Origin of the sequence: Neorhizobium petrolearium, from assembly GCF_017873175.1 — a bacterium.
Classification (GTDB): domain Bacteria; phylum Pseudomonadota; class Alphaproteobacteria; order Rhizobiales; family Rhizobiaceae; genus Neorhizobium; species Neorhizobium petrolearium.
This window is the reverse complement of sequence record NZ_JAGGJW010000001.1, coordinates 621,654-796,487: the sequence shown is the minus strand read 5'-3', so window position 1 is coordinate 796,487 and position 174,834 is coordinate 621,654. Positions and strand designations below refer to the sequence as shown.

Genomic DNA, 174,834 nt, shown 5'->3' with positions numbered 1-174,834 from the left:
CTTGCGCAGTTGCGCTTCACTTCGCTCGTCATGACCAGCTTACGGTGGGACTTCCACCCACAAGAGTGCGCCCATGCTGGGCGCACAAACAAAAACACCCGACACCTTGCGGTGCCGGGTGCTGTGAAGATCAGCGATGGCCGCCGTTTACTTCGTCGCGGCTTCGTAGCGTTCGAGCACGTAATCCCAGTTGATCAGGCTGTCGACGAAGGCTTCGAGATATTTCGGACGGGCATTGCGGTAGTCGATGTAGTAGGAATGCTCCCAGACATCGACGCCGAGGATCGGGTCGGCGCCGTGCACCAGCGGGTTTTCACCGTTCGGGGTCTTGGAGATGACGAGCTTGCCGTCTTTCACCGAAACCCAGGCCCAGCCGGAGCCGAACTGGGTCGTGCCGGCGGCGATGAAATCCGCCTTGAACTTGTCGTAGCCGCCGAGATCGCTGTCGATCGCCGCCTGCAACTTGCCCGGCAGCGAGGTGCCGCCGCCGCCCTTCTTCATCCACTTCCAGAAATGGATGTGGTTGTAGTGCTGGGCGGCATTGTTGAAGAGGGTCTGATGGGTGCCGAAGGACTTCTTCACGACTTCCTCGACCGACAGGTCGCCGAGGCCTGCTTCTGCGGCGAGCTTGTTGCCCGTGTCGACATAAGCCTTGTGGTGCTTGTCGTGATGGAATTCCAGCGTTTCCTTCGACATGTAGGGCGAAAGTGCTTCGTAATCGTAGGGGAGTTCAGGAAGTTCGAAGGCCATTGTCTTACTCCTTTTCAGCAAACACCTTGAACAAGGGTCGAGGCGGAACATAGGAGCGGAGCGGCCAAGAGGCAACGGTGATGTTGCCAAAAATCAAGCCCGCAGGGACAAGACCTCGCTGAATTTTCGGCATACAAGAAACGGGCCGATTCACCCCTATGGAGCCTTTTCATGAAGACCCGATCCGCCCTTGCCGCCATCCTGATCTCGGTCGGCGCCACTGCCGTCCATGCCTCGTCTGACGACGCCTGGTCCGAATTCCGGACGGAGGTGGACAAGGCCTGCGTTTCGGCGGCAAAGGGTCTCATCGAGAAGGGCGAGGCGCTGGTCGATCCTTTCGGCAGCGAGAGCTACGGGCTTGCCGTCGTTTCCGGCAAGGCGGTCGGCGCGAAGATGACGATCAGCGCCATCTGCGTCTTCGACAAGAAGACGAAAAAGGCCGAGATCGGCGGCGAGATCCCGGGCGACAGACTGATGGTGAAGACAGGAAAATAGAAGCCCGAACGCCTGAGGCGACTCCCGTTCTGGAACTTTTGGAAGAATGGGGAATTACAATCGGGCTGGAGGCAAGCCAGTTCGAGGAGCCGATGTTCGATTTCCTGCCATCCGACTTCCTCATCTTCGTCGTCATCGGTTTCCTGGCCCAGATCATTGACGGAGCGCTCGGCATGGCCTTCGGCGTGCTGACGACGACCAGTCTGCTGACGATCGGCGTCGTCCCTTCGATGGCCAGCGCCATGACGCATGTCGCCGAATGCTTCACGACCGCGGCCTCGGGACTTTCGCATCTCTACCACCGCAATGTCGACTGGCGGCTCGTCCTCAGGCTGGCGCCCGCCGGCATGATCGGCGGAGCAATCGGCGCCTATGTGCTCGCCAATATCGACGGCAAGGCGATCGAACCCTTCGTCTCGGTCTATCTGATCGCCATCGGTTTCTTCATCCTCTACAAGGCCTTCCGCCCGCAATTCCCGCGCGACGTGCACGACTGGATCGTGCCCTATATCGGCGGCGCAGGCGGGCTCCTGGACGCCATGGGTGGCGGCGGTTGGGGACCGATCGTGACGAGCAGCCTGCTCGGCCGCGGCCACGACCCGAAAAAGGTGATCGGCTCCACCAACCTCACCGAATTCGCCGTGACCATGGCGATTTCGGCGACCTTCATCCTGGCGCTCGGCTGGAGCGAGCTTGCGCCGGCCCTGGGATTGGTCGCCGGCGGCATCCTGGCTGCCCCGATCGGCGCAATGGTCGTCCGCAGATTACCCGTCAGGCCCTTGATGATCGCCGTCTCGATGATCATCATCGGCACCGCCGCGGTGCGGTTTGTTTGAGGATGGACCGGGGGACGGGAGTGACCGTCGCCTTCCGCGTCGAAGAGCACACGGTCACAATTGCCCGCATTCTCTACGGCGGCAAAAGCCTCGGCGGACCGGATGATGCCGAGGAAGACGACGACCTGTTTTGGAACAACCGCAGCCCTCTCAAAATCTCAGGCGTCGTCGCCGGTCTTGGAGCGCGCCCAATCCATGTAGATTTCCAGGGCCTTGCGGGCGACCGGGCCTTCCTGGAGCTGGCGCTCCTCGAAACGGTTGATCGGCACGATCTTCGAATAGTTGCCGGACGTGAATATCTCGTCGGCATCCATGAAATCATCCACGGTCAGCGTCATCTCGCGCACGTCGAAGCCCGACTGGCGCAACAGGCCGATGACCCGCGAACGGGTGATGCCGGCGAGGAACGTGCCGTTGGCAACCGGCGTCATGACCACGCCGTCCTTGACCATGAAGATGTTCGAAGAGGCGGTCTCGGCGACATTGCCGTTCATGTCGCGAGCGAGCGCGTTGTCAAAGCCGCGGTTACGCGCTTCGAGGATCATGCGGCCGCTGTTCGGATAAAGGCTGCCGGTCTTGGCGCCGGTCATCGCCACTTCCGGATTGGGGCGGCGATAGGGCGAAACGGTGAGCGAGGAGGGCTTGGCGGTGTGCATCGGCGCCTCGAACATGCAGAGCGCGAAGCGGGTGGATTCCGGATCGGCGGCCACGACGCTGAAGGGCATGCCGTGTTCGGCCCAATACATCGGCTTGATGTAGATCGCCGTCTTGCCGTCGAATTTCGCAACGCCTTCCCAAGCGAGCGTCTCGATCTCTTCCGCCTTCATCACCGGGGTCAGGCCCATGTTCTTCGCCGACCGGTTGATGCGCTGGCAATGAAGGTCGAGGTCGGGCGCGATGCCGTCGAACCAGCGGGCGCCGTCGAAGACCGTCGAGCCGAGCCACATGGCGTGCGAGGTTGGGCCGACGAGCTTCGGATTTCCCTCCAGCCATTCGCCATCCACGAAAGTCCAAGTGGTGGTGCGGGCGGCTGTGTTGACAGGCATTTCGGTCTCCTTGGATATTCCAGACTGCGGCGCTTCAAAATTGCGCGGTGAGTGAAGGCCCGCCGCCGCGCCAAGGTCAAGCGATAATATGAAATGAGTCATCACAAAAATTGATGTTTTTATCCATGGAGACCGGACCGGAGGAGTGGCATTTTCCACGCGGTGAAATCCAGAAGAGGGTGTTCTAGATGGCATGGTCGGCGGAGCAATATGTGAAATTCGAGGATGAGCGGACCCGCCCGGCCCGCGACCTTATCGCGCAGGTGCCGCTTGCCTTAGCGACGAAAGCTTATGATCTCGGCTGCGGGCCCGGAAACTCCACCGAACTGCTGGTGGAGCGCTTCGGCGCGGCGAACGTCACCGGCCTCGACAGCGACGACAACATGCTCGCTGCAGCGAGAAAGCGCCTGCCCGGCACCGAATTCACAAAAGCCGATCTCAATACCTGGACACCCGACCAGCAGGCCGACCTGCTCTACGCCAATGCCGTCTTCCAGTGGGTGCCGGACCATCTCGCGGTTCTTGCCCGCCTGATGGATCATCTGAAACCCGGCGGAGTGCTGGCGGTGCAGATGCCGGACAATCGTTCCGAACCCAGCCATTTGCTGATGGAGGAAACGGGAGCTGCCGGCTCCTGGGCTCCGGCCTTCGAAGGCGGCAGGGTGCGGCGTCCGCTTCTTCCCTCGCCCGCCGCCTATTTCGACGCGCTGATGCCGAAGGCCGCCCGCGTGGACGTCTGGCACACGGTCTACTACCACGCGCTCGCCAATGCGTCGGCGATCGTCGAATGGGTCAAGGCCACGGGATTGAGGCCGTATCTCGACGCGGCGGGACGGGAAAATGCCGAAGCCTTCATTGCCGATTATACGGCGCGCATCGCCAAGGCCTATCCGCCGATGGCCGACGGACGGGTGCTCCTGCGCTTCCCGCGCTTCTTCGTCATCGCAGTGAAGGCCTGAGGATCGCTCCGATCTCAAAAAAGGGACATGTCGCATGCTCGTTATTCTGGGCGGATTGCCGGGGGTGGGGAAAACGACGCTCGCACGCGCACTTGCACGGCGGATTGGCGCAGTGCATGTGCGGGTCGATACGATCGAGCAGAATGTTCGGGCTTCCGGAGGCCCGAATTCCGAGGTTGGTCCGGCAGGTTACATGGTCGCCTACGGGATCGCCGAGGACAATCTCACCCTCGGTCAGACAGTCATCGCGGATTCCGTCAATGGCCTGCAGATCACCCGGGAAGCCTGGCTTGCAGTTGCGGAGCGATCGAGCGTGCCGGCCGTCGAGATCGAGGTGACCTGCTCGGACAGGATGGAGCATCGCCGCCGCGCAGAAACCCGTGCGACTGACGTTCCGGGGCTGATCAAACCCACATGGCAGCAGATCACCGACAGGACCTACGAAGATTGGGGCGAACGTCCTCTCGGGATCGATACCGCGACAGCGAGCGTCGATGAGCTGGTCACCGAGTTGGTCCTGAAGCTCGAACTCAGGCGGAAATAGCTCAGTCGCACCTTCTACGGGTTGGGCGGCGGCGGGGCGACAAGCGGATCTTGCGGTGAAGGCCCTCCAACGCGACTGTCACCCTGTGGCCAGTTGCTGTCATTCATCCAGATAATGCTCAGGACGCAGCCGATCAGGATTCCCAGTACCGCAATAAAAAGCCAACGCATCCGTTTGCATCCCTCCTCGTTTCAAGCCGCATGGACCCGGCCGAGGAAGCCTCGAATGAACGGGGCCACCTCATTCAGGCTGGTTTCGAGCAGCCAATGGCCGCCATCGAGGTCGAGTTGCTTGTGCTTTACCCGCACAAGGTCCACGCCGGCATCGGTCATCGTTTCCATGATCCTGTCTCCGTCATGATCCCCTCAAACTGTCTTTCAGCCTGAGACATTCCGTGACCATTTTATGGCAAGGCGGACGACAATATTCGGCGGTGCAGCAAAACGGATTGACTTGGACAAGGCTCGCCTGCACTCTCCGGCTTCGATATTTTTCGTCGCACTGCCCGGAAAACCGCTCAGAACCATGCCGAAAAACCACGTCATGTCGCTCACGCAGGAGCTGGTCGATCTCTGTTTCCGCGAGGAGGCCGATCCCGGCCCGCCGCCGACCTGGGAACCATTCAATGACGCGGATTACGCCTCGCTGGCGGATCAGTTTACCGAAGCGCTCGGCGACAGGCCCCTGTGGATCTTCGCCTACGGATCACTGATCTGGAAACCCGGTTTCGATTCGGTCGCGTGCCAGCGCGCGACCCTCCATGGCTGGCATCGTTCTTTCTCGCTGCGGATCGAGCGCGGTCGCGGCACGCCCGACCAGCCCGGCCTGATGATGATGCTGTCGCGCGGCGGACGCTGCGAGGGAGTGATCTATCAGGTCGCCGAGGAGGAGAAGCGCATCCAGATGGAAAAAGCGCTGCGTCGCGAGGTCAGCAACCGTGAAGGCCTCGGCTCGATGCGCTGGATGCCGGTGAGGACGCAAGGCGGCGAAACGATCCGCGCGCTGGTCTTCTGGGCCGGCGGAACAAGCCGGCGGATCATCCGCCCGCTTTTGCCACTCCACGACGTGGCGCCGGTCCTTGCGCGCGCCTGCGGACATCGCGGCTCCTGCGCCGAATATCTCTATAACACCGTCGTGCATCTTGCGGAATTCGGCATCCGCGACCGCAATCTCTGGCGGCTGCAGGAGCTCGTGGCCAGGGAAATACGGGCGATTTATGCGCGGGAGGCGGTTGGCGCAGAGGCTTGAAGGGATCGGAACCGGACCAAGCACGATCCGCATAAACCGGTTGCAAAGCCAGAGCAGTTGCGATATCCATCAACCGATTTCGTTTTGCAATCGGTCTGGGAGGCCGTCATGCGTCCGATCCTCTATTCGCACCCTTTTTCGTCCTATTGCCAGAAGGTGCTGACCGCCCTTTATGAGAACGGCACCGAATTCGACACCCGCATGCTGGGGCCGGAAGACCCGGACGCCTATGAGGAACTGTGCACGCTATGGCCGGTCAAGCGTTTCCCCATGCTGATGGACAAGGGCAAGCCGGTCTTCGAGGCGACGATCATCATCGAATATCTGCAGGTGCATTATCCAGGGCCGATGAAACTCATTCCCGACGACCCGGATCAGGCAATTGAAGTGCGAATGCTCGACCGCTTCTTCGACAACTATATTTCCACGCCGCAGCAGAGGATCGTCTTCAACGTGCTGCGACCGGAAGACAAACGCGATCCCTACGGCGTGGAAGAGGCGCGCAACATGCTGGACGCAGCCTATGGCTGGCTCGACCAGCGTATGGCAAACCGCGAGTGGGCGGCGGGCGACGATTTCAGCCTGGCCGATTGCGCCGCAGCGCCGTCGCTCTTCTACGCCGACTGGTCGCACGAAATCGCCGAGCGCTTTGCCAATGTGCGAGCCTATCGCAGCCGGCTGCTGGCGCGACCCTCGTTCGCCCGCGCGGTGGACGAGGCGCGACCCTACCGCCCACTCTTTCCGCTCGGCGCGCCCGACCGGGATTAAGGGAAACCGAGAAAACGGGGATCAGAAATCGCTGTCGGCCACAACCACGTGGCCGTTCATCGCCGCCCAGATTCTCCAGACTTCACGGCGCAGGACCGCGCTCGGGCGCACGCCGCCGCTGCCGTAGTTCTTGTACTTGTCGCGATAGGCCTCGATGAAGACGGTAACCGCCTCCATGACATCGGCGTGCTGATCCATCTTGCGACGCAACTGCTCCCGTTCGGAATGGAGAATTTCAAAGCTCTGGATCAGCAGACGCAGGTCCTCCATGGGCACACTGAGATGCGGACGTTCCGACGAGCCGGCGCTTACCTCCGCCCGGATGCGGGCCAGAACCTCTTTCAATTGTTCGGACATGGTGAGAATCTCCTGTCCCATCGGATTCCCGAAGAAAATCGGCTAAACCGTGGCACGAATGCGGCAATGACGACACACTTTGTCGTCAAAGTCGTGCGGCCAGAAAATCGATATAGGCGCGGATGCGCACCGCCAGATGCTCATGACCGGCGTAAACGGCGTGGATCTGCTCGATATCCTCTGGATTGAAATCCTCCAGAACCGGCACGAGACGGCCTGCCGCGATATCCGGCTCCACATGGAAGCGCCCGACGCGGCCGATGCCGAGCCCGTCCAGGCAGAACTGGCGGATGATCGAGCCGCTGCTCGCCTTCAGATTTCCCGAGACGGGAAGGATGTCGCGCCGTCCCGTTTGCGGGTCACGAAACGGCCAGCCTTCGACCGCTCTTCTGAAGTTGAAATTGATGCAGTTGTGATGGATGAGCTCGTCCGGCGTCTTCGGGAGCCCATGTCTTTCCAGGTATTCCGGCGAGGCCATGACCACCTGCCGGCTTTCGCCGAGCTTTCGCGCCATCAGGGATGAATCCCTGAGTTGCCCATGGCGGATGGCGATATCGACACGCTCGCGGATGAGATCGACGATGTCGTCCGTGAGCGTGATATCGAGCTGCACATCCGGGAAAAGCCGCTGGAACTCACCCGCCAGCGGCAGGATGTAGCGCTCGCCGAAACCGACCGAGGCGTTGATCGACAGCGGTCCGCGCGGCAGCATGCGCCCTCCCCCGGACACGACTTCCTCCGTATCGGCGATTTCGGCCAGGATGCGCTGTGCGCGGGCGAGATAGGTCTCGCCCTCGGGAGTGAGCTGAAGGAGCCGGGTGGAGCGGACGACGAGGCGCGTGCCGAGCCGGTTTTCCAGCCGCGTGACGAGCTTGCTCACCGCCGACGGCGAGAGTTTCAGCTTCCGCCCCGCCGCGGAAAAGCTCTTGAGCTCAGCCGCGAGCACGAAGACTTCCATTTCACCGGCACGGTTGTCCATCGTTTTCGCCTCCAAAGAACGCTACTTGGTCGCCTTGCCTCATGGAATGCCCCTCATCCGGCTGCCGCCACCTCCCCTTCTGACGGGGAGAAGGACGCAAGCCGCAAGCTCTCAGTCCCCTCTCCCCGCGTGCGGGGAAAGGGTGAGGGTGAGGGGCAAAATCCACAGCCACGCTCGTCAATTTATGACTTCATTTCACAAATGATTATCCGCTTATGCAGCTACACAGGCAAGTGCTGCACGCCGATATTGCGCCGCATCAATTCATCCTTTCTCCCAAGGATCATTCCCAACCAAGGGGACCGCACCATGCCACTTGCTCTTTATGCCCTGACAGCCGGCGCCTTCGGGATCGGCGTCACGGAATTCGTCATCATGGGCCTGCTTCTGGAGGTCAGCGCCGATCTCGGCGTGTCGATCTCGGCAGCCGGCCTGCTCATCTCCGGTTATGCGCTCGGCGTCGTCATCGGTGCGCCGCTGCTTGGCGCGATCGCCGGCAAATGGTCGAAGAAGACGCTGCTCATGAGCCTGATGGGGGTCTTCACCATCGGCAATCTCGCCTGTGCGCTCGCGCCCGACTACTGGACGCTGATGGCCGCCCGCGTTCTCACCGCCTTTGCGCATGCCTCCTTCTTCGGTGTCGGCTCGGTGGTCGCTACCAGCCTTGTCGCACCCAACAAAAAAGCGTCTGCCATCGCCGTGATGTTCACCGGCCTGACGGTTGCCAATATTCTCGGCGTGCCCTTCGGCACCTGGCTCGGCCAAGCCTATGGCTGGCGCTCCACCTTCTTCGCCGTCACGCTGATCGGCATCGTCGCGCTTGCCGTCATCGCGGCCCTCGTGCCGAGAGACAAGGCAGCAACCGGCGATCAAGAGGAGGCTTCGCAGGGCGTCGCCGCCGTGCTCGGCCGCCGCGCGGTGCTGCTCGGCCTGCTGACCACCGTGCTCTCATGGGTCGGCGTTTTCGCGGGCTTCACCTATGTCGCCCCGATCCTGACCGAGATCACCGGCTTTTCCGAAGCTGCCGTCTCGCCCATCCTGCTCGTCTTCGGCGGCGGGCTGGTGGTGGGCAATCTTCTGGGCGGCTGGCTCGCCGACCGCCATCTCCTGCCGACCGTCATCGGCAGCCTGCTGGCGCTTTCGGCCGTGCTTCTCGCCATGACCGCCGCGATCCACCAGCCGGTTCTTGCCGTCATCGCCATCGGCCTGTTCGGCGCGGCGGCGTTTGCCACCGTCGCACCGCTGCAGATGTGGGTGCTGCAGAAGGCGGAAGGCGCCGGACAGGGTCTTGCCTCCTCCTTCAACATTGCAGCATTCAACCTCGGCAACGCGATCGGCGCCTGGCTTGGCGGCGCCGTGATCGACCACGGCCCCGGCCTCGGCGCGGTCACCTTCGTCGCCGGCCTCGTGCCGCTCGCGGCGCTCGCGGTCGCGATTTTCGCGATCCGGCTCGACCGGCGCAATGCGGAAGCCGCCGCCCTCGCCTGCCCGGCTGAATAGCCTCCTCAAACAAGGACCACGACCATGGAATACCGCAATCTCGGCGCATCCGGCCTCAAGGTGCCGGTCCTCAGTTTCGGAGCCGGCACGTTCGGCGGCTCCGGCCCGCTCTTCAGCCACTGGGGAACCACGGATGACGAGGAAGCCCGCCGCCTCGTCGACATCTGCCTCGAAGCCGGCGTCAACCTGTTCGACACTGCGGACGTCTATTCGAACGGCGCTTCGGAGGAAGTGCTTGGCGAGGCCATCAAGGGCCGGCGCGACGCCGTGCTGATCTCCACCAAGGCCAGCCTGCCGACGGGTGACGGGCCGAACGACTGGGGCTCCTCGCGGCTCCGGCTGATCCGCTCCGTCGAGGCCGCGCTGAAGCGGCTCGGCACAGACCATATCGACATTTTCCAGCTCCATGCCTTCGATGCCTCCACGCCGGTGGAGGAAGTAGTTTCGACCCTCGACCGGCTCGTCGCTGACGGCAAGCTGCGCTATATCGGCGTCTCCAACTTCTCCGGCTGGCAGATCATGAAATCGCTCGCCGCCGCAGAAAAACACGGCTGGACCCGCTATGTGGCGAACCAGGTCTATTATTCGCTGGTCGGCCGCGACTACGAATGGGACCTGATGCCGCTCGGCGCCGACCAGGGGCTTGGCGCGCTGGTCTGGAGCCCGCTCGGCTGGGGGCGCCTGACCGGCAAGATCAGCCGCAACAAACCCATCCCGGATGGAAGCCGGCTGCACGAAACCGCAAGCTTCGGCCCGCCGGTCGACGACGAACTGCTCTACCGCGTGGTCGATGCGCTGGAAGAGGTCGCCGCGGAAACGGAAAAGACCGTGCCGCAGGTGGCGATCAACTGGCTCGTCGGACGACCGACCGTCTCCTCCGTCATCGTCGGCGCCCGCAACGAGGAACAGCTTCGCCAGAACCTGGGTGCGGTCGGCTGGTCGCTGACGAAGGAGCAGGTCGAAAAGCTCGATGCCGCAAGTGCCGTCACCGCTCCCTATCCGCACTTCCCCTATCGCCGGCAGGAGGGCTTTGCCCGCCTCGACCCGCCGATGGCCGGGTGACCGGCATCATAAAAATCAGGACAATCCCATAGGCGCCTGCCCTACCAAAACACGGAGGTTGATCCCTCTAAGAATCGGTCCATCTAGTAAGGGCCTCATTTGCCCGGCCGCGCGCCGGGCGTTCCACAGGAGTTCATCATGTTCACAGTCAGCGCCAACGGCGCCAATATCCCTGCCCTCGGTTTCGGCACCTTCCGCATGCCCGACGCGGACGTGGCTCGCGTGCTGCCCGAAGCCCTGAAGCTCGGCTTCCGCCATGTCGATACCGCGCAGATCTACGGCAATGAAGCGGCCGTCGGCGAGGTGCTCGCCAATTCCGGCATTCCGCGCGCCGATATCTTCCTCACCACCAAGGTCTGGGTCGACCGGGTGGGCCACGATGCTTTCATCGCTTCGGTCGACGAGAGCCTGAAGAAGCTGAAGACAGACCATGTCAACCTGCTGCTGCTCCACTGGCCACAGAGCGAGATGCCGCTTGCCGACCGGATCGGCGCATTGAACGAACTCGTGAAGGCCGGCAAGGTGAAGAATATTGGCGTTTCCAACTTCTCGACCGCCCTGATGGCGGAGGCCGTCAAGCTTTCCGACGCGCCGCTCGCCACCAACCAGGTGGAATACCATCCCTATCTCGACCAGACCAAGGTCCTGGCCGAAGCCCGCAAGCACGGCATGTCGGTAACCGCCTATTACCTGATGGCCGACGGCAAGGTGCCGAGCGACCCGCTTTTGAAGGAGATCGGCGCCAGACATGGCAAGACGGCCGCACAAGTCGTGCTCCGGTGGGCGATCCAGCAGAAGGACGTCGTGGCGCTTTCCAAGACCGCGACCGTTTCCCGCCTGCCGGAAAACTTCGACGTCTTCGATTTCGCGCTGTCGCTCGACGAGTTGGAGGCGATCCACGGCCTTGCGAAGCCAAACGGCCGCATCGTCAATCCGGGACACCTCGCGCCGACGTGGGATAACTAGACCTCCCGATTTGACGATCATCAAAAAAAGGATGGGTGAAAAACCACCCATCCGTACACTCCGTTGGGAAGAATACGAAACATTCGCGGGTGCGGAATCACTCTCGACCTGCAATGTTGCTCAATACAGCGATTGCCTCCCTCTCCGCCCGCCGCATAAGTTCCAACCGTGGAGTAGGAGGAAACTTTCCATGTATTTCAAGATGCTAATGGCTTCGGTGGCGTTTGCCGCCGTCATGTCCGTGCCTGTGTCCGCGCAGGAGAAGAAGGAATGCCCGGCTTCGCTTCCGAAAGGAACGGTGTGCTTCGCGGGCGCCGATGAGAACGGCGCCTTCTACTGGATCGCCAGGCCTCAGAACTGGAACGGCATTCTCGTCGTCCATTCGCATGGCGGGCCGCGCACCGCCAAGCCGAAGCCGGACGATCCCGTCGAGGATCTCGAGCGTTTCGCCGTAACCGTTGAGGAAGGTTATGCCTGGGCTGGCTCCAACTATCGCCGGCCGGGCTATGGCGTGCGGATGGCGGCTGAGGACACCGACAACGTGCGCAAGGTTGCCGAGAAGCTGCTCGGCGAGCCGCGGCTGACCCTGTTGCACGGCCAGTCCTGGGGCGGCAATGTCGCCGCCAAGACCGCCGAACTCTATGCGCTCGATGCGAACGGCAAGACGAATTACGACGGCGTAGTGCTGACCAGCGGCGTGCTTGGCGGCGGCACCGGCTCCTATGGCTTCCGTGCTGATCTTCGCGCCGTCTACCAATATTACTGCAGGAACCATCCGCGCCCCGGAGAGGCTCAGTACCCCGTCTGGCAAGGTCTCCCAGAAGACGGAAAAATGGCTCGTGCGGAACTCGAAAAGCGCGTCGACGAATGCACCGGCGTCTCGCTCGCCAAAGACAAGCGCTCGCCGGAGCAGGCAAAAAACCTCGCCAACATCCTCGCCGTCACCAAGGTACCGGAGCGCAGTCTCGTCGGGCATCTCGCCTGGTCTACCAATCTCTTCCAGGACATCGTCTGGCGACGGCTCGACGGGCAGAACCCATTCGACAATTCGAAGACGGTCTATTCCGGCTCCGATGACGATGCGGCTCTCAACAAGGGCGTCGAGCGGTTCAGCGCCGATGCCAAAGCCCGGCGGCTGCTCGCCTACGATGCCGACCTCACCGGCATGATCGTCGCGCCGACGATTTCCATGCACGCCATGGACGACCCGACAGCCTTCGTGGGGCTGGAAGCGCAATATCGCGAGACCGTCGCGAAGGCCGGCAATGCCGATCTGCTGGTCCAGACCTTCACCGACGAAAACCAGCATAGCAAGCTCTCGACGCCGCAATATGCGGCGATCTTCGCCACCAGGGTGGAATGGACCGAGAAAGGCAAGAAGCCCACCCGCACGTCGATCGCAGACGGCTGCAAGGCGGCCAGCAGCCGCTACAACAACGAACCGTGCCGGTTCGTCATGGATTTCGAGCCACAGGTGGCGGGCAAGTAGGAATAGGCGAATTCACGAGCGGTTGCCGACATGCCGAAGACCGCTCGTGAGCCATGCTAGACGATATAGAAGTCGTCAGCGACAAGCAGGGTGCCGTGGTCCACGGTCGCAAAAATCACCGCTGCCGCGTCACCGGAACCGTCCGCATCGAACATCAGACGGCCGGAGCAGTCATCGTAGATGATCCGGTCATCTTCCTCCACGGCGGCCCTGCCCTGCGCAAAGGCGTCCGTATCCAGCGCGCCGGGCGCAAGGCCAGCGAAAGCCCAGCTATCGAGCTGGATGAGATCGTTCGTGGAGGAGAAGTCCGTTATTTTATCGGAATTCGCCCGACCGAGGAGGTCGAACAGGAAGGTGTCGCCGCCGTCCCCGCCTGCAAGGGTGTCGCGGCCGGCTCCGCCGGACAGAACATCGTCGCCGGCGCCTCCGTGGAGGCTGTCCCTTCCCGCGCCGCCGATGATCTCGTCATCGCCCACGCCGCCGCGCAGATGGTCATCACCCATCCCGCCATCGAGCAGATCGCCGAACCGGCTGCCGGTGATCCGGTCGTTGCCGCCCAATGCAGCGACAAGCATTGGATGATCCTCGGCACTGTAGCTGACGACGTCTCTCGCCTCGGTGAGCGTGATCTCTTCCGGCGGCGGTTCGACCGTGATGCTGATGGTCGCCAGATTGCTGTTGCCCTGGCCGTCGGTGGCGTAAACGGTAAACGTGTCGGTTCCGATGAAGCCTGGAACGGGGGTATAGTCGAAAATATTGCCGCTCAGATAATCTTGGTGATGGTGCAGGCTGCCCCCGTAACTGCCCTGCGGAAAGGGGTAATAGCCAGCGTCATATTGCGTCTCCTGTCCCAGCAGGCCGTGATCCGGGCCGTCAACCACAATGAAGCTCAAAAGGTCGTAATCGATATCCGAGGCACTGAACCGGACATCGACCAGGGATTCTCCCGGCAAAAGGGTGAAGTCGAGATCGCTGACGGTCGGCACATGGTTGATGAACGTATCGGGTTCAATCACGCCGTTTTCCAGGATGATCTGGTGCTGGCCGTACTGAGTGTTCTGCCCGCCGTAATATTCGTTGGCGCCGAGCCAGGTCACAGTGATGTCGTCTGGATCGACGGCCATGACTGAAATGATCTCGGTCGAGAGATAGGCGGCCTGGGCGGACAGGGCGCGGATAAAGTTGCCTTCGTTGTCAAAAACGAATGTTTCCAGCGTCGTGAAAAGCTCGGTCCTGCCGTCGTTGGTAAAGGTCGTGACGGTAAAGAAGCCGTCGAAGACATCGACCGAAGCCAGGTCGACCCACCCAAAAGGATAATCCGTGCGCGCGCCTATCGGCCCGAGCACGTCGCCATCGGTTTCCGTTATGTTGAAAAGGATCGCGTCCGGGCTCTGGTTCTCACTGTCTTCCCATATCTCAAGCTCGCTGCCATTGCTCAAGGTAGGCATCGTATTCCTCCATGATCAGGGAAAAGGGTCTGCAGACATCCCAGCCAGGAGGTGAAATAGGCCGGCGCGCAAGCCGATCAAGCCTCGGTTCGAGGGGTGGATGATCTCCGCCTGCCCCAACCGTTACCAGCTTACCTGCCGGCCACTTTCGTCAGAGCCACCCTTTCCGCTTGAAATAGACATAGGGCATGATCATCGAGACGATCATCAGGCCGATCGCCGCCGGATAACCGTAATGCCATTGCAGTTCCGGCTGGTAGGCGAAGTTCATGCCGTAGACCGAAGCGACCAGCGTCGGCGGCAGGAATACCACCGCTGCCACGGAGAATATCTTGATGATCTGGTTCTGCTCCAGGTTGATCAGCCCCAGCGTCGCATCCAGCAGGAAATTGATCTTGCCCGACAGGAAGGCGGAATGGTCACCGAGCGAGGTCGCGTCCCGCTGCAGCAGCTTCAGGCGCTGGCGCAATTCCTTCGAGAGCTTGCGGTCGACGCCGTCGAGTGCTGCGTAATAGGCCACCACTCGGCTGACGCTGACAAGGCTTTCCCGCACGACGGTGATGAACTCGCCCTTCTGGCCGACTTCGCGGATCAGTTCCTGCAGGTCGCGCGTCTTCTTGTCGGCCTTCGCCGCCTTGGCGCTGAAGATGCTCTGCGAGATCTGGTCGATTTCGGTGCCGAGCCGTTCCAGCGTATCGGCCATGCGGTCGATGATCGCTTCGACCAGCCCCGTCATGATGAGTTCGCCGCTCGCAGAATGCAGCCCTGCCCCGTTCGGCTTGCGGGCACGGGCGAGGAAAGCATCGAACGGGCGCGGTTCGGCGTGACGCACGGTGACGAGAACCTGACCCTTGACGATGAAGGTGACCGGCACCTTGCGCGGCGTGCCGGCATCCGGCCTGGTCAGCACCGTCATGGTCATGAACTCGGCGCCGTCCTCCTGGTAAAGACGAGCGGAAAGCTCGATATCCTCCATCTCGTCGATACTCGGCACAGCGAGGCCGAGGGTCTCGCCGACCGTGCGTTCCTCTTCGGGCGTGGGATTGATCAGGTCGTACCAGACAACGGCCGGCGGAACTTCCGCAGGCAGGGCGGAAACGGCCAGCGCACCGTCCGCAACCGGCGCCGGCACTGCAACCGGCAGATCGGACGCAATCGGCACAAGACGATCGAGGTCATAGGCGTGGATACGCAGCATAGCGGCTCCTTTCGGACCATCGGTCCCTCAGGAGCGCGTATCCTTGAAAAGAAGGATCAGAGCCCCGAAGAGACAGATCGGTATGTTGACGTCGAACTTCGACTGTCGGGGTTCATCTCGTTTGTCCTTTGAAAGAGCGACACCCGGACGGGTGCCGCTTCGCCGTTGAAATGTGCCTCAACAGGCCAAAAGTCAATGGCTTTTCTGTCGTGGCCGCGTCTCTGCCTCAGACGAACTGCGACAGGCCCGGAACCGACGCGACGACCGTATCGACCACCTCGTCGCCGGCATGTTCGCGGGCAACCGCGATCGTCTCCTTGGCAAGCGCGGTGATCTCGCCCATGCCGAGCCCCTGGCTCATCAGCTGCTGGCCGAGCGCCATGACACCGCCGCCGAAGCTAGCCATCAGCCCGCCGAGCAGGCCGCCGCTTCCCTCACCTTCGCCGTTGAACTGGGCCACCAGTTCCGGTGCGCCGGGAATCGCCTCGATCATCCGGGCGACGGCGCCGTCATCGGCTTCCCGCTGCAGGAAACCGAGCATCATGCCGATCGCCTTTTCAGCGACATCCGGAGTAATTCCGACATTCTCGGCAACACGGGAGACCAGTTCGTTCATCGCTCTATCCTCTATTTTTTACGTTAACGTCAACGTAAAGCAACCATCCAGCAAACTCAAGCCGGACATGAGCCAGGCACAGGCCCGGACTTTTCAGTTTTCACGGCAGAATCAACGCCGGAGACGTTGTTGCCGTTCAGCTCTATCCTTATAAGGGCATTACAAGAGTATTACGATGGACGGATGCAAGCGGCGCAGCCGGACGGGACGGAATGCCGCACGACATGGCAGGAGATGGAACCGCATGGACGACACGGGAAAGCTCTTCATCGGCGGCAGCCGCAATCCGGACGATTCACTCAACAAGGCTGAATATCTGGAACTGAAGTTCGGCAACCGCCACGGCCTCGTCACCGGGGCCACCGGCACCGGCAAGACGGTGAGCCTGCAGATCCTGGCGGAAGGCTTTTCAAAAGCCGGCGTGCCCGTCTTCGCCGCCGACATCAAGGGCGACCTTTCCGGCATCGCGATGAAGGGAGAGCCGAAGGATTTTCTCTTGAAGCGCGCCGAACAGATCGGCCTTACCGACTATGAATTCGAGCAGTTTCCCGTGATTTTCTGGGACCTCTTCGGCGAAAAGGGCCACCGGGTGCGCACCACGATCGCCGAGATGGGGCCGCTGCTCCTCTCAAGGCTGATGGACGCCTCCGAGCCGCAGGAAGGCGTCATCAACATCGCCTTCAAGATCGCCGACGAGGCCGGGCTGCCGCTGCTCGATCTCAAGGATTTCACTGCGCTGCTCAACTACATGGCCGAGAACGCCAACGAGCTTTCCAGCCAGTTCGGGCTGATTTCGAAGACCTCGGTCGCCTCGATCCAGCGCGCGCTGCTCGTGCTGGAACAGCAGGGTGCCGAGCATTTCTTCGGCGAGCCGGCGCTGAAGATCTCCGACATCATGCGCACCCATCCGAACAGCGGCTACGGGCAGATTTCGGTGCTCGCCGCCGACAAGCTGATGATGAACCCGCGCCTCTACGCCACCTTCCTGCTCTGGCTGCTCTCCGAACTCTTCGAGGAACTGCCGGAAGTGGGCGACCCCGACAAGCCGAAGCTCGTCTTCTTCTTCGACGAGGCGCATCTGCTTTTCGACGACGCGCCGAAAGTGCTGACCGAGCGGGTCGAGCAGGTCGTCCGGCTTATCCGATCCAAGGGGGTCGGCGTCTATTTCGTCACCCAGAACCCACTCGACGTCCCGGAAACGGTACTCGCCCAACTCGGCAACCGCGTGCAGCACGCGCTGCGCGCCTATACGCCGCGCGAGCAGAAGGCGGTGAAGACGGCGGCCGATACGTTCCGCCCCAACCCCGCCTTCGACTGCGCTACCGCGATCACCAATCTCGGTACCGGCGAGGCGCTGGTCTCGACACTCGAAGGCAAGGGCGCACCTTCGATTGTGGAACGCACGCTCGTCCGCCCGCCATCTAGCCGCATCGGCCCCGTCACCGACCAGGAACGGGCGGCCATCATGGACAAGAGCCCCGTGCTCGGCCTTTATGACGAGGATGTGGACCGCGAATCCGCATTTGAGATGCTCGCCGCCCGCGCCAAGGCGGCGGCCGATGCCGCCGCCAAGAAGGCGCAGGAGGCGTCCGAAGCATCCGCAGGCTCGGGCTGGACGCTGCCGGGCTTCGGCACCGACGACGACAATCGGGGCACCACGAAGCCGCGCCGTTCGGGATATCAGCGCGAAACGGTCGTCGAAGCGGCGATGAAGAGCGTCGCGCGCACGGTCGCGACCCAGGTCGGCCGGGCGCTGGTGCGCGGCATTCTCGGAAGCTTGAAGCGGTAGGTGGGCTGAGACTCACGCAAGGTGCAAGGCAACTCACCCCTCTCTGCCCTGCCGGGCAGTGAGGGGTAGAGATGGATTGCGTCTCAGATCAGTCAGGAATTCGAGCGGCTCTCACCGCTTGCGGACGAATTCCGTGCGCAGCACGAGACCCTTGATCGTGTCGTGGCGGCAGTCGATCTCTTCGGGGTTTTCCGTCAGCCGAATCGACCGGATGACCGTACCCTGCTTCAGGGTCTGATTTGCGCCCTTGACCTTCAGGTCCTTGATGAGGGTGACGGAATCGCCGTCCTTCAGGACGTTTCCGGATGCGTCGCGGACCTCGGCGGCCGCCTGGGCGGCGGCAGCCATTTCCGAAGCCGGGCGCCATTCGCCCGTCACCTCGTCATAGACGTATTCGTCGTCATCGCCTGCCATGGGCGTCTCTCCTGAAGCCAAAACCGGTTGAATGGCTGCCCGCTTACAGGAGCCGGGAGAGCCGCACAAGCCCTGCGGCATTTACCGCTTCGGCGCGACGAGCGAGAAATAGGCCCCTTGGGGATCAACACAATTGACGATCCAGCTGCCGCCGGGAACCTCCATCGGGCCGTTGACGATCTTGCCACCACCGGCGGTGACGCGTCCGATCGCCACATCGATCGCCTCGACATTGAAGTAATAGCTCCAGCAGGCCATCGGCATGTCGGCCGGCTTGGTCATCATGCCGCCGACCGGACGGCCGTTGTGGGAGAAGATCTTGTAGACGCCCATCGGCCCCATGTCGAAGTCGTGATCGAGCGTCCAGCCGAACATCTTTGAATAGAAGTCGAAGGCTTCCTGGCCGTTGCCGGCATAGAGTTCGCGCCACCCGACATTGCCGACCGCTTCCGGCGCCAATTCCTGCGGCGGGCTTTCCATTGGCAACGGCGTCATGATGCAGATGACCGCCCCATGCGGATCGGCGACGACAGCGAAACGGCCAATGCCCGGAATATCCTCCGGCTCGCGCTGCACGCGACCGCCATTTTCTGCAAAATCCTTCGCCGTCCGGTCGACGTCGTCGATTGCGACGTAGCCGGTCCAGTTCGGGGGGATCTTGCCTTCTAGCTCCGGCGGGAAATTCATCATGCCGCCGATGCCGGGGCAATTATCGCCCTCCCCCATTTCGAACAGGAAATAGGACATGCCCGGCATGCTTGCGTCTTTCACCTTCCAGCCGACCACCGACGAATAGAACTTGCCGGCGGCATCGGTGTCGGGCGTCATCAACTCACACCAGATGAACTTGCCATGGGTCTCGGAACGAGACCCTGAAGCGGTCTGCAACATGATTGTTTCCTCCGTGAGATAGGTTCGACGCAGGCAAGCTCAGCGCTTGCGCGTATATTGCGCTTCCATGAACTGCTTCCAGGTGCCGTCCGGCTGCTTGGCGCTGGAATTGAAGATGCGGTGATCATCATCCTTGAAGATGATCTGCTCGCGATATTCGCCGGTCTTGCCCGGTTCCGCGAAATCGGGACCGGTCGTGTAGAGGCTGAGCGTCGTGCCGTCGGCGGAAACCTCGCCCTCGTAGACCCACAAATAAGCCATCATAGAGCCGATCCAGCTTCCGACATATTTGCCCTTGGCCGGATCGTAGCCGAGAGTGAGCATGGTGGTGGCGGCTCCTCCGCCTTGCGGCATGTTGCCGTTGCCCTCGGCGACGAACCAGATGCCGTGCAGCGAACGAACCACTTCCACCCACTTCTCGTCGGTGCCCATGTCCGGCGAGCTGACTTCCCAGATGCCAACCATCCTTTCAAGAAAGCCATGTTCGGCCTGCGGCTTGGCCAATTCCATTTCCATTATCGCTCCTCCTTCATGATGGCCGATGATGAGCCAGCTTAATGGCAACAGGATGAACCCGCCTCCGGCTTCTGTTCATACTCATCGTGGCGCTTGACGAAATTCATCGTCGAGCTCTCGTTGCGGCCGAGCGGCGCGCGATCCAGGATCATCAGCGTACCGATCATCTCCTCGCCGCCGCGGGCATAGCTCGAATAGGTGTGGAACACCTCGCCTTTCTCGTTCTTGTAGAAAGCCGAAAGGCCCGGCAGCTCGTCATGCGCCTGTTCCGGGGGGATGGCGGAGAAATTGTAGAAGACCTTGTCCTTTGCCAGATCCTCCCTGGTGAAGGAGACGTGGAAATCGAAATTGAAATCCGAACCGAAGGACGAAACCCAGGGAAATTTCCAACCCATCCGCTTCTTGTAGGCCTCGATCTTGTCGAGCGGCGCGCGGGCGACCGCGACAAAGGTAACATCATGATTGTTCAAGTGCGGCAGCGTTCCGTCGATATGATCCGACAGGAAAGAACACCCGGGGCAGCCGGCATCCCATTCCGGACCGAGCATGAAATGATAGATGACCAACTGGCTGCGACCGTCGAAAAGTTCGGCCAGCGTCTTCTTGCCCGTCGGCGTATCAAAGACGTAGTCCTTGTCCATCTTCACCCAGGGTAGCGCCTGGCGTTCGGCGCGCACCTTGTCGCGCAGATGGGTCTCCTCTTTCTCCATCGCCAGAAGCTTGCGACGCGCCTCCAGCCATTCCTCGCGAGATACAACCGCGTTTTCTGGCGAATTCTTCGGCGAAACGGTGACGTCCATCATGGCCTCCCTTGCTTGACATGGTACGTTGATATCAACATAATAATTCCATGCTGTCAAACCCGACTCATCCGGCCTCGTCCACCATCGAAGCCATCCCTTTTTCGACGACACTGCATGTTCGCGATACGTGCCTTTGCCTTCACGTGCAGCGGGCGGCGCGTGCCCTGGCGCGCCGTTTCGACAATGCAATGAAGCCGATCGGCCTCACCAACGGGCAGTTTTCGATGATGATGGCGCTGAACCGGCCGGAGCCGGCGACCATGAGCCAGGTCGCAAACGTGCTCGCGATGGACCGCACGACCCTGACGGCAGCGTTGAAGGTGCTCGAACGGCGCGGCCTCATAGAGACCGGAACCGATCCGAAGGACCGGCGCGGCAAGCTTTTGCGGCTGACGAATGACGGGATGACCATGCTTTCCGCCGCATTGCCGATCTGGACGCGCGTGCATGCCGAGATCGACGCCGAGCTTAACAAGAGCTTCGGCGACGACGAGCCGAACCGGCTGAGAAAGACGCTGAACGGGATCAGGTAGAAAGGCGATACGGCAGCCATCCGGACACTATCGCAAGGCGCATGGGTCCGTTTGTTTTTCAATGAAATTTCACTGGACTTACATAAAATCTCAGGCAGGCTGGCGAGGTGTATTTGGAGATATAAATTTGAAGCAAGTAGTCATACCTGGGATCAATTTACGTTGCTCGCGTTTTATTCTCGGAACCGCATCCCTATTTAACGCCGGACGTCCGGATACTCGTTATCGGTTGCTGAAGGCTGCGGTTGACGCCGGTTTCACGCATTTCGATACCGCGCCATATTACGGCTTCGGCGCAGCCGAGCGGGACCTGAAGCAGGTGCTGCGCGAGCATCCCGCCCTCACCGTCACGACAAAGGTCGGCATCTATTCGCCGGGCGGAGAAGCACAGCCAGATGCGCTGATCTTCCTACGTAAAGCGGCCGGCCGGGTTATAAAGCCCATATCCGCCCCCACCAAGACCTTCGACCTGGCAAGAGCCAAAGTCGCTCTGGAACGAAGCCTCAGACGGCTGGGAAGGGACCGCATCGACGTCTACACGCTTCACGAACCGGACCCTGGCACGGTTCGTACCGATGAATGGCTCCGATGGCGCGAGGATTGCGTGAAAGCCGGGAAGGTCAAAAATTTCGGCCTTGCAAGCACGGCAGACAGGGTAGCACCGATTGCCGAGCACTGCGTTGCCCTTTGCCAATATGTGCAGGTTCTGGACAGCCTGGAAAACCGCGAAGCCGATGCGTTGTCGCGATACGGCCTGCCCATGCAGGTGACCTACGGCTATGTGAGCGGCGCCCGCAGCAGCGGCAACCATGCAAGTGTGGAAAATATCCTCATGGATGCATTGCGGCGAAACCGGTCGGGAGCCGTGATCGTCAGCACGCTCCGCCCGGAACGCTTGCCGCAATATGCCCGCATAGCCGAGTCCGCTGCATGATCAAGGATTTGAGTGGCGCCGGTCGGCTGGAAGCCAAGGCGGATATCCTGGTTATCGGCGGGGGAACGACAGGACTGCTTGTCAGTGTATGGCTGGCTGAAGCCGGGCATGATGTGATCTGCCTAGAGTCCGGCGGATTCCACCAGAATGCGGAAGAACATCCGCTCAACGAAGTCGTACATCTGAAATCCATTTATGATGGAGCCGCCCACGGCAGGTTCCGATGCATTGGCGGCACTTCCACCAGATGGGGCGGGGCCCTTATCCCCTTTCAGAACGAAGATCTTGAAATGGCCAAATGGCCTGTGACCATGGAAGATCTTCGTCCGTTCATCCCTTTGGTGGAAAATGTCTTCGGTCTGGCGCAAGGTGGTTACGAATTGGCGGACTTGTCGTCGACAACCCACACGGCCCGTCTGGCGAAATGGCCACCCTTCAAGAAGCGGAACGTTTACAACCTTACGAGGGATCGGCTGGAAATCTTGCCAAATCTCGAAGTCTGGCTCAATGCGACCGTCACCGATTTCTCTCTCGATCGCTCCATGCTCAGAAAGATTACGGCAAAGACCCTGTCCGGCGACGAACTGTCGGTTTCAGCCGATCGCTACATCATATCAGCGGGCGCGATCGAAACGACGAGGCTCGCCCTGCTCATGGACGCGCAGCACGAGGGCATCATTTCCGTTCGCTCTCCCGAATTGGGCCGGAATTTCTGCGATCATCTGTCCACGCCCGTCGGCGAGATCGTCGCCTCCGCTTTCTCTGAACTCAATCAGCATGTCGGCTTCCGTTTCGAGAAAAACGGAACGATGCGCAACCTGCGCTTCGAACTGGGAAGCGATACCGACCTGAGAGCAAAGATACGACCGAGCTTTGCGCATATCGCCTTCGAAACTGATGGAAAGGGCGGCTTCGACGTATTGCGTGGCGTCTTCCGTTCACTGCAAAAGAGGCGACTGCCTGCCGCAAGTGACATCGTGGGACTGGTTAGAACCGCACCATGGTTGGTTCGGGCGACCTGGTCGCGCTATTATCGCAAACGCCTCCTTTTTCCGGACGGCGCCAAACTCCCTGTACATATGGTCATCGAACAGGAACCCATCACCGAAAATCGCATCTCGCTTTCATCGGATCGACGTGATGCATTCGGCAATCCGCTTGCAGTCATTTCCTGGGAAGTAACCGAAAGAGACAAGCAGAACCTGACACGTTCGGTAGACGCTTTCGAGGCCATGTGGGGCAAGCTTTCTTTGTCGGCGATCACCCGTTTCAGGCGGATGGGCGCCGGGCAGGCAGAAGCAGCGCTGGCGCGCGGAGGAGGAATATATCACCCGACCGGCTCGACCCGAATGGCGGCCACTGAAAAAGAAGGCGTGGTTGACGCCGATCTCAGGGTTTTCACGGTGCCGAATGTGCAACTCCTTTCCACATCCGTACTCCCGACCGGTGGCGGCGCGAACCCGACAATGATGTTGCTGCTGCTTGCCGCACGTTGCGTCTCGCAGATCGGTCGCAAAGACGTGACTGCGAACGCTGAAGGTTGACATTCGGCCGAACAACACACTGCCCGCAGCATCGCTGCGGGCAGTCTGTTTCCGGGTTGTGCCGGTTTCGGATCGTTGAACATCGGAGCAGCAAATCTCGGAAACTTCGCTGACATGAAGCCGATCAGGCGACCGAGACCGGAACCTCGGTCGAGGTGCGCATGGCGTGGCTGTAGGGGCAGACAATATGCGCCTTGGCAACGAGGTCTTCAGCTATCGAGCGCTCGACGCCTGGAATATCGACCGAGAGCGAAACTTCGATGCCGAAGCCGCCGCCATCTTCGCGCGGGCCGATGCCGACGGTTGCCGTCACCTTTGCGTCTTCGGGGATCTTCACCTTTTCCTTGCCGGCGACGAATTTCAGCGCGCCCAGGAAGCAGGCGGAATAGCCGGCAGCAAAAAGCTGTTCCGGATTGGTGCCGGTAGCACCGTCTCCGCCAAGCTCCTTCGGAACCGTGAGGTTTACATCGAGAACACCGTCTGCGGAACGGGCGTGGCCGGCACGGCCGCCGGTGGCGGAAGCCTTGGTCGTGTAGAGAATGGGCATCTTCAAACTCCCTTCGGGATATATTGCTCGCAAATCAATTGCGCGCAATCTAATTACGCGCATTGCAATCGAACGTCAAGCCTGCGAAAATGCAAACTCGGGAAAAGATAGAGCACAGATGTGTGAAGACAGGACCGGCCATGCAGAAAACCGCACGCGATTCGCAGAATTTCGAAATCAAGCTTGATGCGCAGCTCTGCTTTGCGATCTATGGTGCTGCACATGCCTTCAACCGGACCTATAAGCCGCTGCTCGAGCCGCTGGGGCTTACCTATCCGCAATATCTGGTGATGATCGCGCTCTGGGAAGAAGACGGCCAGCCGGTGAAGGCGATCGGCGACCGGCTGGGGCTTGATTCCGGTACGCTCTCACCCCTTCTCAAGCGGCTGGAGCAGGCCGGGTTCGTCGCCCGCAAACGCGATCGCGACGACGAGCGCCAGGTCCGGATTTCGCTCACGGGAAAAGGCGCCGAGCTTAAGAACGAGGCCGCCGGCGTAACGGAAGCGATCGGCAAAGCCCTCGGCTGCAGCCTCGATGAAGCCGCGGCACTGCGCGACGGACTGGTGGCGCTCAAGGAGAGGTTGCTGTCGGCCTCATGAGAAGTCACGTCTTGTGCGCTTCGGGCTCAACCGTATGGCGCCCGCAATAGCGCTCATCCAGTTCGCGGATGACGCCGTCGCCATCCACCGGGTCCACCCTGCCCAGGATGACGTCGATCTTCGCCTCCAGGCGGTCAGAGCCCTCCCTGGATTGCGGCGAGCCCAGGAACAGGAAGAACGCCAGGCCGCCGACCTGCCACTGGAGCTGAAGGAATTCGGACTGCCAGTTCTCATAGGTATCCCGCAGCATTTCCATCAGGTAACCCGAAAGCTCGACCGCCTGCCCGTGTTCCACCTGTTCCTGAACGAAGGCGAACCAGCCGAACAGCCAGTGCCCGATCAGACTGAAAATGAAAAACGCCATCGTGATCCAGGCGTAGCTGTGAGCCCGCCATAGTGAATTCTGCGGCATGGGCTTCTGCGAGTGGCTTCCGCTTCAACGAGGGAGTTCCGGAGGAGGTTCCCGCAAAGGTCAGGCCATCATGAGATGAGCCGCCACGATCCGTTGATCCAGCGGCGGCGGGTATCGCACCGGTGGATCCTTTTCCCGCAGATCGGCGATCCCGGTGCGGAAATTGCGCGGAGACCAGGCGTTTGACGAGCGTAGCATCGATTTCGAGCATGGGCGGCACCTCCTCCGTCACCAGATGGGTTCCGTCCAGGCTGATCGCAGGTCTGATTTACTGCCAGACCACCACACGCGCCTTCTGGGGCACGCGTTCGTAGAGATCGATGATGTCCTGGTTCATCAGGCGAACGCAGCCGGAAGAAACGGCCTTGCCGATCGAGTTCCATTCCGGCGAGCCGTGCAGGCGATAGAGCGTGTCCTGGCCGTTCTGGAAGATATAAAGCGCGCGGGCGCCGAGGGGATTCGTAAGCCCCGGCGGCATGCCGCCATTGTCCGCCGAATATTTCGCAAGCTCCGGCTGGCGGGCGATCATGTCGTTCGGCGGAGTCCATTTCGGCCATTTCTGACGCCATTGGATGACACCTTCGCCGGACCATGCGAAGCCTTCGCGCCCGATGCCGACACCATAGCGCATCGCCGAGCCGCCGGGCTCGACGAGGTAGAGGAAGCGGGATGGCGTGTCCACGACCACCGTGCCGGGACGCTCGCCGGTCGGATCAAGAACGCGCTGGCGATAGTAGCGGGGATTGATCTGCTGATAAGGAATGGCCGGGATGACGAAACCGCCATCGACCACCGTGCCGTACATCTGATCCAGTTCCGGGCTGCTGCCGGGCAGGATAGCCGGCCGGCGGACGCTGCCTCCCTCCCGATAGGTGATCATCGTGTCGCCTGGCCCAGGCACCGTCGAAGCACATCCGGCCAGGGTCGAGGCCGTGCCGACGCCCAGAAGGGACAGGAAGCCCCGGCGGGAATAGGGAGTTTTATGAATCATGTGTGGAGGACCGCTCGATGGAAACGCCTGAACTCAAAAAAAGCATACTTCAACGGAAGGGCGGCTGAAAGGTTCCGAATCCCTGCCGTGGCGTTCGAGCATAGGTCTGCGATAATTAAGCAACTGTTCACAATATGGACACGATGTCTCAAACAGATGGGATGAAACGTGAAGGGAGCAGCCGAAACCGCTCCCTTGGACAATTCCACATCCCTTCCCGCGGTTCAGATGACGACGATCGGCGTGCCGGACGGAACCCGGTCGAAGAGATCGATGACATCCTGATTGAACATGCGCACGCAGCCGGATGACGTCGCCTTGCCGACCGATTGCCAATCCGGCGTACCGTGGACCCGATAGAGCGTGTCCTTGCCATCCTTGTAGATATAGAGCGCCCGGGCGCCGAGCGGATTGTTGAGGCCCGGATTGTACCCGCCTTCGGAAGCGGCAAACTTGCGCAGTTCCGGCTGGCGGGCCACCATATCGTTGGGCGGCGTCCAGCGCGGCCATTTCGCCTTATGCTGGATGACGCCACGGCCATGCCAGGAAAAGCCCGCCTTGCCGAGGCCCACGCCGTAACGGATCGCCTTGCCGCCCGGCTGGACGAAATAGAGGAAACGCTGCCGCGTATCGACGACGATCGTGCCGGGGGCCTCGCCGGTGCGATAATCGACCTCCTGGCGCAGGTATCGGGCATCGATTCGCGAATAGGGGACGGCCGGAAGCGTATGCCCCTCGTCGCGGACCACGCCATACAGGGTTCGATGCACGGGATTGGACACCGGCAGGCCGTAGGTCTGATGGAAATCAGACGGGTAGAGCTGGCGCCGCTGCGGGATAGCGCCCGGCGTCGGAGGCGGCTGGTTCGTCGGAGGATCGGCATAAGGGGGAACATAAAAAACCGGCGCCGTCTCCTGGACGAAGACGTCCGGGTTCATCCGGCTCGTATCGGTGACGAATGGCACCTGGCAGCCCGCCAATGCGACACCTGCCGCAAGAACGGAGGAAAGGCCAAGGATTCGGCGGAAAGGTCGAAGAGAAATCGGCATGAAACCCGCTTCCGGCAGATGATATCGGAAGATAGATTGGCAAACGCGGCTGGCGCGAAGCTGGTGCAGTTCGTGCAAACTTGACAGGAACCCGTAGCCAGTCAACCTTACGCCGCGATGCGGTTGAAGAAGCGGATGCTTTCGGCGACCGCGCCCGGAACGACGCCGTTATGCGTGCCCGGCAGGGTCCTTGCCTCGATGGATACGCCGGCTGAACGTGCCCTGTCCATCAGGAGTTGGTGGTCCTTGTCGAACGGCCGCTCCTCGGTGCCCCGCAACAGCAAGGTCGGGCATTTGAGGCTCGGGGCGAAACAGACCGAGGAGCGCATGATGAACTCTTTCGGATCGTTTTCGTCAAAACGGATCTCGCCGCTGTAGCGACGGAAGTAGCGCCAGGCATCGACACCGGCGGAGATCGGCACCGCTGCACGAAATTTCCGGCTCATCGCGGCGAGAAGTGCCAGCGTGCCGCCATTCGAATGGCCGGCGAGAAAAAAGCGGTTCCTGTCGATCCCCGGCAAGGACTCCAGATAGGTGGCCGCGGCGAGCACATCGGCTGTCTCGTCGTAGAAGCCCGAGTAATTGCCCGCCTGGCCGTTCTCGCCCCTGAACGAGGGCAGCATGACGACGAAACCGGCATCCGCATAAGGCTTCATCAGCTCCCAATGACCGTCGCCGGTGGCATTGCCGCCATGCAGGAAAAGCACCGCCGGCTTGAGCTTCGAAGACGGCTCGTAAGGGGATATCCAGGCGATCAGTTCGATCGAGCCATGCGGACCACCGCGATAGAGCACACGCTTCGATCCGGCCGGCGTATCGAGCGGCGGAGCCTTTTCCGGCGAAGGACCCTTGCTGATCAGATTGGTCCGAAAACGCCGGCGGGCATCGGCATAATCCTCCCTTTCGAGCGGCGGAATTGCGGGGACCGGAAAATCCGCACGTGCGGAGGCAGGCAGCATCGCCGCAGCGGAAAGGCCGGCAGTGCCGGCGAGAAGCGCGCGGCGGGTCAGACCGCCATTCTCCGAGTTGTCTGAAATGGAGGAAATGCGGTCGTCTGCCATGCCTTTTACACCTGCCGTCTATTGCGGGATATCCGGCATTTCATCACCGGGCTCCGGCGGTTGTCCATTCAAGGATTCGAGAACGACGGCGCGTCGTTAGCTGCCCTTCGCGTCCACCATGGCCGTCAGTGTCGAAAGCCGGTCGGCGTCGCGCGGCAGCTTGTCCTGCCTGAGCCGCGCAATGCGGGGAAAGCGCATCGCGACGCCGGACTTGTGGCGGGTCGAGCGGTTGATGCCTTCGAAGGCGACTTCCAGCACGAAACCGAAATCGGGATCAGCGCGCACCGCCCTCACAGGCCCGAATCGATCGACCGTGTTGTCGCGCACGAACTTGTCGAGGATTTCGAGTTCGGCGTCGGTGAAACCGAAATAAGCCTTGCCCACCGGCACAAGCGCCTCGCCGTCCGCCGTCTCGGCCCAGACGCCGAAGGTGAAGTCTGAATAATAGCTCGACCGCTTGCCATGGCCGCGCTGCGCATAGAGCATCACTGCATCGATATTGTAGGGATCGCGCTTCCACTTGAACCAGGGTCCCTTGAGACGACCGGCCTGATAGGGACTGTCCTTCTTCTTGATCATCACGCCTTCAATCACCGGATCAGGCGGCGCAATGCGCAGTCGGTCGAGTTCGTTCCAGGTCGAGAAAGGCACGAGCTCCGAGAGATCGAAACGATCATGCGGCGCCCGAGCGATGACCTCGCCGAGACGACCGCGGCGTTCGAAGAAGGTTTCCGCGCGGATATCCATCTCGCCCTGGAACAACAGGTCATAGGCACGGACGAAGGCCGGATAGTCGTCCAGCATTCTCGCCGTCACCGTCTTGCGATTGAGCCGCTGCTGCAGATCGGAAAAGGTGCGCGTCGGATTGTTGGAGCGAGCCGTGCCGCCGATCAGCAACTCACCGTCGATGACGCCCTCGAAATTGATCGCGTCGACCACGTCCGGAAAGGCGCCGGTGATATCATCGCCGGAGCGCGAATAAAGCTTCCTGGTGCCGCCATAGCTCGACATCTGGATGCGGATGCCGTCCCATTTCCATTCGGCGGCGTAATCGGCGGGATCGAGCTTTTCGAGATCGCCCTCCTCGACCGGATTGGCCAGCATGACGGAATGGAAGATCGCGGGAGTCGCGAGAACCGGCTTGTCCGCGCGGCCCTCCAGCCAGGCGAAGAGCGGTTCGTAAGGTGGCGTAAGCCCGTGCCAGAGCGTTTCGATCTCAGTCACATCCTTGCCGCTCATATCCGAGAGGGCCTGCTTGGCAAGTCTGGCGGAAACGCCGATCCGGAGCGCGCCCGTCACGAGCTTGAGGAAGGCGAAGCGGCTCGACGTATCGAGCCGGTCGAGCAGATCGCGGACGGCAGAGCGCACCTCTGTGCGACCGAGCGAATTCATCCGCGTGACGACCTCGCCGAGGCGCGGCTGGTGTTCATCGTCGATCGTATCCTTGCGACCGCCGTCCCAGACGAGCGAAATGGTTTCGGCAAGATCCCCCACATAGTCGTAGGAATACTGGAAGAGGACCGGGTCCATCCGCTCCAGCACCAGATCACGCAGCATGGCTGGCTTGACGCTTTTGAGATCCAGCGCGCCGGCAAGCGCCGCGAGGCCGTACCCACGGTCCGGATCGGGCGTATCGCGAAAATAGTCGGCGAGCAAAGTAAGCTTGCCATTGCGGGACGGAGTCAACACGAGCCGATCGAGGAGGGTGGCGAACGGTTTCATCAATCCCCCTCGTCCTCGTAACCGACGAGATGCAGCGGGCGGGCGGGGATATTCTTCAACTCGCACCAGCGCACCAGCGCTTCCTCGCGGCCATGAGTCACCCAGACTTCGGAGGGGCTTATCTCTTCGATAGTCGCCAGAAGCTCGGGCCAATCGCAATGGTCGGAGATGACCAACGGCAGTTCGACACCGCCTTGTTTCGCCCGCTGGCGGATCATCATCCAGCCCGATGCGAAGGCGGTCAGCGGCTCGTTGAAGCGCCGCGCCCAGCGATCCTGGAAGGCCGATGGCGGGCCGACGACGACGGCTCCCTTGAAAGCGGCAGGATCGCTCTTCTCCATTGTTGCGGGGCGGATGTCGCCGAGGTCGATCCCCTGCCCGACATAATAGTCGCAAAGCTTCGCCAGCGCACCGTGGATGAAGATCGGTTCGGAGTAGCCGCAATCGCGGATGAGCCTGATGACGCGCTGCGCCTTTCCGAGCGCATAGGCGCCGACGAGGTGGCTGCGTTCCGGAAACTGGTTCAGCGAGGTGAGCAGCCTGGCAATCTCGTCCCTCGGGTCCGGGTGATGGAAGACCGGCAGGCCGAAGGTCGCCTCGGTGATGAAGACGTCGCAGGTGACCGGCGCGAAGGGCGCGCAGGTGGGATCGGTGCCGCGCTTGTAATCGCCGGAGACGACGATGCGAAGCCCGCCCTTCTCGATGGCGATCTGGGCCGAACCGAGCACGTGACCCGCCGGATGGAAGCTCACGCGAACGCCGTCGATATCGATCTCCTCGCCGAAGGTCGCCGCCTGTTCCGACCCGGCGAAACCATCGCCGTAGCGCAACCGCATGATGTCGAGCGTCTGGCGCGTGGCAAGCACTTTCGCATGGCCGGCGCGCGCATGATCGGAATGGCCGTGCGTGATCAGGGCCCGCTCGACGGGACGCACCGGATCGACATGGAAACGGCCGATGGGGCAGAAGAGCCCGGCCGGGGTGGGATGAAGCAATGCCTCGGGTTTCATGCCCTTGAAGATAGGGCAAAAACCGCATGACGCCAGACCGGCTCCCCCCGACCGGGCGCTGTTACCATTTCAGGATCTTGGTCAGCGCATCCTTGTTCTTGATCAGGTCGTTGACCGCACCCAGGTCGTTCAGGGATTCGATGACCTTGAGCTTCTCGTCCGAGGAAAGGTTTTTGCCCGCCTCGCGGATGATCAATACCTGATCCGCCGCCTTGGTCTCGTCCGATGCGATGGCTGCCGCATCGATGCTCGGCCCGATGGAGCGCTGATCCTGCAGGAGATAGAGAAATTCTCCGGCCTGCAGCCGAACGGTGTCGTCGTCATCCTGCGCCGCCGCCACCAGAACCGGAAAGTCCTCTCCCTTGAGGTTGGCAGATATGGCCTGCCTCGTTTCGGTCGTCGGCGAACGGCGCATCATCTCGGCCAGCGCGTAGGTTATGCCGAGCTTGGTCCGGTAGCCGTCCACATCCTCTTTCAGATGCCGAATCATGGTCGGGACCGCCGCCGGGCCGAGGGCCGCCAGATTGTCGCGCGTGCTGCGGCGGATGGAGGCGTCGTCATCCTGCAGACGATCGAATATCACGGGATCGATATCCAACGGCGGGGACTGGGCTAATGCGACCGGAAGGAGCAGCGACTGGAGAAGCTGGACCGATGCTGCGCCCGGTTGAGGAATGGCGATCGCCAGGTCCTGCAGGGAGCGAACTTCCTTGAAGACGACCTTGCCATTTTCGGTCACCACCCGGCGGGCGAGATCGAACTCCCAATCGATATTCTTGTTGTTGCCGAAAAGCGGTCCCAGGTGTGCTTTGGCGATGCCTTCGGCGCCGGCGACCATCGTGAACTCCGAACGGGGCTGGCCGCTGTCGAGCGTGGTCACCCGGATGCGGATATTCGACTTCCGGAAGCCGTTATTGGTCAGGATGAACTTGATCTCCTTGGCGTTGAGATCGCGATATTGATACAGCGGATCGTCATCGAGAATGACGACATCGCTCAGTTTGTCGATATCGCCGCTGATCGAGCCAGTCTTGTAGAGCATGGGCGGCGTGTCATAGGCCTGCAGAAGCAGGAACATGGCGAATGCTATCGCAACCGATCCGCCCATCGTCCATCCCCGCCAGGCCCCCTGTGCCTGAGCGCCGAATGCCGACAGGACGACCGCCACGCCAGCACAGGCGATCAATGTCGTCAAAAGGGATTTCTGATCGAGAAAGCCGGCGGATACCCCTCCGACGATCATCAGCAGCCCGACCCCGATCGCTATACTGGTCAGATGGGGAGGAATTCCTCCACCCCCAGGACCCGGCCCGTTACCTCCGCCGCCGCCCGGCCCGTTCGGGGCCGGGTTTTGAGGACTGGCATTGTTGCCATTGCCGCCAGCTTCGTCGTTAGCCATTGCAAAGCCCCCCGCTTCAGCAGGAGGGAATTATACTTATAGTTTTAAATATATCAATAAATAACTTTTAGTTGCATCAAGTTGCAGGCTTGGAAGAACTCTCGGTGCGCACCACTGCCGCCGGCAGGCGGATCGGCTTCAGCAGGCATGCGGCGAGAAGGCCGATCAGCGCCATGGCGCTTCCCGTCATGAAGACCGGCACGAAGGCTTCCGTGTAGAGCGTGTGAACCGCGATGCGCGACGCCTCCGGCAATCGAAGCATCATGGCCGGCGTGAGCGAAGCGATATCCTCGACGCCCGGAATGCTGGTGCCGACGCCCCTGATCCCGGCCGCAACGATCGCGCCATAGATGGAGATCGCGATCGAAGCACCGGCCATACGCATCAGTGTCACGGCACCGGTCGCCGCACCGACATCTTCGCGTGGGGCGGAATTCTGCACGCCGATGATCGGCGCCTGCTGGCCGAAACCGATCGCAAGCCCCTGCATCAACATGAAGCCCAGGATGAAGGGAACCGGAGTTCCGGCCGGAAGCTGCGAGAAGATGAACAGCGCTACGACGTTCAGCGACAGACCGATCAGCGTGAAGGGCTTATAACGGCCGCTGATGGAGATCAGCCTCCCGGTCGATATGGAACCGATGACGATGCCGGTGGTGGTAGCAATGAAGCAGAAGCTCGCCACGGATGGCGAAAGGCCCGTCGTCGTCTGCAGGAAAAGCGCGAAATAATTCGCCATGCCGATCGCCACCGCCCCGGTGCAGAAGGACACGACCAGGAATAGCGAGAAGGTCGAATCCCGGAAGAGTTTCAAAGGCACGATCGGTTCGGGAACACGGCCTTCGACGACAACCCAGGAGATGGCGCAAAGCACACCGAAGGCCACGACCAGCATGGATTGCCAAGCGATCAACGAACCGAAGAGCGTGACGCTATCAGCCCAGACCACGATGCTCGCGACCATCGCGGCAAGCAGAATGGCACCAGGATAATCGATCTTCGGTCTGCGGACCGGACGGCGATAGGGCAGCAGGAGCGAGATGCCGGTCAGAGCGACGATGCCGATCGGCAGATTGATGAGAAAGATCGATCGCCAGCCGAACCATTCGCTCATGGTGCCGCCAAGCAGCGGGCCGAGGCTGCCGGACGCCATAATGACAAGGCTCGAATAGCTCTGATATTTCGCCCGCTCACGGGGCTCGAATAGATCGGCATTGATGGAAAAGATCGACACCATGATGCCGCCGCCGCCCATGCCCTGCAGCAGGCGCGAGGCGATGAGCGAATCCATCGACCAGGCGAGGCCGCAAGTAAGAGAGCCGACGGTGAAGATGACGATCGCCGCCAGCATCACGTATTTGCGACCGAAGAGATCGCCGAGCTTTCCGTAGATCGGCATTGTCGCGCTGGTCGCAAGGAGATAGGCCGAACCGACCCAGCCGAAACGCTCCAGTTCACCGAATTCGCCGATAATTGTCGGCAATGCGGTCGAGACGATCTGGTTGTCCAGCGTCGCCATGAACAGCGCCGTCAGCAAAAAGCAGAAGATCACCAACCGCTGCCGGCGATCGGTGACAAGCGGCACATGGGCCGGGCGGGTCATATCCATAGGTTAATCCAAAGTGTCGAAATTTTATGTGCCGCAAGCATATAATTGTCAATGGCACTTTGATGCCTAAAGCAAAGAATGGTTGGAACGGAACGGAGGGTCTGATATTCTTTCCCGATGATGACCAAGAGCCTTTTGAGACAGGAATCCGCCGCAACCACTTCCCCCGAAGACGTAGCGCGCATCAGCGAGACGCTCGGCCGCATGCGATTGCTGATCGGCCGGCGGATCATCGGGCGCACGGCAATCGCCAATATCGCTCCGGGTCTCGACATTTCGCATCTCGACGTGCTGGACGTAATGCGCCGCATCGAGGGCGAGGTCACCGTCGGCGCGATCGCGGAGGCGATGCGAATCGACCCGTCGCGCGGCAGCCGGCTGGTGGCGGATCTCGTCGCCCGGGGCATCTTGCGCCGCGACGCATCCCAGGCCGACGGCCGCCGCTCGCTCGTCGTCCGGACCGAGTTCGGCGACAGGCTGCTGGCCGAAATCCGCGCAGTCAAACGCACGCTGCTCGCCCGCGTGCTGGAAGGCTGGCCGGAGGACGAGCTCAACGCCTTTTCCGCGCTCTTCGAAAAATTCGTATCGAACTTCGAAGCCATCTACGTGGCGGCGGAGAAGACGCCGGAGTCCCACCTTTCCGACGCCCCCTGAGCTATCTAATAAATTGCGCATAAATTGCTATTCCGTTATTCTGAAGAGAGAATATCGGAAGCAAAACCATGAATGTTTCGGTCGGTCCCCGCTGGGAAACATTCATCGAGGAAGCGGTGCAAGAAGGGCGTTACGGCTCGGCCAGCGAAGTGGTGCTAGAAGGCCTGCGGCTCGTGGAAGAGCGCGAGACGAAGCTTTCGGCGCTGAGGAAGACGCTGCAGCGGTCCATTGAAGCCGGCGGTGACGTCAGCGAGGAAGAGCTGGATGTTTTTCTGGATGCCGAATTCGAGAAGCTTGAGAAAGAGGGCTATTGAGCGCCACGCATTCAATATCTCGATAGCGTGGAGGCCGATTTCAGGGAAATAGCCCATTACGTCTCAAGAGAAAGCGGCAGCGCGGCAATCGCACGACAGTTCGTGAGAGCATTGCGTCACAAATGCCGCAACCTTGCGACGCTACCCGGTACAATGGGCGAGACCGCTCGGAACTCGGCCCTCGATTGAGAAGCGTCACGTATCGGGATGCATCATCTACGTCCGTTCTGCAGGTGATCGCTTCCAAGCAGTCAACATCCTCGAAGGCCATCGGGACGCCGAACGGCATTTCGGCGCCGGTGATACGGAGCCGGAGAGCGAGGGTTAAATGCCCTCGCCGCCTGAAACACGCAGCCGGTCGCGTCCCTGGTCCTTGGCCTCATACATGGCGCGGTCGGCACGTGCGAGCAGAGTTTCGGGCGTATCGCCATCCTGCGGAAAGAAGGCGATCCCCATGCTGCAGGTGGCCGTGACGCTCCTGCCTTCGACGACGATCGGGCGGGACACCAAAGTGCGAAGCTCCTGCAGCCGGCGCACGACGCCCAGTTCATCCTGACTGGGATTGCTGAAGACGATCGCGAATTCGTCGCCGCCAAGCCTAACCAGAAGATCGCTGGCGCGGATACAGTTCGCCATGCGGGATGACAGCGTCTTCAAGACTTCGTCTCCCGCGGCGTGACCGAGCGTATCGTTGATTTGCTTGAAGTTATCGAGGTCGATATAGGCGATCGTGACCTTGCGGTTCTCGCGGCGGGCCTCATGCAAGGTACGGCCGAACTGAGCCCAGAACAGCGTCCGGTTCGGCAGGCCGGTCAATGGATCGTGGTGCGCCATATGCTGGATACGCTCTTCATTGCGGGCGCGCTCAATCGCAATGCCGGCGATATCGGTCGCCATGGCCGTCAGCTCGAGCTCCAGATCCGTAGGCTCGCGCGGGCTGTCGGAATAAAGCCCGAACGTGCCGAGCACCCGGCCGTCCGGCGCCAGGATGGGTGTCGACCAGCAGGAACGGAAACCGAATATGATCGCGAGTTCGCGATAGTCGTCCCAGAGCGGGTCGGCCAGAACGTCCTCGACGAAAACCGGGGAACGCCGCCAGGCGGCCGTGCCGCATGAGCCGACCTTCGGTCCGATCTCCAGGCCGTCGATGAGTTTCACATACGCAGGCGGAAGCCGCGTGGCCGCGCCGTGACGCAGCCGGTTCGTATTCTCTTCGAGAAACAGGACGGAAGCCGTGATATCGTCCAGTTCTTCCTCCACCGTGCGGACCAACGCATCGAGAACCGTCTGAAGGGGCTGGCCGCGGGCGATCATCTCCAACAGCCGGGCATGGCCGTGGCGGCGGTCGTCCTGTCGTTTGCGTTCGGTGATGTCCCGCGAAATGCCGACTAGGCCGACGATCTGGCCTTCCGCATCGCGCAACGGCATCTTCGATGTGGTGAGCCACAGCACGCGGCCATCCGGAAGCTTGATGCGTTCCTCCCGGCCCTGAATCGCAATGCCTGTCGACATGACCTCCTGTTCGACGGCAAAGAGTTCACGCGCGGTCTCGTGGGCGAGGATGTCGAAATCGGTCTTGCCGATCATGTCGGAACCGTCGTGGAACCTGCTGTTGCGGCCGGCGGCGGCGTTGGCGAAGACAAAGCGGCTCCGACGATCCTTCACATAGATGAAATCCGGAAGGTGATCGAGAAGACTATAGGCTTCGAGTTGACGTGTGACGGGGGTAATGTCGAAATCGGTATCGGTTTCAGTGGAGACACGAAGCAGGCGAGTGCAGAGTTCATCCAGCGGATCGGAGGTGAAAGCCAGGGGCATGCTATGCGACAAGGGTCCCACCATCCCCACCTCTCCTTCCACTTTCATCCGAAAAATGCGCGAGAACCCGCCGCCCCATTGCATATAGCATGACGCAGAATTCCTTATCGTTGCTTAAAAAGATTGTGAAATCTGTCATGCGTGGAGCATGTATAGAAGCATTTTCTACTCACCCGCTCAAAACTAATCCGCGTAACCATGATGCAAAGGGCTGGCATGGAAAATGCTTCGTTGATGTCAAAGGATAGCGTTGGATGATTTCGAGACGGGCAGTATTGACGATGATCGCCAGCGCGGCCGCTTGCGGAGGGAGCCCGCTCCGTGCGCTCGCGACCCCGGAGGGGTTTTCGACGGCCGATCTGCGAGGGTCGATCGATGCCCGGGAACATGGCGTCACGTCCGAGGGCGGCGAGAAAGGAAGCCGCAAACTCGGCGAGATCATCACCAAGGCTGCGCGCCGGAACATGCCTGTCTTCCTGCCACCCGGCGATTACCAGGTCTCCAACCTCGACCTGCCCGAGGGCACGCGGATCACCGGCGTGCCCGGTGCCTCACGCCTCGTCTATTCCGGTGACGGATACCTCCTGAAAGCCGATGGCGTGCGTCGCATCGAGCTTACCAATATCGTCATCGACGGCGCCAGCCGCCGGCTCGACGACCAGAGCCCCGCGCTCGTCCACTTGCGCGGTGTCGGCGAGGTGATGATCGACAATTGCGAGATCACCGGTGCGGGAAAGACGGCCGTCCAGCTCGAACGGTGTGGCGGAAGGGTCGAACGAAGCCGGATTTCGGAGGCCGGCGAATACGGACTCCTGGCCGTGGAAAGCACGGGACTTTCCGTGACCGGCAACACGATCGTCGACTGCGGCAACGGCGGTATCCTCGTCCATCGCTGGACGAAGGGTATCGACGGCACGATCGTCTCCGGCAACCGCATCCTCGGGACCGGCGCGACGAATGGCGGAACCGGCCAGTACGGCAATGCGATCAATCTCTTCCGCGCCGACAACGTGATGGTGACCAGCAACCACATCTCGCAATCGGCCTTTTCGGCGATCCGCGCCAACAGCGCCTCGAACGCACAGATCGCCAACAATCAATGTTTCGCGTCGGGTGAAACCGCGATCTATGCGGAGTTCGCCTTCGAAGGCGCGATAGTTTCCGGCAATCTCATCGACGGCGCGGCGAACGGCATTTCGGTCGTCAATTTCAACGAAGGCGGGCGGCTTGCGACCGTCGCGAGCAACATCGTCCGCAATCTGAAACCCGTAGGGCCCTACGCGCTGGACGAGGCGATTTTCGGCGTCGGCATCAGCGTCGAAGCGGATACCGCAGTCACCGGCAATGTGATCGAGAACGTGCCGCTCTGGGGCATGGCGCTCGGCTTCGGTCCCTATCTGCGCAATGTGCTGGCGACCGGAAACATCGTGCGGCAGGCGAAAGTGGGCTGCGCCGTGACCGTGGTCGAGGGCGCGGGCGACGCGATGATTTCAGGGAACCTCTTCGAAGCGGTGCAGGACGGCGCGGTGATCGGCTACCGCTGGAAAGCGCCCTCCACTACCGAGCTTGGCCGCGGCGGCAACCAGGGCCGGGGGCTTGCGCATCTGACGATCGAGAACAACCGGATCGTTTAGGGCGAACAGATTCATTGAAAACTTTCATCGTCGTCCAACGCGGATTGATCTTCCGTTTTTCCGCGCATGCCCGTAGCTTGCCGCCGACATCCATTCGCATGCCTTCATCCCGAAACCGGTTATGACTTTCAGGCTGCACGCCCAGGAGAAATGTAGAATGCTGAAAATCTATGGTGTCTATCGCTCGCGGGCGACCCGCCCGCTCTGGCTCGTCGAGGAACTCGGCATTCCGTTCGAGCATGTGCCGATCATCCAGGGCTACCGGGTGTCGGAGCCGATGGCACCCGGCGCGCGGGTCAACACGCTGTCGCCGGAATTCCTGGCGATAAACCCGATGGGCTCGATCCCCTCAATGGATGATGGCGGCTTCGTGCTGCATGAATCTTTGGCGATCACGCTCTACCTCGCCCGCAAATACGGCGGTGAACTCGGCCCCAAGGATATCAACGAAGAGGCTCTGATGGTGCAGTGGTCGCTGTTCGCTGCCACCAGCATCGAGACGCCGGCACTCAAGATTTCCTCAACGATCGCCGGCGGCAAGCAGGATACGGAAGAGGGCAAGACCGACATCGACGTCTCGGCTCGCCTGCTGAAACGCCCTTTCGACGTGCTCGAAAAGCATCTTTCGAGGAACAGCCACATGATCGACGGCCGGTTCACCGCGGCGGACATCAATGTCGCGGAAATCGTGCGCTATGCACAGGGCCATGCGAGCCTTTTCGACAGCCGCCCGGCGCTGAAGGCGTGGCTCGAATCTTGTCAGGCCCGTCCCGGCTTCAAGGCCATGTGGGACAAGCGTCTGGCCGAACCGGCCTAATTTTTCCCTGCCGTCAGGGCTCTTCCAGCTCGGCCAGTTCCGCTTTCAGCCATGTGTGGAAGGCCCTGACCTTGGGTGGCCGGCGGGATCCGGCCCGGGTGACGAAATAGTGTCCGAAGCCGGTTGCCGCACGGACGGAAAAGGGTTCGACGAGCTTGCCGTGCTCCAGCGCGTAGGCCGCCAAAGTCTGCCACGCGAGCATCACCCCCTCGCCCGCGATCGTCGCATCAAGGCAGAGCGAGGCCTCGTTGAAGACGTGGCGGACGTTCAAAGGCCCGGGCGCGACGCCCGCCGCGTTGAGCCAGACGTCCCAGGAGAACATTGCCCGGCCGTCAATGATGGCCGGCAGTTTGAGGATATCGGCAGGCTCCTTCAGCTTTTCCGCAAGAGCCGGCGCGCAGACCGGAAAGATGAGCTGCGGCAGCAGAAGCTCGGCATCGACACCCGGCCATTTGCCCGTGCCGACGCGGATACCGAGATCGACACCATCGGTGACGAAATCCGCCATGGCCGTGGTGGCATCGATCCTCAGCCGGATCTCCGGATGGAGCGCCGAAAACCGATCCAGCCGATGGACGAGAAAACGGGCCGCGAAGACCGGCGCGACGGAAATTGTGAGCAACGTGTCGTCCCGCCGCTGCCCGAGGCCAACGGCCTCCGACAGCGAGTGGAAGCCTTCCTTCAGTCGCGCCAGCATGGGCCGCGCCGCGTCGGCCGGAACCATTCCCTTGGGCAAACGATGAAAGACCGGCCGGCCGAGCTGCGCCTCCGCCTTGATGACCTGCTGGCTGACAGCACCAACCGAGACGCCAAGCTCTTCCGCCGCCGCCTGCAGCGACCCCAGACGGCCGACTGCTTCCAGCGCCCGCAATCCGTTCAAATGCACGAGGTTGAGGTTTTTCATATAGATTTTCTAAAGGCTACCTTTCAAGAACTCAATTGAAAACCAACACGGAAGCGCCGATATTCCTCCTGCAAATGATAACAAATTTGCAAGGTGACACGCATGGCATCGCTCAAGATTTTCTTGAACCCGAAAACCTGGCTGAAATCAGCCGGGGACTCCATGGAGAAACAGTCCGACGATCCGTTCGATGATCCGGACATTCGCTCCATGAACCTCGGGCAACTCGCCGACCTGCCCTTTCCGGGCATTTATGATAAAGCACGCCTGGAAAAGATGACGCTGGCGAAATGCGCCTGACGGATCAGGCTGCCTTTTCCTCAGCAAGCGCCTTCTGGACCGCGGGCCGCGCCTTCATCCGTTCGTAATGGGCCTGGACGCGCGGAAATGCGGCGATATCGACCCTATCCCCTTCCAGCCAGCCGGCGATGGTGAAGAGATAGGGATCGGCGACGGAATACTGCTCGCCGAGGACATAGGGGCCTGCAAGAAAATCGTCCTCGATCAGGCGGAAACATTCGCCCATGGTCTGCGGCACCTTGCGCAGCATGTCCGCATGGGAGGACGGCTCGTCGGCCCATCTTGTGCCGCGGCGACCATGCGCATGCGCCACATGCACGGTCGAGGAGAGATAGGCGTTGAACGCCTGCATCTTGGCAAACAGGAACGGATCGTCGAGCGGGGCCAGCTTCGCCAGCGGCGCGGCCTGCGCGATGAAGGCAAGGATCGCGACCGTCTCGCTCAGCGCGCCCTTGTCCGTCACCAGAGCCGGCACGCGACCCTTCGGGTTGATCTTCAAATAGGCTTCGGAACGCTGCTCGCCTTCTGCGAAATTCAGCCGCTTCACCTCATAGGGCAGGCCGGAATCGGCAAGCGCGATATGGCTGGCGAGCGCACAGGTGCCGGGCGCGAAATAGAGCGTATACATGAACATCCTCCGGTTTGAGGATGCCGTTGTAGCACAGGCTCATTTCTCAGGAAGCCTCAAACGACGCCTGGAACATCTTCCAATCGATACCAGACCGGAATGCCGCGTTCGGTGGCCAAGCGGACATCATTGTCGGCGCCCCTGGATTCGCCCGACAGGCGAAGCACACCATCGCAAAGCTGCAGCAGGCGTCCGGCGGCGGGATGGAAAATCTCCTCGTAGAGATCGTCTCCTATCTCCTTGCCACCCGCCGCGCGCCATACCGGCAGAGCCACCCATTCACCGATCATCGGCACGTGACCTGCGCTGAACAGCGCGTAGGAGGGGGCCTCCAGCCGTCTCAGGTTCTCCGCCATCCTGTTGGGGTCGTCACCCGTACCGGAACGATAGGGACCGGCAATCAAGATCAACATGTTCGTTTCTCCAGAACGTATCCGCATGCATCGCGGAACTGCACGAATTTGCCAGAAATACTTTACATACAGCACGATTTCAGGCATGTTCGCGTTTATTCATGGAATTTCGTGCAGAGTCAAGAACCATGCTGACGAGCCAACGCAAGAACCTCATTCTCGACATGCTGCGTCGGGAGGGTCAGGTCGTCGCCAAACGGGCGGCAGAAGAGTTTTCGCTGTCGGAGGACACGATCCGGCGGGATCTGCGGGAGATGGCGGCGGAAGGCCTGCTCAGGCGCGTACACGGTGGGGCCATGCCCGTGACGCCGGACCTGCCGGATTTTACCGCGCGGCGGGCAATTTCATCAGAGGTGAAGAGGAAGCTCGGCGCAGCGGCTGCCGCCATGATCAAGCCGGGTCAGATGATCTTTCTCGATGGCGGCACGTCGACGGCTGAAATCGCCCGGGCGCTGCCGCGCGATTTCGCCTTCACGGTCGCCACCCACAGCCCGACGATCGCTGCGGAACTGGAGCATCATCCGACCGCCGAGGTGATCCTGATCGGCGGCCGGCTCTACAAACATTCGATGGTGGCAACGGGAGCAGCGGCGATGAGCCAGATCGCGAACATGCGTCCGGACATCTTCTTCTTGGGCGTGACGGCGGCGCATCCCGTCCGCGGGCTCTCCACCGGCGATTTCGAGGAAGCCGCAATCAAGCGGCATATTTCCGTTTGCTCGGCCGAGACGATCACGCTGCTGACGGTGGACAAGTTGGACGCCGTCTCGCCGCATGTGATCATGCCGGTCTCGGCGCTTTCGGGCATCATCATGCAGAGCGGCGCTGACGAGGCACGGCTGGCACCCTACCGGGCGGCGCGATTGGATGTGATGGAGGTGTAGCGGTCAGTGTTCACGCGAGACTGAGAAGACCGCTATATTGTCCTGCGTCATCCTTGGCCAGATCACGGTCGGCTTTCGTCTTCGCCACGCACTGAGCGAACGCAAGGCTTATGCGGCATTCGCCGCGCTGGGCGCTGGCAAATAGTCAACGAGACCTTTTTCGACTATAGTTGGGTACAGCTTGGGCAGAAACCACGAAGTTCGCTAGAGCGGACGATTGTTTGAGCCCGGCTCGACCGCGGCCTCCCTTTCGGCGTCCATGGAACTCGGGACGGAGCGCCTGCTTGCCGATGCAGAATTCGTGAGTGGAGCGCAAAGATGGAACAGAACGCGGAGATCGGCACGGCCGGACCTAACGACTTCCCTGCCATTCGAACCTTGTGCAACGGCTTCATCGACTGGTGCCGATCGCGTTATGGCGAAAACGCCTGGTTCGTCGACCGATACTACACGCCAGAAGAATGGGCCGCACTCCTGGACAGCCTACCGAGAATACACTCGCCTCCAGATGGGGAGATTCTTGTTGCCCGCCTGAACGGAAAGGTGGTCGGCTGTGTGATGATGCAGCGGATCGACGAACACACATGCGAGATGAAGCGCATGTTCATCAGTCCCGAGGGCCGAGGCTTAGGGCTGGGCCGCCGTCTCGCCGAGACCATCGTGGGCGTGGCTGCAGAGCGGGGCTATACCACCATGCGGCTGGATACCGGCCGCAACCATGATGAGGCGCTAAGCCTCTACCGCTCTCTCGGATTCCAGGAGATCGCACCCTACTACAAAGCACCCCCTGAACTGCGCAACCATCTCATCTTCATGGAAGCCCCTCTGGTGGGGTAGTTCCGTCGCCCTCGCGATGGGTCCTGTTGCACGTGCACGGCGGAGCAAGGTTGTAGGATGGTGCCGAAGTCTGCTTCATGGTGGGCAAATGTGTAAGTGGTGGCCTTTGGTACCCTAATGCCGGGCCGATCCAGCCACATCACCCCCCCTCTCGGCACCTCCCCGTGACTCAGATAGGGTGAAATCCCCGTTCAGATTCCGCGATTCATACAGCCAAAAGATGCGCCATATCTTGGGATCCCGGAGCTAACGGGATAAGCCACCTCAAAACATCAAGCCGTTGCAGATCCTCGGCACAAGACCGAGGATGACGGAGGAGAGGTTGGCACGCCGCCGGAAGGAAGGCCTCACGCAAACAGCGCATCGGTGACGCGGACGTCGCCGACATGGATGCCGTTCCAGTTCCTCATGGACTTGTTGGCCATGGCCAGCAGCTTCGCCTGCACCTCGCCGCCCTTTTCGAAATAGCGAGAGATCAGTGCGAAGATCATCGCTTCCGCGGCGCGCGTCGTGCCGTCCTCGCATTTCACCGCAATCGCAAGCCCCTGATCCGGCAGGGCCGCGACAAAGACGCCCTCGGCGCCGGTCTTGGCGAAGATCTTGCCCGGCGCGACTTCCATCAGCTTCGTGCATGCGCGGTTGCTGCCGGCGACATAGAAGGGCTCCGCCATGCACGCCTCCATCAGCCGGCGCGCCGCCCTGGCGCGCTCCGGCGAGAGCGAGCTTCCCGTCACCATTTTTGCAAAGCCGTGGGCCAGCCCCTTGAGCGGCACCGCATAGCTGGGAATCGAGCAGCCGTCCGTGCCGCAATTCTGATGACCGAGGATCGCGCCGGTCAGCGCTTCCATCGTACCCCGGATTTCGGCCTGCAGCGGATGGTCGTATTCGACATAGCCCTTCACCTCCAGCCCCGCATGGACACAGGTACAGACGAAGCCGGAGTGTTTTCCGGAGCAGTTGTTGTGGAGCGCGGTCGGCTTTTCGATCGTGCGGGCCTGGTGGATGAGGGTCGCCTGATCAGAAGACCAGTGCGCACCACATTCGAGCGCGTCGTCATCACGACCGGCTTTCGCCAGCATGGCGGCGGCCGTCGCCACATGCGCGTCCTCACCGGAATGGGAGGAGCAGGCAAGCGCCAGTTCCACATTGCCGAAACCGTAGGCATCAGCCGCACCGCTTTCGACGAGCGGCAGCGCCTGCATGGCCTTGCAGGCCGAGCGCGGGAAGACGGCGGCTTCGGCCTCGCCGAAGGAGAAGACAACCTTGCCGTCTCCGTCGACGACCACCCCCATGCCGCGATGGCGGCTTTCGACCAGCCTGCCTCTGGTAACTTCCACGGTAACGGGGTTTTGCATGGTCGGTCCTGAAATTGCTGTTTTCATTGATGCCTATGCGAAGCGCATACCACAGGCTCGTAAACAAGTCTGGCGCTATCTTCACGAGGGAACCTTGCATGAAATCCGTTAAGCGGCTGTTTCTGGTCATTTTCATCATCTACCTCCTGCCGACATTCGCCTCGGCAGGTCTGTGGGCGATGAAGGACCGACCGTCGCGATGGAGCGAGGCGCGCTGGTCTTCCGCCGGGATTCTGCCGAAGGCGGAACAGAGCGAACAAGCTGCGATCTACGTCTTTTCGGCGATGACCGGCGGGCTGAAGGGCGCCGTCGCGAGCCATGCCTGGATCGTCATCAAGGAAAAAGGCGCAAACGCCTATACGCGCTACGACAAGGTAGGATGGGGCAAACCAATCCGCCGCAACGGCTATCCGGCGGACGCCTACTGGTATTCCAACACGCCCGAGCTGGTGACTTCGGTGACCGGTGCAAAAGCGGAACAGCTCATTGCGAAAGTCGAGGATGCGATCGCCGCCTACCCTTATGCGGAGCCCGGCGGCTACACCATCTGGCCCGGGCCGAATTCCAATACCTTCGTGGCCTACATACTGCGCACGGTGCCGGAGCTCGATGCCGTGCTGCCGCCGCATGCGGTTGGCCGCGATTATCTTCCGGGCGACGAATTCGTGCATCTTGACGAGGACTGGCGCGATCTGCACGTTACGCTGCGCGGGCTGATCGGCTTTTCGGCCGGTGTTCGCAGCGGTCTGGAGGTGCATGTCCTGGGGCTGGTTGCTGGTCTCGACTTGGCGAGGCCGGGCATCAAGGTGCCGGCGGTGGGACGTATCGGAATTTGAAGGGCAGCTATGCAGAAAATGCAAAACGCCCGCAACCTGGCGGGCGTTTGACAATCATATGGTCAATCGACGATCAGAAGCCGACGGCTTCGCGGGCGACGCGGCGGATATCGCTTTGTGCGATGCCGAGGTCGTTGAGTTCGCGCGGTGTCATACGGCCCAGTTCGGCGACCGTCTGACGATATTTACGCCAATTGTTAAGAGTGCGTGCGACGTTCATGATGATCCCCCTTTCCTGGGTTTTCGAAGCTTAGCAGCCAGTCCTTGGCGCTCTCGTTTGCTTCGATGACCCTCATATAGTCCCGCCTCGGTTGTTGTAAAAGTGCCTACTAGACACGCCACCCATGCAGTAAATGCATATCCAGGGGCGATCCAGATCAATGACTGGCGAGAAAGGGAGATTGAATATCGACAACCGCAAAAAGGAAAAGGGCCGCTCACGCGACCCTTCCATGAGTTTGGTCCGGTTGAACGAACCCGGGCGCTACATGAGCTGCCCGAAGGAAGATGAAGTTCAGGCCGAGGGCTGCCCCGTCAAAACCATCACCTTTCCATTGCCCGTTACGCAGACCGAAATCTCACTAGACATTGGATCACCTTCCTTTCATTACGTTGACGATGAAATCAAGGTAGGTGCAAGCGGCCGAGTCTGCAAGGCACGTTATGTAAACAATCGCGCATTTAAGTGAGTTGCGCAGACTCAGTCCCGTCCCTAGAATCCGCCAGCTTTCAACAACGGAAGCCTACCTTTCAGCTCAATTTCAGTACGATCTTGCCGATGTGGCTGCTGGTCTCCATCAGCCGGTGCGCCTCGACGACCCTGTCGAACGGCAGGACGGAATGGATGACCGGAGTAACCCTCCCCTCCCCCAGGAGCGGCCAGACCTGAGCCAGAAGATCGTCGCGGATGGCGCGCTTTTCCTCCGCCGTGCGCGGGCGCATGGTGGAGCCGGTGACCGTCAGGCGCTTGACCATGATCGGCGTGAGGTTCACCTTTTCCGCCGTATTTCCGCCGAGGAAGGCGATGATCGACAGGCAACCGTCCTTGGCGAGTACGGAAAGGTTCTTTTCGAAATAGGCGGCGCCGATCATGTCGAGGACGACATCGACACCCTTGCCACCGGTCTCCTGCCGCATCACCTCGGCGAAATCCTCGGTCCTGTAATCGATGCCGCGTCTGGCGCCGAGCCTCTCGCAGGCCTCGCATTTCTCCTTCGAACCCGCTGTCGCATAGACCGTCGCGCCAAAGGCCCTGGAAAGCTGGATCGCCGTCGTGCCGATACCGCTTGACCCACCATGGATGAGAACGCTTTCGCCTTCCGTCAACCCCGCCATCTGGAAAAGATTGGCCCAGACGGTGAAGAAGGTTTCGGGAAGCGCCGCGGCTTTCACCGCGTCATACCCTTTCGGCCATGGCAAAGCCTGTCCGGCCGGCACGGCGCAATAATCCGCATAACCGCCGCCGTTCGCCAAGGCGCAGACCTTGTCGCCGGGCTTGAACTCGCTCACGCCTTCGCCGAGGGCAACGACCTCGCCGGCAATCTCAAGCCCCAGGATCGGGCTCGCATCCTTCGGCGGCGGATAATTGCCGCTGCGCTGCGCCACGTCCGGCCGGTTGACGCCGGCGGCCTCCACCTTGACGAGAATTTCTCCGGGCCGGATGGCCGGCAGCGGCCCTTTTGCTGTAACCATGACCTCCGGCGCTCCGAAGGAAGGCAGATCGATGAAACGCATTTCGGCGGGAAACGGCATGACGGGCTCTCCTGTGAGTGTCAGGCCACTGACTTAGGACAGTCCTTCGCCCATAGGAAGGCGGCGTTCCGCCGCTCGGTCATTTTGTCTCGCCGAAGGTCGCGAAAACCAGGCCGCCTTCGCTGTCTTTCGCATTGGCCTTGACGGCGGCGATCTCCGCTCCGATGCGGCCTAAATCATCGAGCAGCAAGCCCTGCGGTAATTCCAGAACCCCGATCGAGCAGCGCAGCAGCGGAAAATCCCGCTCGGCGCCATAGCGGTCATGGCCACGGATCTTTCCCGCGATGCGCTCTTCCGGCGAATAGAGCTCCGCGACATCATCATGGAAATCGCTCAGCAGCCGTTCAAGGATTTCGTTCAGCTCCTCTCGAGTCCAATCGCGCACCCCGATGAAGAAGTCATCGCCGCCCACATGCCCCAAGAAAACACCGTCCGAGAAAAAATAACGCTTCATGAGCGCCGCAAACAGCGAAATCGCGTGATCGCCCATGTGGAAGCCGTAGTGGTCATTGAACGGCTTGAAATTGTCGAAGTCGCAATAACAGAAGAAGCGGGTCTCATCGTCGTCGCGGCCGCTCTCCTGCATGAAATCGCGGATGGCGCGGTTGCCCGGCAGACCGGTCAGCGGATTCTGATCCTGGGCGATCTTCAACTGCTTCTCGTTGATGACCTTGATGAGCGAGGCCGCCGATACGACGCCGGCATAACGCATGTTCTCCGTCAGGATGATGCAGGCGCTGTTGTCCATGTTGGCAAACAGGCTCATCAGTTCCTCTGCCTCCGCATCCAGACCGATGACCGGGGCACGATCGACGAAATGCGAGATCGAGCGTTCGTAGACCTTGTTCTTCAAAAGGTCGCGACCGAAGGGCTGGTAGATATATTCCTTCAAGTGGTATTCGTTGATGACGCCGCGCGGCTCACCATTGGCATTCAGCACCGGGAAGAAGGCCTGGCGCGGGTTGCGGCGGAAGAGCTCGAAGACGCTGTCGATGCTTTCGTTCTCGTAGACGGCCGGCAGGTGCTCGATCTGCTTGCGGATCAGTATCTCGTCGAGCGACTGGCTCGAGCGGCGACCGCGGCCGATATCGGCAAGATGGGGAAAGGACGGCTGCAGTTCCGAGACGAACGTCGTCGGCCGGGCGATAAACCAGCCCTGCACGAGATCCACGCCATATTCACGGCAGGCTAAGAATTCCGCTTCCGTCTCGATACCTTCGGCGATCACCCGAATGCCGAGCACATGGGCGATGTTGACGATATTCTTGACGAGATGGCGCTTGCGCGGATTGCGGTCGACGCCGGCGACGAAATGCCGGTCGATCTTGAGATAGTCGACCGGATAATCGCAGAGCAGCTTCATTTCGCCATGGCCGACACCGAAATCGTCGATCGCGAGCTTGAAGCCCTCCTTGCGCATCCATATCACCAGATCGGCGAATTCGGGCACGCTGGTATTGTCGAAACGCTCGGAAAATTCGAAGCAGACCGAGGATGGCGCGATATTCGCCTTGCGCAGATGCTGCACCACCTTCTCGATGAAATGTTGACCCTGATGAATAAGCCGCACATCGAGATTGAGGAAGAGCGTCGCGGAGGAGAAGTCCGGCAGGCTGGCGAACTTCGCCAGCGCACGGTTTGCCATCATCTGTTCGAGCAGCAGAAGCTGGCCGACCTCCTGGGCCTGGTCGAGCAGTTCGAGAGGAGAAGAGAAGCCGATCCGTTCCTGGCCACGCAGAAGGGATTCATAACCGAAGACCGAACCGGTGCCGACTTCGACGATGGGCTGGAAGGCATTTTCAAGCACCAGTTTCGCAAGGGTAACAAGCTGGTCGCTTGCATATCGTCTAAAGACACCCGGTTCCAATATGGCCGCAGACGACATCTACTCACTACTCCACTGCGCAATGGCCTAAGACACAGCGGTGAGGCTCCCATCAATTCGTCAAAAATCCCTTTCACGAAAATGACGTTTCGATGAAGGTTCGATGACGGAAGAATGCATTTTTATACAATATTATAACGACTTAATCGTATCGATACCGATCGCTCGCTCAGCCTTTGGCGGCAAGCGCCACGGCAATCAGCGCCCAGCCCTGCATGATCAGATCGACAGCCAGGAATAGGCCGAGGATGAAGAGGCTGTTGACCGGCCAGCCGAGCGCTATCACCAGGCCCGCCAGCGCGGTCACGATGCCGCCGACGATGATCCAGCCGGAACCGCGCACAGGCCGCATCCTGAAGCCGACCCAGAGGCGGAAAACGCCCGCGACGACGAGCGCCACGGCCATGAGAAGGGTCAGGACGGCCGCCGTCAGAGCCGGATTCCAGAAAGCCAGTACGCCGGCGATCGTATAAAGAATGCCGCTCAGCGCCCAGAACAGCATCTGATCCCAGCCCTTCACCTGGAAGGCGTGGACGAGATAGGCGACGCCGCCGATCAGCATCATCATGCCGATGTATAGGACGGAAACCACGGTCGCCGCGAAGAGATTGGCGAGCGCCAGAAAGCCGAAAACCAGGAGAAGAATGCCAAGGGCGAGAAACCAGCCCCATTTGCCACGAATTGCTGCAACCGCCGGCGTCTCGATACCGAATGCCATGATCAACCCTCTCTCGTAAATCTTACCCGACGTTATGCGATGGGATGTGGAGCGGATTTGACCAAGGTCAACCGCGCTTTTGGAACAGGAAGGTTCGCAATCGCTTCTTGATTGGTTAAGCGATCAAAAATAACTCACTCTTGAGTCCAGATCATTGTCCGGAGAGACGATTCCGCATGACCCGTCCCAATATCCTGATCGTCATGGTCGACCAGTTGAATGGAACGCTGTTTCCGGACGGCCCGGCTGACTGGCTGCACGTGCCGCATCTGAAGGCGCTCGCCGCCCGCGCGGCGCGGTTTCGGAGCAATTACACCTCCTCGCCGCTCTGCGCCCCGGCGCGCGCCTCCTTCATGGCAGGCCAGCTTCCAAGCCGCACACGCGTCTACGACAATGCCGCCGAATACGCCTCCTCGATCCCCACCTATGCGCATCACCTGCGCCGCGCCGGTTACTACACCGCGCTTTCCGGCAAGATGCATTTCGTCGGGCCGGACCAATTGCACGGCTTCGAGGAACGGCTGACGACCGACATCTATCCGGCCGATTTCGGCTGGACGCCCGACTACCGGAAGCCGGGCGAGCGGATCGACTGGTGGTATCACAATCTCGGCTCGGTGACCGGTGCAGGCGTCGCCGAAATCACCAACCAGATGGAATATGACGACGAGGTCGCGTTCCTCGCCAACCAGAAGCTCTACCAGCTTGCCCGCGAGCAGGACGACAAGAACCGCCGGCCGTGGTGCCTCACCGTCTCGTTCACCCATCCGCACGATCCTTACGTGGCGCGGAAGAAATTCTGGGACCTCTACGAGGATTGCGAGCACCTTCTGCCGGAGGTCGGAGAAATCCCGCTCGAGGAACAGGACCCGCATTCAAAGCGGCTCATCCTTTCCTGCGATTATCAGAATTTCGACGTGACGGAAGAGAATATCCGCCGCTCGCGCCGGGCCTATTTCGCCAACATATCGTATATCGACGAGAAGATCGGCGAGCTTGTCGATACACTGACGCGGACGCGGATGCTCTCCGACACGCTGATCGTGTTCTGCTCCGACCATGGCGACATGCTGGGCGAGCGCGGGCTGTGGTTCAAGATGAACTTCTTCGAAGGTTCGGCGCGCGTACCGTTGATGATCGCCGGCCCCGGCATTTCGCCCGCCCTTTACACGGCGCCCGTCTCAAACCTCGACGTGGCGCCAACGCTCTGCGACCTCGCCGGCATTTCCATGGCGGAGATCGAGCCCTGGACCGACGGCGAAAGCCTGAAGCCGATGATGGAAGGTGGCACCCGCGTGAACCCGGTGCTGATGGAATATGCCGCAGAAGGTTCCTATGCGCCCCTCGTCGCGATCCGTGAGGGCAGATGGAAATATGTCCATTGCGAACTCGATCCGGAGCAGCTTTTCGACCTCGACGCCGACCGGCAGGAGCTGAAGAACCTTGCCGCAGATCCGGCCTTTGCGGACGTGATGGAAAGGTTTAGAGCAAAGCGCAAAGAAAAATGGGACATGGCCGCCTTCGACGCGGCGGTGCGCGAAAGCCAGGCGCGGCGCTGGGTGGTCTACGAGGCGCTCCGGAACGGCGCCTATTTCCCCTGGGACCACCAGCCTCTGCAGAAGGCATCGGAGCGCTACATGCGCAATCACATGAACCTCGACAACCTCGAGGAATCCAAACGCTACCCGCGAGGCGAATGAGATGAAAGCCCAACCCGTCGCCAGCCATTTCATCGACGGCGAATATGTCGAGGACGAAGATGGCGCAGTCATCGAAAGCCTCTATCCGGCAACCGGCGAGGTGATCGCGCGGCTGCATGCGGCAACGCCTGCCATCGTCGAAAAGGCGATCGCGGCCGCCAAGCGCGCCCAGCCGGAATGGGCGGCAATGAGCCCGACAGCGCGCGGGCGCATATTGAAGCGCGCCGCCGAGATCATGCGCGAGCGCAACCGCGCGCTATCCGAACTCGAGACGCTCGATACCGGCAAGCCGATCCAGGAGACGACTGTCGCCGACCCGACCTCTGGCGCGGACAGTTTCGAATTCTTCGGCGGGGTGATCGCCGCGGGCATGAACGGCGACTACATCCCGCTCGGGCGCGACTTCGCCTATACGAAGCGCGTGCCGCTCGGCGTCTGCGTCGGCATCGGCGCCTGGAACTATCCGCAGCAGATCGCCTGCTGGAAGGGTGCGCCGGCACTGGCGGCCGGCAATGCCATGGTCTTCAAGCCTTCCGAAAACACGCCGCTCGGAGCCCTGAAGATCGCCGAAATCCTCATTGAAGCCGGCCTACCGAAAGGGCTCTACAACGTTATCCAGGGGGACCGGAATACCGGGCCGCTTCTGGTCAACCATCCGGACGTGGCGAAAGTGTCGCTGACCGGATCGGTGCCGACCGGCCGCAAGGTGGCCGCCGCCGCTGCGGGCAATCTCAAGCATGTGACGATGGAGCTCGGGGGCAAGTCGCCGCTGATCGTATTCGACGACGCGGATCTCGACAGCGCCATCGGCGGCGCCATGCTCGGAAATTTCTACTCCACCGGCCAAGTCTGCTCCAACGGCACCCGCGTCTTCGTGTCAAGCGGCATCAAGAGCGAGTTCCTGTCTCGCCTGAAGGAGCGGACGGAGAGGATCATCATCGGCGACCCCATGGACGAGGCGACGCAGCTCGGGCCGATGGTCTCCTTCGATCAGCGGCAGAAGGTGCTGTCCTATATCGACAAGGGCAAGGCCGAGGGCGCGACGCTTCTGACCGGTGGCGGCATTCCGAACCATGTCACCGGCGAAGGTTATTACATCCAGCCGACCGTGTTTTCCGACGTGACCGACAGGATGACCATCGCGCGGGAGGAGATTTTCGGGCCGGTGATGTGCGTGCTCGATTTCGACGACGAGGACGAGGTGATCGCGCGGGCCAACGCGACGGAATTCGGCCTTTCGGCCGGCGTCTTCACCGCCGACCTGACGCGCGGCCATCGAGTGGTGGACCAGTTGCAGGCAGGCACGCTGTGGATCAACACCTACAATCTCTGCCCGGTGGAAATCCCCTTCGGCGGCTCGAAACAGTCCGGTTTCGGACGGGAGAATTCGCTCGCGGCGCTGGAGCACTATTCCGAGCTGAAGACGGTCTATGTGGGCATGGGCAAGGTCGAGGCGCCGTATTGAGGAATAGAATGCCCCTCACCCTAACACTCTCCCCGCGCGCGGGGAGAGTGAACGCGGCACACGGGGCGTCGAAGAACAAGAAACGGCGCGGCATATCCCTTCTCCCCGCCCGCGGGGAGAAGGTGGCGGCAGCCGGATGAGGGGGCAACTCATGCAGGCAGATTTCGTCATCATCGGTTCCGGTTCGGCGGGCTCCGCCATGGCCTATCGCCTGTCGGAGGGCGGCAAGCATTCGGTGATCGTCATCGAGGCGGGGGGCACGGATTTCGGGCCGTTCATCCAGATGCCGGGCGCGCTCGCCTGGCCGATGAGCATGAAGCGCTACAACTGGGGCTATCTTTCCGAGCCCGAGCCGAACCTCAACAACCGGCGGATCACCGCGCCGCGCGGAAAGGTGATCGGCGGGTCGTCCTCGATCAACGGACTCGTCTATGTTCGCGGCCACGCGGAAGACTACAACCGCTGGGAGGCGCTCGGCGCGACCGGCTGGGCTTATGCCGACGTCCTGCCCTATTTCAAGCGGATGGAGACTTCCGAGGGTGGCGAGGAAGGATGGCGCGGCACGGACGGGCCGCTGCATGTCAAGCGCGGGCCGGTGAAGAACCCGCTGTTCCACGCCTTCATCCAGGCGGGCCGGCAGGCCGGTTTCGAAACGACCGAGGATTACAACGGCTCGAAGCAGGAAGGCTTCGGGCTGATGGAACAGACCATCTACAGGGGCCGGCGCTGGTCCGCGGCGAATGCCTACCTCAAGCCCGCATTGAAGCGCCCGAATGTCCAACTGGTTTACGGCTTCGCCAACAGGATCGTGATCGAGGACGGTCGGGCGGTGGGCGTCGAAATCGAGCGGCGCGGCGTGACCGAAGTGGTCCGGGCGAACCGCGAAGTCATCGTCTCGGCTTCCGCCTTCAATTCGCCGAAACTGCTGATGCTTTCGGGCATCGGCCCGGCGGAGCATCTGAAATCGATGGGCATAGAGGTGAAGGCTGACCGGCCAGGCGTCGGCGCCAACCTGCAGGACCATATGGAATTCTATTTCCAGCAGGTCTCCACCAAGCCGGTGTCGCTCTATTCCTGGCTGCCGTGGTTCTGGCAGGGGGTCGTCGGCGCGCAATGGCTTCTGTCGAAGCGTGGGCTCGGCGCATCCAACCAGTTCGAGGCTTGCGCCTTCCTGCGCTCCGCGCCGGGCCTGAAGCAGCCGGACATCCAATATCACTTCCTGCCGGTCGCCATCTCCTATGACGGACGCGCAGCCGCCAACACCCACGGCTTCCAGGTGCATGTCGGCTACAACCTGTCGAAATCACGCGGGAACGTGACACTCCGGTCTCCCGACCCGAAGGCCGACCCAGTGCTGCGCTTCAACTACATGAGCCATCCGGAGGATTGGGAAAAATTCCGCCATTGCGTGCGGCTGACCCGTGAGATCTTCTCCCAGACGGCGTTCGATCACTATCGCGGGCCGGAAATCCAGCCGGGCGAAAAGGTGCAGACGGATGACGAGATCGATGCGTTCCTGCGCGAACATCTGGAAAGCGCCTATCATCCCTGCGGCACCTGCCGCATGGGCCGCGCCGATGATCCAATGGCGGTCGTCGACCCTGAATGCCGGGTGATTGGCTTGGAAGGGCTCAGGGTCGCGGACTCATCGATCTTCCCGCACGTCACCTACGGCAACCTGAACGGCCCCTCGATCATGACCGGCGAAAAGGCGGCCGACCACATCCTCGGGAAAACGCCGCTGCCGCGCAGCAATCAGGAGCCCTGGGTCAATCCTCGAGCGGCGGTGAGCGACCGGTAAGAATATCCCACTCCTGCCTCAAGGCTTGCTGATATTCTTGTCCGTCTACCTTAGGTTCGGACCAAAGGCCAAAAGCGTCTTCCAGCCGCTTTTGGGTCTCCGCTCTTTCAGCCATCTTTCTTCTGTCCAATAATGTGCGCATTTCCGCTAACACTTCTTGTGAACTGTAGTAGACGCCTGTTCTTCTAGCCTCTTCCAGAGAGGCCACACCTCTCAGAATAAACTCTCGCTGCTCTCCTGCCCGTTCAACAGGGTTTTGGCTCACGATGCAATCCTTGATTGCCTATCCTGAAAGTTGCATCGACTTCAGAGTCGGATCAAGCCAAAACTAGAGAAACCCGATCCATCTTCCGGCGATCACGGCAGCGATCCAGATGAGGATGGAGAGCGTGGCGCCGATACGGAGAGGAATCGTCGCTGCCTCGCCGGCAAGTACGGCTTTCCAGCCTTTGCCGGAGTGAACGAAGGCGACGTTGAGCAACCCTGCGGCAATGAAACCGAGCTTCACGAGGAACGCCGGATTGCGGGCATATTCCAACGGTTTGACGGTGAAGAGACAAAGCCCGGTGACGATGGCAAGCGCCACGCCCAAACCGGCCATGCGCGAGAGGTAGGCGGCAACAGCCGGCAAAGGCACGGCCGGCGCGAGGCCGAGAAGCAGGAGATCCAGCGCCAGGATCGCGCCGAACAGCATGCCGAGCCCAAGAATGTGGACGGCATTGACCAGGAGGTAGAGCGTCGAGGACGTGATCAGTGCCCGGGCGATCGGCGTTTCGGCGAGCGGAGCAAGAAATTCCATTCCCGCCTCAGTTCGTCCGGATGCGTTCCGGATAGATGTCGAAAGTCTTGCCCGCGACGGCGATCCGGACGGCCTTCATACGCTTCTCGTTGCCATCCGCCGAGCGGTTGCCGGTGGCGATGATCTCGTCGCCGACCTTCGCCTGGCCTTCCACGAAGCCGGAGCGGCGGGTCTGGTTCGGATTGCCGAGTTCGACGCGCCAGATGCCGTCTTCGGCCTGGACTTCCAGTGTCGGATGCGGCGGGGCGAAGGAAATCGAGTGGATGGTACCCTTGAGGTCGATCTGGTCGGCCTCCGCCCAGGACCAGCCGTGATGGGCGGAGGCAGTGCCGGCGAAAGCGGCAACGATCGCAGCTCCGGCAAGAGTGCGGGTGATGGAACGATGAGGCATGGCGGCAACTCTCCATTTTCTACATCCGGCTGCACATCAACATGTGACGGCGGGACACCATCGCCAGAGTTTTTCACCGAATCTTGATATCATCTCCCGAAACTCGTCCTGGAAATGAACTTTACGACACATTCTGCGGCCTCGCGGCTTGCAATCCATGCCGGGGAAGCGAATAAGCGGAGTCGATCCCAGCCAAGGTCGCCATGCCTGTTTCCTATCGCAAATCAAAGATGTTCCGCCGTTCGCGTGTCATGCGCGTCTCTTGGAACGTGTGGAAACCACGGATTGTTTTCTGGATCGGCGCGATAGCAATCGGCTTTGTCAGTGTCGGCTTCGCCCTGGCCGCCGACAAGGCGCAGGACTTTTTCGCGCGGTTGACCGAGGTCGGTCCCTATGCGTTCCTGCTGCCGCTCGTCCTGACGCCTGCCGGGTTCGCGCTGTGTGCCTGGCTGGCGTTCGCCGTCTTTCCGAATACACAAGGCAGCGGCATTCCGCAGGCGATCGCCGCGCGGCACCTGCGAAACGATACCGATCGGCTGGGGCTTCTATCCCTCAAACTTGCAGCCGGCAAGATCGTCCTCACCATCGTTGGACTATTCTGCGGCGCCTCGATCGGCCGTGAAGGGCCAACCGTTCAGGTGGGCGCTTCGATCATGCTCGCCGTCGGCCGCTTCGGCGGCATGGCCCAGGCGCGCGGGCTCATTCTCGCAGGGTCCGCGGCCGGCATCGCCGCCGCCTTCAACACGCCGCTCGCCGGGATCGTCTTTGCCATCGAGGAGATGAGCCGAACCTACGAATCCCGCGCCAACGGCCTGGTCCTGACGGCCGTCATCCTCTCCGGCCTTGCAGCGCTCGGGCTTGTCGGCAGCTATACCTATTTCGGGGAAACCTCTGTCATGGCCACCTCTCACCTCGACTGGGCGATGGTGGCGATCTGCGGCATTTGCGGCGGCGCGCTGGGAGCCGCGTTCAGCGCCGGCGCAATCCGCGCCTCCCGCAGGATCAGGCGGTGGGCACATCCAAGCCCATTGAAGCGGATGGTCTGGCTTGCTGCAGGCTGTGGGCTGGCGGTGGCGGTCATCGGCCTCATCTCCGGCGGCCAGACTTTCGGCACTGGCTACAAGGAAGCCAGCGCCATGCTGGAAGGCGCAACGGTATCGCCAACCTTCTTTATCGAGAAGCTCGGCGCAACCTTCCTCTCGATGATCTCCGGCATTCCCGGCGGCATTTTCGCGCCTTCGCTCTCGGTCGGCGTCGGCCTCGGGGCGACGCTCGGCACCCTTTTCGGCGCAAGCATCGCGCTTTCAGCCTTGCTCGGAATGGCCGGCTACTTCGCCGGCGTCGTGCAGGCGCCGATGACGGCTTTCGTCATCATCATCGAGATGACCGGCGACCACGAGGCCGTCATCCCGATCATGGCCGCCTCCATGCTCGGCTACATCACGTCGCGCATGTTGTCCCCCGAACCACTCTATCACGGGCTCTCCCGCGCCTTCATTGCGGCAAGCATCCGCGCCAGGCGGGCGGATCAGCAAGCCGGCAGCACCAGAAGCCAGGGCGATGCCGTCACCGCACCTGACGCATGAAGGTGGAAGTCAGCGCGCCCCCGCGACCTGGTCGAAGGTCCCGCCATTGCCGAAATGCTCGGGCTGCGCTTTCTTCCATCCGCCGAAGAGCGGATCGTTGATGGTCACGAGCCTGGTGTCCGGCAATGCCTGAAGAAGAGACGGATCGACAAGATCCCGGTTGACCGGCCGGTAGAAATTCCTGGCGGCGATGGTCTGCCCCTCCTTCGAGTAGAGATATTGCAGATAGGCTTCGGCGAGTTTCCGTGTCCCGTGCCGGTCGACATTGGCATCGACGATTGCGACCGGCGGCTCGGCCAGGATCGAGATCGGCGGCACGACGATGTCGAATGCATCCTCGCCGAGTTCCTTGCGAGCCAGATAGGCTTCGTTTTCCCATGCGAGCAGGACATCGCCGATCCCTCTCTCCGTGAATGTCGTCGTTGCGCCGCGCGCACCGGTATCCATCACCGGGACATGGCGAAACAGCTCGCTCATATAGGCCTTGATCTTCTGCTGATCGCCCTTGTATTCCTCGTTCGCCCAGGCCCAGGCCGCCAGATAGTTCCAGCGTGCGCCGCCGGAGGTCTTCGGATTTGGGGTCACCACTTCGACGCCGTCCTTGACGAGATCGCTCCAGTTCGCGATCCCCTTCGGGTTGCCCTTGCGCACGAGAAAGACGATCGTGGATGTATAGGGCGCGGAATTGTTCGGGAACTTCGCTTCCCAGCCGGGCTTTATCCTGCTGCTTATCGCCGAGATGGCATCGATATCGCTGCCGAGCGCCAGGGTCACGACATCCGCCTCAAGCCCCTCGATGACCGAACGGGCCTGACGGCCGGACCCGCCATGCGACTGCTCGATGGAAACCGTCTCCCCCGTCTCCGCCTTCCAGTGTTTCGCGAACGCGATGTTGTATTCCTCGTAGAGCTCCCGGGTCGGATCATAGGAGACGTTGAGGAGCCGGCTGTCGGCATTGGCGGGTGTGAAAAGCCCGACCGTCAGGGAAAGGCCGATAGCAACGGCACCCAACCTTCTAAAGAACCCATCGCCAAATTCCTGGGTGAAACGAAACATGGTGTTCCCTCCTGCTGATTTCACCCAAAACTCTATCGACTAAGTCGTCTTAGTCAATCTGGTGCGAAGAAAAGGCAAAATTGTTTCCCCTCCCCGATGCAACCGGCAAAGAAAGCGCTAGCGGTTGGCGCATGGAGAGAATGGGGGACCGGAAAGATCCCGCTTCAGAAAATCGCAATCCTGCCGTAGTCGGGATCTTGGGAGGATTTCTCTTCGCATATTCTGCATCGGGCGATTGCAACTATATACCGTTCCAGCGAATCCAGGATCGCTGCCTCACCAACCAGACCAAGCCATACCTGAATGGAGTTCGAGATTGAGTGTTGCCTTCACCAAGGAAGAGAGTTCCGAAACAGCTTCGGAAACACTGCTGCCCGACCGTCCGATTTCTCCCCATCCAAATCTCGTTACGGATGCGGGATTGAGAACACTGGAATTGCAACTGGCTCAAGCTCGCGAGGCCTACAATACTGCAAACGCAATCGAAGATGTGAATGAGCGGCGGCGGCAGGCAGCGAGCCCCTTGCGTGATCTGCGCTATTTTTCGGAAAGAGTTCGCACGGCCCAGGTGATCCCCCATCCGACTTCAACGGATACCGTGGCATTCGACAGCACGGTCACCTTCAGCCGTGAGGACGGACGGATACAGAAATACCGCATCGTGGGAGAGGACGAAGCTGATCCCAAAGCCGGATCGATTTCGTATGTGTCACCGGTCGCCCGCGCTCTGACGGGCAAAGCCGTGGGTGACGTCGTGAGCGTCGGAACTCAGGAGCTTGAGATTCTCGCCATCTCGTAGGACACGAGCGAAAGCACATGAAAACCGTCAGGATCGCCGCCGCACAGACGCCGGAATTCAGGAACGACATTGGGACCGCCCTTGCGTGTCTTCGCGAATTCGCCGCACGGGCAGAGGCCGAAGGCGCGAGGCTGCTGTGTTTTCCGGAAGGTTTCCTGCAAGGTTATCTACTGGATGAAGCCCCGGCACGGCATGCCGCGCTCGACCTCTCGCTGCCGGAGTTCGAGGTGGTGCTGCAGCAATTTCCGAAAACCGGGCCAACGATCGTCGTCGGCATGATCGAGGCCGCGGACAGTCGGCTCTTCAACACGGCCCTGGTTGTCTCACAAGGCAAGGTCGTCGGCAGCTATCGGAAGGTTCATCTGCTAGGCGGAGAGAGGATCTTCGACGTCGGCCATCAGCAAAGCGTCTTCGAGGTCGACGGGCTGCGTTTCGGGATCAATATCTGCTACGACACGAACTTTCCGGAGGCCGCGCGACGGGTCGCCGAGCTCGGCGCATCACTGATCGTCTGTTCGGCCAACAACATGATGCCGCGACAGACGGCCGAAATCTTCAGGGATGTGCACAATACGTCACGCGGCGAACGATGCCGCGAGACCGGCCTCTGGCTCATTTCCTCGGACGTCACCGGCGAGCGCAACGGACGCGTTGCCTGGGGACCAACCGCTGTCCTCAACCCGGAAGGACAGGTTGTCGCGCAACTGCCTTTGGAAAGACCCGGATTGCTGGTTTTCGACGTTACGGCAGCTGGCTAGGACCAACAAGGTCTCAAGCCGTCAGAAGCTCGCGGGCGGCTGGAGCCTTGGTCTCGCCGGTGCCTTCGATGGCATCCGCGATCGTGGTGGTGAACAGCACATTGCGCGTGGCATCGGCCACGCGGGCGAAGACATGGCGAATCTCGCAAAGTTGCTCGCCGTCGCAATCCTCGCATTTCCGGTAGGCGGTCTGCGACAGGCAAGGCAGTGGCGCGATCGGCCCGTCGACGAGACGCAGCACTTCGCCGAAGGTGATGGCGTCGGCCGGCTTCAAGAGAAGATAACCGCCCTGCTTGCCGCGACGACTGACGACGATTCCGGAGCGCTTCAGGTCGAGCAGGATCTGTTCCAGGAACTTCTTTGGAATACTCTGCTGAACGGCGATCTCGGAGATCAGCATTGGCTCGTCTGGATCGGCCTGCGCAAGGGCGGCCAGCGCCCTCAGCGCATATTTCGCTTTCTGGGATATCATCACGCAACCATCAAACACTCTCGTCGCCGCGAGGCTAAGGCTCTCACGGCGCCGCTTAAATCAGCTTCCTCGGGGCATCCACGGGTTCGCCGGAAAAGGCGCTCAGGGGCTGCATGCCCGCAAACGAATACCCTGCCTTGCGAGCCTGTATCCGGATTAGCTCAAATCATGAGAAATTACAAACCAATACGGGTGTTTCCGGCGATAAAACCGGTCACGTTTGGTTAGAGGCTGTCACGAACCAGTTTTTTGGCAGGCGGGCCACGCTTTGTGCGCCTGAAGACGGGCTCGCGCCACCCTTGAAACCTGATCGATAACAGCCTCCGAGGCAGCAGGTTTTCTGTGTGAGCGCCGCTTTGGAGAGATATTTGCTCTCCATCTCCATGGGAAGAAACGGGTTTTTCTGTCCTTTCGCGCCGCTTGCCGGGATAATCCAGCAATTGCTCACGGAATGAGACCCCATGACCCTTCATGAACATGCCGGCCAGGATCGTCTGGTATTGGCCGATACGCTCAACGCCCAACTCGAAAGCCTAGACCTTGCCGGTCGTCTGGCGCTGGCCGGAGGGCTTGGACATGCCGTCTTCACCACCTCGCTTGGCATAGAGGACCAAGTGATTACCGCTGCGATCGGGACGCACCGATTGCCGATCGAGATCTCGACGCTGGAGACGGGCCGGCTGTTCAAGGAAACCGTCGACCTGATCGGCGAGACCGAGGAGCGCTACGGCATCGCCATCCGCCGTTTCACGCCGGAACGGGGCGATGTGGATGCCTATGTCGCCCAATACGGCATGAACGGCTTCTACGAAAGCGTCGAAGCACGGCACGCCTGCTGTCATGTGCGCAAGCTGAAGCCCCTTGCGAAAGCGCTCAGCGGCGCAGACGTGTGGATCACCGGGCTACGCCGCGGCCAATCGGGCAACCGCGCCGCAACGCCGTTCGCCGAATATGATGCGGAGCGCAACCTCATCAAGATCAACCCTCTTGCCGACTGGGACATGGAGACGATCCGCGCCCATGTGTCGGCCGAGGCCATTCCCGTCAACCCGCTGCATGCCCGCGGCTATCCTTCGATCGGCTGCGAGCCCTGCACCCGCGCTATCAAGCCCGGCGAGCCGGAACGCGCCGGCCGCTGGTGGTGGGAGAACGACGAGAAGCGCGAATGCGGCCTGCATGTGCCGGAAAGCGCCGCCCAGCCCGTCCCGCGGGCGAGCCAGATCGCCCGCTAACCCTTTGTGTTTGTTTTCCAGACTGCCCGGAGACCGAAATGCCCTTGTCTGTACAGGAAACGGATGTGAAGACCCCGCCCGTTTCCAGACCACCGCTCGATCCGCATCTGAAAGCCCTCGAAAACGAAGCGATCCACATCTTCCGCGAAGTGGCGGCAGAATTCGAAAAGCCGGTGATGCTCTATTCGATCGGCAAGGATTCCTCCGTCCTGCTGCATCTCGCCCGCAAGGCCTTCTATCCCGGTCGCGTGCCCTTCCCGCTTCTGCATGTCGACACAACCTGGAAGTTCCGCGAGATGATCGAGTTCCGCGATGAGATTGCTGCAAAATACGATCTCGACCTCGTGGTGCACACCAATCCGCGCGGCGCTGCCGAAGGTATCACGCCCTTCAGCCATGGTTCGGCGATCTATACCGACATCATGAAGACCGAGGCGCTGAAGCAGGCACTCGATGCCGGCGGCTATGACGCGGCTTTCGGAGGCGCGCGGCGCGACGAAGAGGCATCGCGCGCCAAGGAACGAATCTATTCCTTCCGCACGCCGGACCACAAATGGGACCCGCGCAACCAGCGCCCCGAACTCTGGAACGTCTATAACGGCATGATCAAAAAGGGCGAGAGCGTGCGCGCGTTCCCGCTCTCCAACTGGACGGAAGTCGATATCTGGCGCTACATCCAGGCCGAGGATATTCCCCTCGTGCCGCTCTACTACGCCGCCGAGCGCCCCTATGTGGAACGGGACGGGATGATGATCCTCGCCGAGGATCCGCGCCTTCGACTGCTTTCCGGCGAGACCGTCCAACGCGGCATGATCCGCTTCCGCACGCTTGGCTGCTTCCCGCTTACCGGCGCGATCCGCTCGCACGCCACCACGCTTGAGGAGGTGATCGCCGAGCTCGAGATCGCCACCGTCTCCGAACGGCAGGGCCGCGCGATCGACCGCGACCAGTCCGGCTCGATGGAGAAGAAGAAACGCGAAGGATATTTCTGAGATGACCGCTCATGCCCAAACCGCTTCGGCCACCATCCTGCCCCTGGCCGAACCTTTAAAGGCGGTGCGCGACACACGACCACTGCGCCTCATCACCTGCGGTTCGGTCGACGATGGCAAATCGACGCTGATCGGCCGACTGCTGTGGGACACCAAGGCGGTGAAGGAAGACCAGGCGGCAACGCTTGCCCGTGACAGCGGCCAACAGAACGATCTCGGTCTGCCGGATTTCGCCCTCTTGCTCGACGGTCTGCAGGCCGAGCGCGAACAGGGCATCACGATCGACGTTGCCTATCGCTATTTCTCGACCGACCGGCGCTCGTTCATCGTCGCAGACACGCCCGGCCACGAGCAATATACCCGCAACATGGCGACAGGCGCCTCGACCGCCGATCTTGCCGTGCTTCTGGCTGATGCCCGTGCCGGCCTGCTCGAACAGACCCGCCGTCACGCGACGATCGCGGCGCTGATGGGCATCCGGCAGTTCGTGCTGGCGGTCAACAAGATCGACCTCGTGAACTACGACAAGGCCATCTTCGAGAGGATTTCCCACGAGTTTCGTGAATTCGCCCTGTCGCTCGGCGTGCGCCAGATCACCGCGATCCCCATGTCGGCGCTGAAGGGCGAGAACGTCGTCTATTCGGCCGAAGCTGCGATGCCCTGGTACGACGGGCCGACCTTGATCGAGACGCTGGAACTCGCAACGGTGCGATCAGGGCAAGCCGGTGGCTTCCGCCTGCCGGTGCAGCGCGTCTCCCGTCCGGGCGAAGGCTTTCGAGGCTATCAGGGCACGGTTGCCGGCGGCTCCATCAAGCCGGGCGACAGCGTCGCGATCCTGCCCTCAGGCACGGTCGCCAATGTCAAGCAGATCGTCACCTTCGATCTGGTGCGTAACGCCGCGGTCGCAGGCGACGCGATCACGCTGGTGCTCGACCGGCAGGTGGATGTGTCCCGCGGCGACATAATCGTCTCGATCGACAGCCAACCGATGACCGGCCACCATTTCGACGCCCAGCTCGTCTCGCTGCAGCCGGGCGGCATCGAACCGGGAAAGCGCTATTGGCTGAAGAGCGGTTCGCGCCGCCAGCGCGTCACGGTGGAGCCCGTGTCGCAGCTCGAGCTTGCGACAGGCAAGTGGCTGCCGCATGCCTCGACGCTTTCGATGAACGCCATCGGAAAGGTGCGCCTTTCGTTCGAAGAGCTGGCGGTTTTCGATCCTTACGAACAGAACCGCTCGACCGGCGCCTTCATCCTGATCGATCCCGATACGCTGAACACCGTGGCAGGCGGGATGATCACCGCCAAGCGCGGCGATGTCGGCGGCATCCATCGCAGCCAGGGGGGAGAGGGCCAGCGCGTGGTTCTCTCCCTGCCGGCGGACCTCGCCGAGCAGATCATGGCAAGCGAGCTTTTCTCAAACCGCCGCGACGAAGCGGAAATCAGGCGGATGACGGCCAAGCAGGCAGCCGAATTCTTCTCCAACGCCGCCAGCGACATCTGAGCACAACCCGCTCTCGACGTGAAAAAGGGGCCGCGCGGCCCCTTTTTCACATTCGTCAGTTAGCCGTAGCCGTCTCGCCGGCCCTCTCCTCGGTCCTGCTGGAAAAGAAGTTCGCAAGCAGGGCGCCGGAGATATTGTGCCAGACGCTGAAGATCGCGCTCGGCACCGCGGCGGCCGGCGAAAAATAGGTGGTGGCGAGCGCCGCGCCCAACCCGCTGTTCTGCATGCCGACTTCGATCGCGATCGCCTTGCGCTTGGCAAGCGAGAGGCCGCTTGCCCTGGCCGCAAAGAAGCCGAGAAGATAACCGAGCCCGTTATGGAGCACGACGACGGCGAAGATCAGCAGGCCGGACTGGGCGATCGCTCCCTTGCTGGCCGCGACTACTGCCGACACGATCAGCACGATGCCGATGACGCTGACGAGCGGCAGGGCCGGCACGGCGGCCTTGACGACACCGGGCAGAAGCTTCTGCAATGCAAAGCCGAGAGCCAGCGGCACCAGGACGACCTTTACGATGCTGATGAACATCGCCCAGGCATCGACCGGCAGGTACTGACTGGCGAACAGCCAGACGAGGAAGGGCGTGACGATCGGCGCGGCGAGCGTCGTGACACTGGTGCAGGCGACCGAGAGTGCGACGTCTCCCTTGCTCAGATAGGTCATCACGTTGGACGACGTTCCGCCGGGGCAGCAGCCGACCAGGATGACGCCTGCCGCGACCTCGGGCGACATGGGGATGATCCTCGTCAGCAGAACGGCGAGGAGCGGCATGACGAGGAATTGCGAAACGACGCCGATCCCGACATCGAAGGGCCGTTTACCCACTTCGCGAAAATCGTCCACGGAAAGGGTGAGCCCCATTCCGAACATGATGATGCCGAGCAGCGTGACGATATAAGGCACGATCTGCTTGAACAGATCGGGCAGCAGATAGCCGAGCACTGCGAAACCGATGACCCACAGGGCGAAGGTCTTGCCGACAAAGGCAGAGAGCGTTGCGAGCGTTTTCAACATGGCCTCCTTCAAATGAAGGGGCGCAATACGCCGACTGGCGAAGGCGTCAAGGCCAGCCAAGGGCAAAAGTGTCCATTTCCATGGCGGGACCCGCGCTTCTCGACCATGATTTACCGCTTCTGACGGGAAGAAACCCGTCAGAGAGGTTCCAGGGACATTCCGGCGATACGCGACCGTGGCCGATCAAACCGACGCATGCCGGAAGTGCGCATCAGTCTTCTTAATCCGGCACGTTCACTTCCACGTCCAGGAAGGGTGCGTATTGCTGCGCACCGAAGATGTCCGCATCGCCGGGGCTGCCGCTCGGCCTGAGCCGCAGGATGGTGAACTTGATGGCGCAGGCGGGATCGTATTCGACGAAATCGGTCAATCGAGCCGGATCGGCGTTCAGGATGCGGCAGACGGATTGCCGCGTCAGCACCCCGGAACGCTTTACCTTTTCGTAGGTGTCTCGCTCCCGGAAGATGATGTCGAAGGTGATCTTGTCGGTTCCGGCATTCTTGCTGCGGATGGTCTTGGCGAGATCGGAGAGTTTTTTCACGCTCATGATTGGTTCTTTCCCGGCTTTTCAGCCGACGATCGCAGTATGGGTAGGGAAAAGTTCGAGCGGGTCGCTGACGGCCATCGTGTGGTTGATCGTCCAGCGATAGGCCGGGCTTGCCGGCATCACCTCGTCCAGCACGAAGGAAACACCGCCGGCCGTGCCTTTGACATCCGGCAGCCGCGCATAGAAAAGCTGGCGCGTGCCGGTGATCGTAACTTCCTCAGCCATTTCCTTCGTCGGCGCGACGCCCTGAACGACGATCAGGAGTTCATGGCCGGGTTTGTCCTTCAGCGGCTCCAGATCGCCCATGATGCCATTGCGCCCGAAGACGTTGTAATGCAGCTCCCAGCCTTCGTCGCCGAAGCGCTCGCGGACCTGGGTGCGCGCCCATTCGATCACCTCGTCCACATGGGCGATGGTGTAGGGGTCACGGATACCGGCCATGCCGACGAAACGCTCGCCGATCTTGCCCGAGCCTTCCAGCTTGACACGGAACTCCTCGGCCGGAACGAAACGCATTCCGGTGACGCGGGTGGTCTTCTCGGAAACCTGCTCATAGACGCAATCGGTCATGTCGAGCATGCCGCCCGCCACGAATTCATGGAACGGATTGGAGCGCTCGTACATCGCATGGCCAGCCACCGAGGCGATGGTGCATCGCTGGGCAGGCGACATGGCCGTCACTTCCACCCAATCTTTTGTCACCTCCCCGAGCACGGTTTCCTTAGCTCCATAAGGTTCGGCGCAGAAGGAGGCGCATTCCAGCACCTTGCCGAGATAATAGGATTGTGCCTCGGGAAAACCGCGCGCCAGTGCTGCGCCGGCGAAGACGGCACTGTCGGAAGACCGCCCGCCGATGATGACGTCGCAGCCCTGATCCAAAAGCGCGCAGAAGGGATGAACGCCAGCCATGGCAACGATACGGGATGTGGCGTCGAGTTCCTCTTCCGTCAGTGCCGGGCGGGCGTCAAGTCCGTGAACGTTGCCGGAGCGGATCTTCTCGCGCACCAGTTCCTTGTCCACTTCGGAATAGAACCAGCCGAGTTTGAACGGCGGCAGCTTGTGGCGGGCGGCAATCTCGCGGATCATCTCCACATACATGTCGACGCGGCTGTTGGTGCCGGTATCGCCCGACGAGCCGATGATCATCGGAACGCCGATGCGGCGGGACGCGAGCAGCATCTCTTCGAGATCGTGCTCCTGCCAGGCTTTCGGACTGGCGCATGTGTCATTGCCGAGCGGCACGGGACCGATATCGTCGCTGCCGGAATCGGCGGCTATGAAATCCGGCCCGGCCTCGACGCCGATGTGGAAGCTCCCGGGCTTCAGGGGCGCAAACCCCAGATGACCGTTCGGGCAGATGATCTTCAGCGACTGCATGCATGTAACTCCCGCAGCAATGATTGTCATGGCAGCGGTTATGCATGGCTCGTGCCAACCCGGTTTCGGGCTGGCAAACGGTTGTTTTTAAAGGAACTCCAGCATCTTTCGCATCATCGTGCACAGCCTCGCGCGAATTTCACGCCGCATGCAGGAAAATCGCGCATCAAGCGCCGGCCAGCCCCAGCTTGATCATCTGATGACGCAGAGCATGACGGCTGAGCTTCAAAGCGGCGGCGGCATGCTGGACATTGCCGCCGGCAGCCGAAAGCGCCTGCTGGACGAGCTGCTTCTGGAAGGCGGCACTCGCACCATGGAAGCCAAGGCCGGCGAAATCCTGTACGCCCGCAACAGACGGTATAGCCGGGAGCACTGTGGCGGAATGAGCGCGGGCGGTGCGCAGGATACGATCCGGCAGGTGGCGCGGCAGGATCATGTCCTCCTCTTCCAGGATGAATATGCGCTCGATGAGGTTTTCAAGTTCGCGCACGTTGCCGGGCCAAGGATAGGAGAGGAAAATCCGCGCCGCTTCGTCGCTCACGCCGCGGATCGACCGGCTGTACTGCTCGTTGAACTTGTCGATGAAATGCCGGGCGAGGATCAGCACGTCCTCGCCTCGTTCACGCAGGGAGGGAATGTTGAGCGCGATCACCTGCAGCCGGTAATAGAGGTCCTCTCGGAAGCGGCCGGAATTGACCTCCGACAGCAGGATCTTGTTGGTCGCCGCAATGAAACGCACATCGACCGCCGTCGTCTTCACGGCACCGACACGGCGGAAATTCTGTGTGTCGAGCAGGCTTAAGAGCTTTGCCTGCAGCACAAGATCCAACTCGCGGATTTCGTCGAGAAAGATGGTGCCGTGATTGGCGGCCTCCACCAGCCCCGTCTTCTTCTCCGTCGCGCCGGTGAAGGCGCCACGCTCATGGCCGAACAGCTCCGATTCCATCAGGCTCGACGGAATGGCGGCGCAGTTGAGATCGACGAATTCCTTTGCTGCGCGCGCCGATTGCTGGTGCAGCATGCGCGCGATTAGCCCCTTGCCGGTGCCGGTCTCACCGTAGATCAGCACGGTGCGGGTCGGACTTGCGGCGACACGGGTCACGAGCTTGCGCAGCGCGTGAATGCTTTCGTGCGCGCCGATAATCTCGCCCTCGTAACGCGCCATGCGCGGCTCCTGATCCAGCTTGCGGGCCATCCGCGCACCTCAGCCGGTCAGATCGTAGACCCGCCACCGGCCTTCGCAGGGATTGCCCTCCAGAAAGTACAACTGGAGCATATTACAGGCAAAGATCGCGGAGGAAATGGTGCGGCCTGCGTCCTTTTCGCCGTGTTGGCACAGCGGTCCGCAATGCGGCCCGTCCGTGGCATGGGTCGCCATCAGCCGCGCGGCACGAGGTACGGTCCAGTCGCCCACCGGCACCTCTCTCGAAAGGTAGGCGAAACGATCAAAGGAATTGGCGTCAATGCGGTCGCCGTCATCGGTGAAATTGAAGGGGGAGAGTTCCGGCGAGACGAAATGGTTGGTGCGCCAGACGCGGCGCCCCTCCTCGACACCCACAAGGTCCGTGCCGAACTCCACCGAGGCCACGTGTCCGTACCGGTCGGCGAGCGTGACTGATCCACCGCCGGCATGCAGTCTCGCCCGCAGAAACGCGATGGCCTCCGGCACCGAGCGACAGGTGGCGAGAATGCGCGTCATTGCGAAGTAACGGAGCCAGCCGATGCCATGGCGGCGGCAGCCGATATGGGTATCGACCAACGCGAGGCCGGCGGCATTGATGCCGCTCGAATAGGCGCCGGGGCTGCCTGCGCTTCCGACGCAGAGCATCCTGCCGGTCTCGATGTCCGGACCCTCATGCAGGAAGACGCGCTGGACGCCGACATGGATGCCGGAAAAGTCGCGGTTCTTGACAACAAGCGGGCCTTCCGGCCCCTCGCCAATCGCGAAGGTGGAGCAGCCGTCTGCATCGAGCCGCGCCCCCTTGCTCAGATCCCGGAGAAGGCTGAGATGCTGGTGGATGAAAAGCTCGTCCTCCGGCAGGCCGAAACCTTCGGCGATACCCGCAAGTTCCGCCATGGTGTGGGGATCGTTTTCCAGAAGGAAAGCGCGCTGGCGGGGCAGAAATTCCAGCGCCGCTGAATCGAGCACACCTTCGGCTCTCGCCTGCTCCACGCGGCCGATCGTGGCGGCGAAAACGGTCTCGTGCGCGACCCCGGCGGCAGCCTGCGCCAGGCCGCGTTCGAAGGCGGTGCCGGTGAGGCGGACGGGAAAAGCAGGTTCGACAACAAAGGCGGTCATGACGTCATCATCATCCTTGCACAAGCTCTTCGGCGAAATGGCAGGCGGCAGTGTGGCCTTCGCCGACCGTGCGGACGACAGGCACGTCCGTCCGGCAGCGCTCCACCGCCAGCGGACAGCGGGTATGGAACTTGCAGCCGGGCGGCGGCGCCTGCGGCGAAGGCAGATCGCCGGTTAGCTTCACCCGCTTGCGCAAGCCCGGAGAATCCACGTCCGGCACTGCCGACAGCAGGCTTTGCGTATAGGGATGGCGGGGCGATTGCAGCACCCGCTCCACCGGTCCCATCTCGACGATCTCGCCGAGATACATCACCGCCACGCGATCGGAGAGATAGCCGATCACCGAAATATCGTGCGAGACGAAGAGATAGGTGAGGCCGAGTTCGCGTTTCAGCTCTATGAGCAGCTTGATGATCTGCGCCTGGATCGATACGTCGAGCGCCGAGACCGGCTCGTCGCAGACGATGAAGCGCGGGTTGCTGATGAGCGCGCGGGCAATGCCGATGCGCTGGCGCTGTCCGCCGGAGAACTGGTGCGGATAGCGGTCGAGATGCGCAGCCTTCAAGCCGACGCGCTCCATGATCGCCGCCACCTTGTCGCGCGCTTCCCGGCCGCTCTTCGCCAGGTTATGCAGTTTCAGCGGCAGGCCGACGATCTCCGCCACCGTGCGGCGCGGATTGAGCGAGGCATAGGGGTCCTGAAAGATGATCTGCATATCGCGGCGCATGGCCTTGAGCTCTGCCGGGGAAAGCGCCGTCACGTCCGCGCCGTCGAAGGTGACGCGTCCGGCCGTCGGTTCGTGCAGGCGCAGGACGGCTCGCCCGAGCGTGGACTTGCCACAGCCGCTTTCGCCGATCAGCCCCAGCGTTTCGCCGCGGGCGACCGTGAAGCTGACGCCATTGAGCGCCCGGATGCTGATCGCCGGCCGCCCGGCCAGGCGATCCATAAGGCTCCGGCGCCCGCCGTAATGCTTGACGAGGCTTTCGACCCTGATGAGTGGTTCCGACACGGTCATGGCCTTGTCTCCTCTTCGAGCCGGATGCAGCGGGCGCGGCGGGCAGCGCCGATTTCGCGCATGGCTATCGGCTGAAGGCAGGCATCGATGCGCTCGTTGCAGCGCGAATAGAACCGGCATTGCGGCGGCAGGCCGATCAGGTCCGGCACCTGCCCCTCGATCGGTTCGATCGGCTGGCCGCGCAGCGAAAGACGCGGGATCGAACGCAGCAGGCCCTTGGTATAGGGGTGGCGCGGATCGCCAATCACCGCGGCAGTCGGCCCTTCCTCGACCACCTGACCGGCATAGAGCACCATCACCCGGTCGCAATATTCCGACACGACGCCGAGGTCATGGGTGATCAGCACCACGCTCATGCCGAGCCTTGTGCGGATGTCCGCGATGAGTTCCAGCACCTGCGCCTGGATGGTGACGTCGAGCGCCGTCGTCGGCTCGTCGGCGATCAGGAGCTTGGGCCGGCAGGCGAGCGCAATCGCGATCATGATGCGCTGACGCATGCCGCCGGAGAACTCGTGCGGGTAATATCTGAGCCTATCATCGGCGGAGGGAATGCCGACCAGGGTCAGCATTTCCACCGCCTTCTTCCGTGCAGCTTCGGTTCTCGCGCGTCCAACGGAAGGCAAAGTCTCGTCATGCGCATAGAGCACTTCGAGGATCTGCTCGCCGATCGTCAGCGCCGGATTGAGGGCCGTCAGCGCGTCCTGCATGGTCATCGCGATATGGCGACCGCGGATGCGGCGCAGTTCTTTCGGCGACAGCGCGCGAAGATCCCGTCCTTCGAAGCGGATCGTGCCTTCTTCGATGCGGCCGGGACTTCTCACCAGGCCCATGACGGAGGCGAAGGTGACGCTCTTGCCGGAGCCGGATTCGCCGACCACGCCGAGACATTCGCCGGGGCGGACATCGAGATCGACGCCATCGACGGCACGCACCTCTCCGGCGCGCGTATCGAACACGGTGCGCAGGCCGCGCACTTCGAGAAGATTTCCCATCGTGCCGCTCATTCGTGGAACCTCGGATCGAAGGCGTCGCGCAGGCCCTGGCTCGCGACGTTGATGACCAGCACCAGCGTCAGGATGGCGAGCCCCGGAAAGGTGCTGACCCACCAGGCTTCGAGGATGAAGGCGCGCCCGTCGGCTACCATCGAGCCCCAGGAGGCCGTGGGCGGCTGCACGCCGAGACCGAGGAAGGAGAGGCTCGCTTCGAGAATGATGACGTCCGCCATGCGGATGGTGGCGACGACCAGAACGGCGGAGAGCACATTCGGCATGATCTCGCGGATCATGATATGGAAACGCGAAGCGCCGAGCGCACGCGCGGCTTCGACATATTCCAGTTCGCGCACGGCGAGCGTCTCGCCGCGCACCACGCGGGCCGGGATCACCCATTCCTTGTAGACCAGCGCCAAGATGATGTTGACCAGGCCCGGCCCCATCATCGCCATCAGGCCGATGGCGAAGATGAGATAGGGAAAGCCGAGCAGGATATCGATCAGCCGCGAGATCAGCGTATCGACCCAGCCGCGCAGATATCCGGCGGCAAGCCCGGCGAGAATGCCGATGACGGTGGCGACGGCAACGACCACCGTGCCGATGAAGATCGATATGCGGGCGCCGTAGATGATGCGCGAGAAGATATCGCGGCCAAGCGCGTCGCATCCAAGCAGATAAGCCCATTCGCCGCCCGGCATCCAGGCGGGCGGCTGGAGGCGACGGAACAGATCCGTCTCGTTCGGATCCTGCGGCGCGATCCAGGGCGCGAAAACGGCCATGACGACGAAGCCGAGCAGGATGGCGGCGCTTGCCACGGCCAGGCGGTTTTCCGCGAAGGTGGCGAGGTTGCGCCGGAAAAGCGAGGCGGCGGGCGAAGCCGTCGCCGGATCGGATACGGCGCTCATAGTTTCACTCTCGGATTGAGGACCGTGTAGAGAATGTCCGCCACGAAATTCATCAGCACGTAGGTGACGGCGTAGAGAAGCACGGCCGCCTGCACGAGCGGGTAGTTGCGCACGAAAATGCTCTCCACCACCAGCCGCCCGAGGCCTGGCCAGCCGAAGACGGTCTCGACGATCATGTTGCCGCCGAGCAGCGAGCCGGTTTCGATGGCTGCGACCGAAACGGTCGGGATGAGCGCGTTCTTCAGTGCATGTCGGAAGAGGATGCGCCTGCGGCTGATGCCTTTGGCCTCGGCAAAGGCGACGTAGTCCTGCCGCATTACCTCCAGCATGGCGGTGCGCGTGACGCGCGTCAGGATCGCCGTCATCGGCAGGCCGAGCGTGATCGCCGGCAGCAGGATGTGCTTCAGCGCGTCGAGGAAGGCGGAGAAGCGGCCTTGGAGCAAGGTATCGATCAGCAGAAACCCGGTGACGGACGGCACCTCGCTTTCAAAACCGATGCGTCCCGAAACCGGCAGCAGCCTCAGATGCACGGCAAACAGCATCAAAAGCAGGATGCCGAACCAGAACCCCGGCAGCGACACGCCGAATAGCGAGCCGACGGTAGCGATGCGGTCGATGATCGTATTCTTGTGGATGGCGGCCGCCACGCCGAGCGGAATGGCGGTGGCGAGCGCGATCAGCATTGCCACGAGGCTCAGTTCGATGGTCGCCGGCAGGCGCTCGGAAATCACCTCACTGACCGGGCGCCGATGAAAATAGCTGGTGCCGAAATCCCCTTGCACGGCATTGCCGAGAAAGTTCAGGAACCGTTCCGGCAAAGGCCGGTCCAGGCCGAGATCGCTGCGCAACAGCGCTTCCTGTTCGGCCGTCATGTTCTGGTCGCCGATCATGATCTCCACCGGATCGCCCGGTGTGAGCGCCAGCATCAGAAAGACGATGAGGCTCACACCGAGAAGAACGGGGATCAATTGCAGCAGACGTTCGAGAAACCTACCCACGTCCTGCCCTGTACCGCTTATTCAACGCAGGCGTCGTGAAGGTTGATGCGGCTGTCGGCGCTCGGCTTCCAGCCCTTCACGCGCTTCGAAACCCCATAGATATCCTGGGGAACCCAGAGATAGACATAGGGAAGGTCAGCATTGATGATCGCTTCGGCCTTGTTGTAAAGCCCGGCGCGCTTTGCCGTATCGAGTTCGCTGGAGGCCTGGTCGAGCAGTTTGTCCAGTTCGGGATTGGCGTAATGAGCGGAATTGCCGCGATCGCCGCTGCGATGGGTAGGCAGGAAGATATCGTAGGGATCGAGCGAGCCATTGCCCCAGGAGGTGAAATACATGTCTCCCTTGGGGTTTTCGTCCTTCGGGTCCCACTTGGCTTTCAGAATGGCCGACTCGCTGACTTCCACCTTGGCGCGGATGCCGCTCTTCGCGAGCACGGAGGCGATTGCCTGGACCGTATCCTTGTAGGCGCCCTCCGTGTCGATCACCACATCGATGCCGTCGGGATAACCCGCCTCGGCAAGCAGGGCCTTGGCTTTCTGCGGATCATAGTCGTGAGCCGGTAGCTTCGAAGCCCCGAAGGCGGCCGGGCTCAGGATACCGTCGATGGAAACGGCGTTGCCGCCGAGGATGCGGTCAATGATCAGCTTCTTGTCGAGCGCATAGGCTACCGCCTGACGGACCTTGATGTCGCCGAAAACCTTGCCCTTGTTGTTGAGCGCGATGAAGAAGCTGCGCGTGCCGTTGACGGTCATCACCTCGGTATTGGGATTGCTCTTCACCTGCGCGATAGAGAAAGGCGGCAGCTCGTTGATGATGTCGACATCGCCGGAGAGAAGCGCCGCGACGCGAGAGGCGGTTTCGGGAATGACCTTGAAGATCACGCGGTCGACACAGGCCTTGCCCACCGGCGGGATGTCCGTCGCGCCGCCGTAGTAGCCGTCGAAGCGTTCCATGATGATGGAATCGCCCTTGCGCCATTCGGTAAGCTTGAACGGACCGTTGCCGTTTACCTGGGTCGCCAGGCCCGCTGTGCCGACCTTTTCCACGAAGGCCTTGGAGACGACTTCCTGCACCGGCAACATGGCCGGCAGGATCGGCCAGGGCTCGCTCAGGGTGACGATCACCTTGTTGCCCTCGACCGCCGTCGACTTCAGCGGCCCGAGCAGGCTCTTGCGCGGACTTGTCTGTCCGTCGCCCATGGCGCCTTCCACCGTCAGCCGGTCGAGCGTGAACTTGACATCCTCCGCCGTCAGGTCCGAGCCATCGTGAAACTTGATGCCCTTTCGGATGACGAACTCGAAGGTGGTCGGCGAGGTCTGCGTGAAGGATTCGGCGATCTCCGGGACGATCTTCATATCGGCATCGCGGGTGAGGATGCCGTCATAGAGATTGCGGATGATCGTTTCGGTTTCGCGGTTGCGGTGATTGGCCGGATCGAGCGTGAGAGCATCGGCCGTGAAACCGACACGAATTTCCGAGGCGTCGACCGCCTGCAGAGGCAGGATGACGGCGAGCGCCGAGGCAAAGAGAAGGTTCTTGAAATTCCCCATTATCGTTCTCCTGTTCTTGCCAGAGATCATGCATGAATCCTGCACGTCCTGCTGGTCGAATCTCGTTACGCAAACACCGTGCCAGTCCCTGCACGCTGGAAAGTCTCGAATTTTATCGAGATAAATCAGACGCATGCATCGAAAGCATGGCTGCACGAGCTATAACGTCGCACATTGCGCGTCGATTTCACGCGACACGCGTGAAACTGACGCAGGGCGGGCGCGGCCTGTCAGCGGCGCGTGCGTACTGCCCGCCGCAAGGACGGCATCCGTCTTCAGTCGGGCTTTGGGGTTTCGGTCGGGAGGTTGCCGTCAAGCATGCCGTCGATCAGATGAAGGCGGCGGTCCATGCGTGCGGCCATGTCGAGATCATGGGTGACGGCCACGACGGTCTTGCCCCGCTCGCGCACCAGCGCCTCGAGGATTGTGAACACCTGCTCCGAGTTCCTGCTGTCCAGGCTTCCGGTCGGCTCATCGGCGAGAATGAGCGGCGGGTCGTTTGCCAGCGCGCGCGCAACGGCGACACGCTGGCGCTGGCCGCCGGACATCTGGTCGGGGCGTTTGTCGAGATGATCGCCGAGACCGAGCGACCGGAGCAGTTCGCCGGCCCGCTCGCGCATGGCAGGACGGCTCAGTTTCGCAAGCCGACGCATCGGGATCTCGACATTCTCCCGCGCCGTGAATTCCGGCAGGAGGAAATGGAACTGAAAGACGAAGCCGATCGTCGAAAGGCGGATCGCGGCGCGCTCCGCCTCGCTCATTCCCTCCGTCTCCCGGCCGGCGACGAAGAGCGTTCCTTCCGTCGGCCGGTCGAGCAGGCCCAAGAGATAGAGAAGTGAAGACTTGCCGGAGCCGGAAGGGCCGGTGACGGCAACGAATTCCCGCTCGCCGATCGCAAGCGTGATATCCTTCACGAGCGTTACCGGCACGGTCTCGTGCAGGATACGCGTCAGATTTCTCGTCTCGATCAGGTTGCTCATGTAGCCCCCCTGATGATGTCGACGGGATTGACCCGCGCCGCACGCCTTGCGGGAAGATAACCGGCGACGGCCGCCGAGCCGAGCGCGAACGCCGAAGCGATGACATAGTGGAGAACACTCCAGGCGATCGGAAGCCGGGTCATCTCCTGGCCGGTGGCGGCGATCTCGAAACGCACCAGCGACAATCCATAAACGAGCAGAAAGCCGATCAGCCAGCCGCCAACCGAACCGGCGGCGCCGATGGCAAGGCCTTCGAGCAGAAACAGGCGGCGCATGTCGCCGGCGGGAAAGCCGAGCGATTTCATGATCGCGATATCGCGCGCCTTCTCATGCGTGATGGTGGAGATGATATTGAAGATGCCGAAACCGGCGACCAGCAGGATGGCGCCTACGACCGTGTACATGATGACGTTGCGCACGACGAGCGCCTCGAGGATCGATTCATTCGCCTCCTGCCATGCGACGGCCTTATAGCCGAGCTCGGCCTCCGCCCGCTGCGCCACCAGCGGCGCCCCATTGGGATCATCGAGTTTGATACGAATCTCGTTGATGGCGTTCGGCCGCTCCGAGAGAATCTGGGCGTTCTTCAGCAGGACATAGGCCTCGCCCTCGTCGCGCGCCGTCGAGCCCGTGTGAAACAGTCCGGCGATCTTGAAGTTTCGCGTGAGCCCCTGGGCAGAGACGACCGTGATGGTGTCCCCGAGACCGGCCCCCAGCCGGTTGGCCATCGTGTCGCCGATGAGGACATTGTTACCTCCCACAGCCAGCGCCGAGAAGCTGCCTTGCCTGAAGTCCTCCACGATCGGCGACACGCCGACCTCGACCGTGGGTTCGACGCCGATTACCGAAGCCCCCACTTCCCGGCCGGAATAGCGGATGACCCCCTGCAATTTCAGGCTGGGCGCCAGACGGCCTGGAATCCACGCGCGCAGCCACGAAAGCGCCGCCGTCGGGTTGATGATGCCGCGCCGGTCGTCGCGTGGGCGAAGCCCCGCAATGGCGACCACATCGAACGCATCCTCGGCGGGCTGGCGGCGGGCAGTGCGCTGCTCGTCGGTGATCTGGACATGCGGCATGGTATCGACAAGCTGCCGGACGAAATCGTCCTGACCTCCCTGCATCAGGGCCGCCATGGCGATGGAAAAACCGACGCCGATCGCCACGCCGAACGCGGCGACCAGGGTCTGACGACCGCGCCCGGCAATATGGGTCAGGGCAATTTCGAAGATGAGACGCATCATCACCTCACCCTGTCTTCGCGTCCGATACCTTCACGCGCGCACCATCGGTCAGGTTGGCCGGATATGGCGTGATGACAAGGGTCGTCTCGTCGATACCTGACAGAACCTCGATACCCTGCGGTCCGCGAATACCGGTGCGGATGTCGCGGCTATACGCCCTGTCGCCGTCGACGATGAAGACCCTGCTGTTTTCGACCGCAACGGAGGGCAAAAGGAGCGCATTGCGGGAAACCCTGACGATGGCGTTCACATCCGTCGACATACCGATCCTGAGTGGCGTGTCGTCCGGCAGGCGAAAGCGGACGCGATAGGTTTTCGTGACAGGGTCTCCCTTCGGGGTAATGCTGTCCACCTCTGCCTCGAGCTGCCGTCCCGGAAAGGCATCGGATCTCAGCAGCGCATTCTGCCCGACAACAATCCGGGGGATATCCTCTTCGTTGACATCCGCGACCACGATGAGAGGGCTCGGCTCCCCCACCCAGAAGAGTGCCGCGCCGAGTTCGGCAATCTCGCCCACTTCGCCATCCCGTCTCAACACCATGCCGTCGCTCGGCGAACGGAGAATATAGCTGTCCAGCCTCGCCTGCTGCCCGGCGACAAGCGCCTCCAGCTGGACGACCTCGCTACGCGCCCGATCGAGCTCCTGCTGACTGACAACATTCCGTGCCGAAAGCGCGGTGTGGCGGCGGAGCTCCTCTTCCGCGAACGCCAGCCGAGCGCGAAGCTCGCCGAGCGCCGCCTTCGCCTCGGTATCGTCAAGGCGGGCGAGCTCGTCGCCCTTGGCGACACGCTCGCCTTCGCAATTGCAATGCCAGACGATCCGCTCGCGAATAAGCGGCGTAACCTTGGCCCAGACGCGCGGCTCAACGACGCCGCTTGCATAGACGACTTCGGCGGCATCGCCGCGCGACGGCATTGCGACCAAAACGGCTGCCGGCCTCAACATATACCAACCAGCCGCAGCGGCCACTGCCGCGACAGCCGCGGTCGTAATCACAAGTCTCAAGGCTCGCAAGGTGACCTCCAGCGGTGGCGCCCCTTTTCACAACGCCTCTAGCATCAGACCGACCGTCAGTCTATATAAATGGCATACGGGTGCAGCGCTGGATTTTGTCGCATTCGGGACGACAATGTCCGATCTAACTGAGGAAAAGGATCGTGGTCCGGATCAAGAAACCGCCAGAGGTGCGGTCGAACGAGCTGCTGGACTGCGCGCAGCGCCTGTTCTTCACGCGTGGCTACGAAAGCACCACCGTCAACGACATCATTCGCGAGGCCGGCGTCTCCAAAGGCGCCTTCTATCACTATTTTCCGTCGAAAGAGGCACTGCTCGAGACACTTGCCGTCCGGCTGTCCCGTGAGAATCTCAAGCAGATCCAACCGCACTTCGACAATCCGTCGATCAATGCCATCGGCAGGCTGAATGCGCTCTTCGCGGGTTCGCGGCGGCTGAAGGTCGAACTCGCGCCGCAACTGAGAAACACGTTCAATGTCCTGTTCAAGCCGGAAAACGTCGTACTTTTCCACCGCATCAACGAGGCACTGACGGCAGTCGTGCAGCCTTTGCTTGCCAATATCCTGAAGCAGGGACATGCGGAAGGGAGCCTCGACGCATCGGATCCGCAGGCCTTTGCGCTGATGTTGCTCGAGCTTCGATTGAGTGTCGGCAAGGTCATGCACCAGGCCTTGAAACAGGCCGAAGCCGGTGACATCGACGGAGCAGTCACGATGCTGGACGACTGGATGCTGACCTACGGCATCGCCCTCGACCGGATTCTGAAATTGCCCGAGGGGACCCTGCAGGTGGCAGAACCAGGCTTTGCCCGGGCCTTCCTCACCTCGGAGTGACACGATTACCCAAGCGACGAGAGCATCTCAAGCAAGAACCATCCCCGTAACAGGGCTGGAGCCGACTTTTACGAAATATCAGGTGATCAAGCTGGTCGGAGTGGAGTGATTCGAACACTCGACCCCCACGTCCCGAACGTGGTGCGCTACCAGACTGCGCTACACTCCGTGACCAGCGGCGCCTCTATAGACCAGCATTTTTCATTCCACAAGCGGCAGTCATGAAAAATTTGCGACAGGGACGTGATCCGTCCGTTAGGTGCCCGGAAAGGCCTCTCGAACCAGGGCGTTGCAAAAAAGCGGCGCCGGAGAAATTTGATGCCCATGGCTCTCGGCTATCTCGCGAAACCAGCAAGAAATCTGTTAGGTGCGATCTCGAAAGACATGCCTCCCAAGCACCATAGAAGACAACAGGATTTTTCCAGACCATGAGCCGCCGCGCCATCGCATCGACCGCCGTTTTCGCCCTTGCCCTTTCAGCCTGCACCACCGCCGGCATCGCCGGCAACCCGATCGAGAGCCGATGGGTGGGGCATTCGGCCGGAGAGTTTTTTGCGAAATTCAGCCCGCCGATCAGCGACAGCAACGAAGGCTCCGTGACGGTCTACAACTGGCGCGGCGGCTATAAGCGCATCAAGCAACAGAACGGCCGGACCGCGAGCGTGAGTTGCTCGGCAAAAATTACCGTCTCCGATAACTACACCATCCGCGACATCACGATCGTTTCCGACCGCCCCGGCGCCAATGGCCCGAGCTATTGCACGGAACTTCTGACGGCGAATTGAGCGAGCAGCGGCGGCGCCCCCAATCATTGACCTTGCAGGAAGACGACGCGGAAACCGCGTCGTTGGAACCGGTGCAAGGCCCGGGCATTGTCGCCGATTGACCTTGCCTCTGGCATCTTCCGGCGAAACAGCTTATTTTCGACACGATAACCGGCCATGAACTTCGATGTCGTGCCGGGCTAGCCGTACGAGGTCACTTGTATTATCTCACAACGCATATTCGTGTCGTGGCGGCGTTGGTGGTCCGCGAAACGTCCACCCGCTTCGGCAGCAAGCCGGGCGGGTACATCTGGGCTTTTCTCGATCCTGCCTCCCATATCGCGTTTCTGTCGCTGATCTTCATGGCGATCGCCCACACACCGGCCCTCGGAACGAGCTTTCCGCTGTTTTTCGCAACGGGCTATGTCGCCTATCAATTCTACCAGGCGATGGCCGGCTATCTGAACAGCGCCGTCAACGGAAATCGTGCCCTTCTGAGCTATCCGAACGTCGCACCCATCGACACCGTGCTCGCACGCTATGTCCTGCAACTGGGAACCACTGCCGTCGTCGCCTTCTGCGTCTTCACGGCCATTGGCCTAAGCTTGAAGACGCCCCTGACGATCGAATGGCCCTACATCATAGAAGCGGCGTTTGCCGCCAGCCTGCTGGCTCTGGGAAACGCCCTCGCAAACAATGTGCTGTTTCCCAAATATCCGCTATATGAGAAGTTCTACGAGATCATCACGCGCCCGCTCTTTCTTGTCTCCGGGGTATTTTATCTGCCGGACACCCTGCCGCATCCGGCACAAGAGGTGATCCTGCTCAACCCCCTCGCGCATGTCGTCATGCTGTTTCGCAAAGGGTTCTACCCCGAATATCGTGCCGTCGGCTATGATGCGGGCTATCTTTATAGCGTTGCATTTTCTCTGCTGTTTTGCGGATTGTTCATCTTCACCAGTTCCAGGGGGGTGTTGAGAGGACGATGATCAGGCTGGAGCGTGCAACGAAGTTTGTGCGAATGAAGGGAATTTCGAAGCCCATCATCAATGACGTTTCCTTCGTCATTCCGCGCGGCAGAAGCGTCGGGCTCCTGGGTCGCAACGGCGCGGGCAAATCGACATTGCTGCAGATCATCGCCGGCACGCTGGAGCTGGACAAGGGGCGCATCGTCCGCCAGGGCAAGATATCCTGGCCACTCGGTTTCCAGGGCAGCTTCCAGGGCAATCTTTCGGGGGAACAGAATGTCCGCTTCGTCGCCAGGATATACGGTGTCGACACGGAGGAGCTTGTTGCCTATGTTGCCGACTTTGCGGAACTCGGTGCCTTCTACAAGGCGCCCGTTCGCACCTATTCATCCGGCATGAGGGCGCGGCTTGCCTTCGGCGTCAGCATGGGAGTCAGGTTCGACTATTATCTCGTCGACGAAATCACCGCGGTGGGAGATACAAACTTCAAGCGGAAATCCCAGCAGGTCTTCAAGGAGCGGCTCGCGGATTCCGACGTCATCATGGTCTCCCACAGCGCCGCCACGTTGCGGGACTATTGCGAATCCGGCATCGTTCTCGAAGACGGAAAATTAACATATTATGATAATTTGGAAGATGCTATCGCCGTCCACGAGCGCAACATGACGAGGCAGTAGACGTGACAGACCAAGCCCAAGGCAAGAAGACTGGCGAAGTTGTTGCCCACCTTCAGCTGGCGCCCGAAGAGAAATCGCTTCGCAAACCTAAAAATCTGCGTCTGCTCGAGGGGCTTCTGGAAAGCCCCATGCCTGTTGCGGAGCCCTCCCCGCCTGTCATCGAAGTCGAACCGCAGGCAGCCAAAGCGCCCCACGGCTGGATCAGCAAACTGCGCCCCCGGCATCTGGCGATCGTCTCGGGCTTCGTGGCTTTCGTTGCACTGCCGGCAGTATTGACGTCTCTCTACATGGCGTTCATCGCTGCCGACCAATATCACAGTTCGGCTTCCTTTTCTGTCCGCAGCATCGAGGCTTCCCAGCCCTCAGACCTTCTCGGGATGTTTTCTCAGGCCTCAAGCGGGAGCACGTTTTCCGATTCCTACGTCCTCCTCGATTTCATCCGCAGCGAGCGGATGGTTCAGGCGGTGGACGAGGCCTTCGGGCTGGATTCCGTCTTCGCTCCGCGAGGGCTGGATTATTTTTATGGTATCGGCCGGGACCTTCCCATTGAGGACAAGCTCGAATACTGGCGGAGCATGGTCAACGTCAATTTCGACCATACGTCCGGTATCATGGAGCTGGAGGTCAAGGCGTTCACGCCGGAGGACTCGCAGAAGATCTCGGCATTTGTCATTACCCAGAGCGAAAAGCTGGTAAACGAGCTCTCGTTGTCGGCACGCAACGAAGTCCTGAAAGTTGCGCAGAGCGAGGTCCGCATGGCGGAAGAGCGTTTATCAAACGCCAGGCTGGCGCTCAGAATCTACCGGGATTCCTCGCAGGAAGCAGACCCGGTGGAAGGGGCAAAACTCGCAACCCAACTGGTGGCAGGGCTTGAGGAAAAACTCGTTCAGTTGAAGACGGAGCTTTCCACCGCTTTGACGCAGATGAGTGAGGATACGCCGAGAATCCGTGTCATGCGCTCGCAGATCGCAAGCCTGGAAAAGCAGATCGAGCAGGAAAGGCAGAGGTTCGGCAGCGGCACAGCCAGCAAGCAGAGCCGAACGGCTGCGGCGTCCTTCACCGACGTCGCGAGTCGTATCCAGCAGTATGAAACGTTGGAAACAGATCGCGAATTCGCCGAACGCGCCTACACCTCGGCGCTGACGGGACTGGAAAAGGCAAGAATCGAGGCCAATGCCAAGCAGCGCTATCTCGCCGTGTTCATCCAGCCGACGCTGTCGGAACTGGCGCAATATCCGAGCAGGCTCCTGAATTCCATCCTGGTGTTCCTGGGCGCCCTGCTCGCCTGGGGTGTCGTGGTCATGGGATATTACAATATCCGGGACCGGAACTAGCCGCCGGACGATCGAAAAGAACGGCTTGATATGTGACATTCATTCCGCTGCCGGGTAAATAAACCGCCGTGCGGGATGATTTGCCTTGGGAAAGCTGCCGGCGAGATGAACACGAATGAAAAGCCGGACTTAACAGGCCGGGACGTTTTCGCTTTCCATCTGAGACGATGGAAACAAGCGATTCTCCGAGCGTATTGTCCCCAGGCCCGTTTTACCTTCCTGCCGCTCTATCTGACCGACAAGGTTTTCACGCGTAAGTGGGCCACCGCCATCGAGGCTTCCCCCAACCCGGCTCTCCTCGTATGGGGTCTGAACGTACCTCCCGCGGCCCTTGCCTTTGCCAGGAAGAATTCGATCCCGCTCTACTTCATCGAAGACGGCTTCATCCGCTCGCTGGTTCCCAATGCCAGCCATAGCGCGCCCTTTTCGCTGACCATCGATTCCCGCACACCCTATTTCGACAGCCGCGTGGCATCGGATCTCGAATGCCTGCTCAGTTCCTACGATTTCGCGGGCGATACGGCACTGATGGACCGCGCGCGCGATGGCATCAGGTCGCTGCTTGCTTCGAGGCTCAGCAAATACAATGCCGGCAACACCCGGATAGACGGATACGTGCCTGTTCAAAAAGACAGGCGCAGAATTCTCGTCATCGGCCAGGTGGAGGACGACGCGTCCATCCGGTTCGGATGCGAGCGCCCGGTGACGAACAACGACGTCGTCAGGATCGCGGCGGCCGAGAATCCGGGTTGCGAGATCCTTTACCGACCCCATCCGGATGTGCTCAATGGAATCCGCAAGCGCCTTTCCGATCCTGCCGAGGTCGCGCATCTGTGCCGGATCGTGACCGATCCTCTTCCTCTGCCGGAACTTCTGGAGACGGTCGATCATGTCTATACGATCACGTCGCTTGGAGGATTCGAGGCGCTTCTCCGGGATATCCCCGTCACCGTCATGGGGTGCCCCTTCTATGCCGGATGGGGGCTGACGGACGACCGCCAGAAAAACCCGAGGCGCGGCCGCAAGCTGCGCCTCGAAGAACTCTTCGCCGGCGCATATCTTCTTTACCCGCGCTACTTCAACCCCGTGACCGGAGAGGAAATCGGCTTCGAGGATTGTCTTAAACTGGCGACCGGCTGGAGAAAAACCGGCATGCCGGAAAGCCGCATCGTGCCGGTGCCTGTTCCCGAAAAACCGGGCTTCCGGCTTTCAGGGCCATATGGCCTCATGGGATGGCGCCACCTGCTCACCGAACCACTGGCGCGCGCCATCGAAATGGTCGGCGACAAGGCCGATGCCGAGGATTTCAGGAAAAATCCGATCCTTTTCTTCCGGGAGCTTTCGAACCCGCGCTTCAGGAAAGTCGGTCGGTTGCTCTATCCCTTTGATTAGGGTCGGACTCCGGCATCAGCCGGTGTAATCCGTTTCGGCTATCCCGCAGCGGTAAAGCGCCCCGCGTGCAAGCCCGATGTATTTGCTCGTCTTTTTCTCCCATATGGCCGGGGACAACCTCGCCGATCCGTCGAGCAGGTGCGAATAGGCCATCCGCGCCCGCATCGTCGCCCTGAAGGCCGTGTAGAACTCCTTCTGTTCCCGCGATATGTGGTCCTCAAGCCGTTTACGCATGAGTTGAAAAAGCGTCTCGCCGACGGTGGGCGAGCCCAGGAATGCGCATTCCATTCCCAGGAAGGCAATCTCGTCGAACGGGTCGATGATCCTCAGCCGGCGATCGAACTCAAGGCAGTCGAAGATCGCGATGGGATCGCAGAAACAGATATGTTCCGGCCGCAGATCCCCGTGTCCCTCCACATAATGTCCGTCATTGATCCGTTGGATGATCCTCTCCCGAAAGCAATGCAGGGCGCGATCGACATCGTCCAGCAGATGCCGGACCGCCTGATGATCGATATCGAATTCCTCGTGCCGCAGCACCTGCCTGTTGATGTCGTTCTGGCATTCGAGCATGCGGAAATGATCGAGAGGGTCGATCGCCGGCCGTTCCGCCGAACGATAGAACGCAGCGAGGCAATCGGCCAGCCTGTGCAGGTGGTCGTCGCCGACGGCCCCCGCCTTCAGCAAATGGCTGAGCATGAGATGTTCGGGCAGGCGGCGCATTTCCAGCAGCCATTCCTCGACCGTGCCCTGACCTCCGATGGCCATGCTGCCGTCCGGCAGGCTGACCAGAGGCACGACCCGAAGATAGGTATCTAGCGCCAGGCGGCGATTGAGGCGCAGCTCTTCCCGGCAGTTCCATCCCCGGGCGGCAAGCGTCGAAAAATCGAAGAAGGGGCCGACCGTCGGCTTTTTCAGTTTGTAAACGCGGTCGCCACACAAAAAGACCCAGGACATGTGGGTCTCCAGGGCCGTCACCTCTGAGCCGCGTCCCTGATATGCTTCCGGCTTGCGCAGAAAGCTGATCTTTTCATTCAAAGAATGCACGCCGGTTCCTTTTCGATAACGAAACAGCGACAGATGTTAATCTGATGCCCGCTGCGAGCTTTGACATCCCTCAATTCGCCGGAATCGATAACGGCCGGCTGATTTGACCTTGGTCATCGCAGCGGCCTTCGCGCGACCTAGAATAACCGCCATGAGTTGAGGAGCACTCCGATGACGACGATGGCAAAAACCAAGAAAGCCCTGACACGCCTGTTCCAGCGACTGGATAGCGTACCGAGCCCCACGGACGAGCGATTGGCGGCGGTGCTTCAGGAATGGCTGGACAGGCGTCAGCAGTTCATCGCTCCGGCGCCGCAAGCACTCATGACGGCCGGAACATCAGTCGCCGAAAGGGCCTTCATTTTCCGGAAGGCCCCCGACGCGCCGCGGCAATATCTGCTTTCCTCCGGAGCGGATGCCGCAGCCCCCCTGATCGGCAAGATTTCGGCGGGGGAACGGCTGGATGCGGCGGCAGACCGCAGGGGCGCGGTGCGCCTACGCCGGCTGTTCGATATGGTGGGTGAAACCGGTGAGCCCATACTCGGAACATTCAGCTCGAAATCGGCCGAAGCCGGGCCAACCCATACCGAACTGCTTGTCGCGCCGCTTTCCAGCAACGGGAAATCCGTCGATGCCTTCCTCGCTTCAGCCAGCGTGCAGCGGACCGAACCGGCTCCCGCAAGGACATCCGTCCGGTGGCCTCAACCGCATCCCATGCTGTTTGCCTTCGAAAGCAGCAAGGCTTTCGCTGAGCGCGTGGCGGCTCGCCTCGGCCTCTCGCTGAGCCCGATCGAGGAACGTTTCTTCGAGGACGGAGAGGAAAAGACCCGCCCTCTGGCGCATGTCCGCGGGCGGGACATCCATGTGATTTCCAGCCTCGACGGAACAGAACGGGAGAGCGTGCATGACAGGCTCTGCAAACTCTTGTTCTTCATTGCGACCCTGAAGACGAACGGGGCATCCCGCGTGACCGCTGTGACCCCTTACCTCGCCTATATGCGCAAGGACCGGCAGACAAAGGAACAGGACCCGCTGACCGCAGCCTATGTCGCCCGGCTCTTCGAAGCCGTGGGCACCGACCGGCTGATCACCATGGAGAGCCACAATCTGGCGGCCTTCCAGAACGCCTTCCGCTGCCCCACCATCCATCTGACGGCTTACGAAGCCTTTGCCGCCCATTTCGCCGGCCTGCTCCAATCCGCAGACGTGACGGTCGTCTCCCCGGACCTCGGCGGCGGAAAGCGCGCGGACATGTTCCGGGTCGTCCTGGAGAAGGTCCTTCGGCGGCCGGTCGCGAAAGCCTTCGTCGAAAAGCAGCGCAGCCAAGGCGTCGTCAGCGGCGATCTCTTTGCCGGTGACGTCGAGGGGCGGGCCGTCATCATCATGGACGACCTGATCAGTTCGGGAACGACCATGGCCCGTGCCGCAGAAGCCTGCAAGCAGCGCGGCGCAACCGGAATCCATCTCTGCGCCACCCATGGACTGTTTTCAAAGGAGGCTACCGGGAACCTGTCACTTCCCTTTATAGACAGCATCGTGGTGGCCGACACCGTCGAGACAGGCAGACGTTACGGCGGCGACAAGCGGCTTACCGTCCTTCCGGTCACAAGCATCTTCGCCGACGCAATCGCGGAATGCTGCGAGACGGCCGCCAGGTGAACGATCACACGCAGCAGGGTATTGGGGGCGCGGGCCGACCGCACCCGTCGCTGGCGATGTCATAGTGCTTTCAGAATTTCACCGCGACATTGGCCTTGGCGCTATGATCGCTGACCCCGGAGCCGAACTGTCCCTTATAAGAGACACCGAAACTCGCCTGCGGCGCGAATTTCAGGTCGATCCCCGCCTCGATGACGGCGGCATCCTCTGCGATCGGGACGCCGGCGACGGTGAAGGCGCTGCCTCCGTCAAAGGCCATGGCTGCGGTCGGCACCACGTCGCCGAAAGCATGCCGCCAGCCGATCATGCCGGTGAGGCTGACGGTTCTGGCCTCTCCCACCGCCAGCTCAGCTCCGGCTCGTAGCCCCAGCGTGGTGAAAGTGGTATTCGTCGTCTGGCTGCCCGCACTTAAAGCCGCATCGCCGCCATCCTCCGTGAAGCCGCCTGTGTCGAGGTTGACATGGGCGAGATTGGCGAAGGGTTCGATGCTCGCATTGCCAAGGCCGAACCGATGACCCACCTCGCCGAACACCTGTGCCGTGGCGGCGCGATAGTCCGCGGAAAGGCTGTCCGAGAAGCCGGTGAACTCGGCCGAACGGCTCACGTCGAGGTCATGCCAGCTATAGGCACCGCCGAACCTCAGCCCGAACCCGCCCCACCGGCCACCGCCATAGGCGCCGAGATGGTAGCTGTCGGCCGAACCCGACGAGGAACGGTCGTCCACGTCGAAACTCGAATGGCTGTAGCCGGCCAGAAGCCCGAGCCGAAGGTTTTCCGTCGCCAGCGCGTCGCCGCCGAAAAGGAAGCCGCCGATCGACCGGTCCATCGTCGCGGCATTGCCATCGCCATCCCACTGACCCCAGGAGCCGAAACCCTGGCCCCATACCGCAAAACGGTCCGTTGCGGCGGGAGCCGCTTCCGGTCCGCCGGGACCATAGGCAAAGACGGGAACCGCGCCGCCGGTCGTCTCCTCGAAGGCCGCCCGAATGCGGTTCATAGCCGCATCCCGGACGAAGCGGCTGTCCTCGATGAGCGCCGTCTTGGCGGAGGCGTGGATTTCGCCCGAAATGGCATCGAATGCTTCCCGCGCCTCCTCGATGCTGCCGAGAACGGCGATTGCGGAAAAGAGGTCGCCGCCGCCCACCGACTGGATGCCGGCGGCGGCCGCCTTCTGGTTGGGGGTCAGCGCCACGTCGGGGAAATCCGTCGTCTGATCGAGCGTCACATAGGCGTTGTTGGCGTCGTAGCTCAGGGTCGGCGTGATGAAGATAGAGTTGATGGCAAACGTGGCCGCATCGAACGTGCCGTTGACGCCGCCGGCCGCAGTCAGGATGGTATAGGCGGTGCCGACCGCAATGTCCGGATACGGGGTGACGTTGACAGTGCCACCGTTGACGGTGGCGATGCCTGCCGCATTGACGAGATCGCTGTTGCCGAGAGCGTCGACCTCGACTTCATAGAGCGAGCCGGCATCGAAGGTGATATCGTCGACATTAAGGGTGCCGATGGAATTGCCCGGCGCGATCGTGGCACCGGAGGCGAGCGTCACCGTGCCGAGGGTCCCCGTGCCGGCGAGCGCGCCGCCGGAAAGTACCGAAACCGATCCGCCCAATATGGCATTGGCAACCAGTGTCGCGCCGTCGTCGACGGTCGCATTGCCGGTGAACCCGGCAGAATCGCTGGCGAAAATCGTGGTGCCTGCAAGCAAGTCGATCGCGCCAAAGCCGTTTATGGCCGTGGCGAAATAGAGGTTCGGATCGGTGTGGTTGAAGACGAGCGTGCCGTCACCCGCTCCGAACTGGATGCTGGCGGTAAAGAGGTTGCCGGCCCTCGTCGCCGCAGATCCTGTCGCCGCACCTATATTGACCACGCCTGTGGAGCCGGCGACCGTCGCGATGTTGGTGATACCGTTGCCCACCAGCACCCAGACGTTTGCCCGGTCCGAAATCGTCAGCGTGCCCTCACCCTCGCCGCCGACGAAGAGATCGCCGCTGGCATACCAGGTCGATCCGCTGTCGCGAACGGTCACCTCGCCGGTTGCGCCGGCATGTGCGCCGATGACGCTGTCGATCGAACCCAGCGTGGCACCGTTCTGCACCGTCACATCGCCCGCGCCCCGATAACCGACGAAAAGATTGCCGGTATTGTACCAGGCCGCATTGGCGCCCGAGACGCTGATAGAGCCGGTGCCGGTCGTTTCCCGGCCGAGATATGCTTCGGTACTCTCCAGCATGCTGCCGGAGACGATGACGGACCCCTTGCCGAAATCGCCGGCCACGAGGGTGCCGCCGGCGGCGGACGAGCCGTTCGTGATCTGCAATCCGGCCTCGCCGGTCGCCCCTGCGCCCAGAAGGATATCATGCCCGGCCGTTCCCAATGCTGCGCCATCCTCGACCCAAAGGAAGGCATAGCCGTCGACGCCAGCGTGCAGCTCATCGAAAGTCAGCCTCGCCCCTTCGCCGTTGACCACCACCAATCCATAACCGGTCAGGGTATTGGCAACCACGAGGTCTTGCGCGACGTCGAACGTCGCGCCGTCCCGTATGTCCAGCATGCCGTTGCCGGCATTGCCGACGATGGCGTTGCTGGTCGCCTCCCAGTTCGTTCCCTGCCCGGATACATTGACATAGCCACTCTTGTGCGTGCCAAGTCCGAGTGTGAGATCGCCGCCATGCACGACCGAGGCGCCGTCTTCGACATTGACGGTGCCGGTGCCCTGCGAACCGACGGTCACCTGCTGAGCCGTCACCCAGCTCGTGCCCTCGCCGGTCACCGTCAGCGTGCCCTCGCCGCCCTCGAAATGGCCGATGACGAGGCCGGCGTCCGTGTTCAGCGAAGCGCCATTGCCGACGGTCAGGAATCCGGTTCCTTCCAGGCCGATCTGCATGATCGATCCGGTCGAGGTCAGGTTCGAGCCCGTTCCGGAAACCGTCACCGAGCCATTGCTGCCCACGAGGCGGCCGACCTGGACGACGGCGGGAATGACGATGCCACCATTCCCGATGACCAGCGTGCCGGCGCCTGCGTCCCCGACGACAAGGTCTTCGGCTCCGAGATTCCATGGCGAATTCTGGTCCCCGGGGACAGTGACCGTCTGGCCGCCATCGATGACCTCGTCGGCCGCGGCCGGGCCGGCGGCCACTGCCAGGGCAAGCGACGAGGTGCTGGCGAGGACAGCGCTCAAAGCCGCGCGGCGCGAGCGGTTGCCGAAGGGGTTCGTACCCTGGCGCGGCCGATAGCCGATGCCGTCCTTTGCTTCTCCAGCAAGACCGCCCAAAAGATCGCAATTATTGAATGCCATAATCTTCTCCGATGACCCCAGACACGCGAGGGCATTTCCGCACGCGGACACGCAACGTCATTTCAGGAGAAGAAGACCCCGCCCCCTGAACCTCTCGGTCGCTTTTCGGGCGGGCAACGGCATGATTTCAAGAACTATATGCCGGCCGCGTTCAAATGTGGCCGCAGGTGCAAGGAATGTGACCGAAGGCGCAAATGCATGCGGGTTTCCGGGCGGGGAGACGCCGGAGGCTCTTCAGGCGCTTCCGGAACCGGCCGCGTCTGCGGCTTGATTCTCTATGGTTTTTTCGTGCAAACGCGAGCTTGTCCGGACAGTCGGATCGCAGGCACCCTGGGACCAATCGACGGCGACCGCCCCTGTCCCCTCACCGCAGCTTGCGGATCCAATGCCACATGGTCTGCTCCTCGCCATATCCGGCAGGCAGGCTGCGTCCTTCCGCGGCGAGCGCCCGCATCTCCCGCGGGGTCACGTCAAAAGATCGCCGAAAGGCGCGGATGAAACTCTTTCGATGGCTGAAACCGTAACGTTCGGCAATGTCGGCAATGCTTTCCTGCCGGCGGTCGGGGTCAACGAGTTCTGCCCGGCAGCGGCGAAGCCTCTCCTCCTGGATATAGGAGGAGAAACCGCCATAGGGCTCGAAAAGATAATAGAGCTTGCGGGTGGAAATGCCGAAAGACCCGGCGACCGTCTCGGCGGTCAGACCCCGATCGACGATATGAGCATCGACATGGCGACGGATTTCACCGGTCAGCGCCAACCTGATCGAAGCGGCATTCTCTTCCGTGACTGCTGCATTCATCGCCGCGGCAGCCAGTTCCAGGGTCGGTCCGACCACAGCCTCGGCGTCCTGGCGGCTCATGGCGGGTGCACCGTCATAGAGGCCCTGCAGATGATTGCGTAGCAGGGCAACCAGCGGGGTCTTGCCTGAAATGACGCGCATGTTCTGCTCGTCCGGCGCTTTCAATAAAGGAGCAAGCAGGCGGCGCGGCATCGTGAGATTGAGGCTGTCGAAATCGGAGGTCCCCGTCGACTGCGGCTGTGCCAGATCAGCGACGATCAGATCACCCGATCCGGCCGCATCGTCCGACCCGCCATCGCGTCGCCCGTGGCTCCCCTGCAGGCAGATCTGCAGCGTAATATGGTCGAGACCATCGCGGCCGATCCGGGCACGCGACCGGTCGAAGCTTTGTGCCGTGCATCTGTACGAGGTCAGGACGACCTCGCCGAAATGGAAAGCCTCCGCATGAAATTGAAACCGGTCGTCGACCTTGTTGCGCAGGCGGACATCATAAAGGACCCCGATGTTCTCCTGCCAGACGGCGATCGCCTCCCTGGCCGCAAGGCCTTCGATATGCAGCACCGAGCGCGGAACTCCGGCGAGCGCCGCATGCTCCCGTACTCCAGGATTGAGACTGTCTTCCACCCCGCCATCTCCTCGCCCGGCCACGATCCGAATTCGTCGACCTATCACCGAAACAGGTGCTTACACCAATAAGCAGCATTTGTCAGATGTCGACATCCGGTTCAGGATGGTTTGCGCAATTGGCAAGCACATGCGGCGAATGCATTGTCGAAGGAGGAGCCATGAACAGGACGCTGATCATTGTCGGGCTGGTTATCGTCGCAACCGGCCTCCTCTGGCCCTGGCTGTCGCGCCTTGGCCTGGGGCGCCTGCCCGGCGATCTCGTGATCAGGCGCGGAAATTTCGCCTTCTATGCGCCGATCGCCACCGCGCTGCTGGCCAGCGTCGCGCTTTCGGTGATCGTCTGGCTGATCAGGCGCTAGAGCGGTTCCAGTTAAAACTGAGCCGTTGGAACCGCTCTATCTCTTTGTTTTACGCATTATCCTGACCCAAAACCGCTTCGCACTTTTGCTGGAAATGCGTCAGGAAGAACGGTGTTGACGCAGCCAGTCGGCGGTCACCCGACTGGCTTCAGCGAGAGCGGAGACGGGATCACGACCGCCGAGCAGCGCAAAAAGGAAAGCGCCGCTGAAACGGTCGCCCGCGCCGATCGTATTGGCGACCTGCACTGCCGGCGCCGGATCGACATGGATCGTCCGGCTGCCGTCATAGAGGGTCATCAGGCGCGGCCCGTCCGTCAGGACCAGCCCCTTCAGGCGCGGCCCCGCAAGGGCCTGAGCACGCTTCCAGACGGATTCGAGATCCTCGGCGGCATCGGTGCGGGAGGTGACGACATAGTCGGCCGGCCTGGGCGTTGCGGGGCGGAGCGGCAGTTGCGAAACCACCAGCGGAATTTCGCCAAGCCTCGATACGAACGCCTCTTCAAGCCGAAGGGCATTGAGATAGGCGGCGTCGCCCGCAAGTTCTTCCCGCACGGACAAGGTCGCGCGCGGCCCGTCCGCCGGCGCCAGGATCGTTCTTTCACCACCCGGTTCGAGAAGGATTTCCAGCGGTACGGTTTCGCCGGGCATCATCGCCACATGGCGCGTGTCGAACCCCGCCGCATCGAGCGCCTTCAGCGCGGAAAGGCCCTGTTCGTCCTGCATGAGGCGGGTCACCAGCGCGACCGAGGCTCCGAGTTCCAGAAGCTGGCTGCCCGTGTGGAAGCCGCCGCCGCCGAGGTGGATGCTGCGATCGGAAAAGCGCAACCGCCTGCCCGGCGTCAGATGATCGTCGAGCTGCCAGATACGGTCGTGATTTACGGATCCGATGACGATGGTCCGGTACATGATGCGCTCATCTCTCGTCGAGGCCGGGCGCCAGCGCGTCGACGATGAAACGCTGCGCGCTGAGGAATATGACAAGGACCGGCACGATCGACAACAGGCTGGTGGCCATCAGCGGCCCCCAGACGCGTTCCGTGCCTTCCAGATCGGCAAAGGTGGCGATCCCGGTGGTCAGGGTCTTCTTGAACCCGTCTTCGAGAACGAGCTGCCCCCAGAGATAGATGTTCCACGCCCCCATGAAGGAAATGACCGAGAGCGCCGCGATCGCCGGAACGACATTCGGAATGCCGATCTCCATGAACTGCCGCCACAGGCCGGAACCGTCGATCCTGGCCGCCTCGAACATCGACGCCGGCAGGGAGCGGAATGCCTGGCGCATGTAGAAGACATAAAAGCCGATATAGGGGATCGACGGAATGACCATGGCCCCATAGGTGTCGAAAGCCTGCATCTTCACGACAGCGATATAGGTCGGGATGATGGCGAGCACGGTCGGAAAGGACATGCTCGCGATCACGAACCAGAAGAGCGCCCGCCGGCCCGGAAATTCCATGCGGCCGAAAGCAAAGCCGGCCGGGACCGCCAGAAGCAGCTTTCCGAGCGTGATCAGCGTGGCGGTGAGGACCGAGTTCCACAGCCACATCCAGATCGGATGACGGCTCGCGGCGATCGTGAAATTCGAAAGCGTCGGGTCCTCTGGCCAGAGGCGGACGGCCCTGGCGGTGATGATCTCGTTCGGCGTGAAGGCCGAGGAGACCATCCACACGAGCGGGAAGACGGTCGCAAGGCTGGTGGCCAGCAGGACCGCGTGGATCAACAGCCGATGGATCGAGCGGCGGAGCGGAACGGCACTCATCCGTAATGCACCCTTTTTTCCCCGACGCGGAACTCCAGCCAGGTGACGACCAGCACCACGACGATAATGATGACCGCGACCGCGCTTGCCGGTCCGAACTGGAAGAACTGCAGGCCTTGCTGCCAGAGGAAATAAAGCAGGCTGGAGCTTCTTCCCGCCGGACCGCCATGGGTCAGCACGTCGATGACCCCGACGATATCGTCGAGGACATGGAAGAGCGTCGTGACGCTGATGAAGAAGGCCGTCGGCGTCATCAGGGGAAGGCTGATCGTGAAGAAATGCCGCCGGGGACCGGCACCGTCGAGCTGCGAGGCTTCGCGCAGTTCATGGGGAAGATTGGCGAGTGCCGCAAGCCAGAGAAGCATGTTGAGGCCGAAGGTCTTCCAGAACGTCACCAGGCAGACGCAGAGCAAAGCGAGGTCCGGGTCGGTGTGCCAGCGGGACTTCGGAAAGCCGAAAAACCCGAAGATCTCGTTGAACAGGCCGTTGACCGGATTGAGCAGCCAGGACCAGGCGACCCCCGCCACGGAATAGGCGAGGATCGTCGGCAGGAAAAGGCTGCCGCGGTAGAGGCCCTGAACCGGGCTGCGGCGCACCGCATGGATCATTACCGCCAGGAGCAGCGGCAGGATGATCTGGGCCGGGATGAGGATCACGCAATAGAGCACGGTATTCCAGGCGGCCGTCCTGAAATCGACATTGTCCAGGATGGCCGAATAGTTGTCGACGCCGACGAAGCGGACCTCGGCCGACAGCAGGTTCCAGTCGAGCACGGAAAGCAGCGCCGAGGCGAAGAGCGGCCCGTAAAGAAAGATCGCGACGGAAAGAACGGCCGGCCCCACGAAGAGATAGGGGGCCAGCCTTCTGAAGCCTGACGGCATGATGCTTCCGCTCACGCCGAGACCAGAGCGTCCAGTTCCTGGTGGGCGCTCTTCATGCCGTCCGCAACCGATACTTCCTTGAGCAGCATGCGGGAGACCCATTTGCGCCAGATCGCCTGGCCTTCAAGGCCGCGCTTGCCGGGCCAGATGGTCTCCGCGGTCAATCCGTCCGCAAGCTGCCCGGCCGCCGGCTTCATGAAATCGTTGATCAGCGGAATGTCGTGGACCGAGGTATTGAGATAGCCGACGGCCGACCAGATCGACTGCCCTTCCTTCGAGGCACAGAATTCCAGGAAGGCGAGCGAGGCTTCGGCCTGTTCCTTGTTCCGGGCATAGACAGCGAGGAAATTGCCGCCGCTGTTCATCCCGCGCGGATGGCCGGCAAGGCCGGGGAATTTTGCGGTGACCGCCTTTGCCCCGCCGAAGGGGAAGGTCGCCGCGCGCGTCGAACTCGTGGTGCAGATGGCAAGCGCACCGGATTCAAAGGCGGCGTCCTGATCCTTGGCGCTGACCGGCAGCCAGAGGCCCTCATGCGCCGGCGCGCAATATTCCGTCATGCCCGCCACGGCTTGCGGGCTGTTCAGGGCGAGCCTGCCGTCCGGATCGATGATGTAGCCGCCGGCATTCTGGACGAAGGACTGACTCGTCCATTCGTTGTTGGAAAGCGCCAGCGCCGAACGGTAGGTCGAGTGCTTGTCCTTAAGCTTTGCATCAAGCTTGCGGGCATTGTCGTAGAGCCACGTGGTGTCGGGATTTTCCGGCAGGGCGGGATCGAGACCGGCTTCTTCCCACAGCTTGCCATTGATGAAGGTGATCGGCGTCGACATGGCCCAGGGTAGGCCGATCAGCGCGCCGTCGATGGTCACCAGCGGCAGGACGGACGGTCGGAAATTGGCAAGGATCGCCGCCGCCCTGCCGGCATCGATCTCCCTCAGATCACGGGCGCCGAGCGTGCGCTTGGCGAAATAGCCGAATTTCCAGCCGGTGATCATCATCGCGGGTGGACGGCCGGCGGCCGTGCTTGCCACCGCCTTGGCGACCGCCGCTTCGTAATCGCCGTCAAACCGGTTGGTGACCGTCACGCCGAGCTTCTTCGCATTGAAGGCATCGACCACCTTCTGGAAAGGCTTGTCGGAACCCCAGGGGCTCGACACTTCGACGGCTGCGTCGGCGGAACGCGCGGGAGACGCCACCATGCCTGCACCAGCCGATGCCGCAACCGCGGCCATGAATTTCCGGCGACTCATCTCGACCATTTTTCGCTCCATATCATTCGAATGTAATTCGAAACATCCGAATATCTCGGTAGCGTCGATCGGTGACACCTGTATGAAGTTCCGCCGCTTTCATGGCCGATATTTCCAATTCTATCGTCCGCTCCTGACTGGCGGATGACAGAAGAGTGACCGGCGGCCGTGGTTGCAACCCGATCATCCCGAAGGTATCGAACATTCGAATGACACGAGCCGAATCGGACAGGCAGGACATGGAGAAGAAATCCCCGCACGGGCAGTGGCAGCAGGTCGAGGAGGATATCGCCGAGGATATATTGGCCGGCCGGCTTTCGCCCCAGACGCAGCTTCCGAAGGAGGCCGAGCTCATGGAGCGCTTCGGCGTCGGGCGTCACACGATCCGGCGCGCCATGTCCAGCCTCCAGAGCCGCGGGCTGGTGCAGGTCGAACAGGGCCGGGGGACCTTCGTGCGGGACGGGCGCCTGGAATACCGCCTTTCCGAGCGGACCCGCTTTTCCCAGAACCTGCTCGACCAGGGGCGCGAACCCTTCGGCCAGGCCGTGCGCGAGGAGGAGATCGCCGCTTCGGCCGCCGTTGCCGAAGCGCTCCGGCTGCCGCGCGGCGAGCCGGTCTATCACATCGTCCGGCGCGGCTTTGCCGACGAGGAGCCGATCAACCTTTCCGACGCCTATTATCCCGTCCGCCGCTTTCCGGGCTTCGACAAGGCAAGGCGCAGCGGACGGAGCGTCAGCGTGATCCTCGCGGAATACGGCGTTCCCGATTACATCCGCCTGCGGACCGACATCCTGGTGCGGCTGCCGACGCCCGAGGAGGCGCGCCAGCTTTCCCAGGACATATCCCAGCCGATCATCGCGCTGAAAAAAGTGGATGTCGACATGAAGGGAACGCCGATCGCCTATTCGGAAACGGTGTGGCCCGGCGAACGGGTGCAGTTCTCGATCGACAATACCAGCCAGCTCCTCGACGCGCTTGCCCGGAAATGAGTATATCCGAGCACGCCTGATGCAGGACTAGGTCGAGCATAACAGGCCAAACAAAGCGTGGCTGGGGCGCCTGGATTCGAACCAGGGGATGGCGGTACCAAAAACCGCTGCCTTACCGCTTGGCTACGCCCCAACGCCCGGGCGATATATCGGTATAAAACCGCCCGGACAAGCGGGCCTGCTGTAGCAAAGCTTTCTCGCCCCCTCAACGTCTAACTTTGCGATTTTTCCGATTTTCCGATGGCTGTTTTTGAATGCGCCGCAGCAGAAGCGGTGCTAGAGCGTTTCGGAACAGATCGGAAAATCAGGCAAGCGCCGGGGCCGGCATGGCAGAGGACCTCACTTTCGACATGGAATTTTCGCCAGCCTACGGCATGGCCGTGCCCGCGGCCGACGGCGTGCAGCGGCTCACCGTCAACAACCCCTCGCCATTCACCTTCCACGGCACCAATACCTATATCGTCGGTCGTTCCTCGGTTGCAGTCATCGATCCGGGTCCGGAAAACGACGCGCACTTCGACGCGCTGATGGCCGCGCTCAGGGGCCGCGAGGTCACCCATATCTTCGTCAGCCACACCCATCGCGACCATTCGCCCCTCGCCCGGCGGCTCAAGGATGCGACCGGCGCGCTGACCGTCGCGGAAGGGCCGCACCGCGCCGCAAGGCCGCTGCATGCGGGCGAGGTGAACCCGTTCGCGGAAAGCTCGGATACCGGCTTCGTGCCGGATATCGCGGTTGCGGACGGCGAGATCATCGAGGGAGACGGCTGGGCGCTCGCCGCCGTCCATACGCCCGGCCACACGGCCAATCACGCGGCCTTCGCGCTCCAGGGCACGGGCGTGCTTTTCTCCGCCGACCATGTGATGGCCTGGGCGACCACGATCGTCGCGCCGCCTGACGGTTCCATGGCGGATTTCATGGCCTCGATCGAGAAGCTCCTGGAGCGGGAGGACCGCATATTCCTCCCTGGCCACGGCGGACCCGTGAAGGAACCTGCCTCCTTCCTGCGCGGCCTGCGGACCCATCGCCGCATGCGCGAACGCGCCGTCCTGGAACGCATCCGGGCGGGCGACCGGCTGATATCCGACATGGTGAGGGTGATCTATGCCAGCACCGATCCGCGCCTGCATGGTGCCGCGGCACTCTCCGTGCTCGCGCATCTGGAAGACCTCATTGAGAAAGGCCGGGTGGCGACCGAAGGCCCGCCCTCGCTCTCTGGCGCATATCGGCTGGTTTAGTTCCCGGCGATGCCTAGAAGTTCCGTATCGAGCCGGTCGAGGAAATCCTCGGCAATCGCCTCGCCCATGCCAAGATCGTGCGGGCCGTAGCGGGACGCGACGCGGATATCGACCGAGGTGGTTTCGGCATCTTCCCGCAGACGGATGACGAGATCGAAACGAAGCCCCAGAACCAGCGTGCGGGTCTCGCCCTGCAAGAGGACATCGCTGGCATTGCCGAAGATGGGGGAAAGCAGCGGCTCCGGTCGCGGCAGCGGGATCGGCGCCAAATCCGGCACGGGTGCCTGCTCGTCCTCGGGCGCCGGGCGTTCGGCGATATCAGGCTCGACCAGTTCGACGCCTTCCTTCCTGGTGATCGAGATGCGGGCGGAAAGCACCGCCTTCTGCACGCCCTCGTAGACGCGGTCGAGCGCTCCCTCGTAGCGCCGGCCGGTCAGCCCGGGATAGGCGGAGAACTGGGCGCGGCGGTCGGCCGGCGTGATGGCATCGATCCGCGGCAGCCATTGCTGCCTCGCCTGCGGCTCGACAACCCAGGGCGGCGGATCGGCAAGGTCGGTCGAGATGTCATGGAGGGCCGGCAAGGTGTAATAATAGAAAGCGCCGGTTGCCACGACCCCAAGCGGAATGGCTGCGTAGAAGAGTCCCTTGCCGGCCGCGACGCCGCCTTCCGCGCCCACCTGCCAGAGACGGGCGAGGCCGATCAGCGAGAACGGCACCGACACCGCGGCGATCGCCGCCGAAAGAAAGGTCAGCGACAGGAAATCCGGGGTCGTCAGCGGACCGAGGCGATGCGCCAGCACCGCAATGACGAAGAGCATGAGCGCCGAAAGGCCGAGCCTGCGGGCGGCATAGGCCGAATGGGAAACGGGCCGGACGAAACGGACGGTCATCGGATCGGGCAGGCTCCATGGCAAAAGCACAGCGGGTACTCATATACACGTTGTGCGTCTCGGATCTTGTCTCTGCGCATGTCGTTATCCCGGAAACGGTTTCCACTTCCGGGCGTCATGCTTTCATGTGTAAAACAGCTCGGCCCGGAATGGAATCCTCAGATTCGCACTCGGCTACTGAAAGGGAGTTCCTGCCATGCGTCTTTACCGCCTCGTTGTGCTTGCCGTGCTTGCCGGTCCGCTTGCGGCCTGCCAGACCATGACGCCCGAGGAACGCCGCGCGGCAGACGAGAATACCTGCGCCGGCTACGGCTTCCGGCGCGGCACGGAGGCGATGGCCCGCTGCATGCTCGACCTGGAACTCGACCGCCGCGCCGAATCCCGCGCCTTCCAGATCCGCAGCAGTTCGATGATGTGGAGCCCGATGGTGGTCGAGCGCCGGGTGATCGTCGAGCGGAAATAGGTGGTCGACGCGTATCCAGGCCGGGCCGACCTTACGCCGGTATCGCGGTGGAACATAACCGAGACAGACGGGAATGTCAGAAATTCCGCATCTCGTAATGCGGGATACCGACTTCGAAGAACTCGTCGCCATGGATCTTAAAGCCGAATCGCTCGTACATGGCCGTCTTGTCGCTCTGCGCCGTCAGATAGAAGCGGTTGCCGCGCACATCCCTGTGCGCTTCCATTGCGTGGCGGATCATGGCGCTTGCGACACCCTTGCCGCGCCAGGGAAGGCTCACCACCACCCGACCGATCCTGACGGAATCGTCCGCATGGATGACGCGCAGCGTGCCGCAGACCTCGCCCGACACGACGGCGACGAAATGAAACGCCGTCAGGTCGTCCGCATCGAACTCCATGTCGGCGGGGACGTTCTGCTCGACGATGAAGACTTCGCGGCGCAGCCGAAACCCTTCGTTGCAGAGCGTGCTGAAGACGGGCACGGACAGGACCGTTATCGGATTCATCGCTTCCTCCTCTCGATTGCGGCCTGCGCCGCGGCAAGCCGCGCGATCGGCACGCGGAAGGGCGAGCAGGAGACGTAATCGAGACCGGAATCCTCGCAGAAATGGATCGAGGCCGGATCGCCGCCATGCTCGCCGCAGATGCCGAGTTTCAGATCGTTGCGGGCCTTGCGGCCGCGCTCCGCCGCCAGCCGGATCAGTTCGCCGACGCCGTCGAAATCGAGCGAGATGAACGGGTCGTGTTCGATGATGCCCTTCCTCTGATAGGTGGGGATGAAGGCGGCCGCATCGTCACGCGAGATGCCGAATGTGGTCTGGGTCAGGTCGTTCGTCCCGAAGGAGAAGAACTCCGCCGTCTCGGCGATCACATGGGCGCGGATTGCCGCACGTGGCAGCTCGATCATCGTGCCGGCAAGATAGCGGATCGGCGTGCCGCTTTCCTTCGCCACATCCTCGGCGACGCGGTCGATCACATCCTTCACATAGTCCAGTTCGGTGCGGAGGCTGACGAGCGGCACCATGATTTCCAGTTCCACCGGCTCACCGGTCACCTTGGCCGCCTCCACGGCCGCCTCGAAGATGGCACGGGCCTGCATTTCGGCGATCTCGGGATAGGAGATGGCCAGCCGGCAGCCGCGATGGCCGAGCATCGGGTTGAACTCGTGGATCGCATCGATGCGGCGGGCAAGAAAGGCCGGCGACATGCCCATGGCTTTCGCGACGTCGGCAATCTCGGCCTCCGTCTTCGGCAGGAATTCATGCAGCGGTGGATCGAGCAGCCGGATCGTCACCGGCAGGCCGTGCATGATCGAGAAGAGCTCGACGAAATCGGAACGCTGCATCGGCAGAAGTTTCGCAAGCGCCGCGCGCCGGCCGCCCTCGTCCTCGGCAAGGATCATCTCGCGCATCACCTGAATGCGATCGCCTTCGAAGAACATGTGTTCGGTGCGGCAGAGCCCGATGCCTTCCGCACCGAAGGAACGGGCTGCGCGGGCGTCCTGCGGCGTGTCGGCATTGGTGCGCACGGTCATGCGGCGGCACTTGTCGGCCCAGGCCATCAGCTTGCCGAAATCACCGGAAAGCTCCGGCTGTATCATCGGCACGGCACCCTCCAAGACCTGGCCGGAGGAGCCATCGATGGTGATCGTATCGCCCCGCTTCAGCGTCATCCCGCCGACGCTGATCAGCACCTCATTGCGCATGTCGACGCGCATGGAGCCGGCGCCGACCACGCAAGGGATGCCCATCCCGCGGGCGACGACGGCCGCGTGGCTGGTCATGCCGCCGCGGGTGGTCAGGATGCCTTCCGCCGCGTGCATGCCGTGGATATCTTCGGGGCTCGTTTCGATGCGCACCAGGATGACCTTGCGACCTTCGGCCTCCGCCTGCACAGCCTCTTCCGCCGTGAAGACGACCTCACCGGTCGCCGCCCCTGGCGAAGCCGGCAGGCCGGACCCGATGACATGGCGCTCGACGCGCGGATCGATAGTCGGATGAAGAAGCTGGTCCAGCGAAGGCGGCTCGATGCGGCAGACAGCCTCTTCCTCGGTGATCAGTCGTTCAGCGACCATATCCACGGCAATCTTCATTGCGGCACGGGTGGTGCGCTTGCCGGATCGCGTCTGCAGCATCCAGAGCTTGCCGCGCTCGACGGTGAATTCGAGATCCTGCATGTCGCGGTAATGCGCTTCCAGCCGTCCGCAGATCTCCTTGAACTCCGCAAATGCCTCCGGCATCAGCTTCTCCATGGACGGCTTTTCCGAACCGGACGCGAGGCGTCCCTCTTCGGTGATCGATTGCGGCGTGCGGATTCCCGCCACGACATCCTCACCCTGAGCATTCACCAGAAACTCGCCATAAAGCGCCCTCTCGCCGGTGGACGGATTGCGGGTGAAGGCCACGCCGGTCGCCGACGAGGAGCCAAGATTGCCGAAGACCATGGCCTGGACGTTGACGGCCGTGCCCCATTCCTCCGGAATGCGATGCAGGGTGCGATAGGTCTTGGCGCGCGGGTTCATCCAGCTCGAAAAGACGGCGGCAATTGCCCCCCAGAGTTGCACATGCGGGTCCTGCGGGAAGCTCTCGCCGAGTTCCTCCTCGATCATCTGCTTGTAGATGCCGACGACATGCTGCCATTCGACAGCGGAAAGATCCGTATCGTATTCGTGGCCAAAGCGCGCCTTCTCATCCTCGAGGATTTCCTCGAAAACCTCATGGTCGAGGCCCATGACCACGTCGGCATACATCTGGATGAAGCGGCGGTAGCTGTCCCAGGCGAAGCGCGCATCGCCCGCGTCATGGCCGAGAGCCTGCACGGTCTCGTCATTGAGGCCGAGATTGAGAACAGTATCCATCATGCCGGGCATGGAGGCGCGCGCGCCTGAACGTATGGAGAGCAGCAGCGGCTTGGGATGCCCGCCGAATGTGCGGCCGGTCAGCTCTTCCATGGCTGCAATGCCTTCGAGGACCTGCGCTTTCAGTTCCTCTGGAAGTGCCTTGTCATTGTCGAAATAAAAGGCGCAGGCTTCAGCAACGATCGTCAGTCCCGGCGGCACAGGCAGGCCAAGACTCGCCATTTCCGCAAGATTGGCGCCCTTGCCGCCAAGCCGCTCGACATCTGCGGAACGGCCTTCCGCCTCGCCTCCGCCGAAGCGATAGACCCACTTCGTCATACTGCTCTCCACCCCAACGCAGTCTCTTTTTGCAATAACTACAAGTTTTATGATGGTTTGGGAACGGATGAAGGCAGGATTATGTTGCGTCGCAACATAATCGATGACGAGAGCGTTAAAGGAGGGTGCAGGGCCACCCCAAAAAACAAAGCTTTGCGGGGCCGGATCACAGGCGGCCCCGCAAAGCTTTCCGCCCAGGACAGGAAACCCGGACGGGGGGTAGGAAACTCGATCGCCGTTCCTCGCTTAACGCCAAAGGACGACATTTATTCGAAATCCACGATCACAAGACACTAATAACCGAAAAATTGCATCCCCCATATGGGTGATTCTACGTAATCGTGAGCATTTTTATGAAATTCGGTAAATTGCTCAACTCGCCTCACGCATCAGTTCTGCTGTCTGCAGATCGACGGATACGAGCTGGGAGACCCCCTGTTCGGCCATCGTGACGCCGAAGAGCCTGTTCATGCGGGCCATGGTGATCGGGTTGTGGGTGATGATGACAAAGCGGGTTTCCGTGGAGGCCGCCATTTCATCCATAAGGTTGCAGTAGCGCTCCACGTTGTGGTCGTCCAGCGGCGCATCCACTTCGTCCAATACGCAGATCGGCGCCGGGTTGGTGAGGAAGACGGCGAAGATGAGCGCCATGGCGGTCAGAGCCTGCTCCCCGCCGGAAAGCAACGTCATGGTCTGCGGCTTCTTGCCTGGCGGACGGGCAAGGATCTCAAGACCAGCTTCGAGCGGATCATCCGATTCGATCAGCTGCAGTTCGGCGGTGCCGCCGCCGAACAGGTGGGTAAAGAGCCGCTGGAACTCGGCATTGACCACATCGAAAGCGGCCAGCAGGCGCTCGCGGCCTTCGCGGTTGAGGCTCTGGATCGCGCCGCGCAGCTTGCGGATCGCATCGATGACGTCGGCACGCTCGCGCATCAGTATATCGAGCTTGTCGGACAGTTCCTTCTGCTCCTCGTCGGCGCGCAGGTTGACGGCGCCGAGCCGCTCGCGCTCCATCCGCAACCGATCGACCTCGCGCTCGATCTCGCGGATATCGGGCATCGGCGCCTCGGGCCTGATGCCTGCAAGCCGAAGCACCTCATGTGGTGCGACATTCAAAGTCTCGCGGATCCGCTGCTCGCTCTCGTGACGCTTCTCGGCAGCCGACACCAGGCGTTCTTCGGCCCTGCCGCGCTTTTCGCGCGCTTCGGCAAGCTCGGAAAGAGCGATCGCGGCAATCCGATCCGCCTCGCGCTGGCGGGTTTCGGCTTCGGCCAGCCGATCGGCGGCGGTGCGACGGGCCTCCTCCGCCTTCTGCAATTCGTTGAGCAGCGCACGCCGCTTGTCATCGAACTCTTCGGGGGCGGCCTCAAGGTCAACGATCTCCTCGCGGGCCTCCTCTTCGCGCTCACGCAGGCTTGCAATATGATCGGCAGCACTCGTCGCCCGCGCCGTCCAGGAGGCGCGCTCCTGCGCAATCGCGGCAAGCCGGCGCTTGCGAGCCTCGGTCTCGCGGCTCAGACCCTCGTAGCGGGCACGCGCCTCGGCAAGCAGGCCGCGATCGGTCGCCACCACCGCCTGCTGTTCGCGAAGCCGGTTGTCGATGCCGGAAATATCCGGCGCATCTTCAAGCTCGACCCTGGCGTTCTCCTCCTGCAGGCCGATATCCTCGATCTGCGTGTTGAGCTGGTTCACGGCTTCGGTGGCGACATCGCGGCGGCGCATCAGATCACCGGCGGCGCGCTCTGCGGCGGCCAGCGCGTCGCGCGCTTCGGTGAGCCGTCGGGCGGCAAGCCGGTTGCGGTCGCGGGCGTCGTTGAGCTGCCGTTCCCTTGCGCCGATCTCGGCGGCAGCCGAGGCAAGCGCCACTTCGGCCTCCGAGAGCAGGATGCGGGCCTCGTCGATCTCCGCTTCCAGTTCCGACAACCGGTTCTTCTGGGAAAGCCTGAGCGCTGCAGCGCCCGGCGCTTCGGAACCGGTCACATGCCCGTCCCAGCGATAGACACCACCTTCCCTGGTCACCAGCCGCTGGCCGGGCGCGAGCTCACGCATCAGGCGATGCGCGTCCACTTCGGCAACAATGCCGATCTGCGCGAGGCGACGGGAGAGTTCCGGCGGCGCGGTCACACGGGCGATCAGCGGTTCTGCGCCACGCGGCAGAGCCGGATCGCCGGAGCCATCGCCGTTCAGTGACCAGTAGGTCGGCGCAGAACTGTCGATCGGGCTTTCAAGATCGTCGCCGAGTACGGCGCCAAGTGCAGCTTCGTATCCGCGATCGACGCGGATCATTTCCGCAACTGCGACGAAATCGCCGGAAGCGGCGCCGGCGGCCAGCATTTTCGAAATGGTGCGCGCTTCGGTCTCCAGCGCGTTGAGCGCCGAACGGGCGGCATCCACTGGTCCCCGGGCCATCTGTTCATTGGATCTAGCGGAAGCAAGTGCGGCTTCCACCTCCTCAACGATCACCGCAGCCTCCTCGACCGCAATCTCCGCCGCCTCCACCGCTTCACGCTTCTCGGCAGGATCATCGAGACCGGAGAGACGTTCGTTGATGGCGTCAAGCTCAGCGGTCGCATCGGCAAGCTGCCGGTCGAGACGCTGGCGGCGTTCGGCGAGATCGCGGATCAGCCGTTCGAGCTGATTGCGGCCAGCGGCAGCTTCTGCGCGCTCCGCGGTGATGGCGGAAAACAGCTTTTCATTTTCGGCGAGTGCCGCGGCGGCCGTTTCGAAGGCCTCGCGCAATTCGTCCGCTTCCAGGCCGGAATCGGCCAGCATATCGCTAAGTTCGGCTTCCTCCTGGTCCAGCTTTTCAAGGAAGACGGCATTGTCGGCGGCGAGCTGCTCCTCGCGACGGATGTCCTCTCCGAGCTGAGCGAGCCTCCGCGTAAGCTCGTCACGACGCTTCAAGAGCCGGTTTGCCTCCTCCTCCAGTTGCCCGCGGGCGATCTGGATGCGCTGCAGGGCCGCGCCGGCTTTCGCCTCCTCCTCGCGCAGCTCCGGCAGCTTGAGACTTGCGACGGCCTGGCTCTTGGCCGCCTCCATCTGCGCCTGCGCCTTCTCTGCGACAATGGCCGTCACCTGGTTGAGCGCGCTTTCCGCTTCACCTTCCGCCTCCTTTGCCTGCACCCAGCGAATATGCAACAGCATAGCCTCGCGGGCGCGGATATCGGCCGACAGCGTCTTGAAGCGGTTCGCCTGACGAGCCTGACGCTTCAGGCTTTCGATCTGTGTTTCGAGCTGGGTCAGAACGTCGTCCAAGCGTTCGAGATTGCCCTCTGCCGCGCGCAGCCTGAGTTCCGCCTCGTGACGGCGGGAATGCAGGCCGGAAATGCCGGCCGCCTCTTCCAGGAGCTGGCGGCGAGCCTGGGGTTTTGCCTGGATGAGTTCGCCGATCCGGCCCTGCCCGACCATGGAGGGCGACCGCGCGCCGGTCGAGGCATCGGCAAAGAGAAGCTGCACGTCCTTGGCGCGCGCCTCCTTGCCGTTGATGCGATAGATGGAGCCGGATTCGCGCTCGATGCGACGGCTTACCTGGATTTCGTCGGCATCGTTGAAGGCCGCGGGCGCGGTGCGGTCGGAATTGTCGAGATGAAGCCCGACCTCAGCGGTGTTGCGGGCCGGGCGATTGCCGGAGCCGGAAAAGATCACGTCATCCATGCCGGACGCACGCATGTTCTTGTAGGAGTTCTCGCCCATCACCCAGCGCAGCGCTTCGACAAGGTTGGACTTGCCGCAACCGTTCGGGCCGACCACACCGGTCAGCCCGCGCTCGATGATGAATTCCGTCGGCTCGACGAAGGACTTGAATCCGATAAGGCGCAGCTTGGTGAACTTCATGCCGCGCCCCTCACCTTCCCTTCAGGGAAAGAGTGCTCACAACAGGCTGTCGATGAGCTTGGACATGGATTCAACCGACATGTCTCCCGAATACTTCTTGCCGTTGATCAGGAAGGTCGGCGTGGAATTCACACCAAATTTGTCCGCGCCCCGCTTCACGACTTCATTTACTTCATCGAGAAGCTTCTGGTTCGTCAAGCAAGCCTCGAAACTCTGCTGTGAGTAACCTGCAAGTTTGACGCTCTGGAGCAGGGCATTGCGGACATTGCCGTCGGCAGGAGCCGCCCAGGCGCGCTGCTGCTTGAAGAGCATCGAGATCATCGGGAAATACTGCGCGGCCGTGGAAAGCTCCTGCGAGTTCTGCGGGTTGCAGCGGGCCAGCATGAAGGCGGCCGTCGCGACCGGATCGAACGGGAACTCCCGGATGATGAAGCGAACCTTGCCGCTATCGACATATTTGGTCTTGATGGCCTCGAAAGTATTGTTGTGGAAATTGGCGCAATGCGGGCAGGTCATCGACATGTATTCGATGATTTTCACCGGGGCATTCTCTTCACCGAGCGCCATTTCCGGCAGCGGACCGGGCTTCAGCGCTTCGGCCATATCCACGTCGCCTTGCGATTCCGGAATTTCCTGCGCGAAGGCCTGTGAAGCGCCGAGCGGCAGCGTCAGGCAAAGAGCGGCCACGGCCACTCCGCCGAAAAGTGCGCGCCTGGTGATGGTGATATCGTTCATCTGCATAGAACACCCGTGTGCGAGAGGTCTCGAATTGTTTGACATTCCGTATCGCGGCACCCGAACGCGAACAAGCTGTCGATAGGCAAAACTCTTCAAAGAATTGTGACAAATCGAAAGTGTATCAGAGATGAACGCAAGTTCTCCGCGCTCACGCCTTGCGTTTCTTCTGCAGGACGGCGGTGCCGAGCCGGGCCACCGCCTTTTTCAAGGCCTCGCTTTCGATGCCTTCCATCATGGTTTCTAGGCGTTTCGCAGCCTCGCCTTTCAGCGGCGGCGGCTTCTTCGGATGTCTGGAAGTTGGCGAGACGGGCTTCTGGACGATGCGGATCTGCCGAACAGCGGGAAAACCGAAAAAGCCGTTGATGCGAGCGATCAGTTCGCCCTGGGCATGGGTGAGAAACAGCGCGCGAGCGCCTTCGCAGGCAATCGTCAAAACGCCGGGCTGATAACTCGTTTCGCCATACCCATCATTGCGCGGCCAGACGATCTTCTCCGGCCGCGTGCAGTCGGCAAAACCCTCGCCGGCGATCTCGTTCCAGGAGCCGAGCAGCGCCGTCGATATGCCGGCACGGCGGGCCAGCACCGGATCGATGATGCCGTTCGCGACCTCGGAAATCTGGACGACGCCTCGCCGGGTGCCTTTCTTTGGATAACTCATCGCTCTTGTCGGATTCCTGGTCGCATTCGTCCGCGCCATCCTTGATGGCGGCGCATTCCTGTTTCAAGTATAGGGCATCTCCTCCCGTTACGGCAAACGATGCTCCAGACGCTCCCCGCACCCCATGCCCCGAAGCTTCTTTCCTGGTACGACCGGCACCACCGGGACTTGCCCTGGCGGGTGAACCCGGCTGCCGCGAAGGCCGGAAAACGGGCCGATCCCTACCATGTCTGGCTCTCGGAAGTGATGCTGCAGCAGACGACCGTGCAGGCCGTCAAACCCTATTTCGCCAAATTCCTGGCGCTCTGGCCCAAGGTGACCGATCTGGCGGCCGCCCCTATCGAGGAGGTGATGGCGGCCTGGGCCGGGCTTGGATACTACGCTCGCGCCCGCAACCTCAAGAAATGCGCCGAGGCAGTGGCCCTGGAACATGGTGGCGTCTTCCCGGATACGGAGGAGGGACTGAGGGCGCTTCCCGGCATCGGCGACTATACGTCAGCGGCCATTGCGGCGATCGCCTTCAACCGGCAGTCCGCCGTGATGGACGGCAATGTGGAGCGGGTGATCTCGCGGCTCCACGCCATCGATGCGCCGCTGCCGGGCTCCAAGCCTTTGATGAAGGCCAAGGTCGCCGAACTGACGCCTTCGGACCGGCCGGGCGACTTCGCCCAGGCGATGATGGATCTCGGCGCTACGATCTGCACACCGAAACGGCCGACCTGCGCACTCTGTCCCTTCCGTGACGACTGTCTTGCCTTTGCCGAACACGACCCGGAGAGCTTTCCGGTCAAGGCGGCTAAGAAGGAAAAGCCGGTGCGGTTCGGTGCGGCCTTCGTCGCCGTGACGCCCGAGGGCGAAGCGCTTCTAAAGCGCCGCATCGAAAGCGGCTTGCTCGGCGGCATGACGGAAGTGCCAACCACTGCCTGGACTTCGCGGGTCGACGGCGGCACGACGGCAGACCATGCTCCCTTTCCTGCCGGCTGGGAAGCCTGCGGCACGGTCGTCCATGTCTTCACCCATTTCGAACTCAGGCTTTCCGTCTTCCGGGCGCTGACCGAGAAGGTCGCCGTCGATGACGGGTGGTGGGAGCCGGTCACAAATCTTGAGGCCCAGGCATTGCCGACTGTCATGAAAAAAGCAATTGCGCAGGCTATTCCGCGAGCCTTCGAAAAACACCCGAACTGATTCTTTCAAGGAATACTCAATGGCGGCCACGATCGATCACATCGTCTTCGACATCGGCAAGGTGCTGATCCACTACGATCCGAACATTCCCTTCAGCCGCCTCATCCCCGATGAAGAAGAACGCAAATGGTTCTTCCTCAATGTCTGCACCCATGAATGGAACCTGGAACAGGACCGCGGCCGCACCTGGGAGGATGCCGAAGCGCTGCTGATCGCCGAGCATCCCCAGCGGGAGGAACAGATTCGCGCCTTTCGCAAATACTGGCACGAGATGGTTCCGCATGCCTATGACGGCTCGGTGGCGATAATGGAAGGCCTGATCGACAGCGGCCGCGACGTGACGATGCTGACCAACTTCGCCGCCGACACATTCGTCGACGCCAGGAGACTGTTTCCCTTCCTCGACAAGCCGCGGGGCGTCACCGTTTCCGGCGAGATCGGCCTCATCAAGCCGGACGTGGCGATCTACGAAAGGCATGCCCGCGATTTCGGCCTCGTCCCGGAAGCGACGATCTTCATCGACGATTCCTATCCGAATGTGGAAGGTGCCCGCGCCGCCGGCTGGCAGGCGGTGCATTTCAAGGATCCCGAAACGCTTAGAAAGGACCTCGCCGGCTACGGCGTGGAGGTCTGACCGAAAGAAATATGGCGCCCGGGGTCAGCCTCCCCGAGCGCCAATTCTCCTCACCCGGGACTAGAGGTACATGACCGGGCAAGGAATTTGTGCGATCTGGCGGGACCGGTGGATCAGTCCAATTTTGCCAGGTCGTTGCGGATGACGGTCCTGAGTTCATCGATGGGCTTGAGCGATTGCCCGTCGTCGAAGTGCCAGAACGTCCATCCGTTGCATGCATCAAAGCCCTGCACTTTTGCGCCCAGGCGATGAATGGAACCGGCCTCGCCGTTGGCCGAAAGCGTGCCGTCGGCACGGATGATGGCGCTGAAACGACGCCTTGCGTCGGTCAGCACCTGGCCCGGACGGACGAGGCCCGCCTCGATCAGCGCGTTGAAGGCCACGCGAGGCTCGGCCTTCTTGCCGGTCATGACCGTCAGTTCCGCCTTGCCGAGCGGTTCGACGGCCGCGATGCGGGCGGCGGCGGCATCGATGTAATCCTGTTCGCGCTCGATGCCGACGAAATTGCGGCCAAGACGCTTCGCCACCGCACCGGTCGTTCCCGAACCGAAGAAGGGGTCGAGGATGACGTCGCCGGGCCTGGTGGACGCCATGATGACGCGGGCCAGCAGCGCTTCCGGCTTCTGGGTCGGGTGGACCTTCTTGCCATCGTCATCCTTCAGGCGCTCGGAACCGGAGCAGATCGGAAAGAGCCAGTCGGAGCGCATCTGGACGTCTTCATTCGACGCCTTCAGCGCATCATAGTTGAAGGTATAGCTTTTCGCCTTGGCGTCACGGCTCGCCCAGATCATCGTCTCGTGGGCGTTCTGGAACCGGCGGCCCTTGAAATTCGGCATCGGGTTCACCTTTCGCCAGACGATGTCGTTCAGCAGCCAGAAATTCAGGTCCTGCATGATCGCGCCGACGCGGAAGATGTTGTGATAGGAGCCGATGACCCAGATGGTGCCGTTCGGCTTCAGCACACGGCGGCAGGCGAGCAGCCAGGCGCGGGTGAAGGCATCATAGACCTCGAAGGAGGAGAACTGGTCCCAGTCATCGTCGACGGCATCGACCAGCGACTGGTCGGGGCGGTGCAGCGTGCCGCCAAGCTGAAGGTTATACGGAGGATCGGCAAAGATCGCGTCGACGGAGTGATCCGGCAGCGCCTCCAGAGCGGCGACGCAATCGCCCTTGATGATGGAGTTGAGCCAGGAAACCCGACGGACCTGCCCCTGCAGATCGGCCAGCGGAAGAACTGCTGCCATTAGATACTCGCTACGCTGTACTCGAACGAATTTACTGGCTGTTATGGTTACCCAGCTTGGTTACCAAAAGCTGAAAGCATTGAACGATTTCGAGAAAATTTTTGAGGACCGCGATCCAGGACGGGAGGCGCGGTCTCCCTAGCCTGCTACCAGATCGATCTCAGCATCATCGAAGCCGAATGTCTTCATCATCGCACGGTGCTCCCCTGAACCGAGATAAGCCAGAAGCGCGTCGTCGACCGCCTGCCTGAGTATCGCATCCGACTTGCGGAATGCGAACGAACCGAATGCCGGCTCCTTCTCGTCTCGACCGACGATGACCGTCTCCAGGGGCAGCCCCCTGTTTTGCTCCAGATAGCCACCATGCGCCCGCGCGACGCTCGCATAGCCATCCGCCCGCCCGTCCAATATGGCGGCTGCGGCATCGGCATAGGTTTCCAAGATCAGGATGCGCTCCTTTGGCACGCCAAACCCTATGGCGGACCGGTGCTGGAACTGATCGCGGATGACGGCCAGCACGCAGCCTTCCGCCTGCGCGGCCGATCTGTATCCGGTAAGGCGCATGGGATTGCCCTGCCGCACCAGCAACCCGTCCGGCAAGGCCCAGATCGGCCGGCTGAAAGCGGCGAACCGCCTGCGCTCCTGCGTGGAGAAAAGGCCCGTCGTCATCCGCCATCGGCCATCGTCGAGGCCGGGCAGGAGCTGCGCGAACTCGGTTTCAGCCATGGTGACATCGCGGACGCCAGCCATCGCCAGAACCGTTCGCGCAAGCTCGACATCGCAGCCGGTCACGGTTCCGTCCGGCCGCCGGTAGTTGAAGGGCGGCTCGATGAGATATGCGAAATCAGCCATGGCCGTCCTATAGCACGGAAACCCCGCGGATGGTACGCCGCATCGGAAAATCTAAGCCTGCCGACTCGCTTCCACGCAGGGCAACGGCCTTTCGAAACAGAAGCCAGTACAGGCCGGGGATCTTGGAAAAATCACGCCGCATGCACCTTGCGGCTGTCCTCCGGCGCCTCGTCGCGCTCGAACATGCCGTAGTCGCGCAGAACATGGCCGATGCGCAGGCGGTAATCGGCCAAGATGCCATTGCGCCCCGCCCGCTGGGCGGCGCGATGGGCTTCGAGATTGCGCCACTGACGCACCGCCTCCTCGTCCCGCCAGAAGGAGAGCGAGAGAAGTTTTCCGCGCATGGTGAGGCTCTCGAAGCGTTCGATCGAGATGAATCCATCGATCCTTTCGAGCTCGGAGCGAAGCTCGCCCGCAAGATCGAGATATTTGTGGCGTTCGCCCATATAGGGCACGACTTCGAAGATGACGGCGATCATGGCTTTACGAAAGCTCCGTGGGGCGTGGACACATTCTTCAGGAAGATCCGGTCTTCCTTCAGGATAAAACGCTCGCGTTTTGCGAAGGCGTAGTTCTGCTGACCGAGCGGATCGGCCGCCAGCCGGGCGCGGTAGCTTTCGTAGGCCGCCAGGCTCTCGATATTATAGACGCCGTAGGCGGTCGTGGCCGAGCCTTCATGGGGACCGAAATAACCGATGAGATCGGCACCGCAGCGCGGGATCGCCTGGCCCCAGTTGCGGGCATATTCGGCGAACTCAGTTTTCCTGAACGGGTCGATCTCATAGCGAATGAAACACGTGATCATGGCTTTCTCCTGTCTTGCAGGGGTGTTTTGCCATATTGCCGAACGAAGATGCTTCGGCTAGGATCGAAGTATGAAAGAAGGCCCAGACATTGCCCGCATCGGAACATTGATCGGTGATCCCGCCCGCGCCAACATGCTGACGGCGTTGATGGGCGGACAGGCGCTGACGGCGACCGAGCTTGCGCAAGCAGCCGGCGTGACGCTGCAGACGGCGAGTTCGCATCTTTCGAAACTGGAGGATGGCGGCCTCATCGCCCAGCGCAAGCAGGGACGGCATCGCTATTTCACGCTGGCCGATGCGGCGGCCGGCTCGCTGCTCGAAAGTCTCATGGGATTTGCCGCAAGCCGCGGGCACCTGCGCCACCAGCCAGGACCGAAGGATCCGGCGTTGCGCAAGGCGCGGGTCTGCTACGATCACCTGGCCGGAGATTATGGTGTGAGGATGCTCGACAGTTTCGTCAAACGTGGTGCGATTGCGACCGATGGCGAGAACCTGGCGATGACGGAGGAAGGCCGGGCGGAACTCGGCAGGATCGGCATCGATGTGGGAACGCTTTCCTCCAGCCGCCGGCCGATCTGCAAATCCTGCCTCGACTGGAGCGAGCGGCGCTCGCATCTTGCCGGCACGCTCGGCAAGGCGCTGCTGTCGCATTTCCTCGAAAAAGGCTGGGCAAGGCGCAGCGGCGAAAGCCGCGCCGTGCTGTTCACGCCCGAGGGCGAGCGGAAATTCCTGGCGCTGTTTCCGGCGGATTGAGCTTTCGTCCCCGCACCAGCGCCTCTTGATATCCCTCCCCCGCGATGCGGTCGCAAAGCCCGCCCCATTCGCAACCGACGCAGGCGCGGCGCGTCACGCCCGCGGAAAAGGCGTGGCGCAATCTCTCAAGCAGCGCCGGGTCGGAAACGATCACCGATCCTGCCTCAAGCTCACAACCAAGCAGCTTGCCAAGATCGGCAAGCGCCGCCGCATCACGACCGACAACCGAGGCTGCGAGGCAATGTGCATCCTCATCCCGCAGAAGCGGCGCGCAGATATCGTCCGGGCCGGAGACGATTTCGATCGGTTCGCCGGCAGAAAGCCGGGCCGCGATCCGGCGATAGTTGGCGACGAAGGCCGGATTATAGCCTTCGCCGACAAAGGTCAGCATGCAGAGAAGATGATGCGGCCGCAGCCTAACCATTACTCTGCCGCAGTACGATTGCGAGAGGCGAGCACGGCCAGGACAGCAGCCGCCAGGCCCGATTTCAACGCCGCACCGAGGATGAAGGGCGCGACACCGGCCCAGAATGCCTTTTCAGCTCCGATCAACGCCGCGAGCCAGACCCAGCCGAGCGCTAGGCACAAGAGGTTTGCGGCCAGATGCGCCGAGAAGCTGGCGACAAGGCGCTGTCCGGTCCAGCCTTGTTCGGCAAGCCAGCCGGCTGCGGCGGCGACCAGCGGGAAGGAAAAGAGATAACCGGCGGTCGCCCCCATGAAAGGAGCAATTCCGCCCGCGCCGCCCGCCAGAACCGGGGCGCCGAGCATAGCCTCGCCGAGCCATGCGAGAACCGTCACCACGCCGAGCCGCCAGCCGTAGAGCACGCCGATCATGGTCACCGCGAAGGTCTGCATGGTGATCGGCACCGGCACCATCGGCACGGCGATTTGCGAGGCGATCGCCAGTGCCAGCGTGCCGGCCAGCACGAACACGACCTTCGTCAGGACCGACCTGCCGGCCAGCCGCAGCGGATCGAATGCAAGGGCTTCATGGGAATTGGTCAGGTACATCAATCGCTCCTTTTCAAATTATAGATAATTTTGATTCCCATCTATTTCATGAAACACATTCACACGCTTCGCAAGTGGCTTTGCCGCGATCAATCGCCATCTGCGACGCGATAAAGATCGAACAAGCAGAGATATCCGGCGATTTTGACAGATTTTGCAGGGAAATAAATTATCTATAATTTTGGATCATCAACCGACGATGGCGAAAGTCTCGCGCGACATACCTGCCCGAGAGGGCTGCGGGCCGCGGCCGATCCATTGGACATGCTTCTGGAGGATGGCCGCAGCCTCCTCCGCCCTGCCCTGACGTAGCGCGGCAAGAATGGCGCGATGATCGTGGTCGGTCCGCTTCTCCCAGCCGGATTGCCAGGCGGAGAACAGGAAACGGGCGCTTGCCGCATGCAGGTCGTCGATCGAGGCAAGCAGCCGCTTCATGCCGCAGGGTGCGAGGATAAGGCGGTGGAACCGACGGTTCGCCTCTTCCCAGGCCTGAACGTCGGCTGCCGCATCGCCCTCGCGGGTCGCCTCTTCCGCCGCATCGAGGATGGCCGGCGTCAGATGGCGCGCGGCATGGCGAAGCGCCAGCACTTCCAGCGCGGCGCGCATTTCCGCCACTTCGCGAACTTCGGCGAGATCGAAGGATGCCACGCGAACGCCGCGGCGCGGCTCGCTGATCGCCAGCCCCTGCGCCTCCAACCGCCGGAAGGCTTCGCGCACCGGCACGTGGCTCGTCTGGAATTCCTCGGCGATATGATCCTGGCGAAGACGTGCACCCGCGGCGAGCTCGCCGCGCACGATGCGATCGGCAAGTACCCGGCTGATGCGGCTGGCGATGGTGTCTTCCGGCTCCTTGCCCATGTTCGTTCCTTAGATGGCCATCCCTGCCTTGTCGAGAGCCGCCCGCTTCGCTTGCACCTGCCATGCAGGCGGATTGGTTGAGCTTTCGGCCCCGGTCGTATAAAAGGCCCGCCTTCACTTCCGCATAAGGCATTTCATCCACACAAGGCTTCCATCATGAGCGGCTTCGACCTCATCATTTTCGACTGTGACGGCGTGCTCGTCGATTCCGAAATCATCGCGGCGCAGGTCGAATCGCGGCTTCTCACCGAAGCGGGTTATCCGATCAGCATCGAGGAAATGGGCGAGCGTTTCGCCGGCATGACCTGGAAGAACATCCTGCTGGCCGTGGAGAAGGAAGCGAACATACCCCTTTCCGCCTCGCTGCTCGACAAGTCGGAGAAACTGCTCGATGCCCGCCTCGCCCGCGACGTGAAGATCATCGACGGCGTGAAATTTGCGCTTGCCCGCCTCACGACGCAGCGCTGCATCTGCTCCAATTCGAGCAGCCACCGACTCGACATGATGCTGGAGAAGGTCGGCCTCAAGCCCTATTTCGCACCGCATATCTATTCGGCCAAGGATCTCGGGGGCGACCGGGTGAAGCCGAAGCCGGACATCTTCCTGCACGCCGCCGAACAGTTCAAGGTTTCACCGGACAGGGTGCTTGTCATCGAGGATTCCGTCCACGGCATCCATGGCGCGAAAGCCGCCGGCATGCGCGTCGTCGGGTTCACCGGCGCCTCGCACACCTATCCCAGCCATGCGGACCGACTGACGGATGCCGGCGCGGAGACCGTGATCTCGCGCATGATGGACCTGCCGGCCGTGGTCGCGGCACTCGGGGAATGGAGCGGCGCGCTCTGAATCGGCCCGTATCGGTCAGGAGCCGATATCAGCTCCGGCGGGTCGGCTTCTTTGCCGGGCCTGTCTCGAAGCCGAGACGCACGCGGGTGAAGCGCGAGGCGCCGCCCGGCGCATTCGGAATCTGCACGTCCGGCTTGTTGAAGATGAATTGCGTGCCGCCGGCGGGCATGTCGACCGGGAATGCCATCTTCTGTGAGTAGATGACATTGTCGCCGTCGATCACTTCGACGAGCACCGGCAGCGTGACCTTGCCGGGCGTACCTGCGGGACCCTGCACGATGCGACCCTGGGCGACCACATTGATGGTCAAGGTGGTCTCGTTGGCGGTGCATTGGCGCGTCGCGTCGGCGAGCGAGGCCTGGTAGAGCAGCTTTTCCGGATTGTCCTGGCCGCCGCGCGCATAGGCACGGTATACGGCGGTCTGGTCCAGCATGACCACCTGAGGGCAATAGGCCTGCACGACGGGGGTCGCCGGTTGCTGGGCCTGCGCGGCGGACGTCAACCCTTCGGTGGATGATGAGGAATTGCAGCCTGCGAGAGCCGCCACGAACGATGCCGCCAGAAGACCACGTGAAATCTTGCCAAACACTCTACTCAACCCTCTTCCATCCCACGTTCCAGCCCATTTCCGGGCATTGCCTTTTCGGAGAACCGGAGCGCCGTTTTCCGCTCTTTCACCGCACATTTTCATGGTCTATATCAGCGGCGCGAATAAAAATCGATTGGGGATTGAAGGTCGTGGACTACATTTCTACCCGGGGCGAAGCCGCGTCCCTCCGTTTCAGGGATGCCATGCTGGCCGGGCTCGCACGCGACGGCGGCCTTTACGTGCCACGCGAATGGCCGGTGCTGACGAAGAAGGAGATCCGCGCGCTGCGCGGCAAGAGCTACCAGGAAATCGCCTTCGAGGTCCTCAAACATTTCGTCGACGGCGAGATTCCGGCCGACAGGCTCAAGGCGATGATCGACGAGGCCTATGCCACGTTCCGGCATCCGGCCGTCGTGCCGCTCGTCCAGACCGGTCCCAACGATTTCGTGCTTGAACTCTTCCACGGCACCACCCTCGCCTTCAAGGACGTGGCGATGCAATTGCTGGCGCGGCTGATGGACTACGTTCTCGCCGAGCGCGGCGAGCGCGCCACCATCGTCGGCGCCACCTCCGGCGATACGGGGGGAGCCGCAATCGACGCCTTCGCCGGCCGCGAACGCACCGACATCTTCATCCTCTTCCCGCATGGCAAGGTCTCGCCCGTGCAGCAGCGGCAGATGACCACGTCGAAAGCGGCCAACGTGCATGCGCTGGCGATCAAGGGCAATTTCGACGACTGCCAGACCCTCGTCAAAGAGATGTTCAACGACGCGGCCTTCCGTGACCGCCTGAAGCTTTCCGGTGTCAATTCGATCAACTGGGCCCGCATCATGGCGCAGGTGGTCTACTACTTCACCGCCGCTGTTTCGCTCGGCGGACCGGACCGCAAGATCTCCTTCACGGTGCCGACCGGCAATTTCGGCGACATCTTCGCCGGCTATGTCGCAAAGAAGATGGGCCTGCCGATCGACCGGCTGGTGATCGCCACCAATGACAACGACATCCTCGCCCGCACGCTGAAGAGCGGCCGCTACGAGATGAAGGGTGTCAAGGCGACCACCTCGCCCTCGATGGACATCCAGATTTCCTCGAATTTCGAACGGCTGCTGTTTGAATCCTACGGCCGCGACGCTGCCGCGGTGCGGTCGTCCATGGCAGGCCTGAAACAGTCCGGGGCCTTCGAAATCAAGCCTGAAGCGCTCAAGGCCATCAAGCGCGAATTCCGCGCCGGACGGGCGACGGAACGCCAGGTGGCCGCGATAATCCGAGAGACTCTTGCCGAAACAGGCTACCTCATCGACCCCCATACGGCGACCGGTGTTTTCGTTGCGAAGAAGAACGCTCGGAGCTCAAGTCCGATGGTGACGCTTGCCACCGCGCATCCGGCCAAATTCCCGGCTGCGGTAAAATCCGCTTGCGGAATTGATCCGCCGCTTCCATCATGGCTTGCTGATCTTATGGAAAGGGAGGAGCGCTTCGATATCTTGGAGCCTGAGCTTAAGGCCGTCGAAACCTTCATCGGCCAGCATGCCCGCGCTTGAAGTCCTCGGTAGCGCCGGAAAGACGTAAAGATGAATGTAGAAATCACCCGGCTTTCCTCCGGGTTGACAGTCGTCACCGAGACCATGCCTCATCTGGAGAGCGTTGCGCTGGGTGTCTGGATCAAGTCCGGCTCGCGTAACGAGACCGAGGATGAGCACGGGATCGCCCATCTTCTCGAGCACATGGCCTTCAAGGGCACGGCGCGTCGCAGTGCCCGCGACATCGCCGAGGAAATCGAGAATGTCGGCGGCGAGCTCAACGCCGCCACCTCCACAGAAACCACCTCCTATTACGCCCGCGTATTGAAGGATCATGTGCCTCTCGCGGTCGATATCCTCGCCGACATCCTGACGGAATCGGCATTCGACGAGGAAGAGCTGCGCCGCGAAAAACACGTCATCCTGCAGGAGATCGGCGCGGCCAATGATACGCCGGACGACATCATCTTCGACCGCTTCTCGGAAGCCGCCTATCGCGGCCAGACGATCGGCAGGCCGATCCTGGGTACACCGGAAACGGTGAAAGACTTCACGCCCGCGCAGATCCGCAACTATCTTTCGCGCAACTATACGACCGACCGGATGTTCGTGGTGGCCGCCGGCGCCGTCGATCACGGAGCCTTCTGCAAGCAGGTGGAAGAACGCTTCGCGACGCTGCCCCGGACGCCAAGCGCCACTCCCGTCCTGGAAACCGCGCGCTATATCGGCGGCGACGTGCGCGAAGACCGCGACCTGATGGACGCGCAGCTCCTGATCGGCTTCGAGGGCAAGGCCTATCACATGCGCGACTTCTACTGTTCGCAGATCCTCGCGAACATCCTGGGTGGCGGCATGTCGTCACGCCTCTTCCAGGAAGTGCGCGAACATCGCGGCCTCTGCTATTCGGTCTATGCCTTCCACTGGGGCTTTTCCGATACCGGCATCTTCGGCATCCATGCCGCCACCGGCGGCGACGACCTGCCGAACCTCGTACCGGTCGTGATCGACGAGCTGCGCAAGGCAGCCGAAACGATCGACCAGCAGGAAATCGACCGCGCCCGCGCGCAGATCCGCGCCCAGCTCCTGATGGGTCAGGAAAGCCCGGCGGCGCGCGCCGGCCAGATCGCCCGGCAGATGATGCTTTACGGGCGACCGATCCCCAACCCCGAAATGATGGAAAGACTTGCCGGCATCACCACCGAACGGCTCACCGATCTTGCCGGACGGCTGTTTTTCGATACAGTTCCGACATTGTCCGCCGTTGGCCCGATCGAGCAACTCGCGCCGTTGGCCGACATCACCACGGCGCTTTCCTCGCCGGGGTTCCAGACGAAGAAGGCTGCCGGCTGATTCCGGCTGGAGCATGGCATGGCAAAGTCGGTGTTTCGGTTCTTGTCGCGACAGCCGGACACACCAGAGCTTTATGGCGAAAACCACCTGCTCCGGCTTCCGCGCCACTCCGACTACAGGCAGTGGTACAAGCTGCGTTCGGAAAGCCGCGCCTTCCTGCAACCCTGGGAGCCGGTCTGGCGGCCGGACGAACTGACCGAGGCTTCGTTCCGCGCCCGAGTCATCAGAAGCGGGCAGGAATATGCGTCGGGCCTCGCCATACCGCTCCTCCTCTTCCGCCGGGAGGATGACGTGCTGCTCGGCGGCCTCACCATCGGTTATATCCGCAGGGGTGCGGCCCAAAGCTGCATGATCGGATACTGGATGGGTGAAAAACATGCGGGACAGGGCCATATGTTGGCCGCATTGAAGGTGGCTATCCCCTATATCTACGGCGGGCTTCAGTTGCACCGAATTGAGGCAGCCTGTATTCCGGAGAATTGGAAAAGTGTCCGGCTTCTCGAAAAAGCCGGCTTCGAGCGGGAAGGTCTTTTGCGGAAATATCTCAAAATCAACGGCGAATGGCGCGACCACCTGATGTTTTCCCGGTTGCCGGAAGATGGTGAATTCGGGAAGATGCTGAAACCATGAGTGCCCGTCTCTCGCGCGTTCGCCCGTTGATCCGCTGGCTTCCGGGGCTCTTCGCCTTCCTTGCCACCGTCTTGGTGCTCGCCGCAGCGCCCATGGCCCAGGCGGCGGAGCCGGTCAAAATCTCGCGTGACGACACGGCGCTCGACCTCACCAAGACAACCGATATCTACACCAACCAGGGCGAGGCCTTTCAGGTTTCCACTGCCGCTGGCGCCGACGGCATCCGGCGCCGCATCGAGGTGCGGGCAAGCTCTCCCCGCCACCAGGGCGACTGGGCGGTCTTCGCGCTTTCCAACGTATCGGAAGAACAGCTCGAACGGGTGATCGTCGCGCCGCATTTCCGCCTGGTGAACTCCAAGATGTTCTGGCCGGATCTCGGTTCGCAGCGCATCATCTCCATCACACCGTCGGAAGGGTTTGCGCTGGACCGGGTGCCTAGCCCGGATGCGGACGTCTTCCGCATCACGCTCAATCCCGGTTCCACCATCACATTCGTCGCGGAACTTGCCACACCTTCGCTGCCTCAGATCTATCTTTGGCAACCGGATGCGTACAAAGACACCGTCAACTCGTTCACGCTCTATCGCGGCATCGTGCTCGGCATTGCCGGCCTGCTCGCCGTCTTTCTGACCATCCTCTTCGTGGTGAAGGGCACCTCCATGCTGCCGGCGGCGGCCGCGCTTGCCTGGGCGGTCCTCGCCTATATCTGCGTCGACTTCGGCTTTCTCGACAAGCTCATCACCATCACCGCGAGCGACCAGCGAATCTGGCGCGCAGGTGCCGAAGTGGCGCTCGCCTCCTCGCTTGTCATCTTCCTGTTCACCTATCTGAACCTCAACCGCTGGCACGTGCATCTGGGCTATGCGACGCTCGCCTGGATCGTCGGGCTCGTGCTGCTCGGCGGCGTGGCGATCTATGACCCGTCCGTCGCAGCCGGCATCGCCCGCCTTTCCTTCGCACTGACCGGCACGGTCGGCATCCTGCTCATCATCTATCTCGGCTTCAACCGCTACGACCGAGCCATCCTGCTCGTACCCACCTGGGCGCTGATCCTCGTCTGGCTGTTCGGCAGCTGGATGACGGTGACCGGGAGACTCGACAACGATATTGTCCAGCCGGCGCTCGGCGGAGGCCTCGTGCTGATCGTTCTCCTGATCGGCTTCACGGTGATGCAGCACGCCTTTGCCGGCGGCGCTTATCAGCAAGGCCTGTTCTCCGATCTCGAACGGCAGTCGCTGGCGCTGACGGGGAGCGGCGATACCGTCTGGGACTGGGACGTGGCACGCGACCGCGTCGTCACCACGCCGGACATTTCCGCCCGCCTCGGGCTGGATCCCGGCGCCATGCATGGGCCGGTGCGCAACTGGGTGCCGCGGCTGCACCCGGACGACCGCGACCGCTTCCGCGCCACGCTCGACGTGCTTCTCGAACACCGTCGCGGCCGGCTGAACCATGAATTCCGCATCCGCGCCGAGGACGGTCATTTCCACTGGCTGCATATCCGTGCCCGGCCGGTGCTCGGCTTGAACGGTGAGATCATTCGCTGCGTCGGCACGATCGTCGATACCACCGAGCAGAGGAACTCCGTCGAACGCCTGTTGCAGGACGCCCTGCACGACAATCTTACCGGCCTGCCGAACCGTCAGGTTTTCCTCGATCGCCTCCAATCCGTGCTGACGCTTGCGCCCGGCGGCGATACCGTGCGGCCGACAGTCATGGCAATCGATATCGACCGCTACAAGCAGGTCAACGATTCGCTTGGAATCGCAGCAGGCGACAATATCCTGATCGCGTTGACGAGGCGGCTCCGACGCCTCCTCAAACCGCAGGATACGCTGGCGCGGCTTGCCGGCGACCAGTTCGGCCTCATTCTCGTATCCGAGCGGGACCCGGCCAAGGTGGCGGACTTCGCCGATGCCGTCTCCAAGGCGATCATGGTGCCGATCAACTTCGCCAATCGCGAAATCATCCTGACCGCCTCGATTGGGCTTGCCTCCTGGGTCGACCAGCAGGAAAGCGCTGCCGGCATGCTCGCCGATGCCGAGCTTGCCATGTACCGGGCGAAACGGGGCGGCGGCAACCGCGTCGAGCCCTTCCGCCCCGCGTTCCGCACCTCCGGCACCGATAAACTGCAGATCGAGACGGATCTCCGCCGCGCTATCGAACGCAAGGAGTTGTCGCTCGCCTACCAGCCGATCATCCGGTTGACGGACGGTGAAGTCGCCGGTTTCGAAGCGTTGATGCGCTGGGATCATCCGAAGCGCGGCAGCATACCGCCCTCGGAGTTCATCCCGATCGCAGAGATGTCGGATCTCATCGAACCGCTCGGCCTGTTCGCCATGGACCGCGCCGCCTCCGACCTGATGAACTGGCAGCACCAGACGGGCGACCTGCCGATCTTCGTCTCGGTCAACCTGTCGAGCGCACAGCTCCTGAACGCCGAACTCTACAACGACGTGAGGACCCTGCTCCAGAAGACGCAGATCAATCCGGGCCAGATCAAGCTGGAACTCACCGAATCGCTGATGATGGAAAATCCGGAGCAGGCGCGCCTCGTGCTTGCCAAGCTCAAGGAGACGGGCCTCAGCCTGGCGCTCGACGATTTCGGCACCGGCTATTCCTCGCTTGCCTATCTCACGCAATTCCCCTTCGATACGATCAAGCTCGACAAGGCTCTGGTCAGGGATGCCACGGAAAAGCGGGCGATCCTGCTACGATCGGTGATCGCCATGGCCCGGGCACTCGACATGACAGTGGTGGCGGAAGGTATAGAGACTGACGAGGATGCAGCGGAACTCGCCAAAATGGGCTGCCATTTCGGCCAGAGCTATCTTTTCGGCCCACCCGCCCCGGCAGACGCCGTTCTCAAGCTGCTGAAGGAACGATTCCCACTGACGAAACGGGCGTGATCCTCACGCCGCCCTTCCCGCGCTCGGCCGTTCGCGGGCAAAGGGGCTCAATCCCAGCCACCGCTGCATGGAGGCCCCCATTTCGGGATCGCCGTCGAGTTCCAGCCGACCGGCATTCATTTCGGAGCGCACAGTCGCCACCCCCATCCAGATTGCCGTCATCGTGCGGAGCTGGCAGGTCACATAAAGATCGACGTCAAAGCCCGGATCAGTCGAACAGATATCGACATCGCCCTCCTCGACGACGAGCCAATAGCGTTGTCGTGCCGGCGGTTGCTCGGGATAGTGGAAGAGAACAGTACATCGCCGCGCAGGCAACGGCATCGGATCGAGATTGCGGCGCATGTCCCACATCAGGAGTGACGGATCGAGCTTTTGCAGGGCGTGCTGGGTTTCAACCCACTGGTGTCCCCAGAAGCCAAGGGTCATGACGACGTCGCGGAGGTCTTCTCCGGCCGGCGTCAGGTGGTATTCGATGGCGCCGTCCGATGCTTTGCGGGTCTCGATGATCCCGGCCTGTGTCAGCTCCTTCAGGCGCTTCGAGAGCAAGGTCGGCGACATGCGCGGCACACCGCGCCTCAAATCGTTGAACCGGCGGCTGCCGCACAAGAGTTCCCGGAGAATCAACGGTGTCCAGCGCGTACAAACGACCTCGGCAGCCATCGCAACCGGGCAGAACTGACCGTAACTTGCGGTCATTTCCATCATGGATAACCTCCGCGCCAATATCGGAAGTAGAATATTCCTCTTCTTCATAAGCACCAAGTCCATTTTCTGTACCATTGATTGTGCTGGGTGATTCCCCACTCGATCCTCATGCCGAAAAGGCCACCGGCCGAACGGGAGTACACTTCCTGTACTTGCGGCTATCCGATCGGACGCGAACAATCCGCCTATTCTCAACAGGAGGAGGATAGGAACGTGGTTACAACAACCGGACTTTCACCCTTGCACACCGTTCATGCGGAACTCGCGGGCATTGCCCGGTCGCTCGGGCCGGCATTTGCCGAACGTGCCGAAACAGCCGACGACAACGACGCTTTCGTTGCCGAAAACTATCGCGACCTGCGTGAAGCCGGCCTGGTCGAGGCCGGAGTTCCAACGGATCTCGGCGGCGGTGGCGCCGAGATCGCCGAACTTTGCGCCATGATCAAGGAACTTGCCCATCATTGCGGCTCGACCGCGCTGGCATTTTCCATGCACACGCATCAGGTGGCGATCCCCGCCTGGCGCTGGACTTACCAGAAGGCGGCGCCCGTAGTGCCGCTCCTGAAGCGCGTCGCTGCGGAACGGATCATTCTTCTGTCCAGCGGGGGCTCCGACTGGATCGAGGGATCGGGCAAAGCCGAGAAGGTCGAAGGCGGTTACCGGATCACCGCGCGCAAGATCTTCACGTCCGGCTCACCCGTGGGCGATATCCTGATGACGGGCGCCGTTCTCGATGAACCGGATGGGCCCAAAGTCATCCATTTCGGCCTGCCGATGAAATCGCCTCATGTCAGAATCCTCGATACCTGGAAAGCGATGGGCATGCGCGGCACGGGCTCGAACGATGTGATGATCGAAGGCCATCTGGTTCCGGAAGATGCCGTCGCGCTGAAACGCAACCAGGGTGAATGGCATATGCTCTTCCACATCATCTCGATGATTGCCTTCCCGCTGATCTATTCCGCCTATCTGGGCGTGGCGGAAAGCGCCCGCGATATCGCCCTCCAAATGGCGAGGAAACGAGAGCCGGATGCCCATATTGTCGCGCTGGCGGGAAGGATGGACACCGAACTCAGGGCAGCGCAATACGCCCATGCCGGCATGATCGCAGCGGCGGAGCGTGGCGAGCCTTCTCCGGCAACCACAAACGAGATGATGATCGGCAGATCACTCGTGGCGCGTCATGCAATTGCGGCCACCGAACTTGCCATGGAAACGGCAGGGGGTGCCGCCTTCTACCGGGACAAGGGTCTCGAACGCCGCTTCCGCGATATCCAGGGGGCACGCTATCATCCGATGCGAATCGGCGCGCAACAGGAGTTTGCCGGCCGCACGGCGCTTGGCCTGGATACGCTCAAGACCTATTGAAGCGCGTCGCGATCTTTCAGTTTCGCTTGCTACGCTTCAGGTTCCTGCTCTGACGCATGTCGTCATCGCAAAACCGCTGCATACTTTTGCGCGACATGCGTTGGAGCCTGGGAGCCTCTTGACAGGGATGCCAATTTACCCCCTAATTTTAAGGGGTTCTGAATACTTCCCTGACCTGCCCCGCCTTTCGATCCACCGGAGGGCGGGTTTAATTTTTGGGTGCGGCAGAGAGTTTGTTCATCCCTGATGCTCATGAATGAGCCGATGCACGAATTCCAGCTTGTTGACGACCGCCGACGTCAGGATGAACGGATAGAGATCCGGAACTCCCATCGAGCGGTGCACGCTGTTCAGTGCCATGCTGAAAGGAACCCAGGCCGAGACAAGCTGTTCAGCGCTCTGCGCGTTATAGGGATCGAAGGCGATTTCGGCCGCCAAGGCCTCATGCTGCCTCGTCGTGATCGACATGCCATAGGCGCGTGCCGTTTCCAGCGCATCGACGATGTGGAGGTAATGCGCGAAGGTTTCGGCGAAGTCTTCCCAGGGATGGGTGCTTGCATAGGTACTGATGAAGAATTCCTGCCAGTCCGGCGGAGGGCCCCACTCGTAATTCTGCTTCAGCGCCTCGGCATAGTCCCGCCTCTCGTCACCAAACACGGCGCGAAACGCCTCCAGTCTGCCGCCGTCGCGCACCAGCTTGTCCCACATGTAATGCCCGATCTCGTGGCGGAAGTGGCCGAGCATGGTGCGATAGGGCTCGTTCATCAGGACCCGCATCCGCTCGCGGGTAACATCATCGGCTTCCGCGGCACGGATGGCGATCAATCCGTCCTCATGGCCGGTTATCGCGGGTACCAACGTGCCGTCCTGCTGCACCTCGTCCACCAGGAAATCGAAGACAAGGCCGCCTTCCGGATCCTCCTCGCGATTGGTGCGCGGCAGGTTCCAGCGCAGAAGCGAATAGAAGAGATGCCGCTGCGCCTGGCTGATGCGGCGCCACTGGCCGAGGCCGACTTCCGTCGAGGCATCCGGCACAAGACGGTTATGCCGGCAGGCGGGGCAGAAAGGGTGCGGATCATCCGCAAGCACGGTCCAGTTGCAGATGTCCATCGCGGCATTGGCGCAGAGCCGCACCTTGCGGGCGGGTTCGGCGACAAGCTGCCATGTGCCCTCCTCCGCATCTTCCACGAGCGCGTGCATGGCGAGCATTTCCGGCACGAAGGCCAGCCGATGGCCGCAATTCACACAGGAACGGTTGTCGAAATGAATGGGCTGTCCGCAATAATCGCATTCGTAGAGGCGCATGGACGATCAACTCAGGCGTGACCTGCCTCGCTGGATAGCATCTCCGGGCTGACGCCAAGCAGCGCCAGCGCCCGTTCATATTTGCTCTCCAGCGCGCGGTCGAAGATCAGTTCGTCGTTCGCGGGGCAATTCAGCCACCCGTTGCTGGAAATCTCCAATTCAAGCTGGCCCGGACCCCAGCCCGCATAGCCGAGCAGCATGGTTGCACGCGCCGGCCCGCGCCCGTTGCAAATGGCCCGGATGATATCGAGCGTGGCGGTCAGCGAAATGTCGTCACTGACCGGTATCGAGGACTCACTGACGAAATCGTCCGAATGCAGCACAAAGCCGCGGCCGGTTTCCACCGGTCCACCTGCGAGGATGGGAAAATCTCGTGTATCGCCGGGCAGCATGATCGCTTCTTGCTGATCCATAAGCTTCAGGTGCAGGAGAACGTCCGTGAAGGAGATGGGTTGCGCGCGATTGATGATAAAGCCCATGGCGCCCGCGGTGGAATGGGCGCAGATATAAACGACCGCACGCGCGAAATTGCTATCCTTCATGCCGGGCATGGCAATCAGGAACTGGCCGTCGAGGAAACCCCGTTCGCACTTGTCCCTCAAGGTCGAGAAAGCCATCATGTCTCCAGCCTGCCTTCCGGCTCGATTTCCGGGCTTGAAGGGTTTTGAATCCACTATCTGATCAAGATGGGGCAGTCGGCCCCATCAATCAACCGAAAATGATCGGCTTTTCCCGGTTCATGACTAGTCCGGATGAGCCAGATCGGTTAAATCTCTGACCGATGACAACAAAATCGGCCCGTAGCTCTTCGATCCGCACCTTCGTCGCGCTTGCCGCATGCCTTGTGGCGGGCATAACGGTCAGTTTTGCCAACACAAGCCGTGCCGAGATCACGCCCTGGGCTACAAACGAGGGCGGCCGCATGCGGATCGTCGCGCTGCCTCCGGAGCCTGACGGAACGGTGCGAGGCGCGTTGCAGATCGAACCGAAGCCCGGCTGGATCACCTACTGGAAGGAACCCGGCGACGCCGGCATTCCGCCGCAGGTCGTTTTCTCCAAGGCAAGCGGTGTGACGCTAAGGCATGTTTCCTATCCCGTTCCGAAGCGGATCGACAACGGCAAACTGCGCGATATCGGTTACGACCGGCCGGTAACCCTGCCTTTCGAGTTGAAAGTGGAGGGTCCCCGCAAGTCGCTGAACATCGGCGCGTCTGCCTTCGTGGGCCTCTGCCGCAATATCTGCATTCCCTTCCAGGCGGAGTTTTCCATGGCGCTCGGCTCTACGAAAGGGACCCCGGCCGAGGAAGCGATGATCCTCAACACAGCTGCTTCCAGGCTGCCCGAAGGACCTTCTGATGATTTCGCCGTCACGCATTATGCGATGACCCAAGGCCGCAACATCTTGAGTCTGAAGTTGAAGCTGCCGGAACAGACATCCGAGCCGCCACAGGTGATCGTCACGGGGCCAGAGGGCCATGTGCTCTTCGACGGCATCAACGGCCGCCAGGATGGCGACAGCTATGCACTCGACATGCCGGTCGGCAAACTGCCCAAGAACTACGATATCAATGGCAAACGCTGGGGTATCCTGGTGATTGCCGGCAACCGCGCCATGGAAACCTCGCTGGCCTTCGAGTAAGTGGCCTCACAGCAGGCTTTCTGCTCCACCTCTCCTTGTCATATATCAAGTCCGGACTATAGTGCGCCGCAACTGGCGGGCCGGAGGTATGAGCCTGCCCAACCGAGGAGAGTTCACATGACCATTGCCGTCGGCAGCAGACTGCCCTCCGCCACATTCAAGGAAAAGACCGCGGACGGTCCCGTGGAAATCACCACGGAACAGCTTTTTGCCGGCAAGAGGGTCGTCCTCTTTGCCGTTCCCGGCGCGTTCACGCCCACCTGCACGCTGAACCACCTGCCGGGCTATCTCGAAAACCGGGATGCGATCCTGGCGAAGGGTGTCGACGACATTGCCGTCCTTTCCGTCAACGACTGGCACGTCATGGGCGCCTGGGCCCAACAGACGGGCGGACTCGGCAAGATCCACTTCCTCGCCGATTGGGATGGCGCGTTCACCAAGGCGCTCGGGCTTGACCTCGACCTTTCCGCCGGAGGCCTGGGGGTTCGCTCGAAGCGCTATTCGATGCTCATCGAGGATGGCGTGGTGAAGTCGCTCAATATCGAGGAAAGCCCCGGCCAGGCGACCGTTTCCGGCGCCGCCGCAATGCTGGAACAGCTTTAAGCGATACCCGCAATCTGCTTCAGGGGCGCTTCGGCGCCCTTTTTGCTCCGGTGTCAGCCGGCAGGCCAGACCGCGGGCCAGCGTCCGCAGCCTTACAGAGCCATATCGAAGACCATCAGCCCCGAAAGCCCGCCATCGGCGGAGGCGATAATACGATCGCCAACAGCGACATGGTCTGGATGGACCAGATAGGCGTCGCGCGCCTCCGGGCTCTCGAAAGTCACGATGAAACCATCGAGAAAGCCGCCGTTCAGGCCTTCTGGCGAAACGTTCGGACCGTATTTGAAATCGAGAATGCCGGGGGTGACGTTTTTCAGCGCGGCGACCGCGTCATAGATCGCCTGCTTGTCGGCATGCTGGAGAGCCGCCTTGAACCGAACGAAGACGCAATGCAGGATCATGAGGCTCTCCCGGTTTTGGTTTGCGGCAGAATAGTGGCTGGCACGGCAAGCGCAACCACGCGTCAGGCGATTTCCAGAAGAAGCGCACGGTGGTCCGAGACTTCCGGTTCGGCGACAACCTCGAATTTCCTGATCCTCACCTGGGGCGTCACCAGGAGATAATCCGCATAGCGGCCCTCCTTCGGATACCAGGAGGTGCGCGTATCGGTGAAACCACGCGTGGTAACGAGATCGGTAAGGCCAAGTCTTCCGAGAATCGCGAAGGTCTCGCTGTCCGGCAGGAGATTGAAATCACCGCAGACGACCAGTGCATCCCCCGGCTGCCGGACCTTTTCGATAAGACCTGCCAAAGCGTGAGCCTGCGCCAGCCGCGCCGGCGTATCACCCTTGCCGGCGAGATCGCGCAGGCCGTGCATCTGCACGATCGTCACCGCCGAGCCCGTATTGCCGCGAAAGATTCGGATACCGTGGGCATTGCGGGGACGCGGATGTTCGCCGAAACCGGAGACAGGAAAGTCTCCGTGGATGAAGCCCTGCACCTGGCCGATCACCGGCAGGCCTTGCCGGACGAAGGTTGCAAGTCCCCATTCGGATGCCACTTCGCGATCACCGTCATAGAGCGGGCCGCGTGCGGCGGGAGCGAAAAAAGCATGATGGTCACTTAGAACCGCAGTTACATCCTCCAGCAAGCTGGCGCGCTGCGGCAACTTGAAGTCACCCTCGCGGAAGGTCAGCCAGTCGCCGCCAGAACCCGCGACATGGGTGACTTCCTGAAGACAGAGCACATCCGGATCGGCCGCCTCGAGGTATTGCATCAGCGGCTCGTGGACGCGACCACCCCAGGCGTTCAGGCAGATGAGACGAAGGGCCATGGGTCAGCGCTCCGCCGAAACGATCAGGAACATCGGCCGGTCCATCTCTTCGGCGAGATCGGGATTGGCGGCGATCTGATCCGGCGAGGGATGCCATTCGACGACGCGGCGGATCGCAAAGCCGTTGTCGATCAGCGTATTCAGCGTCGTGCCGAGGGTGCGGTGATATTTGACGACACCCTTGGCGAGCCAGTCGGTCGTGCGTTTGCCCTCGACCGAATAGTCATCCACCGGCCAAAATCTCTTGCCAGTTCCATCCGTCTGCCAGTCCGGATTGGCCGAGGCCATGTAAATCGGGTGCTCGATCATGAAAATGAATTTTCCACCAGGCAAAAGGGCATCATGCACCTGCCGCACCAGGCGATCGAAATCCTCCAGATAGTGGAAGGCAAGCGCGCTATAGGCGAGATCGAAGGTTGCCTCCGGCAGTTCCACCTGTTCCAGATCGGCGATTTCGTAGGTGACGACCGGATGGGCATTCTCCGTCTGCGCTCGGGCGATCATGTTTTCGGAAAGGTCGAGACCAAGCACCGCTGCGGCGCCCTCTTCCGCCGCAAACCGTGCAAACCAGCCGAACCCGCAGCCAAGATCGATGACGCGCAGCCCCTTCATGGGCGGCAGCGAGGTGCGGATCACCGGCCATTCGGCAGCCCCGGCAAGACCATATACCGACCTGCCGAGTTGGCTGTAACCGGCGAAAAACTCCGATCTGTCATAGATGTTCTGGGCCATCGTTTCCTCCGCGGCCGGTCGATCTACTTCTTCTTGAACGGCGCCATGCCGAGCCTGGCGAGTTCGTCGGCGCGCTCGTTTTCCGGATGGCCGGCATGGCCCTTGATCCAGTGAAGCGTCACCTTGTGCTTGTTGCGAGCCTCCTCGAGCTGCTGCCAGAGTTCGGCATTCTTGACGGGCTTCTTGTCTGCGGTCTTCCAGCCGTTCCTTTTCCAGCCGAAAATCCACTTGGAAATGCCATCCTTTACATAGGCGCTGTCGGTATAAAGGTCGACCTCGCAGGGCTGTTTGAGTGCGCTGAGCGCCTGGATCGCCGCCATCAGCTCCATGCGGTTATTGGTCGTTTCCGCCTCGCCGCCGAACATTTCCTTTTCGCTTTCGCCATAACGCAGGATGGCGCCCCAGCCGCCCGGGCCGGGATTGCCGGAACAGGCCCCGTCGGTAAAAATATCGACATGCTTCATGACGAGATCGCTTCCAATGCCAGGCCATATTCGGCGGCAGAGGCGATCTGCCGGTGGAAGCGCAGTTTGCGCAGGTATTCGAGCGGGTCCTTCTTCACCACCAGCGCGCCGGGCGGCGTCGTCAGCCAGTCGTAGAGCCTTGTCAGGAAGAAACGCAGTGCCGAACCGCGCGACAGGACCGGAAGGGCAGCGATCTCTTCCGGCGAAAGCGGACGCACGCTCTGATAGCCTTCCAGCATCGCCATGCCCTTGGTGAGGTTGTAGGCGCCGTCCTTTTCGAAGCACCAGGCATTCAGGCAGATCGAGACGTCATAGGCGAGCAGGTCGTTGCAGGCGAAATAGAAGTCGATCAAGCCGGAAAGCTCGTCGCCTAAAAAGAAGACGTTGTCCTGGAAGAGGTCGGCATGGATGACACCTGCCGGCAGATCCTTTGGCCAATTGCCGGCCAGAAAATCGAGTTCGGAGGCGATCTCGTCCTGTAGTCCCTTTTCCACTTCGTCGGCACGGTCGGCGGATTTCGCCCAGAGCGCCTTCCATCCTTCCAGTGACAGCGCATTCGGCCGCGTCAGCGGAAAGCCCTCGCCCGCAAGATGCATCTGAGCAAGCGCCTTGCCCACTTCCCGGCAGTGCTTCGCTTCCGGCTTCCTCAACCACATGCCTTCCAGGAAGGAAATGAGCGCAGCCGGGCGGCCGGAAAGCTCGCCGAGCAACTGACCGTCGTGACGCGGCAGCGGCAACGGGCAGGATAGGCCACGCGCATAAAGATGCTGCATCAGGCCGAGGAAGAACGGCAGGTCGGCCTTCTCCACCCGCCTTTCATAGAGCGTCAGAATCAGCGGCCCGCGGGTCGTGTGCAGAAGGAAATTCGAGTTCTCGACACCTTCGGCGATGCCCTTGTAGGAGGTCAGCTCACCGACATCGTATTCAGTCAGGAAATGTTTGAGGTCGTCCTCAGTAATATCGGTGTAAACGGCCAAGGCGGTCTCACAGTCCGTGGGAAAGCAGAATCATCTGCCGGAAATTATACCGAGCAGTCGCAAAACCCCTCACATCCGTACTCCATTCACCCATTCCATGTCTTCATGGGTCAAGGGCACGCCGCGCAGTTCGCGATTGACGAGAAAGTTCTCGTTCTCCTCCGCCGTGATCGCCAGATCGATCTCGGCAGCGAACCGCTCCTTGAAGGCGGCAATGATCTCGTCGACGATGACTTCGGGAGCCGAAGCGCCGGCGGAAAGACCGAGGGTACGGATGTCGCCGATCTCGTCCCAGTTCAGTTCCGAGGCCCTTTGCACCAACAGCGAACGCCTGGCGCCGGCGCGCAGAGCCACTTCCACCAGCCGCTTGGAATTGGACGAATTCGGCGCGCCTACGACGATGAAGAGGTCGCAGCCCGGTGCCGCTTCCTTGACCGCCTCCTGGCGGTTGGTGGTCGCGTAGCAAATGGAATCAGCCGCCGGGGCGGTAAGGTTCGGAAAGCGCTCCTGCAGCCTGGCGATCACGCCCGCCGTGTCGTCCACCGACAGAGTGGTCTGGGTGACGTAGCCGAGATTATCGGGATCGGCGGGCTGGTATCTGTCGGCATCCTCAACCGTCTCAATCAGCGAGACAGTGCCGGGAGGGAGTTGGCCCATCGTGCCGATCACTTCCGGATGACCGGCATGGCCGATCAGGACGACATGGCGGCCGAGCCGCTGGTGACGCATGGCCTGCTTATGAACCTTGGAGACCAGCGGGCAGGTCGCGTCGAGATAGAAGAGATTGCGCGCCTCGGCATCCTGCGGTACGGATTTCGGTACGCCATGGGCGGAGAAGACGACCGGCTGCTCGCGATGCTCGGCCGGGATCTCGTCAAGCTCCTCCACGAAAATCGCGCCCTTCGCCTCCAGTCCCTCGACCACATAGCGGTTATGGACAATCTCGTGGCGAACATAGACCGGGGCGCCATAGGCCTTCAGCGCCAGAACGACGATCTGGATCGCCCGGTCAACACCGGCACAGAACCCGCGCGGGCCGCAAAGGCGGATCGTCAGGGGGGGCTTTTTCACCTGGATATTCATTCCGGTCCCATGGTCATTGCTTGCGCTCCATATAGGCGAGCGAATCCGGCTGCGCCAAGGAAAATGTTGCCTATTGCCCGGACGCGCCTGGACGTTTACGCCGCATCCAGACGCCCGCAACCACCGCAACCAGCGCCGCTGCCAGCCCGTACCAGGTGATGGCATACTGGAGGTGGTTGTTCGGCAGTTCGAACTGGGTCACGCCTCCCCTCGGCCAGCCGCCCGGATTTTCGACGGAAGCATCGGCATCCACGAAGAAGGGAACCACCTTCGATGCATCGAGCCCGACGCTCGAAACCATGGCGCCCAGATCCTTCCAGTAGAAGATGTTCTTGGCGAGATCGTTGTCCGGCACGATATAGGAAGGCTTTCCCGCGAGCCGCAAACGGGCATAACCGGTCACGGTCTGCTCGCCAGAAATCTCGCCGGCAGGACGGGTCGCTGGCTCCTTCATTTCATAGGGGACGAAACCACGGTTGACGAGAAGGGTGCGGCCATCGGCAAGCGTCATCGGCGTGTAAACGTAGAAACCCGTCTGCCCTTCGAAGGTCGCGAAGAAATGCCGCTCCCTTGTGTGATCGAACGTGCCGGTCACCGAGACACGGCGGTACTCGATTTCGCCGCTGTTCTTTTCGATCGCTTCGACATCCGCAAGCGCGACCGGCGCCGCCGCACGGCGCTCGGCGATATCGGCAAGCAGGCCTTCCTTCCAGCGCAGGCGCTCCACCTGCCAAGTGCCGAGTGACAGCAGGATCGCCAGCGCCGCAAGAATTGCGGCAGCCGTCGCAATTGCCCTGCTGCGACCGCGGGCCGGCTCGCCGCCCGCTGCGGTTTCCGGAGAGGCTTTCATCACCATCGAATTCCCGACCTCAAAAAAGCAGAAGGGCGGCTTTCGCCGCCCCCGCCAATCTCCAGCACCTGGCCTCAGTGGGCAAGCGGCGCGCCCCAACCGCCCCAGATGTAAACGGCGAAGAAGAGGAACAGCCAGACGACGTCGACGAAGTGCCAGTACCACGCAGCGGCTTCGAAGCCGAAGTGATGGGTGGGGGTGAAGCCGCCGTTCAATGCACGCAGCAGGCAGACGGCCAGGAAGATCGTGCCGACCAGCACGTGGAAACCATGGAAGCCCGTCGCCATGAAGAAGGTCGCGCCGTAGATCGAGTTGGCGAACTCGAAGGGGGCATGCGCATATTCATAGGCCTGGACGCAGGAGAACAGGATGCCGAGCGCAACCGTCAACGACAGGCCGGCGATCAGTCCCTTGCGGTCACCGTGAAGCAGCGCATGGTGCGCCCAGGTCACGCAGGTACCGGAAAGCAGCAGGATGACCGTATTGTAGAGCGGCAGATGCCATGGATCGAGCACTTCGATGCCCTTCGGCGGCCACTGGCCTCCCAGCACCTCAGTGCGCGTCGCCTGGATCGCCTCGTTGGAGAACAGGCTGGCATCGAAGAAGGCCCAGAACCAGGCGACGAAGAACATCACTTCCGAAGCGATGAACATGATCATGCCGTAACGCAGGTGCAGCGATACGACGCGGGTATGCGCGCCGGCACGGCCTTCCTTGATCGTATCCGACCACCAGCCGATCATCGTGTAGATGATGATCGCGAGACCGATGAAGAACAGCCACGGCGTGGCAAAATTCACGCCGAAAATCTGGAATGCGCCGCCATGCAGGTAGCGCATGTAACCAACGCCGCCGAAGGTGATGACAAAAGCGCCGAGCGAGGCCAGAATCGGCCACGGGCTCGGATCGATGATGTGGTAGTCGTGCTGTTTCTGATGCGCATCGGCCATGTCAGAATTCCCCGGATGAATGCCTGTTTCGCCGGAACCCGGCGAACCCTCTCAAAGTTTCTTGTCCACCGCCTTATTGCCCGCCGGCAGAGCGGCGACCGGCTTGCCCGGCTCGCTCGGATAGAAGGTGTAGGACAGCGTGATCGTCTTGATATTCTTGGTCTCGTCCGCCTTGGCGATCTCGGGGTCAACGTAGAACACCACCGGCATCTTGACCGTCTCGCCCGGCTGCAGCGTCTGCTCGGTGAAGCAGAAGCACTCGACCTTGTTGAAATAGGCACCCGCTTCCATCGGCGTCACGTTAAAGACGGCCGAACCCGTCGTCGGACGCGGCGAACGGTTGGTCGCCGTATATTCGATCTGTATCGTCTCGCCGATCTTGGGATTAACCATCCTGGCCGGCTTGAACTCCCAGTTCAGGCCCGACGAGATATTCGCGTCAAATGTGACCTGGATAGTCCTGTCCAGGATCTTTTCGGAATACTGCTCTACCCGCTGGGTCGTGCCGTTATAGCCCGTCACCTGGCAGAACAACCGGTAAAGCGGCACGGAAGCATAGGCAGCACCGACCATGCCGGCGACGAAAACAGCGCAGCCGGCGAAGATCGCGCTGTTGCTGACCCGCTTTGCCTGACCGTTCTGAACGACATCCGTCATCGCTTCGCTCCTAGCCTCCAATATTGCCGATTTTCACCAGCGTCATGACGTAGAAGAGGATCACCAGCCCGGCGAGGACCAGCCCGAGCGCGATATTCCGATTGCGGCGCGATTTTTTCTGCGCGTCGTTGAGCTTGATGGTTTCGATCACAGCATACCTCCGAGGAGGCTAGGCAATCCCTCGAAAAGCCGATCCGCCAGCAAAGCCGAGAAGATCGCGAACAGATAGAGAATCGAATAGGCGAACATCTTCTTCGCCGGGACCATTCTTTCATCGCCGTCGGGCATGCGCCGGACGGCGATGGAACAGTAGATGAAGACCGCGCCGAGCAGGGTAGCGAAAATGCCGTAACCCAGTCCGGCAAGACCCGTGAAGGCCGGCGCGACGGCTGCCAACGCCGTCAGCACGGCATAGACGACGATCTGGTTCTTCGTGGATGCTTCGCCAACGACATTCGGCATCATCGGAACGCCGACGGCGCCGTAGTCCCGCATCTTGAAGAGTGCCAACGCCCAGAAATGCGCCGGCGTCCAGAGAAAGATGATGAGAAAGAGCAGGATGCTATCCACCGAGACGCCGCCCGTGACACAGGCCCAGCCGATCATCGGCGGGAAAGCGCCGGACGCGCCGCCGATGACGATGTTCTGCGGCGTCGAGCGTTTCAGCCACATCGTGTAGACGACGACATAGAAGAAGATGGTGAAAGCGAGCAGGCCGGCTGCAAACCAGTTGACCGCAAGCCCCAGGATAACGACAGAGAAGACCGAAAGCGTCAGGCCGAAAGCGAGCGCCTCCTGCGGCAGGATGCGCCCGGCCGGAATAGGACGCTTGGCCGTGCGGGTCATGACGGCGTCGATATCGGCGTCATACCACATGTTGAGCGCACCGGAAGCACCGGCACCCACTGCGATACAGAGGACGGAGATCACGCCGAGCACCGGGTTGAGGTGACCGGGCGCGAGCATCAGGCCGGTAAATGCGGTGAAGACCACGAGCGACATGACCCGCGGCTTCAGGAGCTCGAAGAAATCGCGCGCACTCGCTTCCGAGAGGCGCACGCCTCCATCGGTGCCGAGAGCGTCGTGATTGCCGATAACCGTCATTGAACCGTCCTGTCTGGTAGTCCGGGGCATCGCGGGTGCCGCGATGCCCTCTCTCAAGTTCAAGCCGCTCAGCGGATGCGCGGCAACTGCTCCCACTGGTGGTAGGGCGGCGGCGAGGAAAGCTGCCATTCGAGCGTGGTGGCACCCTCACCCCAGGGATTGTCGCCGGCGACACGCTTCCTGGCGAAGGCTTCCCATACGCCGAAGAGGAAGATCAGCACGCCGACGAAGGAGATGTAGGAACCGATCGAGGAAACGTAGTTCCAACCCTCAAAGGCATCCGGATAGTCGATGTAGCGCCGCGGCATGCCGGCGAGACCGAGGAAATGCTGCGGGAAGAACACGAGGTTCACGCCCACGAACATGACCCAGAAATGCAGCTTGCCGATGAACTCGTTGTACATGTAGCCGAACATCTTCGGGAACCAGTAGTACCAGGCCGCGAAGATGGCGAAGACCGCGCCGAGCGACAGGACGTAGTGGAAGTGTGCCACGACGTAATAGGTGTCATGCAGCGAACGGTCGAGGCCGGCATTGGCGAGCTGGACGCCCGTGACACCGCCGACGGTGAACAGGAAGATGAAGCCGATCGCCCAGACCATCGGCGTGCGGAAGGTCAGCGAGCCGCCCCACATCGTCGCAATCCAGGAGAAGATCTTGATGCCGGTCGGAACCGCGATGACCATCGTCGCGAATACGAAGTAGCGCTGCGCATCGAGCGACAGGCCGACCGTGTACATGTGGTGGGCCCAGACGATGAAGCCGACGGCGCCGATCGCGACCATGGCATAGGCCATGCCGAGATAACCGAAGACCGGCTTTCTGGAGAAGGTCGAGATGATGTGGCTGATGATGCCGAAACCGGGCAGGATCAGGATGTAGACTTCCGGATGACCGAAGAACCAGAACAGGTGCTGATAAAGGATCGGATCGCCGCCGCCTTCCGGCGCGAAGAAGGTCGTGCCGAAGTTGCGGTCGGTCAGAAGCATGGTGATGCCACCTGCCAGAACCGGCAGCGAGAGAAGGAGCAGGAAGGCGGTAATCAGAACAGCCCAGGCGAAAAGCGGCATCTTGTGCAGCGTCATGCCCGGAGCGCGCATGTTCAGGATCGTGGTAATGAAGTTGATCGCACCGAGAATCGAGGACGCACCCGCAACGTGGAGCGAGAAGATCGCGAGGTCGATCGCCGGGCCGGGATGACCCGCGGTCGAGAGCGGCGGATAGAGCGTCCAGCCCCCGCCTGCACCATAGGCGCCGGCCGGTCCCTCAACGAACATCGAGAGAAGCAGCAGGAGGAAAGCAGGCGGAAGCAGCCAGAAGGAGATGTTGTTCAGACGCGGGAACGCCATGTCCGGCGCACCGATCATGATCGGAACCATCCAGTTGGCGAAACCACCGATCATTGCTGGCATGACCATGAAGAAGATCATGACCAGCGCGTGGGCAGTCGTAAACACATTGAACATGTGCTTGCCGCCATCGATCGCGGCGTCACCTTCGAAGCCATACACCATCGAAGCCAGGCCATGGAAAATCTGGATGCCCGGCTCCTGCAGCTCCATGCGCATGGCGACAGAGAGGAGGCCGCCGATGATGCCCGCGATGATCGCGAAGATCAGATAGAGCGTGCCGATGTCCTTATGGTTCGTCGAGAAGAACCAGCGGGCAGCGAAGCCCGGCTTATGGGAATGATGATCGTCGTGAGCATGCGCATCGTGAGAGGTGCGAGCATGAGCGTGATCGTCGTGAGCGGATGCCATTGTTCTCACTCCTCCTGATTACTTGGATTCGTTTGCCGCAACCGCGAGATTGCCGGCAGGCCTGTCGACCGCAGCCATCAGGGCCTTGTTCGCACCGGGAAGATCGCTTCCTGCCTGCGCAAGCCAGGCATTATACTTGTCTTCGGAGACAACACGGATGGCGATCGGCATGAAGGCATGATCCTTGCCGCAAAGCTCGGAGCATTGGCCATAATAAAGACCTTCGTTCTCGGCCTTGAACCAGGTCTCGTTCAGACGACCCGGAACGGCGTCGATCTTAAGGCCGAAGGCCGGCATCGCGAAGGCATGAATGACATCCGACGGCGCGGCGGTCACCAGCAAGCGAATCGTCTTGCCGATCGGAACGACCATTTCGTTATCCACGGCAAGCAGGCGAGGATAAGCGGCGACATCCGTCTTGCCGGCAGCGGTACGATCTTCTTCCTTCAGCATGAAACTATCGAAGGCGACCGGGTTCTCTCCACCTTCATATTCATAGTTCCACTGCCATTGAGTGGCAGTGGCTTTTACCGTCATGTCCGCTTCCGGAAGCTCAAGCTGGGCGTTCAGAAGGTTGAAGGAGGGGATGGCGAGGAAGAAGAGGACGAGGACCGGACCGAGCGTCCAGACGATCTCGATCATTGTATTGTGACTGGTGCGTGACGGCACGGGATTGGCACTCGACCGGAACTTCGCCACCACCACGAGGATAAGCGCCAGGACCAGGAGCGTGATCGGCACGATAAACCAGAGCGTATAATGCTCGAACCACCTGATCTGGTGCATGATCGGCGTGGCGGGCGCCTGAAGGTCTATCTGCCACGGATGCGGCTGGTCCGCATAACCGGCAGAAGCAAAGAGCAGACAGATGAGCGCCGTCATCACTGCATAAGCTCTGTTCATCACTACATTTCTCCCCATGCGTTTGATCTAGGACAAACCCAACGCAGAATCCAAGCTATATACGGTCTGCTTCAATCACAGTTTGCCTGCCGCCGCAATATCTGGCGGGAAAAGCCCGTGCGGCATTTTTGCGCCTCCCGGAAACCCTTGAATCGTGGCAAAAGACTAGGTTCGGCCGAGCCGGATTTCCGGCGCCCGTCTTGTATTTGCGGAAATCTCAATATTTCCCGGCATGCCACCGGATCGTTTTACCGCCGGAATCCAGTGATTTCTTTGTGCGTGAATCAGCAAGACATCACATCGCACTAGGGGTCCCATTTTCGCCGTACTCGGCTGGAAAGACGGCGGGGCTTTTCAATTCGTCTGGTGGACGTCAAGAATAGCCGCACTGATTCGTCTTTCAGAGGTTTCCATGGGTCGTCCCTCCCTGATCCGCGCTAGTCTTGCCGTGATGCTTGCAGCGGCTACATCGCTTCCGGCATTTGCGCAGCAGCCCGGTCCGCGGCCAACGCCCCAGCCGTCGCAGGACTCCACCCGGCAACCGGCGCCGCAACCAGCCCCCCCTTCCCCAAACGGCACAGGGACCCAGCAGCCGCCGGCCCAGAAGCCTCAACCACCAGCAGGCAATGTCCGGGAGAATCACGGCGCCTGGTCGATCATCTGTGACCGACCGGCGGGAGCCTCCGCCGAGCAGTGTGCACTGATGCAGAACGTGATCGCCGAGGACCGGCCGGAGGTCGGCCTCTCGGTCGTCGTGCTGAAGACAGCCGACCGGAAGGCGAAGATCCTTCGCATCCTGGCACCGCTCGGCGTGCTCTTGAAGGATGGCATGGAACTTTATGTGGACAACAATAATATCGGCCGCGCCTATTTCACCCGCTGCTTCTCGGAAGGCTGCTATGTGGAGGTGGAAATCGACGACGAACTGATGCGCATCCTGCGCGCCGGCAAGAACGCCGTCTTCGCGCTGCGCGAATCGGCGGACCAGGATCGCGTCGGGATTCCAATCGAGCTTATCGGCTTCGGCGAAGGCTACGACGCGCTTCCCTGAGCGGCGTATAATAATAAAGAGAACAACACGCGCACTGGGACGACGGCTCATGGAACTGCAGGGCAGCCATCACTTCCCCGTCCGTTTCGATGACGAGGTCGTGCGCGATGCGGTGCGCGCCTTCGTCATCCAACGTACGGTGCGCGAGCAGAAGATGAAGTGGGGGGCGGCTGCGCTGATGCTTGTGGCCTGCCTTGTCTTGCTCCTGCAGGGCAATTTCACACTTGCCATCCTGGCAGTCGTCGTAGCCTGTTTTCCGGCACTTTTCAGTGCCATCGTCTGGCGTGCCCATTCCGCCAATGCATTCGGCCGCTACGGACGGATGAAAGACCGTCGCGCGGATGTGAGCATCGACGCGGAAGGTTTCGGCATCGCCTCCGATCTCGGCACCGGAAACCTAACCTGGCGCAACGTCACCGAAATCTGGGAGCGGCCGCGTTCCTTCATGCTCTTCAGCGGCTCAAACGCCTTCAACATCCTGCCGCGCGAAACCATGCCGAAAAAGGTCCAGGCCTATTTGAGCGCGCGTTCAGTTCGAAGATAGGCTTGCTTCGCCCCCGCCCCGGACCTACATCGGTCGGGAGAGCGCGCGCGTTTTTCGCAGCGACGCCCAAGGAGCATCTATGAACACCGACCTTCTCAACCTTTTCGATTGCGACGAGACGAAGCTGCGCTCGATCCTTTCCGAAACGCTGTCCGGCGCCGATGACGGCGAGCTTTTCGTGGAGCACGCCCAGGCGGAATCACTCACCTTCGACAACGGCCGGCTGAAAGGTGGTTCATTCAATACAGACCAGGGATTTGGTCTACGGGCGGTCGCCGGTGAGGCTGTGGGCTATGCGCACGCGGGTGAATTGTCCGCAGCTGCCCTTTCCCGCGCCTCCGATGCCGTGCGGGCCGTGACCGCGGGCTATTCCGGCTCCTATGCCGCCGCGCCGCAGCGCACCAACAAGAAATATTACGGCGACGAGAATCCGATCGGATCCCCAAGCTTCGAAGAGAAGGTCAAGCTTCTGACGGATATCGATGCCTATCTGCGCAACAAGGATGACAAGGTGCGGCAAGTGACCGCCACCGTCTCCGCAAGCTGGCAGGTGGTCGACATCCTGCGTGCCGACGGCCACCGGGTGCAGGACATCCGCCCGATGACCCGCATCAATATCTCTGTCGTCGTCGGCGAAGGCGACCGGCAGGAGAGCGGCTCCTTCGGCACCGGTGGACGCATCGGCTTCGGCGATTTCGTGACGGAAGGCAACTGGCAGACAGGCGCCGACGAGGCGCTGCGCCAGGCGCTTGTGAACTTGACCGCAATCGATGCGCCGGCCGGCACGATGGACGTCGTGCTCGGCTCCGGCTGGCCGGGCGTCATGTTGCACGAAGCAGTCGGCCACGGGCTGGAAGGCGATTTCAACCGCAAGAAGACCTCCGCTTTCGCCGGTCTTCTGGGTGAGATGGTCGCCGCACCCGGCGTCACGGTCGTCGACGACGGCACGATCGATAATCGCCGCGGCTCGCTCACCATCGACGACGAGGGTACGCCCTCCGGCTACAATGTGCTGATCGAAAACGGCAAGCTCGTCGGCTACATGCAGGACCGCCAGAACGCCCGGCTGATGGGCATGAAACCCACCGGCAACGGCCGCCGGCAGGGTTATGCCCATGTGCCGATGCCGCGCATGACCAACACCTACATGCTCGGCGGCGACAAAACGCCGGAAGAAATCATCGCATCGGTGAAGAAGGGCATCTATGCCGTCTCCTTCGGCGGTGGCCAGGTGGACATCACCTCCGGCAAGTTCGTGTTCGGCTGCACCGAGGCCTACATGATCGAAGACGGCAAGATCGGCCCTGCTATCAAGGGCGCCATGCTGATCGGCAACGGATCGGACGCCATGAAGCGCGTCTCCATGGTCGGCAACGACATGAAGCTCGACACCGGCATCGGCAATTGCGGCAAGGGTGGCCAATGGGTTCCGGTCGGCGTCGGCCAGCCGCACTTGAGGATGGACCAAGTAACTGTCGGCGGCACGAAGGCGTGACGCCGCATCGTTCCAATGCGCTGATCCCTGAGCTTTCCGTCAGCGATTGGACGAAAAGCCGAGATTTCTATTGTGATTTGATTGGTTTTTCAGTCGTCTACGATCGGCCGGAAGAAGGTTTTGCTTTCCTGGCGCTCGGCGAGGCGCAATTGATGATCGACCAGATCGGCATCGGCCGGGATTTCGATATAGCCGGAGCGCCACGCGAATATCCGTGTGGACGCGGGCTCAACCTGCAGATCGAGGTTCCGGCGCTCGACCCGATCCTTGCCCGGCTCGAAACCGCCGGAGTCTCCCTCTACCTCGATCCCGAGGAGAAATGGTATCGACGCGAGAAGAACGAGGCCGGCAACCGCCAGTTCATCGTCGCCGATCCGGACGGCTATCTCCTACGGCTCTTCGAGGATCTTGGTGAGCGCCCGCTCACTCGGCATCCAGCCTGAACAGCCACTTCCGTTCAATCGCCGCGGCAAGATCGATCCGGTTGTTGCGGGCAAAAAGCAGGATATGCCCGAGGAGATCAGCGGTCTCGTCGGCAAGATCGCGATTGAGGTCCTCCTCGCTCCTCCCCTTCTTGCGGCCGCGACCGGTCACGCGATTCCAGGCCTGGGTGAGCTCACCCACTTCTTCCTGCAGCTTCAGGACAAACCAATCGGGATCGCGCTCGATGCCATGGGTTTCGGCATAAGCGGCAGATGCGGCCTCGAACTGGCCGGCAAGTCTCTCCAGCATAATGTTCTCCTTTTGTACCCGAGAGAGCGGTGATTCGCGATCCATGTCCAGAGTGTTGCTTGACACCCCGGCGCAAATCCCGACAGGTGCAGGCCATCGCACGAATCCGCATGACGGCCTTTCCATGAACTCCCCAAACCTTTTAGCCGCCTATCTGAAATCATGGTTTCCGGGCCATGGACCCGCCGAACTGGGCTTCGTCTTCCTGGCGGCGCTGATTGCGGGTCTGGCGCGCGGGTTCTCCGGCTTCGGCGGTGCGCTGATCTTCGTTCCACTCGCCAGCGCCGCCACCAGCCCGAAAATCGCCTCCGCGTTGCTCCTCGTCATCGACGGGACGATGACGCTCGGCATGCTGCCGGACAGCTGGAGACGGGCCAACCGGCGTGAAGTCTATACGATGCTGATCGGCGCGCTGGTGGGCGTTCCGGCGGGCACGGCGTTGCTGGCTCTTCTGCCTTCCGTGACGCTTCGCTGGATCATCTCGGTCGTCGTGCTCTGCCTGCTCGTTTTCCTGATCTCCGGCTGGCGTTATCACGGCAAGCCAAAGACACCGCTGACAATCGGCGTGGGGGCACTCGCCGGACTTTTCGGCGGGGCCGCGCAGATGTCCGGCCCACCGATCGTCGCCTATTGGCTGGGTGGCGCCATTCCACCGCTGACGGTACGCGCCAACCTCGTGGTCTATTTCGCGCTGGCGACCGTGATTTCGGCGACCTCCTACATCGTCGGAAGCCTGCTCACCGTGGAGGTCCTGGCCATGGCACTGATCGCCGGGCCGGGCTATGGCCTTGGCCTCGCTGCCGGCTCGCGGCTCTTCGGTTTCGCATCCGAAGCGACATTCCGGCGCATCTGTTTTCTGCTGATCGCGATCGCTGCCATCGTCGGCCTGCCTCTCTTCGACACGTTCCGTCCCTGACAGATTCTGCATTTCATTCTTCAGCAAGGCTTAACAGGTCCGCGCGTAGGGTCGCGCCATTCGCAAAGAGTACGGGCGTGATCTCAGTGGGGCATAAGAAGCGGAGGCTGCAGGCGCTCTGGCGCCGGGACGTCAAACGCCGGCTGGTCGCCGGCGGCCTCGATATGGCTGCTGCTCTCGCACGGGCGGGGATGATGCCGAACGCGCGCGGGCGTGGCGCGATCTTCACCCTTCATCACGTCCGGCCGAAAAGGACACGCCCACTGCAGCCGAGCGAGCATCTCGAAGTCACGCCAGATTTCTTAAATGACGCCATCGAGCGGCTCTTTGCGGAGGGCTACGAATTCATCCCTCTTGCGGATATCCCGTCGCGCCTCGCCAGTCCGACGAAACAGCCCTTTGCCGCCTTCACGCTCGACGACGGCTACAGGAACAATGCCGAATACGCGCTGCCCGTCTTCGCACGCCATGGCGTGCCTTTCACCATCTTCGTCACCCGGGGATTTGCCGAGCGCACCCATTCGCTTTGGTGGGAAACGCTTGCCGAACTGCTCGGCCGGGAACGGGAAATCTCCTTCGATTTCGGACATGGCGCCAAGATCACGGGCCTGACCTCGGAAGCCCTGAAATTCGATGCCTTCGACCGCTTCTCCAGATATGTCGAGGAGACCGAAGAGGCGATTGCCGTCTCCAACATCGACGCGCTGGCGCGCAGGCACGGCATCGATCCGCTGAAAATCACCGCCGATCTCACCATGGACGCTCAGGAACTCAGGGCGCTTGCTGCGCATCCGCTCGCCTCGCTCGGCGCGCATACGCTGAGCCACCGGGCGGTCGCCCGTCTTTCCCTGGAAGAAGCCAGCGATGAAATGCGGCAATCGGCAGATTATGTGGAGGCGCTGACAGGCAAGCGCCCAAAGGCGATCGCCTATCCCTACGGCACGCGTCTGGCCGTATCGGAACGCGACTCCATGATCGCGCGCGAACTCGGCTTCTCGGTCGCGGTGACGACACAGCCCGGCACGCTCTGCGAAAAATATGCGAACCGGTTGACTGCCCTGCCGCGCATCTCGCTCAACGGTTATTACCAACAGCCGCGATATGTCTCGGCACTCGCTTCTGGGATACCCTTCGCGCTCGGGCGATAACGCTTTTATCTTCCCACATGTCGTTATCCCGAAACCGGTTCCATTTTCGGGCAACATGCGTCTTACGGATACATCCGCACCTTCTCCCAGGGACCGCCCGGAGCGGGGCGGCGGAACTCGATGCGATCGTGCAGGCGAAACTGGCGGTCGTGCCAGAACTCGATCGAAACGGGCTTGATGCGGAAACCGGACCAGTAAGGCGGGCGGGGAATGTCTCCGATCGCGTACCTGGCCGTATATTCGGCAACCGCCTTTTCCAACGCGAAACGGCCTTCGAGCGGCCGGGACTGTTTCGACGCCCAGGCGCCGATCCGGCTGCCGCGGGCGCGCGATGCGTAATAGGCGTCGGCCTCGGCGTCGCTCACCACCTCCACCTCGCCCCGCAGGCGCACCTGGCGGCGCAACGATTTCCAGTGGAAACACATCGCCGCCTTCCTGTTTGCGAGAATTTCACGGCCCTTCTGGCTTTCGAAATTGGTATAGAAGACAAAACCGTTCTCGTCATAACCCTTCAGGAGGACCATGCGGACATTGGGCATGCCGAATTCATCCACGGTCGCCACGGCGACGGCATTCGGATCATTGGGCTCCGTACGCTCCGCGTCCTTCAGCCAGGTTCCGAACAGTGTGAAAGGTTCGGTCTCCTCGGTGAAGTCACCACTTGTTAACTCGCTTTCAGACATATTGACTAAAATACTCCCGAAAAGTGCCCGAAGCTTCTCCATCGGACAGGATGCAAGGTGGTAGTGATATCAAAGTCGAAGAGTCGTACAAAGAGGTCCCTTGCCCTCAGCAAACGCTTCACCGCAATCCTCCTTATCGGTCTCTCACTTGCCGGCTGCACCAGCAGTCTGGATCTCTTCGGTAGTTCGGAAAAGATCGACCGCACCATCGCGACCGGCACCGTGCCCGGCACGGCCCAGCATACGGGTGCAGCACTCTCCGACGAGGCGACGGTCCGAAACGCTGTAACCTCCGCCGATCTCGCCAAGCTCGGCGAAGCATCGGTTCCGTGGGCGAATACCGCAACCGGCAGCGCGGGCGTCGTCTCGCAGATCCGCGAAGCCCGGAATGCAGGGCATATCTGCCGCGACTTCATGACGACGCGGCATTCCTATGAAGGTATTGCAATGTTTTCCGGACAGGCCTGCCTTACCGGCAGTGGAGACTGGATGCTCACCGCGTTCGACCGGCAATAGCCGGCGCCATCCTCTCGGGCGTGCCGGGATATTCCGCCTTTGCCTTGCGCACCTACGAACAGAATTCCTTCCATGAAATTCTGAACCACTCTCGAAACGGTTTCTTAACCTTAACAACTACCGAGCCTGGTCGCGTAACTACTGATTCAGGAGTCTTGACCTAGATTTCTACCGAACAAGCAGACCATCTGCCGGAACATGAAGAACTGGCGAGTGGCTGTCGGAATTGTGACGAGTATCGGAGGGTCCAAGAATCAAGCGGGGGCCCGCCGCTTCAGGTAACCGGTGGTCCCACAATGCGTGATCCCTATTCCGTTCTGGGCGTGAAGCATAATGCCGACGCCACTGAAATCAAATCGGCCTGGCGCAGCAAGGCAAAGACGCTTCATCCCGATCACAATCAGGATGATCCGTCCGCGGCGAGCCGTTTTGCTGAAATCGGCCAAGCCTACGAGGTCCTGAAGGATCCCGAGCGGCGCAAGCGCTACGATCATGCTGCTGAAATGCAGCAGACGATCCTGCAGCAGCGTCAGGCTGCGCAAGAAGCAGCCGAACGCGCCAAGGCGGCCAAAGCCAATGCCGAGAAGATCATGGAGGAGCTGGCGCGCGCCAACGCGCAGCGGGCCCAATCCCAAGCTCAATCATCTCAAGATCGGCCTCAGAATCAGTCAGGTTCGGCGGGAGAGACACCGGAGGAGGTGATCGAACGCATCTTCGGTGCAGCCGCAGCCGATCAGGCGAGGGCCCAGGGTCAGGCAAAAGGATCGGCACAGGCTGCCGGCGATACTGCCGAAACGGCAAAAGTCGACCCGAACGGCGAAAAACCTCCCCTGCCGGTCATGGCGGTAGACCTCATCGCCTCGCTCGTACGCCGCATCCGCGGTACCTCACCAGCTCCTGAAAAGGCGCCGGATTTCTCCGTGGACGCGATAGTGACCGTCGAAGATCTGCTGAATCAGAGCTGGGTTACGGTCAAATTGAGTGATGAGCGCGAGGTCCGATTCGCCCTGGAAAAGGGCATGACCGAAGGTCAAATGGTACGCCTCAAGGGTCAAGGCATCAAACTTGCTGGCATGAAACCGGGCGATCTTCTCGTCACGCTCAAGGTTGCCCACGACACCGCGTTCCGCATCGAAGGCTTCGATCTCCATACGGTCCTGCCGATCTCTCTGGAAGACGCGGTGCTGGGTGCGGAAGCAACTGTCGAGACGCCCGAAGGCAACCACAGCATCACCATTCCGGCCTGGTCCGGTTCCGACCAGGCGATCAGACTGAGTGGTCTCGGCCTCTATAATGAGGCCGGCGATCGCGGCGATCTCGTCGTCGAACTGCGCATTATCCTGTGGGAAAAGCCGAACGAAAAGGTCACCGACCTCATGCGGCACATGCGTCACGGGCTCTACGTGTAGCGGGTTACGCCCGAATATGACAGTTCCGCGTCGGTTTACACCGCTATGCACCCTTGATTACGTCCTTTAACACGAGATGAATGAAGCCAGCTTGAACGCTGGGGCTGCCTATGTCATAGGCAGCATTCGTCTAAAGTTTCAGGGGACTAGGCATGGTTCAGGCTTCCGGCCTCATGGCAGGCAAACGCGGCATCATCATGGGTGTTGCGAACAACCGTTCCATCGCATGGGGCATTGCCAAGGCCATTCATCAGCATGGCGGCGAAGTCGCATTCACCTACCAGGGTGATGCACTGAAGAAGCGTGTCGAACCATTGGCCGCCGAACTTGGCGCTTATATGGCCGGCCATTGCGATGTCAGCGACGAATCGACCGTCGATGCGGTCTTCGAAAACCTCGAAAAGCATTGGGGAAAGATCGACTTCCTTGTGCATGCGATCGGCTTTTCCGACAAGGACGAGCTGACCGGCCGTTATGTCGACACATCGGCGGAAAATTTCGCCAAGACGATGCAGATCTCGGTCTATTCCTTCACCTCCGTTGCACGGCGGGCGGAAAAGCTGATGACCGATGGCGGCTCGATGCTGACGCTCACCTACTACGGCGCGGAAAAGGTCATGCCGAACTACAATGTCATGGGGGTCGCCAAAGCCGCGCTGGAAGCGAGCGTCAAATATCTGGCGGTCGACCTCGGGCCTAAGAATATCCGCGTCAACGCCATTTCCGCCGGCCCGATCAAGACGCTGGCCGCTTCCGGCATCGGCGACTTCCGCTACATCCTCAAGTGGAACGAATATAATGCGCCGCTGCGCCGCACCGTCACCATCGAGGAAGTGGGCGATGTCGGGCTCTACATGCTTTCCGACCTCTCCCGCTCGGTCACCGGCGAAACCCACCATGCCGACAGCGGCTACCATGTCGTCGGCATGAAGGCCGTCGATGCGCCCGACATCTCGGTCATCAAGGACTGACCGGCTTTCAGGACGTTTGCCGTGCTCATCTACATGATCCGCCACGGGCAGACGGACTGGAATGCCGAAGGGCGGCTTCAAGGCCAGAAAGACATCCCGCTCAATGCGCTCGGCCGGTCGCAGGCGGTGCGCAACGGCGAGCGGTTGCGTGAAATGATCGGCGCAGCGGACGGTTTTGCCTTCGTCGCAAGCCCCCTGTCGCGTACCCGCGAAACCATGGAACTCCTTCGCGCCGCCATGGGCCTTGATCCCGAGGCGTATCAAATCGACGAGCGGCTGAGGGAACTTTCCTTTGGCGATTGGGAAGGGCATACGCTCAAGGAAATCAGCCGTATGTCCCCGGATCGCAAGCGTGCGCGAACGCGAGAGAAATGGAGCTTCATCCCGCCAGGAACGACCGCCGAAAGCTATGAAATCCTCTGCTGGCGGATCGGCGCATGGCTGCAATCCGTCGATGGCCCGACCGTCTGCATCAGTCACGGTGGCGTCATCCGGTCGCTCTTCCGGCTGATCGGCAACCTTGCCGAGGATGACGCAGCCACCGCCCCCACTCCGCAGGACCGGATCCTCAGGATCGATACGGACTATAGCCGTATGGAATGGTTTTAGCGCATCTGCGCCCGGAAAGGTTGCTCCAACCTACCAACCTGCACGTTGCGCATTTCTAAAGTCGATCCCGATTGCCGGCAGATGCTGCAATCTTCGAAATATATTTCAAATTACTCTTTTCTGATGTTTTCGGCTTACTGGACGACTTCCAGATCGTCGACGACCCGATTTCCATCCACGACGGTGTAGAAAACCAACACCTTCACGCCTGCCTCCAACCCTTCGAAGTTGAATTCCTCCGGCACCTTGTAGGTCTTTCCGTCATCCAACGTCAGGCTGTACGCCTTCGTATCCACCGACTTGATCGTCGCCTCGACATCCGCGCTTTGCGCCCAGCTGTTCAAGGGTGAAAAGATGCTGGCCGTCGTAAGCAGAGCAGCAATCAGGATACGCATCGTCGGTGCCTTTGGCGAAGTCGAGGTTGTTTTGTTTCGATGCACAGATAGCCCCCGGATTGTGGCGAAAATCGCCCGCCACCATGACATTTTCGGTACAAGTAATGACCTGATAGTTAACGCTTTTCAAGATTCTGGCGGCACCTTGCGGCCGGACTGCATAATTTCCGTCAGACCGGGTGAAGTATTTCCGGCGCCAAAAGGCCACGAGGTTTCCAGGTTGCTGTGCAATCGGAAATTAACTCCCTTCCAATAGGCTTTTTCTCCATATCACAGAGGTTAACGAAGAGGTCTGCGCGATTGAAATTCCGGCTTCCGTCCGTTTCCAGATCCCTGCGGCCTTTTCGGAGCACCAAGGCCCCTACAATGGTCGCATTCGTCATCGCGCTGCTGGTGATTGCGATCGGCGTTATCATCGACCGGCGCAACACTGAAGACCATCGCAGCGAATTGCGAGCGACGACGGAAAAGGTGGCAAGCCTCCTGGCGCGGCGACTCGCATCCCGCATCGAGACCGACACTATGACGGCCGACCATCTTGTCCACGCATTGAGGAACGATGCACAAGGCTCGCCGGCCGCCTTCAAGCATTATGCCGACAAGGCGTTCCGAAACTGGAGGCATTTTTCCGCTGTCGCGATTGCGCCCGAATTCCGTCTCGGCCAAGTCGTCACCCGCGAAGGCATCATCGATGGCGCATCGGAGGCGATCGGGGACATCGATCTTCCACGTCTTGCAAACGATCTGAGATCGGTCGCAGGCCGCAACCGGGTCTCTCTGCTGAGCGGCACGCAGGAAAATCATCTCACGTTGGTCGTGCCGGTGGCCTCGGAAGATGAAAGTGCGGATCTTTGGGGCGCGATCGCGATCCTCATTGACAAGAAAGGGCTCATGGAAGCTTCGGGCGTCACTTTCTCTCCAGACTCGGCCCTAAGCCCTAATCTCATCGATCTCGAATGGCTGAACGTGGTTCTGCGCGACGCCGACAAACCCGGATATTTCGCTTTCTACGGGGATGATTCCATCGAGGACCAATCCCCGATGGAATGGAGCGTTCCGTTGAAGAGCGCTAGTTGGACCCTGCTCGCCGTCCCTTATTCCGGCTGGGACATCGCACCGCCGAACCAACTGCATGTCCGGCTGTGGATTGCGCTCGCCGCACTTGCGATCATCATACCGATCTTCGTCGCGACTTCGCTTATCTCGGAACGCAACTGCAATATCGCGGCGCTGAAAGCACGCGAGCTTAACCTCCTTGAACTTTCGCAACGCTTCACCCTTGCCATGGAGGCTTCGAATATCGGCATCTGGGAGGTGGCGGGCGACAATCACGATCTCTTCTGGGATGAACGCGCCGCCAAGCTGCACGGGAAGGATGCCGGCGGCGGAGGCAATCGCCTCAATGATTGGCTGAACTCAATCTTTCCGGAAGACCGGGCGGCGGCAGAGACGCATTTCTTCAACTGCACCTGCAGCAACACGCCGCGCAGCGAGGTCTATCGCGTGCAATTGCCGAATGGCGCCCTGCGATATCTGCGATCGGCCGGAGCAAACTACCGGAACGCCAATGGCACCCACCGCACCACAGGCATCGTCTGGGACGTGACTGCCGACATGGTGATGACGCAGACGCTGCGGAACGCCAAGGAAAACACCGACATCAAGAACGCCGAGCTGGAACTCGCCCTCGATGAACTATCGAACCGCGAACAGGAACTGGAAGAACTCTCGACCAAGCTCGATCTCGCACTTGCCTCCTCCAATTGCGGCATATGGGAATCAAACCCTGTCACGCATGTCGAGATCTGGGATGAGCGGATGTGCCAATTGCATGGCATTCCATTTGCGAACGGCGGCATCCATGCCGATCAGTGGATCAACCTCCTCCACCCCGAAGATCGGGAAAGGGCCAAGCGGACCTCTTATCATTTTGCGGGCAGCTTCCGCCCCGATCCGCTTGTCGCCCGTGTTCCGCAGCCGGACGGCTCCATCCGCTATATTCGCTCGATCGGCAAGCTGCATGTGACTCGTGACGGAACGAAAAAGGTGGTCGGTATCGCCTTCGACGTCACCCAGGACGCGATCCTCACCCAGCAACTCAAGGCCGCCAAAGATGAAGCCGACGCCAAGAACGCCGAGCTGGAACTCGCCAAGAGCCGTATCGAGCACAATTCGCTGCACGACCCGCTGACCCTGCTTGCCAATCGCCGCAAGCTCGACATGGAACTCGATCGTCTGTCGCGTTCCAGCCAGAACGAGCGGCAGAAATTCTCTATCCTGCATCTCGATCTCGACCGCTTCAAGCAGATTAACGACACGCTCGGTCACGCGGCTGGCGACGCCATGCTGGTGCATGCGTCACACATCCTGTCGCGCAACGTCCGCGGCTCGGATGTGGTCGCACGCATCGGCGGCGACGAATTCGTTATCCTTGCCTCCGGCAATTCCAGCGCCGAACAGATGGCACAGCTTGCCCAGCGCATCATCGCGGAATTCCACCAGCCGATCGATTTCGAGGGCTTTTCCTGTCGTTGCGGTGTCTCGATCGGGATTGCCCAGGCGAGCGGCCTTAATGTCGATGCGCGCCGCACCCTGGTCAACGCCGACATCGCGCTCTACCGGGCGAAAGGCATGGGTCGCAACCGCTATGAATTCTTCACGCAGAACCTGCAGGCCGAGATCGTCAATCAGAAGCGGACCGCCGACGAAGTGCTTGCAGGCATCGACAACAACGAGTTCGCAACCTGGTACCAGCCGCAATTCTGCGCCCGGACCAACGAGTTTACCGGGGTGGAGGCTCTCATCCGCTGGAATCACCCGCATCACGGAATCCTCACCCCTGACCGGTTTCTGAAAATCGCCGAGGACCTCAACGTCTCAGCGACGCTTGACCAGATCGTGCTCGAGACCGTGCTGAAGGACAAACTGCGCTGGATTGCGCTCGGCATCAGGATCCCCAAGGTTTCCGTCAATGTTTCCTCAAAAAGGCTGCATGACGAGACGCTGATCGACACGCTGAAGGTCCTGGAGATCGAGCCTGGCGAAATTTCCTTCGAGCTGGTGGAATCGATCTTTCTCGACGAAAGCGAAGACTCGGCGACCCGCAATCTCGAACGCATCAAGGAACTTGGCATCGATATCGAGATCGACGATTTCGGAACCGGCCACACGTCGATTGTCAGCCTTCTGAAGCTGAAGCCGAAGCGTCTCAAGATCGATCGCCAGCTTGTCATGCCGATCCTGAGTTCGCCGCAGGAACGCGCGCTCGTCCGTTCCATCATCGACATCGCCCGGTCGCTCGGGGTCGAGACCGTGGCGGAAGGCGTGGAGACGATGCAACATGCGAGCCTATTGCGCGAACTCGGTTGCGACCTGCTGCAGGGCTACGCGTTCTCCCGGCCGCTTTCCTTCAGCGACTTCACGCAAGCCGCACTCGCCGGCTGGCGGAAAGCCGCCGCATAGACACATCGTTCACCCGTCGGCGGCACCCGTTCACGCAAGAAAAGCTTGTCGCATGGCCGCCTTTTCCATATGACAGCCGCGTCAGCAGTCGGCGGGAGGCCAACTCCGCCATAGCCGGTTATAACGTCATGTCGCATAACACGTTCGGTCACCTTTTCCGCGTCACCACCTGGGGTGAGAGCCATGGTCCGGCGCTCGGCTGCGTCGTTGACGGCTGCCCGCCCGGCATTCGCTTCACCCAAGCCGAAATCCAGGCATGGATGGACAAGCGAAAGCCCGGCCAGTCGCGCTTCGTGACCCAGCGGCGCGAGGACGATATCGTCAAAGTGCTATCCGGCGTAATGATGGATGAGGACGGTGAGACGATGATCTCAACCGGCACACCGATTTCCATGCTGATCGAGAATACCGACCAGCGCTCCAAGGATTATGGCGAGATCGCACGCCGCTACCGCCCGGGACACGCGGACTATACCTATGACGTGAAATACGGCATCCGCGACTATCGCGGCGGCGGACGCTCGTCCGCCCGCGAGACGGCCGCCCGCGTGGCGGCAGGAGCGCTCGCCCGGAAGGTTGTTCCGGGGCTCAATGTCCGTGCCGCGCTGATCCAGATCGGCAAGCACCGGATCAACCGCGCCAACTGGGATTGGGAGCAGGTCGACCAGAATCCGTTCTTTTCCCCCGATGCCCAGATCGTGCCGGTCTGGGAGGAATATCTGGATTCGATCCGCAAGGCAGGTTCGTCGATCGGCGCAGTGGTGGAAGTGATCGCCGAAGGTGTGCCCGCCGGTCTCGGTGCTCCGATCTACGGCAAGCTCGATCAGGATATCGCCGGTCTCCTGATGTCGATCAATGCGGTCAAGGGTGTGGAGATCGGCGAGGGTTTTGCTGCTGCGGAACTTTCCGGCGAGGAGAATGCCGACGAGATGCGCATGGGCAATGACGGCAAGCCGATCTTTCTCTCCAATCACGCCGGAGGTATTCTCGGTGGCATCTCGACCGGCGAGGCGGTGATCGCCCGTTTCGCGATCAAACCGACCTCCTCCATTCTCACCGAACGGCATTCGATCGATGCGGACGGCAACAATGTCGAAGTACGCACCAAGGGTCGTCACGATCCCTGCGTCGGTATTCGCGCGGTGCCGATCGGCGAGGCCATGGTTGCGTGCGCCGTTGCCGACCACTATCTCCGCCATCGGGCACAAACCGGGCGCACTCTTTAGGAACGACATCCATGGCCTATGACCAGAAACGCGTCGTCGACGCCATCCGAGCCTTCGAAGCCGGCGAAATCGTGGTCGTTACCGATGACGACGATCGCGAGAATGAGGGCGACCTGATCGTCGCTGCCGTGCATTGCACGCCGGACAAGATGGCCTTCATCGTGCGCCATACATCCGGCATCGTCTGCGCACCCATGCCGCGCGAGGAGGCCAAGCGCCTCAATCTCAACGCCATGGTGGCCGAAAACGACAGCGCGCATACGACCGCCTTCACCGTCACCGTCGATTTCAAGCACGGCACGACGACCGGGATTTCAGCGGAGGACAGGACCCTCACCGTCCGCAACCTGGCCAATCCCAATGTTGGCCCCGGTGATTTTGTACGGCCCGGCCACATCTTCCCGCTGATCGCCCGCGAAGGCGGCGTTCTGATGCGTTCCGGCCATACGGAGGCGGCTGTCGACCTCTGCAAGCTCGCAGGCCTGCCGCCAGTCGGCGTGATCTGCGAGCTCGTCAACGACGACGGCACCGTGACCCGCGGTCAGCAGGTTGCGGACTTCGCCGCAAAGCACGAGTTGAAGCAGGTTTCCGTTGCCGATCTCATCGCATACCGCCAGCGCAAGGAAACGCTCATCGAACTGCAGTCCAGTTTCGACATCGAGACCATGCATGGCGAGGCCAAGGCACATGCCTATTCTCTTCCCTGGGACCCGATGCAGCATGTAGCGGTGATCTTCGGCGACATTCGCGACGGCGTCGACATTCCCGTCCGGCTCCATCTCGAAAACGTCACCCGCGACGTTTTCGGTGCCCAGAGGCCGCTGGACCGCTACATGGCGAAGATTGAAGAAGAGGGGCGCGGCGTCGTCATCTACCTGCGCGAAGGCTCCGTCGGCGTCGGCCAGAAGGATCATGGCCGCAAGCTGCGCCACGACCAGGAAAGTCATGCCGAGGCGCAGGCGCGCGAAAGCGAATGGCTGGAAATCGGCCTTGGTGCACAGATTTTGAAGGATCTCGGCGTCACCTCCATCAAGCTCCTGACCCGCAGCGAGCGCCACTACGTCGGCCTCGAAGGTTTCGGCATCAATATTTCCGAGACCGTGATCTGCTGATCGCCTTTTGAAGCATCGCATGTCGTTGCCGCAAAGCCGCGCACACTTTTGCGCGACATGCTGTAGTTGCATTCAGTTTCAACCACGTAGATTGCCGTCCTGTTGAAGGGCAGCAATTTTTCGTGTACGAATAATATGGAAATTGTTTGGGACGAGCCGAAGCGGCTTGTGAATCTCGAAAAACACGGGCTCGATTTCGCCGACCTTCGTTTCGAATTTTTCTTAACCGGCGTCACGATGCCGGCGAGAGATGGACGATCCAAGGCCGTAGGCCGTCTCAGAGATGGAACGATCGTTGTGATCTACGTGACCCTTGGGTCGGAAGCGATCTCCGTTATTTCGATGCGCCCAGCCCGAAGGGATGAAAGGAGTTCGCTCGAATGAACATCAAGGCAGAGAAGCAAAGGGAATTCCAACCCGGACGTGGATATACCAAGGAAGATTGGGACGCGGTGGACAGCCCACCGTTGACGAAAGAAGAACTCGCAAGCATGCGCCCTTTCAGGGAAGTCTTTCCTGATATCGCGGAGAAAATGGAAAAGGCAATCGCAGCCCGCGGACGGCCCAGGGTCGATGCGCCGAAGGTTGCCGTGACGCTCAGGCTCGATCCAGGCGTGCTCGCAAAATTCAAGGCGTCGGGCAAGGACTGGCGTACCAAGATGGCCGAAGAACTGCGCAAGGCCGCAGGCCTCTGACATAGCCCTAACGGCTCGCCGCGAGGATCGCTTCGATGAAACTGTGGGCTTTCAGTGCATCGTCGCCCGTGACGCGGAGCGCTGCGCCGTTTTGAACGGCATCGATGAAGTTTTCCATCAGCGCCCGGTGCATCTCGTGGCCGAAAGCCATGGGATCGGCGCCTGCCCCGCTGCCAATCTTCTCGCCGCCTTCACTGACGCTCGTGCCATCCACGAAGGCGGCTTCGAGCCTGTCGCTGGTGAAGACCGCCGTTCCCTTTGTGCCGATCAGCTCGATACGCTCGGCCAAGCCAGGATAGGCGCAGGTCGTGGCATTCAGCGTGCCGATCGCGCCGTTCTCGAAGGAGAAGGCGGCCGTCACCAGATCTTCCGTCTCCATCCTATGGATAGGCGTAGTGCGGACGAAGGAAGAGACCTCCTTCGGCGTGCCGGCATAGCTCAAAAGCAGGTCGATCGTATGGATGCCCTGGGTGAGCAGCACGCCGCCGCCGTCGCGGGCGCGGGTGCCCCGCCCTTCGACATCGTAATAGCTCTGGGGGCGCCAGTTGCGGATCGCCGCTGAAGCCTCAACCAACTGTCCCAGCCGCCCCGACTCGACGATCCCGTCGAGTTTCAGGGCAGCAGCGCGGAACCGGTTCTGCAGCACAATGCCGAGCAGGATACCTGCTTTCCTCGCCGTCCGGACGATCGCTTCGGAGCGCGCAAAGGAGATATCGAGCGGCTTTTCGAGCAGAATGTGCTTGCCGGCTTCCGCGGCTCGCCGGACGAGCTCCAGATGGGTGTTCGGAGGCGTCAGGATCAGCACGGCCTCGATCGTTCTGTCGGCAAAGATCGCGCCGAGGTCGCCGCTCGTCTGGATCGGATATTGCGTGGCGAATGCTTCGCGCCGGGCATTGCTCCGGCTGTAGGCCGCAACGCATTCGATCCTGTCGGAAAGGTCGAGCAGTGCGCGGGCATGATGCCCCGAGGCCATGCCGAGCCCGATCATCGCCACCTTCAACCTTGCCATCATCCCCTCCCCGGAATGGTTTCAGCCGAGAACTTCAATCGTCCGCATGATGCCGCGTAGCTCCGCAAGCCCCTTCAGCCGGCCGATGCAGGAGTAGCCGGGATTGACCTTCTTGCCTATGTCGTCGACGATCGCATGACCATGGTCCGGTCGCATGGGTATCTGCCAATCCGTCCGACCGTCCGCCTTGCGGCGCTTCTCCTCCGCAATCAGTGCCATCACCACACGAACCATATCCGTATCCCCTTCCAGATGCTCGGCCTCGTGGAAGGAGCCGTCACCTTCTCTGGTGACGTTGCGCAGGTGCGCAAAATGGATATTCGGGCCGAATTCCTTCGCCATGGCGACCAGATCGTTTTCCGGGTTGGCACCGTAGGAACCGGTGCAGAGCGTTATGCCGTTCGAAGGAGACTTCACGGCGGCGAGCGGTGCCCGCGCGTCGGATGCCTTGCAGACGACGCGCGGCAGGCCGAAAAGCGGAAAAGGCGGATCATCCGGATGGATCGCCATCCTCACGCCCGCCTCTTCGGCCACCGGAATAATCTCCTTGAGGAAGGCGAAGAGGTTTTCGCGAAAACCATTCTCCGACAGTTCCTTGTAGATATCCAGCATGCGGTTGAGGCTCTGCCGGTCGTAGACAAATTCGCGCGCGGGTACCCATTCGATGAGGTTGCGCTCCAGCCTTGCAAGATCGCTCCCGCTCGCCGTTTTCAGCCACGCCGCCGCCTTTTCGATCCGGTCGGAAGGATGATCCCGTTCGGCGCCGGGGCGTTTCAGGATGAAGACGTCATAGGCGCAGAACTCGACAATATGGAAGCGCAGCGCCGTGCCGCCGTGCGGCATGCGATAGTCGAGGTCGGTGCGCGTCCAGTCGGTGATCGCCATGAAATTGTAACAGACCGTCTTGATGCCCGCCCTGGCGACGGCGCGGATCGACGCCTTGTAGTTGTCAATCAGTTCGCGGTAGCGGCCGGTGCGCGTCTTGATATCCTCGTGGACGATGATGCTTTCCACCACAGACCAGGAAAGGCCGGCTTCTTCGATGATCGCCTTGCGCTTCAAAATCTCGTCGTCCGGCCAGATGCGGCCGTCGTTCAGGTGATGCAGCGCGGTGACGATGCCCGTCGCGCCCGCTTGCTTCACATGCGAAAGGGTTACCGTATCGTCCGGTCCGAACCAGCGCCAGGTCTGTTCCATCGTATTTTACCTTATGCTTGTCAGCCGAGCCGCATGCCGGTGGCGGCATCGAAGACATGGCTGTTGGTGGGCGCAAGCGCCAGATTGAGCACTTCGCCGGTCCTGATGAAAAGCCGCTCGCGCAGTTGCGCGGAGATTTTCTGCCCGTCGACCGTGCCCTGCACGAAGGTTTCCGAGCCGGTCGGCTCGATATTCGTCACGGTCATTGGAACGCCCTCGCCGACCGAGGCGATCGCCAGATGCTCGGGGCGGATACCATAGGTCACCGCCGTGCCGGGCGCGGCCGGGGCTTCGATGCCGAGCGGCAGTCGAATACCGTTTTCCGTTGCGACAGACTTGCGATCTTCCGCCACCCTGGCGGCAAGGAAGTTCATTGACGGCGAGCCGATGAAGCTTGCGACGAAGGTGTTGACCGGCTTGTCGTAAAGATCGAGCGGCGCGCCCACCTGTTCCACGACGCCATCCCTCATCACCACGATCCGGTCTGCCATGGTCATGGCCTCGATCTGATCGTGGGTGACGTAGACGGTGGTCGTCCTGATGCGGGCATGGATGTCCTTGAGTTCGGCGCGCATCTGCACGCGCAGCTTGGCATCCAGGTTCGACAGTGGCTCGTCGAAGAGGAAGACTTTCGGGTTGCGCACGATCGCGCGGCCCATGGCGACGCGCTGGCGCTGGCCGCCGGAAAGCTGTTTCGGATAACGCTGCAGGTAATCGGTGAGGCCGAGGATGCGTGCGGCATCCGTCACGCGGGAGGCGATCTCCTCCTTCGGTTTCTTCGCCAGCCGCAGCGAGAAGCCCATGTTTTCGGCGATCGTCATATGCGGATAGAGCGCATAGTTCTGAAAGACCATGGCGATGTCGCGATGTTTCGGCTCGACATCGTTGATGACGCGGCCGCCGATGCGGATCGTGCCGTCGGTGATTTCCTCCAGGCCAGCGATCATGCGCAGAAGCGTGGACTTGCCGCAGCCGGACGGGCCGACGAGCACGACGAAGGCACCATCCGGCACGTCGACGGAGACGCCCTTGATGGTTTCGAAATCGCCATAGGCCTTGCGGACATTCTGGATTTCAACGGAAGCCATGAATTTATCCTGAGATTGCGTGTGTCTGGAGGCTGAGCCGGTCGGCGGCGCGGAGGGCTGCGAGCAGGCTGAGGCCGGTGTGATAACCGGGGTCGAGGTCGGGCGTGGCGGGGACGAAATCGGCCGGTCCGTCTTTCGTCATGGTCTGGTAGGCGATCGGCGGCGTACCGCGCCAGTAACGTTCGAAGAAAGCTGCATGCGCCGCTTTCCATATCTCCAGACTCTCGGCGCTGCGGGTGCGCTCGTGGCAAAGCGCGGCAGCGCGGATCGTCTCCGGCAGCGACCACCAGGGGCAATAGGGGCTCTGCGCCTCGCCGGTCGCAATCGAGACGGTCAGCGCGATGCCCGGCCCGACAAAGCCCTTGCGGAACGAAGAGACAAGAATGCGTTCCAGCGTTTCGATCAGCGCCGGATCGCAATTGTCGTCAAGGTAGTCGAGCGCGAAGCCCACGAATTCGATGCCGTGGCCGACATTGCAGGCGTCCTCGCCCGGCACGTTGCGGAGCAGCCCGGTTCCGGCATCGAGATGGAGGTCGATGACATGGGCAATGAAGCGGTCGGCATATGCGAGATGCGCCGTATGGCCGAAGCGTTTCAGCATGCCGGCGGCGCCGAGCAGGATCATGCGCGGGCCGAAATCATTCGGCTGCATTGCGAGACTGTCGAGCGACAACGGCCGGCGCTCGTCCATCTGGAAACGGCCGTGCTCGATCGAGGCGATTACCCCGTCGAAATAGGCGAGATGGTCGGCCAGGCCGGTCAGGCCGTAACGGCTTGCGGTGGCGATCAGACCCTTGGCCACAAAGGCATCCGAATAGGTGTAGATCAGCCTCGGCCTTTCCTGAGGCCGGACGGCGCCGGCGGCATCCGCATAGACCGGCGCCATGTCCCGGCCGTAGCAGAAATAGGCATGGCCGTCCGGTTTCTGCAGGGCGGCGAGCAGGTCGTAAAGGCGCCGACCGGCGGTATCCAGCTTCTTGGCGAGCGGCGGCAGTTCGTCGTCGAAGAATGCCGCATGCATGACGAGGGATTCCAGCCCCCTGCCCTGAATCCAGCCGTAGGTATAATCCGGGCCGCGGATGCCGTCTTCCGGACCGTAATCCTTCAGCATCAGGCTGTTCTGCTTGGTATTGAGAAATCCGCCGCCAAGCATCGGCCGCTGCAGCATCCAATAGAGCGTGCCGGCATTCGCCGCCGCATAGATGGTGCGCGCTTCCTCGAAAAAATCCATCGCATCACTCCTTCAAACCGGTGCTTGCGACACCCTGCACGAAGTTGCGTCGCAGGATGACGAAGAGCAGGATCGAAGGAATAAGTACCGTCGCCGAAGCCGCGCTCAAACGGCCGAGATCAACCGTGAAGCCGGTCTGGAAGAGCGCCAGCCCCACTTCGATCGTGTAGCTCGTTCGGGTCGTGGCGACGATCATCGGCCAGGCAAACGCCGTCCAGGCCTGGAAAAAGGCAAGCACGGCGAGCGCACCCAGCGCGCCGCGCAGGAGCGGCAGGACGATGTGCAGAAAAATCCAGAATTCGCCGGCGCCGTCGATACGCGCCGCCTCCAAAAGCTCGTCCGGGATCGAATGGATGACATTCTGGCGGATCAGGAAGATGCCAAAGCTCATCACCAGATAACCGAGCAGCAGGCCCCAGACGGAATTCAGGATGCCGAGGCTCTTTGCCTGGAAATAGAGCGGGATCATGTAGACCTCGAACGGTACGATCGCCGTAGCGAGGAACAGTGCGAAGATGACGTTCAACGTTCCGAAGCGGAATTTTCCGAAGATATAGCCTGCAATCGCCGATGTCGCGACGATGGCAAGCGTCGAAAGGATGGCGAAGGCGAGGCTGTTGCCGATCCAGCGCAGGAGCGGCGTCTCGCCGAGCACGGCCGAGAAATTCTCCAAGGTCGGGTCACGCGGGATGATGGTCGGCGGCCAGGCAAGCATTTCGGCCGGCGTCTTGAAGGCGTTCGCCACCAGGAAGACGAGCGGCAGCAGCATCAGCAGCGAGACGACGATGAGGAAAGCATCGATCGCGAGATTGGTGAGGCGCTTCCTGCGGCGCAGGCGGCGGCCTTCGGCAAGCTCGTCCGGCGTCGGCTCCACATGAATGGTCGCGATATCGGTCGTCATGCCTTGCTCCTTTCCCGCAGCATCGAGAACTGGATCAGCGTCAGCACAAGCACGATGACCAGAAGCACCACGGCTTCCGATGCAGCATAGCCGACACGATAGTTGCGGAAACTGTTTTCCAGCATGTCGAGCACCAGAACCCTCACCTGCCTTCCAGGCGCGCCTTGCGCATCGGATGCCAGGACGAAGGCCTGGGCATAGACGTTGAAGCCGGACACCAGGGTCACGACCGAGACATAGAGCGTGATCGGTTTCAGCATCGGGATCGACAGATGCCAGAAGCTCTGCGGACCGGACGCGCCGTCGAGCTTTGCCGCCTCGTAGAGGGAAACCGGCAGGTTCTTGAAGCCGACGATATAGATCAGCACCGCATAACCCAGCGCCTGCCAGGAGCAAAGCACGATGATGCAGATGACCGAGAGAACCGGGTCGAACAGCCAGTTCTGCGCCGGGATGCCGAAAAAGGTCAAAAGCGCGTTAAGCGGACCGAGCCTTGCATCGAAAATCCATTTCCAGGCCATAGCGGCCGGCACCAGTGAGACGACATGCGGAATGAAAACCGCCGTCTCATAAAACCCGGCCATCCGCGAGCGGGTGCGATGGAAGATCAGCGCGGCGATGACGAGCGCCATCGGGATTGTCAGGAACAATACGCCAAAGGCGATGATCGTCGTGTTGACGAGCGCGTCGAGAAACAGATGGTCGCCCATCAGTTCGCGAAAATTCGCGAGGCCGATGAACGGCTTGCGCTTCGACAGTATGTCCCATTTGAAAAGGCTGAGCCTTAGCGTGTCGGCGATCGGATAGAGCCGCACGTAGGCGAAGATCGCCAGCGTCGGCAGGATCGCGAGGATCGCAAAAATGAATCTTTTGCGCTTCAGCATACGGTCATCCCCGAAGAGCGCCCGGGACGATGATGCCCCGGGCGGATGCAATTGGCGAGTGGCAGGTAAGCGATTATTTCGCAGCCAGGCCTTCGCGATCGAGGATCGTGTCGACCTCATAGCTTGCCTTCTTTAGGAAGGCGTCGATCTTGGCGTCGTCACCGGCCATCGAGGCATCTGCGAAGGCGACGACAAGCTGCGCCGCAACACGGGTCAGGATTTCCTCGATCGGGCCGATCGACGGCAGCGTGAAGAACTCATACCCCTGCGGATAATCGACGAAAGCCGCGAAAGCCGGCTGCTTGGTTGTGACGCTCGAATAATCGACGCCCGAGCGGTTGGGCAGCCAGCCGACATTCTCGAGCAGCCAGACAAGGTTTTCCGGCGAATTGGTCGCCTTGGCGAATTCCCAGCCTATGTCCGCATCGTCACCTGCCACGTAGAGGTTGGTCGGCAGGGCGATCGATCCCTTCGGCAGCGGCGCGGTTGCGTATTTCAGATCCGGTGCCTTCTTGGCGATATCGCCGATCACCCAGGATTCGCGGATGAACATGGCCGTCTGGCCGCGTTCGAAGGCATCGGCATCAGCCGGCATTTCCGGCGTCACGGTCTTAAGCGTGAAGATGTTTTCGAGATACTGCTTCAGCGCCTTGCGGCCGGCCTCGTTGGCGAAATTGGTCTTCCACTTGCCATCACCGGCCGGAACCAGAAGAGCGCCGCCGAACTGATGAAGGTTGATCCAGAACTTTTCGGCAATGCCCTGTCCGCCGCCGGAAAGACGCAGGCTCCAGCCGGAAACCGTCGCCTTGCCGGAAGCGTCGCGCTGCGTCAGTTTCTCGGCATATTTGGAATAGTCTTCCATGGTCTTCGGCGGCTCGGTGAGGCCGGCGGCCTTGAACATGTCGGTATTGTAGAAGAGCGCGCCCTGGCCGCGGAAGAGCGGCACGCCATAAACCGTATCGTCATAGCTTGCCGTGTCGCTGAAGAACTTGTCGAAGTTCTTCGGGTCCTTCACGAAAGTCGCGATCTCGTCCGGTGCTTCCGGAAGAAGATCATTCTCAAGGTAGCGGGTCGCGGTCGAGCCGGAAAGCTCGATGACGGTGACGCCTTCCTGGCCGCCGGTAAGGCCGAGCGCCACGCGTTTTTCATGTTCGCGAAGGGCGATCGCCTCGACCTTCACTTCAAGGTCCGGATGGGCAGCCTTCAGGCCCTGCGCGACATGCTCATAAAACGGCGCCATTTCCGGATAACCGCTCCAGACCGTCAACGTCTCGGCCGAAGCGGAAGAAACGCCGGACAGCAGAGCGGCGCCGAATACCGCGTTCAGGAGCAGCACGCGGGTGGAAATCCTGTTCTTTACTGATGCGTTTTTCATGTCCCTGTTCCCTCTTGTTGTTGACAAAAAAACTCTCATGCAACCGGTTGCGTGTCAAGCATCGGATGGCTGTTCGTGGCAGTGGAAATCATGCGTTCACTCCTCCTCAATTGCCGGCAGCAAGCTCGATGGCGCAGGCGGCCAATGTCTCGGCGGAGCCCGGCGCGAACGTTGCCGCCAAACCGTAATAGCGGTGCGCCTCATCCACCTCATAACCGCCGTGCAGGAATTCACCTGAAGGCGGGATGTAGCCCGGATTGTCGTCGGCAAAACCGACAACGAAGGCCGGTTTTTCGGGACCAATGGCTGCACGGATCGCAAGCGCGGTTTCGGCAAATATCTCGCCGGGCAGCGCCACGACCGGCACACCGCCCCAGTCGAGCACGGTAACGCGGGCGGAAAGCGGTTCGGGCTCACCAGACGCGACAGCGCGAGCCCATTCAGCCCAATATCCAAGCAGGCTTCTACGGGCAGGCTCGGCCGTCAGAGCTTCTTCCCGCCAGCGTTTTTCGAGAACTTCGGGCGCTTCCGTCTCGCGGCGCCGAAAACCGAGGGTGACGGTGCCGTTTCGCGCTGTAGCGGTGCCGGAAATCGTTTGCTCCGAGGCTGCCAGGGCCGCCTCGGCGACCTTGCGGCCAATGCGTTCTGCGGCTTCGAAAGTCCGGTCCGGATTGGCCGAGAGCGCGATCGAGGCATGCGCCGAATGGCCGGTATTGGCGTCTCCGACGCAGCCGGTCATGAACAGCGCTATTGTGCCGGGATAGGCCTCTTCCAGCAACTGCCGCACGAAATGCGGATAGTCTGCGGTCCAGAGCAGGTTGTCGGCGGCGAGCACCACCGGATGGCAGGCATAGGCCGTAACGACCGCGATCATGGCACCGTTTTTGTCGCGAATACGCAAAAGCGGCAGGGAGGCGTCCACCGGCCCGCCGGGATGACGGCGATTGCGGGCAATCCCCGGATCACTTCCCTTCCCTATCGTCATCGTCGCATGCTGACGCCCCGCGGCCGCCTTGTCGACGGCCGCTATACAGGCATCTTCCAGCCGCTCCAGGTAAGTGGGGTCGGCGGCAATGCTGAGCCGGCCGGCCATGGAAACCGGACCACCGTGATTATGGAGCGCGGCGACCACGACATTTTCCGCCGGCAGCACGCAGCGCTCTCTGATCCGGGTGCTCATGGCCGCGTCTATGCCGATGACATCGGCCACGACCACCGCCGTGTCCCCGATCACCACGGCCCGCGCCGTCAGCGCGTCATGCGCACCTTTCGCCGGCAGGCTGCGGGCTGCAAAGCCGGACATGGCAAGACCGGGCGGCGGCGTGATATCGACGATGGCGGCACCGGCTCGGATCATCCGCAAAACGCCTTCTCGCCATGAACCCAGGCCTCGCGAACCTTCAACTCGCGTTCGCCTTCCGACCAGTCGAAGCGGATGAGATCGGCACGGGCACCGACCTCCAACCTTCCACGCCCACCGACGAAGCGTCCGGGATTTTGGGTCGCCAGAACCAAGGCATCCGCCAGCGGAATGCCCGCCATGTCGGCGGCGATCGCCACATTGGCGGAAAGCGGCAGACTGGCGCCGGCGAGATAGGGCGTGCCGGCGACACTGATGCGACCTTCCGGCGAAACCTCGACGCGGCCGCCGACGGGCTGGTCATAAACGCCAGGCGGCATGCCGGCGAGCGCCACCATGTCGGACACAAGGATCGTCCGATCCATGCCCTTGGCGCGCAGCATGGCCTTGAATGTGTCGGCCGGCAGGTGCCAGCCATCGGCGATGAAGCTCGCCGTCAGCCGGTCGTCGGCAAGCTGCGCCCAGATGAAATTCGGATGGCGCGGCAGCATGGCCGCCGCCCCGTTGCCGAGATGGGTGGAGAGCACCGCACCTGCTTCCGCCGCCGCATGGATTTGCTCCGGTGTCGCGGCCGTATGGCCGAGCGCGACATGAACACCGTGCGTCGCAAGAGCGCGGATATAGTCGATGCTGCCTTCGTACTCGGGGGCGATCGTCACCATGGATACGAGATTGCCGCAGGCCTGTTGCCAGCGATTGAACTCCGCAATCGAAGGCGGACGGACATGCTCCAGCGGATGCGCGCCGCGTGGGCCGTCCTGATCTGAGATCGATGGGCCTTCGACATGCACGCCCGGCACCATTTCAGCGATCAACCGATGGCCGGCACGGATTTTCGCGATGGCTTCCAACGCCTGGAGGATCGCTTCCTCCGAAGCGGTAATGATGGTCGGCAGCCATGTGGTCACGCCGACGCTTAGAAGCTCTTCGCAAAGTGAGAGAACGATCTTCGGCGTCACCTCGCCGTTGTTCAGGTCGAAGCCGCGAAAACCATTGACCTGCAGGTCGACGAGACCCGCCGAGAGAAAATGCGAGCTGGTGTTTTCTGCCGGGCGGACGGCGGAAATCCTGCCGTCCGCGATCTCGATCGCGATACCTTTGCCGGTGCGGGGATCGATACCGTCGACGACCATGGTCAGAGCGCCCTCACCCGCCCCTGGAATTTGTCGATGAAACGGGCATTCGCCTCGTCGCCGCCCGGCGCGTTGCCGCTGCGCCAGACCGGCGGTTCGATGCCGCGCTCAACAAGCTTGGCGACCGTCCGGATCACCAGACAATTGAGCGTGAAAGCATTGGCGAACGTGGAGATCGCCGCGATGTTCTCGCTCATGCCCGGCACGGCAACCACCGCGTCGCCAATCGGTACCTTGCAGTCAACGGCAATGTCGACGATGTCGTGCAGATTCTGCCTGGTCGGATGCCGCGCCGGATGATCCGGCGACGTGTTCGAGGCATGCTCACGGGAACTGATGCCGATCAAGAATGTGCCGCGCCGACGCGCCTCCAGCGCCGCATCGATCAGCGCCGCATTGATCCCGTACGCATTCACCAGGATCAGCAGGTCGTTTTTGCCGAGCCGCTGGTTGGCGATCACCACCTTGCCGTAACCAGGCGTGCGTTCGATCGCCATGGAACGCAATGCGCCGTTCGAAAGCAAGGTGCCTTCGTCCAGTATGGCGCTGATATGCATCAGTCCGCCGGCGCGGAAGAAAACCTCCTGCGAGGCGAGGTTGGAATGGCCGCCAGGGCCATAGATATGCACCAGACGGTCGGCAGCGATCTGATCCGCGAGCTTCGAAGCCGCCTGATCGAGCGCAGTCTTTTCCTCTTCCAGCACCCGGCGCATCAGGGCTTGGGTCGAAGCGAAATAACCTTCGCAGAGCTGATCCGCATCGATGACGGTCTTGTCAGGCATCGGGGTCGGAGTCCTTGTCGACATAGAGGGTGCAAGCCGGATGGGTGCGCAGGACGCTCGCCGGGCATTCGGTGGCCAGCGGACCGTAAAGCGCCTTCGAAACGGCATCGCGCTTGACGGCGCCCGGCACGACACAGAACAGCCGGTCGGCTCTGAGCAGGCGCGGCACCGTCAAGGTGATCGCCTCGTGAGGCACGGAAGCGAGATCGGGAAAACACTCGTCATCGACCTGCTGCTGACGGCAGACGTCGTCCAACTCGACGACCTTGACATCTAGCGGATCGGCGAAATCCGCAACCGGCGGGTCGTTGAAGGCGATGTGGCCGTTGACGCCAATGCCGAGGCAGACGAAATCGATCGGCGCCTCGTTCAACAGGTCGGCATAGCGGCGGACCTCGGCCGCAGCATCCGGCTCCGGCGTGATGCGATGGACGGCGGCGAAGGGCAACTTGCTAAAGACGTGCGCGTCCAGCCAGTTGGCAAAACGGGCGGGCGAAGACGGTGAGAGCCCGATATATTCATCCATGTGGAAGGCTGTGACGCGACTCCAATCGATGCCCGGCTTGGCGCAGAGCGCCTCCAGCATATCCGCCTGGCTGGGGGCGGCCGCAAACACCATCCTCACATCAGATTGCCGGGCAAGACGCTCGGCCAAAGCAGCCGCAATATCCGCCGCCGCAGCAATCCCCATTTCGGCCCGTGTTGCAAAGCTTTCGACGACAAGCCGGTCGAAGGTCCGCCGCGTTGCCGGCGATGGACGAAAGGTGGCGGCAAGATTCAACGCGGTCTCCATATCCTCATCTCAGGCGACCGGGAGATGCGCCTCCGCATCCGATACCGTCCCCTTTTCTTGTTGGCGAAAGATTTTCATGCAACCGGTTGCATGTCAAGTGGAGGAATGGCAGTCTTCGGGCTCGAATTGATGGAGCTTCAGGATTCGTGGTAGTCGGGTTCAAAACGGGCGAGTTTCCAGAATCCATGATCAAGCGAGCCAAGGGCGTCACCATCAGCCAAGTCGCGGAGGCGGCCGGCGTGGCGCGTTCCAGCGTCTCGCGCGCCTTCACGCGGCCGGACATGCTCTCGCCCGAAACGGTCGAGCGGATCATGAAGGCGGCGGAAGCGCTCGGCTACGTGCCGAACCATACGGCACGGGCGCTCAGCACCGGCCGCCACGGCAATGTCGGGCTGATTGTGCCGGATATCGCCAATCCTTTTTTCCCGCCGATGATCCGGGCTGCCCAGCTGGAAGCCGACCGCTCCGACTTCTGCATCTTCCTCGGCAATACGGAAGAGAACCCCAAGCAGGAGGACAAGCTGGTCGGCCGGTTCGCGGGCCAGGTGGAGGGGCTCGTGCTCGCCTCCTCGCGTCTTTCCGACGAGCGCATCCGCGCCCATGCCGGAAAATTGCCGCTCGTATTGATAAACCGCGACCTCGACGGCATTCCCCGCGTGCTGATCGACAGCGGTTCCGGCGTGCGCGAGGCAGTGGAACATTTGGCCAGGCTCGGGCATCGCAAGATCGTCTATGTCAGCGGTCCCTCAACCTCCTGGTCGAACAAGCAGCGGCGTTCCGCCGTGCGGGCCGCCGCATCCAGCCTGGGCATCGAGGCCGAGACAGTGCCGGCCGTGCTGCCGAGCTACAATTCCGGACGCAATGCCGTCGGTGCGATCCTTTCAACCGGGGCAACGGCGGCGATCGCATTTGACGACCTGACGGCACAGGGCGTGCTTGCCGGCCTTGCCGAAAAACATGTGGGCGTGCCCGGCGATTTCAGCCTGATCGGTTGCGACGACGTGCTCGGAGCCGTCACTTATCCGGCCCTCACTTCCGTTTCCAACCGTTCGATGGAAGCAGGCCGCGTTGCCGTCTCGCTGCTGCTCGACATGCTGCAATCACGCGCCATACATGATGTGCGCTATGTATTGGAAACCCATCTCGTGGTGCGGAACACGACGGCTGCCTTGCGATAGACATGGGAACCTTGCCGTGCGGGACAGGTTTGGAAGCATTCCAACCTTTCGCGGGAGGCTTTGATGCCCAAGAAGAAAAAGAAATGGTCGCAGGATGTGACTGAACACAGTCATGCCATGGATCTTCAGGAAGGCGTGTTCAAATCGCGCAGCCCCAAGAAGATTGCAGATTCGCTGAAACATTCGGCCGAAACCAGCGAGAGGCGCAAGTCGAACCCCTTCCGATCGGCCATGTCGATGCTGACTTTCTATATCAATCGCGCCGGCGGCCAGCTTACCAAATCACGGCGCGTGACGCTGGAAAAAGCCAAGGACGAGTTGCGCAAGGATTTCGGCCATGACCCGAAGCATTAAAACCGTGCCGCCGAGCCTTGATCCTGCCGCACCCGCCGCTACCATGACCATCGACATCATCTTCTTTGAACCCAGCGGCCAAGTGCCGAACCATCCGAGCCTGCCGGTGCTCATCTATCGCAACGCGATCCCCGCAGAAGGCGAGATGGCACCCAAGTTCGAGACGTGCTTCAGCGAGAATGGCTGGCAGGGAACCTGGCGCAACGGTGTTTTCGATTACCAGCATTACCATACCGGAGCCCACGAAGTGCTAGGCATCGCCGCCGGCCGGGCCCGGCTTCTGATCGGCGGGCCGGATGGCGTGGAACTCAGCGTCAACGCCGGCGATTGCCTCGTGCTGCCGGCGGGAACCGGCCACAAGCGGATCGATGCGAGCCGCGATTTCCTGGTGGTAGGCGCCTATCCACCCGGCCAGCATCCGGATATCCAGACCAGCCCGGCAAGCGAGGCCCAACTGCAAAAAATTGCACTTCTTCCGATTCCCGACACAGATCCGGTGGAAGGCGAGAACGGCGCGCTGAAGCGGTTCTGGGCACGCCGATAGGCCAGAAAACGAGTATCGGCAAACGATGTCATAAGCGGACCCGCTCAGGCCATTAGATTTAAGCCGGAGCGCATTTTCCCGCAGGGAGAGTGTTTGACGCTCCTCAAAATATATGGCTACCTTATACCGGAGCGCGAACGGGAGGAGACTGTTTCGCGTCATGCCACCCGGCCTCGCCCGTGATGTGCCGGACTGTCTCTAGGAGGAGAGTGCAGTGAACCGCTTTTTCGCAGGCGCTCTGGCGCTGATGTTTTCCGCATGCCTGTCAGCGGGTGGCGCGCGCGCTGACGAGGATAATTATCCCAGCAGACAGATCACGCTGATTGCAGGCTTCCCCGCCGGCAGCGGTGCGGATGTCTATGCCCGCTTTTTCGCAAGGAAGCTCGAAGAGGCACTCAAGCAGACCGTCATCGTCGAGAACAAGCCGGGCGGTCTCGGAAGCCTTTCGGTCGTCGCGCTGAAGAACGCGAAACCGGACGGTTATACGATGCTGATCGGCAGCGCCGACCAATTCACCGCTGCTCCGCACGTCTTCCAGAATCCGCCCTACGATCCGCTCAAGGATTTCGACTACGTCGCCCCGGTCTTCAGCCAGGCATTCATGATGCTGGTGAACGCCAAGTCCCCCTATATGCATATTTCCGACCTGACCAAGGCGATGAAGGAAAAAGGCGACAAGGCATCCTATGCCACGCCGAACTTTCCGGCGACCATTCTTGCCGAGATGTACAAGGCCAATGCCGGCGGTCTCGATACCCTGCAGGTGCGCTACAAGACCAGCGCAGATACGCTGAACGATTTTTCAAGCGGGGCGATCGACTACATGGTCGGTGATCCGGTCTTCGGGCTGGCCCGCTCGCGTGACGGCACGTTGCGCATCCTTGCCGTCAGCACGGCAAAGCGCATTTCATCGGTCCCGGATATCCCGACTTTTGAGGAAGAAGGCGTGCCGAATGTGGACGTGCGTATCTGGTGGGTCCTGGCCGCACCCAAAGGCACGCCCAAACCGATCCTCGAAAAGATGCACAAGGTCATGACAGAGGTCACCACCAGCGACGATGCCCGTAAGTTCGTCGGCACCAATGGTGGTGAGCCGATGACGCTCGACAGCCCGCAGGCCACTCTCGACTATGCGACCATGGACGTGAAGCGCTGGGAAGAGTGGGCGAAGATCGGAAAGATCGAGAAACAATAAGCAGAGCTTCGTGGGGACGGAGGCGGAAAGGGCCGAAGATAATCTTCGGCCCTTTTTGCTTTTTGCTTTTTGCTTTTTGCTTTCTGGGAAATTAGCTGCTCCTTCTCTGGGCACCGCTCCGACTAGTGCCGATTCTGAACAACCTGTGATCGTCATCCCTCCTGCCGTTTTCCGGCGGGAAGTGAAATTCAGTACCGATTTTGCCGGAACAAGCCTCCCTGCCTTGGAGTTACACGCAAAAGTCTACGGCAAGGTACAACCGATGAACACGCGCCCCCAATTCGCCTCACGGACCTCGCTCTCGCAACTGCCACCGCAGATTTATTACGTTCATCCGTTGATGCTGAAAGGCCTGGATGCCTGGCGTGAAGTCTTTGCGCATGCCAAAGACCTCGGCTTCGACACTGTGCTGACCGCTCCCCTTTTCGCACGCGGCCGCAATGCCAGCATCTTCGTGACGAGGAACTTCGACCGGCTCGACCCGGAGCTCGAATTGGGTACCTCCGTCGAGGATGGGTTCAAAGCGCTGATCGAAGTGGCCCGGGCGCAGGATCTTAAACTGATGCTCGATCTCGTCATCGATCGAGTGGCCGATGATGAACATGCCCGCCCGATCGCCGCAGACCCCCGCGCAGTGCCGCAGGAAAGCCTGAGCCGCCGCATCGATTTCCTGAGCGAAACCCGTCATATCGAGGATTGGCGCAACCGCATGGCGTGGCTCGCCGGCCTTGGCATCGCCGGCTTCCGCTGCCTGGGGATCGGCCGCGTTGCGCCGGAGGCGTGGTACAACCTCATCGTTTCGACCCGCAGAGCAGCGCCGGAAACAACCTTCCTTGCCTGGACGCCTGGCAGCGCCTTCGAGGATCGGAAGGCCCTCAAGGGCGCCGGCTTCGATGGCAGCTTCTCGTCCTTCGCCTGGTGGAATCTCGAAGAACGCTGGATCATGGATGAATACCAGATCCAGCGGCAGATCGGCTACCAGATCACCTTCCCGGAAGCGCCGTACGGCAAACGCATGGCGCATGGCACGGACAGCTGCGAGGTGCTGCAGCGCAAGGCGATCCGGGCGCTGAAGCTCGCTTCGACCTTTGCAAGCGGACTGATGATCCCGATGGGCTTCGAATATGGTGCGGCCGTGCCGCTCGACCCTTTGCACGGTGACGGGTTAGGCCTGCGCGGCCTGCAGGATCAAGGCGCGTTCGATCTTTCGGGCGACATCCGCGCGGTCAACGCCAGCACGAACAAGACTGTCGCCGGTTTTGCCCGCCAACCGCTGAGGCTCATCTCCACCAGCCAAACCCCGGCCGTCGCACTGCTGCAGACGGATCAGGAGGATCTGCGTGCCTCGCAGAAAATCCGCGTCGTGGTGCTTAATCGCGACCTGCGCAAGGTGACCAACGCACCCTTCAACGTATTACGCGAAGCCGCCTCCTCTTTCCTGCCGCTGACCGCACTGGATGACGAAAATGAAGTCTTCGCCCCTGAGATCGAGCTGAGGCCTGGCGAACTGCGCATCTTCGAGGGCCGATCATCCGTCCCGGTCGTGGATGCCGTCCCGGTGCCGACCGCCCAGGAGGCTGCAGCTTCACCGCGCCTTGCGATCGAAAAGATCACGCCTTCGGTCGATGACGGACGCTTCGTCGTCAAGCGTGTCGTCGGTGAGACCGTGAAAGTCGAGGCCGACATTTTCAGTGATGGACACGATCCGCTTTCGGCGGCCCTGCTCTGGCGTGCGGCCGATGATGAGAACTGGCATGAAGTCCGCATGCAGCTTATCGAAAACGATCGCTGGCAGGCCGAATTCACACTGAGACGCATGGGGCGGCATGAATTCGTGGTCGAGGGCTGGCGCAGTACCTTTGCCATCTTCCGCTACGAGTTCACCAAGAAGCACGAGGCGCGGCTCGATCTTCGCCTGGAAATCCAGGAAGGCATCAACCTCGTGCTCGATGCGCTCGACCATGCATCCGGCCAGATCAAGACGCGGCTGCAAGCTCTGTTTGACGAGCTGACGGAGGTGCAGGATTCCCGGCGCACGGAAATCCTGCTGGCGGCAGAAACAGCCGAACTCATGGCGGAAGCCGACCGCAAGCCGCATTGCGTACGCTCCCAGGTCATCCCGGTCGACGCAGAGCGCACGGCAGCTGCATTCGCAAGCTGGTACCAGATTTTTCCGCGCTCCCAGAGCGGCGATCCGGACCGACACGGCACGTTTGATGACGTCGTCCGTCGCCTGCCGGCGATCCGGGAGATGGGCTTCGACGTGCTCTACTTCCCGCCGATCCATCCAATCGGCAAGACGAACCGCAAGGGCAAGAACAACAGCCTGCGGGCAGCACCGGAAGATCCCGGCAGCCCCTATGCGATCGGCTCGGAAGCGGGCGGGCACGACGCGGTCCACCCCGAGCTCGGAACGTTCGAAGATTTCCGCCGGCTGATAGACGCCGCAAAGGAGCATGGCCTCGAAATCGCTCTCGACCTCGCGATCCAGTGCTCACCCGATCATCCCTGGCTGAAGGAACATCCCGGCTGGTTCGACTGGCGGCCGGACGGCACGATCCGCTATGCGGAAAACCCGCCGAAGAAATACGAGGACATCGTCAATGTCGATTTCTATGCCTGCGACGCCGCCCCGTCGCTCTGGATCGAGTTGCGCGACGTGGTGCAGAAATGGGTGGACCAGGGTGTCAAACTCTTCCGCGTCGACAATCCGCACACCAAGCCCTTCCCGTTCTGGGAGTGGCTGATCGCCGATATCCGCTCGCGACACCCCGACGTGGTCTTCCTGTCGGAGGCCTTCACCAAGCCGAAGGTCATGTACCGGCTCGCCAAGATCGGTTTCTCGCAATCCTATACTTATTTCACCTGGCGCAACGCCAAGTGGGAACTCGAAGAGTATATGCGCGAGATCACCACCGAAGAGCCGAAGGATTTCTTCCGGCCGCATTTCTTCGTCAACACGCACGATATCAACCCGGATTTCCTGCAGAACGCGCCACGCCCGGCTTATCTCATCCGCGCCGCGCTCGCAGCGACGCTTTCCGGCCTCTGGGGCGTCTATAACGGCTTCGAACTCTGCGAAGGCAGGCCAGATGCCAAGCGCAAGGAATATGCGGATTCGGAGAAATACGAGATTCGCGCCTGGGATTATGACCGACCGGGCAACATCAAGTCCGAGATCACCATGCTCAACCGGATCCGCCGCGAGAACCCGGCGCTGCACTCGCATCTCGGCATCCAGCGTCTCACCGCCTGGAACGACAACATCATGTTCTATGAGAGGGCGAGCGCGGGACGGGAGAACGTCCTGCTGATCGCGGTGAACCTCGA

Annotated in this window: 175 protein-coding genes and 2 tRNA genes (1 of these 177 cut by a window edge); 76 read left to right on the top strand and 101 right to left on the bottom strand. The window is 61.4% G+C overall.

The genetic code is table 11. From position 1 onward, the window contains the following. Positions 1 to 147 precede the first annotated feature (147 nt). The gene (locus J2046_RS04005) at positions 148 to 750 is read right to left on the bottom strand and encodes a superoxide dismutase (RefSeq protein WP_210049696.1); all 603 of its coding nucleotides are present in this window, start codon (positions 748 to 750) and stop codon (positions 148 to 150) included. A gap of 171 nt (positions 751 to 921) precedes the next feature. Here J2046_RS04005 and J2046_RS04000 point away from each other — a divergent pair, with 171 nt between their 5' ends. Both J2046_RS04000 and J2046_RS03995 read left to right on the top strand, forming a co-directional pair. Further along, on the top strand, positions 922 to 1,245 hold the full coding sequence (locus J2046_RS04000; protein ID WP_210049694.1) for a hypothetical protein: 324 nt from the start codon (positions 922 to 924) through the stop codon (positions 1,243 to 1,245). A 92-nt stretch (positions 1,246 to 1,337) separates the two neighbouring features. After that, positions 1,338 to 2,081: a sulfite exporter TauE/SafE family protein gene (locus tag J2046_RS03995; RefSeq protein ID WP_210049770.1), complete on the top strand. Its 744-nt coding sequence runs from the start codon at positions 1,338 to 1,340 to the stop codon at positions 2,079 to 2,081. 158 nt (positions 2,082 to 2,239) lie between these two features. On the opposite strand, the gene J2046_RS03990 is transcribed toward J2046_RS03995, so the two are convergent. Continuing rightward, the gene (locus J2046_RS03990; protein WP_210049693.1) at positions 2,240 to 3,127 is read right to left on the bottom strand and encodes a branched-chain amino acid aminotransferase; all 888 of its coding nucleotides are present in this window, start codon (positions 3,125 to 3,127) and stop codon (positions 2,240 to 2,242) included. A 188-nt stretch (positions 3,128 to 3,315) separates the two neighbouring features. On the opposite strand from J2046_RS03990, the gene tam reads away from it, so the two are divergent. Both tam and J2046_RS03980 read left to right on the top strand, forming a co-directional pair. Next, positions 3,316 to 4,086: a trans-aconitate 2-methyltransferase gene (tam, locus tag J2046_RS03985; RefSeq protein WP_210049691.1), complete on the top strand. Its 771-nt coding sequence runs from the start codon at positions 3,316 to 3,318 to the stop codon at positions 4,084 to 4,086. A gap of 34 nt (positions 4,087 to 4,120) precedes the next feature. Continuing rightward, positions 4,121 to 4,630 carry an AAA family ATPase gene (locus J2046_RS03980; RefSeq protein WP_210049689.1) on the top strand — a complete coding sequence of 170 codons (510 nt, stop codon included), beginning with the start codon at positions 4,121 to 4,123 and terminating at the stop codon, positions 4,628 to 4,630. 191 nt (positions 4,631 to 4,821) lie between these two features. Here the strand turns inward: J2046_RS03980 and J2046_RS34305 are convergent, their stop codons facing one another. After that, positions 4,822 to 4,971 (bottom strand): hypothetical protein, encoded by a 150-nt coding sequence (locus tag J2046_RS34305; RefSeq protein ID WP_411828452.1) that lies wholly within the window; start codon positions 4,969 to 4,971, stop codon positions 4,822 to 4,824. 184 nt (positions 4,972 to 5,155) lie between these two features. Between J2046_RS34305 and J2046_RS03970 the strand changes: the two genes are divergently transcribed. After that, a complete protein-coding gene (locus J2046_RS03970) occupies positions 5,156 to 5,878 on the top strand; it encodes a gamma-glutamylcyclotransferase (RefSeq protein WP_210049687.1) in 723 nt (240 codons plus the stop codon). 108 nt (positions 5,879 to 5,986) lie between these two features. Continuing rightward, positions 5,987 to 6,646, top strand: a complete 660-nt coding sequence (locus J2046_RS03965; RefSeq protein WP_210049685.1) for a glutathione S-transferase family protein — start codon at positions 5,987 to 5,989, stop codon at positions 6,644 to 6,646. 21 nt (positions 6,647 to 6,667) lie between these two features. Here the strand turns inward: J2046_RS03965 and J2046_RS03960 are convergent, their stop codons facing one another. Together J2046_RS03960 and J2046_RS03955 are read right to left on the bottom strand one after the other, a co-directional pair. After that, the gene (locus J2046_RS03960; protein ID WP_210049683.1) at positions 6,668 to 7,003 is read right to left on the bottom strand and encodes a hypothetical protein; all 336 of its coding nucleotides are present in this window, start codon (positions 7,001 to 7,003) and stop codon (positions 6,668 to 6,670) included. Between the two features lie 85 nt (positions 7,004 to 7,088). Then, positions 7,089 to 7,982, bottom strand: a complete 894-nt coding sequence (locus J2046_RS03955) for a LysR family transcriptional regulator (protein WP_037157781.1) — start codon at positions 7,980 to 7,982, stop codon at positions 7,089 to 7,091. Positions 7,983 to 8,291: 309 nt separating this feature from the next. On the opposite strand from J2046_RS03955, the gene J2046_RS03950 reads away from it, so the two are divergent. The 4 genes from J2046_RS03950 (at position 8,292) to J2046_RS03935 (ending at position 12,999) form a co-directional block, all read left to right on the top strand. Beyond that, positions 8,292 to 9,482: an MFS transporter gene (locus tag J2046_RS03950; RefSeq protein ID WP_210049681.1), complete on the top strand. Its 1,191-nt coding sequence runs from the start codon at positions 8,292 to 8,294 to the stop codon at positions 9,480 to 9,482. Positions 9,483 to 9,506: 24 nt separating this feature from the next. Beyond that, complete coding sequence (locus J2046_RS03945) at positions 9,507 to 10,544, top strand: aldo/keto reductase (RefSeq protein ID WP_210049679.1); 1,038 nt, start codon at positions 9,507 to 9,509, stop codon at positions 10,542 to 10,544. Positions 10,545 to 10,682: 138 nt separating this feature from the next. Continuing rightward, a complete protein-coding gene (locus J2046_RS03940; RefSeq protein WP_210049677.1) occupies positions 10,683 to 11,510 on the top strand; it encodes an aldo/keto reductase in 828 nt (275 codons plus the stop codon). Positions 11,511 to 11,700: 190 nt separating this feature from the next. Next, the gene (locus J2046_RS03935; RefSeq protein WP_210049675.1) at positions 11,701 to 12,999 is read left to right on the top strand and encodes an alpha/beta hydrolase; all 1,299 of its coding nucleotides are present in this window, start codon (positions 11,701 to 11,703) and stop codon (positions 12,997 to 12,999) included. A gap of 56 nt (positions 13,000 to 13,055) precedes the next feature. Here J2046_RS03935 and J2046_RS34110 read toward each other — a convergent pair whose 3' ends face one another. From J2046_RS34110 to J2046_RS03920, 3 genes are all read right to left on the bottom strand, one after another. Further along, positions 13,056 to 14,447 (bottom strand): calcium-binding protein, encoded by a 1,392-nt coding sequence (locus tag J2046_RS34110; protein ID WP_210049673.1) that lies wholly within the window; start codon positions 14,445 to 14,447, stop codon positions 13,056 to 13,058. Between the two features lie 151 nt (positions 14,448 to 14,598). Further along, positions 14,599 to 15,645, bottom strand: a complete 1,047-nt coding sequence (gene corA / locus J2046_RS03925) for a magnesium/cobalt transporter CorA (protein ID WP_210049671.1) — start codon at positions 15,643 to 15,645, stop codon at positions 14,599 to 14,601. A gap of 226 nt (positions 15,646 to 15,871) precedes the next feature. Beyond that, a complete protein-coding gene (locus J2046_RS03920; RefSeq protein WP_037157802.1) occupies positions 15,872 to 16,261 on the bottom strand; it encodes a hypothetical protein in 390 nt (129 codons plus the stop codon). Positions 16,262 to 16,505: 244 nt separating this feature from the next. Here J2046_RS03920 and J2046_RS03915 point away from each other — a divergent pair, with 244 nt between their 5' ends. Continuing rightward, entirely contained in the window at positions 16,506 to 18,050 is a 1,545-nt protein-coding gene (locus J2046_RS03915; RefSeq protein WP_210049669.1) for a helicase HerA-like C-terminal domain-containing protein, read from the top strand. Positions 18,051 to 18,161: 111 nt separating this feature from the next. On the opposite strand, the gene J2046_RS03910 is transcribed toward J2046_RS03915, so the two are convergent. The 4 genes from J2046_RS03910 to J2046_RS03895 all read right to left on the bottom strand — a co-directional run bounded on the left by J2046_RS03910 (position 18,162) and on the right by J2046_RS03895 (position 20,671). Then, positions 18,162 to 18,464: an alkylphosphonate utilization protein gene (locus J2046_RS03910; protein ID WP_210049667.1), complete on the bottom strand. Its 303-nt coding sequence runs from the start codon at positions 18,462 to 18,464 to the stop codon at positions 18,162 to 18,164. An 81-nt stretch (positions 18,465 to 18,545) separates the two neighbouring features. Next, entirely contained in the window at positions 18,546 to 19,355 is an 810-nt protein-coding gene (locus J2046_RS03905) for a VOC family protein (RefSeq protein ID WP_210049665.1), read from the bottom strand. Positions 19,356 to 19,394: 39 nt separating this feature from the next. Next, complete coding sequence (locus tag J2046_RS03900) at positions 19,395 to 19,865, bottom strand: DUF1579 domain-containing protein (RefSeq protein WP_210049768.1); 471 nt, start codon at positions 19,863 to 19,865, stop codon at positions 19,395 to 19,397. 44 nt (positions 19,866 to 19,909) lie between these two features. Then, positions 19,910 to 20,671, bottom strand: coding sequence for a DUF899 domain-containing protein (locus J2046_RS03895; RefSeq protein ID WP_210049663.1), 762 nt, complete (start codon positions 20,669 to 20,671; stop codon positions 19,910 to 19,912). 50 nt (positions 20,672 to 20,721) lie between these two features. On the opposite strand from J2046_RS03895, the gene J2046_RS03890 reads away from it, so the two are divergent. The 3 genes from J2046_RS03890 (at position 20,722) to J2046_RS03880 (ending at position 23,685) form a co-directional block, all read left to right on the top strand. After that, positions 20,722 to 21,207, top strand: coding sequence for a MarR family winged helix-turn-helix transcriptional regulator (locus J2046_RS03890; protein WP_210049661.1), 486 nt, complete (start codon positions 20,722 to 20,724; stop codon positions 21,205 to 21,207). 127 nt (positions 21,208 to 21,334) lie between these two features. Beyond that, positions 21,335 to 22,141: an aldo/keto reductase gene (locus tag J2046_RS03885; RefSeq protein WP_210049659.1), complete on the top strand. Its 807-nt coding sequence runs from the start codon at positions 21,335 to 21,337 to the stop codon at positions 22,139 to 22,141. Beyond that, positions 22,138 to 23,685 (top strand): GMC oxidoreductase, encoded by a 1,548-nt coding sequence (locus J2046_RS03880; RefSeq protein ID WP_210049657.1) that lies wholly within the window; start codon positions 22,138 to 22,140, stop codon positions 23,683 to 23,685. The genes J2046_RS03885 and J2046_RS03880 overlap by 4 nt, the downstream gene beginning before the upstream one ends. A 124-nt stretch (positions 23,686 to 23,809) precedes the next feature. Here J2046_RS03880 and J2046_RS03875 read toward each other — a convergent pair whose 3' ends face one another. Then, complete coding sequence (locus tag J2046_RS03875) at positions 23,810 to 24,232, bottom strand: organic hydroperoxide resistance protein (protein WP_210049655.1); 423 nt, start codon at positions 24,230 to 24,232, stop codon at positions 23,810 to 23,812. A gap of 140 nt (positions 24,233 to 24,372) precedes the next feature. Between J2046_RS03875 and J2046_RS03870 the strand changes: the two genes are divergently transcribed. Next, the gene (locus tag J2046_RS03870) at positions 24,373 to 24,831 is read left to right on the top strand and encodes a MarR family winged helix-turn-helix transcriptional regulator (protein WP_210049653.1); all 459 of its coding nucleotides are present in this window, start codon (positions 24,373 to 24,375) and stop codon (positions 24,829 to 24,831) included. 4 nt (positions 24,832 to 24,835) lie between these two features. Here the strand turns inward: J2046_RS03870 and J2046_RS03865 are convergent, their stop codons facing one another. From J2046_RS03865 to J2046_RS03830, 8 genes are all read right to left on the bottom strand, one after another. After that, positions 24,836 to 25,243: a DUF6766 family protein gene (locus J2046_RS03865; RefSeq protein ID WP_210049652.1), complete on the bottom strand. Its 408-nt coding sequence runs from the start codon at positions 25,241 to 25,243 to the stop codon at positions 24,836 to 24,838. A gap of 268 nt (positions 25,244 to 25,511) precedes the next feature. Further along, positions 25,512 to 26,234, bottom strand: a complete 723-nt coding sequence (locus J2046_RS03860) for a L,D-transpeptidase (protein WP_210049650.1) — start codon at positions 26,232 to 26,234, stop codon at positions 25,512 to 25,514. A gap of 224 nt (positions 26,235 to 26,458) precedes the next feature. After that, complete coding sequence (locus J2046_RS03855; protein ID WP_210049648.1) at positions 26,459 to 27,283, bottom strand: L,D-transpeptidase; 825 nt, start codon at positions 27,281 to 27,283, stop codon at positions 26,459 to 26,461. Between the two features lie 107 nt (positions 27,284 to 27,390). Then, positions 27,391 to 28,344 (bottom strand): alpha/beta hydrolase family protein, encoded by a 954-nt coding sequence (locus tag J2046_RS03850; RefSeq protein WP_210049646.1) that lies wholly within the window; start codon positions 28,342 to 28,344, stop codon positions 27,391 to 27,393. 96 nt (positions 28,345 to 28,440) lie between these two features. Beyond that, complete coding sequence (locus J2046_RS03845; RefSeq protein WP_210049644.1) at positions 28,441 to 30,066, bottom strand: cisplatin damage response ATP-dependent DNA ligase; 1,626 nt, start codon at positions 30,064 to 30,066, stop codon at positions 28,441 to 28,443. Further along, positions 30,066 to 31,076, bottom strand: a complete 1,011-nt coding sequence (locus J2046_RS03840; protein WP_210049643.1) for a ligase-associated DNA damage response exonuclease — start codon at positions 31,074 to 31,076, stop codon at positions 30,066 to 30,068. Before J2046_RS03840 ends, J2046_RS03845 begins: the two co-directional genes overlap by 1 nt. A 61-nt stretch (positions 31,077 to 31,137) precedes the next feature. Beyond that, positions 31,138 to 32,475 (bottom strand): HEAT repeat domain-containing protein, encoded by a 1,338-nt coding sequence (locus tag J2046_RS03835; protein ID WP_210049641.1) that lies wholly within the window; start codon positions 32,473 to 32,475, stop codon positions 31,138 to 31,140. Positions 32,476 to 32,551: 76 nt separating this feature from the next. Continuing rightward, positions 32,552 to 34,084, bottom strand: coding sequence for an MDR family MFS transporter (locus J2046_RS03830; protein WP_210049639.1), 1,533 nt, complete (start codon positions 34,082 to 34,084; stop codon positions 32,552 to 32,554). Between the two features lie 117 nt (positions 34,085 to 34,201). Between J2046_RS03830 and J2046_RS03825 the strand changes: the two genes are divergently transcribed. The 3 genes from J2046_RS03825 to J2046_RS33720 all read left to right on the top strand — a co-directional run bounded on the left by J2046_RS03825 (position 34,202) and on the right by J2046_RS33720 (position 35,241). Further along, a complete protein-coding gene (locus J2046_RS03825) occupies positions 34,202 to 34,738 on the top strand; it encodes a MarR family winged helix-turn-helix transcriptional regulator (protein ID WP_210049637.1) in 537 nt (178 codons plus the stop codon). A gap of 68 nt (positions 34,739 to 34,806) precedes the next feature. Next, positions 34,807 to 35,052, top strand: a complete 246-nt coding sequence (locus J2046_RS03820) for a type II toxin-antitoxin system ParD family antitoxin (protein WP_210049635.1) — start codon at positions 34,807 to 34,809, stop codon at positions 35,050 to 35,052. A 9-nt stretch (positions 35,053 to 35,061) separates the two neighbouring features. Further along, positions 35,062 to 35,241: a type II toxin-antitoxin system RelE/ParE family toxin gene (locus J2046_RS33720; protein WP_411828458.1), complete on the top strand. Its 180-nt coding sequence runs from the start codon at positions 35,062 to 35,064 to the stop codon at positions 35,239 to 35,241. Between the two features lie 135 nt (positions 35,242 to 35,376). Here J2046_RS33720 and J2046_RS03810 read toward each other — a convergent pair whose 3' ends face one another. Then, positions 35,377 to 36,894, bottom strand: coding sequence for a sensor domain-containing protein (locus J2046_RS03810; RefSeq protein ID WP_210049633.1), 1,518 nt, complete (start codon positions 36,892 to 36,894; stop codon positions 35,377 to 35,379). 230 nt (positions 36,895 to 37,124) lie between these two features. Here J2046_RS03810 and J2046_RS03805 point away from each other — a divergent pair, with 230 nt between their 5' ends. Further along, a complete protein-coding gene (locus tag J2046_RS03805) occupies positions 37,125 to 38,504 on the top strand; it encodes a TIGR03808 family TAT-translocated repetitive protein (RefSeq protein ID WP_210049631.1) in 1,380 nt (459 codons plus the stop codon). Between the two features lie 157 nt (positions 38,505 to 38,661). Then, positions 38,662 to 39,321, top strand: coding sequence for a glutathione S-transferase family protein (locus J2046_RS03800; protein ID WP_210049629.1), 660 nt, complete (start codon positions 38,662 to 38,664; stop codon positions 39,319 to 39,321). A 13-nt stretch (positions 39,322 to 39,334) separates the two neighbouring features. Here the strand turns inward: J2046_RS03800 and J2046_RS03795 are convergent, their stop codons facing one another. Then, positions 39,335 to 40,225 (bottom strand): LysR substrate-binding domain-containing protein, encoded by an 891-nt coding sequence (locus J2046_RS03795; RefSeq protein ID WP_210049627.1) that lies wholly within the window; start codon positions 40,223 to 40,225, stop codon positions 39,335 to 39,337. Between the two features lie 102 nt (positions 40,226 to 40,327). Between J2046_RS03795 and J2046_RS03790 the strand changes: the two genes are divergently transcribed. Continuing rightward, on the top strand, positions 40,328 to 40,525 hold the full coding sequence (locus tag J2046_RS03790) for a hypothetical protein (RefSeq protein WP_210049625.1): 198 nt from the start codon (positions 40,328 to 40,330) through the stop codon (positions 40,523 to 40,525). Between the two features lie 4 nt (positions 40,526 to 40,529). On the opposite strand, the gene J2046_RS03785 is transcribed toward J2046_RS03790, so the two are convergent. Next, positions 40,530 to 41,153 carry a glutathione S-transferase family protein gene (locus J2046_RS03785; RefSeq protein ID WP_210049623.1) on the bottom strand — a complete coding sequence of 208 codons (624 nt, stop codon included), beginning with the start codon at positions 41,151 to 41,153 and terminating at the stop codon, positions 40,530 to 40,532. A 56-nt stretch (positions 41,154 to 41,209) separates the two neighbouring features. Continuing rightward, positions 41,210 to 41,566, bottom strand: coding sequence for a DUF4406 domain-containing protein (locus J2046_RS03780; RefSeq protein ID WP_210049621.1), 357 nt, complete (start codon positions 41,564 to 41,566; stop codon positions 41,210 to 41,212). 128 nt (positions 41,567 to 41,694) lie between these two features. On the opposite strand from J2046_RS03780, the gene J2046_RS03775 reads away from it, so the two are divergent. Further along, positions 41,695 to 42,450 (top strand): DeoR/GlpR family DNA-binding transcription regulator, encoded by a 756-nt coding sequence (locus tag J2046_RS03775; protein ID WP_210049619.1) that lies wholly within the window; start codon positions 41,695 to 41,697, stop codon positions 42,448 to 42,450. A gap of 318 nt (positions 42,451 to 42,768) precedes the next feature. After that, complete coding sequence (locus J2046_RS03770; protein WP_210049617.1) at positions 42,769 to 43,287, top strand: GNAT family N-acetyltransferase; 519 nt, start codon at positions 42,769 to 42,771, stop codon at positions 43,285 to 43,287. 347 nt (positions 43,288 to 43,634) lie between these two features. On the opposite strand, the gene J2046_RS03765 is transcribed toward J2046_RS03770, so the two are convergent. Continuing rightward, complete coding sequence (locus J2046_RS03765) at positions 43,635 to 44,642, bottom strand: asparaginase (RefSeq protein ID WP_210049615.1); 1,008 nt, start codon at positions 44,640 to 44,642, stop codon at positions 43,635 to 43,637. A gap of 98 nt (positions 44,643 to 44,740) precedes the next feature. Here J2046_RS03765 and J2046_RS03760 point away from each other — a divergent pair, with 98 nt between their 5' ends. Beyond that, positions 44,741 to 45,478, top strand: coding sequence for a DUF3750 domain-containing protein (locus tag J2046_RS03760; RefSeq protein ID WP_210049613.1), 738 nt, complete (start codon positions 44,741 to 44,743; stop codon positions 45,476 to 45,478). A 73-nt stretch (positions 45,479 to 45,551) separates the two neighbouring features. Here J2046_RS03760 and J2046_RS03755 read toward each other — a convergent pair whose 3' ends face one another. Then, positions 45,552 to 45,698 carry a DUF1127 domain-containing protein gene (locus tag J2046_RS03755; RefSeq protein ID WP_210049611.1) on the bottom strand — a complete coding sequence of 49 codons (147 nt, stop codon included), beginning with the start codon at positions 45,696 to 45,698 and terminating at the stop codon, positions 45,552 to 45,554. Positions 45,699 to 45,879: 181 nt separating this feature from the next. Between J2046_RS03755 and J2046_RS03750 the strand changes: the two genes are divergently transcribed. Next, entirely contained in the window at positions 45,880 to 46,167 is a 288-nt protein-coding gene (locus tag J2046_RS03750; protein WP_210049609.1) for a hypothetical protein, read from the top strand. Positions 46,168 to 46,228: 61 nt separating this feature from the next. On the opposite strand, the gene J2046_RS03745 is transcribed toward J2046_RS03750, so the two are convergent. From J2046_RS03745 to J2046_RS03735, 3 genes are all read right to left on the bottom strand, one after another. Continuing rightward, complete coding sequence (locus J2046_RS03745; protein ID WP_210049607.1) at positions 46,229 to 47,230, bottom strand: NAD(P)H-quinone oxidoreductase; 1,002 nt, start codon at positions 47,228 to 47,230, stop codon at positions 46,229 to 46,231. A gap of 79 nt (positions 47,231 to 47,309) precedes the next feature. Beyond that, positions 47,310 to 49,115, bottom strand: coding sequence for a bifunctional diguanylate cyclase/phosphodiesterase (locus J2046_RS03740; RefSeq protein ID WP_210049605.1), 1,806 nt, complete (start codon positions 49,113 to 49,115; stop codon positions 47,310 to 47,312). 169 nt (positions 49,116 to 49,284) lie between these two features. After that, a complete protein-coding gene (locus tag J2046_RS03735; protein ID WP_210049604.1) occupies positions 49,285 to 49,833 on the bottom strand; it encodes an HdeD family acid-resistance protein in 549 nt (182 codons plus the stop codon). A 176-nt stretch (positions 49,834 to 50,009) separates the two neighbouring features. On the opposite strand from J2046_RS03735, the gene betC reads away from it, so the two are divergent. The 3 genes from betC to betA all read left to right on the top strand — a co-directional run bounded on the left by betC (position 50,010) and on the right by betA (position 54,799). Then, positions 50,010 to 51,533 carry a choline-sulfatase gene (gene betC, locus J2046_RS03730; protein WP_210049602.1) on the top strand — a complete coding sequence of 508 codons (1,524 nt, stop codon included), beginning with the start codon at positions 50,010 to 50,012 and terminating at the stop codon, positions 51,531 to 51,533. Between the two features lies 1 nt (position 51,534). Further along, the gene (gene betB / locus J2046_RS03725; RefSeq protein WP_210049601.1) at positions 51,535 to 52,998 is read left to right on the top strand and encodes a betaine-aldehyde dehydrogenase; all 1,464 of its coding nucleotides are present in this window, start codon (positions 51,535 to 51,537) and stop codon (positions 52,996 to 52,998) included. A 151-nt stretch (positions 52,999 to 53,149) separates the two neighbouring features. After that, positions 53,150 to 54,799, top strand: a complete 1,650-nt coding sequence (gene betA, locus J2046_RS03720; RefSeq protein ID WP_210049599.1) for a choline dehydrogenase — start codon at positions 53,150 to 53,152, stop codon at positions 54,797 to 54,799. On the opposite strand, the gene J2046_RS03715 is transcribed toward betA, so the two are convergent. From J2046_RS03715 to J2046_RS03705, 3 genes are all read right to left on the bottom strand, one after another. Continuing rightward, positions 54,768 to 55,064, bottom strand: coding sequence for a hypothetical protein (locus tag J2046_RS03715; RefSeq protein WP_210049598.1), 297 nt, complete (start codon positions 55,062 to 55,064; stop codon positions 54,768 to 54,770). The genes betA and J2046_RS03715 overlap by 32 nt on opposite strands. Before the next feature lie 63 nt (positions 55,065 to 55,127). After that, positions 55,128 to 55,598 (bottom strand): DUF6644 family protein, encoded by a 471-nt coding sequence (locus tag J2046_RS03710; protein WP_210049596.1) that lies wholly within the window; start codon positions 55,596 to 55,598, stop codon positions 55,128 to 55,130. A gap of 7 nt (positions 55,599 to 55,605) precedes the next feature. After that, on the bottom strand, positions 55,606 to 55,989 hold the full coding sequence (locus J2046_RS03705) for a DUF6152 family protein (protein ID WP_210049594.1): 384 nt from the start codon (positions 55,987 to 55,989) through the stop codon (positions 55,606 to 55,608). A gap of 203 nt (positions 55,990 to 56,192) precedes the next feature. Between J2046_RS03705 and J2046_RS03700 the strand changes: the two genes are divergently transcribed. Beyond that, positions 56,193 to 57,575: a chloride channel protein gene (locus tag J2046_RS03700; protein ID WP_210049592.1), complete on the top strand. Its 1,383-nt coding sequence runs from the start codon at positions 56,193 to 56,195 to the stop codon at positions 57,573 to 57,575. Between the two features lie 9 nt (positions 57,576 to 57,584). Here J2046_RS03700 and J2046_RS03695 read toward each other — a convergent pair whose 3' ends face one another. Then, entirely contained in the window at positions 57,585 to 58,631 is a 1,047-nt protein-coding gene (locus J2046_RS03695) for a sulfate ABC transporter substrate-binding protein (protein WP_210049590.1), read from the bottom strand. Between the two features lie 316 nt (positions 58,632 to 58,947). Between J2046_RS03695 and greA the strand changes: the two genes are divergently transcribed. Next, positions 58,948 to 59,430 carry a transcription elongation factor GreA gene (gene greA / locus J2046_RS03690; RefSeq protein WP_210049589.1) on the top strand — a complete coding sequence of 161 codons (483 nt, stop codon included), beginning with the start codon at positions 58,948 to 58,950 and terminating at the stop codon, positions 59,428 to 59,430. Between the two features lie 17 nt (positions 59,431 to 59,447). Continuing rightward, entirely contained in the window at positions 59,448 to 60,188 is a 741-nt protein-coding gene (locus tag J2046_RS03685) for a carbon-nitrogen hydrolase family protein (RefSeq protein ID WP_210049587.1), read from the top strand. 13 nt (positions 60,189 to 60,201) lie between these two features. Here J2046_RS03685 and J2046_RS03680 read toward each other — a convergent pair whose 3' ends face one another. After that, on the bottom strand, positions 60,202 to 60,660 hold the full coding sequence (locus J2046_RS03680; protein WP_210049584.1) for an RrF2 family transcriptional regulator: 459 nt from the start codon (positions 60,658 to 60,660) through the stop codon (positions 60,202 to 60,204). 461 nt (positions 60,661 to 61,121) lie between these two features. Between J2046_RS03680 and J2046_RS03675 the strand changes: the two genes are divergently transcribed. The 3 genes from J2046_RS03675 to cysN are packed head-to-tail and all read left to right on the top strand — an operon-like array spanning position 61,122 to position 64,385. Further along, entirely contained in the window at positions 61,122 to 61,892 is a 771-nt protein-coding gene (locus J2046_RS03675; protein WP_210049582.1) for a phosphoadenylyl-sulfate reductase, read from the top strand. 38 nt (positions 61,893 to 61,930) lie between these two features. Beyond that, positions 61,931 to 62,884, top strand: a complete 954-nt coding sequence (gene cysD, locus J2046_RS03670) for a sulfate adenylyltransferase subunit CysD (protein ID WP_210049580.1) — start codon at positions 61,931 to 61,933, stop codon at positions 62,882 to 62,884. A gap of 1 nt (position 62,885) precedes the next feature. Then, entirely contained in the window at positions 62,886 to 64,385 is a 1,500-nt protein-coding gene (cysN, locus tag J2046_RS03665) for a sulfate adenylyltransferase subunit CysN (protein WP_210049578.1), read from the top strand. Between the two features lie 55 nt (positions 64,386 to 64,440). Here the strand turns inward: cysN and J2046_RS03660 are convergent, their stop codons facing one another. The 13 genes from J2046_RS03660 to J2046_RS03600 all read right to left on the bottom strand — a co-directional run bounded on the left by J2046_RS03660 (position 64,441) and on the right by J2046_RS03600 (position 78,331). Next, the gene (locus J2046_RS03660) at positions 64,441 to 65,397 is read right to left on the bottom strand and encodes a bile acid:sodium symporter family protein (protein WP_210049576.1); all 957 of its coding nucleotides are present in this window, start codon (positions 65,395 to 65,397) and stop codon (positions 64,441 to 64,443) included. 223 nt (positions 65,398 to 65,620) lie between these two features. Then, positions 65,621 to 65,947: a DUF4387 domain-containing protein gene (locus J2046_RS03655; RefSeq protein WP_233469490.1), complete on the bottom strand. Its 327-nt coding sequence runs from the start codon at positions 65,945 to 65,947 to the stop codon at positions 65,621 to 65,623. A 21-nt stretch (positions 65,948 to 65,968) separates the two neighbouring features. After that, positions 65,969 to 67,324, bottom strand: coding sequence for an acyclic terpene utilization AtuA family protein (locus J2046_RS03650; protein WP_210049574.1), 1,356 nt, complete (start codon positions 67,322 to 67,324; stop codon positions 65,969 to 65,971). Between the two features lie 166 nt (positions 67,325 to 67,490). Then, on the bottom strand, positions 67,491 to 68,519 hold the full coding sequence (locus J2046_RS03645) for a sigma-54 interaction domain-containing protein (protein WP_233469489.1): 1,029 nt from the start codon (positions 68,517 to 68,519) through the stop codon (positions 67,491 to 67,493). Positions 68,520 to 68,528: 9 nt separating this feature from the next. Next, a complete protein-coding gene (locus tag J2046_RS03640) occupies positions 68,529 to 69,623 on the bottom strand; it encodes a C45 family autoproteolytic acyltransferase/hydolase (RefSeq protein WP_210049572.1) in 1,095 nt (364 codons plus the stop codon). Between the two features lie 10 nt (positions 69,624 to 69,633). Then, positions 69,634 to 70,638: an ABC transporter ATP-binding protein gene (locus J2046_RS03635; protein WP_227702140.1), complete on the bottom strand. Its 1,005-nt coding sequence runs from the start codon at positions 70,636 to 70,638 to the stop codon at positions 69,634 to 69,636. Beyond that, entirely contained in the window at positions 70,635 to 71,630 is a 996-nt protein-coding gene (locus tag J2046_RS03630; protein WP_233469488.1) for an ABC transporter ATP-binding protein, read from the bottom strand. The genes J2046_RS03635 and J2046_RS03630 overlap by 4 nt, the downstream gene beginning before the upstream one ends. Positions 71,631 to 71,638: 8 nt before the next feature. Then, positions 71,639 to 72,535 carry an ABC transporter permease gene (locus J2046_RS03625; protein ID WP_210049569.1) on the bottom strand — a complete coding sequence of 299 codons (897 nt, stop codon included), beginning with the start codon at positions 72,533 to 72,535 and terminating at the stop codon, positions 71,639 to 71,641. Beyond that, a complete protein-coding gene (locus J2046_RS03620; RefSeq protein WP_227702137.1) occupies positions 72,532 to 73,533 on the bottom strand; it encodes an ABC transporter permease in 1,002 nt (333 codons plus the stop codon). Before J2046_RS03620 ends, J2046_RS03625 begins: the two co-directional genes overlap by 4 nt. 17 nt (positions 73,534 to 73,550) lie before the next feature. After that, complete coding sequence (locus J2046_RS03615) at positions 73,551 to 75,083, bottom strand: ABC transporter substrate-binding protein (RefSeq protein ID WP_210049567.1); 1,533 nt, start codon at positions 75,081 to 75,083, stop codon at positions 73,551 to 73,553. Positions 75,084 to 75,358: 275 nt separating this feature from the next. Next, positions 75,359 to 76,063 carry an ABC transporter ATP-binding protein gene (locus J2046_RS03610; protein ID WP_210049566.1) on the bottom strand — a complete coding sequence of 235 codons (705 nt, stop codon included), beginning with the start codon at positions 76,061 to 76,063 and terminating at the stop codon, positions 75,359 to 75,361. After that, positions 76,060 to 77,301: an ABC transporter permease gene (locus tag J2046_RS03605; protein ID WP_210049759.1), complete on the bottom strand. Its 1,242-nt coding sequence runs from the start codon at positions 77,299 to 77,301 to the stop codon at positions 76,060 to 76,062. The genes J2046_RS03610 and J2046_RS03605 overlap by 4 nt, the downstream gene beginning before the upstream one ends. A gap of 7 nt (positions 77,302 to 77,308) precedes the next feature. Beyond that, a complete protein-coding gene (locus J2046_RS03600; protein WP_411828457.1) occupies positions 77,309 to 78,331 on the bottom strand; it encodes an efflux RND transporter periplasmic adaptor subunit in 1,023 nt (340 codons plus the stop codon). A gap of 131 nt (positions 78,332 to 78,462) precedes the next feature. Between J2046_RS03600 and J2046_RS03595 the strand changes: the two genes are divergently transcribed. Next, on the top strand, positions 78,463 to 79,152 hold the full coding sequence (locus tag J2046_RS03595) for a TetR/AcrR family transcriptional regulator (protein ID WP_210049564.1): 690 nt from the start codon (positions 78,463 to 78,465) through the stop codon (positions 79,150 to 79,152). Between the two features lie 92 nt (positions 79,153 to 79,244). Here the strand turns inward: J2046_RS03595 and J2046_RS03590 are convergent. After that, positions 79,245 to 79,321: transfer RNA gene (locus J2046_RS03590), tRNA-Pro, on the bottom strand. A 259-nt stretch (positions 79,322 to 79,580) separates the two neighbouring features. On the opposite strand from J2046_RS03590, the gene J2046_RS03585 reads away from it, so the two are divergent. The 5 genes from J2046_RS03585 to J2046_RS03565 all read left to right on the top strand — a co-directional run bounded on the left by J2046_RS03585 (position 79,581) and on the right by J2046_RS03565 (position 84,287). Then, complete coding sequence (locus J2046_RS03585; RefSeq protein WP_210049562.1) at positions 79,581 to 79,937, top strand: hypothetical protein; 357 nt, start codon at positions 79,581 to 79,583, stop codon at positions 79,935 to 79,937. Between the two features lie 197 nt (positions 79,938 to 80,134). Then, positions 80,135 to 80,905: an ABC transporter permease gene (locus J2046_RS03580; RefSeq protein WP_210049560.1), complete on the top strand. Its 771-nt coding sequence runs from the start codon at positions 80,135 to 80,137 to the stop codon at positions 80,903 to 80,905. Then, positions 80,902 to 81,561, top strand: a complete 660-nt coding sequence (locus J2046_RS03575; protein WP_210049558.1) for an ABC transporter ATP-binding protein — start codon at positions 80,902 to 80,904, stop codon at positions 81,559 to 81,561. The genes J2046_RS03580 and J2046_RS03575 overlap by 4 nt, the downstream gene beginning before the upstream one ends. Positions 81,562 to 81,617: 56 nt before the next feature. Next, positions 81,618 to 82,895, top strand: a complete 1,278-nt coding sequence (locus J2046_RS03570; protein WP_233469532.1) for an RkpR, polysaccharide export protein — start codon at positions 81,618 to 81,620, stop codon at positions 82,893 to 82,895. 105 nt (positions 82,896 to 83,000) lie between these two features. Further along, a complete protein-coding gene (locus tag J2046_RS03565; RefSeq protein ID WP_210049554.1) occupies positions 83,001 to 84,287 on the top strand; it encodes a capsular polysaccharide export protein, LipB/KpsS family in 1,287 nt (428 codons plus the stop codon). Positions 84,288 to 84,302: 15 nt separating this feature from the next. On the opposite strand, the gene J2046_RS03560 is transcribed toward J2046_RS03565, so the two are convergent. Beyond that, a complete protein-coding gene (locus J2046_RS03560; RefSeq protein WP_210049552.1) occupies positions 84,303 to 85,334 on the bottom strand; it encodes a hypothetical protein in 1,032 nt (343 codons plus the stop codon). A 171-nt stretch (positions 85,335 to 85,505) separates the two neighbouring features. Between J2046_RS03560 and J2046_RS33715 the strand changes: the two genes are divergently transcribed. Next, the gene (locus J2046_RS33715) at positions 85,506 to 86,993 is read left to right on the top strand and encodes a ribose-phosphate diphosphokinase (RefSeq protein ID WP_233469487.1); all 1,488 of its coding nucleotides are present in this window, start codon (positions 85,506 to 85,508) and stop codon (positions 86,991 to 86,993) included. Positions 86,994 to 87,063: 70 nt separating this feature from the next. Here J2046_RS33715 and J2046_RS03550 read toward each other — a convergent pair whose 3' ends face one another. Both J2046_RS03550 and J2046_RS03545 read right to left on the bottom strand, forming a co-directional pair. Beyond that, positions 87,064 to 90,294 carry an autotransporter outer membrane beta-barrel domain-containing protein gene (locus J2046_RS03550; protein WP_210049550.1) on the bottom strand — a complete coding sequence of 1,077 codons (3,231 nt, stop codon included), beginning with the start codon at positions 90,292 to 90,294 and terminating at the stop codon, positions 87,064 to 87,066. 364 nt (positions 90,295 to 90,658) lie between these two features. Further along, positions 90,659 to 91,717: a helix-turn-helix domain-containing protein gene (locus J2046_RS03545; RefSeq protein ID WP_210049548.1), complete on the bottom strand. Its 1,059-nt coding sequence runs from the start codon at positions 91,715 to 91,717 to the stop codon at positions 90,659 to 90,661. Positions 91,718 to 91,878: 161 nt separating this feature from the next. On the opposite strand from J2046_RS03545, the gene J2046_RS03540 reads away from it, so the two are divergent. Beyond that, positions 91,879 to 92,079: a DUF2905 domain-containing protein gene (locus J2046_RS03540; RefSeq protein WP_210049546.1), complete on the top strand. Its 201-nt coding sequence runs from the start codon at positions 91,879 to 91,881 to the stop codon at positions 92,077 to 92,079. Between the two features lie 99 nt (positions 92,080 to 92,178). Here J2046_RS03540 and J2046_RS03535 read toward each other — a convergent pair whose 3' ends face one another. Genes J2046_RS03535 through J2046_RS03525 form a run of 4 tightly spaced genes read right to left on the bottom strand, consistent with a single transcriptional unit; the run spans position 92,179 to position 95,975 of the window. Then, the gene (locus J2046_RS03535; protein ID WP_210049544.1) at positions 92,179 to 92,985 is read right to left on the bottom strand and encodes a PfkB family carbohydrate kinase; all 807 of its coding nucleotides are present in this window, start codon (positions 92,983 to 92,985) and stop codon (positions 92,179 to 92,181) included. A 7-nt stretch (positions 92,986 to 92,992) separates the two neighbouring features. Continuing rightward, positions 92,993 to 93,838 (bottom strand): carbohydrate ABC transporter permease, encoded by an 846-nt coding sequence (locus J2046_RS03530; RefSeq protein ID WP_233469486.1) that lies wholly within the window; start codon positions 93,836 to 93,838, stop codon positions 92,993 to 92,995. Further along, positions 93,835 to 94,719 carry a carbohydrate ABC transporter permease gene (locus tag J2046_RS33710; protein WP_233469485.1) on the bottom strand — a complete coding sequence of 295 codons (885 nt, stop codon included), beginning with the start codon at positions 94,717 to 94,719 and terminating at the stop codon, positions 93,835 to 93,837. The genes J2046_RS03530 and J2046_RS33710 overlap by 4 nt, the downstream gene beginning before the upstream one ends. 11 nt (positions 94,720 to 94,730) lie before the next feature. After that, positions 94,731 to 95,975 carry an extracellular solute-binding protein gene (locus tag J2046_RS03525; protein WP_210049542.1) on the bottom strand — a complete coding sequence of 415 codons (1,245 nt, stop codon included), beginning with the start codon at positions 95,973 to 95,975 and terminating at the stop codon, positions 94,731 to 94,733. A gap of 230 nt (positions 95,976 to 96,205) precedes the next feature. On the opposite strand from J2046_RS03525, the gene phnF reads away from it, so the two are divergent. Further along, entirely contained in the window at positions 96,206 to 96,955 is a 750-nt protein-coding gene (phnF, locus tag J2046_RS03520; protein ID WP_210049540.1) for a phosphonate metabolism transcriptional regulator PhnF, read from the top strand. Positions 96,956 to 97,013: 58 nt separating this feature from the next. Here phnF and J2046_RS03515 read toward each other — a convergent pair. Then, a tRNA-Gln gene (locus J2046_RS03515) sits at positions 97,014 to 97,088 on the bottom strand. A gap of 193 nt (positions 97,089 to 97,281) precedes the next feature. Here J2046_RS03515 and J2046_RS03510 point away from each other — a divergent pair. Then, the gene (locus J2046_RS03510; protein ID WP_210049538.1) at positions 97,282 to 98,193 is read left to right on the top strand and encodes an MBL fold metallo-hydrolase; all 912 of its coding nucleotides are present in this window, start codon (positions 97,282 to 97,284) and stop codon (positions 98,191 to 98,193) included. Here J2046_RS03510 and J2046_RS03505 read toward each other — a convergent pair. After that, positions 98,190 to 99,083 carry a DUF1499 domain-containing protein gene (locus tag J2046_RS03505; protein WP_210049536.1) on the bottom strand — a complete coding sequence of 298 codons (894 nt, stop codon included), beginning with the start codon at positions 99,081 to 99,083 and terminating at the stop codon, positions 98,190 to 98,192. The two genes, J2046_RS03510 and J2046_RS03505, sit on opposite strands and share 4 nt — an antisense overlap. A gap of 196 nt (positions 99,084 to 99,279) precedes the next feature. Here J2046_RS03505 and J2046_RS03500 point away from each other — a divergent pair, with 196 nt between their 5' ends. Continuing rightward, positions 99,280 to 99,546, top strand: coding sequence for a hypothetical protein (locus J2046_RS03500; RefSeq protein WP_210049535.1), 267 nt, complete (start codon positions 99,280 to 99,282; stop codon positions 99,544 to 99,546). 76 nt (positions 99,547 to 99,622) lie between these two features. On the opposite strand, the gene J2046_RS03495 is transcribed toward J2046_RS03500, so the two are convergent. The 5 genes from J2046_RS03495 to J2046_RS03475 all read right to left on the bottom strand — a co-directional run bounded on the left by J2046_RS03495 (position 99,623) and on the right by J2046_RS03475 (position 107,953). Beyond that, positions 99,623 to 100,054, bottom strand: a complete 432-nt coding sequence (locus J2046_RS03495) for a GNAT family N-acetyltransferase (RefSeq protein ID WP_210049533.1) — start codon at positions 100,052 to 100,054, stop codon at positions 99,623 to 99,625. Then, positions 100,051 to 102,723, bottom strand: a complete 2,673-nt coding sequence (gene ppdK / locus J2046_RS03490) for a pyruvate, phosphate dikinase (protein ID WP_210049531.1) — start codon at positions 102,721 to 102,723, stop codon at positions 100,051 to 100,053. Before ppdK ends, J2046_RS03495 begins: the two co-directional genes overlap by 4 nt. A 372-nt stretch (positions 102,724 to 103,095) precedes the next feature. After that, on the bottom strand, positions 103,096 to 106,557 hold the full coding sequence (locus tag J2046_RS03485) for a chromosome segregation SMC family protein (RefSeq protein WP_210049529.1): 3,462 nt from the start codon (positions 106,555 to 106,557) through the stop codon (positions 103,096 to 103,098). Positions 106,558 to 106,593: 36 nt separating this feature from the next. Further along, entirely contained in the window at positions 106,594 to 107,298 is a 705-nt protein-coding gene (locus J2046_RS03480) for a DsbA family protein (protein ID WP_210049527.1), read from the bottom strand. A gap of 145 nt (positions 107,299 to 107,443) precedes the next feature. Next, positions 107,444 to 107,953, bottom strand: coding sequence for a DUF721 domain-containing protein (locus J2046_RS03475; RefSeq protein ID WP_210049525.1), 510 nt, complete (start codon positions 107,951 to 107,953; stop codon positions 107,444 to 107,446). Between the two features lie 99 nt (positions 107,954 to 108,052). Here J2046_RS03475 and mutY point away from each other — a divergent pair, with 99 nt between their 5' ends. Together mutY and J2046_RS03465 are read left to right on the top strand one after the other, a co-directional pair. Beyond that, on the top strand, positions 108,053 to 109,138 hold the full coding sequence (mutY, locus tag J2046_RS03470) for an A/G-specific adenine glycosylase (protein WP_210049523.1): 1,086 nt from the start codon (positions 108,053 to 108,055) through the stop codon (positions 109,136 to 109,138). Between the two features lie 19 nt (positions 109,139 to 109,157). After that, on the top strand, positions 109,158 to 109,772 hold the full coding sequence (locus J2046_RS03465; protein WP_210049521.1) for an HAD family hydrolase: 615 nt from the start codon (positions 109,158 to 109,160) through the stop codon (positions 109,770 to 109,772). A gap of 113 nt (positions 109,773 to 109,885) precedes the next feature. Here J2046_RS03465 and J2046_RS03460 read toward each other — a convergent pair whose 3' ends face one another. The 4 genes from J2046_RS03460 to J2046_RS03445 all read right to left on the bottom strand — a co-directional run bounded on the left by J2046_RS03460 (position 109,886) and on the right by J2046_RS03445 (position 112,673). Further along, entirely contained in the window at positions 109,886 to 111,016 is a 1,131-nt protein-coding gene (locus J2046_RS03460) for a site-specific DNA-methyltransferase (protein WP_037158026.1), read from the bottom strand. A 138-nt stretch (positions 111,017 to 111,154) separates the two neighbouring features. After that, the gene (locus J2046_RS03455) at positions 111,155 to 111,868 is read right to left on the bottom strand and encodes a transporter substrate-binding domain-containing protein (RefSeq protein WP_210049520.1); all 714 of its coding nucleotides are present in this window, start codon (positions 111,866 to 111,868) and stop codon (positions 111,155 to 111,157) included. A gap of 131 nt (positions 111,869 to 111,999) precedes the next feature. Continuing rightward, the gene (locus J2046_RS03450) at positions 112,000 to 112,347 is read right to left on the bottom strand and encodes an antibiotic biosynthesis monooxygenase family protein (protein ID WP_210049518.1); all 348 of its coding nucleotides are present in this window, start codon (positions 112,345 to 112,347) and stop codon (positions 112,000 to 112,002) included. Beyond that, positions 112,344 to 112,673 carry an NIPSNAP family protein gene (locus J2046_RS03445; protein WP_037158034.1) on the bottom strand — a complete coding sequence of 110 codons (330 nt, stop codon included), beginning with the start codon at positions 112,671 to 112,673 and terminating at the stop codon, positions 112,344 to 112,346. The genes J2046_RS03450 and J2046_RS03445 overlap by 4 nt, the downstream gene beginning before the upstream one ends. Positions 112,674 to 112,743: 70 nt before the next feature. Between J2046_RS03445 and J2046_RS03440 the strand changes: the two genes are divergently transcribed. After that, a complete protein-coding gene (locus tag J2046_RS03440; protein ID WP_210049516.1) occupies positions 112,744 to 113,427 on the top strand; it encodes an ArsR/SmtB family transcription factor in 684 nt (227 codons plus the stop codon). Here the strand turns inward: J2046_RS03440 and J2046_RS03435 are convergent. The 3 genes from J2046_RS03435 to J2046_RS03425 form a co-directional block, all read right to left on the bottom strand. After that, the gene (locus tag J2046_RS03435; protein WP_210049513.1) at positions 113,378 to 113,851 is read right to left on the bottom strand and encodes a DUF1284 domain-containing protein; all 474 of its coding nucleotides are present in this window, start codon (positions 113,849 to 113,851) and stop codon (positions 113,378 to 113,380) included. The two genes, J2046_RS03440 and J2046_RS03435, sit on opposite strands and share 50 nt — an antisense overlap. Next, positions 113,851 to 114,438 carry a biotin transporter BioY gene (locus tag J2046_RS03430; protein WP_210049511.1) on the bottom strand — a complete coding sequence of 196 codons (588 nt, stop codon included), beginning with the start codon at positions 114,436 to 114,438 and terminating at the stop codon, positions 113,851 to 113,853. The genes J2046_RS03435 and J2046_RS03430 overlap by 1 nt, the downstream gene beginning before the upstream one ends. A gap of 189 nt (positions 114,439 to 114,627) precedes the next feature. Next, a complete protein-coding gene (locus tag J2046_RS03425) occupies positions 114,628 to 115,296 on the bottom strand; it encodes a GntR family transcriptional regulator (protein ID WP_210049509.1) in 669 nt (222 codons plus the stop codon). 156 nt (positions 115,297 to 115,452) lie between these two features. On the opposite strand from J2046_RS03425, the gene J2046_RS03420 reads away from it, so the two are divergent. Next, entirely contained in the window at positions 115,453 to 116,142 is a 690-nt protein-coding gene (locus J2046_RS03420) for an HAD family hydrolase (protein ID WP_210049507.1), read from the top strand. Between the two features lie 28 nt (positions 116,143 to 116,170). On the opposite strand, the gene J2046_RS03415 is transcribed toward J2046_RS03420, so the two are convergent. After that, a complete protein-coding gene (locus J2046_RS03415; protein WP_210049752.1) occupies positions 116,171 to 116,731 on the bottom strand; it encodes a PilZ domain-containing protein in 561 nt (186 codons plus the stop codon). A 140-nt stretch (positions 116,732 to 116,871) separates the two neighbouring features. On the opposite strand from J2046_RS03415, the gene thrC reads away from it, so the two are divergent. From thrC to J2046_RS03395, 4 genes are read left to right on the top strand one after another with little or no spacing between them, the layout of a single operon-like run. Beyond that, positions 116,872 to 118,272 carry a threonine synthase gene (gene thrC, locus J2046_RS03410; RefSeq protein ID WP_210049504.1) on the top strand — a complete coding sequence of 467 codons (1,401 nt, stop codon included), beginning with the start codon at positions 116,872 to 116,874 and terminating at the stop codon, positions 118,270 to 118,272. Between the two features lie 30 nt (positions 118,273 to 118,302). After that, positions 118,303 to 119,601: a M16 family metallopeptidase gene (locus J2046_RS03405; RefSeq protein ID WP_210049502.1), complete on the top strand. Its 1,299-nt coding sequence runs from the start codon at positions 118,303 to 118,305 to the stop codon at positions 119,599 to 119,601. Positions 119,602 to 119,619: 18 nt separating this feature from the next. Continuing rightward, complete coding sequence (locus tag J2046_RS03400; protein WP_210049500.1) at positions 119,620 to 120,231, top strand: GNAT family N-acetyltransferase; 612 nt, start codon at positions 119,620 to 119,622, stop codon at positions 120,229 to 120,231. Next, positions 120,228 to 123,140 carry an EAL domain-containing protein gene (locus J2046_RS03395; protein ID WP_210049499.1) on the top strand — a complete coding sequence of 971 codons (2,913 nt, stop codon included), beginning with the start codon at positions 120,228 to 120,230 and terminating at the stop codon, positions 123,138 to 123,140. The genes J2046_RS03400 and J2046_RS03395 overlap by 4 nt, the downstream gene beginning before the upstream one ends. Before the next feature lie 3 nt (positions 123,141 to 123,143). On the opposite strand, the gene J2046_RS03390 is transcribed toward J2046_RS03395, so the two are convergent. Beyond that, the gene (locus tag J2046_RS03390) at positions 123,144 to 123,845 is read right to left on the bottom strand and encodes a winged helix-turn-helix transcriptional regulator (protein WP_411828456.1); all 702 of its coding nucleotides are present in this window, start codon (positions 123,843 to 123,845) and stop codon (positions 123,144 to 123,146) included. 216 nt (positions 123,846 to 124,061) lie between these two features. Between J2046_RS03390 and J2046_RS03385 the strand changes: the two genes are divergently transcribed. Next, positions 124,062 to 125,216: an acyl-CoA dehydrogenase family protein gene (locus J2046_RS03385; RefSeq protein ID WP_411828451.1), complete on the top strand. Its 1,155-nt coding sequence runs from the start codon at positions 124,062 to 124,064 to the stop codon at positions 125,214 to 125,216. A 237-nt stretch (positions 125,217 to 125,453) separates the two neighbouring features. On the opposite strand, the gene J2046_RS03380 is transcribed toward J2046_RS03385, so the two are convergent. Both J2046_RS03380 and J2046_RS03375 read right to left on the bottom strand, forming a co-directional pair. Further along, complete coding sequence (locus J2046_RS03380; RefSeq protein WP_210049495.1) at positions 125,454 to 126,521, bottom strand: zinc-binding metallopeptidase family protein; 1,068 nt, start codon at positions 126,519 to 126,521, stop codon at positions 125,454 to 125,456. Between the two features lie 11 nt (positions 126,522 to 126,532). Beyond that, positions 126,533 to 127,138, bottom strand: coding sequence for a YqgE/AlgH family protein (locus tag J2046_RS03375; RefSeq protein ID WP_210049493.1), 606 nt, complete (start codon positions 127,136 to 127,138; stop codon positions 126,533 to 126,535). Positions 127,139 to 127,302: 164 nt separating this feature from the next. On the opposite strand from J2046_RS03375, the gene J2046_RS03370 reads away from it, so the two are divergent. Both J2046_RS03370 and J2046_RS03365 read left to right on the top strand, forming a co-directional pair. Beyond that, a complete protein-coding gene (locus J2046_RS03370) occupies positions 127,303 to 128,160 on the top strand; it encodes a protein-disulfide reductase DsbD domain-containing protein (RefSeq protein ID WP_210049491.1) in 858 nt (285 codons plus the stop codon). A gap of 117 nt (positions 128,161 to 128,277) precedes the next feature. Next, on the top strand, positions 128,278 to 128,763 hold the full coding sequence (locus J2046_RS03365) for a peroxiredoxin (protein ID WP_210049490.1): 486 nt from the start codon (positions 128,278 to 128,280) through the stop codon (positions 128,761 to 128,763). A gap of 92 nt (positions 128,764 to 128,855) precedes the next feature. On the opposite strand, the gene J2046_RS03360 is transcribed toward J2046_RS03365, so the two are convergent. The 13 genes from J2046_RS03360 to coxB form a co-directional block, all read right to left on the bottom strand. Next, positions 128,856 to 129,164, bottom strand: coding sequence for a Dabb family protein (locus J2046_RS03360; protein WP_037158073.1), 309 nt, complete (start codon positions 129,162 to 129,164; stop codon positions 128,856 to 128,858). Positions 129,165 to 129,226: 62 nt separating this feature from the next. Then, a complete protein-coding gene (locus J2046_RS03355; protein ID WP_210049488.1) occupies positions 129,227 to 130,036 on the bottom strand; it encodes an endonuclease/exonuclease/phosphatase family protein in 810 nt (269 codons plus the stop codon). A 3-nt stretch (positions 130,037 to 130,039) separates the two neighbouring features. Continuing rightward, positions 130,040 to 130,768, bottom strand: a complete 729-nt coding sequence (locus J2046_RS03350) for a class I SAM-dependent methyltransferase (protein ID WP_210049486.1) — start codon at positions 130,766 to 130,768, stop codon at positions 130,040 to 130,042. 23 nt (positions 130,769 to 130,791) lie between these two features. Further along, entirely contained in the window at positions 130,792 to 131,232 is a 441-nt protein-coding gene (rnhA, locus tag J2046_RS03345; RefSeq protein WP_210049484.1) for a ribonuclease HI, read from the bottom strand. After that, positions 131,229 to 132,209 (bottom strand): homoserine kinase, encoded by a 981-nt coding sequence (locus J2046_RS03340; protein WP_210049482.1) that lies wholly within the window; start codon positions 132,207 to 132,209, stop codon positions 131,229 to 131,231. Before J2046_RS03340 ends, rnhA begins: the two co-directional genes overlap by 4 nt. Before the next feature lie 69 nt (positions 132,210 to 132,278). Then, positions 132,279 to 133,292 (bottom strand): 4-hydroxy-3-methylbut-2-enyl diphosphate reductase, encoded by a 1,014-nt coding sequence (gene ispH, locus J2046_RS03335; RefSeq protein ID WP_210049480.1) that lies wholly within the window; start codon positions 133,290 to 133,292, stop codon positions 132,279 to 132,281. 70 nt (positions 133,293 to 133,362) lie between these two features. Then, the gene (locus tag J2046_RS03330) at positions 133,363 to 134,142 is read right to left on the bottom strand and encodes an SURF1 family protein (RefSeq protein ID WP_233469483.1); all 780 of its coding nucleotides are present in this window, start codon (positions 134,140 to 134,142) and stop codon (positions 133,363 to 133,365) included. A 74-nt stretch (positions 134,143 to 134,216) separates the two neighbouring features. Beyond that, entirely contained in the window at positions 134,217 to 135,092 is an 876-nt protein-coding gene (locus tag J2046_RS03325; protein WP_210049476.1) for a cytochrome c oxidase subunit 3, read from the bottom strand. A 51-nt stretch (positions 135,093 to 135,143) separates the two neighbouring features. Then, complete coding sequence (locus J2046_RS03320; protein WP_210049474.1) at positions 135,144 to 135,749, bottom strand: cytochrome c oxidase assembly protein; 606 nt, start codon at positions 135,747 to 135,749, stop codon at positions 135,144 to 135,146. Positions 135,750 to 135,759: 10 nt separating this feature from the next. Continuing rightward, the gene (locus J2046_RS03315) at positions 135,760 to 135,900 is read right to left on the bottom strand and encodes a hypothetical protein (RefSeq protein WP_200884033.1); all 141 of its coding nucleotides are present in this window, start codon (positions 135,898 to 135,900) and stop codon (positions 135,760 to 135,762) included. Further along, positions 135,897 to 136,853 (bottom strand): heme o synthase, encoded by a 957-nt coding sequence (locus J2046_RS03310; RefSeq protein ID WP_210049472.1) that lies wholly within the window; start codon positions 136,851 to 136,853, stop codon positions 135,897 to 135,899. Before J2046_RS03310 ends, J2046_RS03315 begins: the two co-directional genes overlap by 4 nt. Positions 136,854 to 136,921: 68 nt before the next feature. Beyond that, the gene (gene ctaD, locus J2046_RS03305) at positions 136,922 to 138,613 is read right to left on the bottom strand and encodes a cytochrome c oxidase subunit I (RefSeq protein ID WP_210049470.1); all 1,692 of its coding nucleotides are present in this window, start codon (positions 138,611 to 138,613) and stop codon (positions 136,922 to 136,924) included. Between the two features lie 18 nt (positions 138,614 to 138,631). Continuing rightward, positions 138,632 to 139,516 (bottom strand): cytochrome c oxidase subunit II, encoded by an 885-nt coding sequence (gene coxB, locus J2046_RS03300; protein WP_210049468.1) that lies wholly within the window; start codon positions 139,514 to 139,516, stop codon positions 138,632 to 138,634. 412 nt (positions 139,517 to 139,928) lie between these two features. Here coxB and J2046_RS33705 point away from each other — a divergent pair, with 412 nt between their 5' ends. The 4 genes from J2046_RS33705 (at position 139,929) to J2046_RS03280 (ending at position 143,049) form a co-directional block, all read left to right on the top strand. Then, positions 139,929 to 140,567 carry an invasion associated locus B family protein gene (locus J2046_RS33705; RefSeq protein WP_233469482.1) on the top strand — a complete coding sequence of 213 codons (639 nt, stop codon included), beginning with the start codon at positions 139,929 to 139,931 and terminating at the stop codon, positions 140,565 to 140,567. Between the two features lie 49 nt (positions 140,568 to 140,616). Further along, positions 140,617 to 141,111 carry a YcxB family protein gene (locus J2046_RS03290; protein WP_210049467.1) on the top strand — a complete coding sequence of 165 codons (495 nt, stop codon included), beginning with the start codon at positions 140,617 to 140,619 and terminating at the stop codon, positions 141,109 to 141,111. Between the two features lie 79 nt (positions 141,112 to 141,190). After that, entirely contained in the window at positions 141,191 to 142,606 is a 1,416-nt protein-coding gene (gene tldD / locus J2046_RS03285) for a metalloprotease TldD (protein WP_210049465.1), read from the top strand. Continuing rightward, positions 142,603 to 143,049, top strand: coding sequence for a bleomycin resistance protein (locus J2046_RS03280; protein WP_210049463.1), 447 nt, complete (start codon positions 142,603 to 142,605; stop codon positions 143,047 to 143,049). Before tldD ends, J2046_RS03280 begins: the two co-directional genes overlap by 4 nt. Here J2046_RS03280 and J2046_RS03275 read toward each other — a convergent pair. Beyond that, the gene (locus J2046_RS03275) at positions 143,030 to 143,338 is read right to left on the bottom strand and encodes a nucleoside triphosphate pyrophosphohydrolase family protein (RefSeq protein WP_210049462.1); all 309 of its coding nucleotides are present in this window, start codon (positions 143,336 to 143,338) and stop codon (positions 143,030 to 143,032) included. The genes J2046_RS03280 and J2046_RS03275 overlap by 20 nt on opposite strands. 124 nt (positions 143,339 to 143,462) lie before the next feature. Between J2046_RS03275 and J2046_RS03270 the strand changes: the two genes are divergently transcribed. Together J2046_RS03270 and J2046_RS03265 are read left to right on the top strand one after the other, a co-directional pair. Beyond that, positions 143,463 to 144,254: a sulfite exporter TauE/SafE family protein gene (locus tag J2046_RS03270; protein ID WP_210049746.1), complete on the top strand. Its 792-nt coding sequence runs from the start codon at positions 143,463 to 143,465 to the stop codon at positions 144,252 to 144,254. A gap of 77 nt (positions 144,255 to 144,331) precedes the next feature. Further along, positions 144,332 to 145,402: a polysaccharide deacetylase family protein gene (locus J2046_RS03265; RefSeq protein ID WP_411828450.1), complete on the top strand. Its 1,071-nt coding sequence runs from the start codon at positions 144,332 to 144,334 to the stop codon at positions 145,400 to 145,402. A gap of 62 nt (positions 145,403 to 145,464) precedes the next feature. Here J2046_RS03265 and pdxH read toward each other — a convergent pair whose 3' ends face one another. Further along, positions 145,465 to 146,085, bottom strand: a complete 621-nt coding sequence (pdxH, locus tag J2046_RS03260; RefSeq protein WP_210049460.1) for a pyridoxamine 5'-phosphate oxidase — start codon at positions 146,083 to 146,085, stop codon at positions 145,465 to 145,467. Positions 146,086 to 146,142: 57 nt separating this feature from the next. Between pdxH and J2046_RS03255 the strand changes: the two genes are divergently transcribed. From J2046_RS03255 to J2046_RS03240, 4 genes are all read left to right on the top strand, one after another. Next, positions 146,143 to 146,601: an RT0821/Lpp0805 family surface protein gene (locus tag J2046_RS03255; RefSeq protein WP_210049458.1), complete on the top strand. Its 459-nt coding sequence runs from the start codon at positions 146,143 to 146,145 to the stop codon at positions 146,599 to 146,601. A 296-nt stretch (positions 146,602 to 146,897) separates the two neighbouring features. Next, complete coding sequence (locus tag J2046_RS03250; protein ID WP_210049456.1) at positions 146,898 to 148,010, top strand: DnaJ C-terminal domain-containing protein; 1,113 nt, start codon at positions 146,898 to 146,900, stop codon at positions 148,008 to 148,010. A 152-nt stretch (positions 148,011 to 148,162) separates the two neighbouring features. Next, positions 148,163 to 148,981 (top strand): enoyl-ACP reductase FabI, encoded by an 819-nt coding sequence (gene fabI / locus J2046_RS03245; protein WP_037158126.1) that lies wholly within the window; start codon positions 148,163 to 148,165, stop codon positions 148,979 to 148,981. 21 nt (positions 148,982 to 149,002) lie between these two features. Beyond that, positions 149,003 to 149,590, top strand: coding sequence for a histidine phosphatase family protein (locus J2046_RS03240; RefSeq protein ID WP_210049454.1), 588 nt, complete (start codon positions 149,003 to 149,005; stop codon positions 149,588 to 149,590). Positions 149,591 to 149,724: 134 nt separating this feature from the next. Here J2046_RS03240 and J2046_RS03235 read toward each other — a convergent pair whose 3' ends face one another. Beyond that, positions 149,725 to 149,985 (bottom strand): DUF1344 domain-containing protein, encoded by a 261-nt coding sequence (locus J2046_RS03235; RefSeq protein ID WP_210049453.1) that lies wholly within the window; start codon positions 149,983 to 149,985, stop codon positions 149,725 to 149,727. Between the two features lie 366 nt (positions 149,986 to 150,351). Between J2046_RS03235 and J2046_RS03230 the strand changes: the two genes are divergently transcribed. From J2046_RS03230 to J2046_RS03210, 5 genes are all read left to right on the top strand, one after another. Next, positions 150,352 to 153,447 (top strand): bifunctional diguanylate cyclase/phosphodiesterase, encoded by a 3,096-nt coding sequence (locus J2046_RS03230; protein WP_210049451.1) that lies wholly within the window; start codon positions 150,352 to 150,354, stop codon positions 153,445 to 153,447. A gap of 128 nt (positions 153,448 to 153,575) precedes the next feature. Then, positions 153,576 to 154,673 (top strand): chorismate synthase, encoded by a 1,098-nt coding sequence (aroC, locus tag J2046_RS03225; protein WP_210049450.1) that lies wholly within the window; start codon positions 153,576 to 153,578, stop codon positions 154,671 to 154,673. A gap of 11 nt (positions 154,674 to 154,684) precedes the next feature. After that, on the top strand, positions 154,685 to 155,785 hold the full coding sequence (ribB, locus tag J2046_RS03220) for a 3,4-dihydroxy-2-butanone-4-phosphate synthase (protein ID WP_210049448.1): 1,101 nt from the start codon (positions 154,685 to 154,687) through the stop codon (positions 155,783 to 155,785). 135 nt (positions 155,786 to 155,920) lie between these two features. Then, a complete protein-coding gene (locus J2046_RS03215; protein ID WP_210049742.1) occupies positions 155,921 to 156,169 on the top strand; it encodes a BrnT family toxin in 249 nt (82 codons plus the stop codon). After that, entirely contained in the window at positions 156,166 to 156,480 is a 315-nt protein-coding gene (locus J2046_RS03210; protein ID WP_210049446.1) for a BrnA antitoxin family protein, read from the top strand. Before J2046_RS03215 ends, J2046_RS03210 begins: the two co-directional genes overlap by 4 nt. Before the next feature lie 7 nt (positions 156,481 to 156,487). On the opposite strand, the gene J2046_RS03205 is transcribed toward J2046_RS03210, so the two are convergent. The 11 genes from J2046_RS03205 to J2046_RS03155 all read right to left on the bottom strand — a co-directional run bounded on the left by J2046_RS03205 (position 156,488) and on the right by J2046_RS03155 (position 168,131). Then, positions 156,488 to 157,489 (bottom strand): Gfo/Idh/MocA family protein, encoded by a 1,002-nt coding sequence (locus J2046_RS03205; protein ID WP_210049444.1) that lies wholly within the window; start codon positions 157,487 to 157,489, stop codon positions 156,488 to 156,490. A 21-nt stretch (positions 157,490 to 157,510) separates the two neighbouring features. Next, entirely contained in the window at positions 157,511 to 158,686 is a 1,176-nt protein-coding gene (gene uxuA / locus J2046_RS03200) for a mannonate dehydratase (RefSeq protein WP_210049442.1), read from the bottom strand. A gap of 20 nt (positions 158,687 to 158,706) precedes the next feature. Beyond that, a complete protein-coding gene (locus J2046_RS03195; protein WP_210049441.1) occupies positions 158,707 to 159,774 on the bottom strand; it encodes an ABC transporter ATP-binding protein in 1,068 nt (355 codons plus the stop codon). A 4-nt stretch (positions 159,775 to 159,778) separates the two neighbouring features. After that, the gene (locus J2046_RS03190; protein ID WP_210049439.1) at positions 159,779 to 161,005 is read right to left on the bottom strand and encodes an AGE family epimerase/isomerase; all 1,227 of its coding nucleotides are present in this window, start codon (positions 161,003 to 161,005) and stop codon (positions 159,779 to 159,781) included. A 4-nt stretch (positions 161,006 to 161,009) separates the two neighbouring features. Continuing rightward, a complete protein-coding gene (locus J2046_RS03185; RefSeq protein WP_200884013.1) occupies positions 161,010 to 161,906 on the bottom strand; it encodes a carbohydrate ABC transporter permease in 897 nt (298 codons plus the stop codon). After that, a complete protein-coding gene (locus J2046_RS03180; protein WP_210049437.1) occupies positions 161,903 to 162,790 on the bottom strand; it encodes a carbohydrate ABC transporter permease in 888 nt (295 codons plus the stop codon). Before J2046_RS03180 ends, J2046_RS03185 begins: the two co-directional genes overlap by 4 nt. Before the next feature lie 73 nt (positions 162,791 to 162,863). Further along, positions 162,864 to 164,165: an ABC transporter substrate-binding protein gene (locus J2046_RS03175; RefSeq protein WP_210049435.1), complete on the bottom strand. Its 1,302-nt coding sequence runs from the start codon at positions 164,163 to 164,165 to the stop codon at positions 162,864 to 162,866. A gap of 106 nt (positions 164,166 to 164,271) precedes the next feature. After that, complete coding sequence (locus J2046_RS03170; protein WP_210049433.1) at positions 164,272 to 165,522, bottom strand: neutral/alkaline non-lysosomal ceramidase N-terminal domain-containing protein; 1,251 nt, start codon at positions 165,520 to 165,522, stop codon at positions 164,272 to 164,274. Next, entirely contained in the window at positions 165,519 to 166,658 is a 1,140-nt protein-coding gene (locus J2046_RS03165; RefSeq protein WP_210049430.1) for an N-acetylglucosamine-6-phosphate deacetylase, read from the bottom strand. The genes J2046_RS03170 and J2046_RS03165 overlap by 4 nt, the downstream gene beginning before the upstream one ends. A 2-nt stretch (positions 166,659 to 166,660) precedes the next feature. Then, positions 166,661 to 167,440 carry a sugar isomerase domain-containing protein gene (locus J2046_RS03160; protein ID WP_210049428.1) on the bottom strand — a complete coding sequence of 260 codons (780 nt, stop codon included), beginning with the start codon at positions 167,438 to 167,440 and terminating at the stop codon, positions 166,661 to 166,663. Further along, positions 167,433 to 168,131 (bottom strand): 6-phosphogluconolactonase, encoded by a 699-nt coding sequence (locus J2046_RS03155; protein WP_210049741.1) that lies wholly within the window; start codon positions 168,129 to 168,131, stop codon positions 167,433 to 167,435. Before J2046_RS03155 ends, J2046_RS03160 begins: the two co-directional genes overlap by 8 nt. A 287-nt stretch (positions 168,132 to 168,418) precedes the next feature. On the opposite strand from J2046_RS03155, the gene J2046_RS03150 reads away from it, so the two are divergent. From J2046_RS03150 to J2046_RS03130, 5 genes are all read left to right on the top strand, one after another. Then, a complete protein-coding gene (locus tag J2046_RS03150) occupies positions 168,419 to 169,411 on the top strand; it encodes a LacI family DNA-binding transcriptional regulator (protein WP_210049426.1) in 993 nt (330 codons plus the stop codon). 63 nt (positions 169,412 to 169,474) lie between these two features. Then, the gene (locus J2046_RS03145) at positions 169,475 to 169,765 is read left to right on the top strand and encodes a DUF3175 domain-containing protein (protein WP_210049424.1); all 291 of its coding nucleotides are present in this window, start codon (positions 169,475 to 169,477) and stop codon (positions 169,763 to 169,765) included. A 43-nt stretch (positions 169,766 to 169,808) separates the two neighbouring features. Continuing rightward, complete coding sequence (locus tag J2046_RS03140; protein ID WP_210049739.1) at positions 169,809 to 170,309, top strand: cupin; 501 nt, start codon at positions 169,809 to 169,811, stop codon at positions 170,307 to 170,309. A gap of 214 nt (positions 170,310 to 170,523) precedes the next feature. Continuing rightward, a complete protein-coding gene (locus J2046_RS03135; protein WP_210049422.1) occupies positions 170,524 to 171,504 on the top strand; it encodes a Bug family tripartite tricarboxylate transporter substrate binding protein in 981 nt (326 codons plus the stop codon). Positions 171,505 to 171,766: 262 nt separating this feature from the next. Continuing rightward, on the top strand, positions 171,767 to 174,834 hold the 5' portion of the coding sequence (locus tag J2046_RS03130) for a maltotransferase domain-containing protein (protein ID WP_210049420.1). It continues 184 nt past the right edge of the window; only the first 3,068 of its 3,252 coding nucleotides appear in the window; it begins with the start codon at positions 171,767 to 171,769; its stop codon lies off the right edge, out of view.

What these genes read in the sequence shown, in the direction of transcription:
- J2046_RS04005 (WP_210049696.1), bottom strand. Translation starts at nt 750, where the DNA reads ATGGCCTTCGAACTTCCTGAACTCCCCTACGATTACGAAGCACTTTCG.
- J2046_RS04000 (WP_210049694.1), top strand. Translation starts at nt 922, where the DNA reads ATGAAGACCCGATCCGCCCTTGCCGCCATCCTGATCTCGGTCGGCGCC.
- J2046_RS03995 (WP_210049770.1), top strand. Translation starts at nt 1,338, where the DNA reads ATGTTCGATTTCCTGCCATCCGACTTCCTCATCTTCGTCGTCATCGGT.
- J2046_RS03990 (WP_210049693.1), bottom strand. Translation starts at nt 3,127, where the DNA reads ATGCCTGTCAACACAGCCGCCCGCACCACCACTTGGACTTTCGTGGAT.
- tam (WP_210049691.1), top strand. Translation starts at nt 3,316, where the DNA reads ATGGCATGGTCGGCGGAGCAATATGTGAAATTCGAGGATGAGCGGACC.
- J2046_RS03980 (WP_210049689.1), top strand. Translation starts at nt 4,121, where the DNA reads ATGCTCGTTATTCTGGGCGGATTGCCGGGGGTGGGGAAAACGACGCTC.
- J2046_RS34305 (WP_411828452.1), bottom strand. Translation starts at nt 4,971, where the DNA reads ATGGAAACGATGACCGATGCCGGCGTGGACCTTGTGCGGGTAAAGCAC.
- J2046_RS03970 (WP_210049687.1), top strand. Translation starts at nt 5,156, where the DNA reads ATGCCGAAAAACCACGTCATGTCGCTCACGCAGGAGCTGGTCGATCTC.
- J2046_RS03965 (WP_210049685.1), top strand. Translation starts at nt 5,987, where the DNA reads ATGCGTCCGATCCTCTATTCGCACCCTTTTTCGTCCTATTGCCAGAAG.
- J2046_RS03960 (WP_210049683.1), bottom strand. Translation starts at nt 7,003, where the DNA reads ATGTCCGAACAATTGAAAGAGGTTCTGGCCCGCATCCGGGCGGAGGTA.
- J2046_RS03955 (WP_037157781.1), bottom strand. Translation starts at nt 7,982, where the DNA reads ATGGACAACCGTGCCGGTGAAATGGAAGTCTTCGTGCTCGCGGCTGAG.
- J2046_RS03950 (WP_210049681.1), top strand. Translation starts at nt 8,292, where the DNA reads ATGCCACTTGCTCTTTATGCCCTGACAGCCGGCGCCTTCGGGATCGGC.
- J2046_RS03945 (WP_210049679.1), top strand. Translation starts at nt 9,507, where the DNA reads ATGGAATACCGCAATCTCGGCGCATCCGGCCTCAAGGTGCCGGTCCTC.
- J2046_RS03940 (WP_210049677.1), top strand. Translation starts at nt 10,683, where the DNA reads ATGTTCACAGTCAGCGCCAACGGCGCCAATATCCCTGCCCTCGGTTTC.
- J2046_RS03935 (WP_210049675.1), top strand. Translation starts at nt 11,701, where the DNA reads ATGTATTTCAAGATGCTAATGGCTTCGGTGGCGTTTGCCGCCGTCATG.
- J2046_RS34110 (WP_210049673.1), bottom strand. Translation starts at nt 14,447, where the DNA reads ATGCCTACCTTGAGCAATGGCAGCGAGCTTGAGATATGGGAAGACAGT.
- corA (WP_210049671.1), bottom strand. Translation starts at nt 15,645, where the DNA reads ATGCTGCGTATCCACGCCTATGACCTCGATCGTCTTGTGCCGATTGCG.
- J2046_RS03920 (WP_037157802.1), bottom strand. Translation starts at nt 16,261, where the DNA reads ATGAACGAACTGGTCTCCCGTGTTGCCGAGAATGTCGGAATTACTCCG.
- J2046_RS03915 (WP_210049669.1), top strand. Translation starts at nt 16,506, where the DNA reads ATGGACGACACGGGAAAGCTCTTCATCGGCGGCAGCCGCAATCCGGAC.
- J2046_RS03910 (WP_210049667.1), bottom strand. Translation starts at nt 18,464, where the DNA reads ATGGCAGGCGATGACGACGAATACGTCTATGACGAGGTGACGGGCGAA.
- J2046_RS03905 (WP_210049665.1), bottom strand. Translation starts at nt 19,355, where the DNA reads ATGTTGCAGACCGCTTCAGGGTCTCGTTCCGAGACCCATGGCAAGTTC.
- J2046_RS03900 (WP_210049768.1), bottom strand. Translation starts at nt 19,865, where the DNA reads ATGGAATTGGCCAAGCCGCAGGCCGAACATGGCTTTCTTGAAAGGATG.
- J2046_RS03895 (WP_210049663.1), bottom strand. Translation starts at nt 20,671, where the DNA reads ATGGACGTCACCGTTTCGCCGAAGAATTCGCCAGAAAACGCGGTTGTA.
- J2046_RS03890 (WP_210049661.1), top strand. Translation starts at nt 20,722, where the DNA reads ATGCTGTCAAACCCGACTCATCCGGCCTCGTCCACCATCGAAGCCATC.
- J2046_RS03880 (WP_210049657.1), top strand. Translation starts at nt 22,138, where the DNA reads ATGATCAAGGATTTGAGTGGCGCCGGTCGGCTGGAAGCCAAGGCGGAT.
- J2046_RS03875 (WP_210049655.1), bottom strand. Translation starts at nt 24,232, where the DNA reads ATGCCCATTCTCTACACGACCAAGGCTTCCGCCACCGGCGGCCGTGCC.
- J2046_RS03870 (WP_210049653.1), top strand. Translation starts at nt 24,373, where the DNA reads ATGCAGAAAACCGCACGCGATTCGCAGAATTTCGAAATCAAGCTTGAT.
- J2046_RS03865 (WP_210049652.1), bottom strand. Translation starts at nt 25,243, where the DNA reads ATGCCGCAGAATTCACTATGGCGGGCTCACAGCTACGCCTGGATCACG.
- J2046_RS03860 (WP_210049650.1), bottom strand. Translation starts at nt 26,234, where the DNA reads ATGATTCATAAAACTCCCTATTCCCGCCGGGGCTTCCTGTCCCTTCTG.
- J2046_RS03855 (WP_210049648.1), bottom strand. Translation starts at nt 27,283, where the DNA reads ATGCCGATTTCTCTTCGACCTTTCCGCCGAATCCTTGGCCTTTCCTCC.
- J2046_RS03850 (WP_210049646.1), bottom strand. Translation starts at nt 28,344, where the DNA reads ATGGCAGACGACCGCATTTCCTCCATTTCAGACAACTCGGAGAATGGC.
- J2046_RS03845 (WP_210049644.1), bottom strand. Translation starts at nt 30,066, where the DNA reads ATGAAACCGTTCGCCACCCTCCTCGATCGGCTCGTGTTGACTCCGTCC.
- J2046_RS03840 (WP_210049643.1), bottom strand. Translation starts at nt 31,076, where the DNA reads ATGAAACCCGAGGCATTGCTTCATCCCACCCCGGCCGGGCTCTTCTGC.
- J2046_RS03835 (WP_210049641.1), bottom strand. Translation starts at nt 32,475, where the DNA reads ATGGCTAACGACGAAGCTGGCGGCAATGGCAACAATGCCAGTCCTCAA.
- J2046_RS03830 (WP_210049639.1), bottom strand. Translation starts at nt 34,084, where the DNA reads ATGGATATGACCCGCCCGGCCCATGTGCCGCTTGTCACCGATCGCCGG.
- J2046_RS03825 (WP_210049637.1), top strand. Translation starts at nt 34,202, where the DNA reads ATGATGACCAAGAGCCTTTTGAGACAGGAATCCGCCGCAACCACTTCC.
- J2046_RS03820 (WP_210049635.1), top strand. Translation starts at nt 34,807, where the DNA reads ATGAATGTTTCGGTCGGTCCCCGCTGGGAAACATTCATCGAGGAAGCG.
- J2046_RS03810 (WP_210049633.1), bottom strand. Translation starts at nt 36,894, where the DNA reads ATGGTGGGACCCTTGTCGCATAGCATGCCCCTGGCTTTCACCTCCGAT.
- J2046_RS03805 (WP_210049631.1), top strand. Translation starts at nt 37,125, where the DNA reads ATGATTTCGAGACGGGCAGTATTGACGATGATCGCCAGCGCGGCCGCT.
- J2046_RS03800 (WP_210049629.1), top strand. Translation starts at nt 38,662, where the DNA reads ATGCTGAAAATCTATGGTGTCTATCGCTCGCGGGCGACCCGCCCGCTC.
- J2046_RS03795 (WP_210049627.1), bottom strand. Translation starts at nt 40,225, where the DNA reads ATGAAAAACCTCAACCTCGTGCATTTGAACGGATTGCGGGCGCTGGAA.
- J2046_RS03790 (WP_210049625.1), top strand. Translation starts at nt 40,328, where the DNA reads ATGGCATCGCTCAAGATTTTCTTGAACCCGAAAACCTGGCTGAAATCA.
- J2046_RS03785 (WP_210049623.1), bottom strand. Translation starts at nt 41,153, where the DNA reads ATGTATACGCTCTATTTCGCGCCCGGCACCTGTGCGCTCGCCAGCCAT.
- J2046_RS03780 (WP_210049621.1), bottom strand. Translation starts at nt 41,566, where the DNA reads ATGTTGATCTTGATTGCCGGTCCCTATCGTTCCGGTACGGGTGACGAC.
- J2046_RS03775 (WP_210049619.1), top strand. Translation starts at nt 41,695, where the DNA reads ATGCTGACGAGCCAACGCAAGAACCTCATTCTCGACATGCTGCGTCGG.
- J2046_RS03770 (WP_210049617.1), top strand. Translation starts at nt 42,769, where the DNA reads ATGGAACAGAACGCGGAGATCGGCACGGCCGGACCTAACGACTTCCCT.
- J2046_RS03765 (WP_210049615.1), bottom strand. Translation starts at nt 44,642, where the DNA reads ATGCAAAACCCCGTTACCGTGGAAGTTACCAGAGGCAGGCTGGTCGAA.
- J2046_RS03760 (WP_210049613.1), top strand. Translation starts at nt 44,741, where the DNA reads ATGAAATCCGTTAAGCGGCTGTTTCTGGTCATTTTCATCATCTACCTC.
- J2046_RS03755 (WP_210049611.1), bottom strand. Translation starts at nt 45,698, where the DNA reads ATGAACGTCGCACGCACTCTTAACAATTGGCGTAAATATCGTCAGACG.
- J2046_RS03745 (WP_210049607.1), bottom strand. Translation starts at nt 47,230, where the DNA reads ATGCCGTTTCCCGCCGAAATGCGTTTCATCGATCTGCCTTCCTTCGGA.
- J2046_RS03740 (WP_210049605.1), bottom strand. Translation starts at nt 49,115, where the DNA reads ATGTCGTCTGCGGCCATATTGGAACCGGGTGTCTTTAGACGATATGCA.
- J2046_RS03735 (WP_210049604.1), bottom strand. Translation starts at nt 49,833, where the DNA reads ATGGCATTCGGTATCGAGACGCCGGCGGTTGCAGCAATTCGTGGCAAA.
- betC (WP_210049602.1), top strand. Translation starts at nt 50,010, where the DNA reads ATGACCCGTCCCAATATCCTGATCGTCATGGTCGACCAGTTGAATGGA.
- betB (WP_210049601.1), top strand. Translation starts at nt 51,535, where the DNA reads ATGAAAGCCCAACCCGTCGCCAGCCATTTCATCGACGGCGAATATGTC.
- betA (WP_210049599.1), top strand. Translation starts at nt 53,150, where the DNA reads ATGCAGGCAGATTTCGTCATCATCGGTTCCGGTTCGGCGGGCTCCGCC.
- J2046_RS03710 (WP_210049596.1), bottom strand. Translation starts at nt 55,598, where the DNA reads ATGGAATTTCTTGCTCCGCTCGCCGAAACGCCGATCGCCCGGGCACTG.
- J2046_RS03705 (WP_210049594.1), bottom strand. Translation starts at nt 55,989, where the DNA reads ATGCCTCATCGTTCCATCACCCGCACTCTTGCCGGAGCTGCGATCGTT.
- J2046_RS03700 (WP_210049592.1), top strand. Translation starts at nt 56,193, where the DNA reads ATGCCTGTTTCCTATCGCAAATCAAAGATGTTCCGCCGTTCGCGTGTC.
- J2046_RS03695 (WP_210049590.1), bottom strand. Translation starts at nt 58,631, where the DNA reads ATGTTTCGTTTCACCCAGGAATTTGGCGATGGGTTCTTTAGAAGGTTG.
- J2046_RS03685 (WP_210049587.1), top strand. Translation starts at nt 59,448, where the DNA reads ATGAAAACCGTCAGGATCGCCGCCGCACAGACGCCGGAATTCAGGAAC.
- J2046_RS03680 (WP_210049584.1), bottom strand. Translation starts at nt 60,660, where the DNA reads ATGATATCCCAGAAAGCGAAATATGCGCTGAGGGCGCTGGCCGCCCTT.
- J2046_RS03675 (WP_210049582.1), top strand. Translation starts at nt 61,122, where the DNA reads ATGACCCTTCATGAACATGCCGGCCAGGATCGTCTGGTATTGGCCGAT.
- cysD (WP_210049580.1), top strand. Translation starts at nt 61,931, where the DNA reads ATGCCCTTGTCTGTACAGGAAACGGATGTGAAGACCCCGCCCGTTTCC.
- cysN (WP_210049578.1), top strand. Translation starts at nt 62,886, where the DNA reads ATGACCGCTCATGCCCAAACCGCTTCGGCCACCATCCTGCCCCTGGCC.
- J2046_RS03655 (WP_233469490.1), bottom strand. Translation starts at nt 65,947, where the DNA reads ATGAGCGTGAAAAAACTCTCCGATCTCGCCAAGACCATCCGCAGCAAG.
- J2046_RS03650 (WP_210049574.1), bottom strand. Translation starts at nt 67,324, where the DNA reads ATGCAGTCGCTGAAGATCATCTGCCCGAACGGTCATCTGGGGTTTGCG.
- J2046_RS03645 (WP_233469489.1), bottom strand. Translation starts at nt 68,519, where the DNA reads ATGGCCCGCAAGCTGGATCAGGAGCCGCGCATGGCGCGTTACGAGGGC.
- J2046_RS03640 (WP_210049572.1), bottom strand. Translation starts at nt 69,623, where the DNA reads ATGACCGCCTTTGTTGTCGAACCTGCTTTTCCCGTCCGCCTCACCGGC.
- J2046_RS03635 (WP_227702140.1), bottom strand. Translation starts at nt 70,638, where the DNA reads ATGACCGTGTCGGAACCACTCATCAGGGTCGAAAGCCTCGTCAAGCAT.
- J2046_RS03630 (WP_233469488.1), bottom strand. Translation starts at nt 71,630, where the DNA reads ATGGGAAATCTTCTCGAAGTGCGCGGCCTGCGCACCGTGTTCGATACG.
- J2046_RS03625 (WP_210049569.1), bottom strand. Translation starts at nt 72,535, where the DNA reads ATGAGCGCCGTATCCGATCCGGCGACGGCTTCGCCCGCCGCCTCGCTT.
- J2046_RS03615 (WP_210049567.1), bottom strand. Translation starts at nt 75,083, where the DNA reads ATGGGGAATTTCAAGAACCTTCTCTTTGCCTCGGCGCTCGCCGTCATC.
- J2046_RS03610 (WP_210049566.1), bottom strand. Translation starts at nt 76,063, where the DNA reads ATGAGCAACCTGATCGAGACGAGAAATCTGACGCGTATCCTGCACGAG.
- J2046_RS03605 (WP_210049759.1), bottom strand. Translation starts at nt 77,301, where the DNA reads ATGCGTCTCATCTTCGAAATTGCCCTGACCCATATTGCCGGGCGCGGT.
- J2046_RS03585 (WP_210049562.1), top strand. Translation starts at nt 79,581, where the DNA reads ATGAGCCGCCGCGCCATCGCATCGACCGCCGTTTTCGCCCTTGCCCTT.
- J2046_RS03575 (WP_210049558.1), top strand. Translation starts at nt 80,902, where the DNA reads ATGATCAGGCTGGAGCGTGCAACGAAGTTTGTGCGAATGAAGGGAATT.
- J2046_RS03565 (WP_210049554.1), top strand. Translation starts at nt 83,001, where the DNA reads ATGAACACGAATGAAAAGCCGGACTTAACAGGCCGGGACGTTTTCGCT.
- J2046_RS33715 (WP_233469487.1), top strand. Translation starts at nt 85,506, where the DNA reads ATGACGACGATGGCAAAAACCAAGAAAGCCCTGACACGCCTGTTCCAG.
- J2046_RS03550 (WP_210049550.1), bottom strand. Translation starts at nt 90,294, where the DNA reads ATGGCATTCAATAATTGCGATCTTTTGGGCGGTCTTGCTGGAGAAGCA.
- J2046_RS03540 (WP_210049546.1), top strand. Translation starts at nt 91,879, where the DNA reads ATGAACAGGACGCTGATCATTGTCGGGCTGGTTATCGTCGCAACCGGC.
- J2046_RS03535 (WP_210049544.1), bottom strand. Translation starts at nt 92,985, where the DNA reads ATGTACCGGACCATCGTCATCGGATCCGTAAATCACGACCGTATCTGG.
- J2046_RS03530 (WP_233469486.1), bottom strand. Translation starts at nt 93,838, where the DNA reads ATGAGTGCCGTTCCGCTCCGCCGCTCGATCCATCGGCTGTTGATCCAC.
- J2046_RS33710 (WP_233469485.1), bottom strand. Translation starts at nt 94,719, where the DNA reads ATGCCGTCAGGCTTCAGAAGGCTGGCCCCCTATCTCTTCGTGGGGCCG.
- J2046_RS03525 (WP_210049542.1), bottom strand. Translation starts at nt 95,975, where the DNA reads ATGGTCGAGATGAGTCGCCGGAAATTCATGGCCGCGGTTGCGGCATCG.
- phnF (WP_210049540.1), top strand. Translation starts at nt 96,206, where the DNA reads ATGGAGAAGAAATCCCCGCACGGGCAGTGGCAGCAGGTCGAGGAGGAT.
- J2046_RS03510 (WP_210049538.1), top strand. Translation starts at nt 97,282, where the DNA reads ATGGCAGAGGACCTCACTTTCGACATGGAATTTTCGCCAGCCTACGGC.
- J2046_RS03505 (WP_210049536.1), bottom strand. Translation starts at nt 99,083, where the DNA reads ATGACCGTCCGTTTCGTCCGGCCCGTTTCCCATTCGGCCTATGCCGCC.
- J2046_RS03500 (WP_210049535.1), top strand. Translation starts at nt 99,280, where the DNA reads ATGCGTCTTTACCGCCTCGTTGTGCTTGCCGTGCTTGCCGGTCCGCTT.
- J2046_RS03495 (WP_210049533.1), bottom strand. Translation starts at nt 100,054, where the DNA reads ATGAATCCGATAACGGTCCTGTCCGTGCCCGTCTTCAGCACGCTCTGC.
- ppdK (WP_210049531.1), bottom strand. Translation starts at nt 102,723, where the DNA reads ATGACGAAGTGGGTCTATCGCTTCGGCGGAGGCGAGGCGGAAGGCCGT.
- J2046_RS03485 (WP_210049529.1), bottom strand. Translation starts at nt 106,557, where the DNA reads ATGAAGTTCACCAAGCTGCGCCTTATCGGATTCAAGTCCTTCGTCGAG.
- J2046_RS03480 (WP_210049527.1), bottom strand. Translation starts at nt 107,298, where the DNA reads ATGCAGATGAACGATATCACCATCACCAGGCGCGCACTTTTCGGCGGA.
- J2046_RS03475 (WP_210049525.1), bottom strand. Translation starts at nt 107,953, where the DNA reads ATGAGTTATCCAAAGAAAGGCACCCGGCGAGGCGTCGTCCAGATTTCC.
- mutY (WP_210049523.1), top strand. Translation starts at nt 108,053, where the DNA reads ATGCTCCAGACGCTCCCCGCACCCCATGCCCCGAAGCTTCTTTCCTGG.
- J2046_RS03465 (WP_210049521.1), top strand. Translation starts at nt 109,158, where the DNA reads ATGGCGGCCACGATCGATCACATCGTCTTCGACATCGGCAAGGTGCTG.
- J2046_RS03460 (WP_037158026.1), bottom strand. Translation starts at nt 111,016, where the DNA reads ATGGCAGCAGTTCTTCCGCTGGCCGATCTGCAGGGGCAGGTCCGTCGG.
- J2046_RS03455 (WP_210049520.1), bottom strand. Translation starts at nt 111,868, where the DNA reads ATGGCTGATTTCGCATATCTCATCGAGCCGCCCTTCAACTACCGGCGG.
- J2046_RS03450 (WP_210049518.1), bottom strand. Translation starts at nt 112,347, where the DNA reads ATGATCGCCGTCATCTTCGAAGTCGTGCCCTATATGGGCGAACGCCAC.
- J2046_RS03445 (WP_037158034.1), bottom strand. Translation starts at nt 112,673, where the DNA reads ATGATCACGTGTTTCATTCGCTATGAGATCGACCCGTTCAGGAAAACT.
- J2046_RS03440 (WP_210049516.1), top strand. Translation starts at nt 112,744, where the DNA reads ATGAAAGAAGGCCCAGACATTGCCCGCATCGGAACATTGATCGGTGAT.
- J2046_RS03435 (WP_210049513.1), bottom strand. Translation starts at nt 113,851, where the DNA reads ATGGTTAGGCTGCGGCCGCATCATCTTCTCTGCATGCTGACCTTTGTC.
- J2046_RS03430 (WP_210049511.1), bottom strand. Translation starts at nt 114,438, where the DNA reads ATGTACCTGACCAATTCCCATGAAGCCCTTGCATTCGATCCGCTGCGG.
- J2046_RS03425 (WP_210049509.1), bottom strand. Translation starts at nt 115,296, where the DNA reads ATGGGCAAGGAGCCGGAAGACACCATCGCCAGCCGCATCAGCCGGGTA.
- J2046_RS03420 (WP_210049507.1), top strand. Translation starts at nt 115,453, where the DNA reads ATGAGCGGCTTCGACCTCATCATTTTCGACTGTGACGGCGTGCTCGTC.
- J2046_RS03405 (WP_210049502.1), top strand. Translation starts at nt 118,303, where the DNA reads ATGAATGTAGAAATCACCCGGCTTTCCTCCGGGTTGACAGTCGTCACC.
- J2046_RS03400 (WP_210049500.1), top strand. Translation starts at nt 119,620, where the DNA reads ATGGCAAAGTCGGTGTTTCGGTTCTTGTCGCGACAGCCGGACACACCA.
- J2046_RS03395 (WP_210049499.1), top strand. Translation starts at nt 120,228, where the DNA reads ATGAGTGCCCGTCTCTCGCGCGTTCGCCCGTTGATCCGCTGGCTTCCG.
- J2046_RS03390 (WP_411828456.1), bottom strand. Translation starts at nt 123,845, where the DNA reads ATGGAAATGACCGCAAGTTACGGTCAGTTCTGCCCGGTTGCGATGGCT.
- J2046_RS03380 (WP_210049495.1), bottom strand. Translation starts at nt 126,521, where the DNA reads ATGCGCCTCTACGAATGCGATTATTGCGGACAGCCCATTCATTTCGAC.
- J2046_RS03375 (WP_210049493.1), bottom strand. Translation starts at nt 127,138, where the DNA reads ATGGCTTTCTCGACCTTGAGGGACAAGTGCGAACGGGGTTTCCTCGAC.
- J2046_RS03370 (WP_210049491.1), top strand. Translation starts at nt 127,303, where the DNA reads ATGACAACAAAATCGGCCCGTAGCTCTTCGATCCGCACCTTCGTCGCG.
- J2046_RS03365 (WP_210049490.1), top strand. Translation starts at nt 128,278, where the DNA reads ATGACCATTGCCGTCGGCAGCAGACTGCCCTCCGCCACATTCAAGGAA.
- J2046_RS03360 (WP_037158073.1), bottom strand. Translation starts at nt 129,164, where the DNA reads ATGATCCTGCATTGCGTCTTCGTTCGGTTCAAGGCGGCTCTCCAGCAT.
- J2046_RS03355 (WP_210049488.1), bottom strand. Translation starts at nt 130,036, where the DNA reads ATGGCCCTTCGTCTCATCTGCCTGAACGCCTGGGGTGGTCGCGTCCAC.
- J2046_RS03350 (WP_210049486.1), bottom strand. Translation starts at nt 130,768, where the DNA reads ATGGCCCAGAACATCTATGACAGATCGGAGTTTTTCGCCGGTTACAGC.
- rnhA (WP_210049484.1), bottom strand. Translation starts at nt 131,232, where the DNA reads ATGAAGCATGTCGATATTTTTACCGACGGGGCCTGTTCCGGCAATCCC.
- ispH (WP_210049480.1), bottom strand. Translation starts at nt 133,292, where the DNA reads ATGAATATCCAGGTGAAAAAGCCCCCCCTGACGATCCGCCTTTGCGGC.
- J2046_RS03330 (WP_233469483.1), bottom strand. Translation starts at nt 134,142, where the DNA reads ATGAAAGCCTCTCCGGAAACCGCAGCGGGCGGCGAGCCGGCCCGCGGT.
- J2046_RS03325 (WP_210049476.1), bottom strand. Translation starts at nt 135,092, where the DNA reads ATGGCCGATGCGCATCAGAAACAGCACGACTACCACATCATCGATCCG.
- J2046_RS03320 (WP_210049474.1), bottom strand. Translation starts at nt 135,749, where the DNA reads ATGACGGATGTCGTTCAGAACGGTCAGGCAAAGCGGGTCAGCAACAGC.
- J2046_RS03310 (WP_210049472.1), bottom strand. Translation starts at nt 136,853, where the DNA reads ATGACGGTTATCGGCAATCACGACGCTCTCGGCACCGATGGAGGCGTG.
- ctaD (WP_210049470.1), bottom strand. Translation starts at nt 138,613, where the DNA reads ATGGCATCCGCTCACGACGATCACGCTCATGCTCGCACCTCTCACGAT.
- coxB (WP_210049468.1), bottom strand. Translation starts at nt 139,516, where the DNA reads ATGAACAGAGCTTATGCAGTGATGACGGCGCTCATCTGTCTGCTCTTT.
- J2046_RS33705 (WP_233469482.1), top strand. Translation starts at nt 139,929, where the DNA reads ATGGGTCGTCCCTCCCTGATCCGCGCTAGTCTTGCCGTGATGCTTGCA.
- J2046_RS03290 (WP_210049467.1), top strand. Translation starts at nt 140,617, where the DNA reads ATGGAACTGCAGGGCAGCCATCACTTCCCCGTCCGTTTCGATGACGAG.
- tldD (WP_210049465.1), top strand. Translation starts at nt 141,191, where the DNA reads ATGAACACCGACCTTCTCAACCTTTTCGATTGCGACGAGACGAAGCTG.
- J2046_RS03275 (WP_210049462.1), bottom strand. Translation starts at nt 143,338, where the DNA reads ATGCTGGAGAGACTTGCCGGCCAGTTCGAGGCCGCATCTGCCGCTTAT.
- J2046_RS03270 (WP_210049746.1), top strand. Translation starts at nt 143,463, where the DNA reads ATGAACTCCCCAAACCTTTTAGCCGCCTATCTGAAATCATGGTTTCCG.
- pdxH (WP_210049460.1), bottom strand. Translation starts at nt 146,085, where the DNA reads ATGTCTGAAAGCGAGTTAACAAGTGGTGACTTCACCGAGGAGACCGAA.
- J2046_RS03250 (WP_210049456.1), top strand. Translation starts at nt 146,898, where the DNA reads ATGCGTGATCCCTATTCCGTTCTGGGCGTGAAGCATAATGCCGACGCC.
- fabI (WP_037158126.1), top strand. Translation starts at nt 148,163, where the DNA reads ATGGTTCAGGCTTCCGGCCTCATGGCAGGCAAACGCGGCATCATCATG.
- J2046_RS03235 (WP_210049453.1), bottom strand. Translation starts at nt 149,985, where the DNA reads ATGCGTATCCTGATTGCTGCTCTGCTTACGACGGCCAGCATCTTTTCA.
- J2046_RS03230 (WP_210049451.1), top strand. Translation starts at nt 150,352, where the DNA reads ATGGTCGCATTCGTCATCGCGCTGCTGGTGATTGCGATCGGCGTTATC.
- aroC (WP_210049450.1), top strand. Translation starts at nt 153,576, where the DNA reads ATGTCGCATAACACGTTCGGTCACCTTTTCCGCGTCACCACCTGGGGT.
- ribB (WP_210049448.1), top strand. Translation starts at nt 154,685, where the DNA reads ATGGCCTATGACCAGAAACGCGTCGTCGACGCCATCCGAGCCTTCGAA.
- J2046_RS03215 (WP_210049742.1), top strand. Translation starts at nt 155,921, where the DNA reads ATGGAAATTGTTTGGGACGAGCCGAAGCGGCTTGTGAATCTCGAAAAA.
- J2046_RS03210 (WP_210049446.1), top strand. Translation starts at nt 156,166, where the DNA reads ATGAACATCAAGGCAGAGAAGCAAAGGGAATTCCAACCCGGACGTGGA.
- J2046_RS03205 (WP_210049444.1), bottom strand. Translation starts at nt 157,489, where the DNA reads ATGGCAAGGTTGAAGGTGGCGATGATCGGGCTCGGCATGGCCTCGGGG.
- uxuA (WP_210049442.1), bottom strand. Translation starts at nt 158,686, where the DNA reads ATGGAACAGACCTGGCGCTGGTTCGGACCGGACGATACGGTAACCCTT.
- J2046_RS03195 (WP_210049441.1), bottom strand. Translation starts at nt 159,774, where the DNA reads ATGGCTTCCGTTGAAATCCAGAATGTCCGCAAGGCCTATGGCGATTTC.
- J2046_RS03190 (WP_210049439.1), bottom strand. Translation starts at nt 161,005, where the DNA reads ATGGATTTTTTCGAGGAAGCGCGCACCATCTATGCGGCGGCGAATGCC.
- J2046_RS03185 (WP_200884013.1), bottom strand. Translation starts at nt 161,906, where the DNA reads ATGACGACCGATATCGCGACCATTCATGTGGAGCCGACGCCGGACGAG.
- J2046_RS03180 (WP_210049437.1), bottom strand. Translation starts at nt 162,790, where the DNA reads ATGCTGAAGCGCAAAAGATTCATTTTTGCGATCCTCGCGATCCTGCCG.
- J2046_RS03175 (WP_210049435.1), bottom strand. Translation starts at nt 164,165, where the DNA reads ATGAAAAACGCATCAGTAAAGAACAGGATTTCCACCCGCGTGCTGCTC.
- J2046_RS03170 (WP_210049433.1), bottom strand. Translation starts at nt 165,522, where the DNA reads ATGATCCGAGCCGGTGCCGCCATCGTCGATATCACGCCGCCGCCCGGT.
- J2046_RS03165 (WP_210049430.1), bottom strand. Translation starts at nt 166,658, where the DNA reads ATGGTCGTCGACGGTATCGATCCCCGCACCGGCAAAGGTATCGCGATC.
- J2046_RS03160 (WP_210049428.1), bottom strand. Translation starts at nt 167,440, where the DNA reads ATGCCTGACAAGACCGTCATCGATGCGGATCAGCTCTGCGAAGGTTAT.
- J2046_RS03155 (WP_210049741.1), bottom strand. Translation starts at nt 168,131, where the DNA reads ATGGGGATTGCTGCGGCGGCGGATATTGCGGCTGCTTTGGCCGAGCGT.
- J2046_RS03150 (WP_210049426.1), top strand. Translation starts at nt 168,419, where the DNA reads ATGATCAAGCGAGCCAAGGGCGTCACCATCAGCCAAGTCGCGGAGGCG.
- J2046_RS03145 (WP_210049424.1), top strand. Translation starts at nt 169,475, where the DNA reads ATGCCCAAGAAGAAAAAGAAATGGTCGCAGGATGTGACTGAACACAGT.
- J2046_RS03140 (WP_210049739.1), top strand. Translation starts at nt 169,809, where the DNA reads ATGACCATCGACATCATCTTCTTTGAACCCAGCGGCCAAGTGCCGAAC.